The following is a 227,539-nucleotide window of genomic DNA, read 5'->3' on the forward strand; positions in this document are numbered from 1 at the left end:
CCCCCAGGTCTGGCTCGACGCCCCAGGCGCACCCGTCGCAAAACTCGAAAACGAAAAACCACAAGGCGAAACAATCAGCTACGACGAACTCATCAAATCGTGGAACTGAAATAAAACCAAAGGGGGCAGGGCCATTGCCTTGCCCCTTTCATCTGTTCTTAAATATCCCCGCCGGAGGCTCCTGCTGCCAATGTCGGATGCCTCCAGCGGGGATATTTAAGAACAGATGAATACCACACCGAAAGAGATGCCATGACCCATATCCTTGCCATTGATCAGGGCACCACCTCCAGCCGTGCGATCCTGTTTGACGCGGGGCTGCGAGTCGTGGCCTCGGCGCAGGAAGAGTTTGCGCAGCACTATCCCCGCCCCGGCTGGGTGGAGCATGACCCGTCCGACCTGTGGTCCACCGTTGCCGCCACCGCGCGGGCGGTGATGGAAAAGGCCGGGATCAGGGCTGACAGCATCGCCGCGATCGGCATCACCAACCAGCGCGAGACCACGCTGATCTGGGACCGCGCCACCGGGCAGCCGATCCACAGGGCCATCGTCTGGCAGGACCGCCGCACGGCGGGCATCTGTGACGCGCTGAAGGACGCGGGGCACGAGCCGATGATTACCGCCCGCACCGGATTGCTGCTGGACCCGTATTTCTCGGCGACCAAGGTGAAATGGCTGCTTGACCATGTCGAGGGCGCCCGCGCGCGGGCTGAAGCGGGCGAGCTGGCCTTTGGCACGGTCGACAGTTGGCTGATCTGGAACCTGACCGGCGGGCGGGCACATGTGACCGATGCCACCAACGCTGCGCGCACCATGCTTTACAACATCGCCACCGGCGCATGGGATGCCGAGATCTGCGCGCTGATGGGGGTGCCGATGGCGCTCTTGCCCGAGGTCAAGGATTGCGCCGCCGATTTCGGCATGACCCGCGCCGATCTGTTCGGGCGTGAGATCCCCATTCTGGGCGTGGCGGGCGACCAGCAGGCCGCCACCGTGGGGCAGGCCTGTTTTGTCCCCGGCATGATGAAATCGACCTATGGCACCGGCTGCTTTGCGCTCTTGAACACCGGGGCCGACCGGGTGCCCTCCACCCACCGCCTGCTGACCACCATCGCCTATCAGTTGAACGACAAACCGACCTATGCGCTGGAAGGCTCGATCTTTATCGCGGGCGCGGTGGTGCAATGGCTGCGTGACGGGCTGAAGATCATCCGCCACGCCTCGGAAACCCAAGGCCTCGCCGAAGCTGCCGAGGAAGCGCAGGGTGTCATCCTCGTTCCCGCCTTCACCGGCCTTGGCGCGCCCTATTGGCGGCCCGACTGCCGCGGCGCGGTCTATGGCCTCACCCGCAACTCCGGCACGGCGGAACTGGCGAGAGCCGCTTTGGAATCCGTGGGTTACCAGACCCGCGATCTGCTTGATGCGATGCGTGCCGATTGGGGGGCCGCCGCCGATGGCGTGCTGCGTGTCGATGGCGGGATGACCGCCTCTGACTGGGCCATGCAATTTCTCTCCGACATTCTGGGCGCACCCGTTGACCGCCCCATGGTCACCGAGACCACTGCCCTAGGCGCCGCCTATCTTGCCGGGTTGCAGGCCGGCATCTGTGGCAGCCCCGAGGAATTTTCCAAAAGCTGGGCGCTCGACCGCCGCTTCCAGCCGCAGATGGACGCCGCCACCCGCGACGCCAAATACGCGCGCTGGGGCCGGGCCGTGCAGGCCACGATGTCGGTATGAGCTTCACCATCCTCCAGCCGCCGCGCATCCTGTTTGGCCGGGGTCAGGTGGCAAATGCCCCGAATCTGATCCGCTCCTTTGGCACGTGCGTCCTTATCGTACACGGCGGTTCGACACGTCACGTCCCAAAGCTGGTTGATGCGCTTGTGAAACTGGATGCAGAAATTCAGTGTTTTCCCTGTCCGGGTGAGCCAACGCTGTCCATGTTAGAGGATGCCCTCAACTGGACCAAAGGCTTTGCCCCGCAGGTCGTCGTCGCCATCGGCGGTGGTGCGACGCTTGACCTTGGCAAGGCCCTCGCCGCGCTGATCCCCGCCCCCGGCGGCCCGATGGATCATCTGGAAATCGTGGGCAAAGCCCTGCCGCTGCACGCCCCGCCGCTGCCCTTCATCGCCATCCCCACCACCGCAGGCACCGGGGCCGAGGTCACCAAGAACGCCGTCATCGGCCTGCCGGATCATGGCCGCAAGGTCAGCCTGCGCGACGACCGCATGATTGCCCGCGTCGCCCTCATCGACCCCGCCCTGACCGATGGCTGCCCGTGGCCCGTCACCCTCGCCTCCGGCCTCGATGCGGTGACACAGGGGATCGAGCCCTATGTCTCGGTCAAAGCCACGCCCTACACCGACGCCATCGCCCTGCCCGCCATCGCCCCCGCCCTGCGCGCGCTGATGGCCCTGAGCATGGGCGAAGACGCGGAGGCCCGCGACGCCCTGGCCTGGACCTCGCTCTGCGGCGGTCTGGCCCTGGCAAATGCTGGCCTTGGCGCGGTCCACGGCCTCGCCGGCGTGATTGGCGGCACCACCGGCGCGCCCCACGGCGCGATCTGCGGCGCCCTCCTTGGCCCGGTCCTGACCATGAACCGCGCCCGCAGCACCGGCGACGCCCGCACCCGGCTGGACCACGTCTGCGCGCTGCTCGCCGAGGTGTTGGACTGCACAGCCGAAACCGCCCCAGAAGCCCTCGCCACATGGGCGCATCAGGCAGGGCTGCCAAGACTGTCCGCGCTTGGCGTCAGGCCAGAAGACCACGCCGCCATTGCAGCGGCGGCGGAGGGTGCCTCATCGACGAAGGGCAACCCGGTGGTGCTGGGGCAGGGGGATTTGTGTAAGGTGTTGGTGGGGGCGGGGTGAGGTAAATGTGAAGCTATTGCAATGGGTTGCGGACAGTCAGGTGCGTTCGCACTGGGATTACATTAACCGATCAACCCGAGTCTGCTTAAACTAGACACCACATGTAATTAACAAGTAGGTGGAGGGTGTTCGCACTATCGAGCGTTTCAGTCATCGATAAGGCCACTAAGTGCGCCGCGCTTAAATGCATAGCTAGCTTCTGCAGCGGAAAACAAGTTTGAAACTAATGATATCTCAGGTGACGATGTAATTCTTTCATAACTCCCAGAAACTTTCTCAAATATACTTAAGTCAAAGCCACCTGACCAAATCCACTCTTCTTCATCAATAAAATACTTGGTTCTAGTTGCGGAGACAACATAAGTTTTATCTTGAAAGGTAGCTTGAAACGACCGATCAACCAGTGTCCAGGCGTCACCTTGGAAAATGGTAGAGGGCGACCAGTTTATTTCCTGTTTCGAGGTCAGTTTGAGTAGTTTGAATACTGCCGAGCGCCATTGATCAGAGGTGTAACTCATACTCTAGCATCCTCTTCTCTCCGATGGGTCTCAATTTCGTCAGCCAATTCGCTCAGGCTGTTTACCAATGCCCAAAAGTCAGGGTCATCGTTAACAGGAAGTTTGGCCGAGAATGGAGAGCTCATGCCATCCAATTTGCGCTTCAGTGTCTCGTAGTTTTTAGCCACTGATTTAGATATAAGGTTAAGGCTTTCAACTTTTACTCGTTCAAGTGAACGTAGAGCAACGCCCACTTGTGGTACGATTTGGCTTGACCTTAGACTTCCCATGTTGCTGCTGGAGGCTTGATTGGTCAGATTTTGGTTTATTGCAACAATCTTTTTCTGCAGATCCGGCAGCCTGCTCTTGGCGAAGTATCTGTCAGAGAGTTTCGAAACGCCCAAGGCTGCGCTAAGTGAGAAAACAACGCCAACATAACCGGCTATTCCGCCAAATACTGACCATCCCATCGAGGCATTGAATGGTGCAGACCCAAATATGATGATTGGCTTCACGAGTAGAATAAGCAAAAAAAACACCAAGGGAAACACGATGAGCGTAGTGACTAAACTTCTCAACACAATCTCCATATTCAAAGAAGTAATAATTAGCACTTCGTCAACTGCCTTGGGTGCAAGTAAACGTTCTAGTTGTCGTCAGATTTTAGAAATTTATATCTTTCTCCTGGAGCGCCGTCAACTGTGCAACCACATACGTTCGTCGCAAATAGCAACCGGAGACTCCCGCTGCTTGCTACAAGTCGTTTAGAATTTTCATGTCCGCGCAACGATAATATAGGCTCGCTTCGGCGGAAACTGAACCCTCTACTACTTGGCTCTTTCAAGCAGCGACAACTTTGTCGCTTATCCCAGCAAACCTTAACAACACCTTAATTCCACACCCCTAACCCCTTGATTCCAAACACCCCGCCCCCTTGTAACACAGTGGGAACCCACCCCCACCATTCCCAACCCCGTTGACACTGCGCGCCCCATGCCCCACCCAAAGCGGGGCACAAGGCGGGGGCTTTCATGGGCACGTGGGAATTCTGGATCGACCGGGGTGGCACCTTTACCGACGTGGTGGCCCGCCGCCCGGATGGCGGGCTGGAGACCCGCAAGCTTCTGTCCGAGAACCCCGAGCACTATCCCGATGCCGCCGTGCAGGGCATCCGCGACTGTCTGGGACTGACGGCGGCAGAACCGATCCCCGAGGGCCTGATCGGGGCGGTCAAGATGGGCACCACCGTCGCCACCAACGCGCTTCTGGAGCGCAAGGGCGAGCGGGTGCTGCTGTTGATCACCCAAGGTTTTGCCGACCTGTTGCGCATCGGCACGCAAGCCCGCCCCGATCTGTTCGCCCTGCATATCCAGCGCCCTGACCTGCTGCATGAGGCGGTGGCCGAAGTGCCGGGGCGACTGGATGCTGACGGACTGGAGCTCACTCCACTGGACGAGGTCGCCACCCGTGCCGCTTTGAAGGCAGCACGCAAGCAAGGCATCCGCGCGGTCGCGGTGGCCCTGATGCACGGCTACCTCAACCCCGCGCATGAGGCGCGGGTGGGCGAGATTGCCGCCGAGGAGGGCTTTGCCCAGATCAGCCTGTCGCATCAGGTCAGCCGTCTGGCCAAGCTGGTGTCGCGCGGCGATACCACGGTGGTGGATGCCTACCTGTCGCCCATCCTGCGCCGATATGTGGCGCAGGTCGAGGGGGCGCTGGATATGGGCCGCGCGACGGGGCGGCTGCTGTTCATGCAATCCTCGGGCGGGCTGACCGAGGCACACAGGTTCATGGGCAAGGATGCGATCCTGTCGGGTCCGGCGGGGGGCATCGTCGGCATGGTTCAAACCGCACAGGCGGCGGGGTTTGACCGGCTGATCGGCTTTGACATGGGCGGCACCTCGACCGATGTCAGCCATTATGCCGGGACTTATGAGCGTAGTTTTGAGACCGAGGTGGCGGGCGTGCGGATGCGGGCGCCGATGATGGATATTCATACGGTGGCGGCGGGCGGCGGGTCAGTCTGCAGCTTCCGCGATGGCCGGTTGCAGGTCGGGCCGGACAGCGCGGGGGCCAACCCCGGCCCCGCTGCTTACGGTCGCGGCGGGCCCCTGACCATCACCGATTGCAACGTCGTGCTGGGCCGGCTGTCGCCCGCGCATTTCCCGGCGGTGTTCGGCCCAGACGGCACCGCCCCGCTGGATGCCGAGGCGGCGCAGGCGCGGTGTGCCGGGATCAGCGCCGAGATCGCCGCCGCCACCGGCCAGCCGCCGATGACGCCGCAAGAGCTGGCCACCGGGTTCCTGCGCATCGCCATCGACAACATGGCCAATGCGATCAAGAAAATCTCGGTCCAGCGCGGGCATGATGTGACCGGCTATACCCTGCAATGCTTTGGCGGGGCGGGGGGGCAGCATGCCTGTGGCGTGGCCGATGCGCTGGGGATGACGCGCATCTTTATCCATCCCTTTGCCGGGGTGCTGTCGGCCTTTGGAATGGGGCTGGCCGAGATCCGCGCGCTGCAGGAGGTGCAGTTTGATGCGCCCTTGTCGGCGATGGAGGAGGCGCGGGACAAGCTGGCCGGGATCACCGGACTGGTGCGGGCCGAGGTGGCGGCGCAGGGCGCAACCGCGCCGCGCATCCTGGCCCGCGCGCATCTGCGCTATGACGGCTCGCATCAGCCGCTGGAGGTGGCGTTTGACGACGCGCCTGCGATGCAAGCGGCGTTCGAGGCGGCGCATCAGGCGCGCTTTGGCTTTGCCTCGCCCGAGCGGGCAGTCTTGTTCGAGATGCTGGCGGTGGAGGCGATTGGTGACGGCGCGGCCTTGCCGGAGGCCAAAGCCCCAGAGGGGCAGGCGAGCCCGCTGGCCCTGCAGCGGGTGTGGCTGGAGGACTGGGCCGAGGTGCCCCTGTATGACCGGGCGCAATTGCCCGAAGGCACCGCAATCGCCGGTCCCGCGATCTTGCGCGAAGCGACGGGGACGGTGGTGGTGGAGCCGGGCTGGCAGGCGCGGGTGGATGCGCAGGCCAACCTGATTCTGGAGCGCGTCACCGCCTTGGCCAGGGAGCATGCGGTCGGCACCCATGCCGACCCGGTGTTGCTGGAGGTGTTCAACAACCTGTTCATGTCGGTGGCTGATCAGATGGGGGCGACGCTTGCCAATACGGCGTGGTCGGTCAACATCAAGGAGCGGCTGGACTTTTCCTGTGCAATCTTTGACGCACAGGGCGATCTGGTGGCCAATGCACCGCATGTTCCGGTGCATCTGGGCAGCATGTCGCATGCGGTGAAGGTGGTCATTGCTGCCACCAAAGGCACCGCGCGGGAGGGCGATGCCTGGATGCTGAACAGCCCCTATAACGGCGGCACCCATCTGCCGGATGTGACCGTGATCACGCCGGTCTTTGTGGGTGGCGCGCCTGCGTTCTGGCTGGGGTCGCGGGGGCACCATGCCGATATCGGCGGGCGCACGCCGGGGTCTTCGCCGCCCGACAGCCGTCATATTGATGAAGAGGGCGTGCTGATCGACCTGTTCGCACTGGTCGAACAGGGGCGGCTGCGCGAGGCGGAAACCCGCAGTTTGCTGGCCTCGGCCCGCTATCCGGCGCGGTCGGTGGATCAGAACATGGCCGATCTGAAAGCCCAGATCGCCGCCAATGAAACCGGACGGCGCGAGCTGCTCCGCGTGGTGGCGGCCTACGGGGCCGGGGTGGTGGCCGCCTATATGGGCCATGTGCAGAACAACGCCGAGGAATGCGTCCGCGGGGTGATCGACCGGCTGGAGGACGGGGCGTTTGCCTATCCGATGGACATCGGCACCACGATCCAGGTCGCGGTGCGGGTGGACCGTGCCGCGCGCTCTGCCGTGGTGGATTTCACCGGCACCTCTGCGCAGCACATGGGCAATTACAACGCCCCTGCGGCGGTGGCGCGGGCGGTGGTCCTGTATGTGTTCCGCACGCTGGTCGGCAAGGCGATCCCGCTGAACGAGGGCTGCCTGCGCCCGCTGGAGATCATCCTGCCCGAAGGCTCGATGCTGAATCCGGCATCGCCTGCGGCGGTGATCGCGGGCAATACCGAAGTGTCGCAAGCCGCGTGCAACGCGCTGTATGGCGCGCTGGGGGTGATGGCCTGTTCGCAGGGCACGATGAACAACTTTGTCTGGGGCAATGCGCAGTTTCAGAATTATGAAACCATTGCGGGCGGCACCGGGGCCGGACCGGGGTTCGCGGGCTGTGACGCGGTGCAAAGCCATATGACCAACACCCGGATGACCGACCCGGAAATTCTGGAAAAGCGGTTTCCGGTGCGGCTGGAGGCGTTTGGCATCCGCAAGGACTCGGGCGGAGCGGGGGAATGGGCCGGGGGCAATGGGGCGGTACGGCGGCTGCGGTTTCTGGAGCCGGTGACGGTGACGACGCTCTGCGGCAGCCGTGAGGTGGCCCCGTTTGGCATGGCGGGCGGTTCGCCGGGTGCGGTCGGGGAAAACCGGGTGATCTGGCCGGATGGACGGGTCGAGCGGCTGCGCGGCAATGACGAACGCGACCTGCCGCCCGGTGCTGCGTTCGAGATGCTGACACCGGGCGGCGGCGGTTGGGGGCAGGCGTAATCGCCGCGTGCAGGCGTTGCGGAATGCGCCTGCACCCCCCATCTGATCGGAAACCCGTTTCCATCAGGAGTGTCGATATGTTCAACGCGAAATCTTTGCTCGATTCCGTGATCGGTCAGGTCAGTCAGGCGACCGGCGGCAAGATCGGGGCTCAGGGGGCCGATGGTCTTGGCCAGAAGGCCAAGGAGCTGTGGGGCGGGCAATCGGCTTTGGGCAAGGGCGCGATTGCGGGCGGGCTGATGGGCATTCTGATGACCAAAGGCGGGCGCAAGATGCTGGGCACCGGGGCAAAGGTCGGCGGCGCGGCGCTGATCGGCGGGCTGGCCTACAAGGCCTATCAGGATTGGCAAGACGGCAAGGCGGTGACGGCAGAGCCGGGGCCGATGGCGTTGCCGCAACCGGAGGGCACGGTGTTCTTGCCGTCCGATGCGGCGCAGGCCAATGACCTGTCGGCGCGGCTGTTGCAGGCGATGGTGGCGGCGGCAAAGGCCGATGGCCATGTGACCGCCGACGAGCGCGCGCGGATCGACGGGCAGTTGGCGGCATTGGGGCTGGAGCAGGAAGCGTCGGCGATGATCGCCGCCGAGCTGGATGCCCCGCTTGACCCCGGCCGGATCGCGGCTTTGGCGCGGAGCGAGGAAGAGGCGGCGGAGATCTACGCGGCATCCCTGTTGGCGGTGGACAGCGACGGCGCGGCGGAAAAGGGCTACCTTGCCATGCTGGCCGCGCGATTGAAGCTGGATCCGGGGCTGGTCGCGCATCTGCACGCAAAGGCCGAGGCGTTGGCCTAATACCCACCGTCCGGGGGCGCTGCCCCCGGACCCCCGGAGTATTTGCAAAGCAGCAATGCGGGGTCAGGCGGGCGTGACGTTTAGCCAGACCCCGCCTTCCGGGCGCAGGGTCAGGATCATGACCGGCTTTGGCGCCTTGCCCGGAACCAGATCAAAGCGGAAGCGGGCCAGCAGGGTGGCGAGGATGATCACCGCCTCTTGCAGCGCGAAATTTGCGCCGATGCAGACGCGCGGGCCATCGCCGAACGGCAGATAGGCGTAGCGCTCAACGGGTTTGGTCGCAGTGAAACGGTCGGGGTCAAAGCTGTCGGGGCGGTCCCACAGCGCGTGGTGGCGGTGCAGCGCGTAGATCGGCAAAATGATGGTATCGCCCGGCAAGACCTCGCGGCCGCAGAGGGTGTCGGCGGCCTGTGCGGTGCGCGACAGGAAGGCGGCGGGCGGATAGAGCCGCAGGGTTTCATCCACGATGCGGCGGATCAAGGGCAGGGCGGCGATGTCGGCGGCAGTCGCGGCACGGGTGCCAAGGGCGGCTTGCGCCTCGGCGCGCGCCGCGGCCTGAACGGCGGGATCAAAGGCGCAGAGATACAGCGCCCAGGACAGGGTGAGGGCCGTTGTCTCATGCCCGGCGACGATGAAGGTCAGCAGATTGTCACGCAGCTCCGGCGTGGTCATCTTGCGGCCCGACTTCGGATCTTCGCCCGCCATCAGCAGATCGAGCAGATCCGGCACACCCGGATTGCCCTCTGCCCGGCGGCGCTGGATCGAGCCGTCGGCGACGCGCTTCATCTGCCGCATGGCTGCGCCAGACATCAGCCGCCCCGGTCGGGGCACCCAGGCCGGGGCGCCGATGATGTCGAGCAGCGACACGCGGGCGGTCTGGGCCATGTAATCTTCGATGGCACGGTGTACCGAGGCGCGGTCAAAGCCCTCGCCGTCAGAGAAGGTCACATCCGAGATCACTTCGAAGGTCGCGGTCACCATTTCGTCATAACAATTGACCGCCCGGCCCGCGCCGGCAGCGATGCGGGCGCAGGCGCGGTCTGCGGCGGCGCTCATCACCGGGGCGAGTGCGGCGACGTTGCGATGCGAAAACACCGGGGCGGCGGTGCGCCGCTGCCAGAGCCATTCCTGACCCTCGGCCACAAACAGGCTGTCGCCGATGGCGGGTTCCAGGATCAGTTTCGTTACCACCGACTTGGGATAATTTGTCACGTTTTCCCGCAGGATATGGCGCAAAGCGTCCGGGTCCATCACCATATGCCAACGCTTTCCGGTGCGGCCGGACAGGATCGGGGCATGGGTGGCGATCTCGGGGATCAGCTCCAGAATGTTACGCCGCCCGGCCGCCAGCGACCCGAACACGCCCAAGGGACGCTTGCCGAGCGGCACTTTGACCGGCTCTGATCTGGCTGGGATGGGGCGGTGATCTGTCATGCTGTCTCCAAGGTTATGACAGATATAGGCGGATTTGCGCCTCTGTCACCGGCACACCCCGGCTTGCGCGGCTTTGCGCCACGGGCTATCCCGGCCAGACCCTTTGCGAGGAAGCTGCCCATGACCCCCGCCCGCCTGTCTGGACTCGGTCTTTGCCTGACCCTTTTGCTTGGCTGTGCCAGGAATGATCTGGCCGACCCGCCCGTGCCGCTGGGGGATTTCGCCCTGGGCCTGAACATTGTGGTCACTGACAAGACCCAGAAGGTGCCGATTTCGCGCGATGCCTCTGGCGAAGAGTGGGAAGCGGCGATGAAAAAGGCGGTTGATGACCGCTTTGGCCGGTATCAGGGGGCAAAGCTGTATAATATCGGGATATCGGTGGACGGTTATGCCTTGGCTCCTCCGGGGATTCCGGTTGTGGCGGCACCAAAGTCGATTCTTGTGATTACGGCCAATGTCTGGGATGACGCGGCGCGGACCAAGCTGAACGCCGAGGGCAAGCAGATCACTGTGTTTGAAAGCCTGTCGGGAGAAACCGTGATCGGCACCGGGATCACCCGGACCAAGCAGCAGCAGATGGATGCGCTGTCCTATAATGCGGTCAAGCGGGTCGAAGACTGGTTCCTGCAGAACCCGGAATGGTTCGGCCTGCCGATGGTCGTACCGGCGAAGGTAATCGATGTGGATGCAGATACCGGACGCTGACCCGCGGGAACTGCCAACAGAGGCTTGATTTCCCCTCGTTTACGGCTTACTTCGCCGCCCGTGTAGCATGGGGCCGGCGCTGCATTTGCGTGGGCCCCCCAAATCCAAGGGCGCTGGCGAATGGCAAAGGCAAAGTTTGAACGGAACAAACCGCACGTCAACATTGGCACGATTGGCCACGTTGACCACGGCAAGACGACGCTGACGGCAGCGATCACCAAGTATTTTGGTGACTTCCGCGCCTATGACCAGATTGACGGCGCGCCGGAAGAGCGGGCGCGTGGGATCACGATCTCGACCGCGCATGTGGAATACGAGACCGAAGCGCGCCACTATGCGCACGTCGACTGCCCCGGCCACGCCGACTATGTGAAGAACATGATCACCGGTGCGGCGCAGATGGACGGCGCCATTCTGGTGTGTGCCGCGTCCGACGGCCCGATGCCGCAGACCCGCGAGCACATCCTGCTCGGCCGTCAGGTCGGCATTCCGTACATGGTGTGCTACATGAACAAGGTTGACCTTGTTGATGACGAAGAGCTGATCGAACTGGTCGAGATGGAAATCCGCGAGCTGTTCTCGTCCTACGACTACCCGGGCGACGACATTCCGATCATCAAGGGCTCGGCCCACCAGGCGATGATCGGTGAGCGCAAGGACATCGGCGAAGATTCGGTGCGTGCGCTGATGAAGGCCGTTGACGACTACATCCCGACCCCGGCCCGTGCCGTGGACCAGCCGTTCCTGATGCCGATCGAAGACGTGTTCTCGATCTCGGGTCGTGGTACGGTTGTGACCGGCCGTGTGGAGCGTGGCGTGATCAACGTCGGCGACGAAGTCGAAATCGTCGGCATCCGTGACACCAAGAAGTCGGTCTGCACCGGCGTCGAGATGTTCCGCAAGCTGCTGGACCGCGGTGAGGCTGGCGACAACGTCGGCGTGCTGCTGCGCGGCATCGACCGTGAAGGCGTGGAACGTGGCCAGGTGCTGTGCAAGCCGAAGTCGGTGAACCCGCACACCAAGTTCGAAGCCGAAGCCTATATCCTGACCAAGGAAGAAGGCGGCCGTCACACGCCGTTCTTTGCGAACTACCGTCCGCAATTCTACTTCCGCACGACCGACGTGACCGGCATGGTCCAGCTGCCCGAAGGCACCGAGATGGTGATGCCGGGCGACAACCTGAAGTTCAACGTCGAACTGATCGCCCCGATCGCGATGGAAGAAAAACTGCGCTTCGCCATCCGCGAAGGCGGCCGCACCGTCGGCGCAGGCGTGGTCTCGAAAATCCTCGCCTGATCTGCGATGCAGGCGTAAGAGCCAAAGGGCGCGTGGGGTTCCGCGCGCCCTTTTTCATTGCCCTGAAAGGCCATGCCTATGACGACCTGTGTTCTTTGTGCTGCCCCCGACGCCAGCCCGGTACAACTTTCCCCCGGCGACGATGTGGCCGTGCTGTGCGCGACCTGCGCAGTGGCACTGACTGGCGACATCACTCCCGGCCCGCGCTGGCGCTGTCTGGGCGATGCGGTCTGGGCGCCGGAACCGGCAACCCAGATTGCGGCCTTCAGGCTGCTGAAGGCACTGCCGGGCGAGACATGGGCGGTGGATCTGCTGGAAACCGTGTATCTGGACCCGGAGGTGCAGGCACGGGCTGACGCGGGGCAGGGCGAGGCGCTGGCCGAGGTGACGCACCGCGACAGCAATGGCGCGCTGCTGGCGGCGGGCGATACGGTGGTGCTGATCAAGGATCTGCCGGTCAAGGGCTCGTCGATGGTGGCCAAGCGCGGGACGGCGGTGCGGGGCATCCGGCTGGTGCATGACAATGCGGATCAGATCGAGGGCAAGGTGAACGGTCAGACCATCGTGATCCTGTGCCAGTTCGTGAAGAAATCGGCCTGACCGGCCCGCCGGATGCGGGTTATTCCAGACATCCCCTACGGTCCGCTGCCGCATCAGGCGCTGGACCTTGCCTTGCCCGATCTTCCCCGTGCGGTTGTGGTCTATGCGCACGGCGGAGGGTTTGCCAAAGGCAGCCGCAAGGAAGAGACTTTTGCAGACCTGGTGGCGCGGCTTTGCCCCTTGGGGATTGCCGTTGCCTCGGTGAGTTACCGGCTGGGGGGCGGGCTGGTGGATATGGAGCCATCTGACCGCCCAGCCATGCGCCGCATGGTGGCGGCGAGTGCGGCGGCGGGATTGCGGCTGAACGCCCGGCTATATGGGCCCGCCTTTGCCATGGCGCTGTTTGACCTTGGCCGGGCGGTGTCGGCGCTGAAAAGCGGTGCGCTGGTGTCCGCCCTCACCGGCTTGCCGGTAACCCTGCTGGGGATGAGCGCGGGCGGCATTGCTGCGCTGTCGCTGGCGCATCCGCCAAAGGTCTGGGCGGGGCGGCTGACGCGGCCTGATGCGGTGCTGGCGGTGTCGGCGGCGATGGTGCAGCCGTGGCGCCTGCGCCCCGGCGGGCCGCCCTGTGTGATGCTGCACGGAGGGATTGACCGGATCATCCCGCCAGATGATGCGCGGCTGGCCGCGCGTGTGGCGCAGGAGATGGGTGCTGATCTGCGGGTCATGTTTACCGAGACCTCCGGCCATGTGCCGCAACTGACACGGCTGTTGCACGGGACAGCGCCGGATGGTCGCCCGGCGCTGAGTCTGCTGACCGATCTGGTCGCGCGGACGCTGCTGTGATACAAAGCACCAAAGCTGATGGAGGATGACATGGACCTGACTGCCTGACCCGTTGTTCAAAACGTATCAGTCTGAAAGGGGCACTCCATGCCGTTCCTGAACCCGCACGCCACGCATCCGCTGGTGTTTCCCGATGGCCGCATCCATTCTGATATGGTGCATCTGAACCGGGTGATTGATCACCCGAACATCAGTATCGGCGACCATAGTTATGCCAATGACTTTGCCCCGCCGCAGGATTGGGCGGCGCATCTGGCCCCATATCTCTACCCCGGCGCGCCAGAGCGTCTGACGATCGGGCGGTTCTGCCAGATTGCGCATGGCGCGCGCTTTATCACCGCTTCGGCCAATCACGCGATGGACGGGTTTACCACCTATCCGTTTGGCGTCTTTGACCGCGAGACGCTGGCCGCCTACCGCGACAGCTTTGTGGGCCTGCCGGATACCACCATCGGCCATGATGTCTGGATCGGGCATGGCGCGCTGATTCTGCCGGGGGTCACCTTGGGCCATGGTGTGATCGTCGGGGCGGGGGCTGTGGTGGCGCGCGATGTGCCCGATTATGCCATCGTGGCCGGTAACCCGGCCCGCGTGCTGCGCCTGCGCTTTGCGCCCAAGGTGATTGCGCGGCTGACTGCTCTGGCGTGGTGGGATCAACCGCTGGATCGCATCCGGGCCGCGGTGCCAGCCCTGATCGGGGCCGATATCGACGCAGTGGAAGGCGCGTTTGCCCCTTGACGGGCGCACAGTCCTGCCGTAACCCACCGCGCAGGATAGGGGTATAGCTCAGTTGGTAGAGCGACGGTCTCCAAAACCGTAGGTCGCGGGTTCAAGCCCTGCTGCCCCTGCCATTTCCCAGACGCATGACACGCCTTTGCCGCTTCGGCTGGTGAGGGGTGATGCGGTTCCGGCTTGAATTCGCCGGGCCGAGCGCGTATCTGGGCCAGGAAATCAGGATGACCGGACAGCACATGGCAAAGACCAACCCCCTTCAGTTTGTTCAGCAGGTGCGCGGCGAAGTGGCCAAGGTGGTCTGGCCCACCCGGCGCGAGGTGGTGCTGACCACGATCATGGTGTTCATCATGGCCGCCCTGACCGCCACGTTCTTCAGCCTTGTCGACCTGGGCATCCGCACGGGTCTGGCGGCGGTTCTTACCGCATTCTGATCGCTGCAAGTGGCTTAGCCCTTGAATTCCAAGGCCGGGGGCGGTATTCGGCCCCCTGTTCAAGGGCAGTCCGGCGCGCAATGATTCGTGTTGCGCGCTGTTTTTTGTTCCTTCGAGGCGGCGAGCGTTTCGCGTAAGTCGTTGGAAATACATGAATTTCGGGCGTTGCGGCGTCTGGGCAGACAAGGTGAAACGGGCATGGCCAAGCGGTGGTATTCGGTAAGCGTTCTCTCGAATTTCGAGAAGAAAGTTGCCGAACAGATCAAGACGGCCGTGGCTGAGGCGGGTCTGGGCGAGGAAATCGACGAAGTCATGGTCCCCACCGAAGAGGTGATCGAGGTTCGTCGTGGCAAGAAGGTGACGTCCGAGCGGCGCTTCATGCCCGGCTATGTGCTGGTGCGGATGGAGATGACCAACAAGGGCTATCATCTGATCTCGTCGATCAACCGGGTCACCGGCTTCCTGGGTCCGCAGGGCAAGCCGATGCCGATGCGGGATTCGGAAGTGAACCAGATCCTGAACCGTGTCGAAGAGGGAGAGGCTGCGCCGCGCAACCTGATCCGCTTTGACGTGGGCGAAAAGGTCAAGGTGACCGATGGCCCGTTCGAGGGCTTTGACGGGATGGTCGAGGACGTGGATGAAGAGCACAGCCGCCTGAAGGTGTCTGTGTCGATCTTTGGCCGCGCGACCCCGGTCGAACTGGAATTCACTCAGGTCACCAAAGGACTCTGAGTGTAGCGCGTGGGAGGCGAGCGCCTTTGTCAGTTTCTGACGGGGTGACGGACCGAACCACTAAACCGCGCCACTTGTCCAATCGGGGGCAGGCGCAGTGATAAAGGAGAGGCCAGATGGCCAAGAAGATTATCGGCAGCCTGAAGCTGCAAGTCAAAGCGGGCCAAGCGAACCCATCCCCGCCGGTCGGTCCGGCGCTGGGTCAGCGCGGCCTGAACATCATGGCGTTTGTCAAAGAGTTCAACGCCAAGACCGCTGAAATCACCCCCGGCACCCCGACGCCCGTGATCATCACCTATTACCAGGACAAGTCGTTCAGCCTGGAATTCAAGACGGCTCCGGCCTCGTTCCTGCTGAAGCAGGCTGCTGGCCTGCCGCCGGTTGGCAAGCGTAACCGCGCCAAGGGTTCGGTCAAGCCGGGCCATATGGTGGCTGGCAAGGTGAGCGTGGCACAGATCCGCCAGATCGCCGAAACCAAGATGAAAGACCTGAACGCCAATTCGATCGAAGCGGCGATGCAGATCATCCTGGGCTCCGCCCGCTCCTGCGGCATCGAAGTGAAGGGCTGATCATCATGGCAAAAGTTGCAAAACGTACCGCCGCCGCCCGCGCTCTGTTTGACGGCAAGAACATGGTGTCCGTTGAGGACGCTGTGGCGCTGATCAAGAAAGCCGCCTCGGCCAAGTTTGATGAGACCATCGAAATCGCGATGAACCTTGGCGTTGACCCGCGCCACGCTGACCAGATGGTCCGCGGTGTGGTCCAGCTGCCGAACGGCACCGGCAAGACCGTGCGCGTCGCCGTGTTCGCCCGTGGCGCCAAGGCTGACGAAGCCAAAGCCGCCGGTGCAGACATCGTCGGCGCCGAAGACCTGATGGAAACCATCCAGTCCGGCAAGATCGAGTTCGACCGTTGCATCGCAACGCCGGACATGATGCCGATCGTTGGCCGTCTGGGCAAGATCCTGGGCCCGCGCAACCTGATGCCGAACCCAAAGGTCGGCACGGTGACGATGGACGTGAAAACCGCTGTCGAAGCTGCCAAAGGCGGCGAAGTGCAGTTCAAGGTCGAAAAAGCCGGCGTGATCCACGCGGGTATCGGCAAAGTGTCGTTCGATGAGGCCAAGCTGGCCGAAAACGTCCGCGCTTTCGTTGATGCCGTGGCCAAGGCCCGCCCGACCGGTGCAAAAGGCGCTTACCTGAAAAAGGTGTCGCTGTCTTCGACCATGGGCCCCGGCGTTGCCGTGGACCTGACCTCGGCTTCGGCCTGAGGGATCTGAATTCCCGACCCTTCGGGGAAGGGATGACCGGGCGGCAACGCCCGGTCCTGTCCGAGACGGTGGGTGGCCATCAGGCCTTAATTTTCCTGCCTGAGATGGGGAACGAGACGAAAATCGCCCTCGGGTGATCTTGGCCTACGGAACCCTTCGCGGACCCGAATGCCCCAGACCATCGGGGCCAACTTGAGCCGGGGGGAGACCCCCATACTTGGAGTGAAACTGTGGATAGAGCCCAGAAAGAGAAAGTGGTCGAGGAACTCGGCCAGATCTTCGAAAGCTCTGGCGTTGTGGTGATTGCTCACTACGCGGGAATGACGGTTAAACAGATGCAGGACCTGCGCGCAAAAATGCGCGAAGTAGGTGGGTCCGTTCGCGTTGCCAAGAACAAGCTCGCCAAGATCGCCCTTGAAGGCAAACCCGGTTCTAAAATGGGTGACCTTCTGACGGGTATGACCGTACTTGCCTACTCGGAAGATCCTGTCGCTGCGGCGAAGGTGACCGAAGCTTATGCCAAGGCGAACGACAAGTTCGTGATCCTCGGCGGCGCTATGGGCAATGACGTTCTGGACCAGGCTGGTGTCAAAGCCGTGGCTTCCATGCCGTCGCGCGAAGAGCTTATCGCTCAGATCGTGTCGTGCATCGGTGCTCCTGCTGCGAACATCGCTGGTGCGATTGGCGCGCCTGCTTCGAACATCGCAAGCATCCTGTCGACCATCGAAGAAAAGGCTGCGGCCTGATCTTCGCGTCTCGCGTGGGTTGATCTCACGTCGTTGGAACCCCATCTTTATTAACGGAATGAAAAAATGGCTGATCTGAACAAACTCGCCGAAGAAATCGTTGGCCTGACCCTGCTGCAGGCTCAGGAACTGAAAACCATCCTGAAAGACACCTATGGCATCGAGCCAGCTGCTGGTGGCGCTGTCATGATGGCTGCTGGTCCGGCTGCTGCTGCAGCTCCGGTTGAAGAGCAGACCGAATTCGACGTCGTCCTGACCGACGCTGGCCCGAACAAGATCAACGTGATCAAAGAAGTTCGCACCATCACCGGCCTGGGCCTCAAAGAAGCCAAGGATCTGGTCGAAGCCGGCGGCAAAGTGAAAGAAGCTGTGACCAAAGCTGACGCAGAAGGCTTCAAAAAGAAGCTGGAAGAAGCTGGCGCCAAGGTCGAGCTGAAGTAATCGCGCTTGCGGGTCACACCGCAACGATGATTTCCGACTGGGGATGGAGCAATCCGTCCCCAGTCAAACGCGTCTTGAAAGGTGTTTTTTTGAAAACCCCTTTCCAGGTGCGGCGCGGCTCGGGAGCGGTCCTACGGGACGGATCGCATGAATAGAGCCAACCCTCCTTCGCCAGCGGCGAGTGCCCGTGGCCCGACGGCCATTCGCCAGCGACACGAGAAAAAAAGGTGACGACAAGCATGGCGCAAGCTTATGTAGGCCAGAAACGCATCCGCCGCTATTATGGCAAGATCCGTGAAGTTCTGGAGATGCCGAACCTGATCGAGGTTCAGAAATCCTCATACGATCTATTCCTGAACTCGGGCGAGGGCCCGAAACCTTCGGATGGCGAAGGTATTCAGGGCACGTTCCAGTCGGTGTTCCCGATCAAGGACTTCAATGAAACGGCCGTTCTGGAATTCGTGAAATACGAGCTGGAAAAGCCGAAGTATGACGTTGACGAATGCCAGCAGCGTGACATGACCTATGCGGCACCGCTGAAGGTGACGCTGCGTCTGATCGTGTTTGATGTGGATGAGACCACCGGGGCACGGTCGGTCAAGGACATCAAGGAACAAGACGTCTACATGGGCGACATGCCCCTGATGACCAGCAACGGCACGTTCATCGTGAACGGCACCGAGCGCGTGATCGTGTCCCAGATGCACCGTTCGCCGGGCGTGTTCTTTGACCACGACAAGGGAAAAACCCATTCGTCGGGCAAATTGCTGTTTGCCTGCCGCATCATCCCGTATCGCGGCTCGTGGCTGGATTTTGAGTTCGACGCCAAAGATATCGTGTTCTCGCGCATTGACCGCCGCCGGAAGCTGCCGGTGACCACCCTGCTCTACGCCCTTGGGCTGGATCAGGAAGCGATCATGGATGCTTACTACAACACCGTGAATTACAAATACCTCAAGAACAAAGGTTGGGTCACCAAGTTCTTCCCTGAACGTGTGCGCGGCACCCGTCCGACGTTTGACCTGGTCGATGCCGCCACGGGCGAAGTCATCCTGAAGGCAGGTGAAAAAGCCACGCCGCGGATGGTGAAAAAGTGGGTGGATGACGGTGAGATCACCGAACTTCTGGTGCCGTTTGACCATATCCTTGGCCGCTATATCGCCAAAGACACGATCAACGAAGAAACCGGCGAGATCTGGGCCGAGGCCGGCGACGAACTGACCTGGGAACTGGACCGCGACGGCGAAGTCAAAGGCGGCAGCGTCAAGGTGCTGCTGGATCAGGGCATCACCGAGATTCCGGTGCTCGACATCGACAACGTCAACGTCGGCCCCTACATCCGCAACACCATGGCTGCCGACAAGAACATGGGCCGCGACACCGCGCTCATGGATATCTACCGCGTGATGCGTCCGGGCGAGCCGCCAACCGTTGAAGCGGCAAGCCAGCTGTTCGATACGCTGTTCTTTGACAAGGACCGTTATGACCTGTCCGCGGTTGGCCGGGTCAAGATGAACATGCGTCTGGATCTGGGCAAGCCCGATACCCAGCGCACGCTGGACCGCGACGACATCATTGCCTGCATCAAGGCGCTGACCGAACTGCGTGATGGCAAGGGCGAGATCGACGACATCGACCACCTCGGCAACCGCCGGGTGCGCTCGGTCGGCGAGCTGATGGAAAACCAGTACCGCGTCGGGCTGCTCCGCATGGAGCGCGCGATCAAGGAACGTATGTCGTCGGTGGAAATCGACACGATCATGCCGCAAGACCTGATCAACGCCAAACCGGCTGCGGCTGCGGTGCGCGAATTCTTCGGCTCGTCGCAGCTGTCGCAGTTCATGGACCAAACCAACCCGCTGTCGGAAGTCACCCACAAACGTCGTCTTTCGGCGCTTGGGCCTGGCGGTTTGACCCGTGAGCGTGCTGGCTTTGAAGTGCGCGACGTTCACCCGACCCACTATGGCCGGATGTGCCCGATTGAAACGCCCGAAGGTCAGAACATCGGTCTGATCAACTCGCTGGCCACCTTTGCCCGCGTGAACAAGTACGGCTTCATCGAGACACCCTATCGCAAGGTGATCGACAACAAGGTGACCGATGAGGTGATCTATATGTCGGCGACCGAAGAAATGCGCCACACGGTTGCTCAGGCAAACGCGGCACAGGACTCCGAAGGTCGCTTCACCGATGACCTGATCTCCAGCCGGAAGGCCGGGGAATTCATGCTGAACCCGCCGGATGCGATCGACCTGATCGACGTGTCGCCGAAACAGCTGGTCTCGGTTGCGGCATCCTTGATCCCGTTCCTTGAAAACGACGACGCCAACCGCGCCCTGATGGGTTCGAACATGCAACGTCAGGCGGTTCCGCTGCTGCAGGCCGATGCTCCGTTTGTGGGCACCGGGATTGAAGCGGTTGTGGCGCGTGACTCTGGTGCGGCCATCATGGCCCGTCGCTCGGGCATCATCGACCAGGTTGACGCAACCCGTATCGTTGTGCGTGCAACCGAAATGCTGGAACCGGGTGAGCCGGGTGTGGACATCTACCGTCTGCGCAAGTTCAAACGGTCGAACCAGTCGTCCTGCATCAACCAGCGTCCGCTGGTGAAGGTGGGCGATACGGTGGAACGCGCTCAGGTCATCGCAGATGGCCCCTGCACCGACTTTGGCGAACTGGCCCTTGGCCGGAACGTGATCGTCGCGTTCATGCCGTGGAACGGCTACAACTACGAAGACTCGATCCTGATTTCGGAGCGCATCCTGCGTGACGACGTGTTCACCTCGATCCACATCGAGGAATACGAAGTCGCAGCCCGCGATACGAAACTGGGGCCAGAGGAAATCACCCGCGACATTCCGAACGTCGGTGAAGAAGCGCTGCGCAACCTCGACGAGGCTGGCATCGTCTACATCGGTGCCGAAGTGCAGCCGGGCGACATTCTGGTCGGCAAGATCACCCCCAAGGGTGAATCGCCGATGACGCCGGAAGAAAAGCTGCTGCGCGCCATCTTTGGTGAAAAAGCGTCTGACGTGCGCGATACCTCGCTGCGTCTGCCGCCGGGGGCTTATGGAACCATCGTCGAAGTGCGGGTGTTCAACCGTCACGGCGTCGACAAGGACGAACGCGCGCTGCAGATCGAGCGTGAAGAAGTCGAACGTCTGGCCCGTGACCGCGACGACGAGCTGACCATTCTGGAGCGCAACATCTATTCGCGCCTCAAGACCCTGATCACCGGCAAGACGGCTGTCAAAGGCCCGAAAGGCATCAAATCGGGCTCGACCATCGACGACGAACTGCTGGGCACGCTGTCGCGCGGCCAGTGGTGGCAGCTTGCCCTGAGCGAAGAAGCCGAGGCCAAGGATGTCGAAGCCTTGCACGACCAGTACGAAGCCCAGAAGCGCGCTCTTGAGCACCGCTTTGAGGACAAGGTCGAAAAGGTCCGTCGCGGCGACGATCTGCCTCCGGGCGTGATGAAGATGGTCAAAGTGTTCGTCGCGGTGAAGCGCAAGCTGCAACCGGGCGACAAGATGGCCGGTCGTCACGGCAACAAAGGGGTTATCTCCAAGGTTGTTCCGATCGAAGACATGCCGTTCCTGGCCGATGGCACCGCCGTTGACCTCGTGCTGAACCCGCTTGGGGTTCCGTCGCGGATGAACGTCGGGCAGATCCTTGAAACCCACATGGGCTGGGCCGCGCGCGGTCTGGGTCAGCAGATCGACGAGGCTCTGAAAGAGTATCGCCGCAATGGTGACATGACCCCGGTGAAGGAAGCCATGCGCATCGCTTATGGCGACGAGACCTATGCCGAAGCCTTTGAGGACCGCAACGACGATGATCTGCTGGAGCTGGCAGGCAACGTGACCAAAGGCGTGCCGATTGCCACGCCGGTGTTCGACGGGGCCAAGGAATTGGACGTGAACGACGCGCTGATCCGCGCCGGGTTCGATACGTCCGGCCAGTCCGTGGTGTTCGATGGCCGCTCGGGTGAGCAGTTCCAGCGCAAGGTGACAGTGGGCGTGAAATACATGCTCAAGCTGCACCACCTTGTCGATGACAAGCTGCACGCCCGTTCGACCGGACCGTACTCGCTCGTCACGCAGCAGCCGCTGGGTGGTAAGGCGCAGTTCGGTGGTCAGCGTCTTGGGGAGATGGAGGTCTGGGCTCTGGAAGCTTACGGCGCCGCCTATACCCTGCAAGAGATGCTGACGGTCAAGTCGGATGACGTGGCCGGCCGGACCAAGGTCTATGAAAGCATCGTCAAAGGCGAGGACAATTTCGAAGCTGGCGTGCCAGAATCGTTCAACGTTCTCGTCAAAGAGGTCCGCGGTTTGGGCCTCAACATGGAACTCCTGGATGCGGAGGAAGAGTGAGCGAGGGTTGGGGCATTCCCCAGCAATCACTCGGTAGGGCGGGGTTCACCCCGCCCTGCACCTTCCCCCGCCGCCCTTATTCTCAGGAATTGAAATGAACCAGGAACTCAGCACCAACCCGTTCAACCCGGTTGCGCCCGTCAAGACCTTTGACGAGATCAAGATCTCTCTGGCCTCGCCAGAGCGGATTCTGTCGTGGTCGTTCGGTGAGATCAAAAAGCCCGAAACCATCAACTACCGCACGTTCAAGCCTGAACGCGACGGTCTGTTCTGCGCGCGTATCTTTGGCCCGATCAAGGATTACGAATGCCTGTGCGGCAAATACAAGCGCATGAAATATCGCGGCGTTGTCTGCGAAAAATGCGGTGTGGAAGTCACGCTGCAAAAGGTCCGCCGCGAGCGGATGGGCCATATCGAACTGGCGGCACCCGTCGCGCACATCTGGTTCCTGAAATCGCTGCCAAGCCGCATCGGCCTGATGCTGGACATGACGCTGCGCGATCTGGAACGCATTCTGTACTTTGAAAACTACGTGGTGATCGAGCCGGGTCTGACTGACCTGACCTATGGTCAGCTGATGACCGAGGAAGATTTCCTCGACGCGCAGGACCAGTACGGCGCTGACGCGTTCACCGCCAATATCGGTGCCGAAGCGATCCGCGAAATGCTGGCCGCGATTGATCTGGAACAGACCGCTGACACGCTTCGTGAAGAGCTGAAAGAGGCGACCGGCGAGCTGAAGCCGAAAAAGATCATCAAGCGTCTGAAGATCGTCGAGAGCTTCCTCGAATCCGGCAACCGCCCGGAGTGGATGGTGCTGACCGTTCTGCCAGTGATCCCGCCGGAACTGCGCCCGCTGGTGCCGCTGGATGGCGGCCGCTTTGCGACGTCCGACCTTAACGACCTGTATCGCCGCGTCATCAACCGCAACAACCGTCTGAAACGGCTGATCGAGTTGCGTGCGCCCGATATCATCGTGCGCAACGAAAAGCGGATGCTGCAGGAAGCTGTGGATGCGCTTTTCGACAACGGCCGTCGTGGCCGTGTCATCACCGGCACCAACAAGCGCCCGCTGAAATCGCTGTCCGACATGCTCAAGGGCAAGCAGGGCCGGTTCCGTCAGAACTTGCTCGGCAAGCGCGTCGACTTCTCGGGCCGTTCGGTCATCGTGACCGGGCCGGAACTGAAACTGCACCAGTGCGGTCTGCCGAAAAAGATGGCGCTCGAACTGTTCAAGCCGTTCATCTATTCGCGGCTGGAGGCCAAGGGTCTTTCCAGCACCGTGAAGCAGGCGAAAAAGCTGGTCGAGAAAGAGCGTCCCGAGGTCTGGGATATTCTGGATGAGGTGATCCGCGAACACCCGGTTCTGCTGAACCGGGCGCCGACGCTGCACCGTCTGGGCATTCAGGCGTTTGAACCGATCCTGATCGAAGGCAAGGCTATTCAGCTGCACCCGCTGGTCTGCTCGGCCTTTAACGCCGACTTCGACGGTGACCAGATGGCCGTTCACGTGCCGCTCTCGCTGGAAGCCCAGCTGGAAGCGCGCGTTCTGATGATGTCGACCAACAACGTGCTGTCGCCCGCCAACGGCGCGCCAATCATCGTGCCGTCGCAGGATATGGTCCTTGGTCTGTACTACACGACCATGGAACGCAAAGGCATGGTTGGCGAAGGCATGATGTTCACCAACGTGGATGAGGTCGAACACGCCCTCGCCGCCGGTGCCGTCCACCTGCACGCCAAGATTCAGGCGCGCATCAAGCAGATTGACGAGCATGGCAACGAAGTGTGGAAGCGCTTTGAAACCACACCCGGCCGTCTGCGTCTGGGCAACTTGCTGCCCCTGAACGCCAAGGCTCCGTTCGATCTGGTCAACCGCCTGCTGCGGAAAAAAGACGTGCAGAACGTTATCGACACCGTCTACCGCTATTGCGGTCAGAAAGAGTCGGTCATCTTCTGTGACCAGATCATGACCATGGGCTTCCGCGAGGCGTTCAAGGCCGGGATCTCGTTCGGCAAGGACGACATGCTGATCCCCGAAAACAAGTGGGATATCGTCGGCGAAGTTCGCGATCAGGTGAAGGAATTCGAACAACAGTACATGGACGGCCTGATCACTCAGGGCGAAAAGTACAACAAGGTTGTCGATGCCTGGTCGAAGTGTAACGACAAGCTGACCGAAGCCATGATGTCCACGATCTCGGCCCCCCGGTACGACGCTGATGGCGCCGAACAGGAACCGAACTCGGTCTACATGATGGCCCACTCCGGTGCGCGTGGTTCGGTCAGCCAGATGAAACAGCTGGGCGGGATGCGCGGTCTGATGTCGAAGCCAAACGGCGCGATCATCGAAACGCCGATCATCTCGAACTTCAAGGAAGGTCTGACCGTTCTTGAATACTTCAACTCGACCCACGGCGCCCGCAAGGGTCTGTCGGACACCGCGTTGAAAACGGCAAACTCCGGTTACCTCACCCGCCGTCTGGTGGATGTGGCCCAAGATTGCATCGTGCGGGCCCATGATTGTGGCACCGACCGGGCGATCACGGCACAAGCCGCCGTCAACGATGGTGAAGTGATCCAGACCCTTGCAGACCGCGTTCTTGGCCGCGTTTCGGCCGATGACGTGCTGGTTCCCGGCACCGATGAGGTGCTGGTGGCTGCTGGTGAGCTGATCGACGAGCGCCGCGCCGACCTGATTGATCAGGCCGGGGTTGCGGTCATGCGCATCCGTTCGCCGCTGACCTGTGAAGCGGAAGAGGGCGTCTGCGCCATGTGTTATGGGCGTGACCTTGCCCGTGGTACTCTGGTGAACCAGGGTGAGGCTGTCGGCATCATCGCCGCGCAGTCTATCGGCGAACCGGGCACACAGCTGACGATGCGGACCTTCCACATCGGCGGCATTGCGCAGGGTGGCCAGCAGTCGTTCCTGGAAGCCAGCCAGGAGGGCAAGATCGAGTTCCGCAACGCCAACCTGCTGGAAAACGCGAATGGTGAGCTGATCGTGATGGGCCGGAACATGTCGATTGCGATCATCGACGAGGCCGGTCAGGAACGTGCGGTTCACAAGATCACTTACGGCTCCAAAATCCACGTCAAGGACGGGGCCGAGGTCAAGCGTGGCGCCAAGCTGTTTGAATGGGACCCCTATACCCTGCCGATCATCGCCGAAAAGGGCGGTGTGGCGAAGTTTGTCGATCTGGTCTCGGGGATCTCGGTCCGCGAAGACACCGATGATGCGACCGGCATGACCCAGAAGATCGTGTCCGACTGGCGCTCTGCGCCCAAGGGCAATGATCTGAAGCCGGAAGTCATCATCATGGACCCGGCAACCGGCGAGCCGGTGCGTGGCGAGAATGGCAATCCGATCAGCTATCCGATGTCGGTGGATGCGATCCTGTCGGTCGAAGACCAGCAGGATATCAAACCCGGTGACGTGGTGGCGCGGATCCCGCGCGAAGGTGCCAAGACCAAGGACATCACCGGGGGTCTTCCCCGCGTGGCCGAATTGTTCGAAGCCCGTCGTCCGAAGGATCACGCGATCATCGCCGAAATGGATGGCTACGTCCGCTTTGGCAAAGACTACAAGAACAAGCGCCGCATCACGGTTGAACCCGTCGATGAGACGATGACAGCGGTTGAATACATGATCCCCAAGGGCAAGCACATTCCTGTTCAGGAAGGTGACTTTGTCCAGAAGGGCGACTACATCATGGACGGCAACCCCGCTCCGCACGACATCCTGCGCATCATGGGTGTCGAGGCGCTGGCGAACTACATGATCGACGAAGTGCAGGATGTTTACCGTCTGCAGGGCGTGAAGATCAACGACAAGCACATCGAGGTGATCGTTCGCCAGATGCTGCAAAAGCTGGAGATCCTGGAAAGCGGCGACACCACGCTGCTGAAAGGGGAGCAGGTCGAAAAGATCGAGCTGGACGAAGAGAACCTGAAGGCCCGCAACCGTGGCATGCGCGAGGCGAAAGCCGAACCTGTGCTGTTGGGGATCACCAAGGCGTCGCTTCAGACCCGGTCGTTCATCTCGGCCGCGTCGTTCCAGGAAACCACGCGGGTGCTGACCGAGGCTTCGGTTCAGGGCAAGCGCGACAAACTGGTCGGTCTGAAAGAGAACGTCATCGTCGGCCGGTTGATCCCGGCGGGCACCGGCGGGGCCACCAGCAAGGTCAAGAAGATCGCGGCCGATCGGGATACCGATGTGATCGAGGCGCGTCGGGGGGAGGCTGAACAGGCCGCTGCTCTGGCCGCTCCGATGGAGGACGTGATGGAAAAGGCGCCTGGTCTGGTTGACCCGTTCGAGAGCCGCGACTAAGCCCCGGTTTCTTTGAAACTCAAGCCCCCGCCCGCAGTGATGCTGGCGGGGGTTTTTCGTTCTTCCCCCTGTGTTACAAGATGCGAAATCAAGCAAAAACAATGTGTTGACTCTGCGGGATTAACGCATTGTTTACACTCTCACACCTGCACTGTGGGCGTTGAGGTGTCTGTTTCCGGGCCGTCGCCTTTGGGCGGGTGGGATGCGGATGGCCACTCATGGGGAAATCGCCTCTGGCGAAGCGCAATGTTATACTATAACTAAACCGGGTAATGACAAAACCGGAGGTGGGTATGACCTGCATATCATCTGTAACGACACGACTCTGGGCCTCTGCCGCCGTGACTGTTCTGGCGACGGGCGGGGCCATGGCGCATGACGACGCGGAAAGCCATTACCGGCTGTTCGTTGGCGATCATGCCGAAGGGATCGTCCGCGCGATTGATGCCGAGAGCGGCGAGGCTCTGGCAGCGTTCGAGATCGACATGACCCCGGCGCTGACCCCGAGCGCCAGTGGTCGCACTCTGTTTGCGGTGCAGGGCGACGTGGGCAAGGTGGCGGTGATCGACACCGGCATCGCGCTGGAAGATCACGGTGATCATGCGGACATCATGGTGACCGACCCGGCGCTGCTGGATCTGGTGCTGACTGGCACCAAGCCTGCACATGTGGTCGAAGGCTCCGGCCAGATTGCGCTGTTTGACGACGGCACCGGCGATGTGACGCTGTTTGCGGAAAGCACGCTGCTGGACGGCAGCTTTGCGCCGGTGATGCTGTCGCCGGGGGCGGCGCATCACGGGTTGGCGGCCCCGATGGGCGACTATCTGGTGGTGTCGGTGCCGCATGAAGACCCCGAACAGCCGCGTGTCGGGCTGAAGGTGATCGACAAGGCCGGTGCGCAGGTCGGAGAGGTGGTGAACTGCCCCGCTGTCCATGGGCAGGCGCAATCGGCGCGGGTCTTTGCCTTTGGCTGCAAGGATGGCGTGGTGATCGCGACTCCGGGTCAGGGCGGCGCAGCGCCGGTGCTGGAGCATGTGCCGACGGCAGAGCTGGGCGAGGGCAATGTCTCGACGCTCAAAGGCGGCACGGCGCTGCAGTTCTTTCTGGGCAATTACGGCAGCGATGCCGTGGTGCTGATCGAGCCGGGCAGCGCGGCTCCGTTCCGCAAGATTGATCTGCCGACCCGCCGGGTGGATTTCGCGCTTGATCCGGCGATTGCCCGCAACGCCTATATCCTGACCGAAGACGGCCAGCTGCACCTGCTGGATGTCCTGTCCGGCAAGATCACCCAGAGCGTGAGGGTGACCGAACCCTATTCGATGGATGGCCATTGGCGCGACCCGCGCCCGCGTCTGGCGGTGGCGGGGGATCATATTGCCATCACTGATCCGTTGCAGGGACTGGTGCGGCTGATCTCGACCGAGACACTGACCGAAGTGCGCACTATCCCGGTTGAAGGTGTGCCTTATACCATCACCGCCGTCGGCGGTTCCGGCGCTACACACTAAGCGCACGGCTGGCAGACTGAGGGGGCGGGACCGGAGTCCCGCCCCCTTTTGCATGCCGCCTTTGCGCGCCGCACAGGCGTGTCATTGTCGGCGGGATGACTGCCACAAGGTTTCATCTTGGCCCGACGACATGATTCTGACGCTGGGTTGGCTGCCACCAGAACTTGCCCTGACCCGTGATGCAGATTGTATCCATCACATCTCTGCCCCTTTCCGCCGGATGCGCTGCGGCCTAAGCATCTGGCAGGGCAGGAGACCGGGATGCAGCTTTCCGACAACGCGCGTGGCGCGGTCTATATGATGGTGGCGATGGCGGCGTTTACGCTGAACGACACCGCGATGAAAACGCTGACACAGGATGTGCCGCTGTTTCAGACGATTGCGATGCGGGGCGGGCTGACGCTGCTGGGGCTGATCGGGCTGGCGATTGCACTGGGTCAGTGGAAGCCGCGACTGCCCCGGCGTGACGGGGTAATGATCGGCATCCGCTGTGCGGCCGAAGTGGCGTCGACGGTGCTGTTTCTGGCGGCGCTGGTGCATATGCCGCTGGCCAACCTGTCGGCGATCATGCAGGCGCTGCCGCTTGCGGTGACGCTGGCGGCGGCGCTGATCTTCAAGGAAACGATTGGCTGGCGGCGGATGACGGCGATTCTGATCGGCTTTGCCGGAGTGCTGATCATCATCCGCCCCGGACCGCAGGGATTTGACGTCTGGTCGCTGATGGGGCTTGCGTCGGTCGCCTTTGTGCTGGTGCGCGACCTTGCCGCACGCTCGGTCAGCCGGGCGGTGCCCTCGGTGATGGTGGCGGTCTGGGCCTCGGCGGCGGTGACGGGCGTGGCGGCGCTGGCCAGTCTGGGGACCGGCTGGGTGCCGTTGGACAAGGGGCAGGGGGTGCTGGTGGTGGCGGCGGCGGTGGCGCTGGTGATCGGCTATCTGTTCTCGGTCATGGTGATGCGGGTCGGCGATATCAGCTTTGTCGCCCCGTTCCGCTATACGGCGCTGATCTGGGCGATCTTTCTGGGCTGGCTGGCCTTTGGCACCCTACCGGACCCGCTGACCCTGTTCGGGGCGGGGCTGGTGGTGGCGACGGGCATCTTTACCCTGTGGCGCGAGCGCAAGGTCAGGGCCCGTCTGACCTGACCCGGCCCTGTGCAGCAAGGGTGCTGCTGTTGACATCCCATGCGACTCCCCCTATACGCCCGCTAATCTGACATGCGGAGAGATCGGCATTTCGGAGCCAGAATGCTTGATGTGGTCAAGATCCGGGTCAAAAACCCCGATCCTCTGAAAGTCCACCGCGTCATCCCTGCGCTGGGGATGATTGCGGTTTTGTGCTTTGCGATTCGCGCATGGCACACGTCGAGAAGCAGTGCCCCGAGGTTCGGGGCGAGTATTGACAGCAACACGAGGAACGTGAATGCCGACTATTCAGCAGCTCATCCGCAAACCGCGGGAGCCTAACGTGCGCAAGTCCAAGTCGCAGCACTTGGAAGGTTGCCCCCAGAAGCGCGGTGTTTGTACCCGCGTTTACACCACCACCCCGAAGAAGCCGAACTCGGCTATGCGGAAAGTCGCCAAGGTGCGTCTGACCAACAGCTTTGAGGTCATCTGCTACATCCCCGGCGAAAAGCACAACCTTCAGGAACACTCTGTGGTTCTGATCCGTGGCGGCCGTATCAAAGACCTTCCGGGTGTGCGTTACCACATCCTGCGCGGTGTTCTGGATACCCAGGGCGTTAAAGATCGTCGTCAGCGTCGTTCGAAATACGGCGCGAAGCGTCCGAAGTGAGGGTTTGAAACATGTCTCGTCGTCACGCCGCTGAAAAACGCGAAATCCTCCCCGATGCCAAGTATGGTGACCGGGTTCTGACCAAGTTCATGAACAACCTGATGCTGGACGGAAAGAAATCCGTTGCAGAATCGATCGTTTATGGCGCGCTTTCCCGTGTGGAAACCCGTCTGAAGCGCGAACCGATCCAGGCTTTCCATGAAGCGCTGGAAAACGTGAAACCTTCCGTCGAAGTGCGTTCGCGCCGCGTCGGTGGTGCCACGTATCAGGTTCCGGTCGAAGTGCGCATCGAGCGCCGCGAAGCTCTGGCCATCCGCTGGCTGATCATCGCTGCCCGCAAGCGCAACGAAAACACCATGGAAGAACGTCTGGCTGCTGAACTGTCGGACGCGGTGAACAACCGCGGCACCGCCGTCAAAAAGCGCGAAGACACCCACAAGATGGCCGACGCAAACAAAGCGTTCAGCCACTACCGCTGGTAAGGGGTCCACATGGCACGCGACTATCCGCTTGAGCGCTATCGTAACTTCGGCATCATTGCTCACATTGATGCCGGCAAGACCACCACGTCCGAGCGCATCCTGTACTACACAGGCAAATCCCACAAAATCGGTGAGGTGCATGATGGCGCCGCAACGATGGACTGGATGGAGCAAGAGCAAGAGCGCGGGATCACGATCACCTCGGCTGCGACCACCACGTTCTGGGAACGCACCATTGATCCGGGTCTGGCGCATGCTGCGAAAGACAAATACCGCTTCAACATCATCGACACCCCCGGACACGTTGACTTCACCATCGAAGTCGAGCGTTCGCTGGCCGTTCTTGATGGCGCTGTCGTTCTGTTGGACGGTAACGCAGGGGTTGAGCCGCAGACCGAAACCGTGTGGCGTCAGGCTGACCGCTACAAGGTTCCTCGGATCGTGTTCGTCAACAAGATGGACAAGACCGGCGCTGACTTCATGAAATGCGTGCGCATGATCAAGGACCGGACCGGGGCAAATGCTGTTCCGATCGTTCTGCCGATTGGCGCCGAAGACAAGCTCGAAGGCATCATCGACCTCGTGACCATGGAAGAGTGGACCTACGAGGGCGAAGATCTGGGCGCGTCCTGGACCCGCCAGCCGATCCGTGCCGAGTTGAAAGACGAAGCCGACGAATGGCGCATGAACCTGCTGGAAACAGCAGTGGGCCAGGATGACGAAGCGATGGAAGCCTATCTGGAAGGCGTTGAGCCTACCCCGGAAAAGCTGCGCGAGCTGATCCGCAAGGGCACGCTGGCCATCGAGTTCATTCCGGTGATGGCGGGTTCGTCGTTCAAGAACAAAGGCGTGCAGCCGCTGCTGAACGCTGTGATCGACTATCTGCCCTCGCCCCTCGACGTGCCGCCCTACATGGGCTTTGCGCCGGGTGACGAGACGGAAACCCGTAACATCGCCCGTTCGGCCGATGACGACCAGCCGTTCTCGGCGCTGGCCTTCAAGATCATGAACGACCCCTTCGTTGGCTCGCTGACCTTTACCCGGATCTATTCGGGCAAGCTGGCCAAGGGCGACGGCATGCTGAACGCGACCAAGCAGCGCAAAGAGCGCGTTGGCCGCATGATGATGATGCATGCCATCGAACGTGAAGAAATCGCCGAAGCTTTTGCCGGTGATATCATTGCGCTTGGCGGTCTGAAAGAAACCACCACGGGTGATACGCTGTGTGATCCGGCAAAGCCTGTCGTTCTTGAGACCATGACCTTCCCGGTCCCGGTGATCGAGATCGCGGTCGAACCGAAGACCAAGGCCGACCAGGAAAAGATGGGCATCGCACTTGCCCGTCTGGCTGCCGAAGACCCGTCCTTCCGGGTGGAAACCGATCTTGAATCGGGCCAGACTATCATGAAGGGCATGGGCGAACTTCACCTCGACATCCTCGTCGACCGTATGCGTCGCGAGTTCAAGGTCGAGGCGAACATCGGCGCGCCGCAGGTGGCGTATCGCGAAACGATCTCGCGCGAGCATGAAATCGACTACACGCACAAGAAACAGACCGGTGGTACGGGTCAGTTTGCGCGCGTGAAGCTGATCATCTCGCCGACGGAACCGGGCGAAGGCTATTCGTTCGAGGCCAAGGTTGTTGGTGGTTCGGTGCCGAAGGAATACATTCCTGGCGTTGAAAAGGGCATCAAGTCGGTGATGGACTCCGGTCCGCTGGCGGGCTTCCCGGTGATCGACTTCAAGGTGGCGCTGATTGACGGCGCGTACCACGATGTTGACTCCAGCGTTCTGGCCTTTGAGATCGCGGCCCGTGCCGCGATGCGCGAAGGTCTGAAGAAAGCCGGTGCGAAACTGCTTGAACCGATCATGAAAGTCGAAGTCGTCACCCCGGAAGAATACACCGGCGGCGTCATCGGCGACCTGACCTCGCGTCGGGGCATGGTGACCGGGCAGGACAGCCGCGGCAACGCCAACGTGATCTCTTCGATGGTCCCGCTGGCGAACATGTTCGGCTACATCAACACGCTGCGCTCGATGACCTCGGGCCGTGCCGTGTTCTCGATGGAGTTCGACCATTACGACGCGGTTCCGCAGAACATCTCGGACGAGATTCAGAAGAAATACGCTTAACGGTGTGGCGGGGGTCTCCCCGCCCTACCAGTCCCGTAGGGCGGGGTTGACCCCGCCGCATCCGACCCATGAATGAGGAGTTGCCCAGATGGCAAAGGCAAAGTTTGAACGGAACAAACCGCACGTCAACATTGGCACGATTGGCCACGTTGACCACGGCAAGACGACGCTGACGGCAGCGATCACCAAGTATTTTGGTGACTTCCGCGCCTATGACCAGATCGACGGCGCGCCGGAAGAGCGGGCGCGTGGGATCACGATCTCGACCGCGCACGTGGAATACGAGACCGAAGCGCGCCACTATGCGCACGTCGACTGCCCCGGCCACGCCGACTATGTGAAGAACATGATCACCGGTGCTGCACAGATGGATGGCGCCATTCTGGTGTGTGCCGCGTCCGACGGCCCGATGCCGCAAACCCGCGAGCACATCCTGCTCGGCCGTCAGGTCGGCATTCCGTACATGGTGTGCTACATGAACAAGGTTGACCTTGTTGATGACGAAGAGCTGATCGAACTGGTCGAGATGGAAATCCGCGAGCTGTTCTCGTCCTACGACTACCCGGGCGACGACATTCCGATCATCAAGGGCTCGGCCCACCAGGCGATGATCGGTGAGCGCAAGGACATCGGCGAAGATTCGGTGCGTGCGCTGATGAAGGCCGTTGACGACTACATCCCGACCCCGGCCCGTGCCGTGGACCAGCCGTTCCTGATGCCGATCGAAGACGTGTTCTCGATCTCGGGTCGTGGTACGGTTGTGACCGGTCGTGTCGAACGTGGCGTGATCAACGTCGGCGACGAAGTCGAAATCGTCGGCATCCGTGACACCAAGAAGTCGGTCTGCACCGGCGTCGAGATGTTCCGCAAGCTGCTGGACCGCGGTGAGGCTGGCGACAACGTCGGCGTGCTGCTGCGCGGCATCGACCGTGAAGGCGTGGAACGTGGCCAGGTGCTGTGCAAGCCGAAGTCGGTGAACCCGCACACCAAGTTCGAAGCCGAAGCCTATATCCTGACCAAGGAAGAAGGCGGCCGTCACACGCCGTTCTTTGCGAACTACCGTCCGCAATTCTACTTCCGCACGACCGACGTGACCGGCATGGTCCAGCTGCCCGAAGGCACCGAGATGGTGATGCCGGGTGACAACCTGAAGTTCAACGTCGAACTGATCGCCCCGATCGCGATGGAAGAAAAACTGCGCTTCGCCATCCGTGAAGGCGGCCGCACCGTCGGCGCAGGCGTGGTCTCGAAAATCCTCGCCTGAGGCTGACGAATCGCCTTTCCAAAGGCGGTATGACAGTATAACGACACGCGGCGCGCCCATACCCTGGGCGCGCCGCAGACCATCCACAAATGTGAACCTATGGGCCGGGCATGTTGCCCCGTCTACGTTCCGAAGGAACAAGAAATGCAAGGTCAGACCATTCGCATTCGCCTGAAGGCCTTCGATTACCGCGTGCTGGACGCCAGCACCCAGGAAATCGTCAACACGGCCAAACGCACAGGCGCACAGGTTCGCGGGCCGATCCCGCTGCCGAACAAGATTGAGAAATTCACGGTTCTCCGTGGTCCGCACATCGACAAAAAGTCGCGTGACCAGTGGGAAATCCGCACGCACAAGCGTCTTCTTGATATCGTCGATCCGACCCCGCAGACCGTGGACGCGCTGATGAAGCTCGACCTGGCTGCCGGCGTTGACGTCGAAATCAAAGTATAAGGGGGCACAAACAGATGCGCTCTGGTATTATTGCGAAGAAACTGGGCATGACCCGGTTGTTCCTGGAAGATGGCAAGCAGGTTCCGGTCACGGTTCTGCATATGGACAATCTGCAGGTTGTGGCCCAGCGGACCGCTGACAAGGACGGCTATACGGCTGTTCAGCTCGGCGCCGGTTCGGCCAAGGCCAAGCGGACCTCGGCTGCGATGCGCGGCCACTTTGCCAAAGCCTCGGTCGAGCCGAAGCGTAAAGTGGCAGAGTTCCGGGTCACGGATGACTGCATGATCGACGTGGGTGAAGAAATCACCGCTGACCACTACTTCCCCGGTCAGTTCGTTGACATCGCCGGCACCTCGATCGGTAAAGGTTTTGCCGGTGCGATGAAGCGGCACAACTTTGGCGGTCTGCGGGCGTCGCACGGTGTGTCGGTGTCGCACCGGTCGCACGGGTCGACCGGCCAGTGCCAGGACCCCGGCAAGGTGTTCAAAGGCAAGAAAATGGCGGGCCATCTGGGTGCCGTGCGCGTGACCACGCAGAACCTGCAGGTCATCCGTACCGATGCTGACCGTGGTCTGATCATGGTCAAAGGCGCTGTCCCCGGATCGAAAGGTGGTTGGGTTACGGTCAAGGACGCGGTGAAGAAGCCGGTTCCGGACACTGTGATCATCCCGGCCGCGCTGCGTTCCGCTGCAAAGGCCGCTGCTGCTGCTGCTGAAGCCGCCGCAGCTGCTGCTGCCGCAGAAGCTGCAGCCGCTGAAGAAGCACGTCTGGCCGCACAAGCCGCCGAACAGGCAGCTCTGGAAGCCAAGGCAGCCGAAGACGCACTGAACGCAGGCAGCGAGCCGGCTGAAGGCGCTGACGAGGCCACCACCAAGTCTGAAGGCGGTGAAGCATGAAACTTGATGTTCTGAAACTCGACGGCGGCAAAGCCGGTTCGGTTGATCTGAACGACGACCTGTTCGGTCTGGACCCGCGTGCAGACATTCTGCACCGCGTGGTGCGCTGGCAGCGGGCGAAGGCCCAGGCTGGCACGCACTCGACGCTGACCCGCGCCGAAGTGTCCTATTCGACCAAAAAGATCTATCGCCAAAAAGGCACCGGTGGCGCACGCCACGGGTCGCGCAAGGCGCCGATCTTCCGCAAGGGTGGTGTCGTCAAGGGCCCGACCCCGCGCAGCCACGCGCATGACCTGCCGAAAAAGGTCCGTGCTCTGGGTCTGCGTCACGCGCTGTCGGCCAAGGCCAAAGCGGGTGAGCTGATCATCCTGGACACGCTGACCATGGCAGAAGCCAAGACCGCGATCCTGGCGAAACAGGCGAAGGAACTCGGCTGGAAGCGCGTGTTGATCATCGACGGTGTGGCTGTGGATCAGGGCTTTGCTCTGGCTGCACGCAACATCGAAGGGATCGACGTGCTGCCGACGATGGGTGCCAACGTCTATGACATCCTGAAGCGGGATCAGCTTGTGATCACCAAGGCAGGACTCGAAGCATTGGAGGCTCGTCTGAAATGAGCGCGAAACCCCAGCACTACGACCTGATCAAAAAGCCGATCATCACCGAAAAAGCCACCATGGCTTCGGAGCATGGCGCGGTTGTGTTTCAGGTTGATATGGACGCAACCAAGCCGATGATCAAAGAAGCCATTGAGGCTGTCTTTGGCGTCAAGGTGAAGGCGGTCAACACCACCATCACCAAGGGCAAGACCAAGCGTTTCAAAGGTCGTCCCGGCGTGCGGTCCGACAAGAAAAAGGCCTATGTTACGCTCGAAGAGGGTAACACTATCGACGTCTCGACCGGCCTCTGATAGAAGGCGCCGAATCTCGCGGCCCCGGAATTTCCGGGGCCGTGGATTTTTTGCAGAATCAGTCTGCTTTGTGAGGTTTCACAGACAGATTATACCACCGGGGACCTTCGGGGCCCTATAAACCGGGGACCTTCGGGGCCCTATAATTCGGGTTTGTAACAACAGACCCTCTAGCTGACGGAAGACAGAAAGCATGGCACTTAAGTCGTACAAACCGACGACGCCTGGCCAACGCGGGTTGGTTCTGATCGACCGTTCGGAGCTGTGGAAAGGACGCCCGGTCAAGGGCCTTGTAGAAGGCTTGACCAAGACGGGTGGACGGAACAACACCGGACGTATCACGATGTGGCACAAGGGCGGCGGCGCAAAGCGTCTGTACCGCATTGTGGATTTCAAACGTCGTAAATTCGACATTGCAGCGGTCGTCGAGCGGATTGAATACGATCCGAACCGCACCGCATTCATCGCCCTCGTGAAATACGCGGACGGCGAACTTTCCTACATCCTTGCTCCGCAGCGTCTGGCTGTCGGCGATTCTGTGATCGCAGGCGCAAAGACCGACGTGAAGCCGGGCAACGCCATGCCGTTCTCGGGCATGCCGATCGGTACCATCGTCCACAACGTCGAGATGAAGCCCGGCAAGGGTGGTCAGATCGCACGTGCGGCTGGCACCTATGCCCAGTTCGTCGGTCGTGACGGTGGCTATGCCCAGATCCGCCTGTCGTCGGGCGAACTGCGTCTGGTGCGTCAGGAATGCATGGCCACCATCGGTGCCGTGTCAAACGCTGACCACTCGAACCAGAACCTCGGCAAAGCCGGTCGTAAGCGCCACATGGGCGTGCGTCCGACCGTTCGCGGTGTTGCCATGAACCCGATCGACCACCCGCACGGTGGTGGTGAAGGCCGGACCTCTGGTGGTCGTCACCCGGTTACGCCGTGGGGCAAGGGCACCAAGGGCAACCGCACCCGGTCGAACAAAGAGACGGACAAGTACATCCTCCGCTCGCGTCACGCCAAGAAAAAGGGCCGCTAATCCATGTCACGTTCCATTTGGAAAGGCCCGTTCGTCGATGGCTATGTCCTGAAAAAGGCAGAAAAGTCGCGCGAGTCGGGCAAAAGCGAAGTGATCAAGATCTGGTCGCGTCGTTCCACCATCCTGCCGCAGTTTGTCGGTCTGACTTTTGGCGTCTACAATGGCCACAAGCACATTCCGGTGGCGATCACCGAAGAAATGATCGGCCAGAAGTTCGGTGAATATTCGCCGACGCGGACCTATTACGGTCACGCCGCCGATAAAAAAGCCAAGAGGAAGTAAGTCATGAGCAAGGAAAAGAATCCGCGCCGCGTGGCGGACAACGAAGCGATGGCGATCAGCCGGATGCTGCGGACCTCGCCGCAAAAGCTCAACCTGGTTGCCGGCCTGATCCGTGGCAAAAAGGTTGAAAAGGCGCTTGCCGACCTGACCTTCTCGAAGCGCCGCATCGCGGCTGACGTCAAGAAGTGCCTGCAGTCTGCGATTGCAAACGCCGAAAACAACCATGGCCTGGACGTCGACAGCCTGATCGTTGCCGAAGCCTGGTGTGGCAAGAACCTTGTGATGAAGCGTGGCCGTCCGCGGGCACGGGGCCGTTTCGGCAAGATCATGAAGCCGTTCTCTGAAATCACCATCAAGGTTCGTCAGTCCGGGGAGTCGGCATAATGGGACAGAAGGTTAACCCGATCGGGATGCGCCTCCAGGTCAACCGCACCTGGGACAGCCGCTGGTTTGCCGAGTCGAAAGACTACGGCAACCTGCTGCTCGAAGATCTGCGGATGCGTGAATTCATTCACGAAGAAGCCAAGCAAGCCGGCATCAGCAAGGTGATCATCGAGCGTCCGCACAAGAAGTGCCGCGTCACGATTCACGCGGCACGCCCGGGTGTGATCATCGGCAAAAAAGGCGCCGACATCGAAACGCTGCGCAAGAAACTGACAGCGTTCACGAAGTCGGAACTGCACCTGAACATCGTCGAAGTCCGCAAACCGGAACTCGACGCTCAGCTGGTGGCCGAGTCGATCGCTCAGCAAATGGAACGCCGGGTGTCCTTCCGTCGCGCCATGAAGCGCGGCGTGCAGAACGCCATGCGGATCGGAGCACTGGGGATTCGTGTGAACGTCGCCGGCCGTCTGGGTGGTGCCGAGATCGCACGGACCGAATGGTATCGTGAAGGCCGCGTGCCGTTGCACACGCTGCGCGCCGATATTGACTATGCCCTGTCCGAAGCAACGACCCCTTACGGGATCATCGGTGTGAAGGTCTGGATCTTCAAAGGCGAAATCCTTGAGCATGATCCGCAAGCGCATGACCGCCGTCACGCAGAAGCACAGGAAGGCGCGGCACCGCGTCAACCTCGTCGCGACCGCGAACGCGCGTAAGGGAGTATTGAAAGATGCTGCAACCGAAACGGACTAAGTTCCGCAAACAGCACAAGGGCCGTATTCACGGCGAAGCCAAGGGCGGCTTCCTGCTGAACTTTGGCTCCTTTGCGCTGAAGGCCACGGAACCAGAGCGTGTGACGGCACGTCAGATCGAAGCGGCCCGCCGCGCGATCACCCGCCACATGAAGCGTCAGGGTCGTGTCTGGATCCGTATTTTCCCCGATGTCCCGGTGTCGTCGAAGCCGACCGAAGTGCGGATGGGTAAAGGTAAGGGTTCGGTCGATTACTGGGCAGCCAAGGTGAAACCTGGCCGCATCATGTTCGAGATCGACGGTGTATCGGAAGTGATCGCACGTGAGGCCCTGCGCCTTGGTGCGATGAAGCTGCCGGTCCTGACCCGCGTGGTCGCCCGCGAAGACTGGTAAGAATGTTGCGTGTGTAAGCACGCGTCATCGAAGTTGGCCCCTGCCGGAAACGGCGGGGGCCTTTTTGTTTTTGGGGTGGAGGGTGACGGACTTCATCGTAGGTTTGCGATGGAACGGGGTCGTCACAAACCCCCTCACCGCAACAGTCAAGTCGCGCTCGCACTAATGCCGGAATCGAGTTGCGACATTTTGTGCTGAGTGTTTGCCAAATGCGCGGTCACTGACCCGCAGCGTCCTGGCACAGAAGCCTGATGCTTCAGATTTTTCGAGACCTTGTGAGATTGCGCGGCGTCTCCACGGGTAGGCAGTGTGTCGCTGGTCTGGCCGCGGGCACGCCGTGGTGGTCGTTATTTTCAGATTTATCTTCCAATGACATACTGCTACGTTTGCCGCACACTTTTACCCTAATGAATTGGTATTCTGAATGCACGATATCACTTCCGCAGCCCCGAAACTGCTCGACTGTACCTTGCGCGATGGTGGCTACTACAACGACTGGGATTTTTCGCTTCGGGAAGCACAGGATTACATCGACAATCTGGTGCGCGGCGGCGTCGATATTATTGAAATCGGCTTTCGGTTTACGCCAAAATCCAAATTTCTGGGCCCCTTTGCCTATACCCGTGAAGACGTCCTGCAGCAGCTCGAACTGCCTGAAGGGGTTCAGTACGGCGTGATGATCAACGCCTCTGACTACCTGTCTGACCGTTGGTTGCAGGATATGGAGGCGGCCTTTGTGCCCGCCGCAGAAAGCCGCGTCGGTCTGGTGCGGATCGCGGCGCATATCGGGCAAATTCCTGCCTGTGACAAGCTGGTGGCCTGGCTCAAGGCGGCTGGCTATGATGTCGGTCTGAACGTCATGCAGATTTCGCAGGCCGACGACGCCCAGATCACCGCGCTGATCGAAGATGTCGAGGCGCGCTTTGTGCCGTTTGAGGCGCTGTATTTTGCTGACAGCCTTGGCAACCTCAAGGTTGACGATGTGACCCGCATCGTGACGCTGTTCCGCGCGTCATCGCCAAAGCCGATCGGCTTTCATGGTCACGACAACATCGGGCTTGGCGTCGCGAACTCGATGGCGGCACTGCGCGCCGGGGCGACATGGGTTGATGCCACGGTCACCGGGATGGGGCGTGGGGCGGGCAATACGCAGACTGAATATCTTTCGGTTGAAATGGCCCAGATGGGTCTGAAGTCCTTTAACCTGCTGGATATTCAGCGCGCTGCAACCGGCTGGCTGGCCAAGCTGAAAGAGCGGTGCCGGTGGGGCACCAACATCTTTTACTACGAAGCAGGTCTGCGCTCGCTGCACCCGAGTTATGTGCAGCAGATGCTTGCCTCTAACCGCTACGAGCCGGTTGATATTCTGGTGATGATCGCCGCGTTGAGCGGGGGCGAGGCGCCCACCTCTTACAGCGCGGCGAATGTTGATCGTGCTTTGGCTGCGATGATGAACGCCCCCGAAGGGCGCGACTCGGTCGAAGGGCTTTGGTCGGGGCGGTCAGTCATGATCGTGGCGGGCGGGCCGCAGGCTGTGCGGCACTGGAATGCTGTAATGGCCTTGGCGCGCAAGCGAAATGCGTTCGTTCTGGCGGTCAACCATCTGGAAGACCATGATCCGGCCAGTTTTGACGGAGTGGTCTGCATTCACCCCGCCCGCATGATGGCGCTGATTGGTGACAAGTCGTGGAACGCCCTGCCATTGTATTCGACGCTTGGAATGCTGCCTGACAGTCTGGACTCGAAGATGCAGGGCCGATCAGCGGTCACCGATTATGGTGTCTGTGTGCAGGCGGATGCAGCGTTTTCAGCGCGCCCCAAAGGTTGCACCATCCCGGCCCCGGAGGCGCTGGCCTATGCCTGGGCCCTGGCCGAAGCGGCGGGCGCCTCTGAACTGCTTCTGGCCGGGTTTGACGGTTACAATGGCATGTCCGAGAGCTATCGCAAGACGAATGCCTTGATCGCATCGCTCAAAAGTCAGAGCTCGCTGCCGGTGAGCTCTGTCACCGCGACTCATTACACGCTTGCCCATACCCCTCTCTACTCCGAGTGAATCATGACTGATTATGCAGTGGTTATTCCGGCACGTCTGGGCTCAACCCGGCTGGCACAAAAGCCCCTTATGGATATCGCGGGCAAGCCCATGGTGATCCACACCTGGGAACGCGGTGTCGAAGCCGCGCCTGCGGAGCATGTTTATGTCGCGACCGACAGCGAAGAGATCATGGAGGTCTGCGCAAAATACGGGGCGCAGGCAGTCATGACCTCACCCGATTGCCTGACAGGCACGGACCGCGTTGCCGAGTTCGCCAATACGGTGGTCAGGGATGTGTACATCAACCTGCAGGGGGACGAACCGATGATGCCGGCACAGAGCATCAAAGCCGTTATCGACCTGAGCTGCGCCCGGCCTGATCAGATCATCAACGGCTGGGCCCCGATCACCGAGGAAAGTGAATTCCGGTCCCGGACGATCCCCAAGGTGGTTCTGCGCGAGGATGGCCAGCTGATGTATATGAGCCGTGCCCCCATTCCCGGGACGAAATCTGACACTTTTGTCTTTTCCCGCAAACAGATCTGCGTCTACGGGTTCCCACGCAATGCCCTTGCGGCTTTTGCCGCGCGGGGTGCAAAGGCGGCGCATGAGAACGCCGAAGACATCGAGATTCTTCGGTTTCTGGAAATGGGTTGGACGGTTCAGATGATCGAACTTTCCGGTGCGTCAATCGCCGTTGACACGCTGGAAGATCTGGGTCGGGTGCGCGAAGCGATGGTGATTGCCGGGGCGAAATAACGGTCCGTGAGCGGGACGGGGTTGCAGCGGAATCTTTCACGATGGATGGCACAGTTTGTTTATCGGGAGATTTCGCAGAAGCAGACCAAGAGGCGCAATGAGGTGCCATGCTGATCAGATTTCTGGTGCAGCAGGACTCCAGCGCAATGTGCCTGATTTTTGGTCAATCGAGCCGATTGCAATCCACGTTTGCTACACAAAAGGCATGATCATACTGGCCATCACGCCCCGAAGACGCTATCAAACGCCACATCGGCCCCAGAATGGGCGTCTTCTGGCTTTGACCTTGCATTGCTTGCGTCTCAGGCCCGACCTGAATGCATGTACGGGACGGGCAGATCAAGGGGCGCGCAGGCATGTCAGATGAATGCAGTGTATATTTTTACGTGAACGCAGTGCTTTGGTAAAAGGGCTGCATTCTTTGAAGCGCATACGAAAGGTTTCTGGCCTTGGATATCAGTCACTACCAGACCCTGATTTTTGATTGCGACGGGGTCATTCTGGACTCAAACCGGATCAAATCAGAGGCATTCCGGACTGCAGCCCTTCCGTATGGCGATGCGGCGGCCAATGCACTGGTTTCCTGGCATGTGGCCAATGGCGGCATTTCGCGCTATCAGAAATTCGCTCATTTCCTGTCTGAAATCGTTCCGGCGGGACTGCCCGGCCCCGATCTGGAGACTTTGCTGGCGCGCTATGCCGAAGCTGTGCGCGACGGTCTGGCCCGCTGTGCCGTTGCTCCCGGTCTTGCAGCCCTGCGAGCGCGCACCCAAGCGGCGCGCTGGTTGATCGTGTCGGGGGGCGATCAGGCCGAGCTGCGCGATGTCTTTGCCGCACGCGGTCTGGCCGACCTGTTCGACGGCGGAATTTTCGGCAGTCCGGACAATAAGGATCAGATCCTGTCACGGGAACTGACATCCGGCAATATCACCGGACCTGCGTTGTTTCTGGGCGACAGCACTTACGATCATCGCGCTGCCCATGCCGCGGGGCTGGATTTCGTGTTTGTGTTTGGATGGAGTGAGGTTAGAACATGGCCGGAATACGTAAGGAGCAACGGCTTGGCTGCGATCGAGTCCCTAAACGCGCTCATAACGCCAGCAGTTCAGCTGGGCAAGGTTGATCAGGTCAGCGAAAAACGTCCCAAGGTGAGCATTATTACCGTAGTGTATAATGATCCAAACGGGTTGGAAAAGACAATGGCGAGCGTGGCCTCGCAGGTATATAAGAATTATGAGTTTATAGTTGTGGATGGGGCGTCTGGTTCTAAAACGCAAGATGTAATTGGAAAATATCGAAGCATGATCGATATATTGATTTCTGAACCGGATGCGGGTATTTACGATGCTATGAATAAGGGTATTGCGGTCGCGCGTGGTCAGTACAGTATATTTATGAACTCTGATGATACATTTGCGAGCTCAGGGACATTGTCTGATATTTGTGCCCATCTAGACGGATTGACTGCCGTTATATATGGTCACCGGAATTATGTGACAAAGGGGCGAAAGCGTTTGCAAGAGGCGCATTCTATAGATTATGTCACCCGTCGCATGCCGTATTGTCATCAGGCGGCATTTTACCGGACGGAGATACTGCGAAAATTTCCTTTCAACACTACCTATAAGTATGCAGGTGATTATAATCAGGTTGTAGAGCTCTATGTTTCTGGTGCCACCTTCAGGTCAATAGACTGCGTAGTTTGCGATTATGCTGCAGGGGGGAAATCAGAATCTGGTTTGCGTCCGTACCTTGAGGTATTGAAAATTCAGTTTGATAATTTTGGAGACAAGGACATGTCTAAAAGTGTTTATATGCAGGGGTTTTTAGATAATTTCCCGAAGCTTGTCGAGCCTTATGTGAATTCGGGCGGTAAAGAAATCTGATGGTGGTCGGCCAAATCTCTAAAATGTTGCGGTGTAGTAGATTTCTCTCTCTAGGGTGTGTAGATTTAAGAGCCTAGTGTTTAAATGATTGTGGTGAGTGTGAAGGTTGGTTTGTTCATTTATTTTTTTTTACTTTTACCCGTGCCATTGAGGCAGTGTGATTGTGCAGCTTTGGTGAATGTGGTAAACTCGATAATTGCTAAGGTTAAGTGTGGACTTCAATCGAAAGGAAGAGACTATGAACGTCGAAAAGGGAAGCGAATTTGTTCGGGCTCTCGCGTATCAGCTTTGGCTTGCGAGTTGGAATGATCGCAATCCAGAGGCAACCCCAGAAGCTCGAAGTGATGCGTGGGAGGCAGATAAGGTCGATTTTAACCGAAATGTCTATCGCGCATGTCGGGCTTTAGAGCGCAAGGGTGTGGTCACTCCGGTTTAAATTACGCTTCGCCCCTCCCTGTTCATAGCTTCAGCTCAGGGTGGGGCGACTTTTTAGATTTATGGACGGGGAAATGCCTGCAATACCCTACAGCTCGATTCATTACGCTGACAAGCTTTTCATTGATGGACTTTCGAGGTCTGAGAAGCGCAAAAGACTAAGGGTGTGGTATCGCGATTTTGTTGAGTGCGATTTCCGTTTAGCAGAAGTTCATGATGGAGATGTGGTGTTTTTCCGCTCTCTGGTACGCGATGATTATCAAGAGAGCTTTCATGCTGTTGTTCTTGCCTCTGGCATAGCTAATCCAGTGGTGATTGAAAATTACAAAATTCGCTTAAATCCACCTAAAATAAATACTGCTGCCAGCCGGTTCATGATAAAAAATCATTCACTTTGGGATCGTATCGACGAAAGTGATCAGCTGACACGAACAATCCTGTTTATCCGGGCTTGTATGTATGCATTCATCCGTGATCACTTCGGTGATGTTCGGCCGCAAGCAGTCATTTTTCACGCGGATATGCAGCCCACAGAGCATTTACTTGCGTTACATTTCCGGCAGATGGGCGTTCCCACGGTGACTTTGCAGCATGGTCTGTATGTGGATTATGGCGACTATGATACGGTCAACAAAATCAATTACATGCATCAACCTTCTGAGTACTTTTTGTCCTGGGGGCCTGAGACTTCAGAACTGATTGGCCGGTACCATCCCGAAACACGGATCGTTGAATGTGGTAAGCCTCTGATTTTTAATGCCTCGCCGCCCGCTGGCACGGCGGCGTCGGCACCATATGTGTCGTTGTTTCTGGATCAAAAGCCTTTTCAGGCTCAGAATATCGAGATGATTGAAATTGTGCTTGCTTATGCCCAGCTCAAGGGGATGGAAGTCAAAGTTCGCTTTCATCCATCACTGCCCAAGGCTGAAATCCTGAAGCGCTATCCTGGAATGACCGAGCAACTGCATTTCACAGATGCAGCGTTGATTGTTGGCCATACGTCGTCACTGCTTTATGAAGCGCTGGCGCTTGGGTGCAGGGTCATGCGCTTTGCAACAGATATACCCGCGATTCCTTTGCCAGATAACAGTCAGTTCAGCACGTTGCATGAGCTTGAGCAAAAACTGACCCTGGCTCAGGACAAGGACTTGTGGCGGCGCTACTTTACAGCTCTGGGTGAAGATGCGCTGCAAAACTATCGAACATTTTTTGACGGATTGTTGAACAGCCGAAAGGTCATGACAGCATGAGTGTCCACCAGCGCCTTGCGGAGAATGTGATGCCCCAATCTCCACCCCTAGACGAAAGCCAGTCCAAGGCTTATCTGGCCGATCTCTGGCTCATGCACTGCCAGACCCTGCAAGCCGAAGTTGAGCGTCAGCAGGATGAAATTGCCGATCTGAAGCGCCAACTGAAGGGGTCCCTGCCGCAGAGGGCGGTCGAGACCGCTCATACGCTTGATGCCTGGAAGGTGATTATTGCCAGACCGGAGCCGATGGACCCGTTTGTGCAGCGTTCCTTTTTGTCCATCTGCGCTGCGATGCTCACCACCCAGCCGGAGCTTACGTTGCAACACCTGAAGGGCGATCGAGGTCTGTCGCAGGCGCTCGACTCCGTTTTGGCGGCTTGCGAAGATGCTGCGGTCGTTCAGTTGTTCAGCCGCACATTGGAGTGGGCAAAGGTCAGGGTTGCGCAGTCCGCGTGAGACAGGGCAGCCATGTGTCAAGCGCGGAGAAACGCGGCCGCACTTGACCGGGACGGCGTCACTGTGATCTTGATGAAGCCACGGGCGAGGTCATGGCGGGGCAGGGTGGCGTTCTGTCTGCCAGACGCGATGCCAGCAACTTTAAACCGGCCGCTGCACGCAACCCGGATGCGTGTGCGCTACAGATCCTGATCAACTGAGGAAAGCATGATCCTTTACGGCACCAACCCGATTGCCTGGGCCAATGATGACGATCAGACGATTGGCGCCCATATCCCGACCGAACAGATCCTGACAGAAGCGGGCCGTATCATAGGTTTTGATGGTATCGAGAATGGCCATCGCTGGCCCGAAAATCCGCAGGCTTTGAAAGCGCTGCTGGCGGAATACGGGCTGCGCTTTATTTCCGGCTGGTATTCTACCGAACTGCTGGTGCGCTCGGTCGAGGCAGAGATTGCCGCAGTGCAGCCGCATCTGGCGAAGCTCAAGGCGAATGATTGCAAGGTCTGCATTGTCTGCGAAACCTCAAACGCCGTTCATGGCAGCAACGTGCCGGTCAATGACCGCGCCCGGTTGACGGTCACAGAGATGACCGCCTTTGGTGCAAAGATCGAGGCTTTTGCGGCCTACCTGGCGGGGGAAGGTATCACGTTGGCCTACCACCACCATATGGGCACCGTGGTTGAGACAGCGGAAGAGATTGATGCCTTTATGGCCGCCACTGGCCCCGCCACGCACCTGTTGTTTGATGCGGGCCACTGCACCTTTGGCGGCGGCGATCCTGTGGCTGTGCTGGCGCGGCATGTGGGCCGTGTTGCGCATTTTCACGCCAAGAACATCCGCCGTGATATCTGTGACCGTGTGCGCAGTGAGGGCTTGTCGTTTATTCAGGGTGTCCTTGCCGGGGCGTTTACAGTGCCGGGCGACCCGGAAGGGGCGGTTGATTTCGTGCCGTTGTTGCGGCTGCTGGCCGGTGCGGAGTATGATGGATGGCTGGTAATCGAGGCTGAACAGGATCCGGTCCTGCGCAACCCGTTGAAATATCAGTCCATGGGATTGCACGCCTTGAAAGCCGCCGCGCGCGAGGCTGGGCTGGACCGTTCCGCCACTGCCTGACCAAAGACGAAAGGACATCCGATGCCATCCCTTCTGCGCAGATCCTTTGGCACCCATGGTGAAACTCACCGGATCACGCCCGGCGATGCGGGGTGGCGCTATGTCGGTTTTGCGCTGCATCGTCTCCGGCCGGGTGAGCAGATCGCAGAGGCCACCGGCGACCGCGAGGTAATTCTGGTCATGGTCGAGGGCAAGGCTGCTTTTACCGGCGCAGGGCAAGATTGGGGTGTGCTGGGGGAGCGGATGGATGTGTTCGAGAAAACACCGCCGCATTGTCTCTATATTCCGAACGGTCAGGGCTGGGCGGCCGAGGCGGTGACCGACTGCACGATCGCCGTCTGTTCCGCGCCGGGCCGCGGTGGCCATTCTGCGCGGCGGATCGGGCCGGAGGGCATCTCGCTGACCCCACGCGGCAAAGGCACCAACACCCGCCACATCAACAATATCGCGATGGAGGCCGAGGATTATTGCGACAGCCTGTTGGTGACCGAAGTGTTTACTCCTCCGGGGCACTGGTCTTCCTTTCCCAGCCATCGCCATGACGAAGACGATTTCCCCCGCATCACCTATCTGGAGGAAACCTATTACCATCGCTTGAATCCCGCCGACGGCTGGGCCGTGCAGCGGGTCTATACCGATGATGGCAGTCTGGATGAAGTGATGGCGATACGCGATCATGATGTGGTGCTGGTGCCGCGGGGCCATCACCCCTGCGGCGCGCCCTATGGATTCGAGCTGTATTATCTTAACGTTATGGCCGGCCCCCGGCGCAACTGGCGTTTTGTTCCTGCGCCCGAGGTCGAGGCGATCATTGCGCGTGATGCCTGAAGGCCCGCCACATCAGCGGCCTGCCATAGTGTCTTTTCTGACTTATGACGCGTTGATCCGATGGAGTTCTGCTGCCATCGCGGCGACGACCATCGCATGATCTTCGGCCTGCGGCAGGCCGGACACCGTAACTGCAGCCACCACACGACCGCCCTGCAACCGCACCGGCACACTGCCGCCATGGGTTGCGAAATCGGCGATTGGCAGCCCCTCATCGGCGCCCGGTGTGGCGATGCCCCGTGCCTTGAACGCGAGCCCGACCGCGTAGGATGACCGATGGCGGCGCAGCGTCGTGTTGGACTTGCGCCGGGCCCATTCGTCATTGTCAGGAGCTGATCCGGGCAAAGCCGCGTGAAACAAGGTTGCGTCCGGAGTGCGGATGTTGATGACAATCGGCAATCCGTTGGCGCGGCCCTGTTCGACGAGAGCCTGTCCGATGGACCAGGCAATATTCTCGTCAAAACGGGGAAAGATCAGCCTTGCCTCATTGGCGGTGATTTCGGCCAGAAGCTCATGTTCGGTCATCTTGGCCTCAGCTGTTAGGGTATGAAAAACACTATCAGGATGGGTGGCATCTGCAAGGCTGCGGTCCGGGCGCATTCTTGCCCATGGCAGACGGCTTCGAACCGGCTGGCGGCAGCGTGTTCAGAAAAACTCAATCTCATCGGCTGCGGGTTCGGGTTCGGTGAGGGCAATCCCGGTCAGGGCGGCATGAACCTCGCGCTCCCTTGCCATGGTGTAAATCGCTATGAACTGCTCAAGCGGTTGCGGATCTGACGGTTCAACCGGGCGTGGGGCGGCGTTTTTTCGCAACGTGCGCAGCCTGCGTAGCACGTCACCCATCGCCGTGCGACTGTCACGGGCGGCCCGGTCGAGCTCTGTCAGAGCAAGGCCGATTTCCGAGAGCAAAGAGCCGATCTTGCGCTGACTTTCATCGGCCGCCCCGATCCGGACAGAGGATAATTGGACCGAAGCATCAAACCCGGCAAGCCCCTCCTCAAGGGCGATGATGACAGCGGCATCAAAGCTGTCTGACAGCCCGCCGATGGACAGGCTGGCCGCTGCTGTCTTGTCGCGGAAGGCGGCAGAACTTTCCTGTACCGCCTTTGCCAGCACACTCAGCGGCATGCGCGCTTCCCCGGTTCGGCCCGGTAACAAAAGCGCATTGGTCGCCGCGATGCTGACGCTGGCGGCGCTGGCACGAAGCGCATCAAACTGCCGCTGTGCCCCGGCAATCGCCTCAGAGATCTGCCGCGCCGCTGCCGCCGCCGTAGAGAGCGAGGCCGCCGTCGCGTGGTTGCACCGCTGAACACATTCCAGCGCTTCACGGCGGGCCTGCAGCAGGCGGCCAAGGGGGCTTGTGGCAAGCGCGTCCCCTTCCACAAGGGCGGAACGCCGGGCAAGGTTGCCAAGCCTGTTCAGCGCCCCCACCGCCGCAGAACAGATCGCCTCGGCATCCGCGACCAGCGCTGATTCCAACGCCCCCGCAAGCGGCGCTGTGGCGTTGCGATCCACATCGGATCCGAGGATTGTCTCGATATGTTCCAGCCGCTGAGCAAACTGATCTGCAAATTGCACCATAGAGATCAATGCAGAAATCTCGGTGCGCCCGCCGCGGGCCAGCCGGTCTACCCGACGCCCGAGATCGGTGCGGAACGCCCGGTCCTCAGCCGCTAGATCCGCGCTTGCCGCCCGCGCGGGGCCAAGGTCTTCCAGCATATCATGCAATCCGGTCTGGGCTGCCCGTTGTGACTCCATCGCGGGCGCGCGTTCTTTGTTGATCACCTCCACGCACTCGTTCAGCGACTGGGCATTTGCGTGCACGGTCTCGGCAATCTGTTGTACCTCGGCGACATAGGCCTCCAGCACATCGACACGCAGCGAAGCCGCCGTCAGTCGCGTCAGAGATGCATAGGCCTTGAGCGAGCGGGCTTCCTGCGCAATTTCCTGCAGTGCCGCGCGGGTTGCAGAAAGGGCGCGGCCATACGCCTCGCCCGAGGTTGCCGGCAATGCAGTGAGCAAAGTCCGCGCCGCGCGATCAGCCTCATCCACCGGGTCTGACCCTTCACCTTGTGCAGCAATATGTTCTGCCAGAGCAGAAAACAGGTCGAGAAGTGCCAGAACCGCGTTCTGGACATCGGCGAGTTGCACGGCAAGCTCCGCGAAAGAATCGCGACAGGCAATGCCAGCCTCTGAAAGGGAGTTGCCGGATGTTTCCGGCATGGTTGCCGCAAGAGAACCCATGCTGTCTGATCGCACTCCTCAACGTTTGGTCTGCTCAGAATAGCCGGATGTCCTTTCGCGGGAATGAACGGATGAAAATTGAGCACGAAGCTTTTTCTTAAGTTTTGCACCGCATGGTTCCGGTGGGACAACAACGGAACGAGTCGCAGAAATGCTCAGTCAAGTCGGGTCAGGAAACGGCACGGTTCACCTTATCGACCAGTCGCTTGCGGTTGCGGACAGCAAGGCTGCACTGGCGGTCCTTGTGGCCGCGGTTGAGGCCGCGACACCCGATGCTCCGCTCGGGCTTGAGCTGACCGGCGATACGCCGACGGCTCCAGCGCTGCAGCATCTGATTGCCGCAGCGCTCGGACTTGCTGGCGCGGGGGCCTTTTCGGGTTTCGAAGCATGCGCGTCCCGGGCGCTGGGTGCGCTCTCTATTGATATTCCAATACGGGGATAAGGTCCGCTATGGCGCATACAATTCTTGCAGTCGACGACAGCAAGTCGATCCGCGACATGATCAAACTTACACTCGCGCCGCTCGGCTACAGGGTCATTGAGGGCGATAATGGTCAGAGCGGGCTGGACAAGTTCATGACCGAACCCGTTTCTTTGGTCATCACCGATCTGAACATGCCGGTGATGAACGGATTTGAATTCATCCGTGCCCTGCGCCGCATGCCAAAGGGCGCTGGGGTGCCGATCATCATGTTGACCACAGAATCGAAACCCGAAGCCAAGGCGGAGGGCAAGGCGGCAGGTGCGACGGGCTGGATCACCAAACCTTTCACGCCCGAAAATCTCATCAGCGTTGCAAAAAGACTGGCGGGTTAAATGACTGATCTCAGCGCTGCCGTCGACGCATTTGTTCTGGAAGCCCGCGAACAGCTCGAAGGGCTGGAAGAAATGCTTCTGGACCTCGAAACCGGCACTGATCGTGAGCGTGTCGATGCCATTTTCCGCGTTCTTCATACGGTCAAAGGATCCGGCTCGATGTTCGGATTTGGAGTCCTGGCGCGGTTTACCCACCATTTTGAAGATGCCTTTGACGGTGTCCGTGAAGGACGGCTGGAGATAGACGCGCGGCTGATTGACGTATCGTTGCGTGCCCGCGATCATATGACTGCGCTGCTGGATTGCGGCGGCGACAGTCCGGAGGCTGCCCGGCTTGAAGCTTCGGAGGAAGCCGCGCACCTTCTGGCGACACTGGCCTCCATCGTGGGCGGCCACGCACAGTCCCCGACGTTGGGCAACGCTCCGGTTGTGATGCAACTGTCGGCGCGCGAACAGATGATGCGGCGCTGGTCGATCCGCTTTCACCCCGATGCCACAGCGCTGCGCAATGGTATGCGTCCGGATCTGCTGATGGCCGAAATCGCAGCTCTGGGCCAGGCTGAATTCCGGCTCGATGCGTCAGATCTGCCGCCTTTGACCGAGTTGGATCCGGAACGATCCTATCTGGCCTGGGAAATCACGCTTACCACCTCCCAGACCCGCGACGCGATCGAGGCGATTTTCCTGTTTGCCGATGATGCCGCACTGGACATTACAGAGCTGGTGTCTCCGAACGGGCCAACCATCGGGCCGGTAGCAGCTGCAGGGCCGCCGGGGAATGTCTCGCAACTGCCGCAGCCGCGCGCCCCGCAGACGGCTCCGACCGGGAGCAGTGAAAGCGTCCGTGTGCCGGCCGGCAAGCTGGACGATATCATGGATCAGCTGGGCGAACTCGTCATCGCTCAGGCGCGGTTGTATCAGATTGCTGCAGCAAGCCAGAATCCCGATCTTGAGGCCGTTGTCGAAGAGGTGGAACGTCTGGTGACGGGCCTGCGTGATGCAACTCTTTCGGTCCGGATGTTGCCGATTGAATCTGTTTTCGGCAAGTTCCGACGGGTGGTCCGCGATCTGTCGCAGGAGCTCGGCAAGGAGGTCATGCTAGCCGTCGAAGGCGGCGAGACAGAACTCGACAAGAACGTGATCGACCGACTGTCCGAACCGTTGGTCCACATGATCCGCAACAGTATGGATCATGGCCTCGAGGATGCTGCCAGCCGCCTGGCGGCCGGAAAACCTGCCCGAGGCAAAGTCACGCTCTCTGCCCGGCAAGAGGGTGGCGAAGTGCTGATCGCGATCGAGGATGATGGCGCCGGCCTGAACACAGAGGCGATCAGAGCCAGAGCCGTCGAACGTGGCCTGTTGCCAGCCGACGCCCCGCAAAGCGCCAGCGAAATCCATCAGCTGATCTTTGCGCCAGGGTTCTCGACGGCCTCTGCCTTGTCAAGCGTGTCAGGTCGCGGTGTGGGTATGGACGCGGTGCGAAGTGCGGTGGAGGGGCTTCGGGGCCAGACCGAAATCGCGACGTTGCCCGGTCGCGGTACACGTGTCACCCTGCGGCTGCCAGTGACGCTTGCGATCATCGACGGCTTTCTCGTTCGGCTTGGTACATCGGCTTTTGTGATCCCGCTGGCAGCGGTTGAAGAATGTGTTGAGTTTGAAGAGGCTGAAAGGCACCGGGAAAGTGGCCGCTCAATGCTCCAGATCCGTGAGCATCTGGTGCCCTTTCTTGACCTTGATGACGTGTTCGGGCGCCCTGCCAGTACCGAAGCCCGCCGCCGCGTTGTGATCGTCAAGGCAGACGGTCAGCGTCTCGGGCTGGTGGTTGATGATATCCTGGGTCAGAACCAGACTGTCATCAAAACACTGAGCATCTATCACCGCAATATCGCGGGTCTCGCAGGAGCAACCATTCTGGGCGATGGCGCGGTGGCCCTGATCATTGATGTCGTCACCCTGGCCCGCCGTGCGCGCATTGCGCACCGGCAAAGTGCTTGAGGAGTTCCGTCTATGCAGATTGTAAACCAGATCACGCAGAAGCCTGGCACTGCCGAGCCCGAGATGATGCTCATCTTCCGATTGTCGGGAAATGTATTTGCTTTGCCCGTCGGGGAGGTTCACGAAATTCTTGACCCTATGCCAACGACGTCAGTCCCCAACGCGCCTGCTTTTGCTCCAGCCCTGATCAATGTCCGCGGCGCAATCGCTCCGTTGATCGATATCCGGCAGCGGTTACGCATGCCAACTGTGCCTGCAGATGACCATGCGCGGATCATTGTCCTGGAGCTTCCCGTCAACGGCGTTGCAACCCGCCTCGCCATCCTCGCAGACGCGGTGGAGGAGGTCATTGAAACCGACCGTGCCGCGCTTAAGCCCGTGCCAGAACTCGGTGCCCGCTGGCCTGAACAATATGTCATCGGCGTGGCCCGTTACGGCGATACACTTGTCATCCTTCTTGATACCGACACCCTCTTCCGCCCGGACGCCGGGCCATCCATTCAAGCATGAGCAAGGACCAGATATGCGCGTGACCATAAAAACCAAACTGATCGCGGTATTTGCCGTACTGATCACTCTGCTTGGAGCTTCCAGCTTCACGGCCTTGAAAAAAACATCCGATATGAAAGGCGAGATTGACACGATTGTTGATACCTTTGCGCGCCAGCTAGAAGTGGCTCTGACGATGCAGGGCACTGCCACACGATCCATGAATTTGATTCAGGACTATCTGGCGGCGGAAACGGTCGCAGAGGCCGCGGAAGAGGCTCGTCTGACCGACCAGTATCTGACAGAAACTGACGTGCTGACTGAAACCCTGGGCAGCATAGTATATTCGGACGAGGCCAAAGCCCTACAAGCTGCCTTCAGCGCTGATTGGGCTGACTTCCGCAGGGTGGAGGCAGAGTTGCGTGTGATGGGTGTTGTAAAAAGCGGCGAAAGGGCGATCCTGCTGTATGCCGAAGAAAGCACCCCTTCATATGAAACCCTTTACAATGCTTCGGAGACGTTGATCGCCAGCGTCCGGGATCGCATAGCCGTCGCAGAGGTGCGCGATCCGCGAATGGTATCGCTTGAGGCCTCGATTGATGGCGCGATCGATACAATGCGTGCCTTGCGGGAAATTGAACGCGACATGCTCATGGCTTGGGTCGATTCAGAGCTGGCAGATCTGGCGGGGCGTCTTGAACCCCTACAGATTTCGCTCACCCAAGATCTGGTCCAGGCCCGTAGCTTTGCCGGCGCCACTGACAGCCGTGCCGTCGAAACGATCATCGCAGGGTGGGACGTCTGGCGAGATGCGCTTATGCGCGGCACAGCCCTATCGCTTGAAAACAGCAATGTACACGCCACTGAAATGCTGCGCGAGCGGCTTATCCCCACTTTCGAAAAAGTGATCGGGTCCGCATATGCGATGGCGAATTTCAGCAAACAGCGGGTCGCAGATGGCAAACAGACTGCATTGGAGGTTTACGAGACATCGCGCGCCGTGCTGATCACACTGGGGTTGGTGGCCGCCGGTATCGGCATCGCTGCTGCGTTCTGGTTGTCGATCACGATCTCGCGTGGGCTGAGCCGCGCCGTCACGGTTGCACGGGCTGTTGAGCAAGGTGATCTGACTGTAGACGCTACGTCAACCAGTCGCGATGAAATTGGTGACCTTCTGTCTGCGATGAACAGGATGTCGGGGTCGCTCCGCGAGATAACCACTGTCGCTGAAAAGATCAGTCAGGGCGATCTGGGCGTGACGACAAAGCGCCGCTCGGATGTGGATGGACTGGGTATTGCCTTGGAAAGCATGCTTGAAAAACTGCGCGATGTGATTTCCAATGCGAACCATAGTGCCGCAGGTGTGGCCGAGGGCGCACAAGCAATGTCGGCAACGGCAGAGCAACTGAGCCAAGGTGCGACTGAGCAGGCGGCGGCCGCAGAACAGGCCTCGTCCTCTATGGAACAGATGTCGGCCAATATCCGTCAGTCGGCGGATAACGCGGCCCAGACTGAAAAGATCGCGACAAAATCTGCTCAGGAGGCGGAGGACAGCGGCAAGGCTGTGGACGAAGCTGTGCGCGCCATGAAAACCATTGCCGAAAAGATCAACATCATCCAGGAAATTGCCCGACAAACTGATCTCCTGGCACTGAATGCTGCGGTTGAGGCGGCCCGTGCCGGTCAGCATGGCAAGGGTTTTGCGGTCGTCGCCTCCGAGGTTCGCAAGCTCGCCGAGCGCAGCCAGCAAGCGGCGGGCGAGATCAGTCAGTTGTCTGGCAAAACCGTCGAAGTCAGCCAGCGCGCGGGGGAGATGCTTCAGTCACTTGTTCCTTCGATCAAGCGTACTGCCGATCTGGTGCAGGAAATCAGCGCTGCGACGCGGGAACAAAATGTTGGTGCCGAACAGATCAATGAGGCGATCCGTCAGCTCGACTCTGTGATCCAGCAGAATGCTTCAGCCTCAACCGAGGCGGCGAGCGTCTCTGAGAAGCTCGCGACACAGTCCGAGCAATTGCGCGGTGTCATCGGGTTCTTCCGGCTTGGTGAAGAGCGCGTGCAGCGTTCGTCGCCGACTGAGGAACATTCCCGGCTCATGCCACACGCCCAACGCCCGACCTTTACAACGCAGCGTCCACGCACCAGTGGTCAGCTTATCGTAAAGCCAAAGTCTAATGGTGCAACCCAGGCGTTTCAGAACGGCGTCTTGCTAGATCTGGGGAGCGATGCTGCGAGCGGCAGCGATGAAGACTTCCAGCGCTATTGATTGAACCTCCGGTGTAGCACCCGCTGCTCTGGCCCTCACATGCAGGTGACATGATATGACGGCAACCGCCTTGGCTGAAGAGGCATGGACAGACGATGACCTGCTGATCGTCGATGATCCCCGCACGTATGTAACTTTTGTACTGGCAGAACAGACTCTTGCTGTGGATGTATCTATGGTCCGCGAAATTCTTGATATGCAGACCATCACACGTTTGCCGAATGCTCCTGGCGATCTGCTCGGAATGATTGATATCCGCGGTGAAAATGTCGCGCTTGTTGATCTGCCTGGGCGGCTCTGCCTGCATGGGAGCAATCCCGAGGGCAATGGTCGGATCATTGTTCTGGAGTTCGGCACCAATCCTAGAACCCCGATCGGAGTCATCGCCGATCGTGTGCTTGGTGTGGTCGAGATCCCGGAGGGCGAAATCGGGTCCGCACCAAGCGCCATGACAAGTTGGGATGCCTCCGTTCTGCGGGGGGTCACGCGCATTAACGGGCGGCTCGTGCAGATTCTCGCGCTTGACACCGTCTTCCGGGCCAACGTTCCTGGCGCGTTTGATTTCGGATGAATGGCTCACTCCCGCAACGTGGGCGGATTGGTGCGGAGCAATCTCAGATTCTCGTTGATGCCGTGCACCGTCTTAGTGGAATCTCGATTGCCCCGACAAAAACCAGCTTTCTCGAACATCGTATCAATCGCCTCCTGCAGACGTCCGGCGTTGCCAACGTCGAGGAATATGTGAAACATCTGCGTGTCAACCCGACCGGCCTTGCCGCTTTGCGCCTGGTTGAAGCGTTGACAACGCATACGACGTCATTTTTCCGCGAGCGTGCCCATTATGACTGGATGATGGCCGTGGGCCTTCCGGCGGTGGTTGCTGAAGGCGCAGGGCTGGACAGGCCGCTTGTGATCTGGAGCGCGGCCTGTTCGACTGGCGCGGAACTCTGGTCCGCCGGTATGGTTGTCGATGGATATGGCCGCAACCGAAATCTGCGCTGGGATCTTGTCGGAACAGATGTGTCGCAGAAAATCCTGGTCAAGGCGGCGCAGGCGATCTTTGAAGAGGACGATATCCTGCCGATTCCGGAAGAGATGCGGAAACGCTATCTGCTGCGGTCACGCGGTGCGCCAGATGCTAAGTCGCGATACAGGATCGCGCCGGAATTGCGAAGCCGGGCCCGGCTTGGCTGGGTGAACCTTCTTGATCTGCCTTCGGGCATGGCACTTACGGCTGACATCGCCTTTCTGCGCAATGTGCTCATTTACTTTGATGCAGAAGATCAGCTTCGCGCTGCCGCAAATGTTGCGCGGCGAATTCAGCCAGGCGGTTATCTCCTGACCGGACATTCCGAGGGGCTTGCCAGCCCGCCACCCGGCATGACGCTGGTGGCACCATCAATCTATCGAAAGGAGTGAGACCGTTGTGACTCAATTGCCTGGCGGCCGGAAGTACCGGGTTCTTGTGGTCGATGACAGCGCCGTTGTGCGCCAGGTCATGGCCGACCTTCTTTCATCAGACCCCGAACTGGAGGTGATGGGGACGGCGGGTGATCCCTTCGCCGCCGCGCAACTGATCCGCCAGCAGCGGCCTGATGTCATTACCCTTGATGTCGAGATGCCTCGCATGGATGGGATAACTTTTCTGCGCAAGATTATGTCGCAGCATCCCATTCCGGTGGTCATGTGTTCTTCGCTAGTCGGCGCGAATACTGAAACCCTGACGCGCGTGCTGGATGCCGGCGCAGTGGACATCATTTGCAAACCGCAGGTCGGCATCCGGGACTTTCTGGAGGAGAGCCGGATCCGGATTTGTGATGTGGTCAAGGCTGCGGCGCAGGCCCGTCTGGGTCGTCTTCGGGAAACGGCGCCGACTGCCAAGCTGACAGCAGATGCGATGCTGCCCGCCCCATCGAATCGGGCGATGGCAAAGACCACCGAGCGGGTGATCGCGGTGGGCGCGTCGACCGGGGGCACCGAAGCGGTGCGGATCTTTCTGGAAGCGATGCCGGTTGATTGTCCTCCGATCATTATCGTTCAGCATATGCCAGAAGGCTTTACCGCCGCTTTTGCGCGCAGGCTCGACAGCATCTGTGCGGTCTCGGTAAAGGAGGCGGCACAGGGCGACCGGCTCTTGCGCGGTCACGCGTTGATTGCGCCGGGGAACCGGCACAGCCTGCTTAACCGCAGTGGTGCCACCTATACGGTCGATGTGCGCGACGGGCCGCTTGTGCTGCGCCATCGCCCTTCGGTTGATGTCCTGTTCCGCTCGGTCGCGCGCTATGCGGGGCCGAACGCGATTGGTGTGATCATGACCGGCATGGGCGACGATGGTGCCCGCGGTCTGAAGGAAATGCGAGATGCCGGGGCACGGACCATCGGGCAGGACGAGGCAAGTTCCGTGGTCTATGGCATGCCAAAGGAGGCGATGCGCCATGGCGGGGTCGAAGAAGAGATGCCGCTAGGGCGGATGGCAGCCGCAGCGCTGAGGCTGGGCCGGATATGAGTGCGCGAACGACCTGTTTTGCCCGGCGAGTGGCACCGGGGGTGAAGCCTCGGATTTCAGGGCGCTGCCACAGGTTTGCGCAGCAGGTAAATGTCCATGATCCAGCCATGTCTTTCCCGCGCCCTGGCCCGTTCAGTCACGATTTGCGCCGACACCCCGGTCAGTGGGCCAGAGATCAGCATCTGTTCCGGCAGGCCAAGATAGGCGCCCCACCAGATCGACACATCCGCAGCCCCCAGCGTGCAAAAGGCACCGCCGCTGTCGAGCATCACAACCACGGTTTGCGCCCCCGGTGGCCAGCCGTCGCGCCGCAGATTGCGCCCGGTGGTGATGACAACCGCGGATGCAAGGTCGTTCAGAGGAATCGCATGGGCGGCGCAGAGCGCCTGTATCGCGGTGATACCGGGGATCACCCGAAGTCGCAGGGGCAGGGCGTGCGACACCCGTTCGGCGATGCGCAAGGTACTGTCATAAAGAGACGGGTCACCCCAGACCAGAAGCGCAATACGTGTGCCGCCGCCGGCGTCCAGATGGGCCCGAATGCGGTCCTGCCAGATCTGCGCGATGCTGTCATGCCAGTCGCTCACCCGTGTCAGGTAATCCGGCGTTGCGGGGTCCCGCACCGGAAGGGCAAAGGTCTCGATCCGGGCCTCTGGTCGTGTGACCCAGCGTTTGCAGATGTCCAGCCGTAGCCCGGCCAGATCTGCCTTGTCTTCGCCTTTCAGCGGAATGAGGATCAGATCAGCCTCGCCGATCGCCTTTGCCGCCTCGGCGGTCAGATGGTCCGGGTTGCCAGTGCCGATGCCGATCAGGAACAGGGTGATCATTGCCGCCTCATGAACAGGAAAAGGCGCGGCTCTGATGAACCGCGCCCTGGTGTTGCGCCGTTCCGCTTATGCCGAAGCGTAGAGACGCGGCTCGACCAAAGTCGGCGGAGTCTTGCCGCGTAGGGCTTTGGCACCGGCCAGCACGGCCAGATCGGCCAGCGGCTCCAGCACGATCACCGCCAGATATGCCACGGCAAAGGTGCCGATCGGGGCAAACGCCTCGGTTCCCATGCCGTAGATCGCCCAGAATGCCACCCATGCCACGACGCCACCCTGATAGCAGGCCGACAGGGCCAGCACCTGGGCATACTTCAGATCAATATAGGCCGTGCCCGGTGCGATCAGACGGCGCGCCAGCGCCGTCAGGGCAAAGAGCGGCACCAGAAGCGTGGTCACGTTCATCCCGAATTGCGGCAGATCGGCGGGGGCAAAGAACAGGCCTTGCACCAGCAGCCCAAGCGCCAGACCAATCGCCGATGGCCCCGCGCCAAGGATCAGGAACAAGGTGGACCCCAGAATGAAGTGCACCTCGGACACGCCGACGGGAAAGGTCGGCAGAATTTCAAAGAACACAAATGTCAGCACGGCGGCAATCACGCTCCGTACCGCCAGCGACATCAGCCCGCGTTCTTTGACCGTTTCGCGGGCAAACCAAAGGCCGGTGGCCCCGGCGGCCGCTGCGGTGGCATAGCTCAGGGTAATTTTGGCCCCATCGACGAGGCCGGGTTCGATATGCATGTCAGTCTCCTTGCCGTCACACCCGACGGTTGAACAGGTTGCGGTTGCAAGGCCGGTCTCCTGGCTTGCGGGTCGCAACGGTCATCCGCCTTCCCAGCCTTTGAAAAGGCCAGTGGCATTTCGGATGACCGCTCACCGCTGACAGTCGCGGGGGCGGCTGGGGTGGGGGCGCCGCGATTTGGTCCGCCCTTCCCCATTCCCGTTTGAGCCCTCTGCTTGTTGTCGCTTCGGGCACCTTGAGGCTACTTTCTTGCGCCCTAGCCGGTGACAGGTCAAGCTGGCAAGCGACCGCATTGAGGGCGCTTGCGTCGTTTGCGTCACCCGCCTGCCAGGGGGCCGTACAAAATCAGTGCCGGCTGATCCCCGCTGCCCTGTGCCAGTTGTGCCGCCAGAGCTGCCAGAGTGGAGCGGGTCAACACCTGCTGCGGATGCCCGACGGCTTCGGCCAGCAGGGTAGGGGTCTCTGGCGGCAGTCCGTGCGTGATCAGTGCCTGCGCCAGTGCGGGAAAGGTGCGCTTGCCCATAAAAACCACCGTGGTCGCCAAAGGATCGGCCAATGCCGCCCAATTCAGCCCTTGTGGCAGATCGCCGGTCACATCGGCCCCGGTGATGAACTGCACCCGCCGCGCGGTCAGTCGCCGCGTCAGCGGTATGCCCGCCGCCGCCGCTGCCGCACAGGCCGAGGGCACACCGGGGATGATTTCAAAGCGGATACCGGCCTCGGTCAGGGCAAGGATCTCTTCCTCCAGCCGCCCGAAAATGCCGCTGTCCCCCGATTTCAGCCGCACCACCCGCGCCCCCGTCCGGGCATGATCGACCAGCAAACGGCTGACGTGATCCTGCTTGGGGGAGGCCCGGCCTGCGCGTTTTCCCACCGCCACCAGCTCCGCCTGCGGCCCGGCATGGGACAGCACCGGGCCAGAGGCCAGATCGTCAAACAGCACCACATCGGCCTCGGCCAGACGGCGCGCGGCCTTGAGCGTCAGCAATTCCGGGTCGCCGGGACCGGAGGAGACGAAAGAGACAATGCCGGTCATGACAGATCCCCGATGCTGGCCGGCCCGATCAGATGGAAAAAGCTGCCGCTTACCATCCCCCCGCCAACAAAATGCCGGACTGATCCGGACTCTTCCACCGCTTGGCCATTGGCATCCACCACTGTTGCCAGAGGATCATCCGGCTGCGACAGGATGGTCGCATAGTGAAACTCATGGCCGCGCAGCAGAGTGCCGGTGCCAAACCCGGCACAGGGCTGCGCCAGCCGCGCCAGCCGGTAGCCCAGATGCATCCGGCGTTTGGCAAAGCTGGTTTCCAGCCCCAGCAGCCCTGCCATCCGGTGCCGCGTTCCATCCGCCGCGATCAGGCCCTGACCCAAGGCCATGTAGCCGCCGCATTCGCCATGCACCGGCCGGGTGCGGGAAAATTCGGCAAGACTGCTCCGAAAACCGTCACAGGCGGCAAGGCGCGGGGCATGCAACTCGGGGTAGCCACCCGGCAGCCAGCAGGCGGTTGCGGACGGGTCCGGCCCCTCATCCGCCAAAGGTGAGAACGGCAGAATTGTTGCACCCTGTTCCCGCCAGCTGGTCAGAAGATGTGGATAGACAAAGGAAAACGCCGCATCGCGTGCCAGTGCCACCCGCTCCCCCGGTGCCGGAACCGTGGTGCCAGCCGCCTCATCATTCCGCTCTGTGCCGCACCGTGCCGCCGCGCGGATCGCGGGCAGGTCGCAGTTATCGGTCACAAAGCTCGCTGCATCCGACAGGATCTGCATCAGCCGGGGCAATTCCTCGGCCTGCACCAGACCAAGATGCCGCTCTGGCAGCGCCACATGCGCGCTGCGCGGCAAGGCCCCGAGCACGGTCAGGCCCGCAGCTTCCATCCCCGCGCGCACCAGCGCCTCGTGGCGGGGCGAGGCCACCTTGTTCAGGATCACGCCTGCGACCTGCACATCGGGTCTGAACCGGGCAAGGCCCATGGCGACCGCCGCCGCCGTTTGTGCCTGCCCCGACACATCCAGCACCAGAATAACCGGCCAGCCCATCAGCGCCGCCAGATCCGCACTGGCCCCGGCCCCGCTTTCTCCCGGCCGGGCCACGCCGTCAAACAGCCCCATCGAGCCTTCGGCCAGAACCAGATCGGCTCCTTCGGCGGCCCGCGCCAAAGCCGCGATCCGGGCAGGGGGCATCGCCCAGGTGTCAAGGTTGACTGAAACCCGGCCCGCCGCCGCGGTGTGAAAAGTGGGGTCGATGTAATCCGGCCCGCTCTTGAACGGCTGCACCTGCAGCCCCTGCGCCCGGAACGCGGCCAGCAACCCAAGCGTCACCGTGGTTTTGCCCGTGCCCGAGGCGGGAGCCGAGATCAGCAGACCGGGTGGCATCGGGCGTGTCATTCGTGGCCTTCGGGGAAACGTGGTGCGGTGCCGACCGGGCGATAGCGCCGGTCATAATCCCCGGCATAGAGCCGGCTTTCGTCAAAATCGCTGGCCGCAAGCGCCCGACCCACGAGGATCAGCGCCGTGCGTTCGCCGTCGCCGATGCTGGCATCCAGCGTCGCCAACGTGGCGCGCACCACCCGTTGATCGGGCCAGGACGCGCGGAACACCACGGCCACGGGGCAATCGGCCCCGTAATGCGGGATCAGCCGTGCCTGCACATCGCCCAGCACATGCACCGACAGGTGAATCGCCAGCGTCGCCCCGGTGCGCGCGAAATTCTCAAGGCTTTCGCCTTCGGGCATGGCTGACGCGCGGCCTGAAGTGCGGGTCAGCACCAGCGATTGCGCGACGCCCGGCAGGGTCAGTTCAGCCCCCAGCACCGCCGCGGCGGCGGCAAAGGCGGGCACGCCGGGGGTTATGTCATAGGGAATGTCCAGTGCGCGCAGGCGGCGCAACTGCTCCCCCATCGCCGACCAGACCGACAGATCGCCGGAATGCAGCCGCGCCACGTCATGACCTGCGGCATGGGCCGCGACAATCTCGGCAATGATGTCATCAAGGCTGAGCGAGGCCGTGTTCACAACCCTCGCCCCCGGCGGGCAATGCGCCAGCAGCGCCTCGGGCACCAGACTGCCCGCATAGAGACAAACCGGACAAGCGGCGATCAGGTCACGCCCGCGCAGGGTGATCAGATCGGCGGCCCCCGGCCCCGCACCGATGAAATGCACGGTCATTCGATGGCTCCTTTGCCAAGCGCCATGGCGCAGGTTACCGTTCCGTCCGGCGCATCCATCCGCCCGACGATGAGGGTGGAATTTGCGCCCGCCGCCGCCAGAGCTGCGGCTTCGGCCACCGATCCGGTGCCGTACAGCGCTTGTACCCGCGCCGAGCGGGTGGGCGTGTCGATGCCTGCCACCGCGACGCCCAGCACAATCATCCCGCGTTCTGTCGCCAGCCGCTGCAAGGCGGGTGCCATGGCCTTTGCCGCGACCGTTGCAAGCAGCGTGACCGGGCCACCGACCCCCTCGACCTGTTGCAGGGCGGCGCGGAACGACTCATAGGGCGCATCCTTGCGGAACCCGAACCCGGCGACCTTCATCTTGTCACGCTCCATTGCACGACTGGGCGGCTGGCCTGCCAGCCACGAAAGCCGCCTAGCGGGGCCGCTTCGGCCAGATCAATCCGCAGCAGCGTGCCGCCATACCGGGCATGGCGGGCAGCAAGCACGCCCTCCCCCTCCAGCGTTACCGCGTTGGCCACCAGACGGGTGCCCTCGGGCAGTCGCGACCAGACCGCATCATGCAGGGTCGCATCACCGCCGCCACCAATGAACACCGCATCGGGCAGGGGCAGATCCTGCAAAGCCGCCGGGGCCTTGCCCTCCACCACCCGCAGCCGGTGCGTCAGGCCAAAGGCGTCGGCGTTCAGACGAATATTCACGGCGCGATCCGCCCGCGCCTCGATGGCCACAGCGTGCCCACCAGCCAGACACCACTCGACCGAGATCGAGCCTGACCCTGCGCCGATATCCCAAAGCAACTCGCCCGGCCTTGGTGCAAGAGCCGAAAGCGTCAGCGCCCGCACCGGGCGTTTGGTGATCTGGCCGTCATGGGCAAAGCTGTCATCCGGCAGGCCAGAGGCGCGCGACAGACCCGCCTGGCGCGGCAGGTCCGCCCCCTCCAGCGCTACGGCCACCGGCGCGGCGATGTCGGGCCAGCCCGCCCCTTGGCGCAGCCGCTCCCGCGTGCCACCCATGGCCTCACACACTGTCAGGCGCACAGCGCCAAAGCCGTTTGCGGCCAGCCAGTCCGCCAGCTCGGCCACCGCTGCGGCATCGCGCAGCGTGCAGATCACGCGTACGCCGCGCGCCAGAACCGGGCGCAGCCGGGCAAAGGGCGCGGCATGCAGGCCGATGCAGGCAACCTGTTCCAGCCGCCAGCCAAGACGCGCCGCGACCAGCGAGAACGTGCCCGCCACCGGAAAAGCCTGCCATTCATGCAGCGTCAATTGCGCCGCCAAAGAACCGCCCGCGCCAAACCAGAACGGATCGCCCGACACCAGCATCGCCACCTTGCGCCCGCGCAACGCCAGCAGCGGGGCCAGATCAAACGGCACCGGCCATTCCCGCCCACGCGCGCCGACAGCCGCCAGAGCCAGATGGCGCGGCGCGCCGAACACGATTTCCGCGCCGTCAAGTGCGGCACGGCTTGCCTCTGACAGGCCGGACAGGCCATCTTCGCCCAGACCGATGACCGACACCCAGGGTTCAGACATTATGCGCGTCCTTTTGCTCGGCGGCACGACCGAAGCCAGCTTGCTGGCCCGCGCCCTTGCCGAGGCGGGGATCGACGCAGTGTTTTCCTATGCCGGGCGCACGGCGGCCCCGGTGGCCCAGCCGGTGCCAGTGCGCTGCGGCGGCTTTGGCGGGGCGGAGGGGCTGGCGGATTACCTTGTCGCCGAAGGCATCACCCATGTCGTCGACGCCACCCACCCCTTTGCCGCGCAGATCAGCCGCAATGCCATTGCTGCCTGTGCGGCAGGCGTTGTGCCGCTGGCGGTGCTGGAACGCCCGCAATGGCAGGCCGGTCCCGGTGACGACTGGCGCCATGTGCCCGATGTACAGGCCGCAGTTCAGGCCCTGCCAGATGCGCCCGCAAGGGTGTTTCTGGCGATCGGCAAGCAAACCCTGTCGCCCTTTGCCGCCAGACCGCAGCATCATTACCTGCTGCGGCTGGTCGACGCGCCCGATGCGCCGTTGCCGTTGCCGGATGCCGCTGCGGTCATCGCGCGGGGGCCTTTTGCGGTGGAGGGCGATCTTGCCCTCCTGCGGGACAATCGCATCACCCATATCGTCGCCAAGAACGCGGGCGGCAGCGGGGCGGGGGCCAAGCTGGTCGCCGCGCGCCGGTTGGGTCTGCCGGTGATCCTGATCGACCGGCCAGCCCTGCCGCCGCGTCTGGTGCTGGGGTCGGTGCCCGAGGTGATGCGCTGGCTGCATCATAGCGACACCGAACGCGGGGTATAAAGCCAGCGCCCGACGCGCCGGGTGGCCGGGTTTCCGACAATGACCACGGTGCGCATATCGGCCATTTCGGGCAAAGCCTCGGCCAGCGTCACGGTGGTCAGCGCCTCATCCACTGTCGAGACCGCGCGGGCGAACAGGATCAGGCGGCCCGGCTCACATTCCTCGCGCAGGATCTCCAGCACGCGGGCAAACTGATGCGGGCGGGCTTTTGAGCGCGGGTTATAGAACGCCATCGCAAAGCCGCCACGCGCGGCATGGCGCAGGCGGCGTTCGACCACGGCGGCGGGTTTCAGATTGTCGCTCAGGTTGATGGCGCAGAAATCATGGCCCAAAGGCGCACCCGCCCGGGCGGCAGCGGCCAGCATGGCGGTGATTCCGGGCAGAATGCGGATATCGGCGCTATGATCCTGCGGTCGCGTCTCCAGCACCTCGAAAAGGGCCGAGGCCATGGCGAACACGCCCGGATCACCCGACGACACGATCACGACCCGCCGACCCGCTCCCGCAAGCTCCAGCGCCAGCGTCGCCCGGTCCAGCTCCACCCGGTTGTCGGACGGGTGCAGCACCAGTCCGGGGCGGGGGGCCACGCGGGCGACATAGGGAATATAGCCGATCACGTCGGTCGCATCGGCCAGTGCCTGCGTCACCTCGGGGGTTACCAGAGTGTCAGCGCCGGGGCCAAGCCCGGCAACCGCGATCCAGCCGGTCATTCATCGCCCCCAGCGGTTGGCCGGCGGCCCTGACCATGCACCAGCACGATGGCGAAATAGGGGCAATCCGCCGCCTCTACCTCTGCCAGCCGCGCGATGCGCTGACCCGGCATCGTGCCGCGCTCGATCAGCCAGGCCTCCTCCAGCCGCCCCGCCACCGCCAGCGCGCGCCGTACCCGTGGCAGGTTGCGCCCGGTTTTCATGATCGCCAGCGCATCGGCCCCCTGCATGTGACGGATCAGCTCTGCCTCGGGCAGGGTGCCCATGAGCACGGTCAGCACGTCATCGCCCCAGGTCATCGGCACACCGCTGGCATGCCAGCAGCCCACCATGCCGGGAATGCCGGGAATGACCTCGACCGGCACGTGATCCTTCAGCCGCACATACAGATGCATGAACGACCCATAGAGAAAGGGGTCGCCCTCACACAGCACCACCACATCAACACCTGTCGCAACCAGCGCCTTCAGCTGCGCGGCCCAGTCGTCATAGAAACCGGACAGCAGGCGAATGTAGTCCGGGCTGTCGAAGGGCAGTTCGGTGGTCACCGGATATTCCATCGCATGTTCGCGCACATCCGGTGTCAGCATCCCCTCGACAATGCGCCGGGCCTGACCTTGCCGCCCGGCCTTGCGGAAATAGGCGATATGCGCGGCCCCCCGGATCACCCTGTCGGACCGGACCGAGATCAGATCGGGATCGCCGGGGCCGAGCCCTGCGCAGATGATGCGTCCTGTGATCATGCCTTGGGTCATGTCCTGTGTCATTCCTTGCGACAGGCCAGCGCGTTGACCGCCGCAACGGTGATGGCCGATCCGCCCAACCGCCCTTCGACAATCATCGCGGGCACCGGGGGCGCGGCAATCAGCGCCGCTTTCGACTCTGCCGCGCCGACAAAGCCGACCGGGCAACCGATGATGGCGGCGGGGCGGGGGCAATCGGGGTCTTCGAGCATGTTCAGCAGATGAAACAGCGCCGTCGGCGCATTGCCGATGGCCACCACCGCGCCCGCCAGATGCGGCCGCCACAGCTCCACCGCCGCCGCAGACCGCGTGTTGCCAATCTTTGCGGCAAGGGCGGGCACCGACGGGTCTTTCAAAGTGCAGATCACCGCATTTGCGGCAGGCAACCGGGTGCGGGTGATGCCTTCGCTGACCATGCGCACATCGCACAGGATCGGCGCACCTGCCTCCAGTGCCGTACGCGCAGCCACAGCCATTCCGGGGGTAAAGCGCACCGACTGTTCCAGCCCGACCATGCCCGCCGCGTGGATCATCCGCACCACTACGACCTCTTCCTCAGGGGTAAAGCGCGCAAGCTCTGCCTCTGCCCGGATGGTGGCAAAGGAGTGCAGATAGATCGCGGCCCCGTCGGTTTCATAGACATGCGGCATCAGAACAATCCTTTCAGATCAATGTCAGGCGCGGACAGGCCCTGTGCGTCGGGCGTGTCCTGTGCGGTGCCGTGCCGGATGCGGTCAAAGCCCTGCGGCGTGGCCACCAGTGTCACATCGGCCACCGCAGGATGGGCGCAGCCTTTGGCGCAGCCCGAGACGTGCAGCGTTTTGCCCTCGGGTACAAAGGCGGCAAGGCGGCGGGCCAGCGGGCGCACCGGCTCATGCGCCTGCAGACAGCCGGGCGTGCCGGTGCAGGCCGACACGCGGCGCAGCGGGTCATCCGCGCACAGGATCAGCCCCGGCAGATCGGGAAGCCGGGTCAGGCCCCGGATCAGCAGCATCCGCCACGGCGTCACCCGCAGGTCGCCCCGCTGCGCCAAAGCGGCCAGCGTTCCGGCCTGCATCTGCCCGAATGCGAAACCGACCATAGCGCCCTGCGGATATAACCCCGGCGCAGGTGCCACAGCGGCAGGGGCAGGGGCCACGCTGCCCGCCAGCGGACCCTTGGGCTGCACCCCGCGCGCGATCAGACCGGCCATACGGCCCCGGCCACCGGTCACGCCGCCAGAGGCCACAAACCACTGTGCAAGGGCGACCGCTTGCTGGCCGACGTCCGCAGGTTCAACCGGCGCGCCCAAAGGCAGACCGTCACAGCGCAGGATCAACCCGCCCGCGCTGTTACGCTCCAGCCGGATATCGGCGGGGACGGAGTGCAGAACCGGCGCAGGGCCGGTGTCGATGGCAAAGCCGAACTTGCCCGGCAGAACCGGCATATCCGCAAGAGCCGCCGCAAGGGTCTGCGCCAGTGCCTCTGTCACAGCATCGGCAAAGGGTGTGACCAGCAGGTTGCGCTGCGCCTCTTGTGCGGCGTCGGTGTCGATCAGGCCAAGGGCGCGCAGATCGGCGATCAGGGCAGGGTGGCTGGCCTCTGTCACGCCGCGCACCTGCACATTGCCCCGGCCTGACAGATCAATCACGCCGTTGCCATGCGCCTGCGCTGCCGCTGCGATACCCGCCGCCTGTGTCTGGCTCAGCCGTCCGGCATCGGGGCGCACCCGCACCACCAGCCCGTCGCCCGACATCATCGGGCGCAGCGCACCGGGGCACCAGCCTTGCACCACGAATCCCGCGCCGGTCATCACAGAGCCCCCATGGCAGCGGCGATGGAGTTGCGCCGCGTGACCCAGAGCCCGGCGTCGTTCAACCGTCGGAACAGATCCTGCAGCGCGGCCAGCGCGCCCGGATTTTCCTGCGCCATGAAGGCCACCACATCGTCGCGGCCCAGCGTGGCCTCGTGGTACAGGTCGAACAGATGCGGCGGCACCACCCCGGCCAGATGGGCAAAGGCGGCCATATGGTCCAGCGTCGCGGTAATCTCCGCCGCGCCGCGAAAGCCATGCGCCATCATCCCGTCCGCCCAGGCAGGGTTGGCGGCGCGGGCGCGCACCACGCGGGCAATTTCTTCGGTCAGGCTGCGGGCGCGCGGGCGGTCGGGCTGGGTTGCATCCAGATGATACAGGGCCGGGCGTTCCGCCCCCAGCCGCGCCATTGCGGCGGCAAACCCCGCCTCGTGTGCGGCATAATCGGCGGCCAGCAGCAGGTCACTTTCCGGCAAGTCCTGCGCATGAACAAAGGCATCTGCCGCGCGCAGCCGCGCCTCCAGCCCGGCGCGGTCATCGCGGCTGATGCCATCCGCGCCAATCGCCCAGGACGAGGAGGCCAGCCACGCCTCGCCCGCCGCCGCGCGGGCCTGATCGGTGAAATCACCCATCGCCACGCCCATCCCCAGGCCATACTGCCCCGGACGCGGCCCGAACACCCGCGCCGACGGGTCGCGGTAGGGATTGTCCTCTGCCGCCTCGTCACGCGCGGCCAAAGCTGCGGCCCCGGTTTCAAACAGCGCCGCCAGCCCCGGAAACACGTCGCGGAACAGGCCTGAGACGCGCAGCGTCACGCTGATGCGCGGGCGGCCCAGCAGGGCCAGTGGCACCACTTCGACCCCCGACACCCGGCCAGAGCCCGCATCCCAGACCGGGGCCAGCCCGGCCAGATGCAGCGCCATGGCAAATTCCTCGCCCGCCGTGCGCATGGTGGCGCTGCCCCACAGATCGACCACCAGACCACGCGGCCAGTCGCCGTGATCCTGCAAATGCTTGCGCAACAGCTCTTCGGCCAGCTTCACCCCCTGCGCATGGGCAGACCGGGTGGGTACGGCGCGGGGATCGACGGAAAACAGGTTGCGCCCGGTCGGCAACACATCGCTGCGCCCCCGCGCGGGCGAGCCGGAGGGGCCGGGCGCGACCCTGCGCCCCGCAAGTGCGGTCATCAGCCCGGCCCGCTCGGCATCGCCACATGCGCCCCGGCCAAAGGTGTGCAGCCCCTGACCGTACTGGCTTTCCTTGATGTCGCAGACAAAACGGTCGATCCGTGTGATCGCCTCGGCCATGCCTGCGTTGGCGGGCAGGCCAAGGTCATCCTCGACCCCGGTGGCACGGGCTTCGGTGCGGATGTCGGTGATCAGCCGGTCACGGCGGCCGGGGTCAAGCCCATCGGCGGTGGAATATTCGTCCAGCAGCCGTTCCAGCCGCTGCATCGCCTGTGGCACGGCAGATTGTGCCAGCGGCGGCGGCAGATGCCCGATCGTGACAGCGCCGATCCGGCGTTTGGCCTGCGCCGCCTCACCCGGATCGTTGACGATGAACGGGTAGATCACCGGCAGATCCCCGGTCAGCGCCTCGGGCCAGCACGCGCCGGACAGGGCGACGGATTTGCCGGGCAGCCATTCCAGCGTGCCATGTGCGCCCATATGCACCATCGCATGCAGCCCCAGTGACCGAAGCCAGAGGTAGAATGCGACATAGCCATGACGCGGAATGCGCGCCAGATCGTGATAGTGCGCGTCGCGGGCATCGACCTCACCCCGTTCCGGCTGCAAAGCGATCAGGATCTTGCCCCGGCGCAGGGCGGCGAACTGAAAGGTTGCGTCGGCAAAGGCCGGGTCATCCTCGGGCTGGCCCCAAGCCGCATAAAGCGCCGCGCGCAGGTCAGGTGACAGCGTGTCGAGCGCCGCGAGATAGTCCGCGAGAGGCCAGTGCAGACGGGTCTGCATCAGGGCGTCGCTCAGCGCGTCATCCTTCGGGGCGTGATACCCTGCATCGCTAAGGTCCGTCAAAAGCGCCTCGGTCGAGGCGAGGGCATCCAGACCGACCGCATGCGCCATCTGATGCGGGCGGCCGGGATAGGTGGACAAGACCACTGCCAGAGCCCGGTCCGCCGTTGCACTGGCGGACAGCCGGTGCCACGCCTGCACCCGCGCCACCACCCGCGCGACCTGCTCCGGGTCGGCGCGGTGGGCAAAGCGGGAAAACTGCAGATCGGGGTCACGTTGCCCCGGCGATTTGAACGAGACCACGCCGGCAAACAGCCGGCCATCGACCTCGGGAAGCACCACATGCATCGCCAGATCGGCAGGCGACAAGCCGCGGTCTGACTCGCGCCAGTCCCGCTTGCGGGCCGTGGACAGGGCCACCTGAAACACCGGGCAGTCCATGCCGTCAAACGGCGTGGAGCCGTCATCCGCCCGCGCCGAAAACGCGGTGGCATTCACGATGGCAACCGGCGGCGCGGCGCTGAGCCGGGGCCGCAGCCAATCGGCAAAGCCGGGGGCCTTGAGCGAGGGCGCAAACACCCCGCAAGCCGCAAACCCGGCCTGACGCAACGCATGGATCAGCGCATCAACCGGGGCGGTATCGGCGGCGGTCACATAGCTGCGATACAGGCTGACCAGCACCAGTGGCCCCCCTGGCGGGGCAGTGATCACGCCGCGCTCGGGGTCATAGAACCCGAAATCCGGCACCCGCTTGTCGCCCGGCACGGGGCCGGCATACAGCCCGGCCGCAAGGCAAAGCTGCGCCAGAGCCGCCTGCGCCGCCACAGCACCCCCGGCGTCACACAGCTCCTGCAACCGCCGTAGGGTCGAGACGGGCAAGGTTGACGCCGCATCCAGCGCCTGATCGGGCCGCCCGTCGGCGGGCAGGATCGCCAGCGCAATTCCGCGCCGTCGGGCCAGATCCTGCACCGACGCAATGCCATAGGGCCAATACGCCTCGCCGCCGATCAGGCGGATCAGAATGGCCTTGGCCCCGGTCAGGGTCTGCTCGACATAGGTATCGACCGAGACCGGATGTTTCAGCGCAACAATGTTCTGCAACCGCAGCGCGGGCAACGCCCCCGCCGCGCGGTGCCAGCCCGCCGCAAAGGCCCCAAGGTCGCTGTCGGAAAATGACAGCACCACCAGCTCTGCCGGGTCTTGACCCGGATCAAACGGAGCTTCGGTCTGATCCAGACCATGGGTCTCGCGGAAGACGACATGCATGATGCGGTTTCAGCCCCTCAATACGCTGAGGAGTGCAGTTTCGTCGATGTCATGGTGTTCGGCAATGACCACCAGCCGCGACCGGCGCGGGTCGGTGCCCCAGGGACGGTCGAACTGCTGGCGCACCCGTTCGCCCACGGCCTGCACAAGCAGGCGCATCGGCTTGCCCTGAACCGCGACATGGCCCTTGATCCGCAGGATATGCTGCTCGCGCGCAAGGCGCTGGATGCGGGCGACCAGATCATCCGGGTCGGTGATCTCGGGCAGATCAATCACCACCGAGGCAAAATCATCATGCTCGTGATCGTCATGGCCATCGTGATGGCTGGGACGCGCGGCAAGATCATCTTCGGCGGCGGCGTTCAGCCCCAGGATCACACGCGGGTCAATGATACCATCGGTCATCGCCAGAATCGGCAGGCGGCGCGGGGCCTCTGCCTCGATCATCGCGCGGGCCTTGGCGAGCCCGGCTTCGCCCGCCAGATCGGCCTTTGACAGCAACACGACATCGGCACAGGCGATCTGATCTTCAAACACCTCTGACAGCGGGGTTTCATGGTCAATCGCCTCATCGGCCAGACGCTGGGCATCTACCGCTGCCACATCGGGCGCAAACCGGCCTGCCGCGACGGCATCGGCATCGGCCAGCGCGATGACGCCATCGACCGTGATCCGTGACCGGATCGCCGGCCAGTCAAAGGCTTTCAGCAATGGCTTGGGCAATGCCAGACCAGAGGTTTCGATCAGGATATGATCGGGCGGTTGTGGCAGGGCCATCAGCGCCTCGATCGTCGGGATGAAATCATCGGCCACGGTGCAGCAGATGCAGCCATTCGCCAGCTCGACGATGTTTTCGACCGGGCAGCTTTCGTCGGCACAGGATTTCAGGATGTCGCCATCGACGCCGACCGTTCCGAATTCGTTGACCAGAATGGCCAGCCGTTTGCCCTGCGGGTTCTGCATCAGATGCCGGATCAGCGTGGTCTTGCCCGCGCCCAGAAAGCCGGTGATGACGGTGACGGGGATTTTGGTCAGGTTGGTCATTTCAGCTCTCCAATGGGGGAAGTCGGGCAAGGCTCTGCTTGCGAAAGATCACGGGCCGGTCACGCCAGGGCACCAGACCATCAGGTGTGGCGGCATACAGTGCGGCACCGCGCAGGATCTCCGGCGCGTCGGCCTCTGTCATGCGGCCATAGACATAGGACCAGCTGCCGGGCTTGCTCAGCGCGATGCTGCACCCGTGATCACAGGCAGACAGGCACTCGACCGGGCGCAGGGTCAGCCCTTCGGGCATCCCGTCGGCGGCCAGAGCCTCATACAGCCGGGCACCGGGGCAGGTCGTGCCCTCGGGCACCGGCTGTCCGGCGCGGCAGGTCATGCAGATGTGTAAGACGGCGGCCATGCAAACCCCTTGAGCAGACAAACGGGGAATGGCCGACGGCAAGGGCAGAAAGCCCCGTTCCGAAGGTCACGGCACACCCCGTCCGTGTTTCAGTTCAGGCGCTGGCAGGTCTCCCGGCTTGTGGATATCGGACCCTTGCCGGATGGCTCGGGGTCCGGCGCTCTGTTCCCCTTCCCAGCCTTGCGGCCAGTGGCATGAACAGACCTTTCCGGTCACGGTCGCGGGGGCGGCTGCACTTTGGCCTTGGGGCCCTGTGGGCCGCAAAACCTGTCGCATTCCCTTTTGGCCTGCCGTAGGACAGGCACCAGCGCTTAGTCTTCCGACTCCTTTGCCACAGCGGGGGGCGGTGTCAAGGAAAAGGACCGGCACGATGACGGATGTAAACGACACGGATGCAGCAAACACAGACGCAGAGCTTGCCCGCCATGCGGCCAAGATGGCCAAGAAAAAGGCCGCCCGCGATCGCATGATGAGCGGGAAAGAAGGCGAAAAGGGTCTGATCATCGTGCATACCGGGGCGGGCAAGGGCAAATCTTCCTCTGGTTTCGGGATGATCCTGCGCTGCATCGCGCATGAAATGCCCTGCGCCGTGGTCCAGTTCATCAAGGGCGCCTGGGATACCGGTGAGCGCCGCATGATCGAGGGGCATTTCCCGCATTTGTGCCAGTTTCATGCGATGGGCGAAGGCTTTACCTGGGAAACCCAGGACAAGGCCCGCGATATCGCAGCGGCGCGCAAGGGTTGGGAAAAGGCGAAAGATCTGATCCGCAACCCTGACATCCGCTTTGTGCTGCTGGACGAAATCAACATCGCCCTGCGCTACGACTATCTGGACATCGACGAGGTGCTTGCCTTTCTGCGCGACGAAAAGCCACCGCTGACCCATGTGTGCCTGACCGGGCGCAATGCCAAGGATGCGCTGATCGAAGCGGCGGATCTCGTGACGGAAATGACCCTGATCAAGCACCCGTTCCGCTCTGGCATCAAGGGGCAGCCCGGGGTCGAATTCTGATGCGCAGAGTGCGGGCAACGCCAGCCAGAGGCTCCCGCAGGCAGCGTGGCGCGGGGGGCGAAAGCTGAGATGACAGCGCTGATGATACAGGGCTGCGGATCGAACGTCGGCAAGTCGATGCTGGTGGCGGGGGTGTGCCGGGCGGCGCGGTGCAGGGGGCTTTCGGTGGCTCCCTTCAAGCCACAGAACATGTCCAACAACGCGGCGGTCACGGTGGATGGCGGCGAGATCGGCCGGGCACAGGCTCTGCAGGCGATGGCCTGCGGGCTGGAGCCGGTGACGGACATGAACCCGGTTCTGCTCAAGCCCGAAACCGATGTCGGCGCGCAGGTTATCGTTCAGGGGCGGCGGGTGGCAACCGTGCGGGCGCGCGACTATGCCAGCCTGAAGCCCAAGTTGATGGTGTCGGTGCTGGAGAGCTTTCACCGGCTGCGTGCAGCATATGATCTGGTGATCGTTGAGGGGGCGGGCAGCCCGGCAGAGGTCAACCTGCGGGCGGGTGACATTGCCAACATGGGCTTTGCCCGTGCCGCAGATGTGCCGGTGGTGCTGACCGGCGACATTGACCGGGGTGGCGTCATTGCCCAGATCATCGGAACGCAGGTGGTGATGGACCCCGCCGACAGCGCGATGGTCGCGGGATTTCTGATCAACAAGTTCCGCGGTGACCCCCGCCTGTTTGATGATGGCTATGCCCTGATCGAGGCCCGTACCGGCTGGCCCGGCTTTGGCGTGCTGCCGTGGTTCGACAAGGCGCATCTGCTGCCCGCCGAGGATGCGCTGGACATCCGGTCAGAACCTTCGGGCACTGGCGTGACCATTGCCTGTCTGACCCTGTCGCGCATCGCGAATTTTGACGATCTGGACCCGCTGAAATCTGAACCCGGTGTGCGGCTGGTCATGGTCCGGCCCGGTCAACCGATCCCGGCAGAGGCCCGGCTGGTGATTATCCCCGGTTCAAAATCGACACGCGGCGATCTGGCGTTTCTGCGGGCGCAGGGCTGGGACATTGACCTGAAAGCGCATGTGCGCCGGGGCGGGCATGTGCTGGGGATCTGTGGCGGCTATCAGATGCTGGGCCGTGAGATTGCCGACCCGCAGGGCATCGAGGGGCCAGCAGGCAGCACCGAAGGGTTGGGCCTGCTGGATGTCGCCACCGTCATGACCGCCGACAAACGGCTGGCACGGGTGCAGGCGGTGCATGCGGCGACCGCCTTGACGGTTGATGGGTATGAGATTCACATCGGCCGGACCATTGGCCCCGATTGCGCCCGGCCCTTTGCCCAGGTCGAGGGACGGGCAGAGGGCGCGGTCAGCCTCGGCGGGCGCGTGGCGGGAAGCTATCTGCACGGGCTGTTCAGCTCTGACAGGTTCCGCGCGGCCTATCTGGCGGGTCTTGGCATTGCCGCGCCGCTGCGGTCTCATGCCGGGGTGGTGGAGGACACGCTCGATGCGCTGGCCGATCATGTCGAGGCGCATCTGGACGTGACGGGGTTGCTGGCTCTGGCGCGGTAGCGTCAGGGGCACAAGGCGGCGGCCAGCCTGTCCCATTCGGCCTCTGGTCCCGGCAGGCCAAGCCGCAGCCAGTGGCGGGAGTAGGGGAAGATCCGGCTCCAGATCCGGTGGCGGGCCAGATCGCCCTGCGCGGCGGCAGCATCCGGCGTGTGATAGGTGCGGAACAGAGGGGTGCCGCCGGTCAGCGGCCAGCCAGCGGCAGTGGCGAGCGCATCGGCACGCGCAGCATCGGTGACAAGTTGGTGGCGCATTTCGTCGGCCCATGCGGTATCGGCCAAGGCCAGTGCGCCGATGTGCAGGGCCGGGCCGGGCACCGGCCACGGCCCCGCCATCGCCTCCAGCCGGTCAATGACCGTTGCGGCCCCAAAGGCAAAGCCAAGCCGCACCCCGGCCAGCCCGTAGAATTTGCCAAAGGACCGCAGCACCAGCACATTCTCGGGCAGCTCCCGGGACAGCAGGGACAGCTCTGGCGTGGCATCGGCAAAGCTCTCGTCGACCACCAGAAAGCCGACGGTTCCGGCCAGTGCCAGCAGGTGTTCCGGCAGCCATCTGCGCCCGTCCGGGTTGTTGGGGTTGACCACGACCGCCAGATCGGCCCCGTGAAGCGCATCCAGACTTGCTGCTTCGGTCAGGTGCCAACCGTGGGCGGACAGGCAGGCGGCGTGTTCGTTATAGGTGGGCGACAGAACCATGGCCCGCTCGGTCGGGCGCAGCAGCGGCACCAGTTGGATCGCGGCTTGCGCCCCAGCCAGCGACAGGGCTTTGGTCGGCGCGGCAACCTGCCATGCTGCGCGTGCCACCTCGACCAGCCGGGCTTTGGCGGTCTGCGTCGGCAGCGCTGTCCACGCGGTTGCGGGAATGGTGGGCAGAGGATAGGGGCGGCGGTTGATCCCGGTCGACAGATCAATCCAGCCCTGCCCGCCATACCGCGTCATCGCCGCGTCAAGGTTTCCGCCGTGATCACGCATGCTTGCCCACCCCTTGCTGCCCATCCCCGGTAAACAGCGGCCGCACGTTGCGCAATCCCGCCTCGCGCATCCGGGCGGCGGCATGGCGGGGCACCTCACCCGGCGCAAAGATCAGCGCGCGGGCGGCCCCGGAATGCGACGCGGACCAGCCCAAAGCACCGAGGTCTCTGGCAAGTTGTGCGGTCGGGTCATCGGGAGGCCCGCGACGGGACAGGCAACGGGTGGCGCTGTCACGGGCAATGGCCGCGCAATCTGCAAGGTTGCGCGCGCGCTGCCATGCCGCCGCCAGATCGCTGATATCGTCATAGGCGCTGTCGGTCGCGCGGGTCTGCAGCGGCGGGCCAAAGAAGCCGCCCAGCAGATGCGCGCGCGGCAGGGCTGGCCCCTGCGTCAGCACTTTGCCCTCGCGCGAGGACCAGATCAACCGGTCGGGGTGGTTGAACATCAGGGGGTCGCTGGCCCCTTCGGCGGCAACACAGGCCCGTGCGAGCAGGGCAGGCGGCCCGCAATACCCGGCCAGCCGGGCGATGGCGACCAGCGCCGCCGTGCTGGCCCCGGTGCCAAGCCCCGGCGGAAAGGCCGGATGCAGGTGATAGGCGCCGGTCAAAGGCAGGTTCAGGTCTGACAGGAACCGGCGCAGCACCTGCAAAGGCACGGGAAATCCTGCAGGCATATGAGGTGTCTTGACGGACAGGCGCGAACTGGCCCGGCGTCGTGCCCGCAGGAACACGCCGTCAGGCCGCAAGGTGACCAGAACAACCGGCCCGTCAGCGCCCATCCGGCCTTGCAGCCATTCGCCAAAGTGGCAGGCTTGTCGCAGGATGCCCCCAAAGCGGTGGTCTGCAAAAGCAGAGGTCATGGCCGGTCATCATCCTGTGTCAAATCCTGTGCCAAGGCGTCCGGCCAGCGGTCCTGAAACACCAGATCGCCAAGATCCAGCCGGTCCTGCCAGCCTTTGACCTGCAGTTCGGGTTCGGAATACAGCGCATCGACATGACCGAGGCACAGATAGGCCACCGGCACGACCGGATCGGGCAGGTTCAGAATCCGGCGCAGGTCGCTGTCGTGAAAGATGCTGACCCAGCCCACGCCAATCCCCTCGGCGCGGGCCGCAAGCCACAGGTTCTGCGCGGCACAGACGGTCGAGTACAGATCCATATCGCGGTTATGTGTCCTGCCCAGCACGACCTGCCCGCCGCGTGTGCGGTCACAGGTGATACAAATGTTCACCGGGGCCTCACGGATGCCCTGCAATTTCAACGCGGAATACAGTGGTTGACGGTCGGCGCTGAACATCGCTGCCGCTTCGGCATTCGCGCGCTCAAACGCGTCGTGGATCTCGGCTTTCACGTCATCGCTGCGGATCACGATGAAATTCCACGGCTGCATGAACCCGACCGAAGGTGCGTGATGCGCGGCGGTTAGCAGGCGGAGCAAGACATCCTCATCAACGGGGCGCGGGGTAAACTGGCTGCGGACATCGCGGCGGGTAAAGATGGCGTGGTATACGGCATTACGTTCGGCAGGTGAAAACGCCTGAACGGGCTGTGGCTGCATCTGGTCTTTCGTCACGACAAAACCCCTGTCATCAGAAACAAGGCCCCCGCTGACCATCGGGCGCCCCGGTTTCGTCTGGCCGGTCTTCTGACTTGGTTTCACCCGGTGCCGCGCCTTCCCGGTCTGTCAGACCAGTGGCTGTTGCGGCCCCGTCCACCTTACAGCGTTGGGCACGTCGCGGAGTCGCACCGCGTTCCCGATTATCCCGACTGCAAGCGCAGAGGGGCACCAGACACCTGATGCCTAGCGGCTCAGCCGGTGGTTCACAATGGGGTTGGCTGCGGGGGTGACCGGCATAGGCTTGCCTGACCCATCGCGCCGTCTGGTGACTCTGCGCGCTGGTGCGATGGGTGGCCCCGGAGCAAACCGGGGTGACAGAGTGACCCGTTGCTTTGCCGCGCGATTTGCGGCATCCCGCGTTTATGGTCCTGTCCCTGATCATATGGCTGCGTGGCGTGGCTTTGGTTGCGCTTCTGGCGATTGCGCTTGGCGTCGCTGGCTTTGGCCATCGTGCGCCGATGCAGCAGGATGCGACGATTGAGGCGTTCTTGCTGTCCGGCTTTGCCATGGCCGATCTGTGCGGATCATCAGGGTCCGGTGATACGGCGTCGCCGTTGCCCTGTCTGGCCTGCACAGCCACGGGGCCAGCGCTGATCCCGTCCAGCCCTTGCGTGGTCCGCGATGCGGATATGCAGATTATTGCCGCCGTTTTTGCCCCGCGTGCGCGCCAGACCGTGCCTGCTGTGCACGACCCTGCCCGCGCGCCGCGTGCGCCGCCTCTGGCCTGATCCTGTCTGTCTGAACCCTATCCAGTCCTGACAGCCGGCAACGCGCCGTGCTTAAGCCAAAAGGCAAACATCATGTATATCCACTCGTCTCTGAACTGCGTCAAAGCTCCGCTGCTGGCCCTCTGTGCCGCCCTAGCGCTGGCAACCAGCGTGCAGGCCCATGGCGTGACCGCCGGTGATCTGGAGATCATTCACCCCAATATCCTTGCACCTGTGGCTTCGGCGAAATCGGCGGCGGGCTATATGGGCATCGCCAATGAGGGCACAACCGCTGACCGGCTGATCGGCATCGAGGTGCCTTCGGTCAAACATTCCGAACTGCACACTACCGAGCACAGTGCCGATGGCGTTGCGCGCATGATGCACGTCGATGCCATCGAAATCCCTGCCGGTGAAACGGTGCTGTTGGAACGCGGCGGCATGCACATCATGTTCATGGGTCTGACCGAGCCGATGGTTGAGGGGCAGATGGTGCCTGCCACGCTGATCTTTGAACAGGCTGGCCGGGTCGAGGTGGAGTTCAGTGTCGATCCGTCGGATGGCGTTGACCATTCCGCCATGGGACACTGAGGCCCGCAGCAATGGCCCGTGGCGGTTCCACGCCACGGGTTTTCTACCGATAACGCCGGAAAAACCGCGAGCGGTCATACAGCGTTTCCAGCCGCTTCATCCGGCCTTCGGTCTGACCCCATGTGCGGCTTTGGACGCTGGCCAGCAGCGTTTCGACCAGCACCAGAATCGACACCGTCGAATCCCAGGCCGAAGGCGCTTCGATATGGCAGGTCAGGGTGTGGCGGGCATGGGCGGCGGCGGGGCTGACCCAGCGGTCGGTGATCACCACAACCTCGGCCCCTTGTTCCACGGCCAGTTCCACCAGCTGCAGCACCGAGTTTTCATAGCGCCGGATGTCGAATGCCACCAGCACATCGCCCGCCTTCATATCCAGCAGGGCCGGGGGCCATGTATTCGACATGTCTGAAAGCAGCGTCACTTCGGGCCGGACCACTTTCATCAGTGAGACCAGATAATCGGCATGGGCGTGGGTGATACGCCCGCCCATGGCAAAGATCCGCCGCGACGGGTCGGCCAGCAGCGCCACCACCTCATCAAACACCGCGTGGTCGATCTGGCTGAGTGTGGCTTGCAGATTGGCGACCACCGCATCGGCAAAGCGGTTCAGAATGTGGGTATCCGGCACGCCACCGGCCCAGCGGTCATGCTTGACCAGTGGTGATTCCAGCATCGCCCCCACCTCGCCGCGCAGGGCGGATTGGTAATCGGGGTAGCCGCGATAGCCCAGTTTCTGGCACAGGCGCACAACCGTCGGGGTAGACACCTCTGCAGCCCGCGCCAAAGCGGTGATCGAGCCAAGTGCTGCGACCGGATAATGCCGCAGGATATGGGTTGCCACCTGCCGCTCGGCCCGTGTCAGGTCGGGCAGCGCCGCACGCATTCGGTCTTCAACGCCGGGGGGAAGGTCGATGTTCATGCCATTCCTGCCAGTTCTGCCCCCGATTTGCACGGGGAACGGTGAGTGTTGCAACCACTCTGCGAGATTTTAGAAATGATTGTAACAGAAATTGTGCAGAAGAAAAATTCTTGACAGAACCGTGTCACATCAGGAACCCTAGGGCCAGCGACAGGGGGCCGAGTCACTGATGAGCCTGCATTCCACCCAGACAGATTTTGCGGCAACCGTCGAAAACCGCGACGCCGCGGGGGCCATTCTGCTGGTCTGCGAACATGCAAGCAATGCTTTTCCCGAGCCCTGGGGCAGTCTGGGGCTGACAGAGGCGCAGCAGCGCGCCCATGTCGCGTGGGACCCGGGCGCGCTTGACTTGTCGCGTGCGCTGGCACAGCGGCTGGACGCCGCCCTGGTCCACGCCCGCGTCAGCCGGTTGATCTATGATCTGAACCGTGGCCCCGACCGCCCCGACGCAATGGCGGCGCGGTCCGAGGTGCATGACATTCCCGGCAATCTGGGCCTGACCCCGCAGGACCGTCTGCACCGGGCCGAGGCGCTGTATCTGCCGTTTCACACCGCGCTTCATGCCGAGATTGTCCGTCGCCTGGCCTTGGGGCGGGCCACGGTGGTGATCACGCTCCATTCCTTTACGCCGGTCTATCATGGCCAGCCGCGCGCGGTGGAGTTTGGCGTGATCCACGATGCCGATGACCGTCTGGCAAAGGCGATTGTGGCGGCGGCACAGTCTCTGACCGATCTCGCCTGTGCGCTGAACGAACCCTATTCCGCCGCCGATGGCGTCACCCATACCTTGCGCTTGCAGGCCACGCCCTATGGGCTGGCCAATGCGATGCTGGAAATCCGCAATGACCTGATCGCCACGCCCGAACAGGCTGAGGCGATGGCCGACCGTCTGGCCCCGGTGCTGCAACAGGCGCTTGCCGCAGTGGCGGAGGGTTAGGCGATGCCGCGCGTTGCCAAAGGTTTTGTGCGTCTGGTCGACCGGCTGAACTACGGCGTGGGCCGGATGGCGATGTATCTGCTGTTCGTGCTGATGGGCATTCTGATGTGGTCCACGATCAGCAAGGCGTCCGGTGCGCCGTCACTTTGGACGCTGGAAATGGCGCAGTTTGTGATGGTGGCCTATTTCGTGCTGGGCGGACCCTATGCCATGCAGATGGGCAGCCATGTGCGGATGGATCTGTTCTATGCCCAGCAAAGCCCGGTGCGGCAGGCGTGGTGGGATGCCATCACGGTGTTGGCGCTGATCTTCTATCTTGGCGTCATGCTGTGGGGCGCGGTCGATTCCACGCTGTATTCGCTACAATACAACGAACGCAGCCCGACCGCCTGGCGGCCCTATCTGTGGCCGATCAAGATGATCCTGTGCACCGGGTTTTTCCTGATGCTGCTGCAGGCGCTTGCCGCATTGATCCGTGACGTGGCCACCATCCGTGGGGAAACCATCTGATGCCCTATGAGATGATCGCAGCCCTGATGTTTTCGACCATGCTGTTGATGATGATGACCGGGCAGCGGGTGTTCGGCATCATCGGCTTTGTTGCCGTGGTGTCGGCGATGGCGCTGTGGGGCCAAGGCGGCGAGCAGATGGGCTTTTCCGCCACCATGAAGCTGATGAAATGGTATCCGCTGCTGTCGCTGCCGATGTTCGTGTTCATGGGCTATGTGATGTCGGAATCGCGGCTGGCCGATGATCTGTACCGCATGTTCCATTTGTGGTTTGGCCGGGTACGGGGCGGGCTGGCGGTGGGGACGATCCTGCTGATGGTGCTGATATCCGCGATGAACGGGTTGAGCGTCGCCGGTATGGCGATCGGATCGACCATCGCTTTGCCGGAACTGCTCAAGCGCGGCTATGACAAGCGCATGGTCACGGGGGTCATTCAGGCCGGGTCGAGCCTTGGTATCCTGATCCCGCCCTCGGTCGTGCTGGTGCTGTATGCCATGATCGCCCGCGCGCCGGTGTCAGAGCTGTGGCTGGCCGGGTTGATGCCGGGGCTGCTGATGGCGTCGATGTTCATCCTGTACATCACCCTGCGCTGCCGGTTTCAGCCGCATCTTGGCCCGGAGCTGAGTGTCGAAGAGCGGGCGCAGATCACAACGGCGGAAAAGCTGCGCAGTCTGCGGGCCGGGCTTTTGCCGTTCATCATCTTTGGCGCGATGATGCTGCCGTTCATTTATGGCTGGACCTCTCTGGTCGAAAGCAGCGTGATCGGGGTTGCGGCCACCGTTATCGGCGCGGTGATCAAGGGCACCTTTACCCGCAAGGTGTTCGAGGTGGCGACCCGCAGCACGCTTGCCATCACCTGCATGTTCATGTGGGTGATCCTTGCCGCCCTGTCCTTTGGCGCGGTGTTTGACGGTTTGGGCGCGGTCAAGGCGGTCGAGGCACTGTTTGTCGACCGGCTGCATATGGGGCCGTGGACCATCCTGATCCTGATGCAGCTGTCGTTCCTGTTGATGGGGATGTTTCTGGACGATACCGCGATGCTGGTCATTGTCGCCCCGCTCTATGTGCCGCTGGTGGCCACGCTGGACCTTGGCCTGCCGCGTCAGGATGTGCTGATCTGGTATGGCGTGCTCTATACCATCACCTGCCAGATTGCCTATCTGACGCCGCCTTTCGGCTATAACCTGTTCCTGATGCGGGCCTTTGCGCCAAAGGAAATCACCATGGGCGACATCTATCGCTCGGTGACGCCTTTTGTCGGCGTGATGATCGTGACGCTTGGCCTGATCATGGCGTTTCCGCAGATCGCGCTCTGGCTGCCGCACCTGATCTATCGAAACTGAGAGTCAAATTGAGGCACGGTCACACCGCGCCCGCCCATCCACCAACAAGAGGTATCCCTGATGACAACATCCAGACGTTCCTTTCTGACCAAAACTGCCACCCTCGCCGTGGGCGCAGGCGCGGCCACGCTTGCCACACCTGCCGTCACCCGCGCGCAGGACGTGATCAAATGGCGCATGCAGACTTATGCCGGGGCCGCGCTGGGCGAAGAGGTGGTGAAACCTGCCATTGACGCCTTTAACCGGATGGCGGCGGGCCAGATGGAGATCGAGCTTTTCTATGCCGATCAGCTGGTCCCGACGGGTGAGCTGTTTCAGGCCATGCAGCGCGGCACCATCGATTGTGTGCAATCCGATGACGACTCGATGGCCTCGCCCACCGAAGTCACCGTGTTCGGCGGCTATTTCCCGATGGCGCTGCGCTATAGCCTCGACGTGCCCGCGCTGTTCAACAAATACGGGCTGAAAGCGATCTGGGAAGAGGAATACGCCAAGGTCGGGGTCAAGCATATCTCGGCAGGGGCCTGGGATCCGTGCCACTTTGCCACCAAAGACCCGATCAATTCTTTGGCGGATCTGAAAGGCAAGCGCATCTTTACCTTCCCGACCGCAGGCCGCTTTCTGACCCAGTTTGGCGTGGTTCCGGTCACGCTGCCATGGGAAGACATCGAAGTCGCGGTGCAGACCGGCGAGCTGGATGGCATCGCATGGTCGGGCATCACCGAGGTCTATACCGTGGGCTGGTCGAACGTGACCAACTATTTCCTGACCAACAACATCTCGGGCGCGTGGATCGGCCACTTCTTTGCCAATATGGACAAGTGGAATGCCCTGCCACCGCACCTGCAGGAAATGCTGGCCACCTGTTTCGAACAGTCGCACTACTACCGCCAGCACTGGTACTGGGCCGGCGAAGCCGACCTGCGCCTGAACGGGGGCAAGCTGCAGCTGACCACGATCCCCGATGAGGAATGGGCCACTCTCGAAGATGCGGCCGTGACGTTCTGGGATGAAATCGCGGCAGAATCCGAGGTGAAAGCCAAGGTTGTGGCGATCTTCAAGGAATACAACGAAGTGCAGAAAAAAGCCGGGCGTCCGTATCGCTACGGCTGATCCTTTCCTGTGCGATACCGGGGGCGCATTCCTTGCGCCCCTTTCCTGACAAGAATATGATCAAATCATGCTGACCGACGGGGATAGAAAATGCCGGGAAATCTGACGCTGAACGCGTTGCGCGAACTGGTGGACGCGGGCACTGTTGACACGGTTCTGGTGGCCGCCGTTGACATGCAGGGGCGCCTGATGGGCAAACGCTTTCACGCGGCGTTCTTCCTGAACGGCGGGTACAAGGAAACCCATTGCTGCAACTACCTGCTGGCGGTCGACATGGAGATGACCACCGTGCCCGGCTACAAATCCGCCGGGTGGGAGCAGGGCTACGGCGACTACATGATGAAGCCCGACCTCGACACCATGCGTCTGCTGCCGTGGCTGCCCGGTACCGCGCTGGTGCTGGCCGATCTGATGGATCACTCCGGCGCCGAGGATATTGCCGTCAGTCCGCGCGCCATTCTGAAACGTCAGGTCGCCCGCGCCCGCGAGATGGGCTTTGAGCCGATGATGGCGACGGAGCTGGAATTTTATATCTTCGAGAATGCCTATGACGACCTGCGCGATGGCGGCTTGTCGCGGCTGAAACCGATCTCGGGCTACAATGAGGATTACCACATCTTCCAGACCACCAAGGAAGAGTCGGTGATGCGCGATGTGCGCAATGGTCTGTATGCCGCCGGTATCCCGGTCGAGAACACCAAGGGCGAGGCCGATGCCGGCCAGCACGAGGTGAACTACCGCTACTCCGACGCGCTGGATACGGCGGATAACCACATCATCGTCAAACAGGCGGTCAAGGACATTGCCCATGCCAAGGGCAAGTCGGTGACCTTCATGGCCAAGTATGACCACCGCAAGGCCGGGTCGTCCAGCCACGTGCACCAAAGCCTGTGGACCAAGGACGGCAAGCCGGTGTTCTATGATCACGACGACACGCATGGCATGTCGGAAACGATGAAGCATTTCCTTGCCGGTCAATTGGCTCATGCGCAGGAAATCACGGCATTCCTCGCGCCTTACGTCAACAGCTACAAACGCTTCACCATCGGCATGTTCGCCCCGACCAAAGCGGTGTGGAGTGCTGACAATCGCACCGCAGGCTTCCGCGTCTGCGGCGGGCACACAAAGGCGGTGCGGGTCGAATGCCGCATCCCCGGCAGCGACGTAAACCCCTATCTCGCCTGTGCGGCCCTGCTGGCGGCGGGACTGGCCGGAATCGAGGGTAAGCTGGAGCTGGAGGCGGAGATGAAAGGCGACATGTACTCGGCCAAAGGCATCCGCGAGATCCCGCACAACCTGCGCGAGGCGGCGGATTTGCTGAACGGCTCTGACATGCTGCGCGCGGCTTTTGGCGATGATGTGGTGGACCATTATACCCACGCCGCCCGGTGGGAGATCGCCGAGACCGACCGGGTGGTGACTGATTTTGAATTGCAGCGCCTGCTGGAGCGGGCCTGATCAGACCAAAGGTAGGGCGGGGTTCACCCCGCCTCTGATGCAACGGATTGGCGGGGTAAACCCCGCCCTACGGAGATGACATGAAGCCCATTCAATTGATTTCCCCGGTCGATGGCCGGGTATACGCCGAACGCACACCGCTGACACCGGCTGCCGCACAAGCGGTCGTCGCCCGCGCCCGTGCTGCGCAAAAACCTTGGGCAGCCCGGCCGCTGGAGGAGCGTATCGCGCTGGTCAAGGCGGGTGTCGCGCGTCTGAACGAGATGAAGGATGTGATCGTCGAGGAACTGGCGTGGCAAATGGGCCGCCCCACCCGCTTTGGCGGTGAGTTCGGCGGGGTGAACGCCCGCACCGATTACATGTCCGACATCGCGGCGGAAACGCTTGCGCCGAAGGTGGTCGAAGACAGCGACAGCTTCCGCCGCTATCTCGCCCGTGAGGCGCTGGGCGTGGTGTTCATCATCGCGCCGTGGAACTATCCCTACCTCACCACGATCAACACGCTGGTTCCCGCCCTGATCGCCGGCAATACCGTGGTGCTGAAACACGCCAGCCAGACCCTGCTGGTCGGCGAGCGGCTGGCCGAGGCGTTCCATGCGGCGGGCATTCCTGAGGATGTATTCCAGAACATCGTGCTCGACCACGCCACAACCGAAAGCCTGATCAAGGCCAAATCGGTTGACTTCATCAACTTCACCGGCTCGGTTGCGGGCGGGCAGGCGATGGAACGTGCGGCTGCGGGCACCTTTACGCCGCTGGGGCTGGAACTGGGCGGCAAGGATCCGGGATATGTCCGCGCCGATGCCAATCTGGATGCGGCGGTGGATACGCTGATGGATGGCGCGCTGTTCAACGCGGGCCAGTGCTGCTGTGGGATCGAGCGGATTTATGTGCATGAACAGCTGTACGATGCCTTTGTCGAAAAGGCAGTCGCCTGGACAAACACCCTGAAACTGGGCAACCCGTTTGACGCCGACAGCACCATGGGGCCAATGGCCCATGCCCGCTTTGCACGCGTCGTACGCGACCAGATCGCCGAGGCGATTGCCGCCGGGGCGAAGCCACTGATCGACCCTGCCCACTTCCCGGCCGATGATGGCGGTGCCTATCTTGCGCCGCAGGTGCTGGTGAATGTGGACCATTCGATGCGGGTGATGACCGAGGAATCCTTTGGCCCCGTGGTCGGCATCATGAAGGTCAAGGACGACGCCGAAGCCATCGCGCTGATGAACGACAGCCAGTATGGCCTGACCGCCAGCATCTGGACCGAGGATTATGACACCGCCGCCGCCATCGGCGCGCAGATCGAGACCGGCACCGTGTTCATGAACCGCGCCGACTACCTTGACCCGGCGCTGTGCTGGACCGGGTGCAAGAACACCGGGCGCGGCAACTCACTGTCTTATCTGGGTTTCCATTCGGTCACCCGCCCGAAATCCTATCACCTCAAGAAAGCTTGACCCCATGTCGCACGGCGTGCCCTCCCGCAACTGGTCGTACCCGACCGCCATCAAATTCGGCGTTGGCCGGATTTCCGAACTGGCCGATCATGCCAAGAGCATCGGCCTGACCAATCCGCTCTTGGTGACCGACAAGGCCCTCGCCAGCCTGCCGATCACGGCGGAAGCCTTGTCGGTGCTGGATGCCGCAGGCCTTGGCCGCGCGGTATTTTCCGAAGTGGACCCTAACCCGAATGAGAAGAACATGGCTGACGGCATCGCCGTCTATCTGGCAGGGGGCCATGACGGGGTGATCTGCTTTGGTGGCGGCTCCGCGCTGGATCTGGGCAAGATGATCGCGCTGATGGCGCATCAACGCAAAGATCTGAGCGTGTGGGATCTGGAGGATATCGACGACTGGTACACCCGCGCCGACGGCGACAAGATCGCGCCAATCCTTGCGGTCCCGACCACCGCTGGGACGGGTTCGGAAGTGGGCCGCGCCGGCGTCCTGACCAATTCGGAGACGCATAAGAAAAAGATCATCTTCCACCCCAAACTGATGCCTGCCGTCACGCTGTGTGATCCGGCGCTGACGGTAGGGATGCCGAAATTCATCACCGCAGGCACCGGGATGGATGCGCTGGCCCATTGTCTGGAGGCCTATTGCAGCCCGTTCTACCATCCGATGTCGCAAGGCATCGCGCTGGAAGGCATGCGGCTGGTGTTCGAAAATCTGCCGGTGGTCTATGCCGACCCGACCAACCTGATGGCACGCGGCCATATGATGAGCGCGGCGGCCATGGGAGCGGTGGCGTTCCAGAAGGGGCTGGGGGCGATCCACTCGCTCAGCCACCCGGTGGGCGCGGTTTACGGCACCCATCACGGCACCACCAATGCCGTCGTGATGCCGATGGTGCTGGATTACAACCGTTCGGCAATAGAAGACCGGATCAACGCCGCCGCCGCCTATCTGGGCATTGCGGGCGGGTTTGACGGCTTCCGCGCCAAGGTTATGGAGTTGCGCGAGACGCTTGCAATCCCGGCCAACCTGACCGCCATGGGCGTGAAGCCCGAGAATCTGGACATGCTGACCGATATGGCGCTGGAAGATCCGTCTTGCGGCGGCAACCCGATTGAGATGACGCGCGAGAACACCCGCGCGCTGTTTGACGCCTGTATGTGAACCGGGTCGGGGCGGCACAGCCGCCCCAGCTCAGGCCTGCAACAGAATGAAATCGCGGCCGGACAGGCTGACCTCCACCTCGCTTCCCACCACGGGCGGCGGGGTATCGGGGCGGTTGAACGTGTCCAGCGACACGGCGGCCCCGGCCAGATCGGCCTTGAGCCGGATCACCGACCCCATGAAATGCACATCGGTCACCTTTGCAGTCAGAAGCGCCTCGGCATCGGGCAGGCGGCCCAGACGCAAGGCCTCGGGGCGCAGCGCCACCGACAGCGTTTCCCCCGCCCGCGCTGCCAACGGCGCGTCAGGCAGAGTCAGGCCCTGACCGGCCAGCATGACGCGGCCTGATGCCGGATCGGCCACCTCAACCTCAAACGTGTTCAGCGTGCCGACGAAGTTTGCGACAAACCTGGTGCGGGGGCGGTTGTAGATTTCAAACGGCGCGCCGACCTGATCGGCCACACCGCCATTCATCACGACGATCCGGTCGGAAATGCTCATCGCTTCTTCCTGATCATGGGTCACGAAAATCGTAGTGATCCCCAGCTCTTGCTGGATCTGCCGGATCTGGTTGCGCAAAGACACCCGCACCTTGGCATCGAGCGCCGACAACGGCTCGTCCAGCAGCAGCACCGAAGGGCGCGGCGCCAGTGCCCGCGCCAGCGCCACCCGTTGCTGCTGCCCGCCCGACAGCTGGAATGGGAAGCGCCCACCCAGATCGGCAAGCCCGATCAGCGCCAGCATTTCAGCCACCCGCGCGTCGCGTTCGGCCTTTGGCGCACCTTTGACCTTCAGGCCAAAGGCCACGTTGTCGGCCACGGTCATGTTGGGAAACAGCGCATAGGCCTGAAACATCATGCCGATGTTGCGCGAATTGGCCTTCAGCCCGGTCACATCCTTGCCGTCGATCGTGATCCCGCCCGCCGAGGGGGATTCAAACCCCGCCACCATCCGCAGCACCGTGGTCTTGCCACAGCCCGATGGCCCGAGCAGCGAAATGAACTCGCCCTTTTCAACCGACAGGCTGAAATCCTTGACCACACGGTTCTGGCCAAAGATCTTTTCAAGATGGGTCATGGTGAGGAAGGACATCAGGCTTTCGCCCTTTCGTGTTTTGAGAACCGGGTGACAAGCTGCATCAACCCCATGCAGCCCCAGGTGATGGCAAAGGCGATGACCGCCAGCGCAGGCGGCTCGTAGGCGCGGTTCGCGCCGAGCAACTGCATGAACGGGCCAAAGGCCGGGCGGTTCAACAGCGCCGCCATGGTGAATTCGCCCAGAACGATGGCCAGCGTCAGGAACGCGCCTGACAGCACGGCGACCATCACATTGGGCAGGATGATCCGCGCCAGAATGGTGATCCACCCGGCGCCAAGGCTTTGTGCGGCCTCGGTCAGGGTGGTCACATCAATGGTGCGCAGCCCGGTATCGACAGAGCGGTACATGTAGGGCAGGGCCAGCGTGGTATAGCCCATGGTCAGCAGGATATCGGTGCCAAGGGCAGAGCCGGTCAGCGGCAGAAAGCTGGAGGTGTTGTAGAGCCGGATATAGCCGAACACGATCACGATGGCCGGAATGACCAGCGGCAGCAGGGTGATGAACTCGATCACCGGGCGGGCCTGCGGCAGTTTCAGCCGCACCCAATAGGCGGTGGGCACCACCAAGAGCACGCCGACCACGATGGTCGCCGCCGACAGGATCAGCGAATAGCTGAATGTATCCCAGAACCGCTGATCCTCAAACACGCGGCGGTAGGCGTCAAATGAATACTCCCCCCGCCGCATCTTGAGGCTGAATTCGGTCATCCCGACCAGCGGCAGCAGGAAATACAGGCACCCGAACAAGAACGCGCCCCAGGCGAAAAAACGGGTCATTTCAGCCACCTTTCAGACCGGACGCGCAGCCAGATATACAGGAAATTGGCCAGCGCGGTGATGACGATCATCCCGAAGGCCAGCGCATAGCCCAGGTTCGGATTGCCCAGCACATCGCCCCGGATCTGCGCAAACAGCTTGATCGGCACGATGTTCAGTTGCGGCCCGGTCAGGGCAAAGGCGGTGGCGACCGCGCCAAAGGCATTGGCAAACAGCAGCGCAAATGTGCCCAGCAGTGACGGAAACAGAATGGGCAGAGCCACCATGCGCCAGTATTGCGCTCCCGTCGCCCCCAGCACCGCCGCCGCCTCGCGCCATTCGCGTTTCAACCCGTCCAGCGCCGGGATGATGATCAGGATCATCAGCGGGATCTGAAAGAACAGATAGGTGATCACCAGCCCCCAGAACGATAGCAGGTTAAATCCCATCGCGCGCAGGTTGATGCCGAATTCGGTGCGCAGCCAGACCGTCACCAGACCCACCGGGCCAAGCGTGGCGATGAAGGCAAAGGCCAACGGCACCCCGGCAAAGTTCGACGCGACGCCGGAAAACGTCACCAGCGGGTTGCGCACACCCTTTGGCAGCCCGCCAAACACGACCGCCGCCGCCATGGCAAAGCCGATGGCACAGCCCAGCAATGCGGTCACAAACGACAGCTTGAGTGAAGTCCAATAGGCGCTGCGGATCGAATCCGTGTTCAGGTCGATCAGGTTTTGCAGGGTAAAGCTGCCATCAGCGGTCTGAAACGCGCCGATCACGATCTTCATCGTGGGCAGGATCAGAAACAGCACGGCGAAAATCATGAACGGCAGAATGCCCAGCCACTCAAGCGGCAGGCGAAGGCGCTGGCCCCCCGGTTGCTTTGGCATCACGGTCCCCTGTGGCACGGAGCACTTTGCGGCCCCTTTTCTGAAGTGTGACGCCTGCCCGGCAAAATGCAAGCCGGGCAGGCGTCTGTCAGGTGTTACTGAACGTTGGCTCCGACAACGGCATCCCAGCCGCCAACCACAGCGGCCTTGTTCGCGTCAACCTCTTCCAGCGTCGGGAAGTAGGCGGCTTCATAGGATTCGGCCGGCGGCAGAGCTTCCATCAGATCGGCTGGCAGCTTACCGGCAGCCGCCATCGCGTTGAAACGTGCAGGGTGGCAGTAGCCTTTCAGCCAGCCCAGCTGCCCTTCGTCCGAATACAGGTATTCCATCCACAGCTTGGCTGCATTGGGCTGCGGTGCATAGGCGCTGATTGCCTGCACATAGACCCCGGCCAGAACACCGGATTTCGGCACGACCACTTCGACCGGCGGGTTGCCGGCCAGCGTGTCACGGGCGGCCAGAGCATTGTAATCCCACATGATGACGATTGGCGTGGTGCCTTGTGCCAGCGTGCCGGTCTTGCCGATGACGGGTACAAAGTTGCCCGCCTCGTTCAGCGCCTTGAAGAACTCCAGACCAGCCTTGCCAGCCTCTTCGCCGGCAGCAGCGCCCGTGGACAGGCCAGCGGCCAGCACACCCAGGATCGCCTGGTTCGACGCGCGCGGATCACCTGCCAGCGAGACCTGACCTGCGTATTCCGGTTTGAGCAGATCAGCCCAGTCCTGCGGCACGTTTTCAACGATGTCGGTGTTCACCAGGAATGACATCACACCATAATAGTCGGCGTACCAATGACCCTCGGCATCCTTGATCGCATCCGGGATTTCGTCCCATGTGGCGACCTTGTAGGCTTGGGTCAGACCTTCGGACTTGGCTTGCGGGCCAAAGGCCAGACCGACGTCCAGCACGTCAGGTGCTTGCGGGCCCTTGTTGTCCTTGTTGGCCTTCACGGCCTCCAACTCGTCCGCCGAACCGGCATCTGGGTTTAGCTCGTTGACGGTGATTTCGGGATACTTGGCTTTGAAGCCTGCGATCACGTCGCCATAGCCGCACCAGTCGTGCGGCAGCGCGATGGTTGACAGCATGCCCTCGGCCTTGGCGGCAGCTTCCAGCTCGGCCATCGACTGTGCCGATGCCAGCGGAGCGGTCATCATCATGGCGAGGCTGGTCGTCAGTCCCAGCATCTTCTTTGTCATCATTGGAGTCTCTCCCGGTTGATCATTTCACTCCCGCTTGCCATCCCGTTCCCTCTGCTCGACCAACCGGAACGGATTCGCGGTTTATCGGTAAAGGTTAAAGGCGCAGCAGCGAGTCAGACAAGCCGTCTATCGTGGTCTTGTGACAATTTTTTCACAGGATCACCGCCTGAAACAATTATACCGACTTTTCAGCAGCTTTGTTGCCGCCTCTCGTGCATGGCAGCTCTTTGACCGCCGTTCCTTGTGCGGACGGATCAGACGGGGCTGGCACGGCTGGTGGGCGGACATGCCGCTACAATCGTCGCTGCCTTTGGCCAAAACACCTGCGTATCCGGTGATGCGAGGCCAATCTCTGCCTTGACACCGATATTGAGCGGTCCATACAAACGCCCATCCAGGTTCCGGCATAAAAACCGGATGAAAAGGGAACACGGAAGGGGGCCCACCCCCCAGGCCGTGGCTGCCCCCGCAACTGTGAGCGGTGAGCGACGTCGCATATACCACTGGGGCAACCTGGGAAGGTCGACCGAGCCAAGACCCGTGAGCCAGGAGACCTGCTTGGATGTTCACCCTTTCCGGGCGCGGGGCGTGCCACGGGAGCGGTTTTTCCGCAGCGGTGACGATCACGCATCGTCTGTGGAAAGTGCTCTGCTTTCCCGGATCACATCATATCGCGGATCATCTGATCTGCACGGGACAAGGACAACAAGATGCATGGCATCTCTCGATTGGCACTCCTCTCTGCGCTGACGACCACCGCGTTCGCAGCGCCCACGCTGGCGCAGAACAGCGCCGATATCGCGCTGGATACCATCACCGTCATCGCCTCAACCGAGCCGGTGCCGCTGGGCCGCACTGGCGCCACCGTCAATGTGGTGACGTCAGACGATCTGCAGCAAGCCGGCAACCAGTCGGCGGCGGCATTGCTGTCGCGCCTGCCGGGGGTGAGCATGTCGCGCAACGGCGGCCTTGGCACCTCGACCGCGCTGCGGATCCGTGGCCTGTCCGGGCCCTATATCGGTGTGCGCATCGACGGGATCGACGTGGCCGATCCATCTGGCACGCAATGCGCTTATGACTTTGGCTCCACCACCTCGGGCGGGTTGTCGCGGATCGAGGTGCTGCGCGGATCGCAATCCGCGCTGTTCGGTTCCGAAGCGATCGGCGGTGTTGTCGACATCACCACCTTCCGCGCCACCGAAGAGGGCACCGAGGCAAAGGTCACGCTGGAGGCCGGGTCAAACGCCACCTACAGCGGCAGCGCCTCTGTCGGGGTGAAAACCGAGCGTGCCGAGCTGGCCTTTACGCTGGCGCGTACCGTGACTGATGGCATTTCCGCCTATGCCAAGGGCAGCGAGGATGATGCCTTTCGCGCCACCACCCTGTCTTTCTACGGCTCTTATGCCGTCACCGATGCGCTGACGCTCGGGCTGAATGGCTTTGGCCGTGACAGCTTTTCAGAGTTCGACAGCCAGTATGCCGACAGCGACGAAACCGAGCGTGGCAAGCTGCGCGGGATGCGCGCCTTTGCGATGCTGGATGCCGGTGCCACCCAGCACGAGCTTTCCTTTGCCCGGACAACCACCGAGCGGGATTATCCGCTGGGGTGGGTGCAGCTGTATACCGGCGAACGCGATCAGCTTGCGTACAAGGGGCGGTGGCAGGCAAATGATCAGATCTCGCTGAACTGGGGCCTGGACCGCACGGACGAGACCTTTGGCGCTGGCTTTGACCGGGGCACCTCGCACACCACATCGGCGCTGACCGAACTCCTTTATGCGCCAAACGATACGCTGGATCTGTCTCTGGCCCTGCGCCACGACAAGCACAGCGAATTCGGGGGGCAGATGTCTGGCCGTGCCGCGCTGGCATGGCGGCCCTCGGGTGATTGGGTGATCCGCGCGGTTGCCGGAACCGGCTTCCGTGCCCCGTCGCTCTATGAGCTTTACGGGCCGTATGGCAGCCGCAGTCTGCAGCCCGAGGAAAGCCGCAGTCTGGAACTGGGGGCCGAGTATCTGTTGCCGAATGGCGGCGCGCTGCAGGCGACGCTGTTCGACACAAGGATCGAGGACAAGATCGACTTTGTCAGCAGCAACTACCGCCAGACCTCGGGCACGACCCGGACGCGCGGGATCGAGATGATCGGGCGGACCACGATTGCCGACGGGTGGGAGCTGTTCGGCAACTACACCTATACCGATGCGTCGCTGCTGTCGCGTACCGGGGTCACAAGCGAGGCGATCCGGGTGCCGCAGCATGATCTGGTGCTTGGGGTCGAGGGGCGTCTGGCCGACAAATGGTCCGGTCAAGTCACCGTGCAGCATGTGGCGGGAATCAAGGATGATTATTTCGACATGAGCTCCTTTGCCACCCGTCGCGTTGCGCTGGAGGACTACACCATCGCCAATGTCAGTGTGAACTACGAGATCAACGACAAGACTTCTGCATATCTGCGCGTCGAGAACCTGTTCAACAGGGAGTATCAGACCGTCAAGGATTACGGCCAGCCAGGCCGCGCGGTGTTTGTCGGACTGTCGGCGAAGTTCTGATGCGCTTTGGCCGGGCTGCAGGTGCTGCCCGGCTGTTTCAGGAAAGGCGATATATGCCCGCGCGGCTCTTGCATCTGGCACGCAGACGGATCTGCACCGCATTTTGTGCGGTATTGATCAGTGCGCCAGCATTTGCGGATGCGCCCCGGCGCGTCGTGTCGATCAATCTGTGCACTGACCAGCTCGCCATGCTGCTGGCAGCGCCCGGCCAGCTGATCTCGGTTTCGCACCTTGCGCAGGATCCGCGCTCTTCGGTGATGGTCGATGCGGCGCGGGCCTATCCCGCCAACCGTGCGCTAGCGGAAGAGGTGTATCTGATGAACCCCGATCTGGTGCTGGCGGGCAGCTTTACCGCCCGTGCCACCGTGTCGATGCTGCAAAGGTTGGGGATACCCGTTGCCACCTTCCCGCCCGCCGCGTCGCTGGCAGATGTGCGGCAGGGGATGCAGGAGATGGGTGCGGTGCTGGGTCGTGACAGGGCAGCTGCTGCGATGCTCGCCCGCTTTGATGCCGGTCTGGCGCAGATGGGCGATGCCGACCCGGATCATGGCCCGACCGCCGCCACCTATGCCGCCAATGGCTATACGCCCGGCGCAAACAGCCTGTCGGGTGACATCATCCGCGCTGCCGGGTTCCGCCATCTGGCGACCGAACTGGGCCTGACCCATGGCGGCTTTCTGCCGCTGGAGGCGCTTATTCTGGCCGCGCCAGATCTGGTGGTGGTGGGCGAGACCTATCCCGGCAATTCGCGCGCCGAAGAAATCCTGTCGCACCCGGCTCTGACTCAGTTGCGCGGCGGGCGCGAAACGCTGGAAGACCGCGACTGGGTCTGCGGCCTGCCCGGCGTGGTTGACGCCGTCACCCGGATGCGGGCGGCGCGTGATGCCATCGGATCTGCGCCATGAAGTTCCGCACCCTGATTGCTTGCCTGACGGCCCTTGTGGCGGGGCTGTTTGCGCTGTCGCTGGTGACGGGCGTGGCCCCGGTCGGACCGGGCGAAAGCTATGCCGCGCTGCTGCGCGATGACGGCGGGCCGCTGACCATGGTGATGCGCGAAATCCGCCTGCCGCGCGCCATTCTGGCGGTGATGATCGGCGTCAGCCTTGGCCTGTCGGGCGCGGCGATGCAGGGCTTTTTGCGCAATCCGCTGGCCGAACCGGGGCTGATCGGGGTGTCGTCATCGGCGGCGCTGGGCGCGGTGCTGGCGCTGCAGACCGGCTTTGCCGCTGCCTTTGCGCTTGCCTTGCCGGTTGCGGCGCTGGTTGGGGCCGGGATTGGCGTGGCGCTGATCCTGTTTCTGGCCGGGCCGGGCGGCGGGGCCTTTACCCTGATCCTCGCCGGGATCGCGCTGTCGGCGCTGACCGGCGCGCTGACCTCGCTGGTCTTGAACCTGTCGCCCAACCCTTTTGCCGCCAATGAGATTGTGTTCTGGATGATGGGCTCGCTGGCGGACCGCTCTTTTGATCATGTCTGGATGGCGCTGCCGGTCATGGCTGTGGGCTGGCTGGCGTTGGCGCGCACCGGGCGGGGGCTGGAGGCGCTGACGCTGGGCGAGGATGCGGCGGCCTCGATGGGGTTTGATCTGTCGCGGCTCCGGCTGATCCTGCTGGGCGGGGTCGCGGCCTCGGTCGGGGCGGCGACGGCGGTGGCGGGGGCCATCGGCTTTGTCGGGCTGGTGGTGCCGCACCTGCTGCGCCCTCTGGTCGGCGGTCGCCCGTCGCGCCTGCTGCTGGCCTCGGCGCTGGGCGGTGCGGCGCTGGTGCTGGCGGCGGATGTTGCGGTGCGCATGGTGCTGCCGGGGCGTGATCTGAAGCTGGGGGTGCTGATGGCGCTGGTCGGCGCGCCGGTGTTCCTGCACCTGATCTGGCGCAGACGGGGACAGTCATGACCCTACTGCGGCTGGACCATCTGACCGTCCGTCGCGGCCCCTGTGCTGTGCTGTCGGGCATATCTCTGAGCATCGGTGCCGGTGAATGCGTCGGGCTGATCGGGCCGAATGGGGCGGGCAAGACCACGCTGATGCGTGCCGCGCTTGGCCTGATGCCGATGGAGGGTGCGTCGTCGCTGGCAGCTCTTTCCGCCACCGCCCGCGCCGCGCAAGCGGCCTGGCTGCCACAATCGCCCGAGATTGCCTGGCCGGTAACGGTGCGCCATCTGGTCAGTCTGGGGGCGATGGCGCGGGGGCGTCCGGCGGATCACCCGTCAGTGCAGCGCGCAACAGACCGGATGGATCTGGCAGCGTTCTGCGACCGGGCTGCCAACGGGCTGTCAGGCGGCGAACAGGCGCGCGTGCTGATCGCGCGCGCGATGGCACAGGACACGCCGCTGTTGCTGGCCGATGAGCCGATTGCCGGGCTGGACCCGGCGCAACAGATCCGCACCATGCGGGCGTTCCGCGATCTGGCCGCCGAGGGGCGCTCGGTCCTGGTGTCGCTGCACGATTTGGGCCTTGCCGCGCGGCATTGCACCCGGATCATCGTGCTGCACGCGGGCGGTCTGGCGGCAGACGGCTCCCCGGCAGAGGTGCTGACCGATGAGCTGATCGCGGGCGTCTTTGGGGTAACCTCATATCGGGCAGAAACCGCAATGGGCGCGGTGTTTCAGCCGATGGATACGGTCGCGCCATGATCGCAGTAACCCTCGACCGGCCCTGGCTGCTGGCCGACCTGGGGGCGCCGCGCCGGGTCTTGTCGTTTGCGCCGCACCGTCCCGGCTTTGTCACCGCGCGTCATGTCGTGTGGCGTGAGGTGCGCAATGCCGATCTGACCCCCGATCTGGATGCCGCCGACTGGTTCGCCCGCACCCTTGCGCAGCGCGGCCATGCCGAGGCCGTCGGCCTGCTTACCTCGCGCGATATCCGCCAGCATGTGCTTGCCGCCGCCAAGGCAGACGGAGAGCGGGCCACTTGCCTTGCCACCGTGGGCTTGGGCAATGCGGAAACGGTCGGATCGCGCCGTGCGGTCAATGGCATTGGCTGGTCCACCAGCTATGGCACCATCAACCTGCTGGTGCTCATCGACGCCGGCCTGACCGAAGCCGCGCAGATCGAGGCCATGACCATCGCCGCGCAAGCCCGCACCGCCGCCGTGATGGACTGCGGCCTGCACCTGCCGGATGGCCGGCGTGCCACCGGCACCGGCACCGATTGCATTGCCATCGCCGCTGATCCCGGCCCCATCGCTTTTGCCGGGTTGCACACCGCTTTGGGAGAGGCGATTGGCCGGGCGGTCTATTCCGCAGTGGCCAAAGGAGCGGCAGCGTGGGTGCAAGAGAACGGTGGCACCGCGCAGGGCTATCCCTGAGGTTCAGGCCAGATGATGCCCGCGCATCGACGACAGCAGCGTTTCTTTTGACGTTGCCAGATGCGCACGCAACCGCGCTTTGGCCGCACTTGCATCGCGGACCTGCAAGGCGGCGATGATGGTCAGATGCTCGCGGATCGCAGCCTCGTTGCGATAACGCTCCATGGTCTTGTCCCACTGATAATGATAATGGAAAATCAATGAGATAACCTTCTGGAATTCGGCAACAAAACGGTTGCTGACCACCGAATTGATCAGCGCATGAAACCGCCCGTCCAGCCGGGAAAAATCGTGGAAATCGTGATCGATCCGGTCCAGCAGGTCCAGATGCTCGTCGCGGATCACGGTCAGCGCTGCCCAAGCCGGGTGATCTTCGGGTAGCGCGGTAAACACCCGCACTGCGTTCAGCTCCAGCACCTGCCGGAATTCTGACAACTCCACCGCGTAATCGGCGGTAAAGCCGAGTAGCCGCCAGCCGCCACGCGGGCGTCGCTCGATCAGCCCCGATTGCCCGAGGCTGGCCAGAAATTCCTGCAACGCATGGGGAGGCACCATGAATTGCCGGGCCAGCTGGGTGATGTTCAGGGCTGTTCCGGCGGGCACGTCAAAGCGCAACACCCAGTCCAGAAACCGCGCCTCCAGCTCGTCGCGCCGGATATATTCCTCGCGCAGCGGCAGCCGGTCCCTGACCTTTGGCACCCGCACCAGCTGCTTGTCGCGCCCGGTTCCCTGCAAGATGCCATCCGCGCCCAGCTTTTGCACCACGGCGCGGATCACTGTCCGCGACACCCCCAGCTTTGCGGCCAGCTGCACCTCGGATGGCAATCCCGCCCCGACAGGAATGCCGGACAGAATATCCAGCAGCGCATTATGCGACTGGCGAAAGCGGGTGTCGGTGCGTGCCATTGGCTCATTCTCCCTCGGCCCCTGTTTCTATGCATTAAAAAATTAAAAACAGTTGGCAAGCCGGAATCGTCACGTCATGGTGTCTTTTATGATAAAAATCACCGGTTGAGTCGGTGGCCTTGGGAGGGGTTCTTGATCATGGATGGTCCGGTCGCTCTGACCAGGTTTTGCGCTGCTTGTGCCGCCCCTTGCCGCACGGTTAGCGGATGTGTCAGGCGGACAGGTTTGAGCGGCCTTGGCACCGTAGGGCTGGCATGACCCAACTTGTGCGCATGACCGGTATCGACAAGCATTTTCCCGGTGTCCACGCTTTGCGTTCGGCGCAGTTTGACCTGATGCCGGGCGAAGTGCATGCGCTGATGGGCGAGAATGGAGCGGGAAAATCCACGCTGATGAAGGTGCTGTCGGGCATTTATCAGCCCGATGGTGGCACGGTCGAAGTCTCGGGGCAGGCTGTCAGCATCCATGGCCCGCGCGCGGCGCAGGCACTGGGGATCGGCATCATCCATCAGGAACTGGCCCTGATGAACGACCTGAGCGTGGCGCAGAACATCTTTATCGGCCGCGAACCGCGCCGCAGTTTTGGCCGTCTGGATGAGGCGCAACTGAACGCCGATGCGCAGGCGATCTTTGCCCAGATGAAGGTGCACATCGACCCGCGCGCCGAGGTGCGCAGCCTGTCGGTCGCGCGGCAGCAGATGGTGGAAATCGCCAAGGCGCTGTCGTTCCGCTCGCGCATCCTGATCATGGACGAACCCACCGCCGCGCTGAACGAGGCCGAGACCAACGAGCTGTTCGCCATCATCCGGGGGTTGCGGGCCGAAGGCGTGGGCGTGGTCTATATCAGCCACAAGATGGATGAGATCCGCCGCATTTCCGACCGCGTGACCATCATGCGCGACGGGGCCTATGTCGGCACCGTCAACGCCGCCGACACGCCGATTGAAACCATCATCAGCATGATGGTTGGGCGTGCGCTGGAAAACGTGCATGTCGATATTCCCGACCTGTCGTCAGCGCCGGTGGCGCTGGAAGTGCGCGGTCTGAACCGGGGGCGGGTCATCCGCGATGTGGGCTTCAGCGTGCGGCAGGGCGAAATCCTTGGCTTTGCCGGGCTGATGGGGGCAGGGCGCACCGAAGTTGCGCGGGCGATTTTTGGTGCCGATCCGCGCGACAGCGGTGAGATCATCGTGCATGGCAAGACCGAGACGATCCGCAGCCCGAAAGACGCCGTTGACGCAGGCATCGGCTATCTGTCCGAGGACCGCAAACACTTTGGCCTCGCCCTTGGTCTGGATGTGCGCGCCAATGTCGGCATGACCAGCCTCGCCCGGTTTTCCAACGCCATAGGCGTGCTGAACGAGGCGGCGCTGGAAAAGACCGCGCGTGACTACATCGCGCAACTGGCGATCCGCACCCCGTCAGACCGGCAAGAGGTGCGCTTGCTGTCGGGCGGCAACCAGCAAAAGATCGTCATCGCCAAATGGCTGTTGCGCAACTGCGACATCCTGATCTTTGATGAGCCGACGCGCGGCATCGACGTGGGCGCCAAGGCGGAAATCTATCGCTTGATGCAGGCGCTGGCTGCGGATGGCAAAGCCATCATCGTCATCAGTTCCGAACTGCCCGAGGTGCTGCGCCTGTCACACCGCATTGCCGTGATGTGCGAAGGCCGGTTGACCGGCATCCTGCCCGGTGGTCCGGGCACCAGTCAGGAAGAAATCATGCGCCTTGCCACCCTGAAGCACAGATCACCCGAGGAGGCTCTTGCATGACGACCCTGCCCGCCGCCACTCCGGCCCGCAAACCCGCCTCTGGCGCGCAGCAAAAGCTGCTGGCCTTTGCCAGCCTGATCGCGCTTCTGGTGTTCTTTTCGGTGGCCTCACCAAATTTTCTGCAAACCTCTAATATCCTTGCCATCCTGCAGGCCACGTCGGTCAATGGCGTTCTGGCCATCGCGGCCACGCTGGTCATCATCACTGGCGGCATTGATCTGTCGGTTGGCACGCTGATGACATTCTGCGCCGTCATGGCAGGGGTGATCCTGACCAATGCCGGTATGCCGCTGCCCCTTGGCATCGTCGGGGCCATCGCGGTAGGCGCCATCTGCGGCACCATTTCCGGCACACTGGTCGCCAAGATGAAGATCCCGCCGTTCATCGCCACGCTGGGCATGATGCTGATCCTCAAGGGGCTGTCGCTGGTCATTTCCGGCACCAAGCCGATTTATTTCAACGACACCCCCGGATTTTCCCAGATATCGACCGGCTCGCTGATCGGAAAAATCGTCCCTACGGTGCCGGTGCCCAATGGCGTGCTGATCCTGTTCGTGCTGGCGCTGGTGATCGGCTATGTGCTGAACCGCACCGTGCTCGGGCGCTATTGCTTTGCCCTTGGCTCGAACGAAGAGGCGGTGCGTCTGTCGGGCGTCAACACAGATGCGTGGAAAATCGCGATCTATGCTCTGGCTGGCAGCATTTGTGGCATTGCGGGCCTGATCATCGCCTCGCGCCTCAATTCCGCCCAGCCCGCACTTGGCCTTGGGTATGAGCTGGACGCCATCGCCGCTGTCGTGATCGGCGGCACCTCGCTGGCGGGCGGGCGCGGCTCGATCCTTGGCACCATGATCGGCGCGCTGATCATGGCGGTCCTGCTGAACGGGCTGCGCGTCATGTCGGTGGCACAGGAATGGCAGACCGTCGTGACCGGCGGCATCATCATCGCCGCCGTCTATGCCGACATGCTGCGCCGCCGTCGCGCGGCCAGCTGACACATACCAGAGGGCGACGAACGCCCCGCAGTCATCAACATCGACACCATGGGAGGATACCCGATGTTCACCAGACGCACCCTGCTTGCCTGCGCATCTGCCACCGCGCTGATGCTGTCTGCCAGCCTCGCCTCGGCGCAGGACAAGATCTACATTCCGCTGATTTCCAAAGGCTTTCAGCATCAGTTCTGGCAAGCCGTGAAGGCAGGCGCCGACAAGGCCGCCGCAGAATTCGGTGTCGAAGTCACCTTCGAGGGGCCCGATACCGAGGCTCAGGTCGACAAGCAGATGGATATGCTCTCTGCCGCTCTGGCCAAAAAGCCTGCGGCTCTTGGTTTTGCCGCCCTCGACAGTCAGGCCGCCACCCCACTGCTGCGTCAGGCCCAAGAGGCAGGCATCCCGGTCATCGCCTTTGACTCCGGCGTCGACAGCGACATTCCGGCAACCACCGTCACCACCAACAACCTTGCCGCCGCCGCAATGGCCGCCGACAAGATGGCGGAACTGATCGGCGGTGCGGGCAAGGTGGCGCTGGTGGTCCACGACCAGACCTCGCGCACCGGGATCGACCGCCGCGATGGTTTTGTGAACCGTGTGGCCGAGGCCTATCCGGATATCGAAATCGTCGATATCCAGTATGGTGCTGGCGATCAGCTGATGTCGACCGAGATCACCAAGGCGATGCTGACCGCGCATCCCGATATGAAGGGCATCTTTGGCGCAAACGAAGGCTCGGCTCTGGGCGTGATCAACGCTGTGCGTGAAACCAATACCCAAGGGCTGATCGTGATCGGCTACGACTCGGGCGCGGCACAGAAGGCCGCCGTGCGCGATGGTCTGATGGCCGGGGCCATCACCCAAAGCCCGGTCGGTATGGGCTATGAAACGGTCAAGGCCGCGATTGCCGCGACCAAGGGCGAAACCTTGCCAAAGACCATCGACTCGGGCTTTGCATGGTATGACGCGAGCAATATGGACGCGCCGGAAATCGCCGCCGTCCTGTACGACTGATCCCTGACCACAGGGAAAGACCGGGTGGCTCCGCCGTGCGCGGGGCCACCCAATTCTGTAAGGAAGAGAATATGGATCTGGGGCTGAAAGACAAAATCGTGGTCGTGACCGGGGGCGGCTCTGGCATTGGGGCCGCGATCAGCATGACGCTGGCCGAAGAGGGCGCGATCCCGGTGATCTATGCCCGCCGCGCGCCGGATGATGGCTTTCTGGCCGCCCTTGTGGCGAAATCGCCCCGTGCAGGCTGGATCAAGGCCGATCTGTCGCTGGATGAGGACTGTCGCCGCGCGGTGGCAGAAACTCATGAGCGCTGGGGTCAGGTTTACGGTCTGGTCAACAATGCCGGGGCCAATGATGGCGTGGGCCTGGATGCCGGGCCAGAGGCGTTTCGCGCGTCGCTGAACCAGAACCTGATCCACTATTATACGCTTGTACATCTGCTGATGGCGGACCTGAAAGCCTGCAAAGGCGCAATTGTAAACATCAGCTCCAAAACTGCTGTCACCGGGCAGGGCGGCACCTCTGCCTATGTCGCGGCCAAGGCGGCACAACTGGGGCTGACCCGCGAATGGGCCGCCGCCCTTGCCGGTGATGGCGTGCGCGTCAACGCCGTGATCCCGGCCGAAGTGATGACCCCGCTCTATCGCCGCTGGCTCGACACGATGGACGACCCCGATGCGCAGCTGGCCGAAATCACCGCCCGCATTCCGCTGGGCCAACGCATGACGTTGGATACAGAAATGGCCGCAACCACCGTTTTCGCCTTGTCTGAAAGGGCAGGTCATACAACCGGACAGTGGCTGTTTGTCGATGGGGGCTATACCCACCTTGACCGCGCGCTCTCTACCCTTGCTCCAACGACCTGAGGTCCCATGCCGATCAGCATCCGTCTGAACTCCGATGACAATGTCGATATTGCCCTGACCGATCTGGCTCCGGGGGCCGAGGCGCTTGGGGTGATGATCACCACCCCGGTTGCGCGCGGTCATAAGCTGGCGAACCGGGCGATTGCCATTGGCGAAAATATCCGCCGCTATGGCCAGATCATCGGGGCCGCCACGCAGGATATTCCCGCAGGCGCGCATGTGCATGTCCACAACATCGCCATGTCCGACCACGCGCAGGATTACGCCTTTGCCGCCGAGGCAAAGCCGCTGCCCCCGGCCAACGAAAACCGCACCTTCATGGGCTTCCGCCGCCCTGATGGCAAAGCGGGCACCCGCAACTACCTTGGCGTGCTGACCTCGGTGAACTGCTCGGGCTCGGTCGCCCGCTTCATCGCCGAAGAGGCCGAGAAATCCGACTGGTTCAAGGCGCTGCACAATGTCGATGGCATCGTGCCGATTGCCCATGCCTCCGGCTGTGGCATGTCCGGGTCGGACGAGGGCTACGCCACCCTGATGCGCACGCTGCAGGGCTATGCGCAGAACCCGAACTTTGGCGGCATCCTGCTGGTCGGTCTGGGCTGTGAAGTTCTCCAGATCCCGGATCTGGTGGGCCGGGGCCGCATGCGGGCCGACAACAACTTTCGCCACATGACCATTCAACAAATGGGCGGCACCCGCAAAACCGTTGAGCGCGGGGTCGAGGCTTTGCGTGAGATGGCGGATATTGCGAACGCCTATACCCGCGAGCCGATCCCGGTCTCCGAATTGGTGATCGGCATGCAATGCGGTGGCTCGGATGGCTATTCCGGCATCACCGCCAACCCGGCTTTGGGTGTGGCATCGGACCTGCTGGTGCAGCATGGCGGCACCACGGTTCTGTCGGAAACCTCGGAAATCTACGGGGCCGAACACCTGCTGACCCGCCGCGCCGTCAGTGTCGAGGTCGGCGAGAAACTGATCGACCGCATCCGCTGGTGGGAAGATTACACCGCCCGCAACAAGGGCGAGATGAACAACAACCCCAGCCCCGGCAATAAACGCGGCGGGCTGACCACCATTCTGGAAAAATCCCTCGGCGCTGTTGCCAAGGGTGGAACCGCCCCGATGGAAGATGTGTATCTGTTCGCCGAACCGATCACCAAAAAGGGCTTCGTCTTCATGGACAGCCCCGGCTACGACCCCTGTTCCGTCACCGGCCAGATCGCATCCGGGGCCAACCTGATCGTGTTCACCACCGGGCGCGGCTCTGTTTCGGGCTACAAGCCGGTGCCCTGCATCAAGGTCGCGACCAACTCCGAGATGTTCCGGCACATGGAAGAAGACATGGACCTGAACACCGGCGACATCATCGACGGCGGGGTGTCCCTGACCGACAAGGGACGCGAGATGTTCGAGCTGTTCATCAAGGTCGCCAGCGGCGAGGTCACAAAATCCGAAGCCCTGGGCTTTGGCGGCGCGGAATTCGTGCCTTGGCAGATCGGCGCAGTGATGTAACACCGTTGCCGACAGACAGCGCAACGCAAAGACATGACCGGTAGAAGACAGGAAGTTTCATGGGACGGCTGAACGGAAAAACCGCACTGGTCACGGCAGCGGGGCAGGGCATTGGCCGCGCCTCGGCGCTTGCCATGGCGCGCGAAGGCGCCAAGGTCATCGCGACCGATATCAACGCGGCGGCTTTGGCGGATCTTGCCGCGCCGGGCGTGGAAACCCGCCTGCTCGACGTGCGTGATCCCGCCGCCATCACCGCGATGGCCGCTGACATTGGCCGGGTCGATGTGCTGTTCAACTGCGCCGGCTTTGTCGCCAACGGCACCATTCTGGAGTGCGACGACGATCAATGGGCGTTTTCCTTTGATCTGAACGTGACCGCCGCCTACCGCATGTGCCGGGCCTTTCTGCCCGCGATGATCGAGGGCGGCGGCGGGTCGATCATCAACATGGCCTCGGTCGCGTCATCCATCATCGCGGTGCCCAACCGCTTTGTCTATTCCAGCACAAAGGCCGCCGTGATCGGCATGACCAAAAGCATCGCCGCTGATTTCATCACCAAGGGCATCCGCTGCAATGCGGTCTGCCCGGGCACGGTCGATACCCCATCGCTGCAAGAGCGCATGGCTGCGACCGGCGACTATGAGACCGGGCGCAAAGCCTTTCTGGCCCGTCAACCTACGGGCAAGCTCGCGCAGGCCGAAGATATCGCCGCCCTTGTTCTCTTCCTCGCCTCCGACGAATCCGCTTTCGTCACCGGCACGGCCAATGTCATCGACGGCGGCTGGTCGAATACCTGAAAGGATCTGATATGAAACTTCTCCGTCATGGCGCACCCGGCGCTGAACGTCCCGGTCTGCTGCATTCGGATGGCACCATCCGCGACCTGACCGGCATCGTGCCCGATATTGCGGGCGCCGTGCTGTCTGATGCCGGCCTGTCCGCCCTGCGCGGCATCGACGTGGGCAGCTTGCCGGTCGTCTCTGCCGATACCCGCCTTGGCCCCTGCGTTGCAGGCACTGGCAAGTTCATCTGCATCGGTCTGAATTACGCCGACCACGCCGCCGAATCCGGCATGCCGGTCCCGCCAGAGCCGGTGATCTTCATGAAGGCCACCAGCGCCATCGTCGGCCCGCATGATCCGATCATCATCCCCCGCACCTCCGAGAAAACCGACTGGGAGGTGGAACTGGCCGTCATCATCGGCACCAAGGCCAAACACGTCTCCGAAGCCGATGCGCTGAACCACGTTGCGGGCTATGCCGTGACCAATGATGTCAGCGAACGCGCGTTTCAGACCGAACGTGCGGGCCAATGGACCAAGGGCAAAAGCTGCGACAACTTTGGCCAGCTTGGCCCCTGGCTGGTGACGCGCGACGAGGTGGCCGATCCGCAGAACCTGTCAATGTGGCTCACCGTCAATGGCCAGACCGTGCAGGATGGCTCGACGAAAACCATGGTTTACGGCGTCGCTCATGTGGTCAGCTACCTGTCGCAGTTCATGACCCTGCATCCCGGCGACGTGATTTCGACCGGCACCCCGCCCGGCGTCGGTATGGGCCAGAAACCGCCGCGCTATCTCAAAGCGGGTGATGTGGTCGAACTGGGGATCGAAGGTCTGGGCCAGCAGCGCCAGGATGTCATCGCCGACGCCTGAACCGGGAGATCTTGGATGGACCTGATCGACACCCACCAGCACCTGATCCTGCGGGATCAGCTGGGCTATGGCTGGACACATGCCCTTCCCGCGCTGGCCAATCGCGATTTCAGCCCGGCCGATTATGCCGCGCTGACGGCTGGCAAGGGGGTCATCGGCAGTCTGTTCATGGAAACCGGCGTCGATGACGCGGATTACAAGACCGAGGCCCGCATCATTGCGGGCCTTGTCGGTCCTGCTCCGGCGGGTGCGGGCGGGGTGCTGGGGCAGATCGCCTCGTGCCGCCCCGAAGACGATGCCGGCTTTGATGCCTGGCTCGACGAATGCGAAACGCTCCATGTCAAAGGCTTTCGCCGCATCCTGCATGTGGTGGAGGATGGGCTGTCACAATCCACGATCTTCCGCGCCAACCTGCGCAAAATCGGGCAGCGGGGTCTGACGTTTGATCTGTGTGTTCTCGCGCGCCAGCATGATCTGGCCGAAGACCTTATCAAAACTCATGACGACCAGATCTTTGTCCTCGACCATTGCGGCAATCCCGACATTGCCGCCGGGGCGTTTGCCCCATGGGCCGCGAGCCTGCGCCGTCTGGCGGATTTCCCCAATCTCTACGCCAAACTGTCCGGCATCACCGCCAATTGCGCGCCCGGCACGGTCAGCGCAGCGCTGTTGCGCCCCTATGTGGCACATATGATTGACTGCTTCGGGCCAGACCGCATTCTCTGGGGGGGCGACTGGCCGGTGGTGAATATCCACAGCACGCTGCCCGATTGGATCGACCTTACCCGCGATTTGCTCGGCGACCTGTCGCCGGATGAACAGCACGCCATCGGTATGGAAACCGCGCGACAGGTCTACCGGCTGTAGGCCCCCCGCGCCTCAGCCCTGCGCGCTGCGCAGATGCCCGGCAATCGCCGCGATGATCGCCTCCAGCGGTTGATCAATCTGCACCGCAAAGGCTTCGTCCGGTCCCGGCACCTCCAGCGCGGCAAACTGGCTGTCCAGCAGCGACAGTGGCATGTAATGCCCGCTGCGTTGCGCCATCCGCCCGGCAATCAGATCGCGTGATCCGTCAAGGTAGACAAAGCGGACCTCGCCGCCTGCGCCTGCCCGGATACGGTCGCGATACACCCGTTTCAGCGCCGAACACCCGATCAGAACCGGCGCCTGATCCGCCAACGCCCGCGCCACAAGGTCCAGCCACGGCCAGCGGTCGGCATCGGTCAGGGGCGTGCCAGCCCGCATTTTCTCGACATTCGTCGCCGGGTGCAGATCGTCACCGTCGAGATAGGGAATGCCCAAGCCCGCCGACACTCCTTCGCCGACCGAGGATTTGCCGCAGCCCGCGACGCCCATGATGATGACACGCAGGCTCATAGCGATGCCGTGATCCCGCCATCGACATAGAGGATATGCCCGTTGACGAAACTGGCGGCATCCGACGCCAGAAAGATGCATGCCCCCTGCAATTCTTCGACCCGGCCCCAGCGCCCGGCCGGGGTGCGCTTTTCCAGCCAGTCGGTAAAGGCAGGATCGGCCATCAGCGCGGCATTGAGCGGCGTTTCGAAATAGCCCGGTGCAATGGCATTGCAGTTCAGCCCGTGGCGCGCCCAATCCGTCGCCATGCCCTTGGTCAGATTGCCGACCGCACCTTTGGTTGCGGTATAGGGCGCGATGGAGGGACGGGCGAGGGCAGTCTGAACGCTGGCGATGTTGATGATCCGACCCCGCCCGCGCGCGATCATGTGGCGCGCAACAGCCTGTCCGACATGAAACACCGACGCGATATTGGTCTGCAACAGCCGCTCGAACGCCTCGGCGGGGAACTCTTCCAGCGGGGCGCGGTGCTGCATCCCGGCATTGTTCACCAGAATGTCGATGGCGCCGTGGCTGGCTTCGAACCCATCCACCGCCGCGCGCACCCCGTCATGATCGGTCGCATCAAACGCCAGCATCTGCGCGCCCGGTATCTGCGCCGCAGCCGCAGCCAGCCGGTCCGCATCCCGCCCGTTCAGCACCACCCGCGCCCCAGCGGCAGCAAGCCCCTGTGCCAGAGCAAAGCCAATGCCCTGCGATGATCCGGTAATCAACGCGCGCCGACCACTCAGGTCAAAAAGCTGCAATCCCATGTCCGCCCCCCTGCAAGGCTCTGTTCAAAGACCCTCGACCATCGCTTTGTGTTTCGTTTATGTTAACGCTAACGCGCCCGTGTCAAGGACCGGAACCGCCCTGGCCGGCACTTCAGCCCGGCGCAATTGCGGTTGATATTTCCCGGTGGAAGATCAACCGGCCCTTTAATTCCACGCGTTGCGTGGACTATACCCCTGTTACCGAACTGCAAAGGACTCCCCTCATCATGACCGCAACTCATACCGGCCTGATCGGCCTTGGCACGATGGGTGCCGCGCTGGCACTGAACATCGCAGAAAAGGGTTTCCCGATTGCGGTATGGAACCGGACAGCCTCGGTCACGCAGCAGTTTCAGGCCGATGCGGGCGATCTTGCCGCGCGCATCACGCCGACCGACACTCTGGCCGGTCTGGTGCAGGCCATTACCCCGCCGCGTGCCATCATCCTGATGGTGCCCGCAGGGCAGGCGGTGGATGACCAACTGGCCGCGCTTGCGCCGCTGCTGGGGCCGGAGGATCTGGTGATCGACGCCGGAAACGCCAACTTTCGTGACACCAACCGCCGCGATACGGCGGGCCTGACGTTCCGCTTCATGGGCATCGGCGTGTCGGGCGGCGAAGAGGGCGCGCGCCATGGCCCCGCCATCATGGCCGGTGGCCCGGATGCGGCCTGGGCGCAGATGAAACCGCTGCTGCAAGCCATCGCCGCGCGGGCCGAAGACGACACACCCTGCGCCGACCATATGGGGCCATCGGGGGCGGGGCATTTCGTCAAGGCGGTGCACAATGGCATCGAATATGCCGATATGCAGATGATTTCCGAAGTTTACGGTGTGATGCGCGATGGCATGGGCCTGTCCGCCGCCGAGATTGCTCCGGTATTCGACCGCTGGAACAAGGGGCCGCTGCAATCTTACCTGATCGAGATTTCGGCTCAGGTCGCCGCCGCGACAGACCCGATTGCTGGCGGCCCGATGCTGGACATGATCGTTGATGCCGCAGGCCAAAAAGGCACCGGGCGCTGGACAGCGGTAGAGGCGCAGCATCTGGCGGCCCCGGTCCCGGTGATCGAGGCTGCGGTGATGGCGCGCAACGTTTCGGCTCGCCGCGCCGAGCGCGCCGCAGGTCAGGCCCGGTTTGGCGGGACAGAGGCAAAGATCACGCTGCCGCTTGAGGATCTTGAACAGGCGATGATCGCGGGCAAGATCCTGTGCTATGCGCAGGGCTTTGCGATGATGACCGCCGCCGCGCGTGATTTTGACTGGGCGCTCGACATGCCCGCGATTGCGCGGGTCTGGCGCGCGGGCTGCATCATCCGCTCGTCGATGCTGAATGACATGGCGCAGGCTCTGGCCGAAGACCCCGCGCGCAACCTGATCCTTGCGCCGTTCTTTGCCGACCGGCTGGATGCGGGTCTGCCCGCCCTGCGCCGGGTGGTGGCCGAAGGCGCGTTGCAAGGTCTGCCGCTTCCGGCGTTGTCGGCGGGTCTGGCGTGGTTTGATCTGATGCGCCAGGCGCGCGGCACGGCCAACATGATTCAGGGCCAGCGCGACTTCTTTGGCGCGCATGGCTTTGACCGGCTGGATGGCACACAGGCGCCTCACGGACCCTGGGGCAATCCGGCCTGAAAGGATCGGATATTGATCCGCACAGCACTGGCCAAAGCCCGCTCTGGCCGGTCGCCCTGACTTGACCAAAAGGATTTGTCTCATGAAACCCGACCTTCTGGTGATGGCCCCGCCGCTTCCTGCTTTCCTGGATGATCTGGCCAGCCGCTACACCTTGCACCGCCATGACCTCGCCGATATTGCTGCACAGGCGGCGCTGCTGGCCGATCTTGGGCCGCGCATTCAGGCGGTGATCACCAATGGCCATACGCCGCTAACGGCGCAGATGATCGCGCAGATGCCTGCGTTGCAGATCGTCTCCTGTGGATCGGCGGGCTATGACACCCTTGACGTCGCCGCGCTGACCGCGCGTGGCATTCCCCTGACCAACACATCGGACGCGCTGTCCGATGATGTGGCCGACACCGCGATGATGCTGACACTGGCCGCGCAACGCGGGCTGGTGGCGGCGCATGCGCATGTCACCTCGGGCGACTGGGGCCGCGACGGACCGTTTCCGCTGCAATCCTCGCTGCGCGGCAAACGGCTGGGTATCGTCGGCATGGGCAAGATCGGTCAGGCCATCCTGCCAAGGGCCGAGGCGTCGGGGCTGCAAGTCGCCTATTTCAGCCGCACCGAAAAGCCAGAGGTGGACTGCCCGTTTCAGCCCGACCTGACCGCGCTGGCGACATGGGCCGATATCCTCATCGTCATTGTGGCGGGGGGCACGGGCACGATGAACCTGATCGACGCCGCCGTTCTGCGCGCGCTTGGCCCGCAGGGCACGCTGGTCAATGTCAGCCGGGGTTCGGTGGTGGACGAACCCGCGCTGATCGCCGCGCTGCGCGCGGGCGATCTGGGTCATGCCGCGCTGGATGTGTTCTGGAACGAACCCAACCCCGACCCCGCATTGACCGCGCTGCCCAATGTCACGCTCTACCCGCACCACGCCAGCGGCACGCGGGAAACACGCGCGGCGATGTCCCAGCTGGCCGTCGCCAATCTGGACGCGCATTTCAACGGTCAGCCGCTGTTGTCGCGGGTGAACTGAGCCGCGCTACAGCGGCACTTGACCCACGATCTGGTCAATCAGCCGGTTCAGGGCAGGCGTCCGCGCCTGCCCCTGCCGGGTCATCAGCCCATAAGACCCGACGTCGATCTGCAGCGGCGAGTCCAGCGTGGCATACCCGCCTTCTGGCCCGGCAAAAATATCGGTCACCGCGCGGGCCAGCGGGGCGATGGCATTGGTCTGCCGCACCATGGTCAGCGTCAGCAAAAACGACGCCGTGGTCAGGCTTTGCCGGGGCGGGGGCATCCCGTGATCGCGGAACGCTCGCGCCATTGCCATGCCAAGCGGTGAGGTATCGGCGGGCATCACCCAGTCAAACCGCATCAGCTCTGGCAGCACCAGATCGCGCTTGCCCGCCAGCGGATGATTCTGCCGCACCAGCAGCGCCACCGGCTCGGTATCCAGCGGCAGGGTCACAAACTCCTCATGGTCGCGCGGCTCGGATGGCCGCCCCAGCACCAGATCCAGCCGCCCCGCCCGCAACTCCTGACACAGCAGCGCCGAGGGGGCGACGGTCACATCGGCGGTGATATTCGGGTGGGTCAGGCGCAGCGTGCGCAACGCGGGCAACATCAACCCCAGCGCGGGCGCGGTCACCGACCCCAGCCGCAGATGGCCCGAGTCGCCCGAGACGAGGCCCGAAACCTCCACCGTCGCCTCTTGCAGTTCGGTCAGAATGCGCCGCGCCCGTCTGGCCAAGGCGTCGCCAACCACGGTCAGGGCGATTCCCCGCCCGCTGCGTTCGTGAATAGGCTGGCCCAGAATATCCTCGATCTCGACAATCAGCCGCGAGGCTGTGGGTTGCGACACCCCGATCAGATCCGCCGCCGCCGTGATCCGCCGCGTCTCGGCCAGATGCGCCAGCAGCCGCAGATGGGTCATTTTCAGGTGGTGCAGGGGCAGCGCCATGGCGATCCATTCATATCAATGATGCAGTATATTCTTCATACAATCTCATTTGACGATGATGTATCGCGGCGTCAATGTCCCGCCTGATCGCGGTCCGGTGCGCAAACTGCACCGGAACGGACAAACCGCCGCGACAGTGCCGTGTTTCATGGCAAATGGGAGGAGAAAGACATGCAATTCACAAAACGCGCTGTGCTCAAGCTGGCGGTCGCCGCCACGCTTCTGGGCAGCCCCGTCTTTGCCCAGGACAAGGGCACCGTCGGCATTTCGATGCCAACCAAATCTTCGGCCCGCTGGATCTCGGATGGCGAGTCGATGGTGAAACAGTTCACCGAAGCCGGCTACGGCACCGATCTGCAATATGCCGAAGATGACATTCCGAACCAGCTGAACCAGATCGAGAACATGATCACCAAAGGGGTCAAGGTTCTGGTGATCGCCGCCATCGACGGCACCACCCTGTCGAACGCGCTGGAAAACGCCGCGGCGTCGGGCATCAAGGTCATCGCTTATGACCGTCTGATCCGCGAAAGCGGCGATGTCAGCTATTACGCCACTTTCGACAACTTCAAGGTCGGCGTGCAGCAGGCCACCAGCCTTGTTGCCGGCCTGAACGAACGCTTCCCCGATGTGAAACCGCATAACGTCGAGCTGTTCGGCGGCTCGCCCGACGACAACAACGCATTCTTCTTCTACAACGGTGCGATGTCGGTCCTGCAACCGCTGATCGATTCCGGCGATATCGCTGTGCCATCGGGTCAGATGGGCATGGATGTGGTCGGCACCCTGCGTTGGGATGGCGCTGTGGCGCAGTCGCGCATGGATAACCTGCTGTCCGCCAACTACGGCGACAAGGTTCTGCACGGCGCGCTGTCGCCCTATGACGGGCTGTCGATCGGCATTCTGTCGTCGCTCAAGGGCGTGGGCTATGGCTCGGGTGATCTGGCGATGCCGATTGTGACCGGCCAGGATGCCGAAGTGCCGTCGGTCAAGTCGATGATCGCAGGCGAGCAGTATTCCACCGTGTTCAAGGACACCCGTGAACTGGCCCGCGTGACCGTGGGCATGGTCGAGGCGCTGCTGACCGGATCAGAGCCGGAAATCAACGACACCGAAACCTATGACAACGGTGTCAAAGTCGTGCCGTCCTATCTGCTGGAGCCGGTTTCGGTCGATGCGTCGAACTACGAAGAGATCCTCGTGGGTTCGGGCTATTACACCGCTGACCAGCTGAAGTAATCGGCAAAGACCTCCGGGCCTGTCTGCCACCGGCGGGCAGGCCCGGTTCCTCGGGGAGGGGATGATGACAACGCTTCTGGAAATGCGCGGGATCAGCAAGCTGTTCCCCGGTGTGCGCGCGCTTGATCAGGTGAACCTGTCGGTAGAGGCGGGCGAGATCCACGCGATCTGCGGCGAAAACGGTGCCGGAAAATCCACACTGATGAAGGTGCTGTCGGGTGTCTACCCGCATGGCAGCTATGAGGGCGACATCGTTTATGACGGCGAGACGCTGGCGCTGAAATCCATCGCCGACTCTGAATCGCGTGGCATCATCATCATCCATCAGGAACTGGCACTGGTGCCGCTGCTGTCGATTGCCGAAAACCTGTTTCTGGGCAATGAGGTGGCAAAGGCGGGCGTGATCAACTGGCCGCTGGCGTTTCAGAAAACCGCCGGGCTGTTGCAAAAGGTCGGCTTGAACGAGGCCCCCAGCACCATCGTCGGCAAGCTGGGTGTCGGCAAACAACAGCTGATCGAGATTGCCAAGGCCCTGGCCAAGGATGTGCGGCTGCTGATCCTCGACGAACCCACCGCCGCCTTGCAGGAAAACGACAGCCAGAAACTGCTCGACCTGATGCTGGAGCTGAAGGCGCAGGGCGTGACGCAGATCATCATCAGCCACAAGCTGAACGAAATCGGCCGTGTCGCCGACCGCACCACCATCATCCGCGACGGCACCACGGTGTCGACACTGAACCGCAAAGAGATCACCGAAGACCGCATCATCCGCGACATGGTGGGCCGCGACATGGCGCACCGCTACCCCGACCGCACCCCGAACCCGGGCGAGATGCTGCTGGAGGTCAAGGACTGGAACGTCTTTCACCCCGACCAGAAAGACCGCCAGATGATCCGCAACGCGGCCTTTTCCGTACGCAAGGGCGAGATTGTCGGCATCGCGGGGCTTATGGGGGCCGGGCGCACCGAACTGGCGATGAGCCTGTTTGGCCGCAGCTACGGCCGCAACATCACCGGCAGCGTCACCATGGGCGGCAAGCCGGTGGATACCTCGACCGTGACCAAAGCCGTCGACGCGGGGCTGGCTTACGTGACAGAAGACCGCAAGGCGCTTGGCCTGATCCTCGAAGAGCCGATCCTGCGCAACATCAGCCTTGCCAACCTTGCCGGCATCGCCCTGCGCGGCGTGCTGAACCCACGGCGTGAGGCGCAGGTGGCCGAAGACTACCGCCGCGCCATGAACATCCGCACCCCGAACGTGCAGCAAAAGGTGATGAACCTGTCGGGCGGCAACCAGCAAAAGGTGGTGCTGTCGAAATGGCTGTTCACCGATCCGCAGGTGCTGATCCTCGATGAACCCACACGCGGCATCGACGTCGGCGCGAAATTTGAAATTTACAACATCATGAACCAGCTGGCCGCCGATGGCCGGGGGATCGTGATGATCAGCTCGGAAATGCCCGAGCTGCTGGGCATGTGCGACCGCATCTATGTGATGAACGAGGGCCGGATTGTGGGGGAACTCTCCCGTGCCGAGGCCAGCCAGGAACGCATCATGGCCATGATCCTGAATTCTGTTGGGAAGGCGGCTTAAATGTCGGAAAAATCTTATCTGGGCAGTCACCTGCGCGAGTACGGCATGATCATGGCGCTGGTCGCCATCGTGTTTTTCTTTACCGTGATCGTGCGCGCCTCTATCGACGTCGACTTTCTGTCGGCGCAGAACATCACCAACCTGTTCCTGCAGAACTCTTACGTCATCATCATGGCGCTGGGGATGCTGCTGGTCATCGTGGCCGGGCATATCGATCTGTCTGTCGGCTCGGTGGTCGGCTTTACCGGCGCTGTGGCGGCTGTGTTGACGGTCAATCAGGGCTGGCCGGTCTGGGCGGTGATCCCGGCCTGTCTGGTGGTCGGCGGGCTGATAGGCGCGGCGCAGGGCTATTGGGTTGCCTATTGGAAAATCCCGTCGTTCATCGTCACACTGGCGGGGATGCTGGTGTTTCGCGGCTCGACGCTCTGGCTGCTCAACGGCCAGAACATCGGCCCGTTCCCCCGCTCGTTCCAGTCGCTTTCCACCGGCTTTATTCCCGACATCTTTGGTGATGCCGATCAGGCGCTGTTCGGAATGGAGCGGCTGAACGGCACCGCGCTTTTGATCGTGGTTGTGGCGGCCTGCATCGTGGTCTTCCTTGGTCTGCGCAAACGGGCGCAGGATGCCAGCTTTGGCCTGACGCCCGAACCGGCCCCGGTGTTCTGGATCCGCAACGCCATTGTCTGTGGCGCGCTGATCTTTGTCGGCTACAAGCTGGCGATCTTTCGCGGCCTGCCCAATGTGGTGATGGTGCTGGCGGTTCTGACGGTGATCTACGCCTTCTTTACCGAACAGACCACCAGTGGCCGCCGCATCTACGCACTTGGCGGCAACGAGAAAGCGGCCAAACTGTCGGGGATCAAGACCGAACGGCTGGTGTTCTTCTGCTTTGTGAACATGGGGGTGCTGGCGGCACTGGCCGGCATGATCGTCGCTGCCCGGCTCAACTCTTCGACCCCAAAGGCCGGGGGCGGGTTCGAGCTTGACGTGATCGCCGCCGTCTTTATCGGCGGGGCCTCGATGACCGGCGGCTCGGGCAAGATCATCGGCGTAGTGGTCGGCGCGCTGATCATGGGGGTGATGAACAACGGCATGTCGATCCTGGGCATCGGCATCGACTATCAGCAGGTGATCAAGGGCCTTGTGCTTCTGGCCGCTGTCATCTTCGACGTTTACAACAAAAACAAATGAGGTCGCCCATGCTGCTGTCACAGATCAAGACTGACTCCGGCATCGCTGTGGTCGCCCGCGAAGGGTCCGAGGCCGCCATCGTTCAGGGTGCCGTCAGCACCTATGCCCTGGCGACCGAGGCGGCGAATTCCGGCCGCTCGCTGGCGCAGGTGATTGCCGCCCATGGTCTTGGCGCTGCAGTCGACCTGCTGCGCGCCGCGGCCGAAGGGCGGCTGATCGCGCCGATCACCCACCCCGACCCGGCGCATCTGCATCTGACCGGCACCGGCCTGACCCATCTGGGCAGTGCCGCAACCCGTGACGCGATGCACACAAAGGCGAATGCCGAGGATGCGACCGACAGCATGAAGATGTTCCGCATGGGGCTGGAGGGCGGCAAGCCCGCCACCGGCGCAGGTGTGCAGCCCGAATGGTTCTACAAGGGCAACGGTGTGCATCTGGTCGCCCCCGGCGCGCCACTCACCTCGCCCGGTTTCGCGCTGGATGGCGGCGAAGAGCCGGAGCTGGCGGGCATCTATGTCATCGCGGCCAATGGCACCCCCTGCCGCGTCGGCTGGGCTTTGGCAAACGAGTTTTCCGACCATGTGACCGAGCGCATCAACTACCTGTATCTCGCACATTCCAAGCTGCGTCAGGCGTCGATTGGGCCGGAAATCCTGGTCGGCGATCTGCCTGCCGATGTGCGCGGCACTAGCCGTATCCGCCGCGCTGGTTCTGTGATCTGGGAAAAGCCGTTCCTGTCGGGTGAGGCGAACATGTCGCACAGCTTTGCCAATCTGGAACACCACCACTTCAAATACGATCTGTTCCGTCAGCCCGGCGATCTGCATGTGCATATGTTCGGCACCGCCACGCTGTCTTTTGCCGATGGCATCCGGGCGGAACCCGGCGATGTCTTCGAGATCGAGGTCGCCGATTTCGGCCTGCCGCTGACCAACCCGCTCGCCCTTGCGCCCGATACCGGGATGCAAGGCGTTCACGCCCTGTGAGGATGACATGACTTTCAAACCCGCCAAATGGCCCCGTCACCTCCGCTCGCAGGAATGGTTCGGCGGCACCGGCCGCGACCAGATCTATCACCGTGGCTGGATGAAAAATCAGGGCTTTCCGCATGACCTGTTCGATGGCCGCCCGGTCATCGGCATTCTGAACACCTGGTCCGAACTGACCCCGTGCAACGCCCACCTCAATGACCTTGCGCAACGCGTCAAGAACGGCATCTACGAGGCCGGTGGCTTCCCGGTCGAAGTGCCGGTGTTCTCGGCCTCTGAATCCGCCTTCCGCCCCACGGCGATGATGTTCCGCAACCTCGCTGCCATGGCGGTGGAAGAGGCGATGCGCGGCCAGCCGATGGATGGCTGCGTGCTGATGGTCGGCTGCGACAAGACCACGCCGTCGCTGTTGATGGCTGCCGCCTCCACCGACCTGCCGTCGATTGTCGTCACCGGCGGGCCGATGCTGAATGGCTATTACCGCAACGAACGTGTCGGCTCCGGCACCCACCTGTGGAAATTCTCCGAAGCGGTCAAAGCGGGCGAGATGACGCCCGAGGAATTTGCCGAAGCCGAATCCAGCATGTCCCGCTCCCCCGGGTCGTGCAACACCATGGGCACCGCCAGCACAATGGCCTCCATGGCCGAGGCGCTTGGCATGGCCCTGTCCGGCAATGCCGCGATCCCGGCTGTGGACTCCCGCCGCCGCGTCATGGCGCAGATGACCGGGCGGCGCATCGTGCAGATGGTCAAGGATGATCTGAAACCGTCTGATATCCTGAAAAAAGAGGCGTTCGAGAACGCCATTCGTACCAATGCCGCCATCGGTGGGTCCACCAACGCCGTGATCCACCTGCTGGCCATCGCAGGGCGCGTCGGCATTGATCTCACGCTCGACGACTGGGACCGTTGCGGCCGCGATGTGCCCACCATCGTCAACCTGATGCCATCGGGCAAATACCTGATGGAGGAATTCTTCTACGCAGGCGGCCTGCCGGTGGTGATCAAGCGGCTGGGCGAGGCGGGGCTGCTGCACAAGGATGCGCTGACCGTGTCGGGGTCTTCGATGTGGGATCAGGTCAAGGATGTGCGCAACCACAACGAAGACGTGATCCTGCCTGCGGAAAAGGCGCTGACCCAGTCGGGCGGCGTGGTGGTGGTCAAGGGCAACCTCGCGCCCAAGGGGGCGGTGCTCAAACCCTCTGCCGCCAGCCCGCACCTGATGGTGCACCGGGGCCGCGCCGTGGTGTTCAACGACATCGACGACTACAAGGCCAAGATCAACGATCCCGAACTCGACATTGACGAAACCTGCGTCATGGTCCTGAAAAACTGCGGTCCAAAGGGCTATCCCGGCATGGCCGAGGTTGGCAATATGGGTCTGCCGCCAAAGGTGCTGAAAAAGGGCATCACCGATATGGTGCGTATCTCTGATGCGCGCATGTCAGGCACCGCCTATGGCACCGTCGTCCTGCACACCTCACCCGAGGCTGCAGCGGGTGGGCCGCTCGCGGTGGTGCAGAATGGCGATTTCATCGAACTTGATGTGCCAAACCGCCGCCTGCACCTCGACATTCCCGATGACGAACTGGCGGCCCGTCTGGCGGCGTGGCAGCCGACGCATGACCTTTACCCGTCGGGATACGGCTGGCTGCACCAGCGCCATGTCGAAGGCGCCGATACCGGGGCCGATCTTGATTTCCTCAAAGGTGCGCGCGGCGCGCCGGTGGGCCGGGATTCGCACTGATGCCTCAACCGATGAAAATCGCCCTCGTTGGCATCGGTAAAATCGCGGTGGACCAGCACGTGCCGGCCATCGCAAACAGCCCCGATTGGGAGCTTGCCGCCACCGTCTCGCGTGCGGGCACGGTCGATGGCATCGAGGCTTTCACCGACATTGCCACCATGCTGGAGGCGAGGCCCGACATCACCACCGTCTCGCTGGCGATCCCCCCGGTGCCGCGCTTTGCCTATGCGCAGGCCGCGATCCGCGCCGGTCGGCATGTGATGCTGGAAAAGCCCCCCGGTGCTACACTGGCCGAAATCCATGCGCTGCAAGCCCTTGCGCAAGCGCAGGGCGTCACGCTTTACACCACCTGGCACAGCCGCATGGCCCACGCCGTCGCCCCGGCAAAGGCGTGGCTGGCCGGGAAAACCATCACCCGCGCCCATATCATCTGGCGCGAGGATGTGCGCAAATGGCATCCCGGTCAGGATTGGGTGTTCGAACCGGGCGGCATGGGCGTGTTCGACCCCGGCATCAACGCCCTGTCGATCCTGACCGAGATCCTGCCCGCACCGGTGCATCTGCAAGCGGCAGAGCTGGAATTTCCTGCCAACCGCCAGACCCCGATTGCCGCCCGGCTGCAATTTACCGGCAACATCACCGCCGATTTCGACTGGCGGCAGACCGGCCCGCAGACCTGGGACATCGAGATCGACACTCCCGATGGCAAGGTGGCCCTGCGCATGGGTGGCAATCTGCTGGAAATCGACGGCCAGCCCGCTCAGGGCGAAAACACCATCATGGATGAGTACCCCGCCCTTTACGCCCGCATGGCCGATCTGATATGCCAGTCCCGGTCCGAGGTTGACCTTGCGCCGATGGTGCATGTCGCTGACGCCATGACTCTGGGTCGCCGGACTGAAACCGAAGCTTTCGATTTCTGACCCACTCATCTGTTCTTAAATATCCCACGGGTGCGACTTTGATTTCGCCATTGGTTCAAGAAAACAAAGTCGCGCCGGGGGTGTGAAACCCCCCGGTCCTGCCCTCAAAAACCGGAGACTGACATGCTGACAGGCAAGCACCTTATCGCGGGCGACTGGGTGGCGGGGGCTGCGACGTTCGCCTCCACCCCGGCCCATGGCCCGGTCCATGAGTTCAGCGTCGGCACCCCCGCATTGGTGGCGCAGGCTGTTGAGGCCGCCGAGGCGGCGTTTCCGTCCTTTGCCTCCACCTCACGCGAAGACCGCGCGCGGTTTCTGGACGCCATCGCCGATGAGATCGACGCCCGTGGCGATGCCATAACCGAGATCGGCACGCAGGAAACCGGCCTGCCCGCCGCGCGCCTGCAGGGCGAGCGGGGCCGCACCACCGGCCAATTGCGCCTGTTTGCATCGCATATCCGCGCCGGAGACTACCTCGACCGCCGCCATGATGCGGCGCTGCCCGACCGTCAGCCGCTGCCGCGGCCTGACCTGCGGATGATGCAGCGCCCGATTGGTCCGGTCGCGGTGTTCGGTGCCTCGAACTTCCCGCTCGCCTTTTCGGTCGCTGGTGGTGACACCGCCTCTGCGCTCGCGGCTGGTTGCCCGGTGGTGGTCAAGGGCCATTCGGCCCATCCTGGCACGGGTGAGATTGTGGCGCAGGCCATTGATGCAGCGCGGAAATCCTGCAACCTGCATCCCGGCGTGTTTTCTCTGGTGCAGGGCGGCAAGCGCGATGTGGGCGAAGCACTGGTGCAGCATCCACTGATCCGTGCTGTCGGCTTCACCGGCTCGCTTGGCGGGGGCCGCGCGCTGTATGATCTGTGCGCCGCCCGTCCGGACCCGATCCCGTTCTTTGGCGAGTTGGGCAGCGTCAACCCGATGTTCCTGCTGCCTGCCGCCCTGTCGGCGCGCGGCGAGGCTCTGGCCAAAGGCTGGGCTGGCAGCCTGACCATGGGTGCGGGCCAGTTCTGCACCAACCCCGGCATTGCCGTGGTGATCGACGGGCCGGAGGCGGATGCCTTTGCCGCCGCCGCCAAAGCCGCCCTCGAACCCGTTGCCGCACAGACCATGCTGACCGATGGCATGGCCGAAGCGTACCGGCAGGGCCGCGACCGGGTGGCCGCCGGCACCGGCGTCCGCAGCCTGCTGACCACGATGTGCGACCAGCGCCAAGCCACGCCGAACCTGTTCGAGGTCTCGGGCACCGACTGGCTGGCCGATCACATGCTGGCCGAAGAGGTGTTCGGCCCGCTTGGCCTTATCATCCGGGTGAAGGATGCGGCAGAGATGGAGGCGATTGCCAGCAGCCTGCAAGGCCAGCTGACCTGTACCCTGCATCTGGATGACGCAGACACCGCCCTTGGTCAGACCTTGCTGCCGATTCTGGAGCGCAAGGCCGGACGTATCCTTGCCAACGGTTTCCCCACCGGGGTCGAGGTGGCCGATGCGATGGTTCACGGCGGCCCGTACCCGGCCAGCACCAACTTTGGCGCAACCTCGGTCGGCACGTTGTCGATCCGCCGCTGGCTGCGTCCGGTCTGCTACCAGAACCTGCCTGACGCGCTGCTGCCCGCAGATTTCCGCTGAAGACTGTCGCGGTTGACGGGAGTCAAACGCGACAGGCCTCAGGCCGTGATCTCTTCAATATCAACGCTGTGGCTGCCGGATTGACGTCCGTCCAGCCGCAGCCGTCCCGTAACCGGGGCCACATCGTCGTAATCGCGGCCGAAGCCAACGTCGATGTGGTCATTCCGGGCGAAACAGGCGTTGGTCGGGTCGTAATCGACCCAGCCCATTTCTTCGCCCGCCCAGGCCCGCACCCAGGCATGCATTGCATCCGCGCCCACCAGCCGGGCTTTGCCCGGCGGGGGCAGGGTGCGCAGATAGCCGCCGACATAGGCCCCCGGCACGCCCAGGGTGCGCAAGGCCCCGACCATGATCTGTGCAAAATCCTGACAGACCCCGCGCGCCTGCGCAAAAGCCTCCTCGGGCGCTGTGTCGACCCGGGTGGCCTTTGAGTCAAAGGTCATGTGATCATGCAGCGCCCGGCCCAACGCTTCCACCAGCACCTGCACGGTCATGCCCTTTTGCACCTGCGCCCGCGCAAAATCGGCGATCAGGGCCGAGTGCGGGATACGCCGAGACGGATCGGTGAAATGATGCGGCGCGCGTGGCCCGACGGTGCGATGCGCCGCCAGTTCCGCCGCCAGCCCATACAACGGCGGTGACAGATCCAGCAAGGCATCCTCTGCCGTGCGCTCCACCACCGAATGCATGGTCAGGTCCAGACTGACCAGTCCGGGCGGCATCGCCGCCTCAATCACACGGGTGCCAAAGAAATCGTTGAACTCGCCCCGCTCGCCCACATCGGGCTGAAACGCATAGCCCGCCTCGCGCACGCTTTGCACGCCCGGAATGTCGGCAGGCAGAATGCGGAACAGCTGCCGTCCCGCCCCGGTCGGGCGGTCGAAGTCATAGCGGATCGACTGGCGCACCGCATACAGGGTCACCGCAAGTAGGCCTCGGTCAGCAGATCCGAAATCCCGGCAAGCCTTTCGCGCAGTTCTTCCAGCCCTCCTGTTGTCAGCGAGTCTGGTGTCGCCGTCGCAATCTCGACCTGACAGCGCAGCATCGCCCGGCCCAGCTCAGACAGTTGCCCATGCGTCGCCGTGCCCGGCAGCGCCTGCACCTGCTCGCTTAACCCATCAATCAGGTGCCGCACCGAACGCGGGTTCATCGGGTCCAGCGCCAGAAGTTCGATCACCGTCTCGCGGGTGGACCCCACGCTGAACCGGCGCCGATGGGTCAGCACAGAGTCGCCCAGTTCGATACACAGATCCAGCGCGCCGGCCGGGGCCTTGGCATCGGCAAAGGCCACCAAAAGCCCGGTCATGGCCGAAGCCCGCTCCAGCTGCCGGCCGATCGACAGAAAGCGCCAGCCGAAAAAGCGGTACATATTTTCATGCACCAGACCGGAAAACCCGGTCAGCTTGCGCAGCAGCGCCGACAGCGCGCGCGCGGCATCATCGCCGGGGGCAACCTTGCCCGCCATCCGGCGCGCGCTCTTGTCCAGATCGTTCAGCGCCGACCAGCCATCGGGCGAGAACCGGTCACGCACCTGACCCGCCGTCGCCACCGCAGCCCCCAGCGTATCCAGCAGACCCGGCGACAGCCCGACCGCGCCATCGACATCATAGGTTTTCAGCACCGCATCCATCTGCTTTTGCAGCGGTAGTGCCGCCCGCCCGCCTTCGGCCAGCCTGATGTGTCGCGCCCTGAGCAGCCGGATGATGCCTTCGGTCCGCTCCACATACCGGCCAAGCCAGTACAGGTTATCCGCCGCCCGCGCAGGCAGCGCGCCGGGGGTAGAGCGGCGATATTGCGCATCAGTGGCCGCAACCATGCTGACGGCTGGCACTTCGTCCTTGCTGACGATCCACACATCCGCCGCGCTGCCGCCGCGCTGCATCGCCAGCGCCGTCGGATCTGCCGAGGCGCCGATCCGGGCAAAGCCGCCCTGCAATACCTGCCAGCCAGAGGGGGTGCGCGCCAGAAACACCCGCAGGCTCATCGGGCGCGGCACGATCTTGCCGTTGATCAGGGCGGGCGTGGTTGACAGCGTCACCGCCTCCTGGGCCACCAGATCAGGACCATCCGCCGCCAGCCGCTCTGCCAACGCCTCCGGCGTCAGCGATGCCGCCACCGTGCTTTCGCCTTGCCGGTCAAACGGCAGGCCGGTGCCAAGCGCCGCCGACAGCACCAGCCGTCTGCGGGCCACCATCACCTGCGCCCGTTCGGGCAGGCCGCCACACCACCAGGTCGCGATATTCGGCATCGCCAGCGGGGCGCCGGTCAGATGCCGCGACAGTTTTGGCAGAAACGCCATCAGCGCCCGCGTCTCCAGCACCCCCGACCCCAGCGAGTTCACCATGGTCAGCCCGCCCTGACGCAACACCGCCACCATGCCCGGTGTGCCGATGCGCGACGCGGGGTCCAGCTCCAGCGGGTCGGCGTAGCTGCCATCCAGCCGCCGCCACAGCACATCCAGCGGGCGCAGGCCCGACACCGTGCGCACCATCAGCCGGCCATCCGATACCGTCAGATCCTCGCCCTGCACCAGACTGACGCCCATATAGCGCGCAATCCAGGCTTGCTCGAAATAGGTCTCGTTCAGCGGGCCGGGCGTCATGATCGCCACCCGGCCATCCCGCGCACCGCGCAGCCCCAGCAGCGCGTCGCGGAAATCGCGGAAAAAGCTCGCCAGACGATGCACATTCAGCCCGGCAAACACTTCGGAATAGGCTCGCGCCGTCGCCACCCGGTTTTCCAGCGCATAGCCCGCGCCCGACGGCGCTTGCGTGCGGTCGGCCAGTACCCACCAGCGCCCGTCCGGGCCGCGCCCGATTTCAAAGGCCAGAAAATGCAGGAAATGCCCCGATGCCGGGCGCACGCCGACCAAGGGCCGCAGCCACTCCGGGTTGCCCGCCACCAGCGCGGCAGGCAGATGCCCGTCCGCCACCAGCCGGTTCTCGCCATAAAGATCCGCCATCACCGCTTCCAGCAGATCAGCGCGCTGGATCAGGGCAGGGGTCAGCTCGGCCCAGTCGGCCTCGTCGATCAGCACCGGAATATGGCTCAGCGGCCACGGTCGTTCAATCGACTGGCCCGAGCCGTATTGCCGGTAAAACACCCCGGAATCGCGCAGATACTGGTCTGCACGGCCTGTCGCCCGTGTCAGGTCTTCGTCTGACAGCGATTGCAGATGCGCCACCAGCGGCTGCCACAGCGGGCGTATCGAGCCATCTGCCGACGCCAGCTCATCCGTCACCCCCGGCAACGGACGATAGGCCGACAGGCCGCGATCCCGCGTCTTGCCGGTGCCGGTTCGTATCCCTTTGGGCGTCACCACATTTTCCATCGCCGGACTAGAGCCCGATGGGCCGTCTCAGGTCAAGCGTCAGCGGAAATTCGCGGTGCGGGCGCTCTGCCATCGGGCGGGCGTGATGACCGGGCCGGTGGCCCATCGGCTCAAACCGCGCCAGTCTGCGCGCCTCGGCTTCGTTGCCATTGACCGGAAAGGTGTCGTAATTCCGCCCGCCCGGATGGGCGACGTGATAGACGCAGCCGCCCAGGGGGCGTCCTGACCATGTGTCAAAAATGTCAAAGGTCAGTGGCGCATCAACCGGCAGCACCGGATGAATCGCCGAAGATGGCTGCCACGCCTTGTAGCGCAGCCCCGCCACCGCCTCACCCGCGCCAACCCCGGTCAGCGGCATCACCCGCCCGTTGCACAGCACCTGATAGCGCGACGGATCGGCGGCGGTCAGCTTGACCTGCAGCCGCTCGGTCGAGCTGTCGGTATAGCGCACCGTGCCGCCGATGGCACCTGTCTCGCCCAGCACATGCCACGGCTCCAACGCTTGCCGCAGCTCCAGATGCACCCCCTCATACGCCACCTCGCCGCAGAACGGGAACCGGAACTCGGCCTGCGCCTTGAACCAGTCTTCGCTCAGCGCGAAGCCGTGCTGCGCCAGATCGGCCAGCACATCGCGGAAATCCTGCCAGACATGATGCGGCAGCATGAAGCGGTCGTGCAGGGTGGTGCCCCAGCGCGTCATCTCTCCTTTCGCCGGGTTGGCCCAGAACCGCGCGATCAGCGCCCGGATCAGCAATTGCTGCGACAGGCTCATCCGCGCATCCGGCGGCATCTCGAAGCCGCGGAACTCTACCAGACCCAGACGCCCGGTGGGGCCATCGGGCGAATACAGCTTGTCGATGCAGATTTCGGCCCGGTGGGTATTGCCGGTCACATCGGTCAGCATGTTGCGCAGCAGCCGGTCCACCAGCCAGGGCATCGGGGCCGCGCCTTCCCCGGGGGCGGGGATCTGCGCCAGCGCGATTTCCATTTCATAGAGCGCATCATGCCGCGCCTCATCCATGCGCGGAGCCTGCGACGTTGGCCCGATGAACAGGCCCGAGAACAGGTAAGACAGCGACGGATGCCGGTTCCAGTGCAGGATCAGACTGCGCAGAAGGTCAGGGCGGCGCAGGAACGGGCTATCATTCGGGGTGGCCCCGCCGACGACCACATGATTACCGCCGCCGGTGCCGGCGTGTTTGCCGTCAATCATGAACTTGTCAGCGCCAAGGCGACACTGCCGCGCCTCCTCATAGACCGCCGAGGTGATGTCCACACATTCCTGCCAGCTGTGGGCCGGATGCACGTTCACCTCAATCACCCCCGGATCGGGGGCGACGCGGATCACGTTCAGCCTTGGGTCATGCGGCGGTGCGTAGCCTTCGATATGAACCTGCAATCCCAGCTTTTTCGCCGCTTCTTCCGCCGCGCGCACCAGATCGAGGTAATCCTCGACCGACACCACCGGCGGCATGAACACGCAGAGCCGCCCGTCGCGCGGTTCCACCGACAGGGCGGTGCGGATATGGCCGTCGACCTCGAACGAAGGCGAACCCTGCTCCACCTGCGCACCCTGTGCGCCGCTGGCCGTGAAACTGGCCGAGGATTGCGGGCGCGACTCCGTCACCTCCGGGCTGTTCGGGGTTGGAACCGGCAGCGGCGCACGCTCCACCGTGGGATCGGTCGGGTTGATATAGGGGTATTGCGACGGCGGCAGCCATGGCAGGCTTTCCAGCGGCAAACGGTAGCCCACCGGGCTGTCACCGGGCACCAGAAACATATGGCCGCGCCGCAGTTTCCACTTCTCCGTGCGCCAGCGCCGGCCCGAAGCCTGCGATTGCCAGCTCTGCACCGGCAGCACAAAGCCTGAAGGGTTGGTCAGCCCCCGGTTGAACACGGTCGCCAGACGGTGGCGCTCTTCCGGGTCTTTCAGTTTTGAATTCGCGGGCGTCACGTTGTCGGGCAGGTTGGCCTCTTTGACCAGCCATTGCGCCGGGTCTTCATAGGCCGGCACGATGCAATCCGCCTCAAGCGCCAGATCTTCGGCAATCTGCGCCAGCAGGCGCTGCGCATCATCCGTCGTCACCCCGGTCTGCGCGCCCTCTTCGGCGATCAGCGCCGGATCGGACCAGATCGGGTGGCCATCGGTGCGCCAGTACAGCGAAAACGTCCAGCGTGGCAGCGTTTCCCCCGGATACCATTTGCCCTGCCCGTAATGCAGAAAGCCCCCCGGCGCAAAACGGTCGCGCAAGCGGCGGATCAGCTGATCCGCCAGCACCCGTTTGGTCGGCCCCACAGCGGCGGTGTTCCACTCCTCCGCCTCGAAATCGTCAATCGACACAAAGGTTGGCTCACCGCCCATGGTCAGCCGCACATCGCCCTCGACCAGCGCTGCATCCACCTTTTGCCCCAGCGCGTTCAACTCGTCCCAAGCATCATCGCTGAACGGCTTGGTGATGCGTGGATGCTCCGCCACGCGGGCCACGGTCATGTCAAAGGCGAAATCGACCTCGGCAAAGCTGGCCATGCCCGAAATCGGCGCGGCATTGCGGTAATGCGGGGTGGCGGCCAGCGGAATATGACTCTCCCCCGCCAACAGCCCGCTGGTCGGGTCCAACCCGACCCAGCCTGCACCCGGCAGATAGACCTCACACCAGGCATGCAGATCGGTAAAATCCACTTCCGTGCCCGAAGGGCCGTCCAGCGCCTTCAGGTCCGGTTTCAGCTGGATCAGATAGCCCGACACAAAGCGCGCCGCAAAGCCGAAGTGTCGCAGCGCCTGCACCAGAAGCCAGCTCGAATCCCGGCACGACCCGCTTTGCACGCCCAAGGTTTCCTCGGGCGTCTGCACGCCCGGCTCCATGCGGATGGTATAGCGCAGGATGTTTGCCACCATCGCGTTCAGGTTCACCACGAAATCAACGCTGCGGACCCGGTCCTTGGGCACCGTATCCAGAAACTGCTGCAACAGCGGCCCCGCCGCTTCCTTGCGGCGGTAGATCTCCAGATCCTCGGTCAGATCAACCGGATAGTCGAAAGGCCAGTTCTCCGCCGCTTCCTCAACGAAGAAATCGAACGGGTTATAGATCGCCATATCGGCCACCAGATCGACCTCGATCTTGAACTCGCGCACTGGCTCGGGGAACACGAACCGGGCCATCCAGTTGCCGAACGGGTCTTGCTGATGGTTCACAAAATGCCCGCCCGGACTGACTTTCAGCGAATGCGAGATCACCCGGGTCCGGCTGTGTGGGGCAGGGCGCAGGCGAATGACCTGAGGCCCCAGCGTGACCGGACGGTCATACTTGTAATGCGTCAGATGGTGAATCGCGGCCTTGATCGACATTCGGTTACTTCTCGTAAGGTCTTGCCCTGAATAGCAGCAGGCGCGGTATGCGTATGGATATAGGTCTTTATGACACGTCTGCCGCTCCGGTGTCGCACAAAACCCGCCCATTCCGCGAAAGTCTGCGCAAGTTCTGGGCAAAACGGGAACGATTCCGCAGTCTGTTCTGTTTCCCCGCCATCAACGATCCTCTGAAATTCCCCGGATAGAACGCATCATCGCCGCGATCCTGCCCGAATTCGCGGTCAATACCGGGTGAGAAACCCATATAGCTGCCAGCTGGGGAACAAAATGGACCGACTTACTGAGATGGAAGCCTTTGCCATGGTCGTGGACCAGGGCGGCTTTACCGATGCGGCAAAAAAGATGGGGATATCGAAATCCGCCGTCTCAAAGCACGTCTCGGCACTGGAGGCGCGTCTGGGCGCGCGCCTGTTGAACCGCACCACCCGCCGCGTCTCGCCGACCGAGATCGGACTGGCCTATTACGACCGCGCCCGCCGCGTGCTGAACGACGCCGGCGAGGCCGACGCGCTGGTCACATCCATGCAGTCGGCACCGTCCGGCCTGTTGCGCATCAGCGTTGCCACCGATTTCGGTGTGAACCTGCTGTCGCCCATTCTGGGCGATTTCCTGCTCGAATACCCTGACATCACCGTCAACATGGTGCTGAACAACCGCTACGTCGAACTGATCAGCGAAGGGTTCGATATGGCCGTCCGCGTGGGCGAGCTGGAAGACAGCAGCTTGCGCGCCCGCAAACTGACCGACACCACCAAACGCATGATCGCCTCACCCAGCTATTTCCAGCGCTATGGCCGCCCGATGAAGATCGACGATCTGAACGAGCACAAGCTGCTGCACTATTCCAATCAGGCCAATGGCAACGTGTGGAAAATCACCGCGCCGTCGGGTGAAAAGCGGCAGGTGCGCACCGCGGGCTGGCTGACGGTCAATGACGGTCAATCGCTGCTCAATGCTGCGATTTCCGGCCTTGGCATCGCCTACCTGCCCAGCTTTCTGTATGCTGAAGCGATGAAAGATGGTCTGGTCGAAGAGGCGCTACCGGGACTGCCGACCGAGGTTCTGGGCATCTACGCCGTCTATCCGCCGGGCCGCTTTACCCAGCCCAAGGTGCGCGCCTTTATCGACTTTCTGGCCCGCCGCTATTCAGACAAAGGCCCTGATAAGTGGTAACCATCTGATATACAGCACGATTTTACCAGCGCTTCCTCAAGGCGTAAACTGGGTCGAGGTCACCATGACCTCGACCCTTCTGTTTCTCTCGCGCCCCGCGTCATTCAGATTGCTGGCGCGCGGCGACAGATAGCCCACGCCCTGCGCCTCCATCTGCGCCGCCGGAATATCTTCTGTTCGGATCAGATACTGCCGCACCGCATCGGCCCGCTTGCGCGACAGCGCAATATTGCCCTCCAGCCCGCCCGAGGCATCGGTATGACCAACCAATGCCACGCTCAGCGCCGGGTTCTGCCGCATCCAGTCCGCCAGTGCGGTCAATGACTCATACCTCCCCTCGGCCAGAGCCGATGAGCCCGAGGCAAAGACCAGATCCTCCAGCGCCACCGCCCCGCCTGTCAGCAATCGCGCGCCCAGATCCGCGGTCGGAACTGTGGCTCCATCGTCTGGCAGCAGCGGCACGGGCAGGCTGCCCGACGGGTTGGCTGGGGCGGTCATCGTCGACCCGCTCAGCAATGGTGGTGCACTCACCTCACCGCCAATGTGGATCATCTGCACAAACCCCGCCGCCGCTGTTCGGCTGACAATCAGGCTCACCACCTCTGCGCCGCGTTCGGCGGCATAATACCGGAAATCGCCCAGATCGACATGCATCTCGGGCTCGGGCAGGATCACTGTGCCATAGCGGAAATCAAACCCGCCACAGGCGACCGCCTCGCATTCAAACACGGTCTCAAAACCATCCTTCTGCAGCTGCGCACGCAGCGGCATCAACAGCTCCAGCGTCGTGGCACCGGGGGCGTCGATCCGCCATGCGGTCTGCTGCAGCGTCCCCTCCACCATGCGGGTGGGAAGGAGGCCGCCGACAAAACCACCAATGGGCAAGGCATAAGAGGTCAGCGTTTCCGTCTTGCCTTCGCTCGGCACAGCGGCAAATGGCATGTCCAGCGTCAGGGCCTGCGCGAGCCCTGCGGTTGCGACCAGCCACAGCGCAAGCGCTGCAATAAGGGGTGTTCCGCTCCGTTTCACCTGCCGTGTGCCTCTTCGGGCTTATCGCTGCCGATAATGATACTGTCCCACAACCCCCATCCCAAGGGAAGCATAGAGGTTGCGCGCCGCCGTATTTGCCACCGTTACAACCAAAGACAGCGTGCTGGCCCCGTTCTCTTGCGCCCAGGCCCCTGCCGCGCGCAAAATATTGTGCGCGGAACCCTGCCGACGTGCCATGGGCCGCACCTCCAGCGCGTGCAGCATCGCCACACCCTGATGGATCGCCACAAATGCCACCCCGGTCGGCTGGTCCTTTGTCCGCCCCAGAATGGCGCATTTCGGCCCGGCTGCCCGCTGCATCACCGCCAGCCGCGCCGCGCCGATCCCGCCGTCTGCCCAGATTTCAGTGCAGATCGCAAGCGGTGGCCAATGCGCGAATGCTGCCATCGGAGGGGCAGGCGGATCGGCCAACGCTGGACAGGGCGCAGCATAGGCCACCACAGGATCAACCACGCGGTAGCCGCGCGATTGCAGCGCTTGATCCAGCAGATCGTCCCTCTGCCGGATCAGAAACAGCGGCTTCAGGCCCAGACCCTCCATCGCCGCCTCGGCCTCGGGGATCGCCTCATCCCGCCATTCCGGCCCGGCGGTCGCGGCGCTGACCCGCTTGCCGCCGCCTTGTCCGTCGCGGATACACCATGGCCCGACCACAAAAGCCCGCGCCGGGGGCCAGGTCCGTTCCATCACTTCGGCCAACAGCTCCGGCGTCATCCGAACAGCGCCGCCAGCCTGGTCATCGCCCGGCCGATCTGCCCGGCATCCGTGCCCCGGATCACCAGATTGGTGCCATGCGCGCCGTTTGTGATAAACGGATAAGACCCCATGCTCAGATCGGGAAACTCTGCCGCCAGCGCGCCGAACGGCCCCGCCACTTCGCCCTCGCCGCGGTTGACCCGCAGCGATTGACTCAGCAACGGCTCGCCGCCGGTCAGGGATGGCAGCACACTCGCCACCATCGCCTGAAAGATATTGGGCACCCCCGCCATCACATGCACATTGACAAGGCTGAACCCCGGCGCGGTGCTCACCGGATTGTCGATCAGCACCGCGCCGTCGGGGATCCGCGCCATTCGTTTGCGGGCATCGTTGAACTCCAGCCCCGAACGGTCGTAATGCGCCGCAAGCAGTGCCATCGCATCGGCCCGGTGCGTGATCTCCACCTCAAAAGCCGCTGCAATCGCATCCGCGGTGATGTCATCATGCGTCGGCCCGATGCCGCCGCTGGTGAACACATGATCATACTGCGCCCGCAGCGCATTGACCGCCGCGATGATCGCCGCAGGCTCATCGGCGACGACCCGCACTTCCGTCAACCGGATTCCATGCCGGGTCAGCTCGCCCGCCAGATAATACATGTTCGAATCGCGCGTCCGTCCCGACAGGATTTCATCGCCGATCACCAGCATCGCTGCAGTTGGATTTGCCATCGCCGCTTTCCTTTTGTTAACCCTGACCGGGTATAGACCGCGCCTGCACGGTTTCAATCCATGGTCTGCGGGCTTGTGCCCCTCTGGTCAAGCCGTGCCGATTTGCCTATTCAGGCAAAAGACAAAGGATATCGGACATGAACGACACGCGCGGGCGCATCACAAAAGACGGAATCCGGATTTATGAACCGGCTGATTTTGCCGGCATGCGCGAAGCCGGGCGGGTCGCGGCCGAGATTCTGGACGCGGTGGCAGCTTTGGTGCGGCCGGGGGCAACTACGGCCCAGATCGACGATTTCATCCGCGAAGACATCGAACGGCGCGGCGTCACCTCGGCCACCATCGGCTACAAAGGGTATCAGCACGCGTCCTGCATCTCGGTCAATCATGTGGTCTGCCACGGCATTCCGGGGGCCAAAGTGTTGGCTGATGGCGATATCCTCAACATCGATGTGACGGTGATTGTTGATGGTTGGTTTGGCGATACCAGCCGGATGTATGTGGCTGGAAACCTGCCACGCAAGGCAGAGCGTCTGATTGACGTGACCCACGAAGGGCTGATGCGCGGCATCGCGGCCGTGATGCCGGGCAACACCTTTGGCGACATCGGTCATGCGATACAGTCTTATGTTGAGGCGAACCGCATGTCGGTGGTGCGCGATTTCTGCGGTCATGGTCTGGGCCGCGTCTTTCACGCGCCGCCCAATGTTCTGCACTACGGCCGCCCCGGCGCCGGCGCGGTGCTGGAAGAGGGGATGTTTTTTACCATCGAGCCGATGGTCAATCTGGGCCGCCCCGAAACCAAGGTTCTTGCCGATGACTGGACAGCGGTGACCCGCGACAAATCCCTCTCGGCGCAGTTCGAGCATTCGGTCGGTGTTACCGAAACCGGCTGCGAGATTTTCACCCTTTCTCCCGCAGGCCGTTTTCACCCGACCTGGGGCTGATGGTACCTGCCCGGCGTCTTTCCGCCGGGACTTCCCCTGCAGTCGTGCGGCTTCTGGTCCAGACTGCTGCATCCACTTGCCAAGGAGTAGATGTGCCAGTTGGATGAGCAGGCTACGCACCTCCGACAGGACCTGCAGGGCGGAACTTCCGCGCATCGACACCTCTAGTTCACCACGAAATCGGCATGCAAGGCGCCTGCCGCCTTTATACTTTTCAGAATGTCGATCATGTCATGCGGAGCCACACCCAGCGCATTCAGTCCCGCCACCAACTCTGACAGCGAGGTGCCGCCCGAGACTTCGGCAAGTCCGGTGCCGGGGTCGCGGTTGATATTGGCATTGGTGCGCGGCACCACAATGGTTTCACCTTCGGCAAAGGGGTTGGGCTGCACCACCATCGGGGTTTCCTCGATCCGCAGGGTCAGATTGCCCTGCGCCACTGCAACCCGGCTGATCCGCACATCCTGACCGATGACGATGGTGCCAGAGCGTTGGTCGACCACCACCCGCGCACGGGTTTCCGGTGCGATGGTCAGGTTCTCGATCCGCCCGATCACATGCGCAGGCGAGCGCATGCCAGCCGCGTCGATATCCAGCTCCACCGTGCCGGAATCCAGCATCATCGCGATCCGCTTGCCGAATTCCCGGTTCAGAACCGTCTCGATCCGTGAAGCGGTGGTGAAATCCGGACTGCGCAGCGCCAGCCGCACCGCGTGGAGCGTGGTGAAATCAAAATCAATCTCACGCTCCACCCGCGCGCCGGACGGAATTACCCCCGCCGTGGGAACACCCTGTACCACCCGCGCGGCCTGACCTTCGGCGACAATGCCCCCGGCAATGATAGTGCCCTGCGCCACAGCATAGATCTGACCATCGGCGCCGTTGAGCGGGGTCATCACCAAAGTCCCCCCCAGCAGGCTTTTTGAATCGCCGATTGCCGAGACCGTCACATCAATCCGCCCGCCCGCACGGGCAAAGGGCGGCAGGCTGGCCGTCACAAAGACCGCCGCCACATTCTTGGGGCGATAGGCCTCACCAGCCACATTCACCCCCAGCCGTTCCAGAAGGTTCGACATGATTTCTTCGGTAAAGGGCGCGTTGCGGATGCCGTCGCCGGTGCCATTCAACCCGACCACAAGGCCATATCCCACCAGATCATTGCCGCGCACGCCGTCAAACTCGACCAGATCCTTCAGCCGTACCGCATCGGCCAGGGCCGGACCACAGCACAGAACGAACAGCAGTACCAGCAAGCGGCGGATCATCGCAGGAAATCCGTCAGTGACAGGCGCGACAGCCGTGCCGTGATGGCAAGCACTGTTTCCAGATTGGTCTGCACCGCCTCCATTTCCATCGCCAGCCGTTCCGGGTCGCTGCGGATCAGATCGGCCTGTGCCATCTCATGTGCCAGCAGATCCGTTGCGTTGCGGCTTTGCGCCGCCTCGATCCGGCCCTCGCTGATCCCCAGGCGCGCCGAAAGATTGGTGAGCGCGTCCTGCCCGGCCATCAGCGCCTCGGCCGACAGGCGGGCCAGGGCCTTGCCCTCGCTGATCGGCAAGGGCGAGGCGCTGTCGCTGATCAGGGCGGCGGCGGTCAGGCCTTTCAACGTGGCGCGCAAGGCCGGATCTTCGGCGGTCACGCCAAGCCAGACCCGGTCGGTCACTGAGACAGCCACATCCTCCAGCGGCACCCCGCCCTGATAGGCAATGGCCCGGTAGCCGGCGGGGTCGTCAAACCAGGCTGAAATGCGTGTCATTGCTTCCTGCGCCGTGGTTGCGCCGACGAGTTCCGTGCGCAGGGCGGTCAACAACGGCTCCGCCTCGATCACGGCCGGGCTATGGACCGCCTGACCGGAAAACAGCGACCGGCCCCCGACCGAAGTGTTCAATGTGGCCAGCACCGAATCCAGCCGGCTGCGCGCATCCACCCCGGTCAGCGCGATCTGGTCTGCCAGATCCAGCTGCGAGGCGGCAAGCAGCGGGGTGACCAGTGATTGTGTCGCGCCAGCGATCGCGGCAAGTGCCGATTGCGTGGCGGTCGCCTGGGTCGCCGCCTCCCGTGCACCGGATTGAAAGCCGGTGGTGACAGCGCGGGCGCGCGACACCGATGTCAGCTGCGCCAGATCGCCCGACAGGGCGGCCCCGATATCTGCCACCCGACCCGAGCTCAGCTCCTGGGTGATCCTGCCCACCTCGCCCTTCAGACGGGAGGTCTGCGATTTCAGCAGAAAGGATTGGGCCAGATCGCCCAGGGAAACCAATGTCATGTTACATTCCCAGCAGAATTTGGATCATGTCATCCGCGGTCTGAAAGACCTTGGCGTTTGCGGCATAAGCCTGTTCAATCAGCAGCAGGTTCTGCATTTCCTCATCGGTATCGACGCCTGCGCGCAGCAATTCCGCCCTCAGGGCATCGCTGCGCGCCGCCGCAAAGGCCGTACCGGCCTCGGCTCCCAGCCGCCGTACCGATTGTGCCGAGGCGATTTCCGATGCAAAGCCGGACAGGCTGCGGGCACCCGGCGACAACCCGCCGGAGGCTTGCAGGCGCACCGCGCTCAGCGATCCCGCAAGGGCTGTCAGCCGTTCGGAGAAACCGCCGGGCCCGGCCACGGCCGCGCCCAACCCTTCGCGCAATCGCCACAATGCGCCCCCGGACTCGGGGACCACCAGAGAATTCAGCTGAATGCGCCCCGCCAGTCCCGCCTCGTCCAGCGGATCAAAGGCCATGCCCTGATCGGTAAACAGACCGGGTGCGCCGGGTGCGCGGGTCGGGTCGACGGCAGTGTCGGTGACCCGCTCGATCAGGTCACGTGCCAGTGCATCCAGATTGGCCTGCGCCTCGGGCACCAGCGCATCGCGCAGCTCAAACAGGGCCGACAACCTTCCCTCGCCCAGACGCCCTCCGGCAGGGGCGGTGCTGAGCGGCTGGCCGTTGACCGTGAGACCAGACAGGCTGCCCGCTGCCAGTGACATATCGGGCGTGATGAGCCCGGTCGGGGTAAAACCGAACTGAACCGGCCGCCCCTCCAGCAGGCTGGTGCCGCCGGCGGTGTAGAGCGCGATCTGGTCATGTTCGCGCGCGATCTCGCGCACTGGGAGGATCGCCGCAATCGAGTCGACCATCTGCTGACGCTGATCCATCAGTGCTGTCGCATCACGCCCCGTCGAGGCAAAGGCCCGGATGCGGGTGTTCAGTTCTGCCACCCCCGTCAGGGCATCGTTGAGCAGCTTTACGTCACCCGCAATTTTCGTATCCGCAGCCTGTCGCTCCGTCTGGATCAGGGTCGAGATTTCGCCCAGACCCTGGGTCAGACTGCGCGCGGCATCGACCACGGTGGCAAGACGGGCATCCGCCTCGGGCCGGGCGGCCGCTTCGATCACCGTCCGTTCGAATGTGGCGATCCGTGCCGACAGGGAGCCGGCCTGATCTGCGGTGCCCAGTGCCGTTTCCATCCTGACCAGAAAGTCAGATGTTGTGGCGCGGCCGCCCTGACTGGCCGAAGCCAGGCGCAGATCCTGCAGCAGCAGGCTGTCGATCTGGCGGGTGACGCCGGTGACGGCGACACCCACACCGGTCTTGCCCAGACTGCGGGAAGACAGCTGCAGCTCGCGCCGCGCATAGCCTTCGGTCAGGGCGTTCGACACGTTGGAGGCCGTAACCTCGGCCATCCGTGATGCGGCGCTGAGACCGGAGAAGGCCGAAGACAGCGCGGAGGAGATGCTCATGACTCAGACCTCAGCGTTTGATATTTGTGGTTTCCTGCAACATCTCGTCGACCGTCTGGATCACCTTGGCGTTTGACGAATAGGCGCGCTGCGTGGTGATCAGTGCGGTCAGTTCCGCTGCGACATCGGTGGCTGACACCTCACGGGAAAAGCCAGCCACGCTGCCGGTCGGCCCGTCGCCTGCGTTCCACAAAAAGAACGCACCCGACTGCGGCGAGACCTGAAAGGTCTGATTGTTCATCGGCGTCAAGCCGTTGAGATTGGGCACATCAACCAGCGGGATCTGAAAGATCCTGCGGACGAAACCGGTGTCATAGGTGGCCAGAATGTAGCCGTTTTCATCAACCTCCACCCCGGTCAGACTGCCGACCGGCGATCCGTCCTTGGTGATGCCGGTCGGGACAAAGGTATCGGCCAACTGGGTCAGCCCGCCCGGCTCGCCGGGACTGCCGATGGTCAGGGTCATCGGGCCGCCGGCAACGGTCAGTGCCACGGTGCCGTTGGCTGCGTCATAGGCCCCGCCCGTTACGGTTGTGACGGTGGCCAATGTTCCGCCCGCGCCCCGCGTATCGTCGAATGCCAGGGTGTATTGCCCCACTATCGCCCCAGCGGAGGCACTGTCGCGGATCACCATGGTCCAGGTGTTGGACGCCGCCGTGGCCGGAGCCACGGGCACGGTTGGAGTAAAGGTGATGTCAAGCTTTTCAGCAGTGCCGAGGTTGCTGTAATATTCAACAGGCAGCGGAATGGGAGCACCGGCCGCGCCGACATTGGTGTCGGTCGCAGGCAGATTGACGCCCAGATTGACCATTGTGGTCGGATCCGCTGCGGTCTGGTTGGCATTGATAATGACGGGTTGCAGTCCGGCCATCGAATCGCGCGGGAACGTCGGGATTTCGCCGCGGATGTTCGCAGGCCAACCCAGCAGCACCAGCCCGGATTCAGTGCGCACGACCCCCGATTCATCCATGCGGAACGATCCGGTTGTGGTCATGATCATCGGCTGCGTGCCCATCGCACCTTCGCCCATGCGGACCGAAGGAATGACCGGCAGCATGCCGCGGCCCGAAACTGCCATGTCCAGCGCATTCGAAGTGCCGACAATGCCACCACGTTCATCAATCAGCCGATGGCTCGCAGCACGAACGCCGCCAGCCGAGTATTTTCCCGCACCACGGGCGTTGCTTATCACCATGCTTTCGAAATCGGCTGCGGCCCGTTTGTAGCCGTAGGTCGAAGAGTTTGCGATGTTGTCGGAGATGGTCGAAAGCTTGGTCGCATTCGCGTTCAAGCCCGCCACACCCGCATTCAACGAGGAAGAAATGGTCATCAATGCCGCCTTTCTACAGTCGATGCCTCTATGTGCCCCGACCCTGCAGCATTGCGATTAACAGCCCGCTAACACCGACAATTTGACGAATCCGGCTAGCGGTCGCGGCGCAGCAACGTCACCTCCAGCCGGTTGTTGCGGATCACCGAAGGGTCTGGCGTCAGCGGCTTGCGGTCGGCAAAGCCGGTCACGCGGGCAAAGCGGCTGTCCTGCACCCCATGGCTGCGCAACAGTTTGCGCCCCGCCTGCGCGCGGTCCGCCGACAGGGGCCAGACCGGATTTTCCTGCATCATCATGGGGTAGCTGCGCACATAGCCGCCGATCGCCAGGTCATTGCGCGTGACCAGCAGCACATCGGCCAGCACCTCTGACAGCTCGCGCAGGGTCTTGGTCGGGATGGCTGTTTCGGCCTCAAACAGCGCCGCCTGCTCCAGATCGAACAGCTCGATCACCAGCCCCTCGTCGGACACGCGGGTCACGACATGGCGCAGCAGGCGTTCCATCGTCATGCTTTCCCCACTGCGCGCCAGCAGCGATTTCTGCACCTCGGCCAGCCGTTCCTCTTCGGCCTGCCGGGCAGCGGTTTCGGAGTCAGAATCACCCCGCGCCTGCCGGTCGGCGGTGGGCTTTACAGCCGAGGCGCCGGTTCCGTTCTGGGCCAGAGTGTTTTCTGCCATCACCGAGTTGCCGCCAAAGGCACCGTCGCCCCCGCCGGAAACCCGGTTGATCGGAATCGTCGGATTGAAATAATCCGAAATCCCCTTGCGTTGTTTTTCCGTCGTCGCGTTCAGCAGCCACATCAGCATGAAGAAGGCCATCATGGCCGTCACAAAATCCGCATAGGCAACCTTCCACGCCCCACCGTGGTGACCGCCGCCCTGGATTATCTTCTTCCGCTTGATGATGACTGGCGCGGCATTTGCTTGCCCTGCCATCACACACCCATGTTTCACACCCGTCTCCCGGTTTACACGTGCGCGGTAAACCGGGGCTTAAAGACTGGTGTTTTAGGGATTTCCCCGGTCGGGGTGGCGAAACACCCCGGCCGATGTGCCCCACAGGCCCTACTCGGCCGAAGACTGGGCCCACAGGTTGATGTCTTCTTCTGCCGCCACCCGGTCGATTTCGGCCAGCTCTGCGGCTGTAAACTCCAGATTGCCGATGGCTCCGGCGCAATCCACCACCTGTTCCGGCTTTGACGCGCCGATCAGCGCCGTCGTGATCTTGCCCTCCCGCAGCACCCAGGCAATCGCCATCTGTGCCAAGGTCTGGCCCCGTGCCTGCGCAATGGCATCCAGCGCCTGCACGCTTTCGATGGCGCGCGGCGTGATCATGCCGGGGCGCAGGCTCTTGCCTTGCGAGGCGCGGCTGCCTTCGGGGATGCCGCGCAGGTATTTTTTCGTCAAAATCCCTTGCGCCAAGGGGGTAAAGGCAATGGATCCGATGCCCAGTTCGCCCAGCGTTTCCCGCAACCCATCCGTTTCTACCCAGCGGTTCAGCAGGTTATAGCTTGGCTGGTGGATCACACAGGGTGTCCCCAGCGCTTTCAGGATCTCAGCAGCCTCGCGGGTTTTCGCGCTGGAATAGCTGGAGATACCGACATACAGCGCCCGGCCAGAGCGCACGATATGGTCCAGCGCGCCCATGGTTTCCTCCAGCGGCGTGTCGGGGTCAAAGCGGTGGGAATAAAAGATATCCACGTACTCCAGCCCCATCCGCTTCAGGCTCTGGTCACACGAGGCGATCAGGCTCTTCCGGCTACCCCATTCGCCATAAGGCCCCTGCCACATCAGGTAGCCCGCCTTGGAGCTGATGATCAGCTCGTCGCGGTGCCCGGCAAAATCGGTGCGCAAAATCTCGCCAAAGGCTTCTTCAGCGCTGCCGGGGGGCGGGCCGTAATTGTTGGCCAGATCAAAATGGGTGATGCCATGGTCAAACGCGGTGCGGCAGATGTCGCGCTTGGTCTGATGCGGCGTATCGTGGCCAAAGTTGTGCCAAAGCCCCAGGCTGATCGCGGGCAGTTTCAGCCCGGATGCGCCGCAGCGGCGATAGGTCATGCGGGAATAGCGGTCGGGGTGGGGGGTGTAAGTCATGGAAAATCCTCCTGTTGGCGCTATCTTTTCACCGGGAAACGGGTTGTGCAAGGTGAACCCAAACCGGCACACGCACGTTGCACAGGGGCAGACAACGGGCATAGATGGGCGCATGAAGCAGCGGTTACTGAAAACATACGATTTCGTTTCGGCCGTCTGGGGCCGGATAAATGACGGGCATTTCGGTCTGATCGCGGCTGGCGTCGCGTTTTACGCCATGTTTGCGGTGTTTCCCGGCCTTGCCGCTAGTGTTGCGATCTGGGGCCTGATGGCTGACCCCAAGGTGATCGAGGAATACCTTGACGTGGGCGAACAGTTCCTGCCCACCGATGCCGCACTCCTGATCCATGATCAGGTGATGGGCCTTCTGGCCACGCCGCGCGCCACGCTGGGGTGGGCCACCTTTGTCTCGCTGATGATCGCGCTTTATTCAGCCCGCGCCGGGGTTTCGGCGTTGATCACCGGGCTCGATGTGGTCAACCGCACCAAGCCCCGCGGCTGGATCTGGGGCTGGGTGGTGGATATCGCGCTGACGCTGGCGCTGATTCTGGCAATTATCGTCGGTCTGGCCACCATCGTTGTAGTGCCGCTTGTGCTGAAATTCATTGACTTTGGCCCGGCAGAGGAGTGGTTTCTGAGTGTTCTGCCATGGGTTGCGATGTTTGTGCTGGTGCTCAGCTGTCTGTCGATCCTGTATCACTTTGGCCCGAACCTGCCCTCCGGCAACGGGCGGCCATGGGTGTCTGTCGGGGTGCTGGTGGCGGCGGTCACATGGTCGGCGGTCAGCTTTGCCTTTTCCGCCTATCTGGCGAATTTCGACAGTTACAACAGGATTTACGGCTCTATCGGTGCGGTGGTGGCGCTGCTGATGTGGCTTTATCTGGGGGTGCTGGCGGTGCTGTTGGGGGGTGCTGTGAATGCCGAGCTGACCGCGCCGCGCAACCGGCAGGCTAACCCTCTGGCGTGAGGGTTGCGACCGCGTTGGCCTGAACTGCGCGCCAATCGCTCACCCGCCCGTCGGGCCAGATCACCCGCACCTCGGCCTGTTCCGCATCGCCAAGGCCGAAATGCTGCGGCCCCCAGATGCCGCTGACATGGCCGCCACCCACGATCACTTCATGCCGTTGCAGATGCTCCCCGGTCCGCACCTCGACCCAAGATCCGATCCCGGTCGGGTTCGGCCCCGGCTGCTCAAGTGCGACGGCCAGCCAGTTGCCCACCGCACCCGCATTGCGCCAGACCTGCACCGGGCCGTTGCGGTTGACCACCACCAGATCCAGCGCGCCATCGCCGTTCAGATCCACCACCGCGCCGCCGCGCGCCGCATGGGTCGAGGCGACACCGGCCTTGTCCGCCATTTCCACAAACACCCCATCCGCGCCCTGCACCAGCAGGTTGTTGGGGTCGGCCATCGCGAAATCCGGCATTTCCCAGACATTGCCCTTGGCCACAAACAGATCGGCCCGCCCGTCATTGTTCACATCGGCAAACAGCGCATGCCACCCGGTTGACGGGCGCAGATCCTCGCCCATGAACGGGCGATGCGCGGTCACGCCCTTGGCCCATGCAATATCGGTGTAATCGGGCAAGGCATCCGGGGCAGGGGTCACCAGCCGTTGCAGCTTGTTATCCGCCATGCTGGTCAGGTAAAACTCCGGGTAGCCATCGGCATCCAGATCGGTGCTGGCAATCCCCATCCCCCAGATCCGCAGCCGCTTCCAGCCCTCGGCTTCGGTATACAGGCGCGGGGCCGCGTCCGGCTCCAGATGCCACATCTGCTCCTGCCCGCCCTCGTAATACTCTCGGTCATTCGACACCCGCAGCGATTTCTTCCCCGAGCCGTTCCAGTCTGTGAAAAGCATCGACAGCGCGCAAAAGCTGGGTGTCAGGGGCAGGGGGGGCGCGTAAGCCGCCCCTGCAGGCCGGTGCAGCCAGTTGTCGGTGCAAGACCCCCAGGGGTAGGCCTCTTCGCGCTGGTTGATGTAATTGCCGATCGCCAGCGTCGGCAGGCTCTCCCCCGCCTCCCACATCGCGGCAAAGGCGGTGGACCACGCATCGCCGCCGTCAAATCCCCAGTCTTCATTCGCGCGCTCGAACCGGCAATCGCCAAGCCCGCGCATCACCACATTCTCTCCCACCCGCAACAGCACCAGATCGGTGATCCCGTCACTGTCTATGTCGATGGGATAGGTGCCCGTCACCGCCTCCATCTCAATCCCGCTCTCCACCGGGGCAAAGGCCAGTGCCCCGCTCGCCCCGCTTTGGTTCACAAACAAGGCGGCAGGTGCGGTGCCACCGGACAGCGCCAGATCGGGCAAGGCGTCGCCGTTGCAGTCGAATGCCGCCACTCCGCCGCCGACCATGTATTCCCATTCGCCGGTAAACTGGTGACTCAGGCCCGAGGGCGTGGTTTCCTCGACAAACTGCGGCACGGTCTGCGCCGCAACTGGTGCTGCACACAGCACAAGGCCCAGAACACAGCCCTTCATGCCAGTGTCCTCAACGCGACTGTATAGGCCCCGATGCAGCGGCCCTGCGTCAGCCCCTGCTCGATGGCCGCGCGGAAGTGTATCCCGCCATAGAGCCGCGAAATCCCGGCCTCATCGGCGGCATCCCAGAAGCTGGCATAGGGCCGCCCGTCCAGCCCTTCCCGTTCATGCGTGAAATCCTCATAGGCGTAACCCTCGCCCAATGCCGCCGTCAGCACCGTCGCCGCAGCTCCCGACACCGTGGAATGACCCGAGGGGTATTCCGGAAACGGCGGCGTGTTCAGCAACGGTTTCCAGCCCTTGTCGATCACACGGTTGATATAGGTCACCGGCCGCAACAGGTTGTAGGTGGTCTTGGCCTGCCAGCAGCCGATGAACGCATCCGCCATCGCGATGCCCAGCCGCGCCATCACATCCACGCTGACCGCCAGCGGCAGCTGCCGCCGCGCAATCAGGTCATTGGCGACAAAAATCCAGTGCCCCGGCGGGGTCGACGACAGCATCGGGTCGTCAGACCAGAACCGCGCGATCAGCGCCTGTTCTTCTGTCAGCGCCTTGGTGGCCGAATAAACCTCCATCGCTTCGGCATAAAACGCCGAGGTGGGGTCTTCGCTATACGCGGGCGGCGGTGGCAAGCTGCAGGTATCACCCGCAGGCATCGCAAAGGGCCGCACAGTGCCCCAGTCGGGCAACAACGGGGCCTGCTGCTGGCGCACCAAACTGGTCGGCACCCAGGCCGCAGGATCATCCGGCGCGGTATAGCTTTCGGGAAAGCCCATGTTTGCGACCACCGCGCCGCCGTCGCCGTCCGCCCAGCCGCAGATATGCGCGGCAATCGCCAGCCCCAGCGCCCGGCTGCGCGCCGCCACATCTTCGGGCAACCCCGCAGTCACCTGTTCATCCAGCTTGCGCGTCATCGTGGCCAACGCCCGCTGACCTGACGGCCCGGTGTTGGCAAAGAAATGCGCGGTCCCCGCCGACAGCGCCGCCTGCAACACCGCTGCCATATCATGCGCGCCCTCGCCGGGCCGGGGCAGGGGCGTCAGCCCGTTCAGCTGCCCCGCCAGAGAGGTCAGCGCCCCATCACAGGCCGCCACTGCCTCATACCCCGTGACCCCCAGATAGCCAAAGGCGCGCGCCGCCACGGGGGGCGAATAGGTCGCCGTGTGGCGGACCAGTTGCAGGGTCAGCTTGGTCCAGTTGGTCAGAACCGGCACCGGGTCGGAGGCTGCCATTACCCGTGAGGGCAACAGCGCGGCGATCCCTGCCGCCGCCCCAAGCCCCAAAACCCTGCGCCGGTCCATCACAGCCTCCTCAGATGTACTTGTTCCACAAGTTCTCCAGCCGCTCCTGCCGACCCGAGACCGGCTCCGGCTCCAGCCCCTCGGCCTCGACCCGCGCCGCTGCCGCTTCCAGCCCGCCTGTCAGCATCGCCTGCGCGGCAGGGGTCTCCCACCGGGCGTAACGGTCGCGGCGATGCGCTTCCATCTCATCCGACTCCAGCATCGCGGCGGCGCATTTCAGCGCCCGCGCACAGGTGTCCATCCCGCCGACATGGGCAAGGATGAGATCCTCGGCATCCAGCGACTGGCGCCGGATCTTGGCGTCAAAGTTGGTGCCGCCGGTGGTATAGCCGCCCGCGCGCAGTATCTCGTAGAACGCCACCGCCTTTTCGGCGTGGTTGTTGGGGAACTGGTCGGTATCCCAGCCCGACTGGTAATCATTGCGGTTCATGTCGATCGACCCGAAAATCCCCAGCGCCGCCGCCATGCCGATCTCATGCTCGAACGAATGCCCGGCAAGGATCGCGTGGCCCTGCTCGATATTGGTCTGGACCTCTTTCTCCAGCCCGAATTCCTTCAGGAAGCCGTACACCGTCGCCACATCGTAATCATACTGATGCTTGCTCGGCTCCTGCGGCTTTGGCTCGATCAGGATCGCGCCCTTGAAGCCGATCTTGTGCTTGTACTCCACCACCTGCTGCAGGAACCGGCCCGCATGATCGCGCTCGGCCTTCAGATCGGTGTTCAGCAGCGTCTCATAGCCCTCACGCCCACCCCAGAGCACATAGTTCTGGCCGCCGAGCTTCATCGTGGCGTCCATGTTCGCCTTCACCGTCGCGGCGGCATAGGCGTAAACGTCCGGGTCCGGGTTGGTGGCCGCCCCGCTCATCCAGCGCCGGTTGGAAAACATGTTCGCCGTGCCCCACAAGAGCTGCGTCTTGTGATCCGCCTGCTTCTGGCCAAGGTAATCAACCATCTCGTCCAGATTGCGTTTGCTCTCGGCAAACGTCGCGCCTTCGGGCCGGATATCGGCGTCGTGGAAGCAATAGAACGGCGCGCCCAGAATATCGAACATCTCGAACGCCACATCGGCCTTCAGCCGGGCCAGATCCATGCTGTCACCAAACCACGGCCGCTGCAGTGTCTGGCCGCCAAACGGGTCGCCGCCCGGCCAGGCAAAGCTGTGCCAATAGGCCACGGCAAAGCGCAGATGATCCTCCATCCGCTTGCCCAGAACCACCTCATCCGGGTTGTAATGGCGGAAAGCGAATTCGCTGGTGGCGCTTGGGCCCTGATAGGTGATCGCAGGGATGTTCTTGAAAAACTCGGTCATGTCAGGCCCTTGATGGCAGATTGTGCATTAAGATGGCGGGCATGGCCCGCGTCGAAGGCGTCTTTGAGCGCGGCGTCGGGCTCGATGACGCGGGCAATGGCGGGCAGGGTGGCCACTTCGGCCCCCGCGCCGGTTGCCGCCATCAGCGCCAGACGGGCGGCGCCAAAGGCTCCGCCAAAATCACCGGCCACCGGCACCTGCACCGGGCAGTTCAGCGCGGTGGCAATGGCGCGTAGCCAGTAGTCAGACTTTGACCCGCCACCGACCGCCAGCAGGCTCTCCAGCCGTGTGCCAGTCGCGGCCAAGGCATCTCGGCAATCGCGGAACGCGAATGTCACGCCCTCCAGAATGGCGCGCGTCGCGGCCGCGCGGTCGGTCGCATGTTCCAGCCCGATGAACGCCCCCCGCACCGAAGCGCTGTTCAGCGGCGTCCGCTCGCCGCCCAGATAGGGCAGGAACAGCGTCTTGCCGGGGGCCTGCAACGCCCCCAGATCGCCGGTCAGGCTGGCGGCATCGCTGCCGGTCAGCTGCGCAAACCAGTTCAGCGCATCGGTACAGGCCAGAATCACGCCCATCTGGTGCCATGTGCCCGGCAGCGCGTGGCAGAACGTGTGCACCGCCGTCGCCGGGTCTGGCTGATAGCCGTCATTGGCCGCAAACAGCACGCCGCTCGTACCCAGCGAGACAAACGCCTCCCCCGCGCGCACCACGCCGACCCCGACGCCCGACGCGGCATTGTCGCCACCGCCGCCCGCAATGACCACACCTGCAGGCAGGCCCCAGCGCGCAGCCAGACCGGCGCGCAGGGTGCCCGACACCTCGGACCCCTCCACCAGCCTTGGCATATGGTCGCGCGTCAGCCCGGTCGCGGTCAGCAGATCATCCGACCAGTCGCGCGCCCCGGTATCCAGCCAGGCCGTGCCTGCCGCATCCGACATCTCGCCCACATGGTCACCAGTCAGCCACAGCCGCAGGTAATCCTTTGGCAGCAGCACCTTTGCCACCTTGTCCCACAGCGCCCGCTCGTGCTTTTGCACCCACATCAGCTTTGGCGCGGTAAAGCCGGGGAAGACGATATTGCCGGTCAGCCGCCGGAACATCGGGTCGTCATCCAGCTCTGCTGCCTCAGCATGGCTGCGGCTGTCGTTCCACAGGATGCAAGGCCGCAGCACCTGATCCGACGCATCCAGCAGCGTGGCCCCGTGCATATGGCCTGACAGGCCAATGCCCTTGACCGCGCCCAGACCATGCGCCGACAACGCATCCAGCACCGTTTCCGCCGCTGCAATCCAGGCATTCGGCGATTGCTCACTCCACCCCTCATGCGGGCGCTGTACGGTCAGGGGGGCAGTGGCCTCGGCCACCACCTCCTGCGTGTCAGACATCAGAATGCCTTTCAGCCCCGATGTGCCCAGATCCAGCCCGATATACATCAATAGGCCTTTGCCGGTTTCTTGCCCATGATGATCATGCCCAGAATGTCGTCATCGGTGACATCCCCGACATTCACGGTGCCAACCCGCTGGCCGTTCTTCATCACCACGGCCCGGTCGCAAAGATCCATCACCGCATGAATGTCATGCTCAATCAGGAAAATCCCCAGCCCCTGCCGCTTCAGCTCCTGAATAAGCTCGGCGACCATCTGGGTTTCCTGTGGCCCCAGCGCTGCCGTCGGCTCGTCCATGATCAGGATCTTGGCGTTGAAATACACCGCCCGCGCAATCGCCACCGATTGCCGCTGCCCGCCCGACAGGGCCGACACCGGCACGTTGAACTTGCGGAAGTTCGGGTTCAGCCGCGCCATGATCTTGCGCGTCTCGGCCTCCATCTGGGCGTCATCGACAAAGCCCGCCGCCGTCACCAGCTCGCGCCCCAGAAACAGGTTCGACGCCGCATCCAGATTGTCGGCCAGCGCCAGCGTCTGATAGATCGTCTCGATATTGTAATGCCGGGCGTCGCGCGGATTGCTGATCTCGGCCTTTTCGCCGTTGATATAGATCTCGCCCGCATCCTTCTGATAGGCGCCCGACAGGCACTTGATCAGCGTGGATTTGCCCGCGCCGTTGTGGCCCAACAGGCCCACAACCTCGCCCGGATGCAGGTCGATGCTGACGTGATCGACAGCCTTGATCCCGCCAAAGGAAATCGAGATGTCGCGCATCTCGACCAGCGGTGTTCCTGTGTTCGTGGTCATGTCTGCCTCCTCACTTCGTGCGGGCGCGGTAAAGGTTGTCAAGATAGACGGCGAGCACCAGCACCATGCCCACCACGATCCGCTGGATCGCGGCATCAAAGCCGATCAGCACCATCCCCGATTGCAGCGACTGCATCACCAGCGCGCCCAGAATGGCCCCGTAAATCGTGCCCACGCCCCCGGCCAGCGAGGTGCCGCCGATCACCGCAGCCGCGATCACATAGAGCTCATCCAAAGTTCCCAGCGCGTTGGTGGCGCTATTCAGACGGGCCGAAGCGATCACCGCCGCGATCCCGGTCAGCGCGCCCATCAGCGCAAAGATCTTCAGCGTCATCCAGCGAGTGTTGATCCCCGCCAGCGCCGCCGCCTCGGGGTTGCCACCGATGGCAAAGACATAGCGGCCAAAGCGGGTGCGGGTCATCAGAATGGTCATCGCAATGCCAACCGCCATCATGATCAGCACCGGAATGGCAAACCCGTGTGAGACAAAGGCATCTTCCGGCAAATCCAGACGGCGCAGAATACCAACCGGCAGCGGATAGGCGTTCATCAACAGAACCGCCCCGACAATCGCACCACAACCGATGGCACCCAACGTCACCTCAGCCCACATCGGACGCTTGGGGAATTCGTGCTTCACCCGTTGCTTGCGCCCCTGCACCAGCAACCAGACCACGCCCGCACACCCCAGCGCGCCGACAATCCAGCTGCCGGTCGCGCCCACATTGCCGCCCGGACCGCCGCCCAGCAGCGCGAATGTGCTGTCGACCGGCGAAATCGTCTTGCCGCCATTGGCGATGAACGCCATCCCGCGCCAGACCATCAACCCGCCCAGCGTCACGATGAACGACGGAATGCCGCGATAGGCGATCAGCCAGCCATGAAACGCGCCGATCAGCGCGCCCAGGGCAATGCCCACCGCGCAGGTGATGATCCAGATCGACCAATGGCCCAGCCCCAGGATCTGCGGCAGCACATCGACCTGCAAAATCCCCATCGTCATGCCCGTCACCCCGATCAGCGAGCCGACCGACAGGTCAATGTTGCGCGTTATGATGACCAGCACCATTCCCGTCGCCATGATCCCGATACTCGATGTCTGCACCGACAGGTTCCACAGGTTGCGCGGGGTCAGAAACGCGCCATTGCCGTTCACAATGGCGCCGTACATGTGAAACCCGCCCCAGATCAGCAACAGGGCGGCCAGCATGCCCAAAAGCCGGGTGTCAATCTCGGTCGCGGCCAGAAAGCGCTTTACCGGATTGCCGCCGACAGCCGTATGGCCTGGCGTCACGGGCGGGGCAGAAAGGGGTGTCTTGGTCATGGCATCGTCCAACGCTTGGGGGACAGGGGCATCTTGCATACGCGGCATCGAATGGTGCGCTACAGGTCAGCTATCGGGCCCGACAGGCCCGCAAGATACCGGAAAATGTAAAAACGCGGCGCGGCAGCCGATCAGCCGCCGCGCCGCATCAGGCCTTATTCGCAGCCAACCACACCAGCGGCAGCGCCCTCACAGGCGGCTTCCTTGGTGATGTGCCCTGCGTCAATCGCGACGTTCAGGTTTTCCTTGGTCAGCGGAGTCGGTGCCAGCAGGATGGCATTCATCTCGATGCCTTTTTCGCCGCCCGAGAACTTGGTCGCACCGGCGATCGAGTCCAAAGCACCGCCGTCTGCCAGAGCCGAGGCGATTTCGCCCGCAGCCTTGCCCAGCTGACGCGCATCTTTCCACACCGAAACGGTCTGGGTGCCACGCGCCACGCGGTTGATCGCGGCATGGTCGCCATCCTGGCCACCGACCGGAATGGTCAGGCCCTGTGCGCCCAGTGCGGCCACAACACCACCGGCCATGCCGTCGTTCTGGCTCAGAACCGCGTCAACGTCGTTGTTGTTGGCGGTCAGGATCTGCTCCATGTTCTTTTGGGCATTTTCCGGCTTCCAGCCATCCGAGAACGCTTCGCCGACAATCTTGACGTCGCCCGAGTCAACAGCGGCCTGAATCACCGACATCATGCCTTGCAGCAGGAACCCGGCATTCGGATCACCCGGATCGCCCTTGATGATGGCATAATTGCCGGTCGGGGCAGCAGCGAACACGTTTTCCGCGATGATCCGGCCCACGCCCACGTTGTCAAACGTCAGATAGAACGTGCGGTCATCTTCGATCAGACGGTCATAGCCGACCACCGGAATGCCCTCATTGGCAGCGGCTTCAATCGCCGGCCCGATGGCATCCTTGTCCCAGGCGTTGATGATCAGCGCGTCAACGCCCTGAGCGATCAATGCCTCCACATCGGTCAGCTGCTTGGCCGAAGACGATTCCGCATCGGCAGAAACATATTCATTGCCAGCGGCTTCCAGTGCAGCTTTGACGGCCGCTTCGTCGATCTTCCAGCGCTCTTCCTGAAAGCTGCCCCAGGAAACGCCGATCTTCTTCCCCTCTGCCAGCGCGGCAGAAGAAAACCCTGTCGCCGCGATCACGGCGAGCACGATTGCATTACGCATGTGTATCCTCCCTATGGATGCAGCCAGCGTATGGCTGGTTCGGCAGATTCGCCGAGACTGGCAAAAATTGCCTCGATTAAATTCAGTTGTCAAAATAAAAATTGTGATGAAATCTAAGGGAGAGTAAGAAATGGTCTGTTATATGCTGCTTCGCAGCAATTTTCGGGCGGTTCGTGCAGCGAGTGGTCGATAATTCGTTAGGAAGCCAAAGAAATGCTGACACATTATTCAGCGGGGGACACAGGCACGGGACGCAAGGGCGTGGGTCCGCTGATCCCGCCGTTGTCCGATACGCTGCGCCCGTTGCGGCAGCAGGTGTTTGAATGCGTCCGCGCCGCCGGTCTGATTCCGCGCGTGCAGGTCGCCAAGGATCTGGGCGTCAGCCCGGCCTCTGTCACCACCATCACCTCGGAACTGATCGATTCGGGCCTGATAGAAGAGGTGGCCGCCCCGCCGCGTGATGGCGAAACCGTGCGTGGCCGCCCTGCCGTGGCGCTTGGGGTGCGCGCCTCTGCCCATCGCGTCGTCGGCATGAAAATCTCTGACCGCGAACAAACCGCCGTGATCGTCGATTTTGCCGGCAAGCTCATCGCCGAAGAATCCATCCCCCGCCGCCCCGGTCCGATGACGGTGGCCGAGCTGATGACGGTGATCGAAACCCTGCTCGACCGGGTCTGCGAAAAGGCGTCGATCCGTCACGCCGATCTGTCTGGCATCGGCATGGGCCTGCCCGGCTTCATCGACAATGCCGAAGGTATGGTGCTCTGGACCCCGTTGCTTGACACCCGCAACGTGGCGTTGGCTGCCCTGACCAGCCAGCGGGTTGGTCTTCCGGTCTGGGTCGACAATGAAACCAATCTCGTCGCCATGGCCGAACTGTGGTTCGGCGCGGGGCGGGGATTGTCCGACTTTGCTGTGGTCACCATCGAACATGGGGTCGGCATGGGCTTTGTGATGAACCACCGCATCTATCGCGGCACACAGCGGGTCGGGCTGGAACTGGGGCATATCAAGGTGCAGCTTGACGGCGCGCTGTGCCGCTGTGGCCAGCGCGGTTGTCTGGAGGCCTATGTCGCCGACTATGCCCTTGCGCGCGAGGCGACGACGGCGCTGAACTGGGGCCACAAGGAAGGCCAGAGCATCACGGTCCTGCTCGAAAGCCTTTATGACCACGCCAAGGCCGGCAATGCCACTGCGCGCAGCATCTTTCGCAGGGCAGGGCGCTATCTGGCGGTGGGACTGTCCAATGTTGTCAACCTGTTCGACCCCGCGCTCATCATCCTGTCGGGTGAGAGGATGCGCTACGACTACCTCTACGCCGCCGAGACTTTGGCCGAGATGGACAATCTGATGATCAACACCGGCCGCCCGCGCACCCCGATTGAAATTCATGCCTGGGGCGTGCGGCTCTGGGCGCATGGCGCGGCGGCTCTGGCGCTGTCAGCGGTCAGCGAAACCCTCCTTTCGGCCAACCGCGACATCGCCGCGCAATAGGTTTTCCGGCGGCGCATGTCGCAGGACAATCCGCTTTGCGTCATTTGTGCCATAGTGGCGGAAAGACGCAAAATGTGAGGGCCAAAACCATGCCGGAGTCCAGCAGTTGATTGCACATCGCCCCGGCTGTTGCGATACTCGCACCAATCGCCAGTGAGGTTCCTGTGACACAGCGCAGACACGCCCTGTCCCGCCTGCCCTTCGTGCTCTGCCTCGCGGGCGCGCTGACCCTCGGGCAGACCGGCCACGCCCTTGACCGCGTGCAGTTTGTCATCACCGGGGCCGATACAGATCTTGGCGGCGCTTTGCGCAACGCCTCGGCCCTGCTGGCGCTGTCGAACGAAGAGGATCAGCCTGATCAGGTGCTTGCCGCCGCCCGCGCCGAATATGGCCGCCTCGTCGGCGCGCTTTATGCGCAGGGCCATTACTCGCCCGTGGTCTCCGTCCTGCTGGACGGGCGCGAAGCCTCGGCCATCGCGCCCTTGGATGCCCCGCAGCGCGTCGCCCGTATCGAGGTGCGGGTCGATCCCGGCCCGCAGTTCCGCTTTGGCCAGACCGCGATCACGCCACTCGCCCCGGAAACCGAACTGCCCGATGGCTTCGCCCCCGGCGAACCCGCCCAAAGCGGCCTTGTCCGTCAGGCCGTCACCGCTGGCGTCGACGGCTGGCGCGCGCAGGGCAATGCCAAGGCCCGCGTTACCGGTCAGGATGTCGTGGCCGACCATCCCGACCGCACCCTGTCCGCCCGTGTCACACTCGACCCCGGCCCGCGCCTGCGCTTTGGTCCGGTCGATGTCACCGGCCACCAGCGCACCCGCGAAAACCGCGTGCGCAAGATCGCGGGTCTCCCGCAGGGCGAAACCTTTGACCCCGCCGAAATTGACCGCGCCGAAAACCGCCTGCGCCGCACCGGCACCTTTTCCTCGGTCACCATCACCGAGGATGAGGGCATCACCCGCCCCGACCTTCTGGGCACCACCATCACCGTAGTCGAGGAAAAGCCCCGCCGCCTCAGCTTCGGTGCGGAAATCTCCAGCCTCGAAGGGCTGGACCTGTCCGCCGCATGGATGCACCGCAACCTGCTGGGCGGCGCCGAACGCCTGCGGATCGAGGCAGAGGTCGCCAATATCGGCGCCAAAGACAATGGCATGGACTACAGCCTCGAACTTACCATCGACCGCCCCGCTACGCTGACGCCCGACACCACGGCGCGCTTTTCCACGGAAATCGGCCATCTGGATGAACCAGACTTCCGTGCCAACCTGTTTGGCATCGGCATCGGCTTTACCCATGTGTTTTCCGACAGCCTGACCGGCCGGGTCGATCTGGCCTACAGCATCATCGACGGCACCGAGTTCTCGACCAACCGGACCTTTGGTCGCGATTTCCAGTTCCGCAGCCTCGCCCTTCCCGTCGCCCTCACATGGGACCGGCGCGACAACAAGGCCGATGCCAAGCGCGGTTATTTCATCGAGGCCGAGGTGAAACCCTTCCTCGGGTTCGGCACCACCGGTTCGGGCCTGCGCGCCACCGCCGATCTGCGCGGCTATCGCGGCTTCGGGGCCGATGACCGGTTCGTTGTTGCCGCCCGTGCGCAAGCGGGCATCATCACCGGGGCTGACCTTTTGGAAACCCCGCGCGATGACCTGTTCTATTCGGGCGGCGGCGGCACTGTGCGCGGCCAGCCGTTCCAGTCGCTGGGCGTCAACCTGCTGCGTGGCCCGGTCGACTACAAGATCGGCGGCAACCACTTCCTTGCCGCGTCGCTTGAGCTGCGCGCCAAGGTCAGTCGCAACATCGGCGTTGTCGGCTTTGTCGATGCCGGGCGCGTTGATGTCGGCAGCTTCTTTGATGCCGCAGGCGACTGGCATGCCGGGGCAGGGCTGGGCCTGCGCTATGATACCGGCTTTGGCCCGATCCGCGTCGATCTCGCCGCTCCGGTTGGCGGTAATACGGGCAAGGGCGTGCAGCTTTACGTCGGTCTGGGGCAGTCGTTCTGATGCGCTGGCTCCTTCCCCTTGCCCTGATCGCTGCGCCTTGCGTCACCTTTGCGCAGGACGCTGAACCCGAAACCGAAGCCGAACGCACAGATCGCGGCACCATCGTCGCCTTTCTGGAGGATAACCTGTCGGGTGCAGGCCGACAGGTCACCCTGCGCGGCTTTCAGGGCGCGTTGTCGTCACGCGCCACCGCCACACAGCTGACCATCGCCGATGACGATGGCATCTGGCTGACGCTCAACGACATTGTGCTCGACTGGTCGCGCTCGTCGCTGCTGGCAGGGCAGGTTTCGGTCAACGAACTGACCGCAGCCGAAATCATTGTCGCCCGCGCGCCGCTCTCCGAACAGGGCACGCCCGCGCCCGAGGCATCGGGCTTTGCCCTGCCCGAATTGCCGGTCTCCATCGAAATCTCCAAGATCTCCGCCGCCCGCGTGGTGCTGGGCGAGTCTCTGCTTGGCCAAGCGGTCGAGGGCAGTATCGAGGCATCTGTCTCGCTCTCCGGCGGCAACGGGTCGGCAGATCTGACCATCAACCGCACCGATAGTGGCCCGGATGGCCGCATCGACCTCGCGGCCTCTTATGCCAATGACACCACCCAGCTGTCGCTGTCGCTCAACGCGGTCGAAGACGCGGGCGGCATTGCCGCCACCCTGCTGGACCTGCCCGGCGCGCCCTCTGTCGCGCTGCAGATCAATGGCGAGGGGCCGCTTGATAATTTTGCCTCCACCATCGCGCTGACCAGCGACGGCGCTGAACGTCTGGCCGGAACCGTCACTCTGACGGGCACCGATACCGGCGGTACGATGTTCAATGCCGATCTGAGCGGCGATCTGGCCCCGCTGTTCATCCCGCAATATGCTGATTTTCTGGGCGATAGTGTCAGCCTGAACGTCACCGGTCAGCGCGACGCCGGGGGGCGGCTTGACCTGTCCGCGCTCGATCTGCGCGCCCGTTCGGTCGAATTGCGCGGCCAGACCACCATCGCCGCCGATGGCCTGCCCGAGGTCATCGCGCTCAGCGGCTTTCTGCGCGACCCTGACAACAACCCGGTGCTGATCCCCGGCTTTGATGCGGGCGTCTCGGTCCGCACTGCCCGGCTGGATATCGGCTACAACGCGGTCACTGACGAATCATGGCGCGCCGTGATCGAGGCCGAAGATGTGATCACGCCCGAGGCCAGCCTTGCCCGCATGGATCTGCGCGGCTCTGGCCGGATCTCGCGCACCGCCGTTGGCCGGGTGATCGGCGGCAGCTTTACGATGACCGGATCGGGCATCGCGCTGCAAGATCCCAACCTGTCAATGGCGCTTGGCGAGACCGTCACCGCCTCCACCCGGCTGTTCTGGCAAGAGGGCACCGGCGTCACCCGCATCGGCGCGCTTGACCTGACCGCTGGCCCCGTCACCCTGTCCGCAGGCGGCGAAATCGCGGGTCTGACGGAAGGCTTCCGCACCCGTGGCCGCCTGAGCGTTGAGGCGACTGACCTCTCCCCGCTGTCCGGTCTCGCCGGTCGTCCGCTGTCGGGGCGTGGCACCATCACCGCAAGCGGGCAAGGCAGCCCGCTGGCCGGTGATTTCGACGTGCAGGCCCGGATTGACGGCCAGAATCTGACCGTTGACATCCCCGAGGCAGACAACCTGCTGCGCGGCCCCGCCAGCATCGCCCTCGACATCCGCCGCGACACCACCGGCACCGTCCTGCGCAGCTTTGCCGTCCGCGCGCCGTCGCTTGCCGCCGATGGTGCGGGCACCCTCACCTCTGACCTCGCCGACGTGAACCTGACCCTGCGGATGGATGACCTTTCCCGCCTTGGTCCCGATTACGGCGGCAGCATCAACGGCACCCTGCAGCTGTCCGGCCCGCTGACCAGCGGTCAGGCCCGGATCGAAACCGACCTCACCGCCACCGCCCTGCGCACCGGCATCCCCGAGGCGGACCGGATGCTCAACGGCACCTCGCAGGTCGCCCTCATCGCCAACCTGATCGACAGCACCCTGATCGTCGAGCAGCTGAACGTCACCACCCCCGGCGCCACCGCGTCCGCCACCGGCCTGCTGGCCACCAGCGGCAGCGACATCACCGCACAGCTCAGCCTGCAAGACCTCTCGCGCCTGCGCCCCGAATTCGGCGGCCGGATCAGCGCCAACGCGACGTTCAAGGGCACCCCCGACACCGCCGCATTGACCCTTACCGCCGAGACCGGGGATCTGCGCTTTGGCGTCACCAACACCAACCGCCTGCTGTCGGGCACCTCGCAGCTCACCGCCGCCCTGCGGCTGGAAGACGGGGTTCTCCGCGTCGACGATCTGTCGCTCCGCAACCCGCAGCTCACCGCCCAAGCCACCGGCCGCCTCACCGACACAAGGCGCGAGATTGACCTGACCGCCCGGCTCGTCAACCTTGGCCTGCTGCTTCCCGAATTCCCCGGCCCGGTCACCCTGTCCGGCACCGCCGTCGAGTCCGGTAACGCCTATACCCTGTCGCTCACCGGCACGGGCCCCGGCAGCATCGACGCCCGTGTTGCGGGCCAGATCGCCAGCGACTTCCGCACCGCCAACCTGACCGTGCAGGGCAGCGCACAGGCCGGGCTCGCCAACCCCTTCCTTGGCAACCGCGTCGTCTCCGGCCCGCTCAGCATCGACCTCCGCCTCAACGGCCCGCTGGCGCTGTCCTCGCTCTCGGGCCGCGTTGCCCTCTCCGGCGGCACCCTTGCCGACCCCGCGCTCCCCTTTGCGCTGCAAGCGATTGACGCCAGCGCCACCCTCGCCGCAGGCTCGGCGCAGATAACCACCACCGCCAATGTCTCCAGTGGCGGCCGCGTCTCGCTCTCTGGCCCGATCAGCCTCACCGCGCCCTATCGCGCCGACCTTGGCCTGACCCTGTCCGGTGTCATCCTGCGCGACCCGCAGCTTTACGAGACCCTCGCCAACGGCCAGCTGCGCATCACCGGCCCGCTCACCGGCGGCGCGCTGATTGCCGGGCGCATCGCCCTGCCGCAGACCGAAATCCGCATCGCCGCCACCGGCTTCAGCGGGCAGGAACTGCTCGACGGGCTCCAGCATATCGGTGAACCCGCCGCCGTGCGCGAAACCCGCCGCCGCGCCGGTCTGATCGCAGACCCCAGCGCCAACGGCCAGACCACCCCCGCCCGCCCGTTCGAGCTCGACGTCGAAATCTCGGCCCCGAACCAGCTCTTTATCCGGGGCAGGGGGCTTGATGCCGAACTCGGCGGCACGTTACGTATCACCGGCACCACCGACAACATCATCCCCTCGGGCGCGTTCAACCTGATCCGGGGCCGTCTCGACATCCTCGGGCGTCGCCTGACCCTGACCGAAGCCTCTCTGCAACTCGAAGGCGATTTCGACGCCAATCTGCGCATCGTCGCCAGCAGCGAGAATGACAGCATCACCAGCTCGGTTGTGATCGAAGGCTCGGCCAATGATCCGCAGGTCAGCTTCACCTCCAACCCGCAGCTCCCGCAAGAAGAGGTGCTGTCGCAACTCCTGTTCGGCAGACGGCTGGACTCGCTCTCGGCGCTGCAGGCGCTGCAACTGGCCAATGCCGTTGCCACCCTCGCCGGGCGCGGCGGTGAGGGCCTCGTCAGCCGACTGCGGCAGGGCTTTGGCCTGGATGACCTTGACGTGCAGACCTCTGCCGATGGCACCACCCAGCTGACAGCTGGCAAATACCTGACCGAGAATGTCTATTCCGAAATCGTGGTTGATCAGAACGGCAAAAGCCAGATCAACCTGAACCTCGACATCAGCGACAATGTCACGCTCAAGGGCCGGGTCGGGGCCGATGGCAACACCGGCATCGGCGTGTTTTACGAACGCGACTATTGACGGCGGGGCCTAAACCCAGCCGTCAATCGCTGCCACGGCTTCCTCTGCCGTCTCGACATACTGAAACAGCTCCAGATCCTCGGGGCTGATGGTGCCCGCTTCGGCCAGCGCCTGCCAGTTGATGATCTTGTCCCAGAACGCCCGGCCAAACAGCAGGAACGGAATCGGCTTCATCCGCTTGGTCTGGATCAGCGTCAGCGTCTCGAACATCTCGTCCAGCGTGCCAAAGCCACCCGGAAACACGCAGATCGCCTTGGCCCGCATCAGGAAATGCATCTTGCGGATGGCAAAGTAGTGAAAGTTGAAACACAGATCCGGCGTGACATAGGCATTCGGGGCCTGCTCATGCGGCAGCACGATGTTCAGCCCGATTGACTGGCCCCCGGCCTCATGCGCGCCCAGATTGCCTGCCTCCATCACCCCCGGACCGCCACCGGTGATGATTACATTCTCGCGGCCATAGCTTTCCATGCTGCGCTCGGTCATCAGCTTGGCAAATTTGCGCGCCTCGTCATAATACTCTGACAGCGCCGCCAGTGCGGGCGTGCGCCCACCCTCCGCCGTTGCAGGAATCCGCGCGCCGCCAAACAGCACGATGGTCGATTCAATCCCGCGCTCATCCATCACCATCTGCGGTTTCAGCAGTTCCAGCTGCAGCCGCACCGGGCGCAATTCCTCGCGCGTCATGAAGTCCGGGTCGGCAAAGGCCAGCCGGTAGGCAGGCGCGCGGGTCTGGATGGTATCGGGAATCCGGTCGGCCGCCTGCACGTCCTCCACCGAGTCGCGGAACGGGTGGGCGCGGGGTTCGTCTTTCATGTCCTGCCTTTGCATTGCGTGAACTCTCCCCAAGCTCTATAGGCAGGGCGCAACAGGACCAACCGAAAAAGGGTGACAGCATGTCAAACGCCGCCTTGGAAACCGCCGTTGAGGCCGCATGGGAAGACCGCGACGGCATCACCACCGCCACCAAAGGCGAGGTGCGCGACGCGATCGAGGCCACGCTGGCCGCGCTCGACGCAGGCACATTGCGGGTCGCCGAAAAGCGCGGCAATGGTGACTGGCATGTGAACCAATGGGCGAAAAAGGCGGTGCTTTTGTCGTTCCGCCTGACGGATATGCATGAGATTTCGGGCAGCAACGGCGGGTCCAACTGGTGGGACAAGGTGCCGTCAAAATGGCAAGGCTGGACAGAGACTGACTGGCGCGCCGCCGGTTTCCGCGCCGTGCCCGGTGCCATCGTCCGCCGCTCGGCCTATATCGCGAAAAACGTGGTGCTGATGCCGTCCTTTGTGAACATCGGTGCCTTTGTTGACGAGGGCACCATGGTCGATGGCTGGGCCACTGTCGGGTCGTGCGCGCAGATCGGCAAGAATGTGCATCTGTCCGGCGGTGTCGGCATCGGCGGCGTGTTGGAGCCGATGCAGGCCGGCCCGACCATCATCGAAGACAACTGCTTCATCGGCGCCCGCTCCGAAGTGGTCGAAGGCTGCATCATCCGCGAAGGCTCGGTCCTCGGCATGGGCGTGTTCATCGGCAAATCGACCAAGATCGTCGACCGCGAATCCGGTGAGGTGATGTATGGCGAAGTCCCCGCCGGATCGGTCGTCGTGGCAGGCTCGATGCCGTCAAAAAACGGCATCAACCTCTACTGCGCCGTGATCGTGAAAAAGGTCGATGCCCAGACCCGCAGCAAGACCAGCATCAACGAGCTTCTGCGCGACTGATCAAACCCGCCGCAGCCTGTGGTGCAGGCTGAGGAAGTGTTAAAGATTGCTTAATTTCACAGTGTCAACATATTGATATTGTGAGATAATTGAAAATTCCCCCTGTGTTACACACGCCCGTAACACGGGGGGCAGCGCCGCGAAAGGCCGCCCCATGAGCGATGAAAAGCCCGTCAAAGCCAGCCGCCAGCAGGTCTACACCCTGCTGGTCCAGGTCGGCCGCAAACCCGGCGACGACCTGCCCGCCAAAGCCACCGGCGGCGCCCTGATGTGCTATGCCAGCGGTGTGGACGAGGCCGAAGCGGTCCGCGAAACCGTGGCCATCCTCAAGCAGGCCGATCTGGCCGTGCTGGAGGTCGAAGGCCACGGTTCGCTGGACGAGCAAAAAGAGGCCGGCGTCGAAATCGACCCCGAAGAAGAGGCACTGATGCTGCGCGCGCTGGACGAAAACTCCGTGATCGTCGCGCAGATGACGGCCCTTTACGACTAGGCGGCCCCGAACAGGCTGCGCCGCGCCATCAGACTGACCAGCTGCTGCGCCTCAAAGGCCAGCAGCACCGGGCGCGGCGGCTCTGCCCGGACCCCGTGGCTCAGCAGCTTCAGCCCGTCGACCAGCAGCAGCTCCGGCAAGCCCAGATCCACCGCCACACAATCAATCGCCGCCTGCCGCCCGTCGCTGCGCCCGATGGTGCCGTTCGCCAGCGCATCGGCGCGGGCCAGTACCTCCTCGACCCCGAACATATACTCCACCTCGGCCCCGCTCAGCACCACCAGCTGATCGGCTGACAGCAGCACATCGCTGCCCTGACCCAGATAGGGCGCGCGCAGGATGACCGGGGCAAAGCTGCCCCGGCTGGGCAACCGCAGCCGGTTGATCCGCAGCACCGGCTGCAAGCCGTTGTCAGCGGTGTGAACCAGATCGCCGGGCCGCAGACAGCCTGCCGCCACCGGCCCGCGCGCAGTCTCGACCGGGGTGCGCAGCCCCAGCCACGGCGCCCGCTCCGGCGGGCGCTCGCCTTGCGTCACGCCGAACCACAACAGCGACCCATGCCGCAGCGCTGCCCCATCGCGACGGCACAGCCCTGCCAGCTCATGCGGCGACAGCGCAATCGGCCCCGTCCCGGCGCAGATACACTCCTCACCCATCCCGATGCGCCCGAAACTAAGCCGCCAGCCGCCCGTGCGCCGGTTCCAGCCATAGCTGATCCGCGCCGTGCCAAGGCCAAACGGCAGTGGCCCCGGCAACACATGCCGCCGCATCATCTGCCCATTGCGGTGCAGGATGACAATCCCGGCCTGCGGATCGGCAAACACGGAAAAGGTCCGCATCGTGCCGTCATCCTGATGCCATTCAAGCAAGACCGTACCCGTACCAAGCGGCAAGGCAGCCTCACACACGAACAGCCCCTGCTCCAGCACGGAATGATCGCCCTCGGGCAGCGTCAGGTCTGACAGGGCCAGCCAGTCACCCATGGCTCATGCCGCCTTTTCCGCAGCCGCAAACAGCAGCTGCGCCTCAAACGGTCGCAGGGTCCGGCGCACCGCCGGGCTGTAACCATCGCCGGTCTGCGGGTCCAGTTCGGGGAACAGTGTGCAGATCTCGTCGATGATCCCGGCCTCGAACATCCGCGTGGATTGCGGGCCGGGCAGAAAGCTTTCCGTGGCCAGTCCCTCGGACGAGACGATCTGATGCCGGTCAAACAGCAGGTGCACATATTCCACCTCGCCGCCCTCCATCACCCGCACCGAGCGCCCGTTGACCAGATCCTTGGCCGAAACCAGCACTTCGGTGTCGCCAAACAGCAGCTCTGCCAGAGAATCGTGCACCAGAACCCGGTGCTGGGGCGACACAAGCAGCCGCCGGTGATCGCCAAAGGTGCCCGCCCGGATCTCGATCGGGGCCAGTGCCCCGGTTGCAGGCACCTGTCGCCGCCCGATCCAGCGCAACGGCTGCGGCCCGTCATCCTTTGTGATCACCAGATCGCCGGGTTGCAGGGATTCGACCGGGCATTCGCCCTTGTCGGTCAGGATCATGGTTCCGGCGACAAAACAGGGGATCGTGTTGATCTTGACGAGCCCGGTGTCGATATGCCCGCCAATGGTCGAGGCGACGGTGTAGGTGAAGTTCACCTGCTCGATATCGCCATTGCCGATCACCGTGATGGTGCCATCGGCATTCAGCCGTACCTGTTGACCAGAGGGCAGGGTGATGACCTGACCCGCCACAACATTGATCCCGTTGATCTGGGTAATCTGCAGCGTACCCGCGCCGCTATAGATGTCATTGCCCAGAATATCGAATGTTTTCTGACCCGTGGCCGCCATGGTGTCAACGTCATCGCGGGCGACCAGCGTGGTTTGAATGCTGTCCCCGACAATGATCAGGTTCGAGTCGTATTGCGAATCGGCCGTGTCCGCGATGCCGATGCGGATCGAGTTCACCACCCCTGGCTGCACCGGAATCGTCAGCGTCAGCGTGACGGTGAAACCGTCCATCTCGGTATTGTAGTCATCATTCAGATTGCTGGTGAACAGGTTCGGTTGCGTCAGCGGGTTGATGTTGTTGATCGACGAGGTACCGTTGCCGATCGAGACCGGCACATAGACCCCGTTGACCCAGACCCCCATCACATCGTTGAAGGCCGAGTTCACATATTCCGGATATTCCTCGGAACTGAACACAAAGCGCATCGTCATCACATCGCCGGTCGGGATGAAATCGACGTCGATCCAGACCGCATCAAAGGTCTGTGCTCCGGCGATAGCGTTGAACTGGCTGTTGTTGTCGACCCCGTTCGTATCGGTGGAGGTGTTGGTTGCCCGGTTCGGATCGCCACTGGATTGGGTGAAATCCCGCACATTGCCGGTGGACAGGATCACACCGGACGAGGAGGGAAGCACGCCGGGCGCAAGATTGCCGTTGGTAAACGTGGCCGAGCTGTCGCGTGGCCCGGTATAGCTTGCGCCCACCACGGTCACCCCACTGCCGAACATCGCATTGGCCATTGTCATGGCGTTTGCGTTGACGTTGTAGTTCAGTTCTGCGCCTGTCGCCAAGACTGCCTCCCCCGCTGGAAGACAGAGCATAAAAAGCGGTCAGGCGGGTGCCTGCCGGAGCGTTTTGTCGGAATGGGTGCGTTGACCCTGCTCTGCCCTGCCTCTGGGACGTGTTGTTTAATGAATGGTTACCAGAGTTTCGCCGCAAGTCATCCCTCTTTTGGCCACAATGCTGCAGGGGCCGCACTTCCCATCAGCAGAGCGTGTCGCGGCGGCAACAATATGAGGTTTCGTCAGGCAGTTGCAGGGCACGGGAAGGGCCGGTATGCCTGTGGCAATCCCATTACGGAGTGCTGCAATGTCAGAACCTGTCGATCCTGTCGCCCTCACCGCCGCTCTGGTGCGCTGCCCTTCGGTGACCCCGGAGGAAGGTGGCGCGCTGGTGCTGCTGGAGCGGCTTCTGTCTGATGCGGGGTTTGAGTGCGCGCGGGTTGACCGGGGCGGCGTGTCAAACCTGTTTGCCCGCTGGGGCCTGCGCGGCGCCAACCGCAGCTTTGGCTTCAACGGTCATACTGACGTGGTGCCGGTGGGCGATGCCGCCGCCTGGACGCATGACCCGTTCGGCGCTGTGGTGGTCGATGGCTGGATGTATGGCCGGGGCACGACCGACATGAAATCGGGCGTCGCCGCCTTTGCCGCCGCTGCGGTGGATTTCGTGCGCGAGACGCCGCCCGATGGCGCGGTGATCCTGACCATCACCGGCGATGAGGAAGGGGCTTCGGTCGATGGCACCGTGGCGCTGCTCGACTGGATGGCCCAGCATGGCGAGCGCATGACGCATTGTCTGGTCGGCGAGCCGACCTGCCCGAATGAGATGGGCGAGATGATGAAGATCGGCCGTCGCGGCAGCATGACCGCCCATATCTCCGCGACCGGGGTGCAGGGGCATTCCGCCTATCCGCACCGGGCAAAGAACCCGATGACGGCCTTGGTCAGCCTGCTGGCCCGGCTGGAGGACAAGCCGCTGGATGCGGGCAGCGACCATTTTGACGCCTCAACGCTGGCGATCACCACCATTGATTGCGGTAACCCCGCCACCAATGTCATTCCGGCGCGCGGCACGGCCACGGTGAACATCCGCTTCAACGACCTGCATTCCGGTGCAAGCCTCAGCCGCTGGCTGCAGGATCACGCACAGGCGGTGGCCGGGGAAACCGGGGTGCGGCTTGACCTGAAACTCCAGATATCGGGTGAAAGCTTTCTGACGCCGCCCGGTGAATTCTCGGCCTTGGTGGCCAAGGCTGTCGCAACGGAAACCGGGCGCGTGCCGGTCGCCTCGACCTCGGGCGGCACCTCGGATGCGCGTTTTGTCAAGGATCACTGCCCGGTGGTGGAGTTCGGTCTGGTCGGCCGGACCATGCATCAGGTTGACGAGCGGGTCGAGGTGGCGCAGATCCACCAGTTGAAGACCATCTACACCCGCATCCTGCGCGATTACTTCGCATGATCCATATCGCGCCCACCCGCGACATCGCCGCCTGCCTGCGCCTGCGTCGCGCCGTGTTCATCGAAGAACAAGGCGTGTCCGAGGCCGAGGAACTCGACAACAAGGATGAGGGTGCGATCCACATGCTCGCCACCCTTGACGGAGTGCCGATGGGCTCGGCCCGTCTGCTGCTGTCGGGGGACACCGGCAAGATCGGCCGGGTCTGCGTGCTGCCCGCCGCGCGGGGCACTGGCCTTGGGGCCGCCCTGATGCGGGCAGCGCTTGACGAATTGCGCCGCCAGCCGGGCATCACCCGCGCCAAGCTGGGGTCGCAGACCCATGCCTTGGGGTTTTACGAACGGCTGGGCTTTGTCGCCGAAGGGCCGGTCTATGACGATGCCGGCATCCCGCACCGCGACATGGTGATGACCCTGTAGCCGACCCACCCTGTCGCCACTGCACGACCCCCGGCTTTGCTGCTTTGCAAATACTCCCGCCGGAGGCCCTTACCCGAACTGCCGTCAGGCAGCAGGGCGGTTGCTGGCCAGAATGTCGCGCACCATCGGGATCACGGTTTCGCCATAGAGCCGGATACACTCCATCAGCTCGCCATGCGGCTGCGGCCCGGTGGCGTATTTCAGATCAAAGCGATCAATTTTCAGCGTCCGGACGGTTTTGGCGATCTTTTTCGCCACCGTCTCGGCGCTGCCGACATAGAGCGAGCCATGCTCGACCTCGGCCAGATATTTCTCTTTGGTCACCGGCGGCCAGCCGCGTTCGCGACCGATCCGGCCGAACATCTCGCGGTAATGCGGCCACAGACCCTCACGCGCGGCCTCATCGGTGGCGGCGACAAAGCCGGGGGAATGCACGCCGATCGGGCGCACCTTTGCATCCATCGACGCGACGGCGCGGTGATAGAGGTCGATATAGGGCACAAACCGGGCCGGGTCGCCGCCGATGATCGCCAGCATCAATTGCAGATCCTGCCGCACGACCCGCACCACCGACTCGGGGCTGCCGCCGACGCCGACCCAGGTGGTCAGGCCCTTTGGCCCCAGCGGCGGATAGACCACCTGATTTTTCAGGGCCGACCGGGTCTCGCCCTTCCAGCTGACCTTTTTCTCGCGCACCAGACGCGCGAACAGATCGAGCTTTTCCTCGAACAGCTGGTCATAATTGGCCATGTCATAGCCGAACAGCGCATAGCTTTCGGAAAACGAGCCACGGCCCAGAATAGCCTCGGCCCGGCCATTGGACACCGCGTTCAGCGTAGAAAAGCGCTGGAACGCCCGCACCGGATCATCCGAGGACAGAACAGTTACGGCAGTGCCCAGATGAATGCGCGAAGTGCGGCCCGCGATGGTCGCCAGCACAATCTCGGGCGCGGAGATGGCAAAATCGTCGCGGTGGTGTTCGCCCAACCCGATAAAGTCGATGCCAACCTGATCGGCCAGCACTGCCTGTTCTACCACGTCACGCAATACCTGATCCATCGGCAGCATCTGCCCGTTCGCGCCGCGATTCACATCGCCGAACGTATCCAAACCCAAGGAAATCTCGCCCATACCGGCCTCCTGTTCTTTGGGTCAACATAGGCGATGCCACCGCCCGCGCAAAGGCGCAGCCTTGCACGGCAGCTGTGCGCGGTCAGGAGATGTCGCGCAGTTCCAGCTGGCCGCCGGGGCCTTGCCGTACCTCGAACCGGGGCAGACGGCGGACCAGATCCGACAGTTTCGCCGCGCCATAGGTGCGGGTGTCGAAATCGGGGTTGGCTTGCGTGATGAACTGACCCAGCGGGCCAAGCGTGTACCATTCGCCATCCGGATCAATCGCCCGCATCGCGGCGACGATCAGCGGAATGGCCTTGGACGGCGCTTCTTTGGTGCCGGGTTTCGCCGCCACCACGCCTTCGGTCACGTCGCTACGGATCGTGCTGCGCGGCAATTCTTCGGCGGGGGCGTTCAGGTTTTCAACGTAGATGAATCGCTTGCAGGCCATGCGAAAGGCCTCGGGCGTTTTCTTTTCGCCGATGCCATAGACATCCAGCCCCTGCTCGCGAATGCGTGCGGCCAGACGGGTGAAGTCGCTGTCCGAAGACACCAGCACAAAACCGTCAAACAGGCCGGAATGCAGGAAATCCATCGCCGCAATCACCAGCCCGATGTCAGAGGCGTTCTTGCCCTTGGTATTGGAAAACTGCTGATCGGCGACCAAACCAAGCGCTGCCACCTTTTTCGCCCAGCCCGCCAGTCGCTGCGCCGACCAGTCGCCATAGATCCGGCGGACCGAAGCCTCGCCCAGTGCCGCGATCTCTTCAAAGATCGCTTCGGCGTAGCTGGCGGGCACATTGTCGGCGTCGATCAGGACGCAAAGGCGGGGGGTGCGGGGTTCGGGCATCGGTTTCTCCATCCCGATGCTTGTCGCATCTCGGCGCGGTCAAGGAAAGCCTCAAGCTGTCGGGTCAAGGAAGAAGCGGTCATGGGTCAGCCAATAGGCCAGCAGATCGCCCGCCGTTTCGTGTGGCAGCGCCAGATACTCCATCATGCACAGATCGACACCCACCAGACCTGCCATGCGCCAGGCATCCTGCGCCGCCAGCTTTGCCGCCGGAGCGGCCAGCATATGCTCGACCGTTCCGGCAGTCATGGCGAGGACATGGATGATCTGCAGCGCCGGGGCGTCAGGCCAGCGGGTGGCAAGCTGCCCGACAAGGCTTCGCACATCCTGCTCTTCCGAGAGCAAGGCCCGCACGGCCATCTCGATCAGATCCTCGTCGCTTATACCCACGGACATGCTCTTTTCTGACAAAGTGCCAGTTCGCACCGTCAGCAAAGCACAAGACTATGGGCCGGATCAGATCAATTTCACCTTGGTTCCGACTTTTGCCAAAGCATACAACTCTGCGATGTGTTCATTGTAGAGTCCGATGCAACCGTCGGAGGAACGGCGCCCGATTTTGCGGGTGTCATGCGTTCCGTGCACACGGTAATACTGCCAGGAAAGGTACAGGGCATGGGTGCCGAGCGGGTTTTCGGGCCCGGCGGGAATCATCGCCGGCAGCGAGGGGTCGCGCTCGCGCATCGAGGGTGTTGGCGTCCAGGTGGGGCCGTCAACCTTTTTGATCACCTCGGTCATGCCGCGCCGGGTCAGCTCTTCTGAAATCGGCACCGAGGAAGGCCACATGCGATAGTCGGCACCGTCTGCCGACCAGAAATGCACCGCGCGTGACACGGTGTCGGCCAGAATGACCCCATGGCCCAAGGCGTCAAAATGGTCGCGCCAATCCTGCATCTGAAAGCTGGAGACATTGTTGCGCACCGAGCCGGTTACGGTTTGCGCGCTCAGGATCGCCGGTGCGCAAAGCGTGATGCCAAGTGCCCCGGCCCCCGTCAGAAGATGCCGCCGAGAAAGGGGGGGAAGATCTGTCATGGTCCTGCCTTGTTTTATTACTGCCGGTTCAGGTATGGCCAAACTGCAAGACATTCACAAATCACGATATCTGACCCGCGCTCACGAAAAGATCAGGTCACGCCATCAGATCGGCAGGCCGCGCTGTCAGAGCCAGCAAAGCCTGCTGTGGGACGATCCCTAGCAACAGGCCCCGCGCGCCTGCGTTGATCCAGACCTTTTCCGCTGTGCAGGATGTGGCCTCAATAGCGGTGGGAACAGGGCGCTTTTGCCCAAACGGGCTGATACCACCGACCCGGTAGCCGGTCAGTCGCTCGGCTTTTGCAGGCAGCATCATCGCGGCGGATTTGCCACCAAACGCCGCCGCCACCCGTTTCATCGAAAGCAGCTGGTCAGAGGGGATGACGCAGCAGGCGGGCTTGCCGTCAACCTCGACCATCAGCGTTTTCAGGGTCAGCGCCGGATCAAGCCCCAGGGCCCGTGCAGCCGCCAGCCCAACGGCATCAGCACCGGGGTCATAGTCATAGGGATGCAGACTCACTTCAATGCCTTGCTGCGCCAGAGCCCGCAAACCGGGTGTCGATGTCATGTGCCGGACTCTCTCCAGGTCTTCATGTGGCAACAAACCGGCCGGGGGGCCGTCCGCCCCCCGGCACCATCAGCCTCAGAACACCACGACGGACCGGATGGATTTGCCCTCGTGCATCAGATCGAACCCCTTGTTGATGTCTTCCAGCGGCAGGATATGCGTGATCATCGAGTCAATCTCGATCTTGCCGTCCATGTACCAGTCGACAATTTTGGGCACATCCGTCCGCCCGCGCGCGCCGCCAAAGGCGGTGCCTTTCCAGACACGGCCCGTCACCAGCTGGAAGGGCCGGGTCTGGATCTCGGCCCCGGCCGGGGCCACGCCGATCACCACCGAAACGCCCCAGCCGCGATGGGTGCATTCCAGCGCGTCGCGCATCACCTTGACGTTGCCGGTGCAGTCAAAGCTGTAATCCGCGCCACCGATCTGGTCGAACGGGGTCTTGGTCAGATCGACGATATGCTGCACGACCGACCCCTCGATCTCTTTGGGGTTGACGAAATGGGTCATGCCGAACTTTTCGCCCCATTCCTTTTTGTCGTTGTTCAGATCGACGCCGATGATCATGTCGGCCCCGGCCATGCGCAGGCCCTGAATCACGTTCAGCCCGATCCCGCCCAGACCAAAGACCACGGCCTTGGCCCCGATTTCCACCTTGGCGGTGTTCAGCACTGCGCCGATGCCGGTGGTGACGCCGCAGCCGATGTAGCAGATCTTGTCGAACGGCGCGTCATCGCGCACCTTTGCCAGCGCGATTTCCGGCACCACGGTGTGGTTGGCGAACGTCGAGCAGCCCATGTAGTGATGGATCGGCGTGCCATCCAGCATCGAAAACCGCGTCGTGCCGTCTGGTAGCAGGCCCTGACCCTGGGTCGAGCGGATTGCGGTGCAAAGGTTGGTCTTCTGGCTCAGACAGCTCGGGCATTCGCGGCATTCTGGCGTGTAGAGGGGAATGACGTGATCGCCGGGTTTCAGGCTTTTGACCCCCGGCCCGCAGGCGATGACCACGCCCGCGCCCTCATGCCCCAGAATGGCTGGGAACAGCCCTTCGGGGTCGGCGCCCGACAGGGTGAATTCATCGGTGTGGCAGATGCCGGTGGCCTTGATTTCGACCAGAACCTCGCCCTCTTTCGGGTCGGCCAGATTGACCTCCATCACGGTCAGCGGTTTGCCGGGGGCAAGGGCTACGGCGGCACGGGTGCGCATTGGCTTCTCCTAAATCATTTGCGCTCAGGCTGGGGGAAACTGCTGGCCAAGGCAAGACCCCGGAGGGGGAATTTCAACGCCCATGCTTGCATGCAACCTGTCGCCGGGGTTAGGTATGGCTATTCCTCTGAAGCGGTTTACGAGTGGTCAGGTTTTTGTCAGACATCGGCTTTCCTTCGGGTCTTCGGTTTGCGCATGCGCTGATCCTTTGCAGCGCCCTTTCGGGGTGCTTTGTGCCGCCGATGTCGCGTGTCGGGCCTGCGATCGTGCCACCGATGATGCTGGCCAGCGGTCAGGTGCGGGGCTGCGGGCAGGATCAACTGACGCATCTGGCGGGCAAACCCTTTACCGAACTGGCGAATTACCGCCTGCCTGGCCATCTGCGGGTGTTGCGCCCCGGTCAGGGGGTGACGCGGGACTTGATGCCGGACCGGTTGAATGCCCAAGTAGATGGCTCGGGTGTGATCCTGCACCTGTTTTGCGGCTGAAGAACGGAGACTATTATGAAACAGACAGTCCTTGCCGGAAGTTTGATTGCCGTGCTGGCGGCCTGTCAGCCCGTTGTGCCGGATGCGCCTGATGGCCCGGATCTGGCGAGTTGTGGGGCCGATGCGTTGCGGGGCTGGTGGGACAGCCGGCCTCGGTGTTGCAGACGATGAAATTCGCTGCCGAGACGCGCATCATCCGGCCTGATATGGCGGTAACGATGGATTACCGGGCCGACCGGCTGAACATCGAGATTGACCGGGCCGAGCGGATTTCGCGGGTCCATTGCAGCTGAAATGACAAAGGCCCCCGGCTGGCGGGGGCCTTTGCTTGCTGCGGTCAGGCTGGCTTACATGCGATAGGAGGTGTGGCAATCGCGGCAAGCGCCGCCGACAGCCCCCATCCCGGCCTTTACCCCGTCGAGCGAGGCAGGGTCGAGTGCGGTCGCCGCTGCGTTCAGTGCGCCTGCTTTGGCAACGAAATCATCCCAGTTGGTCCAGATCTCCGGCTTGGCTTCGGCCACCGGATCGGTCGCTTGCGGCTCGAACTTGGCCGGGATGTCGGCGGATGCCGCAACCAGCGCCTCTTGCGCGGCCAGAGCGGCGGCGGCGTCAAACGCCACCTTGTCGGTCGCCATGTCGCCCAGAACCTTGACGTTCATGCCAATGGTGCCCATCAGGTCCATCCGGGCCTTGACGGTGGGGTCTTGCACCCCCTCTTTCGCGACGGCAACACCGGCCACAAGCACAAGTCCGGCAATAAGGCTCTTGGTAATCAACTTCATGTTTTCTGGCTCCCAGCTGGAAATTATGTCGCAGTATAAGCGCGGCCTTGAGTCGCGGAAGTGACGTTGTTGCGGAACCGACACCGATCACGCGAACGTCATCACCTGTTCCGGCGTCATTCCAATGCCCGCGCCTCGCCCAACAGCATCACCGGAATGCCGTTGCGGATCGGAAACGCCAGATGCGCAGCTTTGGAAATCAGTTCCTGCGCCGCGGCGTCATAGGTCAGAATGGCGTTGCTGACCGGGCAGACCAGACTTTCCAGCATGCGCGGGTCAAACGCCTGCATTGAGCCAGACGGGGTATCACGTGGCGGTGTTTCCGCCGGATCGGGTTCGGGGGCCACGCGTTCCGTCATTGCATCACCTCATCATTGGCCCCGCCCCGCAGGGCAAATTCGATCAGAGTCACCAGCGTTTCGCGCCGGGTCGACAGCGAGGGCGCTTCCAGCAGGGCCTGTTTGTCTTCGGGGGTAAAGGGGCAGAGCATTGACAGCGAGTTGATCAGCAACTCGGTATCGGCCTCTTTCAGGCTGTCCCAGTCGGTCGCGAGGTTCAGCGTCGTCAGATACCGCCCCAGCACCGCCAGAAAGGCGGGGCGGTCAAAGCCGGGGTCGGTCTCATCCTCGCGGCTGAGGTCGCGGCCAAAGGGTGACCATTCGACCAGACAGCGGCGATAGGGGGTAAAGCCCTGCACCTCTTCGCGGACGCGGAACCGAGACATGCCCGACAGGGTGATCATGTAGCGCCCGTCCTCGGTCTCGGAAAATCCGGTCAGACGGCCTGCGCAGCCGATGGCCTGCAGCCGTTTTTCGCCGCCCGGAGTTTCGCGCGGCTGGATCATGCCGATCAGCCGCGTCTTGGTTTTCATGCAATCCTCGATCATCGCCAGATAGCGCGGCTCGAAGATATGCAGCGGCAGACGCGCGCGCGGCAGCATCAATGCGCCGGGCAGCGGAAAAACCGGGATCGTGTCTGGCAAGTCTGATGCTGTGATCATGTCCGGTTACCTAGGCCGCAAATGGCGTCAGGCAAATATCATCGACGACAGCTTGCGCCGGCCTTTCATGACGATGGGGTCTTTGGCCGCCAGCGCATCGAAAATGGTGAAAAGCTGGGTGCGTGCGGCCCCCTCATTCCATTCGCGATCCCGCCGGAACAGCTCTAGCAGCTGGTCTACCGCCTCTTCGGTCTTGCCCGCCGCCAACAGGGCGGCGGCATAGTCGAAGCGGGCCTGATGATCCGTCGGGTCCGCCTCGACGGCGTTGCGCAGATCCTGTTCCGGGCCGGCATTCGCGGCCTGTTTGGCCAACTCGATCTGGGCACGCGCCGCCTCGACCTCTTTGGCTGTGGCGATGGCTTTGGGGGCATTGGCCGCGAGGGTTTCGGCCTGTTCCAGATTGCCAAGCGCCAGATGGGTACGGATCAGCCCGCCATAGGCGGCGGCGTTTTCCGGCTCTTCCTCCAGAATGGCGGCAAAGGTCTCTGCCGCATCCGCAGCAGCGCCTTCGGTCAGCATCTGCTCGGCTGCCTCGATGGCCTCGGCCAGACCGCCATCGCCGCCAAGTGCCTTGATCCGGTCGACGAATTTCTTGATCTCCGACCCCGGCACCGCGCCCTGAAACCCGTCCACCGGCTGGCCCTGCCAAAAGGCAAACACCGTGGGGATCGACTGCACCCGCAGCTGACCCGCGATCATCTGGTTTTCGTCCACGTTGACCTTGACCATGCGGACCTTGCCGCCCACGGCCAATACCGCCGCCTCCAGCGCGGGGCCAAGCGTCTTGCACGGGCCGCACCATGGCGCCCAGAAATCCACGATGACCGGCACTTCGCGGCTGGCCTCGATCACGTCGGCCATGAACGTGGCCTCGGTGGTATCCTTGATCAGGTCGTTTTTCGGTGCGGTTGCAGGCTTTTCACCAAGGCTGAACATCGATCCCTCATCCGGCTGAAACTTTGCCCCTTATATGCGCACAAGGGGCGCAAAGGCCAAGGGGGAAGGGGCATTTACGCCGCCAGTTTCTCGCCGTAGCCTGCGCGCAGCAGGGCAGGGAGGATATGATGCCGTTTCTGATGACCTTTGGTGACAGCAACACGCATGGCACCCCGCCGATTGTCACGCGGGGCGAATATCACCGGTTTGCGCCGGGGGTGCGGTGGCCGCACGTCTGCTGGCGGGCGCTGGGGGTCGGCTGGGAGTTGGCCGAAGAGGGGCTGCCGGGACGCACAGCGCAGTTTCCTGACCCGGTGATGGGGGCGCATATGAACGGGCAGGACGGGCTGAAGATCGCGCTGCAAAGCCATGGTCCGGTCGATGTGCTGACGCTGATGCTGGGCACCAATGACGTCAAGGCGCGGTTCTCGGCCACGCCCCAAGCGGTGACGGCAGGCGTGGCCGGGCTGGTCGACATTGCCCTCAGCCTGGAGATGCAGGCGCGGCACGGCGGCTTTCAGGTGCTGCTGATCTGCCCGCCGCCGGTGGCAGAGGTCGGGCCGATTGCGGGCGAGTTTCTGGGGGCAACCGCGCGCAGCCGGGGCCTTGCCGAGCGCTACCGGGATCTGGCCGCAGCACGCGGCATCGGGTTTCTGGATGCGGGCGAGATCATCGAGGTCAGCCCGCAGGATGGCATCCATTTCGAGCCAGAGGCGCATACCACCCTTGGCCTTGCCGTGGCCGAGGCGATCGGGCGGCTTTAGCCCGCCGCCGGGGTCAGGTCAGCCCATCCGCAACGCGCCGCAAGCTCTGCCGCAGGCGCGCCGGTATCCACCGCATCGCCTGCGCGCAAGGCCAGTGATTTGCGCATGTTCCAGCGTTCCCGCATCAGGTGCAGACCCGAACGGCTGATCTTTGTCACCGGGGTCTGGATCGGCAGGAACTGCGGCCAGTTTGCCTGCATCCAGCGATAGCTTTCGGTAAAATCCGGTCCCAGAGCGCCATGAAAGCGGTCGTTGTGAATGCAGGGCAGGCCGATGGCATAAGCGCCCTTTCCGGCGGCGCGGGCACGGCAGACGATATCGGTGCCATACATGTGCCAGCCGGGCTGGTTGTCATCGAACCGCAGGCCGGACGCCCGTCGCAGCACGATCAGCATTTCGTCAAAGCTGATCACCGGCTCCGGCTGCAAGGGCACCCGCCCGATGATCTGGCCCAGGGATGAGGTCCAGACCGGGCCGAACTGCCGGTGATCGGCGGCCACACCAAACGCCCCTGCCACACCCCAATCCGGGTGGCGGCGGGTCAGATCGGCAAGACGGTCGGCCAGCAGCGCCTCCCAGCCGCGGGGCAGATACACGTCGTGATGGGCAAAGACGATCACATCGCTGTCGGTGGCCGCTATCGCCCGGTTGTAGGCGGTGGCGGCAGAGGGGGCATCGCGTTCGACATGCAGCAGCGCGCCACCCGACAGGCACGGAGAGGCGGCGAGGTTTGCCGACAGGATCGCATCGGAATTGCTGGCGCAGGCAATGATGAACGGCATTGGCATCACGGGTTGCCCTTGCTGGCAAAAAGGACAGTTAGTTTCTCGGCTTCGCGATTGATGTCATGGCGGTCAAGCACCCGCTGTCGCGCGGCATGGCCCATCTGCGCCAGCCGGTCAACTGGCGTTACGGCAATGTCTCCAATCGCCTGCGCCAAGGCGCTTGCGTCGCCCGCCGGAACCAGCCAGCCGGTTTCTGGCGTGACCAGTTCGGGCACGCCGGCAATTGCAGTGGCGATCACCGGGCGACCGGCGGCCATGGCTTCCATGATCACCACCGGCAGACCTTCGGCAAAGGAGGGCACGATCAGCGCCTGCGCGGCAGACAGCGCCTCGCGCACCCGTGCCTCATCCAGCCAGCCGGTCAGCGTGACATGGCGCGACAGGTCATGCCGGGCAATCGCCGCCTCGATCTGCGGGCGCAATTCCCCATCCCCCACCAGCGTCAGGTGCAGACCGGGCAAGGACGGTGCAGCGCGGGCCATCGCCTCGATCAGCAGGGCAAAGCCCTTTTGTTCTGACAGCCGCCCGATTGCCACCAGATGCGGCCCGCCTTGTGGCATCGGGGTGGGGTCTGGAAAGCGCCATGGCTCGATCCCGCAATGCACCACATGCAGGCGCGGCCATGTCGCGGGCGCGGCCCAACGATAGAGCTGGCTGCGGCCAAAGCTGGAAATCGCGACGGCAAAAACCGCCTGATCGCACTTTGCGCCGAGAGAAAGCGCGCGCGGGGCGTCAAACTCTTCGGGGCCGTGCACGGTGAACGAATACCCCGGTCCACCCATCATCGAAGAAAGCATCGCAACGATTGCCGAATTGGTCCCGAAATGCGCATGCAGATGCGGCAGGCGCAGATCATGGCAGCGACGGGCCAGATGGGCCGCCTCGGCCAGATAGATCAGATGCCGCAGCCAGCCGCCGGTGCCCGGCGTCTTTCCCGCGCCTGCAGTGCCGCAGCGCAGCGCCATGACAAACGCATGGGCCGCCCCCTTTGGGTGCCTGACCATCCAATCCAGCGCCGACAGCGCCAGCTTGGCCGCCCCGAGTTCCAGAATATGCTCGGTGCGGGCGTCTTCGGCCATATCTGCCGGGTCCACCAGCGCGGCACGATCCGACCGCAGGGCAAAGCGATGAATGTCCCACCCCAGCCGTTCAAGCGCCAGAATCTCGCGCCGGATAAAGGTCTGCGACCCGCGTGGATAGGTGTTGACCAGATAGGCGATCTTCAACAGAGGCTCCGCTCCACACAGCGCCTCTTCGGGCACCACGGGCACAGGATCGTCAATGCTCTCCGGGGATGCAAGGTGTTTGACTGGTCACACATCTGCCTTGGCGGCCCCAGGCGGCAGAGCGGATGCATCATGGCTCACGGGCCGATGCGCGGCAGAATTGCACCACACCGCCGATTGCTCTTATGCCCAAGGCTGTCAAAACCGCAGGTTTCGCATAATCTCAGCGTGCGGGGCAGACCCGTGAGCGGCAGCGGGGGGCCGGATGTCAGTGGTGTATCTGATGGCGGGTATTCTTGGCGGTGTCATTGCTGCCATTTCTTCCTCTGCCATGGGGCGGACAGCGATGGATGCCTTGCTGATGTACTCTGCGTCGGGTGTGATCTGTACGATTGTGCTGGCAATGGCCGTGCCAAAACAACGCAACGATCACCGTCAGGATTGATCTGTATTGTTTCTGGATTTTCGCCAATCATCAGGTGTTCTCTAACCTTTGCGCTTTGAATTTGGCTGGCAGGGTTTTGCACCGGTCGCTCCCATCTGGATGAAGGCCCCGAATCTCTGGATGAAGGCCCCGAATCATCCAACGATCTGATTTTAAACCAATGCGATAGTATTCCAATTTTTACACCCTCATAGGGAGAGTGAGGCGGTACGTTGTCGGGGATGCGGCGAAATCAACGCTGGAATATGGTCTAAAACAGACCACCCCTGTCGAATGACAGTCGTCAATCATCCTCAACAACGCGTAAAATACAAAGTGGGGGCGCTTGATCCGAGTGCTGAAGATGTTGTTTTTTATGCTGCCAATCCAGGCGTGCGGGTCAAATGGCCCCAGCCTTGGGCAGGGATGTGACAGAGTTCAATTGTTGCGGTCTGAGCTACGGGCAACCGGGGAGGCTTTTTGATGTCTATTACCTTTCCCGAGTTTCAGGCCCGTTCTTCAGAGCCTGTCAAATCTCCGCCGGATTTCACCGGCCTGCCTTTGCTGCCCCCGGCACGCCCGTTCGGGCTGTACCGGAACCTTTTCAAACGGGTGCTGGACGTTTCGGCCATCCTTGTGGCCGCGCCAGTTGTGCTGCCGGTGGTGGCGGGGCTGGCGATCGGGGTGGCGCTGGATGGCGGCAGCCCGTTCTACAGTCAGCTGCGGCTGGGCAAGGGCGGCAAGACCTTTCGCATGTGGAAGTTGCGTTCGATGGTGCGCGACGCCGATGCCCAGATGGCAGATCTGCTGAAGCGCGATCCGGCGGCGCGGGCGGAATGGAATGCGACACAAAAGCTGCGCAACGACCCGCGGATCACGGGGTTTGGCCAGTTTCTGCGCCGGTCCTCGCTGGATGAGCTGCCGCAGCTGTGGAACGTGCTGACCGGCGACATGAGTCTGGTTGGTCCGCGCCCGATGATGGTCGATCAAAAAGCGCTGTATCCCGGCACCGCTTATTATGCGCTGCGTCCCGGCATCACCGGATACTGGCAGACCGCTGGTCGCAACCGCACCACGTTCCGGGCACGCGCCGAGTATGACACCGTTTATGAGGAAGGTCTTGCTTTGACCACCGATCTTCGGATCCTGTGGCGCACGGTCAGCGTGGTGATGAACGGCACCGGCTGCTGATCAGCCGCCATGGTGCTTGATCGCAAAAGGCCCGCCCTGATCCGGGCGGGCCTTTGCTTTGCCAGACAATATCTTACAGCATCGAGGCGAGCGCCATCGCCACCACAACGACCGCGCCGCCAAGGATGATCCTGCCGCGAAGCCCGACCATATCAGGCAGGTGACCCGCCTCATTCCCGATCAGCGAGCTGATCAGCTTGCGGCCCAGCGGTTTGCGGCTGCGGCGTTGCACTTCCGGGATCGAGACGACCGGGCGCAGGTTCAACTCGCGTTCCATCTGGGCGGCGGTGCGGATCACGGGGTTCATAACATCCAGCAGAAACGCAATCACCAGCCCCAAAGCCGCGCTGCCGAACAACCCGGCAATGGCAATCTTTCTGGCCCCTGAACCCAGCGGATAATCGGGCGTGATTGCCCGTTCCAGCATCGAGAACCGTTCGGTCTGCTGACGCGAGGCCAGGCTTTGCGCGGTTTCCGCCTCGGCCATCCGTTGCGAGACCACGGTGTATTGATCCTGCAGCTGCCGCATCTGCCGGTCATAGGCAGACAACACCCGTTCCACCTCGGCCGTGTTGCCCAGCGTTGCCTCCAGCGTCGCCTTGCGTTCAGCCAAAGGCCCGCTCTGTGCGGTCAGAACCGAGAGCCGTTGGCTGATGTCTTCCAGCCGTCGCCGGTCAGTTGCCCGCAGGGTCGGCAAGGCATTGATCTGCGCCTCTTCACTGCGCAGGCCGGTGATCTCCTGTTCCAGCGCCCGCAGCGAGGTTTCCAGCTCTGCAATCTCATCCTGCCGCGCCTCACGCACACCCGGCAAGGTGTTGCGGTTCGTGTCGCGATAGTCGGCGATTTCGGCCTCTAATGCGTTGATCTGCGCCCAGAGCCGGTTTTCCTGCTCTTTGAAAAAGCCGAAACTTGCCTCGGCGGTCGCCCGCTTGCCCTCGGCCCCCATGTCCAGCACGCTTTGTGCCAGATCATTGGCGATGCGTGCCGCATTGTCTGCCTGCCCGGCCCGTGCCGTGATGATCATGGCCGACAGCGCACCAGATGGCCCGGTCACACTCTGAAAGCCGACAGAGCGACGCATTGCGACGATCCGGTCTTCGACCGAAAGGGCAGGGGCGTCGGCAAACAGATTGTGCCGTTCGATCAGAGCAATAATGTTGTCACGGGCGGTCAGGCGCTGCTCGATGCTGGTCATCAGCTGCAGAACATTAACCGGCAAGGCCGGGGCCTGCCCGCCATCGGTCACCATTGGCAGTTCCACCTGCAACACCGCTGTCGCCTCGAACACATCGGGGCGGGTCTTGGCGTACCAGATGGCAAACACCGTGCCGATCAGGCTGATGGCGACGATCAGCCAGAAGCGACGGCGGATCAGACCCAGCAGATCTTCGACAGTCAGGATCGGTCCCATATCCTAGCCCCGCCCATAGCGCAGGCGGCCAAGGCCACGGTCTTGCGCCCGGTTCAGTACAACGCCCATCACCGGAATACGGTTCTCGAACAGAGCTTCGCAGGCGCGGATGTCTTTGGCGGTGGTCTGCGTGCCATCCACCACGATTAGCACGGCATCCACCTTGTCTTTCATCGCCAGCACATCGTCGCTGACCAACGCCGGAGGCAGGTCCATCACCGTGATCTCAGGATCAAGCTGCAATTCCATCGCCTCCAGTGCCTGCGCTGTATCGGCACTGTGCAGGATGTCGCCGGCATCGGGCACCGCTTCGCCGTTGAACCCGATCGCGAGGGTTCGGCCGACCCGCAGAAACAGCGACTCCATCGGCTGACTGCCATCCAGAAAATCACGCAGCGCCCCGGTTGGCGTGGCCCCGAACAAGGTGTGCAGGTTCGGGCGGCGCAGATCCAGGTCAATCAGCACTGTGTGGCTGCCGGGGCGGCGGGCCAGTGCCATCGCAAGATTGGCGGCGGTAAACGACTTTCCACAGCCATGGGTGGGTGAGGTGATGCCGATCCGTCGCCAGCCATGCTCTGCCATCGCCTGCGAGACACGGGTTCGCAGAATGTCAAAGGCGGGACCGGCAACGCTTTGGTCCGGGTTGGTAAACAAACCGTTTCCAGCCAGATGATCGCCGTTCAGGGAGATCGCATTCAGCGATTCCCAGACCCGTGCCGGGTTCAGCAGAGCCAGCGGATAGCTGTCGGTAAAGATGTCCCGGCCCAGATCAATATCCAACGGATCAGGATCCCGCCCGGTCGACCGGCCAGGACGGAACACCGAAACAGTCAGGGCACGGTCACGCCGTGATGCGGCATCGCCCTCCTCGGCCATCGGCAAAATTCCCATATCCAGTGCGGTTTCTGATGGTAACGCCAAATTATTGTGTCGGGCCATCACCTGGCACGCTCCTGAAAAGCGCAGCGCGGGGGCTGCTTGCCGAAAACAGACCTGCGCGTCAGCAGGCCACGACTTAAGGCTCGTCTGCCGCAATACACATGCCCTTTGGGTGCATTGTGATTGTGCCAGACTCGCCGGACCCCCGTCCAGTTCCGATCATGATTAGCAGATTACCTTCCGAAATGAAAGGCTTTGCCCCTCTGCGCCGTCCTGCGGGGCATGGCCATTGTCGCCCTGCGGTTCTAGGGTTGATGGCGGATAAACAGGGGCAGCATAGATGACCGTGATCGTGGATGCGGTGGTGATCGGCCGGAATGAAGGCGCGCGGCTGGTGGCTTGTCTGGCCGCCTTGCATGGGCAGGTGCGGCGCGTTGTCTATGTCGACAGCGGGTCCACCGATGGTTCGGGCGCGGCGGCAAGGTCGGCGGGCGCAGAGGTGGTGGCGCTTGACATGAGCCTGCCCTTTACCGCCGCGCGGGCCCGTAATGCCGGGCTGCTGGCGCTGGCCGAGGCGCCGCCCGATTTCGTCCAACTGGTTGATGGCGATTGCGTGTTGGACTCCGGCTGGATTCCGGCGGCGCTGCGGACCTTCGACGGCAAGCCGAGTGCCGTCGTGGTCTGCGGGCGGCGGCGGGAGCGGTTTCCCGATGCGTCAGCCTTTAACCGGATGGCAGACCGGGAGTGGGATACACCGGTGGGCCCGGCAATGGCCTGCGGTGGCGACGCACTGATGCGCTTTGCGGCGGTGATGGCGGTGGGCGGCTACCGAGACGATCTGATCGCCGGAGAAGAGCCGGAGCTGTGTCTGCGCCTGCGCCGCGCCGGGGGAACGATCTGGCGGATCGACGCCGAGATGACCCTGCATGACGCCAATCTGCTGCGCTTTGGCCAATGGTGGACCCGGATGGTGCGGTCAGGCCACGCCTTTGCCGAAGGGGCTGACCTGCATGGCGCGGGGCCCGAGCGGCATTGGATGGTTGAAACCCGCCGGGCGCTGCTCTGGGGTGTCGCGGGGCCGGTGATGGTGCTCGCGGCGGGGCTGATCCATCCGCTGGGCCTGTTGTTGGCGCTGGTCTATCCGGCGCAGGTGGCGCGGCTGGCGCGGCGCGAGGGGTGGCGCTGGGGGCTGCTCACCGTGATCGGGCGCTTTGCCGAGGCGCGGGGCGTGCTGGGTTATCACTTCAACCGGGTGCTGGGGCGGCGGCGGGGGCTGATCGAGTATAAATAGCCTCAGGCCCGGCGCTGACGCAGGGCTGCGGCGATCTGGCCGGGCAGGATGGCAATGCAGGCGGTGTAGCGGGGGATCATGCGGCGCGGGGCCGAGAGGGCGCGCCATACCCATTCCAGCGCCAGCTTGCGGACCCATGCCGGCGCGCGGACCTGTTGGCCGGCGATGAAGTCGAGGCCCGCGCCAAAGCCGCAAAAGCCGATCTGTGGCGCGCGGCGGCGGCCATAGGCGGCGAACGCCTCTTGTCGGGGGGCGGAGAGCGAGACGATGCAGAGCCGCGCCCCTGCGGCCTGCATGGCGTGCAGGGCCGCGTCAGCCTCAAGGCCGGTCGGGTCAAAGCCCATGGCGGGCGCGCCAGTCCAGACCAGCTGCAGCGCGGGGAGTTCGGCGGCCAGCCGGGCGGCCGCCTGTGCCAGCACCTCGGGCGTGGAGCCATAGAAGGCGACGGGCATCCCCTCATCCGCCGCCAGCTGCAACAGGGGGCGCAGCAGGTCGGAGCCGGGGACAAGGGCGACGGGGCGGCGGGCGAGGCGGGACAGCCAGACGATGGGGTTGCCATCGGCCACGATCAGATCCTGCGCGGCATAGGTCGCGCGGTAGCTGGCCGAGGCGCGGAGCTTTACCAGATGATCGAGGTTCAGGGTGGCCAGGGAAAAGCCCCGCCCGCCCCGGAACCGGGACCGGATCTCGGCCAGCAGGCTGGGCTGGTCGGGCATGTTCACGGTGATGGTCTGGTCAGGGAAGCGGAACTGCAAGGGCGGGCCTTTGGCTTGGGGGTGTAACACAGGGGGAAGTTTTTAAAATGATTTAATATCAATGGCTTGATGCTGTGGGATTAACTATTTTTTAACACTCCCACCAGCGGGGACACCCGATCTTACCCCGGCAGGGTCACGATGATCGCGCCGCGTTCGGTCGCGACGACGGTATGTTCATACTGCACCACCCATGCGGGCGGCTGGCTGTAGAGGGTCCAGTCATCATCGCCGTCGGTTTCGGCAAAGTGGCCGCCGGTGGACAGGAACGGCTCTACCGTCAGCACCAGCCCCTTGTGCATCCGCCGCCGGTCGCCGCGGCTGGGCCATGTCGGCACCTCGCCCGGCTCTTCATGCAGGGCGCGGCCGACGCCATGGCTCGCCAGATTGCGGATCAGCGTATAGCCGCGTGCCGAGGCAAAGCGGCCGATGGCATTGCCGATCCCGGCGATGGGTTTGTCATGGCCGACCTGCGCGATCCCGATCTGCATCGCGCGTTTGCCATCGCGGCACAGCCGGTCCAGCGCGGGCGGTACACTGCCAAGGCGAAAGCTGGCCCCGGTATCGGCGAAATACCCCGCCTTGGAGGCGGAGACGTCGATATTGACCAGATCACCGGCGCGCAGAAGGCGGTCGCCGGGGATGCCGTGGGCGATTTCCTCATTCACGCTGATGCAGGTCGCGCCGGGAAAATCATAGGTGGATTCGGGGGCCGAAACCGCGCCCTCACGCTCCAGATGCACGCGCCCGATCTGATCCAGCTCGCGCGTGGTCATGCCCGGCTCCATCGCTTGCGCCATGGCCTGTATCGTATTGGCGACGATGCGGCCAATCACGTGCAGCCCGTCAAGATCGTCCTGTTGAGTGATGGTCATGGCACTGGTCCGGGAAAAGGGGGCGTGGGGTATGTCAGGGCTGTTTAGCACAGGTGCGGGGTATTGTCCCATAGGGCGGATTTGACAGAGCGGTGGCTGGACGATGGTGCAGGGCGGCGCAATAAAGCGGTGCCATCCGGCCCAGTGGGGCACATGGTCTGAGCGGATACGGAAGGAGTCGATGCGGTGGTTCCCACATCAAAAGCCGAATTGCTGGCGGCGATCGAGCTGTCGTTTGACCGGCTGATGGCCGATCTGGCGCGGGTGCCGGAGGCACAGGCGCGGGCGGTGGTGCTGGAGGGGCATGCGGCAGGCACGATGATGAGCCCCGCCGATCTGGTGGCCTATCTGATCGGCTGGAACGAGCTGGTGCTGAAATGGCTTGACCGGGATGATCGCGGCGCGGTGGTGGATTTTCCTGAAACCGGGTTTCAGTGGAATGAGCTGGGGTTGCTGGCGCAGAAGTTTTACGCCGACTATCGGGAGATGGACTGGGCGGCGCTGCTGGCCCGGCTGACGGCGGCCAAGGCGCGGCTGGTGGACACGATCACGGCGCGGTCGGATGCAGAGCTGTATGGCGGACCGTGGTACGGCAAATGGAGCAAGGGCCGGATGATCCAGTTCAACACGTCCTCGCCCTATGCGAATGCACGGGGGCGGGTCCGCAAGGGCCTGCGCGCCCTGGAATGAGATGACATGCGGGATGACATGAAAAAGCCCCGCCGAGGCGGGGCTTTTTCATGTCAGAGCGACCAGATCAGGCCAGAGCGGATTTCGCCTGAGCCGCGATGGCGTTGAACGCCTCGGGCTCATGCACGGCCAGATCGGCGAGAACCTTGCGGTCGACTTCGATGCCGGCTTTGGTCAGGCCGTTGATCAGGCGCGAATAGGTCATTTCCATATCGAACAGACGCACGGCAGCGTTGATCCGCTGGATCCACAGGGCGCGGAACTGGCGCTTGCGGACCTTGCGGTCGCGGGTCGCATACTGCTGGGCCTTGTCGACGGCCTGCGTGGCGGTGCGGAAGTTGGTCGAGCGGGCGGCGTAGTAACCGGCGGCTTTCTTGATGACCTTGCGGTGACGTGCGTGGGTGACAACACCAGATTTAACGCGGGACATGGGTGTCTCTCCTCAGCGGTCGTAGGGCATGTACTTCTTGACGATCTTGGTGTCCGAAGCGGACAGCAACATCGTGCCAGAAGCATCGCGAATGAACTTGGTCGTACGCTTGATCATGCCGTGACGCTTGCCGGCGACGCCAGCTTTTGCACGACCGGACGCGGTGAAGCTGAAGCGCTTCTTCGCAGCGGATTTGGTCTTCATCTTGGGCATTTCGATCTCCAATCGTCATATGCGCGACTCGGCATGCCTAAGTTGGCCGGCCCCGCAGGCTTTCCAGAACGGCTCCTATAGGGGGGAGGCGGTTTGGGCGCAAGGCAAAAGAGTCGGCGGGCTTGCGAGTCGGGCAAAAGCGTCAGTTCACAAAGCGGCCGATGACGCGGAAAAAGATGTCGGGGATTTCGGCAAGGGCGATGCCGCCGGGTTTGTGGCTAAGGGCGATGACGACAAGGGTGCCGCCGATCAGCAGAATGATGGCAGCCGCCCGGGGTGGGCGGCTGTCGGAAATGGCGGAAAAGATCGCCGGGATGGAAAGGGCCAGAAGCGCGGCCCCCGTGACGAACATCAGATCAGAGTCCATCGCCACCCCATACGCTGCCTTGGGTGATTTACTCAGGATCAGCTTTGTAAATCAACCGCTCATCACACGGCGCGACGCGCAGGATGTTGGTGGTGCCCTGCACGTTGAACGGAACGCCAGCGGTCAGCACGATCTGGTCGGTTTCCGCAGCAAAGCCGTGCTGGCGCGCAGCGCGGACGGCAGAGATGACAGCGCCTTTGAAACGGTCCTGCTCTTCGGTGATCACGCAATGGGTGCCCCATGTCAGGCAAAGCCTGCGGGCGGTGTCCATCAGCGGGGTCAGTGCGATGATCGGAACGCGGGGGCGTTCGCGGGCCACAAGGCTGACCGTGGTGCCCGATTGCGAGAACACGGCGATGGCCTTGATATCGGTCGATTCCGCGATTTCACGGGCGGCGGCGACGATGCCATCGGCGACCGTGGAGCGGACAACTGTGCGGCTGGCCTCGATCACCTGACGATAGGTCGGGTCGCTTTCGACCGAGATCGCCACGTTGTTCATGGTGGCGACGGCTTCGATCGGGAATTTCCCGGCGGCGGATTCGGCCGACAGCATGACGGCGTCAGCACCCTCATAGATGGCGGTGGCAACGTCAGAGACTTCGGCGCGGGTTGGCATCGGTGATTCGATCATCGATTCCAGCATCTGGGTGGCGACGATCACCGGCTTGGCGGCGGCACGGGCCATGCGGACCAGACGTTTCTGGATCGGCGGCACCGAATAGACCGGCAGCTCAACCCCAAGATCGCCACGGGCGACCATGATGCCATCGGAGACGGCGAGGATCGATTCGTAAGCTTTGACCGCTGCGGGCTTTTCGATTTTCGACAGCACGGCAGCGCGGCCGCGTGCCAGCGCTTTTGCCTCGATCACGTCTTCGGCGCGCTGGACAAAGGACAGGGCCAGCCAGTCAACGCCGAGGTCGCAGGCGAATTCCAGATCCTTGAGATCCTTTTGCGACAGAGCGGCCAGTGGCAGCACCACGTCGGGTACGTTCACGCCCTTGCGGTTGGAAATCGCGCCGCCGACGGTGACGGTGCAATTGGCAAAGTCCTTGCCGCAATCATCGACGATCAGGCGGATTTTGCCGTCATTGACCAGAAGCGACGAGCCGGGTTCCAGCGCCGCGAAAATCTCGGGGTGCGGCAGCTGCACGCGGCTGGCGTCGCCCGGTGTCGGGTCCAGATCGAGGCGGAACTTGTCGCCGTCTGCCAGATCATAGGAGTCGGCGTCAAAGGTGCCGACGCGCAATTTTGGCCCCTGAAGGTCAGCCAGAATGGCGATCGGCCGTCCGGTGTCGGATTCGACCTGCCGGATGATGGTGTGGCGCGCGCGGATGTCGTCATGCGTGCCATGGCTCATGTTCAGGCGGAACACATCGGCCCCTGCCTCAAACAAAGCGCGGATCATTTCATAGTCGTTGGATGCGGGCCCCAGAGTGGCCACGATCTTAACATTCCGAAGGCGTCTCATGCCTTGTTCCTTCTTCAGTTATCACTTCGTGGTGGGCCACGGGTGGGAATAGAGCAATCGGATGCCCGGAGCAACTGGCGCGTTAGCGCTAAATGGCCTAATGGCTTAAAAGCACGTTGGGGTAAAGAAAACATGACGGACATGCGCCCGGAAATCAGGCATGAGGCGTTTGAAGTGCTGGGCACCGACCGGCCCGGCCCGTGGCTGGTGACCTGTGATCACGCCACAAACCGGGTGCCGGACTGGCTGGGCGGCACGCTGGGGATCGCGCCAGAGGATATGGCGCGGCACATTGCCTATGACGTGGGCGCGCGCGGTCTGGCGATTGCCTTGGGTGCGGCGCTGGACAGCCCGGTGCTGTGTTCCGATTTCAGCCGGTTGGTGATCGACCCGAACCGGGGCGAGGATGACCCGACGCTGGTGATGAAGCTGTATGACGGCACCATCATTCCCGCCAACCGCCATGTCGGCCCGGACGAGGTGGAAGAGCGGTTGCAGCGGCTGTACCGGCCCTATCACGCGGCCTATGCCTCGCTGGCGGGAGAGCGGGCGATTCTGGCGATTCATTCCTTTACGCCCTGTCTGAAGGGCCGCGCGCCCCGGCCCTGGCATATCGGGGTGCTGCACAGTCATGAGGATGAGCGGTTGTCGCGTGCGGTGATCGCCGGTTTGCAGGCGGTGCCGGACTGGTGCGTGGGCGACAATGAGCCATACTCCGGCCATCTGCCGGGCGATGCGATTGACCGGCATGCCTTGCAAAAGGGGCGGCACAATACGCTGATCGAGTTGCGCAATGATCTGATTGCCACCGAGGCGGAGCAAGTGGACTGGGCTGCACGTCTGGCCCCGGTTCTGTCAGCGGCGCTGAGGGCGGTTGCGGGCTGACCACCAGCCCGGCCCGGCGCAGACCGTCGACAATCCGGGGGCCGTCACACCTATTGGTATGACTTTTTCATCAATGTTTCAAATCACTTGACCCGCCTGCCTGCGGGCATGCAGATGCCGGTACATTTTTCTTAAAACACCCCTTAGTTGCGGAGCTGCCTGTGGAACTTTTGCTTTTTCTTCCCCTTTTGCTGGTGGGTGGTCTGGCTTTTGGTGGGGGCAGCGACCACGATGATGCCAGCGATTCCGATGACGCAACGGCAGAGGAGACCGGAGAAAGCCAGACCGGAACCACCGGCGCAGATATTCTGCTGGGTGGGGGCGGGGCTGATCTGATCGACGGGCTGGAGGGCGATGACATCATTTCCGGCGAGGCCGGGCCTGACACTCTGATCGGTGGTGCGGGCAATGATATTCTTCTGGGCGGTGCGGGCGATGATGTGCTGTCGGGCGGTACGGGCCGCGATATTCTGATCGGCGGGGCCGGGAATGACCTGCTGAACGGCGGCTTTGGTGCCGATCTGCTGATCGGGTCCAGCGGGTCTGACACGCTGATGGGCGGTCAAGGCAATGATACCCTGATCGGGGTGGAATATGACCTGATCGCGGAAGAGCTTGCAGGCGTGGCGGATGAGATCACGGAAGCGGTCGCCGGCACCAGCGATAGCCCGGCTGCGGGTCAGCTTGCGGCACGGATTGCCGGAGCGGCGCAATCGGGCGATGTGGCAGAGCGCGGCCCTGATCTGCTGGAAGGCGGCGGCGGGGATGATCTGCTGATTGGCGATGACGGCGATACGATGACCGGCGGCGCGGGCACGGATATGTTCGGCGTGGTCTATAAATCCGGTGATGATGCCAGCCTTATCACCGATTTTGATTATCATACGGAAACGCTGACGCTGGTGCTGGATAACCCGGATGCTGCCACCATCGTGATCCGGGCGGATGGCCCCGAGAACAGTGTGGTGCTTGTCGACGGTGAGGTGGTGGTCCGGCTGACCGGCCAGTCTGCGGCAGATCTGTCGGCGGACCCGTCGTCCTGGCTGTTCCTGGAGCCGCTGTGACGCTGGCTTGATGCCCCGGCCCGGATCGGACATGCTGTCCGGGCAGGAGGATACCATGACACAGGACGACCAGACCCGCACCGAACTTGAGGCCGCCGCGTTTCGCGCGTTGATGCAGCATCTGATTGAGAAGCGGCCCGATGTGCAGAACATCGACCTGATGAACATGGCGGGGTTTTGCCGCAATTGCCTGAGCCGCTGGTATCAGGCGGCGGCAAATGCGCGGGGCATCGAGATGGACAAGGCGCAGGCGCGCGAGATTGTCTATGGCATGCCTTATGAGCAGTGGGTGGCGCTGAATCAGACGCCTGCGGATGACGGCAAGCAGGCGGCGTTTGCCGAGGCTTTTGCCAAGAACGTCGGCAAGGTGGAGTGAAAGCTGGCCCTTTTGGGGCCAGCTGCTGGCCCTTTTGGGGCCAGCCTTTGGGTCAGATCGCGGCTTTGCGCATTTCGTCCAGATACAGCTCGCGCAGGCGCTGGGCGACGGGGCCGGGTTTGCCGGTGCCCACAGGTTTGCCGTCGATTTCCACCACTGGCATGACGAAGATGCTGGCAGCGGTGGAGAAGGCTTCATCCGCGCCTTGGGCCTCTTCGATGGTGAAAGGGCGTTCCTCGACCTCGAACTGCGCTTCGGCGGCGAAGCGCAGGACGGCGACACGGGTGATGCCGTGCAGGATATCGGTGGACAGGGCCCGCGTGATGATGCGGTTGCCCTTGACGATATAGGCGTTGTTCGAGGTGCCTTCGGTCACGGCGCCATCCTCGACAAACCAGCTGTCATCGACGCCGGCCTTTTTGGCGGCCATCTTGCCCATCGACGGGTAGAGCAGTTGCACGGTCTTGATGTCGCGCCGGTCCCAGCGCAGATCGGGGATCGAGATCACGCGAAAGCCGGTCTTGGCGGCGGGGGCGTCGGCGAGGTTTGGGATATCCTGCGTGAACGCCACGATGGTCGGCGGCAGGTCGGCGGACGGGAACACAAAGCTGCGGTCGCCGGGGTTGCCGCGCGTGACCTGCAGATAGATCATGCCCTGATCAATGTTGTTCAGCCTGACCAGTTCGCGGTGCATGGCGATCAGCTCGTCATCTGAACAGGGGGCGGCCATGTCGAGCTCGGACAGGCTGCGGTGCAGGCGTTTGATGTGACCGTCAAAGTCGATCAGCTTGCCATCGAGGACCGACGTGACCTCATACACGCCATCGGCCATCAGAAAGCCCCGGTCAAAGATCGAGACGGTGGCTTCGTGCTCGGGCAGGTAGGTGCCGTTGACATAGACGGTGCGGGTCATGGTGCTATCCCCATAGGGCCGGATGCGGCGGGTGGATGCCGTGCTCGTTGAACAACAGCGGGTTGTCGCGGGTTTGGGCCAGCAGGAGCGGTCCGTCAAGGTCTGTGAAGGCAGCACTTTGCGCAAGGATCGTGGCAGGGGTCATGCCAAGGCGGTGGCCATGATCCTTCAGAACAGCGGGAAAGTTGGAATCAGCCCATAATCTTTGATCATTTCCGATGCTTCGGCGAGCGGAATCAGCGCCAGAAACACCAAGGCATCCTGCAGGTTCACCCGGAGTGTGCGGACGTTGAACGTCACTTCCCCCTCGGTGCGGAACAGGGACGGGCGCGGGATGATCCGGGGCACACGGGCGGCATAGGCGTCATAGGTCGGGCCAAACTCGGCGCGCAGGAACGCTTCTTCCTTGGAAGCGGTGATGGAGAGGATCGTGAAGAAAAGGGCCGTCATCACCAGTGTCAAAACGATTGACCCAAGCATCATGCCAAATCCTGCCACGCCAATGGTGGAGAACAGGTAAAGCGGGTGGCGCATCATCGAATAGGGGCCATCCTGCATCACCACCGCATTCTTGCGCGCGCCGATATAAAGCACCGCCCAGAACCGGCCCAGCACGGCAAGGATGATCAGGGCGATGCCCGTCACTTCCATCACCTCGAACACCCAGTGCTGATCCATCCAGACGGATTTTGAGAACAGGATCAGGGGAAGGGCCACCACAAAAGCGATTCGCAGGGCTGCGATGCGCCGCTGCTGGTTGACGGGCGTATGGGGGACAGTGGCGGTGGACATGGCTGCATTCCTGTTGCTTGGCTGGGCGCGACATGGCTCCCGCAAGGGCGCTCCTGTCAAGGGAGGCGCGTTGGCATGGGACAAACTGCGCCAGTTGCTGCATCTGCAAACTTGGGATTGCAGGTCGGCACGCAATAATCTATCGCTGCAGCGCAGATTCGTGAAATTAACTTGCCGAGGCCCCTGATGAGCTTTCGTATCCAACCCACCCCGCCCGCCCGTCCGAACCGGTGCCAGTTGTTCGGCCCCGGATCGCGCCCGGCCCTGTTTGAAAAGATGGCGGCGAGTGCGGCGGATGTGATCAATCTGGATCTGGAAGATTCGGTGGCGCCCGCTGACAAGGATCAGGCGCGGGCCAATATCATCGCCGCGATCAACACGGTGGATTGGGGCACGAAAACCCTGTCGGTACGGATCAACGGGCTGGATACGCCATTCTGGTATCGCGATGTGGTGGACCTGCTGGAGCAGGCGGGCGACCGGCTGGACCAGATCATGATCCCCAAGGTGGGCTGTGCGGCCGATGTCTATGCGGTGGATGCGTTGGTGACGGCGGTGGAGCGCGCCAAGGGGCGCAAAAAGCCGATCAGCTTTGAGGTGATCATCGAAAGTGCGGCGGGGATTGCGCATGTGGAGGAGATCGCGGCCTCTTCCCCACGTTTGCAGGCCATGAGTCTTGGGGCGGCGGATTTTGCCGCCAGCATGGGGATGCAGACCACCGGGATCGGTGGCACGCAGGAGAATTATTACATGCTGCGCGAAGGGGTCAGGCATTGGTCCGACCCCTGGCACTGGGCGCAGGCGGCGATTGTAGCGGCGTGCCGGACGCATGGGATCTTGCCGGTGGACGGGCCGTTTGGCGACTTTTCCGACGATGAGGGGTTCCGCGCGCAGGCCTGGCGCTCGGCCACGCTGGGGATGGTTGGCAAATGGGCGATCCACCCCAAGCAGGTGGCGCTGGCCAATGAGGTGTTTACCCCGTCCGAGGCGGCAGTGACCGAAGCGCGCGAAATACTGGCCGCGATGGAAGCGGCAAAGGCGCGCGGCGAGGGCGCGACCGTGTACAAGGGCCGTCTGGTGGACATTGCCAGCATCAAGCAGGCCGAGGTGGTGGTGCGTCAGGCAGAAATGATTGCCGGGTGACGCAGCGTTACATCGGAATCGTTGACAAGATGCCACAGTGTGGTCAATGGTTCGTAACCAACGCCTGAAATACTGGCGTTTTGGAAAGAATACCCGCGCTGCGCACCAGGGGAGAGGAGGCCCCCGCGCAGCATCAAGGGGAGGATGCACGCCCCGAACCAGCGGTTCGGGGCGCTGCTGTTTTCAGGCCACGACAGGTTGCCGCAGAATGGTTTTCAGCTTGTCCTGCGGCACTTTGCGCGGGTCATTCAAGTAAATCTCGTGATGCTTTCCTGTCGGGCGCAGTCCGCTTGTGGCGATCTGCTGATGCAGCCCGGCGATGACAGGCGCTTCATCGGCGTAGCTGCCAATATGCAGGATCTGCAGGCAGTCCCCTTCGGCAAAGGTCTCAAGCCTGACCGCCCGCACCATGTCGGGCGTTGTTGCGGCCTGGGGGTCTTTGTCCGTTTTGGCCAGCATCCTGAGCCTTGCAGCGTCCAGCATGGCATCTGTTATCCCATCGGGCTGGCGGATCATCATCGTCCAGCGCCAGCGGTCGCGTCGGCCGTCAACAAAATCGCGCCTGTCGTCGGCCCACCACAGACCTTCCAACGGGGCGACGGTGTGATCATTCCCAAGCGCCTTTGCGGCGAATTTCAGCGCGTAGCTGAGGCCGTAAAGCGCGGCAACCGCTTGGCCATAGCTTGGCGCCAGGTTCGGGTCGCCGCTTCCGTCGACCATCAGAAAGAGCATGGGCGGAAGCATCAGCCGGTCAATCCGGCCCACCTTGCCGCTGTAAAACGCCTTGTCGGCCATCTTGAAATCAAGTTTTTCCATCTTGACACACTTTCGAACAGCTTGGTTCAGGGACAGGCAAGCTCTGGTCGAGAAATCTTGCTTGGTTGCATTTATAGGCTCGTGACGGCATATACCACGTTGCAGTTGCAGGGGTGCCCGATGAACTATCTGGAATTCGAAAAGCCACTCGCCGAGATCGAAGGCAAAGCCGAAGAGTTGCGGGCGATGGGGCGTGGCAATCCGGGGATGGATATTGCCAAGGAAGCCGAGGCGCTTGACAAAAAAGCCGAGGTGATGCTGCGCGATCTGTACAAGGATCTGACGCCATGGCGCAAATGTCTGGTCGCCCGCCACCCGGAGCGGCCGCATTGCAAGGATTACATTGACGCGCTGTTCACCGAGTACACGCCGCTGGCGGGGGACCGGAATTTTGCCGATGACCATGCGGTGATGGGCGGGCTGGCGCGGTTCAACGATTCTCCGGTGATGGTGATCGGCCATGAGAAGGGCAATGACACCAAAAGCCGGATCGAGCGGAATTTCGGCATGGCGCGGCCCGAGGGCTATCGCAAGGCGATCCGGCTGATGGATATGGCGGACCGCTTCCGCCTGCCGGTGATCACGCTGGTGGACACCCCCGGTGCCTATCCCGGCAAGGGCGCGGAAGAGCGTGGGCAGGCCGAGGCGATTGCCCGCAGCACCCAGAAATGTCTGGAAATCGGCGTGCCGCTGGTTTCCGTGGTGATCGGCGAAGGCGGGTCGGGCGGGGCAGTGGCCTTTGCCACCGCGAACCGGGTGGCGATGCTGGAGCATTCGGTCTATTCGGTGATCTCGCCCGAGGGCTGTGCCAGCATCCTGTGGAAGGATGCCGAAAAGATGCGCGAAGCCGCCGAGGCGTTGCGACTGACGGCGCAGGATCTGCAAAAGCTGGGCGTGATCGACCGGATCATCAAGGAACCGGTGGGCGGCGCGCAGCGCGGTCGGCGTGAGACGATCGAGGCGGTGGGCAAGGGTATCGAGGCGATGTTGAAAGAGCTGTCGGGCAAGAAGCCCGAGGCGCTGATCAAGGACCGCCGCTCGAAGTTCATCGACATGGGGTCGAAAGGGCTTGCAGCTTGAGCCCGTGGATTCTGGTGCTGCTGGCGGGGTTTCTGGAAACCGGCTGGGCGATCGGGCTGAAATATTCCAATGGTTTCACGCGTCCGATTCCGACGGGTCTGACCATCATCGGGGCGCTGGCCAGTTTCTGGCTGCTGTCACTGGCGATGAAGGAGCTGCCGGTCGGCACGGCCTATGCGGTCTGGGTGGGCATCGGCACCTTGGGCACGGCGATACTGGCGGTGATGCTGTTTGGTGAGCCGGTCAATCTGGTCAGGGTGCTGGGCATCCTGCTGATTCTGGGCGGGATCATCGCGCTGAAACTGGCCTGAGCCTGGTTGTGCGAGACTGTGGCGGCGCGCCTGTGCCGCTACCACATGGTCTTGGCGGCGCGGTCGGGCCATGCGGCGTCATAGGCGGCGCCGTCAATGTCGCCGCTGGTGATTTCGCGCATCATGTCGCCCACGGTCGGCAGGCCCGCTGACTGGTCGCCCGCTGACCACAGGCCCGAGCGGATCAGGGCGCGGGCGCATTGCGAATAGACCTCGGCTATGGAGATGACGATCACGCTGCGGGGCTGTTTGTCATCGCGCCGGAAGCGGGCGCAGAGTGTGGGGTCTGCGGTGACAATGGCCGTGCCGTTGACCCGCATGGCATTGTTGCTGCCGGCCACCAGAAACATCAGACTGACCCGACCATCGCGGACGATGTTGCGCAGGCTGTCGATCCGCTCGTTGCCGCGCCAGTCGGGCAGGGCGAGGGTGCGGTCGTCGAGGACCGTCACCACCGGGCCGTCATCGCCGCGCGGGCTGCCATCGGTGCCCTCTGGCCCGACGGTGGTGAGCACGCAGAACCGCGAGCGCCAGATCCATGCGCGGTAGGCGGCTGTCAGGTGAGGGGTGACTTTGCGCGACGCCGCTTCGCCCGCTGTGCCGTAAAGGGCGTGGAGGCTGTCGAGATCGGTGATCGGGGTCATCGGTTTCCTCTGCGGGTCTTTTGGCTGGGCAGTGAATGCGGAGGTCAATCCTCAGGGTCAAGTGACACTTTTTTCACAAGCGGGTTTTCCTGCAATTCTGCACACAGGGCATCTAGATCAAGGCCGCGCTTGGGCTGGGTGACGGTTGTGGTCAGGGTGACAGACCGGGTACTTTGGGTCATGGCGATGCTGCCCGGCCGCAGCTTTCGGGCCGAGAGCTGCGCTGCCAGATCTGCACAGCGATAGCCGGACTGTGCCACCACACTGATGCGCAGGCTGCTATGGGCCGGCAGCACGTATTGCATCACGCGCAGCGCCACAAGCACCGCAAGCACGATCAGCGTGCTGATGGTGGCCAGCTCCAGCATGCCCGCGCCATAGACGATGCCCAGCGATGCCGTGACCCAAAGCGAGGCGGCTGTGGTCAGGCCCTGCACCGACAGGCCTTCGCGAAAGATCACGCCTGCGCAGAGAAAGCCGATGCCGGTCAGGATGGCATGCGGCATCCGCGACATATCGCTGACAATCTGGGTGCCCGGAATCATCGACGTGTCCCAGGAGATCTGGCGCGCGGCGATCAGCATCATCAGGGCAGAGCCAAAGCACACCAGTGTGTGCGTGCGCAGCCCTGCCGGTTTGCCCTGCGCCTCGCGCTCGGCCCCGATCAGGACACCCGTCAGCAGGCTGCCCAGCAAGGGCAGCATCAAGGGGGCGGTGAAAAGGGTGGCGTACAGGCTGTCAAACGTCATGTTGCAGCAACCCGCCAGGGGTACACAGGGTTCCCCGTGCCGGTGATCTGCTTGGCGGAGGGGGGAACATCTGACATTTGGTTATGATCTGTGAAACCCCGCCTCGATCAGCAAGGCGTCGGAGGTGGATTCGATATCCTGTTCCAGTTGCTTCATGAATTGCCCGACCGGCAGGCCGGGTTCGATGCGGGGCAGGAAATGCACGACACAGGTGCCGGGCTTGCGCAGGATGCCGCGCTTTGGCCAGAACACGCCGATGTTGGTGGCGACCGGCACGCAGGGCTGGCCGAGCTGTTCGTAAAGCAGGCCCGAGCCGACCTTGTAGGGTTTCACCACGCCGGGGGCGACGCGGGTGCCTTGCGGATAGATCACCAACTGGCCGGGATCGGCGGCAGAGCGGGCGACATCGGCCTTCATCTTGGCAATCGCAGCCCCCCGTTTGCCGCGATCGACAAAGACACAGCCGATGCGCTGGGCGTATTGACCGAGAAAGGGGGTATAGATCAGTTCGTGCTTCATGATGAACTTGCCGCGCGGGATCGCGTTGAAGATCACCAGAATGTCGAAAAAGCTCTGGTGTTTGGCGGCAACCACCACCTCATCGGTCGGCGGCGTGCCGCGCACCTCGACCTTTAGCCCCAACATGATGCGGGCGGTAAAGATCACCCAACGGCAATAGCTGTGGCAGGCGGCAAAGGCACCATTGCGCGAGAACAGCGCCCAGGGGGCAAAGACTACAGCGATGACCGCCATGGCCAGATACATCTGGATGTTGAACAGCAGCGACAGGGTCCAGCGGACGGCAAGCATCAGGTCAGCCCTTTCAGGGTGCGGAAGGCGGCGGTGCGGGTGGCGGCAAAGGCGACAATGGCGGTGAGCGGGGGCAGGAGCAGCGGCAAAAGCCAGCCGAAGCCCTGAAACCCGAGGCCGGTGAGAAAGGCCCCGGCCTCATCAGCCTGCGGCAACAGGGCGATGCCGATCATGGCGATCACGGTGCCGATGGCGGCCCCGGTCAGCGCGCGCAGGGTGAAGCGGCGGACAAAGGCGCGCACGATATAGGCATCCTTGGCCCCCACCAGCCGCAACACGCGGATGACCGGCAGGTTGGCCGACAGGGCGGCATTGGCGGCCAGCGTGATCATCGCGGCGGTGGACCCGGCAATCAGGATCAGTGACAGCGCGCCCAGCAGGCGCAGACGCTCGGCCGCTTGTGCCATCGGCCGGCGCCAGCGGGTGTGATCGTCGAGCACGGCGCCGGGGGCCTCGGCCGACAGGCGCAGGCGCAGGCCTTGGCTGTCATATCCCGGCGCGGCTTCGGTCAGCTCGATCAGGCGCGGCAGCGGCAGGGCATCAACCGGCAGGTCGGGGCCGAACCACGGCTCCAGCAGGGCGCGCTGTTCCTCGGTATCCAGCGCGCGGGCCGAGGCGATGCCGGGCGTGGTGGACAACAGCGCAAGGACGGCGGCGACCTGGGTATCCAGCTGCTCCGGCGGGGCCGAGATGCGGATGGTGGCGGTGCCGGCAAGGGCCGAAGCCCAGCGGTCGGCCAGCCGCCCGGAGGCAAGCGACAGGGCAAGGGCAAAGACCGCCAGAAAGGCCATTGCGCCCGCCGTGAACAGCGTCAGCTGCGCGGTGAAACCCGAGGGCGGCACCACGCGGTCAGCCTGCCTGTCGGGGGCCAGAAGGGCGGGGAGGGTGAATTTCACAGATCGGCCCCCGCAAGCTGCACCCGGCGGTTCTGGATGCGCAGCACCCGCGCCGCCAGTTGCGATTTCGCCTGCCGGATCAGGTTCATGTCATGGGTGGCGACCAGAATGGTCTTGCCCATCCGGCTGAGCTCGACCAGCAGGGTCAGCAGGCGCAGAGACATTTCCCAGTCGAGGTTGCCGGTGGGTTCATCGGCGAGGATGACATCGGGCGACATGATGATGGCGCGGGCAAGGGCGGCGCGCTGACGCTCGCCCCCGGACAGCTGTGGCGGCAGGGCATCGGCCAGTTTGCCCAGCCCGACCCAATCGAGCAGCGCGGTCAGATCCTGCGCATCGCCTTTGCGGCTGGCCACGGTGAGCGGCAGGGTGACATTGGTGGCAAGCGGCAGATGGTCAAGGAACTGGCAATCCTGATGCACCACGCCGATGCGACGGCGGCTCAGCGCGACATCATCGCGCGACATCATGCGCGCATCACGGTCAAAGATCGTGACCCGGCCCGCTGTGGGGCGCAATTCGGCATAGGCGAGCTTGAGAAACGTCGATTTGCCCGCCCCCGATGGCCCGGTCAGGAAATGGAACGACCCCGGTGCAAGGCGCAGGGTGACATCCGAGAGCAATTCACCCCCGCCGTAGTTGAAACCCACATTCTCGAACGCGATCACTCATTCGTCCCCTTTGGCCGTGCCGCTGGCACTGTACTGGCGCTGTGGCAGAATTGCGCAAAGTGTCGGCGGATACAATGACAGCCAGAGCACCAGTGTTGCGAAAACAGCCACAAACTCTTGGCCTTGGGCGGGTTCGTTGCTAGTGTCCGGTGAAAATCCGGGAGAACCGGGAAAGGGTATGCGCTATGCGCCTGATCTGTCCGAATTGTGACGCCCAGTATGAAGTCGATGACGGTGCCATTCCCGACGCCGGGCGCGACGTGCAATGTTCCAACTGTGGCCACGCGTGGTTTCAGATGCGCGACCCTGTGGCTGACGATCTGAGCGACGATCTGTACCGCGAGCCGGAGCCGGTGGCCGAGGTGCCCGCCGCGGTCGCGCAGTCCGATGCGGAGGACGAGGAAGACGAGACGCCCATGGCGGCACCGCCCGCCAAGGCGCTGCCGGTGCAGCGGGCGCTGGATGACAGCGTGCTCGCGATCCTGCGCGAAGAGGCCGGGCGCGAGATGGCGGCCCGCAAGGCCGAAGCCACCGGGATCGAGATGCAGGGCGACCTTGGCCTGCCGCCGCCCCTGTCGCCGGTGGTGGGGTCAGCGGCGGCGGCGGCTGCCGCGTCGGCTGCGGCACGAACCGAAACCGACAAGCGCATCGCGACGATGAAGGGGGAGCCGGGTGTGCCGCCGCGCGCTGCGGCGCGGCGGGATCTGTTGCCCGATATCGAGGAAATCAACTCCAGCCTGCGGCCCAATGATATGGCCGCCAGTCTGGTGGAAGCGGCAGTGCCCAGACCGGCTTCGTCGGGGTCGGGGTTCCGCTCGGGCTTTGCGCTGGTGCTGATTTTGGCTGCGGTGGCGGTGCTGATCTATGTGATGGCGCCGCAGATCTCGTCTCAGATTCCGGGGACGGCGGATGCGATGGCGTCTTATGTCGCAATGGTCGATTCCCTGCGGCTGTCGGTGGATGCGCTGATGCAGCGCGCAACCGGTGCAGTAAACGGTCTGACCGGCGGCTGACTCAGGGTATGGGCGAGAGCGTTGTGACGCGGCGTAGCGGGTGACAAGCGCGCGGGCGGCGACCATTCTGCCGCCAGGTTGCCGGAGGACATCATGACCACCTATCCCCATCTGCTTGCCCCGCTGGATCTTGGCCATATCCGTCTGCGCAACCGCGTCCTGATGGGGTCGATGCACACCGGATTGGAAGAGCTTGGCGACTGGGGCCGGGTGGCGGCGTTTTATGCGGCGCGCGCGGCGGGCGGGGTCGGGCTGATCGTGACCGGCGGCATGGCCCCGAACCGTGCAGGCGGGGTGTATCCGGGCGCGTCGGGGCTGTTTTCAGAAACGGATATCGCCAATCATCGCCGCGTGACCGATGCCGTGCATGACGCGGGCGGGTTGATTGCGATGCAGATCCTGCATGCCGGGCGCTATGCCTATGGCAAGGGCTGCGTGGCGCCAAGTGCGATAAAATCGCCGATTTCTCCGTTCGTGCCACTTGAACTGGACGCTGCGGGGATCGAGACGCAGATTTCCGACATCGTGACCGCTGCCATGCGCGCGCGGGAGGCGGGCTATGACGGTGTGGAGGTGATGGGGTCGGAGGGCTATTTCCTGAACCAGTTTCTGGTGCGCCACACCAATCGGCGCGAAGATGACTGGGGCGGGGCTTATGAAAACCGCATGCGGCTGCCGGTCGAAGTGGTGCGCCGGGTGCGCGAAGCGGTCGGCCCCGATTTCATTCTGATCTACCGGATCAGCCTGATTGATCTGATCCCCGATGGCTCGACCTGGGATGAGGTTGTCATGCTGGCGAAACGGATCGAGGCGGCTGGGGCCACGATGCTGAACACCGGCATCGGCTGGCACGAGGCGCGGGTGCCGACGATTGCGACCTCGGTGCCCCGCGCGGCGTTTACGTGGCTGACCGCGCGTTTGCGGCCAGAGGTGGGGATTCCGGTGATCACCTCGAACCGGATCAACACGCCCGAGGTGGGCGAGGCGGTTCTGGCGGCGGGTCACGCCGATATGGTGTCGATGGCGCGGCCGTTTCTGGCGGATGCGAATTTCGTCGCCAAGGCGGCGGCGGGGCGGGCGGCAGAGATTGCGCCCTGCATCGCCTGCAATCAGGCCTGTCTGGACCATACTTTCAGCGGCAAGCTGACCACCTGTCTGGTCAACCCGCGCGCCTGTCATGAAACCGAACTGGTCTATGCGCCCGCCGCTGTGCCCAAGCGGGTGGCGGTGGTCGGCGCGGGCCCGGCGGGGATGATGGCCGCGCTGGTGGCGGCAGAGCGCGGGCATGAGGTGGTACTGTTTGACCGGGCGGATCGCGTCGGCGGGCAGCTGCATCTGGCGGCCTCGGTCCCCGGCAAGGAGGAATTTCGCGGGCTGATCACGTGGTTTGACACCATGCTGGAGCGGTCTGCGGTTGTGCTGCGGCTGGGCGAAGAAGCGGTGCCGGAGGCTTTGACGGGGTTTGATGAGGTGGTGATGGCCACCGGCGTGGCCCCCCGTGATCCGGGCATTCCGGGGCAGGAGCGGGCGCTGGGCTATCTGGACACCCTGCGCGGGGCCAAGGTCGGCCGCCGTGTCGCGGTGATCGGGGCGGGGGGCATCGGCTTTGATGTCGCCGAGTATCTGGTGCATTCCGGGGAAAGCCCGACCGAGGATTTCGCGCTCTGGCGGCGCGAATGGGGCGTTGGCGACCCGGCAGAGGTGGCCGGGGGGCTGGCCGTTGCCACGCCGGAGCCACCCGCGCGGGAGGTCTGGCTGTTGCAGCGCAAGGCGGAAAAACCGGGGCGGGGCCTGGGCAAGACCACGGGCTGGATTCACCGCGCGGCATTGGCGGCCAAAGGCGTGAAGATGCTGGGCGGGGTGAGCTACAAGGCGATCACCGGCGAGGGCCTTGTCATCGAGCGCGACGGGGTAGAGCAGCTGCTGGCGGTGGATGATGTGATTCTGTGCGCCGGTCAGGTGCCCGAACGCGGGCTGGCCGAGGCGCTGGTGGCGGCGGGGATCACCCCGCATGTGATCGGGGGCGCCGATGTGGCGGCGGAACTGGACGCCAAGCGCGCGATTGATCAGGGGGCGCGGCTGGCGGCGCGGCTGTAAGCGTTAGTAACCGTTGGGGTTTCCGGGCAGGATGGTGCCCGTGCCCTCATCCCCGGCAGAGCCGACCCAGACGATGCTTTGCCCGTTCAGACGCACGGCCCAGCAGCTTGCCGGGTTGCCGTCATAGCCAAAGCACATGCGGTTGCCGTCAATCGACCACTCGCCCGCGTAATCGGGGCCCCGGATCGCGCCGTCAGGGGCGTAATATTCAGTAAAGCCGCCCGAGGCGACCATCGCGCCTTGCACGGTATTTCCGACAATCGCGGTGCGGATCGCGTCTGCCGAGGCGAGATCCTGTGCCACGGCGGGCAGGGGCAGCAGGGCGGCAACGCACAGCAGGATGCGGGACAGTTTCATCGACACCCTCCTTGGGTTGCGCAAAGGTTAACGCATACCGGGCCGGTTTCAAAGGCCCGGCAAGGTCAGGTTTTCGGCACTGTGACATCCAGTTGCCGCGCCAGATCGGACAGCGTTTTGCGGTTGTCTGCAGTCCAGTCGGCGCGATGCGACAGGAACAACACCGCCTGACTGGAATGGATCAGCGCGTCGGACAGGATTTTCAGGTGGTTGGCGCGCAGGGTCTCGCCCGAGGAGGTGATATCGGCAATCGCCTCGGCGGTCAGGTTCTTGACCGTGCCTTCGGTGGCCCCCTGCGAATCGACCAACTGGTAATCGGCCACGCCATGGGTGGTCAGGTAATCGCGCACCAAGCGGTGATATTTGGTGGCGATGCGCAGGCGGAAGCCGTGGGTGCGGCGGAAAGCGGCGGCGGCTGCGTCCAGATCATCGAGCGTGTCAACGTCGATCCACGCGACCGGCACCGCGATGATCAGATCGGCATGGCCAAAGCCAAGCGGCGCGAGTTCGGCCACCTGCGTGGGCCAGTCGGCCAGCTTTTCACGCACAAGGTCGGACCCGGTGACGCCAAGGTGGATGCGCCCGGCAGCCAGTTCGCGCGGAATTTCCCCTGCCGACAGCAGCACCAACTCGACGCCCTCGATGCCATCGACGCGGCCGGCATACTCGCGCTCGGCCCCTGACAGGCGCAGGGTGACGCCGCGCGCGCCGAACCAGTCAAAGGTTTTCTCCATCAGCCGCCCTTTGGACGGCACGCCGATCTTGATCATGGCTTTTCCCCCATCAACCGGGTCATCAGCCCGGCGCGGATCACGCCGCCAACGGCGGGGATGGATTTGCCCTGTCCGAGCACGGCGGTCAGCGCGTCATAGCGCCCGCCGCTGGCGACCGGGGGCAGGGCGGGGTCGTCGGCGTGGAAGCTGAAGACGAAACCGTCATAATATTCCAGACTGGTGCGGCCGTGGCTGGCCTCGAACGGCAGGGTTTCGGTGTCGATGCCCTGCGCCGCCAGCGCGTCGAGCCGGGCGGCGAACCGGTCCACCGCCGGGGTGATCGCGGGCAGCATGGGCGCGATGCCGCGCAGATGCTGCAGCGCCGCACGCGACGGGGCCTGCAGCGACAAGAGGTCATAAAGCAGCGCGGCTTCGGGCGCGGCCAGCGCCGGGGTCTGGGCGTCTTCGGTCAGCGCCTGCACGCGGGCAGCAATCTCGGCCTCGCTGCGCAGGCCGGTAAAGGTGCCTGCCTGCGCGATCAGATCGGCGGGGGAGCCTTTGGCCAGACGGTCGAGCAGGTGCTTGCGGGCCTGCGGCACAGGTGCGCGGCCCGAGAACCGGTCGAGCAGGGCGCGGAAGCGTTGCGGCCGCCAGATGTGACGCAACAGCGCCTGTTTGCGGCGCTCAGAGGTGGCAAGGCCGCGCACGGCAGCCATCAGGATGCCGATGTCGCCGGTCACCGGGCGCAGGGTCAGACCGTTTTCGCGCAGCACCTGATTGATCAGGGCGAACACGCGGGCGTCGGACTCCTCTCGCTGGTCGCGGCGGAACACCTCGATCCCGGCCTGATGGAATTCCGACGGGCGGTCGCCGGCACGGGTCTGTTTGCGGAACACCGGGCCGGAATAGGCATATGTGGCGGGGTCTGCGCCGCCCGCCATGTGCTGCTGGACCACCGGCACGGTAAAATCTGGCCGCAACATCATTTCGCCTTGCACCGGATCGACCGTCATATAGGCGCGGGCGCGGATGTCTTCGCCGTAAAGGTCCAGCAGGGTTTCGGCGGGCAAAAGGATATCCGCCTCGACCAGCGTGGCGCCCTGATCGGCGAACCACGCGGCGAGGCGGTCAGAGGTTGCGCGTTCGACCCCGCTGCGCATCAGCCTTGATCCAGCATCCGGCGCACGGCGGCGACGAGGTCGCCGCGTAGCACTGTGTCTTGTGCGGGGCGGTCTTTCCATTCCTCCAGCGTGGCGTTCTGCGCGATTTTCGCGCCGAGGATCAGGTCTTTGAGGATGACAGTGCCGGATTCGGCCTCGTTCCCGCCCTGAATGACCGCAATGGGGGAATTGCGTTTGTCGGCGTATTTCAACTGGTTGCCGAAGTTTTTCGGATTGCCGAGGTAGGTTTCGGCGCGGATGCCCGCGCTGCGCAGCTCGCCCACCATGGCCATGTAATCAGCCATCCGGTCGCGGTCCATCACGGTGACGACGACGGGGCCGGTGTTGTCGGCGCTGATGCGGCCCTTGGCGTGCAGGGCGGCCAGCAGACGGTCAACGCCGATGGACACGCCGGTGGCGGGGACTGCTTGGCCGGTGAAGCGCTTCACGAGGTCATCATAGCGCCCGCCGCCCGCGACGGAGCCGAAGTTGCGCGGGCGGCCCTTTTCGTCGGTGATCTGGAAGGTCAGTTCCGCCTCGTAGACCGGGCCGGTGTAGTAGCCGAGGCCACGGACGACGGAGGGGTCGATGCGGATACGGTCGGGGCCGTAGCCTTGGGCGGCGAGGAGGGCAGCGATCTGTTCGAGTTCGTCTACGCCTTCGGCACCGACTTTGCTGTTGCCCACAGCCAAACGTAGGTTCGCGATTGTTTGAGTATTGGTTTCTGATTTTGCGAGAAGGAACTTAACCAGACCCTCAACAGCAATAGGAGGTACGTTAAGTCCAGGAATAAATGCACCCGAAGCATCACGACGGCCGTCTGTAAGTAACTCAACGACACCGTGAATGCCTACTTTGTCGAACTTGTCGAGGGTTCTCAATATATCGTCTGCAATCGAGTGCAACGCACGCTTTCCGACATCAATCGCTCGTTTGATAACGTCGGAATTGCCCTGTATTGGGTCCTCATTCATGACTCTATCAGTTGCGTTGTCGAGTATGCCGTTCAGCACCTTGCGGTTGTTCACCTTGACCACATAGTCGCCGCGCTCGATCCCGGCGGCTTCCAGTGCGTCGGCCAGCATGGCGCAGATTTCGGCGTCGGCGGCGACCGAACCCGACCCGACCGTATCGGCATCGCATTGATAGAACTGGCGGAATCGACCCGGCCCGGGCTTTTCGTTGCGCCAGACCGGCCCCATCGCATAGCGGCGATACGGCGAGGGCAGGTCGTTGCGGTACTGCGCGGCCACGCGCGCCAAGGGCGCGGTCAGGTCGTAGCGCAGGGCCAGCCAGTCGGTATCCTCATCCTGCCAGGCAAACACACCCTCATTCGGGCGATCCACGTCGGGCAGGAATTTGCCAAGCGATTCAACGGTTTCAACCGCGCTGGTTTCCAGCGGATCAAAGCCGTAGCGGTGGTACACCTCGGCGATCTTGTCCAGCATGGCTTTGCGCGTGGTCACTTCGGTTCCGAAGTAATCGCGGAAGCCTTTGGGGGTTTCGGCCCTTGGGCGGCGGATTTTCGCGTCGGACATGGCGGTTTGGCCCTTCGATCTTTGCCGGGCATCCTGTAACGGATGGGGGGGATGGCGGCAAGCGGCACGCGGGCAATCATGGGGGTGCGGATGATGGATCGGTTTGACGGGATCGAGGAGCGGGTGGCGCACCTGCAACGGGCGGTCGATGATCTGTCGGACGTGGTGACGGCGCAGCGGCGCGAGGTGGACCGGCTGACCCGACTGGTCGGCCTGCTGGTCGAACGCGAGGCCGAGCGTGAGGCGGGGATGGGCGAGGCGCCCGCCGCCGATGTGAGGCCGCCGCATTGGTAGGGCTGACCGTGGATTATCCGGCGCTGGCGGTGACGCTGGGGATCGGTGCGCTGGGCGGAGTTCTGGCGGCGGCGCTGGGCGTGCCGCTGGGCTATCTGCTGGGGTCGCTGCTGGCGGTCGCCATAACGGCAGCGGCAGGCTGGCGGCCGCTGGGGCGCGCGGTGACGATGCCGATGCGGCTGCGGATGTCCTTTGTGCCGGTGATCGGGGTGGCGATCGGCGGGGCGTTCACGCCAGAAGTCGCGCAGGAGGCGTTGGGCTGGGGCCGCAGCCTGCTGGCGCTGGTGCTGTTTGTGCCGCTGGCGCATGCGCTGGGCTATATGATCTTTCGCCGGGGCGGGCTGCCCCGGGTGGATGCCTATTTCAGCGCGCTGCCGGGCGGGCTGATTGAAAGCGTGCAACTGGGCGAAGAGGCCGGTGCCGATGTGCGGCTGCTGACAGTGCTGCAGTTTCTGCGGCTGATCCTGACCATCATCGCGGTGCCCCTGATCTTTGCCGGGGTGACCGGCCATGCGGTCGGCTCGGCCGCCGGGGTGCAGATGCACGGCGCGGATGTGGCGCTGACCTTTCGCGATGTGCTGGTGCTACTGGCCTGTGGCGGATTCGGCGTGTGGCTGGCGCGGCTGTGCCGGATTCCGGCCTGGATCATCACCGGGCCGCTGATCCTGTCGGCACTGGCGCATGCGCTGGGCTGGGTCGAGGGCGTGCCGCCGGGCTGGCTGATCTCGTTGACCCAGGTGGTGTTGGGCACCGGCCTTGGGGCGCGTTTTGCCGGGGTGAGCGGGGCGATGCTGCGGCGGGCGGGGGGCCTTGCGGTGCTGAACGGGGCCGGGGTGATGGCGCTGGCCTTTGGCTTTGCGATGGCGCTGCATGCGCTGGTGGGGGAGCCGGTGGCGGCGGTGTTTCTGGCCTTTGCCCCCGGCGGTTTGGCCGAGATGAGCCTGATCGCCCTGAGCCTGAACATCAGTGCGATTTACGTCACCACGCATCACGTGCTGCGGATCGGGATGGCGGTGGTGGCGGCGCAGATCGGCGCGCGGTGGTTTGCCAAGGGCTAGGCGCGGTTCTGGACAGGGGGGGCCGTGCGTGGCACTAGAGGTGCGACCCAAGGAAAGCCCGCGCGCAGGGCAGAGATGAGATCGACCGTGTTGACCCCCGACGCCCTGACGCCAAGCTCCCTGACACCGGAAGCGCATCGCCGTGCCGCCGAGCGTGTGTTGCGCATCGAGGGCGAGGCGCTGTTGACGCTGGCGGGCGCGCTGCCCGACGATTTTGCCGGGGCGGTCGCTGCGCTGCTGGAGGTGCGGGGCCGGGCGGTGCTGTCGGGGATCGGCAAATCGGGCCATGTGGCGCGCAAGATCGCGGCGACACTGGCCTCGACCGGTACGCCGTCGCTGTTCGTGCATCCGGCCGAGGCCAGCCATGGCGATCTGGGCATGGTGACGCCGGATGATATCTGCATTTTGCTGTCAAACAGCGGTGAGACCATGGAATTGCGCGATCTGATCGCGCATTGCGCGCGGTTTGACATTCCGCTGATCGGGATGTCGCGCGATGCGGGCAGCACCCTGATGCGGGCGGCGGATTACCGGCTGACCATTCCAGACCTGCCCGAGGCCTGTGCCATCGGCATGGCCCCCACCACCTCGACCACGCTGATGATGGGCTTGGGCGATGCTCTGGCTGTGGCGCTGATGGAGGCGCGGCGGTTTGAGGCGGATCAGTTCCGCACCTATCATCCCGGCGGCAAGCTGGGCGCGCAACTGACGCTGGTGCGGCAGGTGATGCACCCGCAGGTGCCGCTGGTGCCGCTGGACGCGCCAATGCAGGAGGTGGTGCGGGCGATGACGGCGGGCGGTCTGGGGGTCACAGGCGTAGTCGATGCGCAGGGGCTGCTGGCGGGGGTGGTGACCGATGGCGATCTGCGGCGCAACATCGTCGGGCTGCTGGACCGGGTGGCGGGCGACATTGCCACGCGCAGCCCGAAAACGGTGGCCCCGCAGACACTGGCTGCCGAGGCCTTGGCCATTGTGAACAAGTCGAAAATTTCTGCGCTGTTTGTCTGTGAGGACGGGCGGCCTGTGGGGATCGTGCATCTGCACGACCTTTTGCGCATTGGCGTGATGTGAGGGAATGATGGATCAGCAAACCGTAACCGTGGGCGATATTGCGATCGGGGGGGCTGCGCCGATTGCGTTGATCTCTGGCCCGTGCCAGCTGGAAAGCTCGGCCCATGCAAGGATGATCTGTGAAGGGCTGCTGGAGGCCTGCGCGCCCACGGGCACCAAGTTCATTTTCAAGGCCAGCTATGACAAGGCCAACCGTTCCTCGCTGAGCACCAACCGGGGCCTGGGGATGGAGATGGGGTTGCGCATCCTGTCCGACATCCGCGCTGAATATGGCGTGCCGGTGCTGACTGACGTGCACGAACCGGGGCATTGCGCCATTGCCGCAGAAGCGGTGGACGTTCTGCAGATCCCGGCGTTTTTGTGCCGTCAGACCGACCTGTTGCTGGCCGCGGGCGAGACGGGGTTGGCGATCAACATCAAGAAGGGGCAGTTTCTGGCGCCCTGGGATATGAAAAACGTGGCGGCCAAGGTCGAAAGCACCGGCAACCGGCGGATCATGCTGTGCGAGCGCGGCACGTCCTTTGGCTACAACACTTTGGTGACCGATTTCCGGGGCCTGCCGACCATGGCCGAGACCGGCTGGCCGGTTGTGTTTGATGCCACCCATTCGGTGCAGCAGCCCGGAGGGCTGGGCGGCAGCTCGGGCGGGCAGCGGCAGTTTGCGCCGGTGCTGGCACGGGCGGCCTGCGCGGTGGGGGTGTCGGCGCTGTTCATCGAGACCCATGAAGACCCCGACACCGCACCGAGTGACGGGCCGAACATGATCCATCTGCATGATATGAAGGCGCTGATCGGCACGCTCTGCGCCTTTGACCGTCTGGCAAAGGGGCTGTGACCATGGACGCCTGCATCATCATTCCCGCCCGCTATGCCAGCACGCGCTATCCCGGCAAGCCGCTGGTGGCGCTGACCGGGGCCAAAGGCGTGGCGCGCAGCCTGATCGAACGCTCGGTGATGGCGGGGCGCGCGGCGTCTTGCGGGCAGATCCCGATCTATGTCGCCACCGACGACGACCGGATTGCCGATGAGGCGCGGCGGATCGGGGCCGATGTGATCATGACCTCGGACACCTGCCGCAACGGCACCGAACGGGTGGCCGAAGCGGTGGCGGTTGCGGGCATCACGGCGGATATCGTGGTGAACCTGCAAGGCGATGCACCGCTGACGCCGGCCCATTTCGTGACCGCGCTGATTGACGCAATGCGCGCCGACCCCGACTGCAGCATGGCGACGCCGTTCCTGCGCTGCGACCCCGAAACGGTGGAAAACCTGCTGATGGACCGCCGCGCCGGGCGGGTTGGCGCGACCACGGTGGTTGCAGACCGCGCCGGGCGGGCGCTCTATTTCTCCAAAGAGGTGATCCCCTTCACCAACGGGCGCGGCATCGTGAACGGCAAGGTGCCGGTGTTTCACCATGTCGGCGTCTACGCCTATCGCCCCGCCGCTCTGGCCGCCTATCAGGCCTGGGAGCCGGGGCCGCTGGAGGCGCTGGAAGGGCTGGAGCAGTTGCGGTTTCTGGAAAACGGCCATCCGATCCGCATGGTCGAGGTCTCGGCCCCCGGCGCGGTGTTCTGGGAGTTGAACAACCCCAGTGACGTGTCGCTGATCGAGGGCTATCTGGCGCGGATGGGTTGGGATTGACCGCTTGGGACGTCGAGATTGATGCCGCAGGGCTGTTGTGTCCGCTGCCGGTGCTGAGGGCGCGCAAACGGCTGCTGGCAATGCAGCCGGGGCAGGTGCTGCGGGTGGTCGCGACCGACCCGGCCTCGGTCATCGACATGCCGCATTTCTGCAGCCAGTCGGGTGACACGCTGCTGTCGAGTGATCAGGACGGTGCGGCATGGTTGTTTTTGATCCGCAAGGGCTCAGCATAGCGCGGCCTGCAACAGGGCCGCGTGACCTGCGCCCAAAATCCAACCCTCCTCCGGCATCCAGCCCTCGTCCGGTGTCGGGTGGGGCAGGGTGAACAGGCGGCTCATGTCAGCGGGGCCAAGGCGGTGCAGCGCAGTCGCCAGCACCCGGACCTGCGCCTCATCGGTGACCATTCCGGTGGTTGAGGTGTGGCGACGGACCGCATTGGCCAGCAAAGACGGATAAACCTCGGCCAGCACAACCGGGGTGGTGGGCGGCTCGAACGGCCAGACCGAAAGCTGCCCGGCAAAGCGCTGCTGCATCCGGTGCAGCACCGGCAGCCCGGTCAGCACCTGCGCGCCGACTGCGCCTGCGCCCGCCAATTGCCAGACCGGTTTGGGCGACGACCCCGGCCCACGTGCCGCCAGATCGGTGGCACGGTGCGGCGTCAGACCCGGCGGCAATGCCGGTTTCAGCCGAGGCAGGCCGGGGGTCGGCATCCGTTCATTATTGCCCCAGAACGGGCCGTCGCCGGGAAAAACGCTGTTCATCTGCGCTGCGATCTGCCGGTAATTGCTGAGGTTTTCGGCCGTATCGGTGATGTGCTGGGCCAGCCAGTGCCACCACGACAGCGCCGCTGCCTGCCCGGTCAGCCGCGCGACAAACCCGGCGGGCGCGCCAAAGGCAAAGTCGGCCCCGAGCAGCAGGCGGTGGTTTTGGGCAAGGCTGTCGGTGATCAGGGTCACAAGGGCGGCTTCGGCAGTTGCCCGTGTCGGAAGATTTTGGGCAATGCAGCCTATGGGCGTGGCAGTCGCGACCCAGATCGAATCCTTGCCACGCTTTGGTCCTTTGGCGGCAGACCAGTCGAGGATGGCGACGCGGTCAAAGATCATCGCGCAGCCGGGCGGCGACCAGATCTTCGGGCGTGTTGATGTTGAAAAACGGGTCATCTTGCGCGCCAAACAGCGCGGGTCTGGCCCCGTTTTGCAGCGCCCAGCCAATCACCTTGCGCTGCCCGGCCAGCAGATCGCGGCGCAGCGTGTCGCGCAAGGCCGTGGGCCAGAGGCCAAAGGTCGGGTGCCAGTCGGGCGCGGTCGCAGCGCCGGTCGCGGCAAGACTGAACCCGGCGGACCCGCCCGCCGCCTGCAGGCGGGCGACCAGATCGTCGGGAAAAAACGGCGTGTCGGCGGCCACGGTGACAACCGCGTCTGCGCCAAGGCCCGCCGCCCAGTCCATCGCGGACAGCACCCCCGCCAGCGGGCCGGGAAACCCCGGCACCAGATCGGGCAGCACCGGCAGCGTGAATGCGGCAAAGCGCGCGGGGTCGCCATTGGCATTGATGGCCATGTGCTGAACTTGCGGTGACAGGCGGGTGATAACTTGCTGTATCAGGCTTTGACCATGGAGCAGCATCAGGCCTTTGTCGCCGCCGCCCATCCGCCGGGCCAGCCCACCGGCAAGAATGACGCCTGGATATCCGGCAATCTGCATGATCTGTCCCGTCCGAAGGTGGCGCTTTCGCGGTCAGGTGGCATCATGTAAGCAGGGCTGGCGGGATACAAGCCGCGTGATCTGCGGAGGGGAGGCAGAAAGGTGCTGGGTTTTGTCTCTGCCCCGGAGCGGGGAGACGGTGACCGGCTGCTGGCCCGCGTGGCGCAGCGGTTGACAACGGCGGGGACGGTTCTGGGCGGCGTGGTCCAGATCAACACCGAAACCGACCCCGTCCGCCCCTGCCTGATGGACCTGCGGGTGTTGAGCGATGGCAGTATTTTTCGCATCAGTCAAAGCCTTGGCCGCCATTCCTCGGGCTGCAGGCTGGATGCCGCTGGTCTGGAAGAGGCGGTCGGGCGTGTGGCGTCTGCGCTGCAGGCCGCGCCGCCGCACCTGCTGATCCTGAACAAATTTGGCAAACAAGAGGCCGAAGGCCGCGGCTTTCGCCCGGTGATCGCACAGGCCCTGAGTCTGGGCGTGCCGGTGCTGATCAGCGTATCGGCAAAAAACCGTACAGGGTTTGACCTGTTTGCCGCAGAGATCGCCATCGCGCTGCAGAGTGATGAAGAGGCTGTGCTGGCATGGTGCCTGTCCCAGATCGGGGTTGACGCCAAGGGGTAACAGACGCGTCACCATGGGTTTTGCGGCTGCTGTTTCCGGTGGCCCCTCATTCTGTGGCCGGTTAACGGAACGGACCCCGCTGCGAAGAGAATTATTCTTCCGGAGGGGTGTGGTCCACCGAACGACGTGTCGGGATAAATTCTCGACTGCAGGTATCGCAGCCCCATTATGGCATTGAATAGTAAGAATTTTGCGACGGGCCGATGTGGCTGGCGGACTTTTGACGGATAAGTCTCCCTTCGTTTGCGGACTGTCGCTGTCTGGGTCAAGGTTGGTCGACCATGGGTGCCGTTGCCAACAGTGCGGCAATCGCCTCCCGGGTGGCGACACTTTGTGTCAGGCGCGCCTGACTGGCCGCCAGTGGCGGAGTGACGCTCTGGTCGACCGCAGGGGCAAGCAGATCTGCCACCGTGTCCCACGGTTCATTTTCCGTGTCATTCGGCGCGACAGCAGGGCCCCCGCTTGTCGCACTGACCAAAGTCTCTGAGGAAGCACCGGCAGAGTTTCCGGCGGTAGCGTCCGGCGGGATGTCCGACACGCTCTCCTCCGGGGACCAAGTGCCTGCCCAGCGCTGCAGCTGCGTCGCCGCGTCGGTATTGCCGGAGGTCTGATAGGTTGCGGCAGCCGTATCGAAATCCCCCAAGGCCACATAAGAGGCTGCCAGCAGATCAGGATCGGCATCCGGCAACCGGGCAGAGAGCAACCGCAAAGCCATGCGCGGATCGCCATTGGCCAGTGCGACACGCGCGGCGAGATCGGTATCGAGATCACCAGATTGCGACCAGTCTGCGGCGGCATTGGGCAGGCCAGCCGTCATCAGCCGCCCTGCAATCATGCTGCGGGTCGCCAGCGGCAGCGCTGTACGGCGATCGGGGTCCAGCCCGATGGCAAATTCCAGAAGCTGCGACTCAGGGCCTGTTTCTCCCAGAACCATCCAGAGATCCTGATCCAGCGCGGCATCCTCGCCGGCAATGGCAAAGGCGGCTGCGAAGTCGCCGCTCAAGGCCTTGGCGTGGGCCAGCGCGCGATCGAGCCGGGAGCGCAGCGGGCCGTTGCCATGTTCGAAGGCAAAAGCCTCCAGCGCCAGAATGTCTTTTCCTTCAACCGCCTCACGCCGCTGAAACCGTGACTCCACCAGGGTGAACAGCGCCCCCATGGCTGTCTCTCCCGTTGCTGCCGTGGGCAATGCCGCCTCGGCTCCGGCGAGGTCGCCGGTCTGCAGCGCCTGATCCGCCGCGAGCAGTTTGACCGTCGGGTCATCGGGCGCGACCGCGCGCTCAAACGACTGTCGGACCACCTCGGCATTGGCGCCGTCGCCCGAGGCGAGCAGTCGTTTGGCTGTTTCCGGTCCCAGCACAGCGCGCATGGTTGCGGGAAGCGACAGGAAGGTCCGGCTGACGGCGGCTCCGTTGACAAAAGACTGCGCCTCGCCCCCAGGGGCGGCGAGCAGCGCCCAGAGTGCGGCAGCGGAGTCGCAACTTTGCATGTTATGAAAGGGGTTGTCTGGCGGGCTGTCGCCATCAATCAGATAGGACAGAGAGACACGCAACGGATCAGCCTGACCCGCAGGAAGAAAACTGACCATCAGGAGACGCGCCTCGGCTCCGAAGCCAAAGTGCATATGGGTGTTGGCGGCCTGAGTGACACGCTGGGGATCGGGTACGTCAAATTCCGTCAGCACGGCAGCCCGGGCCAGGGCCAGTTCGCTTGCGGCATCGCTGGATCCGGCCCAACTGCCCAGGTCGAGGTCGGCAGCTTTCGGGCAGGAGTCCCCCTTGACCATCAGATCGGGAGGGTTCGCATCAGAGTTGATCCCGATGCCCGGCAATGCGTTGATCGCGGCGCGGGCATTTTCGGGCAGGGTCGGCTCAGGGGGTTCCGGGTGCGGATCGGTCGCCCGGTCGGGAGGGGGCAGGCGCTGTTCCATCTCGACCACACCCTCAGTCGCACCGCGACCAACCTCGTCAATCAGCATGGAGCGGAAATCTTCCAGCCTCAGGTCAGAGTCCAGCTCAATCGCGGCCATTTCGGGGGGCGTTTCGCGCCCGGTTGATGCGCCGCCCGGATTCAGCCAGTCATAGCCACCCTCACGGCGGGTATTCTGACGTGGCCGCGGAACCGGGGCCGGCTGAAACGGTGCTGCGGTTGTACCGTCGCCAAGGCTGAGTTCAAAGCTGGAGCCCTGCGGCGGCGCGCCATCCTTGATGTCGATAACCAAGGTTCTGGGCCCAAGTTCATACGGAATGGCGTGGCACGGACAGTCCACCCCCAGCAGTAAATCACCGCTGGCAGGATCGACCCAGATCGAGCGCAGCCGCTCTTTGGTGATCACGCGGTAAACCGAGGCCAGATCATAGCGCAATCCAGGCTCCGCGATCCGCAGGCCATACCCGCCGCCGGTCCGGCCCAGAGCCCAGTCGACCGGATCAGGGAAGGTCAGCACCAACCGGGTAAAACCCCTGTGGTCGCCGGATTTCACGGATACGGCGCGATTCTGCGCCTGCACGGGCGCGGCCATGAACAGCAGCAGAATTAGAATGTACTTCATGCCGCATCCTGCTTGAGACCGCGCAACGCCTCTTCAAGATCGCCAAAGCTGGGGCGGACAGCATGTGGGGTGTTCTGACGCCCGACCTCAATGCAGATGTTGGCCGGATGATTGTGCAGATTGGCGATCAACACCTCCCGGATCAGTTGGTAGAAATGGGCATCTTCGTCGACCACAGCTTTGACGCGGCTCGCAAAGGGACCGACGATGCCATAGGCCAAAAACACGCCCAGAAAGGTGCCGACAAGCGCCCCGCCGATCATTTTTCCCAGAATTTCAGGAGGTTGATCGATAGACCCCATCGTCTTGATCACCCCCAGAACCGCCGCCACAATCCCCAGCGCCGGCAGTGCATCGGCCATGGACTGCAGCGCATGGCTGGAATGGAGGGCGTGATGCTGTGTCGCCTCCATCCGTTTGTCGAGGACCTCTTCGACCTGATGCGGATCATCGTAGTTCATCGAGGCGGCGCGGAAGGTGTCGCAGATCAGGTCGACTGCTTCGTGATCTTTCTGAATCTTGGGATAGCGGCCAAAGATAGTGGATGCGCCAGGGCTTTCGACATGCTCTTCCAACCCGACAGGATTAGACCGGGCAAGGCGGATCAGTTCAAACAGCAGACACAACAGATCACGGTAATCGCCCGGTTTCCAATGGGCACCCTTGAACACCTTGCCCACGTCTTTTGCCGTGTGCTTGACCACCGAAATGTCATTCGAGATCAGAAACGCGCCAATGGCCGCCCCGCCGATCATCATCATTTCAAAGGGCAGTGCTTTCAGGATGATGCCCAGCTTTCCGCCAGCCAGCATGTAGCCGCCGAACACCATCACGAAGATCACGCCAATGCCTATGAACCCAAACATCCGGTTCCCATCCTGTTCCTGCTTTGCCTGACCATGGCACCCAAGCGTAAAGAAAGGCTGACTTTACTCCGTTGGGGCCAGTGCGTTGCGCCCGGCGATCAACACGCTGACCGAGTAGGCTGATTCGGGTTTCATACCTGCGAGGATGGCGGCGGCGGCATCGGGGCGCATCCGGCCGAGGAAACCGGCGGCAAATTCCTGTGCCATGGTTTCAAAGATCGCAGCGGCCTCGGCGGGTTTCATCGCCTCGTACACGGCGGTCAGGCGCTGCAGATCCTTTTCGGCAGCCCCATCGGCGATGGCGAGCGTTTCGCGCAGCCGCGTTTCGGCGTCTTCCAGTTCGGCAAGGCGCGCAGTCAGGGCTGTATCGGCAAGGGTCAGCGCGGCCAGCCTGTCCTGCAAGGCGATCTCGCGCGCGGTCACGGCGGCATCGCGTTCGCGCAGGGCCAGGGCAAGAGCCGCCGGAGGTTCGGGGCATTGTAGCGGCACCTGCCCTTGCGGGCGGTCTTCTGATGCCTCCAGTGCCATTGCGCCGCCTATGCCATGCCCCAGACGCAGGGCGCCGCCTGCGGCCAGTACAAGTGCCAGCAACGTAAGGGTTCCGCCCCCGCTCAGAATGCGGCGGATCTTCATTCTGCCAGCCTCAGTCCGGCGCGGTCGGGTCTGCGGCGGACGAACCTGGGCCGTCGTTCATCCTCTGGATCATCCTGTGCAGGGGGGGCTTGCGGAAGATCGTGCAGCGAGGCCAGAATCAGATCAAGCCGGGCCGCCGCTGCTTCCGCCCGCGACACCTGTTCGTCCAGCGCGGCAGAAGAGGTCTGGGCCGAACTGCGGGCGCGTTCGAGCGCTTTTGTCATGTCATCGACCTGCGCCGACAGCACCGCAATCGCCCCGCCCATGCCGGTTTCCAGCGTCGTGAACCGCTTGAGCCGCCGGGACAGGACCAGACAATAGACTGCGGTAGAAAACGCCCCGGCAGCCAGTAGAAAATCGGCAATCAGGTTCATGACCCGCTCCCTTCAGTTCAAAACAAATTCAGAGATCAGCAGGTCGCGCACCCGGTCTTGCCCGGTGACAATCTGCACCCGGCGCAGCATCTGCGCCTTGAGTCGCATCAGTGCGGCGGGATCTTCGAGCTGCACAAGCTCCACCGCGCGCAGGTAACTGTTCAGCACATCCGAGATGCGGGGCAGCAAAAGCTGCACCTCGGCAGCATGGGCTTTGCCCACCTCCAGCTGAGAGGCGAATCGCAGGTGCCGTGCGCGGGATTGCGGGCCAAGGCTGATCGTGATCGGCTCCACCGGGATAAAGGTGATGTCGGGTAAGGCACCGGCGTGGGCATCAGAAGGGGTGTGTGCCGCATCTGCCCCCAGGATCATCCCTGAATAGGTTGCATAAAACCCGCCACCACCCAGCAGCAGGGCCCCCGCCAACCCGATCAGGAGCGGCAGCTTGCTTTTCTTTTTCGACGGGGCGTCCGGGGTGGGATCAGGTTGGGTCATCGCGAGCTCGCATTTCTTCGGCACGGATCAAAATAGATCAAAGGTCACTAACCGATTGTTAAGACGCCTCCTTCATTGATCAGCTCAAGGCAGGCAGATGTCTGCAAGACGGAGGCATGGTGTGAACAATCTCGTTTCCTTGTGGCTGGGCCTGACGCTGGCAAAGCGGATGGTGCTGGTGGCTGCCACTGTCGGGATGTTTCTGGCAGTGCTGGCTTTGGCGCGGATGGCCCCCACGGGAGGGCAAAGCCTTTTGTACGCGGGGCTGGACGGCCGGACGGCGGGGGATGTGATCACGGCCCTGGATCAGGCGGGGGTCACCTATGATGTGCGCGGCGATTCGATCTATGTGCCCACAGCGGCGCGCGACGGGCTGCGGATGCAGCTTGCCGGTCAGGGTCTGCCCGCCTCTGGCGGTGCCGGATACGAATTGCTGGACGGTTTGTCCGGCTTTGGCACCACGTCGCAGATGTTCGACGCGGCCTATTGGCGCGCGAAAGAGGGGGAGCTTGCCCGCACCATTCTGGCGATGCCGCAGATCCGGGCCGCCCGTGTGCATATCTCGCAGGGCAACAAAAGCGGGTTTCTGCGCGATCAGAGCCTGACGGCCAGCGTTACGGTGACGACTTCGTCAGGATCGCTTTCGGCGGAGCAGGCCAATGCCCTGCGTCATCTGGTGGCCAGTGCGACCGGCAATCTGAAGCCCGATGATGTGTCGGTGATCGATTCGGTCGCGGGTCTGATCGGCGGGCAGACCGACTCTGCCGCTCTGGCCTCGGGCGATGCGCGTGCGCTGGAGATCAAGCGCAATGTGGAGCGGTTGCTGGCTGCACGGGTGGGGCCGGGGCGGGCTATTGTTGAGGTGTCGGTTGATATCCTGCGCGAGCGCGAGGCGATTTCGGAGCGGACATTTGATCCGCAGGCGCGGGTGGCGATCTCGTCCGACAGTGAGCAGACCAGCGAATCGTCAAAGGACGGGCAAGCCGATGTGACTGTGGCGTCAAACCTGCCCGATGGCGACGGGGCAGCCGGAGCCTCGGGCGAAAGCCAAAGCACGACCAGCCGAGAGCGTCTGAATTTTGAGGTGTCGCAGACCCAACGTGACGTGCTGCGCGAACCCGGCGCCATCCGCCGGCTGACGGTCGCGGTTCTGGTCGATGGCGTGCCGGGTACGGCGGCAGACGGCACCCGGACCTGGCAGCCAAGGGCAGAGGCCGAATTGGCCGACCTGCGCGAGCTGGTCAGTTCCGCCGCCGGTCTGGACGAGGCGCGCGGTGATGTTCTGACGTTGAAATCACTCGAATTTCAGACCGTGCCGACCGAAGGCGTTCTGGCGGAGGCGGGCTTTCTGTCTCAACTGGGGCCGGTGGACGTGATGTCGGTCATCCAGATTCTGGTGCTGAGTCTGGTCAGTCTGGTGTTGGGTCTGTTTGTGCTGCGCCCCCTGCTGACCCAGCGCGGGGGGGCGATGGCAGCGCCGGCAATGGCAGGAGGTGCGTTGGCGCTGCCCGGCCCGGCGGAGAGCGGTATGCAATCGGTGCTGACTGGGGAAATCTCTGACGGTTTTGATCTTCCCGCGATGCCGATGGTGAATTTTGACGCCAGTGGCATGTACAGCGAGCCGTCGAATGACCCAATGGCGCGGCTGCGCCGCCTGATCGACGAACGCCAGAGCGAATCGGTTGAGATCCTGCGCAACTGGATGGAAAAAGAAGAGGAACGGGGCTGATGCCGCCGCTGAAGCTTGAGGTGTTTGAGGCGCCGTCGCAGCGCGGCAAGGGCCAGACTATCGTGATGGACAGCGCCGCGATCGAGGAGACCCGCCTGCAGGCCTACGAATCCGGGTATGCGGCCGGATGGGAGGATGCGACGGCGGCAACGCGGGATGATCAGGCCCGGATCGGGTCAGAACTCGCCAATAATCTGCAGCAAATGGCGTTTACCTTTCAGGAAGCCAGGTCGCATATCCTCAAGTCCGTGCAGCCGGTGCTGACACAGCTTTGTACCCAACTGCTGCCTCCGCTCGCGCGGGAAGTGCTGTCGCCTGTGGTGCTGGATACGATCATGCCGCTGATCGACGATCTGGCAGATACGCCGGTGCATGTGGTGCTGAACCCCGCCGCCCGCCCGGCGGTGGAGCGGTTTTTGTCACAGGCGGCGGGTCTGCCGCTGGTGATTGTCGAAGAGCCGACGCTGGGGGAAGGGCAGGTCTATCTACGTCTGGGCGAGGTGGAGCATCGTGTCGATCTGGATCTCGCGGTCGCCGAGCTCACAAGAGCGGTGCATGATTTCTTTGAATACTCCGAAAAGGATGGCGGCAATGGATAACCCGACCGATGCGAACCCTTTTGCTCAGGTGCCGATCGAGATCATGATCTCGGTCGGCAAGGCAAGGCCGCTGGTGCGCGACCTGCTGAAGCTGGGACAGGATGCGGTGTTGCCGCTGGACCGACGGGTCGAAGATCCGGTGGAATTGTATATCGGTGACCGTCTGATCGCGCGCGGTGAATTGCAGGAGCTTGAGGGCGAGCAGGCCGGGCAACTGGCGGTGCGGCTGATCGAAGTCGCCAATCTGCGTGGCGGATTGTAGCGCGCGATGATGGTCTGGCGGCTTGTTCTGATTTTTCTGATGCTGGGGGCTACAGGCCCGGCTCTGGCGCAGGAGGTCACGCTGAACCTTGGTGATGGCAGCTCGCTTTCGGCGCGCTCGGTGCAGCTGATCCTGCTGCTGAGCGTGCTTAGTCTCGCCCCCGGTCTGGCGGTGATGGTGACCTGTTTTCCGTTTGTGGTCACGGTGCTGTCAATTCTGCGTCAAGCCATCGGGTTGCAACAGGCGCCGCCCAACATGCTGATCGTCAGTCTGGCGTTGTTTCTGACCTGGTATGTGATGGACCCGGTGTTCACCGAGGCCTGGGTCAACGGGCTTGGTCCGCTCAGCCGCGAGGAGCTGGAGCTGGCTCCGGCAATCACGCGCACGCTGGCCCCGTTCCGTGAATTCATGGCGGCGCGGCTGGACCCGGCGACCTTTGCCCATCTGGCAGAGCTGCGGCCAGATCCGATGCCCCCCGCCTTGCCTGATGCGCCACTGTCGGTGCTGGTGCCCGCCTTTATGCTGAGTGAGATCAAGCTGGCATTTCAGATCGGGTTTCTGGTGTTTCTGCCGTTCCTGATCATTGATCTGGTGGTGGCGGCGGTGCTGATGTCGATGGGCATGATGATGGTGCCGCCCGCCGTTGTATCGCTGCCGTTCAAGCTGGCGTTTTTCGTGGTGGCCGATGGCTGGAGCCTGATCGCGCAGGCTCTGGTACGGTCCTACTTATCATAAAAAAAGGGGTGTCACTGTGCCGCGAGCGCCGACAGAACCGCCTTGGCGCTGTCGCTGTCCCAGTCTGCGTCACCGATCAGCCGGGCGACTTCCTGCCCCTCGGGGTTCAGGATCAGCGTCACTGGCAGGGCCATTACACTGGCAGAGCGGGAGAGTTCCGATTTCGGATCGCGCACCACCGGCAGATTTGTGATGCCGGCCTCGGCGTAGAATTTCTGAATGCCCGGCACCGCATTGCGCCCGGTGGCGACCGGCACCACGGCGATGTCGGGCAGCGCGGCCTGCAGCCGGTCGAGCGAGGGCATTTCGTGGCGGCAGGGGGCGCACCAGGTGGCCCAGAAATTCAGCACGACCCATTTGCCATGGTAATCGGTCATCGAGGCCGGGTTGTCGTCAGCATCCAGAAGGGCGATCTCTGCCAGGTTGACCGGGGCTGAGTGCAGGGCGAGCTTTTTCATGTCGCCAATACGCAGCGCGGCGACATCGGCCGCCGCCGGATTTGCACCAAGCGCCAAGGCCGTATAAAGGACAGCCAGAGATTTCCGCAGCATAACCCCTCCGAAAGACGCATCCATGACCGCACCCTCAGATCCCAAAACCGCCAACCAGATGTGGGGCGGGCGTTTCGCCGAAGGGCCGGACGCGATCATGATGGCGATCAACGCCTCGATCGGGTTCGACCAGCGGCTTTACGCGCAGGATATCGCCGGGTCGCGCGCCCATGCGGCGATGCTGGCCGCGACGGGTATCCTGACACCTAGCGATGCGGAAGCGATCGGGGAAGGCCTGCTCACCGTGTTGTCAGAGATTGAAACGGGCGGGTTCCCGTTCCGCACCGATCTGGAAGACATTCACATGAATGTGGAAAACCGGCTGAAAGAGATTATCGGTGCGCCAGCGGGGCGGTTGCACACGGCGCGGAGCCGTAATGATCAGGTGGCGGTGGATTTCCGGCTTTGGGTGCGCGATCAATGTGATGCGGCTATTGAGGGGCTGACGGCGCTGATGCGCGCCTTTGTCGCACAGGCCGAGGCCGGAGCCGATTGGGTGATGCCGGGCTTCACCCATCTGCAGACCGCGCAACCTGTGACATGGGGGCATCACATGCTGGCCTATGTCGAGATGTTCGCCCGCGACCGCTCACGGTTCGAGGATGCGCGGCGTCGGATGAACGAATGCCCGTTGGGCGCGGCGGCGCTGGCGGGCACGGGGTTCCCGATTGACCGGCAGATGACCGCACGCGCGCTGGGGTTTGACCGGCCGACCGCCAACAGCCTCGATTCGGTCAGCGACCGCGATTTCGCGCTGGAGTTTCTGGCAGCCAGCAGCATTTGTGCGATGCACCTGAGCCGCTTTGCCGAAGAGCTGGTGATCTGGTCCTCGGCGCAGTTCCGTTTCGTGCGCCTGTCCGACAAATGGACGACGGGCAGCAGCATCATGCCGCAAAAGAAAAACCCTGACGCGGCAGAGCTGCTTCGCGCCAAGATCGGGCGGATTCTGGGCGCGACGGTGGCGTTGTTCACGGTGATGAAGGGCCTGCCCTTGACCTATTCCAAGGACATGCAGGAAGACAAGGAACAGGTGTTTGACGCCGCTGATACGCTGATGCTGGGTCTGGCGGCGATGACCGGAATGGTGGGCGACATGACCGCCAACCGCCCCATGCTGGCGCAGGCGGCGGCAAGCGGGTTCTCCACCGCGACCGATCTGGCGGACTGGCTGGTGCGCGCGCTCAACCTGCCGTTCCGTGACGCGCATCATGTGACCGGCACGCTGGTGGCGCTGGCGGAAAGCACAGGCTGCGATCTGCCGGATCTGTCGCTGGCGCAGATGCAGGGCGTGCATGCGGGCATCCGTGCCGATGTGTTCGATGTGCTGGGGGTGGAAAACTCGGTCCGCTCGCGGCAGTCTTATGGCGGCACCGCGCCGGATCAGGTGCGCGCGCAGGTGGCGCGCTGGAAGGAGATTTTGGCATGACCCGTCTGGTTTTTGCAGTTGTGGCACTGGGCGCTCTTGCGGCCTGCGGGGCGGATGGTGCGCCGGAACGCCCCACTCCGGGCGTTCCGGTGACGGGGGATGCGCGGGTCGGGGTTGTGCTGCGCTGAACGGCTCTGGCCTAGGCGCGATGGCGCGCTAGGTTGCGGCTGATACCAAGGGAGCAGGCATGACACCGCTGCGCATGATCTATCTGGCACTGGCAATCTGGGGTGCGGTGCATCCGATGTATTGGTTTGTCAGCTACATGCGCGAGACCGGCACCGGGTTGTCGGGGCTGATTGATGCCTGGTATGTCAATGCCTCGACCACCGGGCTGACCTGGGATCTGACGATTGCGGCGATTGCGCTGACGGTCTGGGTGCTGGCCGAGACGGTGCAGCGCAAGGCCTGGGTCAACCTGATCGCCATTCCGGCCACCTTTTGCATCGGCGTCAGTTGTGGCTTGCCGCTGTATCTGTTCCTGCGGTCGCGCTGAGCCACGTTCCGTTTGAATTTGCGCGCGGCAACGGATAGATGCTGGCGCGAAGTTTAGCCGGGGTTGTGGGGCACATGGACCATTTTCTGTATCAAAACGGGCTGCTCCATGCCGAGGATGTCGCGATTGCCGATATTGCGGCCACGGTCGGCACACCGTTTTACTGCTATTCGGCGGCCACGCTGACCCGGCATTATCACCTGTTCACCGAAGCGCTGTCGCCGCTGCCGCATCTGGTGTGCTTTGCGATCAAGTCGCTGTCGAATGTCGCGGTGCTCAAGCTCTTGGGCGATCTGGGCGCGGGCATGGATGTGGTGTCGGGCGGCGAATACCGCCGCGCCCGTGCGGCGGGCGTGCCGGGAGAGCGGATCGTGTTTTCCGGTGTCGGCAAAACGCGCGAGGAAATGCGGCTGGCGCTGACCGGGGGCATCCGGCAGTTCAACGTGGAATCGGAACCCGAAATGCGGGCGCTGTCCGAAGTGGCGATGTCTTTGGGCGTGGTGGCCCCGATCACCATCCGGGTGAACCCCGATGTGGATGCCAAGACCCATGAGAAGATCGCTACCGGCAAGAGCGAGAACAAATTCGGCATCCCGATTGCCCGCGCGTCAGAGGTCTATGCCGAGGCGGCGGCGCTGCCCGGTCTGCGGGTCATTGGCATCGACGTGCATATCGGCAGCCAGCTGACTGAGCTGGAGCCGTTTGAGCAGGCGTATCTCAAGGTTGCCGACCTGACCCGCCGTCTGCGCAGTGAGGGGCATAGCATTGAGCGGCTGGATCTGGGCGGCGGTCTGGGCATTCCCTATGCCCGTTCGAACGAGGCGCCGCCGTTGCCGACCGATTACGGCGCGCTGATCAAGCGCACGGTGGGCGATCTGGGCTGCGAGATCGAGATTGAACCGGGGCGGCTGATTTCGGGCAATGCGGGTATTCTGGTGTCGTCGGTGATATACGTAAAGAACGGCGAGGGCCGGGATTTTCTGATTCTGGATGCGGCGATGAACGATCTGGTGCGCCCGTCGATGTATGGCGCACATCATGACATCGTGCCGGTCATCGAGCCAGCGCCGGGCCACGAGCCGCGGCCCTATGACGTGGTCGGCCCGGTGTGCGAGACGGGGGATACCTTTGCCAAGCAGCGCGCATTGGCCACGCTGGCCGAGGGCGATCTGGTGGCGTTTCGCAGCGCGGGGGCTTACGGCGCGGTGATGGCGTCGGAATACAACACACGACCGCTGATCCCCGAGGTTCTGGTCAAGGGGGATCACTTCGCTGTCATAAGGGCGCGTCCGACCTTTGACGAAATCCTTTCGCGCGATACCATCCCCACATGGCTGTGACACCCCGTTCAGCCCGTGGAAAGGCTGGCATGGCGGTTTCCGACCCTGATGACATTCTGAACCGCATCGCTTTGCCGCTGCGTCTGACCCATATGGGCCTTTGGGCCGAGCGGCTGACGCGGGCGTTCTGGCCGCTGTGGACATTGGTGCTGGCGGTGCTGGCGGCCTTGGCCTTTGGGGTGCAGGACCATGTTTCCATTGAATATGTCTGGGGGGCTGCGGCGCTGGTCGCGGTCGGGGGGCTGGTTGCCCTCGGCCTTGGCCTGCGCGCGTTTCACGTTCCGGGGCGGGCCGAGGCGCTGGTGCGGCTTGATTCGCGGCTGCCTGGCAATCCGATTGCCGCGCTGACCGATGTGCAGGCCATTGGTGTGGGTGATCCAGCCTCTCTGGCGGTCTGGCGCGCGCATCAGGCGCGGATGGCGGCACGTGCGGCGCAGGCGCGGGCGGTGGAACCCGATCTGCGGCTGTCGTCGCGCGACCCGTTTGCGCTGCGCTATGTGGCGCTGACCGCCTTTGTCATGGCGCTGATGTTCGGCTCTTTGTGGCGGGTGACCTCGGTGGCGGCGCTTGCGCCGGGGGCCGCAGGCTCGCTGGCGGCGGGGCCAACGTGGGAGGGTTGGGCGCAGCCGCCGGTCTATACCGGCAAGCCGACGCTCTATCTGAATGATGTCACCGCCGAGACGCTGGAGGTGCCGGTGGGTACCAGGCTGCAGTTCCGCCTGTATGGCGAGGTGGGCGCGCTGTCCCTGACCGAGACCGTGTCGGGCGCGGCCGAAGCGCCGGCGGATGGCGTGCAGAGTGTCGCGCGCGATTTTGTGCTGAACAGCTCGGGCACCGTGACCATTGACGGGCCGGGCGGTCGCGCCTGGGCGTTTACCGCCACGCCGGACCGGGCGCCGACCATTACGGCGGAGGGCGAGATCGGGCGTGAGGCGGACGGCCGCTTCAAGCAGGGCTTTGCCACCAGCGACGATTATGGCGTGGTGCAGGGGCAGGTCAGCATCGCGCTGGATCTGCCCGGCATTGACCGCCGCTTCGGTCTGGAGGCAGAGCCAGAGGCGCGCGATCCGGTGGTGCTGGATCTGCCGATGCCGGTGACGGGGGATCGGGCTGCGTTTTCGGAAACCCTGATCGACGATCTGTCGCAGCACCCCTTTGCCAATCTGCCGGTGGTCATGACCTTTTCGGCCACCGATGCCGCTGGCCAGTCGGGCGAGGCTGCTCCGCTGAACGTGACCCTGCCCGGCAAGCGGTTCTTTGACCCGCTGGCGGCGGCGCTGATCGAAATGCGCCGCGATCTGTTGTGGACACGCGACAATGCGGCGCGGTCGGCACAGGTGCTCAAGGCGGTGACGTACCAGCCCGAGGAATTCATCCGCAACCAGCGCGCCTATCTGCGGCTGCGGGTGGTGATGCGGCAGCTGGATGCGGAAAAGACGGCGCTGACGCCGGAGATCCGCGACGAGATCGCCGAAGAGCTGTGGCAGATCGCGCTTTTGGTCGAAGAGGGCGACTTGGCGAGCGCGATGGAACGCCTGCGCCGCGCGCAGGACCGTCTGGACGAGGCGATCCGCAACGGGGCCAGCCCGGAAGAGATTGACCAGCTGATGCAGGAAATGCGTCAAGCGCTTGCCGATTACATGCAGCAACTGGCCGAAGAGTCGCAGCGCAACCCCGACAGCCAGCTTTCGCAGAACATGGAAGGCATGGAAATGTCGGGTGACCAGCTGCAGGAAATGCTGGATGAGCTGCAAAAGCTGATGGAAGAGGGCCGGATGGCCGAGGCGCAGGAACTGATGGAGATGCTGCGCCAGCTGATGGAAAACATGCAGGTCACCCAAGGCGAGGGCCAAGGGCAGGGCCAGGGTCAGGGCAATCAGGCGATGCGCGATCTGGGCGAGACGTTGCGCGATCAGCAGGGGCTGTCGGATGACGCTTTCCGCGACTTGCAGGATGGCCAGCCGGGCGGCCAGCAGCCGGGGCAAGAGGGCGAAGGCGAAGGGCAGGGCGGCGAGGGTCTGGCCCAGCGTCAGCAGGAATTGCGCGACCGGCTGGGCCAGCTTGGCCGGGGCCAGCTGCCCGGTGAGGGCAGCGAGCGCGGCGAAGCGGGACGCCAGCAGATGGACCGCGCCGGTCGCGCCATGCGTGAGGCCGAAGAGGCGCTGCGCGGCGGCGATCTGCCCGGCGCACTGGACCGGCAGGCCGAAGCGATGGAAGCGCTGCGCGAAGGCATGCGCAACTTTGGCGAGGCCTTGGCCGAAGAACAGCGCGAGCAGCAGAATGGTGCCGATCAGGGTGAAGCCTTTGGCCGCGCCGACCCCAACAGCCAGCGTGACCCATTGGGGCGTGAACCGGGCGATTCCGCCCGTATCGGATCGGACCGCAACATGCTGCAGGGCGAGGATGTGTATCGCCGCGCGCAAGACCTGCTGGACGAAATCCGCCGCCGCACCGGCGATCAGCAGCGGCCAGAGGCGGAGCGCGATTATCTGCGCCGCCTGCTGGATATGTTCTAGTCAGCCCTGCTCGGGGAAACGCCAGTTTTCCGCCTCGGCGGCGATCCGGGCGGCGCAGGCCATGACCTGCCCTGCCTCTGCCTCAAGTGCTTCGAGCGAGGTGCGCGCGGTGGTCGATGTCACCGACAGCGCGCCCAGTACCCGCCCAGTGCGGGTCAGGATCGGCGCGGCGCAGCAGATGATCCCCGGCTCATGCTCTTCGCGGTCAAAGCCGTAGCCACGGGCGCGGATCGCGACCAGCTCGGCGCGCAGCCGGTCCGGGGTGTCGAGCGTCTGTTCGGTGAAACGGTGGAAGGACTGGCGGGCAAAGGCGGCCTCCATCGCGCTGTCGGACATGAAGGCCAGCATCGCCTTGCCCACCCCGGTGCAATAGGCGGGGCCGACCTTGCCGGCCTGTGAAAACATCTCGACCGGCTTGGCCGCGTTGCATTTGTCCACATAAAGCACCTGCCCCTGATCCATCTGCGCCAGATGCACGGTCTCGCCGGTCTGGCGGGCAAGATCGGTGATGTAAGGGCGGGCTATCGGGGCAAGGGAGCTTTGCGCCCAGGCCGCATGCGCCAGCCGCACCAGCCGCATGCCCATGGTGTAGGTGCCGCGATCACTGTCATACGCCAACATCCCCTGATTGGTCAGCGTTTGCAGAAAGCGGTAGAGCGTCGCCTTGGGGTAGGGGGCGGTGTCCAGCAGGTCGGAAAAGCGCACGGGTTGGCCATGGCTTGCCACCATATCCAGCACATCCAGCGCTTTGCCAACGGTTCCGTCCGCGTGTCCCCCGTCCGCCTGTTTGTCACCTGCCATCCGCTTCTCCTGAACCTGCCGCCGTTGACACTGCGCAGGATAGCAGCCATAATTCTCATTATTCAAGACTTAGTTTCAAATGCTGGAACTAAACAAAGGGGGAAGCAATGGCCGGTCGAGCAGAGCGCAGCGTGACGGGGTGGAGCGTCGGGCCATGACCGACGGCTTGCGTGCCCGTGTGGCGGCCATTGCCTCTGCCCTGCCGGGGGCGGCAGTCGATGACCCTTGGGGTGGCGGCCGTGAGGCGTGGAAGGTGGGCGGCAAGATGTTTGCCTGCATCGGGGCCGCGTTGCCCGGCGTTGCGGTGAAATGCCCCGACACCGAAACCGCCACCATGCTGATCGAGGCCGGGGTGGCTGAGCGGGCGCCCTATTTCCACAAAAGCTGGGTCAAGCTACCGGAAAGCGCCGATGACGCCGAACTGCGGCATCGTCTGCTGACATCGTATCGCCTTGTGCGCGCCGGGCTTCCGACCCGGCTGCGCAAGGACTTGCCCGAACCGCCGGAGGCCTGAGATGGGGTTCGGCACACTCCTCCGCCGCCCGGCCTGCGCCGGGCGGCCGGGCAACAGCGCCTTTCCGGCGGCGCTTGTGCAGCGTTTTCCACCGCGGCAGCGGGTCTTTGCCGGGCTGATTTTGGAGGCAGTGACGTGATGCAGTGGCGGATGGATGCGGGGGTGCAGACCCTTGCGCTGACCTCGGATGGCGGCGTGCCGTTGGTGATCTACTGGGGCGCGCGGTTGCCCGAGGCCGAAGATCTGGCGCAACTCGCCGCCTCGACCCGGCACGACCTGACCGGCGGCATGTTGGATCAGTTGTCCGCTCTGACCCTGACGCCGGAGTCGGGGCGGGCCTTTGCCGGTCAGCCGGGGCTGATCTGCGCCGAAGCGGATGGCACGCCGCTGCATCCGCTGTTCATCTTTGACCGGGCGGAGCGCCATGCGGACCGCCTCACCTTGATCAGCCAGGCCCCCGGCCTGACCCTGTCGCACCGGATCACTGCGCAGCCGACCGGGATGTTCACCCTGCAGACGGTGCTGGAGGCCGCGCGCGACATTCGCGTGCTCTGGCTCGCCGCGCCGGTGCTGCCTGCGCCGCAGGCGGCGGATCACATGATCGATGTGCATGGCCGCTGGGTGCGGGAGTTTCATCTGAACCACGTGGCCTGGACCACTGGCATCCGCGCGCGCGAGGCGCGCACCGGGCGGTCAGGGCATGAACACCCGCCCTATCTGATCCTGCCGGAAACCGGCTGCACCAACACCCAAGGCGGTGCTTTTGCGCTGCATTATGCGTGGTCGGGCGGGCACCGGATGCTGGCCGAGGAATTGCCCGATGGCCGCCGTCAGGTGCAGTTCGGCGCGCCCTTAGGGGCGGAAACGGTGGCGGCACAGCGGTTTGAGACGGCGGAGCTGGTGGCGGTTTACTCTGATACCGGGCTGAACGGCATCGCGGCTGCATTTCAGCGCGACATCCGCGACAGGGTGATAACGTGGCCCAACCCCGCCCGCCCGCGCCCGGTGCATTACAACTGTTGGGAGGCGATCTATTTTGACCACAGCCTCGCCGATCTGACGCAGATCGCCGACCGCGCCGCCGCCTTGGGGGCCGAGCGCTTTGTGCTGGATGACGGCTGGTTTGGGCGGCGCGATGACGACACCCGGTCTTTGGGCGACTGGACCATCGACCGCAGCAAATGGCCCGACGGGTTGCAGCCGCTGATTGCGCATGTGCAGTCCTTGGGCATGACCTTTGGTCTGTGGTTCGAGCCGGAAATGGTCAACCCCGACTCTGACCTCTGCCGCGCGCATCCCGATTGGGTGCTGGGGCCGCTGGATCAGGTGACCGGGCGCAATCAGCTGGTGCTGGATCTGGCGCGGGCCGAGGTGCGCGATTATCTGTTCGACGCGGTGTCGGCGGTCCTGTCCGATCATGCCATCGACTATGTCAAATGGGATCACAACCGCCTGTTGCCGGTGGTCGACTCGGCCCAGACCTATGGCGCTTATGACCTGTTCGACCGGCTGCGCACCGCGCATCCGGGGGTGGAGATCGAAAGCTGTGCATCGGGTGGCGGGCGGATTGATGCGGGGATCCTGGCGCGTACCCACCGGGTCTGGCTGTCGGATTGCATCGATGCAGAAGAGCGGTTGCGGATGCAGCATGATGCCGCGCTGTTCCTGCCGTCCTGTGTGACCGGCAGCCATGTCGGTGCAGAACACAGCCACACCACGGGCCGCGCCTTGCCGATGGCGTTCCGGGCATGGGTGGCGGCGCAGCGGCATTTCGGGTTCGAGATGGACCCGCGCCGGATTTCTGACGGCGATGCTGCGGTGCTGACCGAGGTGGCAGCGTGGTACAAGGCCAACCGCGACTGGATGATGGCGGGCACCATCCTGCGGCTGGACAGCGCCGACCCGAGCGTCACGGCCGAGATGCAGTTGGCGGAGGGTGGCGGGCGCTTTGTGGTCTTTGCCGGGCAGAATGCGCAAAGCGTGCACAGCCTGCCGCGCCCGTTGCGGCTGACCGGGCTCGACCCGGCGGCGCGCTACCGGATCACCTTGCGCAACGCGGCCGATGCGCCGCCGCAGTCGCGCGGGCCGAATGCGCTGAAAGTCGCGCCGCTGACGCTGACCGGGCAGGTGCTGATGGGGCAGGGAATTTTGCTGCCTGTGGCATGGCCCGCGACGATGTGGGTGATAGAAGGAGAGCGGCTATGAGGCCGGACCAAACTGCCGTGAACTGGATCGCCGTCGATTGGGGCACGTCTAATCTGAGGGTCTGGGCAATGGGGGCCGAGGGCATCATCGGTACGGCCTCGTCTGATGATGGTATGGGGCAACTCTCACCGGATCAGTTTGAACCGGCGCTGCTGGCGCTGATCGCGCCGTGGCTGGGCAAAGGCGTGACGCCTGTGATCGCCTGCGGCATGGTTGGCAGCCGTCAAGGCTGGCATGAGGCACCGTATCGCGCCGTTCCCTGCCCGCCGCTGGAC

At 63.3% G+C, this 227,539-nt stretch carries 220 protein-coding genes, 1 tRNA gene, 1 pseudogene and 4 riboswitches (1 of these 226 cut by a window edge); of the genes and pseudogenes, 127 read left to right on the forward strand and 95 right to left on the reverse strand.

Going from position 1 to position 227,539, the window contains the following annotated elements:
* Positions 1-252 precede the first annotated feature (252 nt).
* Both glpK and D1012_RS00010 read left to right on the forward strand, forming a co-directional pair.
* Positions 253-1,737 (forward strand): glycerol kinase GlpK, encoded by a 1,485-nt coding sequence (gene glpK / locus D1012_RS00005; protein ID WP_118149316.1) that lies wholly within the window; start codon positions 253-255, stop codon positions 1,735-1,737.
* Entirely contained in the window at positions 1,734-2,870 is a 1,137-nt protein-coding gene (locus D1012_RS00010; protein ID WP_118149317.1) for an iron-containing alcohol dehydrogenase, read from the forward strand. Before glpK ends, D1012_RS00010 begins: the two co-directional genes overlap by 4 nt.
* A 146-nt stretch (positions 2,871-3,016) precedes the next feature.
* Here the strand turns inward: D1012_RS00010 and D1012_RS22285 are convergent, their stop codons facing one another.
* Positions 3,017-3,388 (reverse strand): hypothetical protein, encoded by a 372-nt coding sequence (locus D1012_RS22285; protein WP_147335594.1) that lies wholly within the window; start codon positions 3,386-3,388, stop codon positions 3,017-3,019.
* Entirely contained in the window at positions 3,385-3,945 is a 561-nt protein-coding gene (locus D1012_RS22290; RefSeq protein ID WP_158569128.1) for a hypothetical protein, read from the reverse strand. The genes D1012_RS22285 and D1012_RS22290 overlap by 4 nt, the downstream gene beginning before the upstream one ends.
* Before the next feature lie 453 nt (positions 3,946-4,398).
* Between D1012_RS22290 and D1012_RS00015 the strand changes: the two genes are divergently transcribed.
* Together D1012_RS00015 and D1012_RS00020 are read left to right on the forward strand one after the other, a co-directional pair.
* Positions 4,399-7,977 carry a hydantoinase B/oxoprolinase family protein gene (locus D1012_RS00015; RefSeq protein ID WP_118149318.1) on the forward strand — a complete coding sequence of 1,193 codons (3,579 nt, stop codon included), beginning with the start codon at positions 4,399-4,401 and terminating at the stop codon, positions 7,975-7,977.
* Between the two features lie 77 nt (positions 7,978-8,054).
* Complete coding sequence (locus D1012_RS00020) at positions 8,055-8,768, forward strand: tellurite resistance TerB family protein (RefSeq protein WP_118149319.1); 714 nt, start codon at positions 8,055-8,057, stop codon at positions 8,766-8,768.
* A 63-nt stretch (positions 8,769-8,831) separates the two neighbouring features.
* Here D1012_RS00020 and D1012_RS00025 read toward each other — a convergent pair whose 3' ends face one another.
* On the reverse strand, positions 8,832-10,202 hold the full coding sequence (locus D1012_RS00025; protein WP_118149320.1) for a cytochrome P450: 1,371 nt from the start codon (positions 10,200-10,202) through the stop codon (positions 8,832-8,834).
* Between the two features lie 120 nt (positions 10,203-10,322).
* Between D1012_RS00025 and D1012_RS00030 the strand changes: the two genes are divergently transcribed.
* The 37 genes from D1012_RS00030 to iolB all read left to right on the forward strand — a co-directional run bounded on the left by D1012_RS00030 (position 10,323) and on the right by iolB (position 47,689).
* Positions 10,323-10,907 carry a hypothetical protein gene (locus D1012_RS00030; RefSeq protein WP_118149321.1) on the forward strand — a complete coding sequence of 195 codons (585 nt, stop codon included), beginning with the start codon at positions 10,323-10,325 and terminating at the stop codon, positions 10,905-10,907.
* A 120-nt stretch (positions 10,908-11,027) separates the two neighbouring features.
* Entirely contained in the window at positions 11,028-12,203 is a 1,176-nt protein-coding gene (tuf, locus tag D1012_RS00035) for an elongation factor Tu (RefSeq protein WP_118149322.1), read from the forward strand.
* Positions 12,204-12,281: 78 nt separating this feature from the next.
* A complete protein-coding gene (locus D1012_RS00040; protein ID WP_118149323.1) occupies positions 12,282-12,803 on the forward strand; it encodes an alkylphosphonate utilization protein in 522 nt (173 codons plus the stop codon).
* 12 nt (positions 12,804-12,815) lie between these two features.
* Positions 12,816-13,589 carry an alpha/beta hydrolase gene (locus D1012_RS00045; protein WP_118149324.1) on the forward strand — a complete coding sequence of 258 codons (774 nt, stop codon included), beginning with the start codon at positions 12,816-12,818 and terminating at the stop codon, positions 13,587-13,589.
* Positions 13,590-13,676: 87 nt separating this feature from the next.
* Entirely contained in the window at positions 13,677-14,327 is a 651-nt protein-coding gene (locus tag D1012_RS00050) for a CatB-related O-acetyltransferase (protein WP_118149325.1), read from the forward strand.
* A gap of 37 nt (positions 14,328-14,364) precedes the next feature.
* Positions 14,365-14,440 (forward strand) — tRNA-Trp (locus D1012_RS00055).
* 120 nt (positions 14,441-14,560) lie between these two features.
* Positions 14,561-14,755: a preprotein translocase subunit SecE gene (gene secE, locus D1012_RS00060; RefSeq protein WP_118149981.1), complete on the forward strand. Its 195-nt coding sequence runs from the start codon at positions 14,561-14,563 to the stop codon at positions 14,753-14,755.
* A gap of 198 nt (positions 14,756-14,953) precedes the next feature.
* Entirely contained in the window at positions 14,954-15,487 is a 534-nt protein-coding gene (nusG, locus tag D1012_RS00065) for a transcription termination/antitermination protein NusG (RefSeq protein WP_118149326.1), read from the forward strand.
* A gap of 116 nt (positions 15,488-15,603) precedes the next feature.
* Positions 15,604-16,056, forward strand: coding sequence for a 50S ribosomal protein L11 (rplK, locus tag D1012_RS00070; RefSeq protein WP_118149327.1), 453 nt, complete (start codon positions 15,604-15,606; stop codon positions 16,054-16,056).
* Between the two features lie 5 nt (positions 16,057-16,061).
* Positions 16,062-16,757: a 50S ribosomal protein L1 gene (rplA, locus tag D1012_RS00075; RefSeq protein ID WP_118149328.1), complete on the forward strand. Its 696-nt coding sequence runs from the start codon at positions 16,062-16,064 to the stop codon at positions 16,755-16,757.
* A 230-nt stretch (positions 16,758-16,987) separates the two neighbouring features.
* A complete protein-coding gene (gene rplJ, locus D1012_RS00080; RefSeq protein ID WP_118149329.1) occupies positions 16,988-17,503 on the forward strand; it encodes a 50S ribosomal protein L10 in 516 nt (171 codons plus the stop codon).
* 66 nt (positions 17,504-17,569) lie between these two features.
* The gene (gene rplL, locus D1012_RS00085) at positions 17,570-17,944 is read left to right on the forward strand and encodes a 50S ribosomal protein L7/L12 (RefSeq protein ID WP_118149330.1); all 375 of its coding nucleotides are present in this window, start codon (positions 17,570-17,572) and stop codon (positions 17,942-17,944) included.
* Between the two features lie 239 nt (positions 17,945-18,183).
* Positions 18,184-22,317: a DNA-directed RNA polymerase subunit beta gene (rpoB, locus tag D1012_RS00090; protein WP_118149331.1), complete on the forward strand. Its 4,134-nt coding sequence runs from the start codon at positions 18,184-18,186 to the stop codon at positions 22,315-22,317.
* A 94-nt stretch (positions 22,318-22,411) separates the two neighbouring features.
* Positions 22,412-26,647 carry a DNA-directed RNA polymerase subunit beta' gene (gene rpoC, locus D1012_RS00095; protein ID WP_118149332.1) on the forward strand — a complete coding sequence of 1,412 codons (4,236 nt, stop codon included), beginning with the start codon at positions 22,412-22,414 and terminating at the stop codon, positions 26,645-26,647.
* 293 nt (positions 26,648-26,940) lie between these two features.
* Complete coding sequence (locus tag D1012_RS00100; protein ID WP_118149982.1) at positions 26,941-28,155, forward strand: metallochaperone AztD; 1,215 nt, start codon at positions 26,941-26,943, stop codon at positions 28,153-28,155.
* Positions 28,156-28,416: 261 nt separating this feature from the next.
* On the forward strand, positions 28,417-29,295 hold the full coding sequence (locus D1012_RS00105) for a DMT family transporter (RefSeq protein WP_233516969.1): 879 nt from the start codon (positions 28,417-28,419) through the stop codon (positions 29,293-29,295).
* 277 nt (positions 29,296-29,572) lie between these two features.
* Complete coding sequence (gene rpsL / locus D1012_RS00110) at positions 29,573-29,944, forward strand: 30S ribosomal protein S12 (RefSeq protein ID WP_103334339.1); 372 nt, start codon at positions 29,573-29,575, stop codon at positions 29,942-29,944.
* Between the two features lie 11 nt (positions 29,945-29,955).
* Positions 29,956-30,426, forward strand: coding sequence for a 30S ribosomal protein S7 (rpsG, locus tag D1012_RS00115; protein WP_118149333.1), 471 nt, complete (start codon positions 29,956-29,958; stop codon positions 30,424-30,426).
* Positions 30,427-30,435: 9 nt separating this feature from the next.
* The gene (gene fusA, locus D1012_RS00120; protein ID WP_118149334.1) at positions 30,436-32,559 is read left to right on the forward strand and encodes an elongation factor G; all 2,124 of its coding nucleotides are present in this window, start codon (positions 30,436-30,438) and stop codon (positions 32,557-32,559) included.
* Positions 32,560-32,647: 88 nt separating this feature from the next.
* Entirely contained in the window at positions 32,648-33,823 is a 1,176-nt protein-coding gene (tuf, locus tag D1012_RS00125) for an elongation factor Tu (RefSeq protein ID WP_118149322.1), read from the forward strand.
* A 144-nt stretch (positions 33,824-33,967) separates the two neighbouring features.
* Positions 33,968-34,276 carry a 30S ribosomal protein S10 gene (gene rpsJ / locus D1012_RS00130; RefSeq protein WP_023666234.1) on the forward strand — a complete coding sequence of 103 codons (309 nt, stop codon included), beginning with the start codon at positions 33,968-33,970 and terminating at the stop codon, positions 34,274-34,276.
* Between the two features lie 14 nt (positions 34,277-34,290).
* Complete coding sequence (gene rplC, locus D1012_RS00135) at positions 34,291-35,172, forward strand: 50S ribosomal protein L3 (protein ID WP_118149335.1); 882 nt, start codon at positions 34,291-34,293, stop codon at positions 35,170-35,172.
* A complete protein-coding gene (rplD, locus tag D1012_RS00140; protein ID WP_118149336.1) occupies positions 35,169-35,789 on the forward strand; it encodes a 50S ribosomal protein L4 in 621 nt (206 codons plus the stop codon). Before rplC ends, rplD begins: the two co-directional genes overlap by 4 nt.
* Positions 35,786-36,082, forward strand: coding sequence for a 50S ribosomal protein L23 (locus D1012_RS00145; RefSeq protein WP_103334344.1), 297 nt, complete (start codon positions 35,786-35,788; stop codon positions 36,080-36,082). The genes rplD and D1012_RS00145 overlap by 4 nt, the downstream gene beginning before the upstream one ends.
* A 193-nt stretch (positions 36,083-36,275) precedes the next feature.
* Entirely contained in the window at positions 36,276-37,115 is an 840-nt protein-coding gene (gene rplB / locus D1012_RS00150; protein WP_100195929.1) for a 50S ribosomal protein L2, read from the forward strand.
* Positions 37,116-37,118: 3 nt separating this feature from the next.
* Positions 37,119-37,397 (forward strand): 30S ribosomal protein S19, encoded by a 279-nt coding sequence (gene rpsS / locus D1012_RS00155; RefSeq protein ID WP_103334345.1) that lies wholly within the window; start codon positions 37,119-37,121, stop codon positions 37,395-37,397.
* A gap of 3 nt (positions 37,398-37,400) precedes the next feature.
* Positions 37,401-37,781 carry a 50S ribosomal protein L22 gene (gene rplV, locus D1012_RS00160; protein ID WP_103334346.1) on the forward strand — a complete coding sequence of 127 codons (381 nt, stop codon included), beginning with the start codon at positions 37,401-37,403 and terminating at the stop codon, positions 37,779-37,781.
* The gene (gene rpsC, locus D1012_RS00165) at positions 37,781-38,497 is read left to right on the forward strand and encodes a 30S ribosomal protein S3 (protein ID WP_118149337.1); all 717 of its coding nucleotides are present in this window, start codon (positions 37,781-37,783) and stop codon (positions 38,495-38,497) included. The genes rplV and rpsC overlap by 1 nt, the downstream gene beginning before the upstream one ends.
* A 14-nt stretch (positions 38,498-38,511) precedes the next feature.
* Positions 38,512-38,925 (forward strand): 50S ribosomal protein L16, encoded by a 414-nt coding sequence (gene rplP, locus D1012_RS00170; protein ID WP_100195933.1) that lies wholly within the window; start codon positions 38,512-38,514, stop codon positions 38,923-38,925.
* A 424-nt stretch (positions 38,926-39,349) separates the two neighbouring features.
* Positions 39,350-40,978 carry an aldolase catalytic domain-containing protein gene (locus D1012_RS00175; protein ID WP_118149338.1) on the forward strand — a complete coding sequence of 543 codons (1,629 nt, stop codon included), beginning with the start codon at positions 39,350-39,352 and terminating at the stop codon, positions 40,976-40,978.
* A gap of 3 nt (positions 40,979-40,981) precedes the next feature.
* The gene (locus D1012_RS00180) at positions 40,982-41,719 is read left to right on the forward strand and encodes a 3-deoxy-manno-octulosonate cytidylyltransferase (protein WP_118149339.1); all 738 of its coding nucleotides are present in this window, start codon (positions 40,982-40,984) and stop codon (positions 41,717-41,719) included.
* Between the two features lie 449 nt (positions 41,720-42,168).
* Positions 42,169-43,605 carry a glycosyltransferase gene (locus D1012_RS22765; RefSeq protein ID WP_199489417.1) on the forward strand — a complete coding sequence of 479 codons (1,437 nt, stop codon included), beginning with the start codon at positions 42,169-42,171 and terminating at the stop codon, positions 43,603-43,605.
* 238 nt (positions 43,606-43,843) lie between these two features.
* A complete protein-coding gene (locus D1012_RS22295; RefSeq protein ID WP_147335597.1) occupies positions 43,844-44,041 on the forward strand; it encodes a hypothetical protein in 198 nt (65 codons plus the stop codon).
* A gap of 73 nt (positions 44,042-44,114) precedes the next feature.
* Positions 44,115-45,290 carry a hypothetical protein gene (locus D1012_RS22300; protein ID WP_158569129.1) on the forward strand — a complete coding sequence of 392 codons (1,176 nt, stop codon included), beginning with the start codon at positions 44,115-44,117 and terminating at the stop codon, positions 45,288-45,290.
* Positions 45,287-45,745, forward strand: coding sequence for a hypothetical protein (locus D1012_RS00195; RefSeq protein WP_118149341.1), 459 nt, complete (start codon positions 45,287-45,289; stop codon positions 45,743-45,745). The genes D1012_RS22300 and D1012_RS00195 overlap by 4 nt, the downstream gene beginning before the upstream one ends.
* A gap of 207 nt (positions 45,746-45,952) precedes the next feature.
* Positions 45,953-46,861: a myo-inosose-2 dehydratase gene (gene iolE, locus D1012_RS00200; RefSeq protein WP_118149342.1), complete on the forward strand. Its 909-nt coding sequence runs from the start codon at positions 45,953-45,955 to the stop codon at positions 46,859-46,861.
* 21 nt (positions 46,862-46,882) lie between these two features.
* The gene (iolB, locus tag D1012_RS00205) at positions 46,883-47,689 is read left to right on the forward strand and encodes a 5-deoxy-glucuronate isomerase (RefSeq protein WP_118149343.1); all 807 of its coding nucleotides are present in this window, start codon (positions 46,883-46,885) and stop codon (positions 47,687-47,689) included.
* Positions 47,690-47,731: 42 nt separating this feature from the next.
* Here iolB and D1012_RS00210 read toward each other — a convergent pair whose 3' ends face one another.
* Positions 47,732-48,214 (reverse strand): heme-degrading domain-containing protein, encoded by a 483-nt coding sequence (locus D1012_RS00210; protein ID WP_118149344.1) that lies wholly within the window; start codon positions 48,212-48,214, stop codon positions 47,732-47,734.
* A gap of 120 nt (positions 48,215-48,334) precedes the next feature.
* Positions 48,335-49,840 carry a hypothetical protein gene (locus D1012_RS00215; protein ID WP_158569130.1) on the reverse strand — a complete coding sequence of 502 codons (1,506 nt, stop codon included), beginning with the start codon at positions 49,838-49,840 and terminating at the stop codon, positions 48,335-48,337.
* A 244-nt stretch (positions 49,841-50,084) separates the two neighbouring features.
* On the opposite strand from D1012_RS00215, the gene D1012_RS00220 reads away from it, so the two are divergent.
* Genes D1012_RS00220 through D1012_RS00255 form a run of 8 tightly spaced genes read left to right on the forward strand, consistent with a single transcriptional unit; the run spans position 50,085 to position 58,005 of the window.
* Positions 50,085-50,375: a hypothetical protein gene (locus D1012_RS00220; RefSeq protein WP_118149346.1), complete on the forward strand. Its 291-nt coding sequence runs from the start codon at positions 50,085-50,087 to the stop codon at positions 50,373-50,375.
* Positions 50,376-50,383: 8 nt separating this feature from the next.
* On the forward strand, positions 50,384-50,749 hold the full coding sequence (locus tag D1012_RS00225; RefSeq protein WP_118149347.1) for a response regulator: 366 nt from the start codon (positions 50,384-50,386) through the stop codon (positions 50,747-50,749).
* A complete protein-coding gene (locus D1012_RS00230) occupies positions 50,750-52,744 on the forward strand; it encodes a chemotaxis protein CheA (RefSeq protein WP_118149348.1) in 1,995 nt (664 codons plus the stop codon). It begins immediately after the preceding gene.
* A 12-nt stretch (positions 52,745-52,756) separates the two neighbouring features.
* The gene (locus D1012_RS00235) at positions 52,757-53,254 is read left to right on the forward strand and encodes a chemotaxis protein CheW (RefSeq protein ID WP_118149349.1); all 498 of its coding nucleotides are present in this window, start codon (positions 52,757-52,759) and stop codon (positions 53,252-53,254) included.
* A gap of 13 nt (positions 53,255-53,267) precedes the next feature.
* Complete coding sequence (locus tag D1012_RS00240) at positions 53,268-55,499, forward strand: HAMP domain-containing methyl-accepting chemotaxis protein (RefSeq protein WP_199489418.1); 2,232 nt, start codon at positions 53,268-53,270, stop codon at positions 55,497-55,499.
* 55 nt (positions 55,500-55,554) lie between these two features.
* Positions 55,555-56,070, forward strand: coding sequence for a chemotaxis protein CheW (locus D1012_RS00245; protein WP_118149351.1), 516 nt, complete (start codon positions 55,555-55,557; stop codon positions 56,068-56,070).
* Entirely contained in the window at positions 56,067-56,918 is an 852-nt protein-coding gene (locus D1012_RS00250; RefSeq protein ID WP_118149352.1) for a CheR family methyltransferase, read from the forward strand. Before D1012_RS00245 ends, D1012_RS00250 begins: the two co-directional genes overlap by 4 nt.
* A 7-nt stretch (positions 56,919-56,925) precedes the next feature.
* The gene (locus D1012_RS00255; RefSeq protein ID WP_290427072.1) at positions 56,926-58,005 is read left to right on the forward strand and encodes a protein-glutamate methylesterase/protein-glutamine glutaminase; all 1,080 of its coding nucleotides are present in this window, start codon (positions 56,926-56,928) and stop codon (positions 58,003-58,005) included.
* Between the two features lie 56 nt (positions 58,006-58,061).
* On the opposite strand, the gene cobF is transcribed toward D1012_RS00255, so the two are convergent.
* The 7 genes from cobF to cbiE form a co-directional block, all read right to left on the reverse strand.
* Positions 58,062-58,832, reverse strand: a complete 771-nt coding sequence (gene cobF / locus D1012_RS00260; RefSeq protein WP_118149354.1) for a precorrin-6A synthase (deacetylating) — start codon at positions 58,830-58,832, stop codon at positions 58,062-58,064.
* A gap of 66 nt (positions 58,833-58,898) precedes the next feature.
* On the reverse strand, positions 58,899-59,570 hold the full coding sequence (locus tag D1012_RS00265) for an energy-coupling factor ABC transporter permease (RefSeq protein ID WP_118149355.1): 672 nt from the start codon (positions 59,568-59,570) through the stop codon (positions 58,899-58,901).
* Positions 59,571-59,603: 33 nt separating this feature from the next.
* Positions 59,604-59,824, reverse strand: a riboswitch (cobalamin riboswitch).
* Between the two features lie 63 nt (positions 59,825-59,887).
* Positions 59,888-60,607 (reverse strand): uroporphyrinogen-III C-methyltransferase, encoded by a 720-nt coding sequence (cobA, locus tag D1012_RS00270; RefSeq protein ID WP_118149356.1) that lies wholly within the window; start codon positions 60,605-60,607, stop codon positions 59,888-59,890.
* On the reverse strand, positions 60,604-61,959 hold the full coding sequence (locus tag D1012_RS00275) for a cobyrinic acid a,c-diamide synthase CobB (protein WP_199489419.1): 1,356 nt from the start codon (positions 61,957-61,959) through the stop codon (positions 60,604-60,606). The genes cobA and D1012_RS00275 overlap by 4 nt, the downstream gene beginning before the upstream one ends.
* Complete coding sequence (gene cobM / locus D1012_RS00280) at positions 61,956-62,738, reverse strand: precorrin-4 C(11)-methyltransferase (protein ID WP_118149357.1); 783 nt, start codon at positions 62,736-62,738, stop codon at positions 61,956-61,958. The genes D1012_RS00275 and cobM overlap by 4 nt, the downstream gene beginning before the upstream one ends.
* Positions 62,735-63,103: a cobalamin biosynthesis protein gene (locus tag D1012_RS00285; protein ID WP_118149985.1), complete on the reverse strand. Its 369-nt coding sequence runs from the start codon at positions 63,101-63,103 to the stop codon at positions 62,735-62,737. Before D1012_RS00285 ends, cobM begins: the two co-directional genes overlap by 4 nt.
* Positions 63,100-64,278, reverse strand: a complete 1,179-nt coding sequence (cbiE, locus tag D1012_RS00290; RefSeq protein WP_118149358.1) for a precorrin-6y C5,15-methyltransferase (decarboxylating) subunit CbiE — start codon at positions 64,276-64,278, stop codon at positions 63,100-63,102. The genes D1012_RS00285 and cbiE overlap by 4 nt, the downstream gene beginning before the upstream one ends.
* Position 64,279: 1 nt before the next feature.
* Here cbiE and D1012_RS00295 point away from each other — a divergent pair, with 1 nt between their 5' ends.
* Positions 64,280-65,029 carry a cobalt-precorrin-6A reductase gene (locus D1012_RS00295; protein ID WP_199489420.1) on the forward strand — a complete coding sequence of 250 codons (750 nt, stop codon included), beginning with the start codon at positions 64,280-64,282 and terminating at the stop codon, positions 65,027-65,029.
* Here D1012_RS00295 and cobJ read toward each other — a convergent pair.
* The 7 genes from cobJ to D1012_RS00330 are packed head-to-tail and all read right to left on the reverse strand — an operon-like array spanning position 65,002 to position 72,912.
* Complete coding sequence (cobJ, locus tag D1012_RS00300; protein ID WP_118149359.1) at positions 65,002-65,739, reverse strand: precorrin-3B C(17)-methyltransferase; 738 nt, start codon at positions 65,737-65,739, stop codon at positions 65,002-65,004. The two genes, D1012_RS00295 and cobJ, sit on opposite strands and share 28 nt — an antisense overlap.
* Positions 65,736-66,494, reverse strand: a complete 759-nt coding sequence (locus tag D1012_RS00305) for a precorrin-2 C(20)-methyltransferase (protein ID WP_233516970.1) — start codon at positions 66,492-66,494, stop codon at positions 65,736-65,738. Before D1012_RS00305 ends, cobJ begins: the two co-directional genes overlap by 4 nt.
* A gap of 8 nt (positions 66,495-66,502) precedes the next feature.
* Positions 66,503-67,132: a precorrin-8X methylmutase gene (locus D1012_RS00310; RefSeq protein ID WP_118149360.1), complete on the reverse strand. Its 630-nt coding sequence runs from the start codon at positions 67,130-67,132 to the stop codon at positions 66,503-66,505.
* A complete protein-coding gene (gene cobG, locus D1012_RS00315) occupies positions 67,132-68,274 on the reverse strand; it encodes a precorrin-3B synthase (RefSeq protein WP_118149361.1) in 1,143 nt (380 codons plus the stop codon). Before cobG ends, D1012_RS00310 begins: the two co-directional genes overlap by 1 nt.
* Positions 68,274-71,510 (reverse strand): cobaltochelatase subunit CobN, encoded by a 3,237-nt coding sequence (cobN, locus tag D1012_RS00320; protein ID WP_118149362.1) that lies wholly within the window; start codon positions 71,508-71,510, stop codon positions 68,274-68,276. Before cobN ends, cobG begins: the two co-directional genes overlap by 1 nt.
* A 9-nt stretch (positions 71,511-71,519) precedes the next feature.
* A complete protein-coding gene (gene cobW, locus D1012_RS00325) occupies positions 71,520-72,554 on the reverse strand; it encodes a cobalamin biosynthesis protein CobW (protein ID WP_118149363.1) in 1,035 nt (344 codons plus the stop codon).
* 1 nt (position 72,555) lies between these two features.
* On the reverse strand, positions 72,556-72,912 hold the full coding sequence (locus tag D1012_RS00330) for a DUF1636 family protein (RefSeq protein WP_118149364.1): 357 nt from the start codon (positions 72,910-72,912) through the stop codon (positions 72,556-72,558).
* A gap of 86 nt (positions 72,913-72,998) precedes the next feature.
* Positions 72,999-73,236: riboswitch (cobalamin riboswitch) on the reverse strand.
* A 46-nt stretch (positions 73,237-73,282) separates the two neighbouring features.
* Between D1012_RS00330 and cobO the strand changes: the two genes are divergently transcribed.
* Positions 73,283-73,924 carry a cob(I)yrinic acid a,c-diamide adenosyltransferase gene (cobO, locus tag D1012_RS00335; RefSeq protein ID WP_118149365.1) on the forward strand — a complete coding sequence of 214 codons (642 nt, stop codon included), beginning with the start codon at positions 73,283-73,285 and terminating at the stop codon, positions 73,922-73,924.
* Between the two features lie 69 nt (positions 73,925-73,993).
* Positions 73,994-75,439, forward strand: a complete 1,446-nt coding sequence (locus D1012_RS00340) for a cobyric acid synthase (protein ID WP_118149366.1) — start codon at positions 73,994-73,996, stop codon at positions 75,437-75,439.
* A 2-nt stretch (positions 75,440-75,441) separates the two neighbouring features.
* On the opposite strand, the gene cobD is transcribed toward D1012_RS00340, so the two are convergent.
* From cobD to bluB, 3 genes are read right to left on the reverse strand one after another with little or no spacing between them, the layout of a single operon-like run.
* Positions 75,442-76,407 (reverse strand): threonine-phosphate decarboxylase CobD, encoded by a 966-nt coding sequence (gene cobD, locus D1012_RS00345; protein WP_118149987.1) that lies wholly within the window; start codon positions 76,405-76,407, stop codon positions 75,442-75,444.
* Positions 76,400-77,266, reverse strand: coding sequence for a propanediol utilization protein (locus D1012_RS00350; RefSeq protein WP_233516971.1), 867 nt, complete (start codon positions 77,264-77,266; stop codon positions 76,400-76,402). Before D1012_RS00350 ends, cobD begins: the two co-directional genes overlap by 8 nt.
* On the reverse strand, positions 77,263-77,964 hold the full coding sequence (bluB, locus tag D1012_RS00355; RefSeq protein ID WP_118149988.1) for a 5,6-dimethylbenzimidazole synthase: 702 nt from the start codon (positions 77,962-77,964) through the stop codon (positions 77,263-77,265). The genes D1012_RS00350 and bluB overlap by 4 nt, the downstream gene beginning before the upstream one ends.
* A gap of 60 nt (positions 77,965-78,024) precedes the next feature.
* Positions 78,025-78,212, reverse strand: a riboswitch (cobalamin riboswitch).
* 174 nt (positions 78,213-78,386) lie between these two features.
* Here bluB and D1012_RS00360 point away from each other — a divergent pair.
* Together D1012_RS00360 and D1012_RS00365 are read left to right on the forward strand one after the other, a co-directional pair.
* The gene (locus D1012_RS00360) at positions 78,387-78,752 is read left to right on the forward strand and encodes a hypothetical protein (RefSeq protein WP_118149367.1); all 366 of its coding nucleotides are present in this window, start codon (positions 78,387-78,389) and stop codon (positions 78,750-78,752) included.
* Between the two features lie 72 nt (positions 78,753-78,824).
* Complete coding sequence (locus tag D1012_RS00365; protein ID WP_118149368.1) at positions 78,825-79,322, forward strand: copper chaperone PCu(A)C; 498 nt, start codon at positions 78,825-78,827, stop codon at positions 79,320-79,322.
* A 43-nt stretch (positions 79,323-79,365) separates the two neighbouring features.
* Here the strand turns inward: D1012_RS00365 and D1012_RS00370 are convergent, their stop codons facing one another.
* Positions 79,366-80,241: a MurR/RpiR family transcriptional regulator gene (locus D1012_RS00370; RefSeq protein WP_118149369.1), complete on the reverse strand. Its 876-nt coding sequence runs from the start codon at positions 80,239-80,241 to the stop codon at positions 79,366-79,368.
* A gap of 169 nt (positions 80,242-80,410) precedes the next feature.
* Here D1012_RS00370 and D1012_RS00375 point away from each other — a divergent pair, with 169 nt between their 5' ends.
* The 7 genes from D1012_RS00375 (at position 80,411) to D1012_RS00405 (ending at position 88,227) form a co-directional block, all read left to right on the forward strand.
* A complete protein-coding gene (locus D1012_RS00375; protein ID WP_118149370.1) occupies positions 80,411-81,178 on the forward strand; it encodes an N-formylglutamate amidohydrolase in 768 nt (255 codons plus the stop codon).
* A gap of 3 nt (positions 81,179-81,181) precedes the next feature.
* Positions 81,182-81,688: a TRAP transporter small permease subunit gene (locus D1012_RS00380; protein ID WP_118149371.1), complete on the forward strand. Its 507-nt coding sequence runs from the start codon at positions 81,182-81,184 to the stop codon at positions 81,686-81,688.
* Positions 81,688-83,031 (forward strand): TRAP transporter large permease, encoded by a 1,344-nt coding sequence (locus D1012_RS00385; RefSeq protein WP_118149372.1) that lies wholly within the window; start codon positions 81,688-81,690, stop codon positions 83,029-83,031. Before D1012_RS00380 ends, D1012_RS00385 begins: the two co-directional genes overlap by 1 nt.
* A gap of 60 nt (positions 83,032-83,091) precedes the next feature.
* On the forward strand, positions 83,092-84,144 hold the full coding sequence (locus tag D1012_RS00390) for a TRAP transporter substrate-binding protein (RefSeq protein ID WP_118149373.1): 1,053 nt from the start codon (positions 83,092-83,094) through the stop codon (positions 84,142-84,144).
* 90 nt (positions 84,145-84,234) lie between these two features.
* Positions 84,235-85,602 (forward strand): glutamine synthetase family protein, encoded by a 1,368-nt coding sequence (locus D1012_RS00395; RefSeq protein ID WP_118149374.1) that lies wholly within the window; start codon positions 84,235-84,237, stop codon positions 85,600-85,602.
* 80 nt (positions 85,603-85,682) lie between these two features.
* A complete protein-coding gene (locus D1012_RS00400) occupies positions 85,683-87,062 on the forward strand; it encodes an aldehyde dehydrogenase family protein (protein ID WP_118149375.1) in 1,380 nt (459 codons plus the stop codon).
* 4 nt (positions 87,063-87,066) lie between these two features.
* On the forward strand, positions 87,067-88,227 hold the full coding sequence (locus D1012_RS00405) for an iron-containing alcohol dehydrogenase (RefSeq protein ID WP_118149376.1): 1,161 nt from the start codon (positions 87,067-87,069) through the stop codon (positions 88,225-88,227).
* A gap of 30 nt (positions 88,228-88,257) precedes the next feature.
* Here the strand turns inward: D1012_RS00405 and D1012_RS00410 are convergent, their stop codons facing one another.
* From D1012_RS00410 to D1012_RS00425, 4 genes are all read right to left on the reverse strand, one after another.
* Positions 88,258-89,319 (reverse strand): ABC transporter ATP-binding protein, encoded by a 1,062-nt coding sequence (locus D1012_RS00410; RefSeq protein WP_118149377.1) that lies wholly within the window; start codon positions 89,317-89,319, stop codon positions 88,258-88,260.
* On the reverse strand, positions 89,319-90,101 hold the full coding sequence (locus D1012_RS00415) for an ABC transporter permease (RefSeq protein ID WP_118149378.1): 783 nt from the start codon (positions 90,099-90,101) through the stop codon (positions 89,319-89,321). The genes D1012_RS00410 and D1012_RS00415 overlap by 1 nt, the downstream gene beginning before the upstream one ends.
* Positions 90,098-90,970, reverse strand: a complete 873-nt coding sequence (locus D1012_RS00420) for an ABC transporter permease (protein ID WP_118149379.1) — start codon at positions 90,968-90,970, stop codon at positions 90,098-90,100. Before D1012_RS00420 ends, D1012_RS00415 begins: the two co-directional genes overlap by 4 nt.
* A gap of 95 nt (positions 90,971-91,065) precedes the next feature.
* The gene (locus D1012_RS00425) at positions 91,066-92,166 is read right to left on the reverse strand and encodes an ABC transporter substrate-binding protein (RefSeq protein ID WP_435530884.1); all 1,101 of its coding nucleotides are present in this window, start codon (positions 92,164-92,166) and stop codon (positions 91,066-91,068) included.
* A 382-nt stretch (positions 92,167-92,548) separates the two neighbouring features.
* Positions 92,549-92,745, forward strand: a riboswitch (cobalamin riboswitch).
* A 134-nt stretch (positions 92,746-92,879) separates the two neighbouring features.
* Between D1012_RS00425 and D1012_RS00430 the strand changes: the two genes are divergently transcribed.
* The 5 genes from D1012_RS00430 to D1012_RS00450 are packed head-to-tail and all read left to right on the forward strand — an operon-like array spanning position 92,880 to position 98,020.
* Positions 92,880-94,718 (forward strand): TonB-dependent receptor plug domain-containing protein, encoded by a 1,839-nt coding sequence (locus tag D1012_RS00430; protein WP_118149381.1) that lies wholly within the window; start codon positions 92,880-92,882, stop codon positions 94,716-94,718.
* Positions 94,719-94,771: 53 nt separating this feature from the next.
* Entirely contained in the window at positions 94,772-95,623 is an 852-nt protein-coding gene (locus tag D1012_RS00435) for an ABC transporter substrate-binding protein (protein ID WP_118149989.1), read from the forward strand.
* Positions 95,620-96,606, forward strand: a complete 987-nt coding sequence (locus tag D1012_RS00440) for a FecCD family ABC transporter permease (RefSeq protein ID WP_118149382.1) — start codon at positions 95,620-95,622, stop codon at positions 96,604-96,606. Before D1012_RS00435 ends, D1012_RS00440 begins: the two co-directional genes overlap by 4 nt.
* Positions 96,603-97,346 carry an ABC transporter ATP-binding protein gene (locus D1012_RS00445; protein WP_118149383.1) on the forward strand — a complete coding sequence of 248 codons (744 nt, stop codon included), beginning with the start codon at positions 96,603-96,605 and terminating at the stop codon, positions 97,344-97,346. Before D1012_RS00440 ends, D1012_RS00445 begins: the two co-directional genes overlap by 4 nt.
* On the forward strand, positions 97,343-98,020 hold the full coding sequence (locus D1012_RS00450) for an adenosylcobinamide amidohydrolase (protein WP_118149384.1): 678 nt from the start codon (positions 97,343-97,345) through the stop codon (positions 98,018-98,020). The genes D1012_RS00445 and D1012_RS00450 overlap by 4 nt, the downstream gene beginning before the upstream one ends.
* Before the next feature lie 3 nt (positions 98,021-98,023).
* Here the strand turns inward: D1012_RS00450 and D1012_RS00455 are convergent, their stop codons facing one another.
* Positions 98,024-98,926, reverse strand: coding sequence for a GntR family transcriptional regulator (locus tag D1012_RS00455; RefSeq protein WP_118149385.1), 903 nt, complete (start codon positions 98,924-98,926; stop codon positions 98,024-98,026).
* 254 nt (positions 98,927-99,180) lie between these two features.
* Between D1012_RS00455 and D1012_RS00460 the strand changes: the two genes are divergently transcribed.
* The 8 genes from D1012_RS00460 (at position 99,181) to D1012_RS00495 (ending at position 107,609) form a co-directional block, all read left to right on the forward strand.
* Positions 99,181-100,701, forward strand: coding sequence for a sugar ABC transporter ATP-binding protein (locus tag D1012_RS00460; RefSeq protein ID WP_118149386.1), 1,521 nt, complete (start codon positions 99,181-99,183; stop codon positions 100,699-100,701).
* A complete protein-coding gene (locus D1012_RS00465) occupies positions 100,698-101,696 on the forward strand; it encodes an ABC transporter permease (RefSeq protein ID WP_118149387.1) in 999 nt (332 codons plus the stop codon). Before D1012_RS00460 ends, D1012_RS00465 begins: the two co-directional genes overlap by 4 nt.
* A 63-nt stretch (positions 101,697-101,759) precedes the next feature.
* Complete coding sequence (locus D1012_RS00470; protein WP_118149388.1) at positions 101,760-102,707, forward strand: ABC transporter substrate-binding protein; 948 nt, start codon at positions 101,760-101,762, stop codon at positions 102,705-102,707.
* Positions 102,708-102,778: 71 nt separating this feature from the next.
* Positions 102,779-103,573, forward strand: a complete 795-nt coding sequence (locus D1012_RS00475) for an L-fucose dehydrogenase (protein WP_118149389.1) — start codon at positions 102,779-102,781, stop codon at positions 103,571-103,573.
* A gap of 6 nt (positions 103,574-103,579) precedes the next feature.
* Complete coding sequence (locus D1012_RS00480) at positions 103,580-105,088, forward strand: UxaA family hydrolase (protein WP_118149390.1); 1,509 nt, start codon at positions 103,580-103,582, stop codon at positions 105,086-105,088.
* Between the two features lie 59 nt (positions 105,089-105,147).
* Positions 105,148-105,885, forward strand: a complete 738-nt coding sequence (locus tag D1012_RS00485) for an SDR family oxidoreductase (RefSeq protein ID WP_118149391.1) — start codon at positions 105,148-105,150, stop codon at positions 105,883-105,885.
* An 11-nt stretch (positions 105,886-105,896) separates the two neighbouring features.
* Entirely contained in the window at positions 105,897-106,742 is an 846-nt protein-coding gene (locus D1012_RS00490) for a fumarylacetoacetate hydrolase family protein (protein WP_118149392.1), read from the forward strand.
* Between the two features lie 15 nt (positions 106,743-106,757).
* On the forward strand, positions 106,758-107,609 hold the full coding sequence (locus D1012_RS00495) for an amidohydrolase family protein (protein WP_118149393.1): 852 nt from the start codon (positions 106,758-106,760) through the stop codon (positions 107,607-107,609).
* 12 nt (positions 107,610-107,621) lie between these two features.
* Here the strand turns inward: D1012_RS00495 and D1012_RS00500 are convergent, their stop codons facing one another.
* Together D1012_RS00500 and D1012_RS00505 are read right to left on the reverse strand one after the other, a co-directional pair.
* On the reverse strand, positions 107,622-108,119 hold the full coding sequence (locus tag D1012_RS00500) for a gluconokinase (RefSeq protein ID WP_118149394.1): 498 nt from the start codon (positions 108,117-108,119) through the stop codon (positions 107,622-107,624).
* Entirely contained in the window at positions 108,116-108,871 is a 756-nt protein-coding gene (locus tag D1012_RS00505) for an SDR family oxidoreductase (protein ID WP_118149395.1), read from the reverse strand. Before D1012_RS00505 ends, D1012_RS00500 begins: the two co-directional genes overlap by 4 nt.
* 227 nt (positions 108,872-109,098) lie before the next feature.
* On the opposite strand from D1012_RS00505, the gene gnd reads away from it, so the two are divergent.
* Positions 109,099-110,499 carry an NADP-dependent phosphogluconate dehydrogenase gene (gene gnd, locus D1012_RS00510; RefSeq protein WP_118149396.1) on the forward strand — a complete coding sequence of 467 codons (1,401 nt, stop codon included), beginning with the start codon at positions 109,099-109,101 and terminating at the stop codon, positions 110,497-110,499.
* Between the two features lie 82 nt (positions 110,500-110,581).
* Complete coding sequence (locus tag D1012_RS00515) at positions 110,582-111,529, forward strand: 2-hydroxyacid dehydrogenase (protein ID WP_118149397.1); 948 nt, start codon at positions 110,582-110,584, stop codon at positions 111,527-111,529.
* A gap of 6 nt (positions 111,530-111,535) precedes the next feature.
* Here the strand turns inward: D1012_RS00515 and D1012_RS00520 are convergent, their stop codons facing one another.
* A complete protein-coding gene (locus tag D1012_RS00520; protein WP_118149398.1) occupies positions 111,536-112,456 on the reverse strand; it encodes a LysR family transcriptional regulator in 921 nt (306 codons plus the stop codon).
* Positions 112,457-112,627: 171 nt separating this feature from the next.
* Here D1012_RS00520 and chvE point away from each other — a divergent pair, with 171 nt between their 5' ends.
* The 7 genes from chvE (at position 112,628) to D1012_RS00555 (ending at position 121,771) form a co-directional block, all read left to right on the forward strand.
* The gene (chvE, locus tag D1012_RS00525) at positions 112,628-113,695 is read left to right on the forward strand and encodes a multiple monosaccharide ABC transporter substrate-binding protein (protein WP_118149399.1); all 1,068 of its coding nucleotides are present in this window, start codon (positions 112,628-112,630) and stop codon (positions 113,693-113,695) included.
* Between the two features lie 64 nt (positions 113,696-113,759).
* The gene (gene mmsA, locus D1012_RS00530; protein ID WP_118149990.1) at positions 113,760-115,289 is read left to right on the forward strand and encodes a multiple monosaccharide ABC transporter ATP-binding protein; all 1,530 of its coding nucleotides are present in this window, start codon (positions 113,760-113,762) and stop codon (positions 115,287-115,289) included.
* Positions 115,290-116,480, forward strand: coding sequence for a multiple monosaccharide ABC transporter permease (gene mmsB / locus D1012_RS00535; protein WP_118149400.1), 1,191 nt, complete (start codon positions 115,290-115,292; stop codon positions 116,478-116,480).
* Positions 116,481-116,488: 8 nt separating this feature from the next.
* Positions 116,489-117,469, forward strand: coding sequence for an AraD1 family protein (araD1, locus tag D1012_RS00540; RefSeq protein ID WP_118149401.1), 981 nt, complete (start codon positions 116,489-116,491; stop codon positions 117,467-117,469).
* 7 nt (positions 117,470-117,476) lie between these two features.
* Positions 117,477-119,219: an L-arabinonate dehydratase gene (gene araD / locus D1012_RS00545; RefSeq protein ID WP_118149402.1), complete on the forward strand. Its 1,743-nt coding sequence runs from the start codon at positions 117,477-117,479 to the stop codon at positions 119,217-119,219.
* Complete coding sequence (locus D1012_RS00550) at positions 119,219-120,142, forward strand: Gfo/Idh/MocA family protein (protein WP_233516972.1); 924 nt, start codon at positions 119,219-119,221, stop codon at positions 120,140-120,142. The genes araD and D1012_RS00550 overlap by 1 nt, the downstream gene beginning before the upstream one ends.
* Before the next feature lie 123 nt (positions 120,143-120,265).
* Positions 120,266-121,771 (forward strand): aldehyde dehydrogenase (NADP(+)), encoded by a 1,506-nt coding sequence (locus D1012_RS00555; protein WP_118149404.1) that lies wholly within the window; start codon positions 120,266-120,268, stop codon positions 121,769-121,771.
* A gap of 38 nt (positions 121,772-121,809) precedes the next feature.
* On the opposite strand, the gene D1012_RS00560 is transcribed toward D1012_RS00555, so the two are convergent.
* The 3 genes from D1012_RS00560 to D1012_RS00570 are packed head-to-tail and all read right to left on the reverse strand — an operon-like array spanning position 121,810 to position 128,448.
* Positions 121,810-122,694, reverse strand: coding sequence for a transglutaminase family protein (locus D1012_RS00560; protein ID WP_233516973.1), 885 nt, complete (start codon positions 122,692-122,694; stop codon positions 121,810-121,812).
* Entirely contained in the window at positions 122,691-125,090 is a 2,400-nt protein-coding gene (locus D1012_RS00565) for a circularly permuted type 2 ATP-grasp protein (protein ID WP_233516974.1), read from the reverse strand. The genes D1012_RS00560 and D1012_RS00565 overlap by 4 nt, the downstream gene beginning before the upstream one ends.
* A 19-nt stretch (positions 125,091-125,109) precedes the next feature.
* Positions 125,110-128,448, reverse strand: a complete 3,339-nt coding sequence (locus D1012_RS00570; RefSeq protein ID WP_118149406.1) for a transglutaminase family protein — start codon at positions 128,446-128,448, stop codon at positions 125,110-125,112.
* A gap of 291 nt (positions 128,449-128,739) precedes the next feature.
* Between D1012_RS00570 and D1012_RS00575 the strand changes: the two genes are divergently transcribed.
* Positions 128,740-129,645, forward strand: coding sequence for a LysR family transcriptional regulator (locus tag D1012_RS00575; protein ID WP_118149407.1), 906 nt, complete (start codon positions 128,740-128,742; stop codon positions 129,643-129,645).
* A gap of 36 nt (positions 129,646-129,681) precedes the next feature.
* Here D1012_RS00575 and D1012_RS00580 read toward each other — a convergent pair whose 3' ends face one another.
* The 3 genes from D1012_RS00580 to D1012_RS00590 are packed head-to-tail and all read right to left on the reverse strand — an operon-like array spanning position 129,682 to position 132,122.
* Positions 129,682-130,674: an OmpA family protein gene (locus D1012_RS00580; RefSeq protein WP_118149408.1), complete on the reverse strand. Its 993-nt coding sequence runs from the start codon at positions 130,672-130,674 to the stop codon at positions 129,682-129,684.
* Positions 130,675-130,695: 21 nt separating this feature from the next.
* Positions 130,696-131,406 (reverse strand): GNAT family N-acetyltransferase, encoded by a 711-nt coding sequence (locus tag D1012_RS00585; RefSeq protein ID WP_118149409.1) that lies wholly within the window; start codon positions 131,404-131,406, stop codon positions 130,696-130,698.
* The gene (locus tag D1012_RS00590; protein ID WP_118149410.1) at positions 131,403-132,122 is read right to left on the reverse strand and encodes a competence/damage-inducible protein A; all 720 of its coding nucleotides are present in this window, start codon (positions 132,120-132,122) and stop codon (positions 131,403-131,405) included. Before D1012_RS00590 ends, D1012_RS00585 begins: the two co-directional genes overlap by 4 nt.
* A gap of 137 nt (positions 132,123-132,259) precedes the next feature.
* Here D1012_RS00590 and map (D1012_RS00595) point away from each other — a divergent pair, with 137 nt between their 5' ends.
* Positions 132,260-133,069 (forward strand): type I methionyl aminopeptidase, encoded by an 810-nt coding sequence (map, locus tag D1012_RS00595; RefSeq protein WP_118149411.1) that lies wholly within the window; start codon positions 132,260-132,262, stop codon positions 133,067-133,069.
* A 164-nt stretch (positions 133,070-133,233) separates the two neighbouring features.
* On the opposite strand, the gene D1012_RS00600 is transcribed toward map (D1012_RS00595), so the two are convergent.
* From D1012_RS00600 to mgrA, 6 genes are all read right to left on the reverse strand, one after another.
* Entirely contained in the window at positions 133,234-134,334 is a 1,101-nt protein-coding gene (locus D1012_RS00600; RefSeq protein WP_118149412.1) for a flagellar basal body P-ring protein FlgI, read from the reverse strand.
* Positions 134,331-135,335, reverse strand: a complete 1,005-nt coding sequence (locus tag D1012_RS00605; RefSeq protein ID WP_118149413.1) for a flagellin family protein — start codon at positions 135,333-135,335, stop codon at positions 134,331-134,333. The genes D1012_RS00600 and D1012_RS00605 overlap by 4 nt, the downstream gene beginning before the upstream one ends.
* A gap of 1 nt (position 135,336) precedes the next feature.
* Positions 135,337-136,794 (reverse strand): flagellar hook-associated protein FlgK, encoded by a 1,458-nt coding sequence (gene flgK, locus D1012_RS00610; RefSeq protein WP_118149414.1) that lies wholly within the window; start codon positions 136,792-136,794, stop codon positions 135,337-135,339.
* Positions 136,795-136,804: 10 nt separating this feature from the next.
* Entirely contained in the window at positions 136,805-138,124 is a 1,320-nt protein-coding gene (locus D1012_RS00615; protein ID WP_118149415.1) for a flagellar hook protein FlgE, read from the reverse strand.
* A 95-nt stretch (positions 138,125-138,219) separates the two neighbouring features.
* Positions 138,220-139,059, reverse strand: a complete 840-nt coding sequence (locus D1012_RS00620; RefSeq protein WP_118149416.1) for a flagellar motor protein MotB — start codon at positions 139,057-139,059, stop codon at positions 138,220-138,222.
* A 129-nt stretch (positions 139,060-139,188) separates the two neighbouring features.
* Positions 139,189-140,217, reverse strand: a complete 1,029-nt coding sequence (mgrA, locus tag D1012_RS00625) for an L-glyceraldehyde 3-phosphate reductase (RefSeq protein WP_118149417.1) — start codon at positions 140,215-140,217, stop codon at positions 139,189-139,191.
* A gap of 112 nt (positions 140,218-140,329) precedes the next feature.
* On the opposite strand from mgrA, the gene D1012_RS00630 reads away from it, so the two are divergent.
* Complete coding sequence (locus D1012_RS00630; RefSeq protein WP_158569131.1) at positions 140,330-141,184, forward strand: YihY/virulence factor BrkB family protein; 855 nt, start codon at positions 140,330-140,332, stop codon at positions 141,182-141,184.
* Here D1012_RS00630 and D1012_RS00635 read toward each other — a convergent pair.
* The 7 genes from D1012_RS00635 to D1012_RS00665 form a co-directional block, all read right to left on the reverse strand.
* Positions 141,168-142,706, reverse strand: coding sequence for a CRTAC1 family protein (locus D1012_RS00635; protein ID WP_118149419.1), 1,539 nt, complete (start codon positions 142,704-142,706; stop codon positions 141,168-141,170). The two genes, D1012_RS00630 and D1012_RS00635, sit on opposite strands and share 17 nt — an antisense overlap.
* Positions 142,703-144,010, reverse strand: a complete 1,308-nt coding sequence (locus D1012_RS00640; protein ID WP_199489422.1) for a vanadium-dependent haloperoxidase — start codon at positions 144,008-144,010, stop codon at positions 142,703-142,705. The genes D1012_RS00635 and D1012_RS00640 overlap by 4 nt, the downstream gene beginning before the upstream one ends.
* Before the next feature lie 10 nt (positions 144,011-144,020).
* Positions 144,021-145,322 (reverse strand): xylose isomerase, encoded by a 1,302-nt coding sequence (gene xylA, locus D1012_RS00645; protein WP_118149420.1) that lies wholly within the window; start codon positions 145,320-145,322, stop codon positions 144,021-144,023.
* Positions 145,319-146,755 (reverse strand): xylulokinase, encoded by a 1,437-nt coding sequence (gene xylB, locus D1012_RS00650; protein ID WP_118149421.1) that lies wholly within the window; start codon positions 146,753-146,755, stop codon positions 145,319-145,321. The genes xylA and xylB overlap by 4 nt, the downstream gene beginning before the upstream one ends.
* Positions 146,755-147,516, reverse strand: a complete 762-nt coding sequence (locus tag D1012_RS00655; RefSeq protein WP_103334254.1) for an ATP-binding cassette domain-containing protein — start codon at positions 147,514-147,516, stop codon at positions 146,755-146,757. Before D1012_RS00655 ends, xylB begins: the two co-directional genes overlap by 1 nt.
* A gap of 10 nt (positions 147,517-147,526) precedes the next feature.
* Positions 147,527-148,840 carry a sugar ABC transporter permease gene (locus D1012_RS00660; RefSeq protein WP_118149993.1) on the reverse strand — a complete coding sequence of 438 codons (1,314 nt, stop codon included), beginning with the start codon at positions 148,838-148,840 and terminating at the stop codon, positions 147,527-147,529.
* A 155-nt stretch (positions 148,841-148,995) separates the two neighbouring features.
* Positions 148,996-150,021 carry a substrate-binding domain-containing protein gene (locus tag D1012_RS00665; protein WP_118149422.1) on the reverse strand — a complete coding sequence of 342 codons (1,026 nt, stop codon included), beginning with the start codon at positions 150,019-150,021 and terminating at the stop codon, positions 148,996-148,998.
* A gap of 213 nt (positions 150,022-150,234) precedes the next feature.
* Between D1012_RS00665 and D1012_RS00670 the strand changes: the two genes are divergently transcribed.
* The 3 genes from D1012_RS00670 (at position 150,235) to D1012_RS00680 (ending at position 157,366) form a co-directional block, all read left to right on the forward strand.
* Entirely contained in the window at positions 150,235-151,515 is a 1,281-nt protein-coding gene (locus D1012_RS00670) for an ROK family protein (RefSeq protein ID WP_118149423.1), read from the forward strand.
* Between the two features lie 164 nt (positions 151,516-151,679).
* Positions 151,680-153,515, forward strand: a complete 1,836-nt coding sequence (locus tag D1012_RS00675) for an autotransporter assembly complex protein TamA (RefSeq protein ID WP_118149424.1) — start codon at positions 151,680-151,682, stop codon at positions 153,513-153,515.
* A complete protein-coding gene (locus D1012_RS00680) occupies positions 153,515-157,366 on the forward strand; it encodes a translocation/assembly module TamB domain-containing protein (RefSeq protein ID WP_118149425.1) in 3,852 nt (1,283 codons plus the stop codon). The genes D1012_RS00675 and D1012_RS00680 overlap by 1 nt, the downstream gene beginning before the upstream one ends.
* 9 nt (positions 157,367-157,375) lie before the next feature.
* Here the strand turns inward: D1012_RS00680 and D1012_RS00685 are convergent, their stop codons facing one another.
* Positions 157,376-158,182 (reverse strand): LOG family protein, encoded by an 807-nt coding sequence (locus D1012_RS00685; RefSeq protein ID WP_118149426.1) that lies wholly within the window; start codon positions 158,180-158,182, stop codon positions 157,376-157,378.
* 80 nt (positions 158,183-158,262) lie between these two features.
* Between D1012_RS00685 and dapD the strand changes: the two genes are divergently transcribed.
* Together dapD and D1012_RS00695 are read left to right on the forward strand one after the other, a co-directional pair.
* Positions 158,263-159,090, forward strand: a complete 828-nt coding sequence (dapD, locus tag D1012_RS00690; RefSeq protein WP_118149427.1) for a 2,3,4,5-tetrahydropyridine-2,6-dicarboxylate N-succinyltransferase — start codon at positions 158,263-158,265, stop codon at positions 159,088-159,090.
* A 154-nt stretch (positions 159,091-159,244) separates the two neighbouring features.
* Positions 159,245-159,580 (forward strand): DUF8846 family protein, encoded by a 336-nt coding sequence (locus D1012_RS00695; RefSeq protein ID WP_118149428.1) that lies wholly within the window; start codon positions 159,245-159,247, stop codon positions 159,578-159,580.
* Here the strand turns inward: D1012_RS00695 and D1012_RS00700 are convergent.
* Both D1012_RS00700 and D1012_RS00705 read right to left on the reverse strand, forming a co-directional pair.
* Entirely contained in the window at positions 159,577-160,563 is a 987-nt protein-coding gene (locus D1012_RS00700) for a Hint domain-containing protein (RefSeq protein ID WP_118149429.1), read from the reverse strand. The two genes, D1012_RS00695 and D1012_RS00700, sit on opposite strands and share 4 nt — an antisense overlap.
* 3 nt (positions 160,564-160,566) lie before the next feature.
* Positions 160,567-162,147, reverse strand: coding sequence for a Hint domain-containing protein (locus tag D1012_RS00705; protein ID WP_118149430.1), 1,581 nt, complete (start codon positions 162,145-162,147; stop codon positions 160,567-160,569).
* 298 nt (positions 162,148-162,445) lie between these two features.
* On the opposite strand from D1012_RS00705, the gene dapE reads away from it, so the two are divergent.
* Positions 162,446-163,594, forward strand: a complete 1,149-nt coding sequence (gene dapE, locus D1012_RS00710; RefSeq protein WP_118149431.1) for a succinyl-diaminopimelate desuccinylase — start codon at positions 162,446-162,448, stop codon at positions 163,592-163,594.
* Positions 163,591-164,010, forward strand: a complete 420-nt coding sequence (locus tag D1012_RS00715; RefSeq protein ID WP_118149432.1) for a GNAT family N-acetyltransferase — start codon at positions 163,591-163,593, stop codon at positions 164,008-164,010. The genes dapE and D1012_RS00715 overlap by 4 nt, the downstream gene beginning before the upstream one ends.
* Positions 164,011-164,094: 84 nt before the next feature.
* Here the strand turns inward: D1012_RS00715 and D1012_RS00720 are convergent, their stop codons facing one another.
* The 6 genes from D1012_RS00720 to D1012_RS00745 form a co-directional block, all read right to left on the reverse strand.
* On the reverse strand, positions 164,095-165,141 hold the full coding sequence (locus D1012_RS00720; RefSeq protein ID WP_118149433.1) for an LLM class flavin-dependent oxidoreductase: 1,047 nt from the start codon (positions 165,139-165,141) through the stop codon (positions 164,095-164,097).
* A gap of 82 nt (positions 165,142-165,223) precedes the next feature.
* Positions 165,224-165,973 (reverse strand): NYN domain-containing protein, encoded by a 750-nt coding sequence (locus D1012_RS00725; RefSeq protein WP_118149994.1) that lies wholly within the window; start codon positions 165,971-165,973, stop codon positions 165,224-165,226.
* A gap of 51 nt (positions 165,974-166,024) precedes the next feature.
* A complete protein-coding gene (locus D1012_RS00730) occupies positions 166,025-166,363 on the reverse strand; it encodes a hypothetical protein (RefSeq protein ID WP_158569146.1) in 339 nt (112 codons plus the stop codon).
* A 66-nt stretch (positions 166,364-166,429) separates the two neighbouring features.
* Positions 166,430-167,005: a L,D-transpeptidase gene (locus tag D1012_RS00735; protein WP_118149435.1), complete on the reverse strand. Its 576-nt coding sequence runs from the start codon at positions 167,003-167,005 to the stop codon at positions 166,430-166,432.
* Positions 167,006-167,102: 97 nt separating this feature from the next.
* Complete coding sequence (locus tag D1012_RS00740) at positions 167,103-167,573, reverse strand: aminoacyl-tRNA deacylase (protein WP_118149436.1); 471 nt, start codon at positions 167,571-167,573, stop codon at positions 167,103-167,105.
* 75 nt (positions 167,574-167,648) lie between these two features.
* On the reverse strand, positions 167,649-168,779 hold the full coding sequence (locus D1012_RS00745; protein WP_118149437.1) for an S-(hydroxymethyl)glutathione dehydrogenase/class III alcohol dehydrogenase: 1,131 nt from the start codon (positions 168,777-168,779) through the stop codon (positions 167,649-167,651).
* 143 nt (positions 168,780-168,922) lie between these two features.
* On the opposite strand from D1012_RS00745, the gene D1012_RS00750 reads away from it, so the two are divergent.
* A complete protein-coding gene (locus D1012_RS00750) occupies positions 168,923-169,267 on the forward strand; it encodes an I78 family peptidase inhibitor (protein ID WP_118149438.1) in 345 nt (114 codons plus the stop codon).
* A 137-nt stretch (positions 169,268-169,404) separates the two neighbouring features.
* Complete coding sequence (locus tag D1012_RS00755; RefSeq protein ID WP_118149439.1) at positions 169,405-169,560, forward strand: I78 family peptidase inhibitor; 156 nt, start codon at positions 169,405-169,407, stop codon at positions 169,558-169,560.
* Between the two features lie 54 nt (positions 169,561-169,614).
* On the opposite strand, the gene D1012_RS00760 is transcribed toward D1012_RS00755, so the two are convergent.
* The 4 genes from D1012_RS00760 to D1012_RS00775 form a co-directional block, all read right to left on the reverse strand.
* A complete protein-coding gene (locus D1012_RS00760; RefSeq protein ID WP_118149440.1) occupies positions 169,615-170,049 on the reverse strand; it encodes a c-type cytochrome in 435 nt (144 codons plus the stop codon).
* Between the two features lie 116 nt (positions 170,050-170,165).
* A complete protein-coding gene (locus tag D1012_RS00765; protein ID WP_118149995.1) occupies positions 170,166-170,339 on the reverse strand; it encodes a Trm112 family protein in 174 nt (57 codons plus the stop codon).
* Positions 170,340-170,404: 65 nt separating this feature from the next.
* Positions 170,405-171,049 carry an LON peptidase substrate-binding domain-containing protein gene (locus D1012_RS00770; protein WP_118149441.1) on the reverse strand — a complete coding sequence of 215 codons (645 nt, stop codon included), beginning with the start codon at positions 171,047-171,049 and terminating at the stop codon, positions 170,405-170,407.
* 27 nt (positions 171,050-171,076) lie between these two features.
* Entirely contained in the window at positions 171,077-171,985 is a 909-nt protein-coding gene (locus D1012_RS00775; protein ID WP_118149442.1) for a thioredoxin family protein, read from the reverse strand.
* A 128-nt stretch (positions 171,986-172,113) separates the two neighbouring features.
* On the opposite strand from D1012_RS00775, the gene D1012_RS00780 reads away from it, so the two are divergent.
* The gene (locus tag D1012_RS00780) at positions 172,114-172,749 is read left to right on the forward strand and encodes an SGNH/GDSL hydrolase family protein (RefSeq protein WP_118149996.1); all 636 of its coding nucleotides are present in this window, start codon (positions 172,114-172,116) and stop codon (positions 172,747-172,749) included.
* Here D1012_RS00780 and D1012_RS00785 read toward each other — a convergent pair.
* Both D1012_RS00785 and D1012_RS00790 read right to left on the reverse strand, forming a co-directional pair.
* The gene (locus D1012_RS00785) at positions 172,746-173,537 is read right to left on the reverse strand and encodes a glycosyltransferase family protein (protein ID WP_147335600.1); all 792 of its coding nucleotides are present in this window, start codon (positions 173,535-173,537) and stop codon (positions 172,746-172,748) included. The genes D1012_RS00780 and D1012_RS00785 overlap by 4 nt on opposite strands.
* Entirely contained in the window at positions 173,537-174,760 is a 1,224-nt protein-coding gene (locus D1012_RS00790; protein WP_118149997.1) for a glycosyltransferase family 4 protein, read from the reverse strand. Before D1012_RS00790 ends, D1012_RS00785 begins: the two co-directional genes overlap by 1 nt.
* Positions 174,761-175,025: 265 nt before the next feature.
* Here D1012_RS00790 and D1012_RS22305 point away from each other — a divergent pair, with 265 nt between their 5' ends.
* Both D1012_RS22305 and D1012_RS00795 read left to right on the forward strand, forming a co-directional pair.
* On the forward strand, positions 175,026-175,205 hold the full coding sequence (locus tag D1012_RS22305) for a hypothetical protein (RefSeq protein WP_147335601.1): 180 nt from the start codon (positions 175,026-175,028) through the stop codon (positions 175,203-175,205).
* Positions 175,206-175,667: 462 nt separating this feature from the next.
* Positions 175,668-176,375 (forward strand): sugar transferase, encoded by a 708-nt coding sequence (locus D1012_RS00795; RefSeq protein WP_118149444.1) that lies wholly within the window; start codon positions 175,668-175,670, stop codon positions 176,373-176,375.
* Between the two features lie 73 nt (positions 176,376-176,448).
* Here the strand turns inward: D1012_RS00795 and D1012_RS00800 are convergent, their stop codons facing one another.
* Together D1012_RS00800 and D1012_RS00805 are read right to left on the reverse strand one after the other, a co-directional pair.
* Complete coding sequence (locus tag D1012_RS00800; RefSeq protein WP_118149445.1) at positions 176,449-177,786, reverse strand: GumC family protein; 1,338 nt, start codon at positions 177,784-177,786, stop codon at positions 176,449-176,451.
* 3 nt (positions 177,787-177,789) lie between these two features.
* Positions 177,790-178,725: a CpsD/CapB family tyrosine-protein kinase gene (locus D1012_RS00805; RefSeq protein WP_118149446.1), complete on the reverse strand. Its 936-nt coding sequence runs from the start codon at positions 178,723-178,725 to the stop codon at positions 177,790-177,792.
* A 280-nt stretch (positions 178,726-179,005) separates the two neighbouring features.
* On the opposite strand from D1012_RS00805, the gene D1012_RS00810 reads away from it, so the two are divergent.
* Positions 179,006-179,956, forward strand: coding sequence for a glycosyltransferase family 2 protein (locus D1012_RS00810; protein ID WP_118149447.1), 951 nt, complete (start codon positions 179,006-179,008; stop codon positions 179,954-179,956).
* A gap of 2 nt (positions 179,957-179,958) precedes the next feature.
* Here the strand turns inward: D1012_RS00810 and D1012_RS00815 are convergent, their stop codons facing one another.
* Positions 179,959-180,711, reverse strand: a complete 753-nt coding sequence (locus D1012_RS00815) for a WecB/TagA/CpsF family glycosyltransferase (protein WP_233516975.1) — start codon at positions 180,709-180,711, stop codon at positions 179,959-179,961.
* A 122-nt stretch (positions 180,712-180,833) separates the two neighbouring features.
* Positions 180,834-181,586: a type I methionyl aminopeptidase gene (gene map / locus D1012_RS00820; RefSeq protein WP_118149448.1), complete on the reverse strand. Its 753-nt coding sequence runs from the start codon at positions 181,584-181,586 to the stop codon at positions 180,834-180,836.
* Between the two features lie 186 nt (positions 181,587-181,772).
* On the opposite strand from map (D1012_RS00820), the gene D1012_RS00825 reads away from it, so the two are divergent.
* A complete protein-coding gene (locus tag D1012_RS00825; RefSeq protein ID WP_118149449.1) occupies positions 181,773-182,276 on the forward strand; it encodes a ClbS/DfsB family four-helix bundle protein in 504 nt (167 codons plus the stop codon).
* Between the two features lie 67 nt (positions 182,277-182,343).
* Here the strand turns inward: D1012_RS00825 and rplT are convergent, their stop codons facing one another.
* The 4 genes from rplT to pyk form a co-directional block, all read right to left on the reverse strand.
* Entirely contained in the window at positions 182,344-182,706 is a 363-nt protein-coding gene (gene rplT, locus D1012_RS00830; protein ID WP_118149450.1) for a 50S ribosomal protein L20, read from the reverse strand.
* 12 nt (positions 182,707-182,718) lie between these two features.
* Positions 182,719-182,919 carry a 50S ribosomal protein L35 gene (rpmI, locus tag D1012_RS00835; protein ID WP_100196796.1) on the reverse strand — a complete coding sequence of 67 codons (201 nt, stop codon included), beginning with the start codon at positions 182,917-182,919 and terminating at the stop codon, positions 182,719-182,721.
* Positions 182,920-183,061: 142 nt separating this feature from the next.
* Complete coding sequence (locus tag D1012_RS00840; RefSeq protein WP_118149451.1) at positions 183,062-183,286, reverse strand: hypothetical protein; 225 nt, start codon at positions 183,284-183,286, stop codon at positions 183,062-183,064.
* 28 nt (positions 183,287-183,314) lie between these two features.
* On the reverse strand, positions 183,315-184,760 hold the full coding sequence (gene pyk / locus D1012_RS00845; RefSeq protein ID WP_118149452.1) for a pyruvate kinase: 1,446 nt from the start codon (positions 184,758-184,760) through the stop codon (positions 183,315-183,317).
* Between the two features lie 132 nt (positions 184,761-184,892).
* Here pyk and D1012_RS00850 point away from each other — a divergent pair, with 132 nt between their 5' ends.
* The 3 genes from D1012_RS00850 (at position 184,893) to D1012_RS00860 (ending at position 187,085) form a co-directional block, all read left to right on the forward strand.
* Positions 184,893-185,645 carry an N-formylglutamate amidohydrolase gene (locus tag D1012_RS00850; protein WP_233516976.1) on the forward strand — a complete coding sequence of 251 codons (753 nt, stop codon included), beginning with the start codon at positions 184,893-184,895 and terminating at the stop codon, positions 185,643-185,645.
* A 161-nt stretch (positions 185,646-185,806) separates the two neighbouring features.
* Positions 185,807-186,709 (forward strand): calcium-binding protein, encoded by a 903-nt coding sequence (locus D1012_RS00855; RefSeq protein WP_118149453.1) that lies wholly within the window; start codon positions 185,807-185,809, stop codon positions 186,707-186,709.
* A gap of 55 nt (positions 186,710-186,764) precedes the next feature.
* Positions 186,765-187,085, forward strand: coding sequence for a DUF1244 domain-containing protein (locus tag D1012_RS00860; protein ID WP_118150000.1), 321 nt, complete (start codon positions 186,765-186,767; stop codon positions 187,083-187,085).
* A gap of 52 nt (positions 187,086-187,137) precedes the next feature.
* On the opposite strand, the gene D1012_RS00865 is transcribed toward D1012_RS00860, so the two are convergent.
* The 3 genes and pseudogenes from D1012_RS00865 to D1012_RS00875 all read right to left on the reverse strand — a co-directional run bounded on the left by D1012_RS00865 (position 187,138) and on the right by D1012_RS00875 (position 188,790).
* Complete coding sequence (locus D1012_RS00865) at positions 187,138-187,998, reverse strand: D-amino-acid transaminase (protein WP_118149454.1); 861 nt, start codon at positions 187,996-187,998, stop codon at positions 187,138-187,140.
* Positions 187,999-188,002: 4 nt separating this feature from the next.
* Positions 188,003-188,158 (reverse strand): annotated as a pseudogene (locus D1012_RS22905) (dipeptide epimerase); the annotation flags it as partial.
* Positions 188,159-188,166: 8 nt separating this feature from the next.
* Positions 188,167-188,790 (reverse strand): methyltransferase family protein, encoded by a 624-nt coding sequence (locus D1012_RS00875; protein ID WP_118149455.1) that lies wholly within the window; start codon positions 188,788-188,790, stop codon positions 188,167-188,169.
* A gap of 186 nt (positions 188,791-188,976) precedes the next feature.
* Here D1012_RS00875 and D1012_RS00880 point away from each other — a divergent pair, with 186 nt between their 5' ends.
* On the forward strand, positions 188,977-189,933 hold the full coding sequence (locus tag D1012_RS00880; RefSeq protein WP_118149456.1) for an L-malyl-CoA/beta-methylmalyl-CoA lyase: 957 nt from the start codon (positions 188,977-188,979) through the stop codon (positions 189,931-189,933).
* A 183-nt stretch (positions 189,934-190,116) separates the two neighbouring features.
* Here D1012_RS00880 and D1012_RS00885 read toward each other — a convergent pair whose 3' ends face one another.
* Entirely contained in the window at positions 190,117-190,749 is a 633-nt protein-coding gene (locus tag D1012_RS00885; RefSeq protein ID WP_118149457.1) for a GyrI-like domain-containing protein, read from the reverse strand.
* 120 nt (positions 190,750-190,869) lie between these two features.
* On the opposite strand from D1012_RS00885, the gene D1012_RS00890 reads away from it, so the two are divergent.
* The gene (locus D1012_RS00890; RefSeq protein ID WP_118149458.1) at positions 190,870-191,829 is read left to right on the forward strand and encodes an acetyl-CoA carboxylase carboxyltransferase subunit alpha; all 960 of its coding nucleotides are present in this window, start codon (positions 190,870-190,872) and stop codon (positions 191,827-191,829) included.
* The gene (locus D1012_RS00895) at positions 191,826-192,140 is read left to right on the forward strand and encodes a DMT family transporter (RefSeq protein WP_118149459.1); all 315 of its coding nucleotides are present in this window, start codon (positions 191,826-191,828) and stop codon (positions 192,138-192,140) included. The genes D1012_RS00890 and D1012_RS00895 overlap by 4 nt, the downstream gene beginning before the upstream one ends.
* 38 nt (positions 192,141-192,178) lie before the next feature.
* Here the strand turns inward: D1012_RS00895 and D1012_RS00900 are convergent, their stop codons facing one another.
* The 5 genes from D1012_RS00900 to D1012_RS00920 form a co-directional block, all read right to left on the reverse strand.
* Entirely contained in the window at positions 192,179-192,784 is a 606-nt protein-coding gene (locus D1012_RS00900; protein WP_118149460.1) for a pyridoxamine 5'-phosphate oxidase family protein, read from the reverse strand.
* A 44-nt stretch (positions 192,785-192,828) separates the two neighbouring features.
* Complete coding sequence (locus D1012_RS00905; RefSeq protein WP_118149461.1) at positions 192,829-193,533, reverse strand: MgtC/SapB family protein; 705 nt, start codon at positions 193,531-193,533, stop codon at positions 192,829-192,831.
* 81 nt (positions 193,534-193,614) lie between these two features.
* Positions 193,615-194,343 (reverse strand): lysophospholipid acyltransferase family protein, encoded by a 729-nt coding sequence (locus tag D1012_RS00910; protein WP_435530885.1) that lies wholly within the window; start codon positions 194,341-194,343, stop codon positions 193,615-193,617.
* Positions 194,343-195,239 (reverse strand): cell division protein FtsX, encoded by an 897-nt coding sequence (locus D1012_RS00915; RefSeq protein WP_118149463.1) that lies wholly within the window; start codon positions 195,237-195,239, stop codon positions 194,343-194,345. The genes D1012_RS00910 and D1012_RS00915 overlap by 1 nt, the downstream gene beginning before the upstream one ends.
* Positions 195,236-195,907: a cell division ATP-binding protein FtsE gene (locus tag D1012_RS00920; RefSeq protein ID WP_118149464.1), complete on the reverse strand. Its 672-nt coding sequence runs from the start codon at positions 195,905-195,907 to the stop codon at positions 195,236-195,238. The genes D1012_RS00915 and D1012_RS00920 overlap by 4 nt, the downstream gene beginning before the upstream one ends.
* 188 nt (positions 195,908-196,095) lie before the next feature.
* On the opposite strand from D1012_RS00920, the gene D1012_RS00925 reads away from it, so the two are divergent.
* Positions 196,096-196,923, forward strand: a complete 828-nt coding sequence (locus D1012_RS00925; protein ID WP_118149465.1) for a zinc-ribbon domain-containing protein — start codon at positions 196,096-196,098, stop codon at positions 196,921-196,923.
* A gap of 93 nt (positions 196,924-197,016) precedes the next feature.
* Complete coding sequence (locus tag D1012_RS00930; protein WP_118149466.1) at positions 197,017-199,020, forward strand: FAD-dependent oxidoreductase; 2,004 nt, start codon at positions 197,017-197,019, stop codon at positions 199,018-199,020.
* Positions 199,021-199,023: 3 nt separating this feature from the next.
* Here the strand turns inward: D1012_RS00930 and D1012_RS00935 are convergent, their stop codons facing one another.
* From D1012_RS00935 to hisS, 4 genes are all read right to left on the reverse strand, one after another.
* The gene (locus tag D1012_RS00935) at positions 199,024-199,377 is read right to left on the reverse strand and encodes a hypothetical protein (protein WP_118149467.1); all 354 of its coding nucleotides are present in this window, start codon (positions 199,375-199,377) and stop codon (positions 199,024-199,026) included.
* Between the two features lie 65 nt (positions 199,378-199,442).
* A complete protein-coding gene (hisG, locus tag D1012_RS00940) occupies positions 199,443-200,147 on the reverse strand; it encodes an ATP phosphoribosyltransferase (protein ID WP_118149468.1) in 705 nt (234 codons plus the stop codon).
* The gene (locus D1012_RS00945) at positions 200,144-201,250 is read right to left on the reverse strand and encodes an ATP phosphoribosyltransferase regulatory subunit (protein WP_118149469.1); all 1,107 of its coding nucleotides are present in this window, start codon (positions 201,248-201,250) and stop codon (positions 200,144-200,146) included. The genes hisG and D1012_RS00945 overlap by 4 nt, the downstream gene beginning before the upstream one ends.
* Positions 201,250-202,788, reverse strand: a complete 1,539-nt coding sequence (hisS, locus tag D1012_RS00950; RefSeq protein ID WP_118149470.1) for a histidine--tRNA ligase — start codon at positions 202,786-202,788, stop codon at positions 201,250-201,252. The genes D1012_RS00945 and hisS overlap by 1 nt, the downstream gene beginning before the upstream one ends.
* Before the next feature lie 51 nt (positions 202,789-202,839).
* Between hisS and D1012_RS00955 the strand changes: the two genes are divergently transcribed.
* The 6 genes from D1012_RS00955 (at position 202,840) to D1012_RS00980 (ending at position 207,085) form a co-directional block, all read left to right on the forward strand.
* A complete protein-coding gene (locus D1012_RS00955; protein ID WP_233516977.1) occupies positions 202,840-203,082 on the forward strand; it encodes a SlyX family protein in 243 nt (80 codons plus the stop codon).
* Positions 203,076-204,140, forward strand: a complete 1,065-nt coding sequence (locus D1012_RS00960; RefSeq protein WP_118149471.1) for an AbrB family transcriptional regulator — start codon at positions 203,076-203,078, stop codon at positions 204,138-204,140. Before D1012_RS00955 ends, D1012_RS00960 begins: the two co-directional genes overlap by 7 nt.
* Before the next feature lie 75 nt (positions 204,141-204,215).
* Complete coding sequence (locus D1012_RS00965) at positions 204,216-205,211, forward strand: KpsF/GutQ family sugar-phosphate isomerase (RefSeq protein WP_118149472.1); 996 nt, start codon at positions 204,216-204,218, stop codon at positions 205,209-205,211.
* Positions 205,212-205,215: 4 nt separating this feature from the next.
* Positions 205,216-206,046 carry a 3-deoxy-8-phosphooctulonate synthase gene (gene kdsA / locus D1012_RS00970; RefSeq protein ID WP_118149473.1) on the forward strand — a complete coding sequence of 277 codons (831 nt, stop codon included), beginning with the start codon at positions 205,216-205,218 and terminating at the stop codon, positions 206,044-206,046.
* Between the two features lie 2 nt (positions 206,047-206,048).
* Positions 206,049-206,852, forward strand: coding sequence for a 3-deoxy-manno-octulosonate cytidylyltransferase (locus tag D1012_RS00975; RefSeq protein ID WP_118149474.1), 804 nt, complete (start codon positions 206,049-206,051; stop codon positions 206,850-206,852).
* Positions 206,849-207,085, forward strand: coding sequence for a sulfurtransferase TusA family protein (locus D1012_RS00980; protein ID WP_233516978.1), 237 nt, complete (start codon positions 206,849-206,851; stop codon positions 207,083-207,085). The genes D1012_RS00975 and D1012_RS00980 overlap by 4 nt, the downstream gene beginning before the upstream one ends.
* On the opposite strand, the gene D1012_RS00985 is transcribed toward D1012_RS00980, so the two are convergent.
* Complete coding sequence (locus tag D1012_RS00985) at positions 207,077-208,012, reverse strand: molybdopterin guanine dinucleotide synthesis (RefSeq protein ID WP_158569149.1); 936 nt, start codon at positions 208,010-208,012, stop codon at positions 207,077-207,079. The two genes, D1012_RS00980 and D1012_RS00985, sit on opposite strands and share 9 nt — an antisense overlap.
* Positions 207,945-208,553 carry a molybdenum cofactor guanylyltransferase MobA gene (gene mobA, locus D1012_RS00990; RefSeq protein WP_118149477.1) on the reverse strand — a complete coding sequence of 203 codons (609 nt, stop codon included), beginning with the start codon at positions 208,551-208,553 and terminating at the stop codon, positions 207,945-207,947. Before mobA ends, D1012_RS00985 begins: the two co-directional genes overlap by 68 nt.
* Positions 208,554-208,655: 102 nt before the next feature.
* Here mobA and D1012_RS00995 point away from each other — a divergent pair, with 102 nt between their 5' ends.
* A complete protein-coding gene (locus D1012_RS00995) occupies positions 208,656-209,174 on the forward strand; it encodes a DUF2478 domain-containing protein (RefSeq protein WP_118149478.1) in 519 nt (172 codons plus the stop codon).
* Positions 209,175-209,439: 265 nt separating this feature from the next.
* On the opposite strand, the gene D1012_RS01000 is transcribed toward D1012_RS00995, so the two are convergent.
* The 5 genes from D1012_RS01000 to D1012_RS01020 form a co-directional block, all read right to left on the reverse strand.
* Complete coding sequence (locus D1012_RS01000) at positions 209,440-211,722, reverse strand: hypothetical protein (RefSeq protein ID WP_118149479.1); 2,283 nt, start codon at positions 211,720-211,722, stop codon at positions 209,440-209,442.
* Positions 211,719-212,588, reverse strand: a complete 870-nt coding sequence (gene motA / locus D1012_RS01005; RefSeq protein ID WP_118149480.1) for a flagellar motor stator protein MotA — start codon at positions 212,586-212,588, stop codon at positions 211,719-211,721. The genes D1012_RS01000 and motA overlap by 4 nt, the downstream gene beginning before the upstream one ends.
* Before the next feature lie 63 nt (positions 212,589-212,651).
* The gene (locus D1012_RS01010) at positions 212,652-213,221 is read right to left on the reverse strand and encodes a MotE family protein (protein WP_118149481.1); all 570 of its coding nucleotides are present in this window, start codon (positions 213,219-213,221) and stop codon (positions 212,652-212,654) included.
* Entirely contained in the window at positions 213,218-213,595 is a 378-nt protein-coding gene (locus D1012_RS01015; protein ID WP_118149482.1) for a DUF6468 domain-containing protein, read from the reverse strand. Before D1012_RS01015 ends, D1012_RS01010 begins: the two co-directional genes overlap by 4 nt.
* A 12-nt stretch (positions 213,596-213,607) precedes the next feature.
* On the reverse strand, positions 213,608-214,090 hold the full coding sequence (locus D1012_RS01020) for a flagellar basal body-associated FliL family protein (protein ID WP_118149483.1): 483 nt from the start codon (positions 214,088-214,090) through the stop codon (positions 213,608-213,610).
* 97 nt (positions 214,091-214,187) lie between these two features.
* On the opposite strand from D1012_RS01020, the gene fliF reads away from it, so the two are divergent.
* Genes fliF through fliP form a run of 4 tightly spaced genes read left to right on the forward strand, consistent with a single transcriptional unit; the run spans position 214,188 to position 217,415 of the window.
* On the forward strand, positions 214,188-215,819 hold the full coding sequence (gene fliF / locus D1012_RS01025; protein ID WP_118149484.1) for a flagellar basal-body MS-ring/collar protein FliF: 1,632 nt from the start codon (positions 214,188-214,190) through the stop codon (positions 215,817-215,819).
* Positions 215,819-216,418: a FliH/SctL family protein gene (locus D1012_RS01030; protein ID WP_118149485.1), complete on the forward strand. Its 600-nt coding sequence runs from the start codon at positions 215,819-215,821 to the stop codon at positions 216,416-216,418. Before fliF ends, D1012_RS01030 begins: the two co-directional genes overlap by 1 nt.
* On the forward strand, positions 216,411-216,680 hold the full coding sequence (locus D1012_RS01035; RefSeq protein WP_118149486.1) for a FliM/FliN family flagellar motor switch protein: 270 nt from the start codon (positions 216,411-216,413) through the stop codon (positions 216,678-216,680). Before D1012_RS01030 ends, D1012_RS01035 begins: the two co-directional genes overlap by 8 nt.
* A 9-nt stretch (positions 216,681-216,689) precedes the next feature.
* Complete coding sequence (gene fliP / locus D1012_RS01040; protein WP_233516979.1) at positions 216,690-217,415, forward strand: flagellar type III secretion system pore protein FliP; 726 nt, start codon at positions 216,690-216,692, stop codon at positions 217,413-217,415.
* An 11-nt stretch (positions 217,416-217,426) separates the two neighbouring features.
* On the opposite strand, the gene D1012_RS01045 is transcribed toward fliP, so the two are convergent.
* The gene (locus D1012_RS01045) at positions 217,427-217,966 is read right to left on the reverse strand and encodes a TlpA family protein disulfide reductase (RefSeq protein WP_118149488.1); all 540 of its coding nucleotides are present in this window, start codon (positions 217,964-217,966) and stop codon (positions 217,427-217,429) included.
* 22 nt (positions 217,967-217,988) lie between these two features.
* Between D1012_RS01045 and argH the strand changes: the two genes are divergently transcribed.
* The 5 genes from argH (at position 217,989) to D1012_RS01070 (ending at position 223,744) form a co-directional block, all read left to right on the forward strand.
* The gene (gene argH, locus D1012_RS01050) at positions 217,989-219,392 is read left to right on the forward strand and encodes an argininosuccinate lyase (protein ID WP_118149489.1); all 1,404 of its coding nucleotides are present in this window, start codon (positions 217,989-217,991) and stop codon (positions 219,390-219,392) included.
* Positions 219,389-219,520: an argininosuccinate lyase gene (locus tag D1012_RS01055; protein ID WP_118149490.1), complete on the forward strand. Its 132-nt coding sequence runs from the start codon at positions 219,389-219,391 to the stop codon at positions 219,518-219,520. The genes argH and D1012_RS01055 overlap by 4 nt, the downstream gene beginning before the upstream one ends.
* 59 nt (positions 219,521-219,579) lie before the next feature.
* Positions 219,580-219,888 carry a DUF2834 domain-containing protein gene (locus tag D1012_RS01060; protein ID WP_118149491.1) on the forward strand — a complete coding sequence of 103 codons (309 nt, stop codon included), beginning with the start codon at positions 219,580-219,582 and terminating at the stop codon, positions 219,886-219,888.
* Between the two features lie 74 nt (positions 219,889-219,962).
* Positions 219,963-221,228: a diaminopimelate decarboxylase gene (gene lysA / locus D1012_RS01065; protein WP_118149492.1), complete on the forward strand. Its 1,266-nt coding sequence runs from the start codon at positions 219,963-219,965 to the stop codon at positions 221,226-221,228.
* On the forward strand, positions 221,219-223,744 hold the full coding sequence (locus D1012_RS01070; protein ID WP_435530886.1) for a TIGR02302 family protein: 2,526 nt from the start codon (positions 221,219-221,221) through the stop codon (positions 223,742-223,744). The genes lysA and D1012_RS01070 overlap by 10 nt, the downstream gene beginning before the upstream one ends.
* On the opposite strand, the gene D1012_RS01075 is transcribed toward D1012_RS01070, so the two are convergent.
* Positions 223,745-224,545, reverse strand: coding sequence for an IclR family transcriptional regulator (locus D1012_RS01075; protein WP_118150002.1), 801 nt, complete (start codon positions 224,543-224,545; stop codon positions 223,745-223,747).
* A 154-nt stretch (positions 224,546-224,699) separates the two neighbouring features.
* Between D1012_RS01075 and D1012_RS01080 the strand changes: the two genes are divergently transcribed.
* The 3 genes from D1012_RS01080 to D1012_RS01090 all read left to right on the forward strand — a co-directional run.
* Positions 224,700-225,059: an MmcQ/YjbR family DNA-binding protein gene (locus tag D1012_RS01080; RefSeq protein WP_118149494.1), complete on the forward strand. Its 360-nt coding sequence runs from the start codon at positions 224,700-224,702 to the stop codon at positions 225,057-225,059.
* Positions 225,060-225,197: 138 nt separating this feature from the next.
* A complete protein-coding gene (locus D1012_RS01085; protein WP_118149495.1) occupies positions 225,198-227,264 on the forward strand; it encodes an alpha-galactosidase in 2,067 nt (688 codons plus the stop codon).
* Positions 227,261-227,539 carry the beginning of a 2-dehydro-3-deoxygalactonokinase gene (locus D1012_RS01090; protein WP_118149496.1) on the forward strand. 636 nt of this gene lie beyond the right edge of the window, so only the first 279 of its 915 coding nucleotides appear in the window; its start codon is at positions 227,261-227,263; its stop codon lies off the right edge, out of view. The genes D1012_RS01085 and D1012_RS01090 overlap by 4 nt, the downstream gene beginning before the upstream one ends.

Origin of the sequence: Pseudotabrizicola alkalilacus, from assembly GCF_003443995.1 — a bacterium.
GTDB lineage: Bacteria > Pseudomonadota > Alphaproteobacteria > Rhodobacterales > Rhodobacteraceae > Pseudotabrizicola > Pseudotabrizicola alkalilacus.

Coding starts and splice junctions, on each gene's coding strand:
- D1012_RS00555 (WP_118149404.1), top strand. CDS start 120,266: ATGCTGACAGGCAAGCACCTTATCGCGGGCGACTGGGTGGCGGGGGCT.
- fliP (WP_233516979.1), top strand. CDS start 216,690: ATGGTCTGGCGGCTTGTTCTGATTTTTCTGATGCTGGGGGCTACAGGC.
- D1012_RS00405 (WP_118149376.1), top strand. CDS start 87,067: ATGTCGCACGGCGTGCCCTCCCGCAACTGGTCGTACCCGACCGCCATC.
- hisG (WP_118149468.1), bottom strand. CDS start 200,147: ATGATCAAGATCGGCGTGCCGTCCAAAGGGCGGCTGATGGAGAAAACC.
- argH (WP_118149489.1), top strand. CDS start 217,989: ATGACCGCACCCTCAGATCCCAAAACCGCCAACCAGATGTGGGGCGGG.
- D1012_RS00495 (WP_118149393.1), top strand. CDS start 106,758: ATGGACCTGATCGACACCCACCAGCACCTGATCCTGCGGGATCAGCTG.
- D1012_RS00770 (WP_118149441.1), bottom strand. CDS start 171,049: ATGATCACAGCATCAGACTTGCCAGACACGATCCCGGTTTTTCCGCTG.
- xylA (WP_118149420.1), bottom strand. CDS start 145,322: ATGACCGAGTTTTTCAAGAACATCCCTGCGATCACCTATCAGGGCCCA.
- map (WP_118149411.1), top strand. CDS start 132,260: ATGAACGACACGCGCGGGCGCATCACAAAAGACGGAATCCGGATTTAT.
- D1012_RS00470 (WP_118149388.1), top strand. CDS start 101,760: ATGTTCACCAGACGCACCCTGCTTGCCTGCGCATCTGCCACCGCGCTG.
- fusA (WP_118149334.1), top strand. CDS start 30,436: ATGGCACGCGACTATCCGCTTGAGCGCTATCGTAACTTCGGCATCATT.
- motA (WP_118149480.1), bottom strand. CDS start 212,588: ATGTTTGGGTTCATAGGCATTGGCGTGATCTTCGTGATGGTGTTCGGC.
- cobJ (WP_118149359.1), bottom strand. CDS start 65,739: ATGACCGGCTGGATCGCGGTTGCCGGGCTTGGCCCCGGCGCTGACACT.
- rpsL (WP_103334339.1), top strand. CDS start 29,573: ATGCCGACTATTCAGCAGCTCATCCGCAAACCGCGGGAGCCTAACGTG.
- D1012_RS00900 (WP_118149460.1), bottom strand. CDS start 192,784: ATGACCCCGATCACCGATCTCGACAGCCTCCACGCCCTTTACGGCACA.
- dapD (WP_118149427.1), top strand. CDS start 158,263: ATGTCAAACGCCGCCTTGGAAACCGCCGTTGAGGCCGCATGGGAAGAC.
- D1012_RS00475 (WP_118149389.1), top strand. CDS start 102,779: ATGGATCTGGGGCTGAAAGACAAAATCGTGGTCGTGACCGGGGGCGGC.
- D1012_RS00445 (WP_118149383.1), top strand. CDS start 96,603: ATGACCCTACTGCGGCTGGACCATCTGACCGTCCGTCGCGGCCCCTGT.
- map (WP_118149448.1), bottom strand. CDS start 181,586: ATGACCATCACTCAACAGGACGATCTTGACGGGCTGCACGTGATTGGC.
- D1012_RS00380 (WP_118149371.1), top strand. CDS start 81,182: ATGCCGCGCGTTGCCAAAGGTTTTGTGCGTCTGGTCGACCGGCTGAAC.
- D1012_RS00450 (WP_118149384.1), top strand. CDS start 97,343: ATGATCGCAGTAACCCTCGACCGGCCCTGGCTGCTGGCCGACCTGGGG.
- D1012_RS00505 (WP_118149395.1), bottom strand. CDS start 108,871: ATGGGATTGCAGCTTTTTGACCTGAGTGGTCGGCGCGCGTTGATTACC.
- dapE (WP_118149431.1), top strand. CDS start 162,446: ATGTCAGAACCTGTCGATCCTGTCGCCCTCACCGCCGCTCTGGTGCGC.
- D1012_RS00760 (WP_118149440.1), bottom strand. CDS start 170,049: ATGAAGTTGATTACCAAGAGCCTTATTGCCGGACTTGTGCTTGTGGCC.
- D1012_RS00295 (WP_199489420.1), top strand. CDS start 64,280: ATGCGCGTCCTTTTGCTCGGCGGCACGACCGAAGCCAGCTTGCTGGCC.
- iolB (WP_118149343.1), top strand. CDS start 46,883: ATGCCATCCCTTCTGCGCAGATCCTTTGGCACCCATGGTGAAACTCAC.
- glpK (WP_118149316.1), top strand. CDS start 253: ATGACCCATATCCTTGCCATTGATCAGGGCACCACCTCCAGCCGTGCG.
- D1012_RS00735 (WP_118149435.1), bottom strand. CDS start 167,005: ATGACAGATCTTCCCCCCCTTTCTCGGCGGCATCTTCTGACGGGGGCC.
- D1012_RS00865 (WP_118149454.1), bottom strand. CDS start 187,998: ATGACCCGCACCGTCTATGTCAACGGCACCTACCTGCCCGAGCACGAA.
- D1012_RS00220 (WP_118149346.1), top strand. CDS start 50,085: ATGCTCAGTCAAGTCGGGTCAGGAAACGGCACGGTTCACCTTATCGAC.
- D1012_RS00590 (WP_118149410.1), bottom strand. CDS start 132,122: ATGGCAAATCCAACTGCAGCGATGCTGGTGATCGGCGATGAAATCCTG.
- D1012_RS00585 (WP_118149409.1), bottom strand. CDS start 131,406: ATGACGCCGGAGCTGTTGGCCGAAGTGATGGAACGGACCTGGCCCCCG.
- D1012_RS00880 (WP_118149456.1), top strand. CDS start 188,977: ATGAGCTTTCGTATCCAACCCACCCCGCCCGCCCGTCCGAACCGGTGC.
- D1012_RS00745 (WP_118149437.1), bottom strand. CDS start 168,779: ATGCGCACCCGTGCCGCCGTAGCCCTTGCCCCCGGCAAACCGCTGACC.
- nusG (WP_118149326.1), top strand. CDS start 14,954: ATGGCCAAGCGGTGGTATTCGGTAAGCGTTCTCTCGAATTTCGAGAAG.
- cobA (WP_118149356.1), bottom strand. CDS start 60,607: ATGACCGGCATTGTCTCTTTCGTCTCCTCCGGTCCCGGCGACCCGGAA.
- D1012_RS00045 (WP_118149324.1), top strand. CDS start 12,816: ATGCGGGTTATTCCAGACATCCCCTACGGTCCGCTGCCGCATCAGGCG.
- D1012_RS00100 (WP_118149982.1), top strand. CDS start 26,941: ATGACCTGCATATCATCTGTAACGACACGACTCTGGGCCTCTGCCGCC.
- D1012_RS00785 (WP_147335600.1), bottom strand. CDS start 173,537: ATGCCAATGCCGTTCATCATTGCCTGCGCCAGCAATTCCGATGCGATC.
- cobO (WP_118149365.1), top strand. CDS start 73,283: ATGACGGATGTAAACGACACGGATGCAGCAAACACAGACGCAGAGCTT.
- hisS (WP_118149470.1), bottom strand. CDS start 202,788: ATGTCCGACGCGAAAATCCGCCGCCCAAGGGCCGAAACCCCCAAAGGC.
- D1012_RS00145 (WP_103334344.1), top strand. CDS start 35,786: ATGAGCGCGAAACCCCAGCACTACGACCTGATCAAAAAGCCGATCATC.
- D1012_RS00605 (WP_118149413.1), bottom strand. CDS start 135,335: ATGACATTGGTTTCCCTGGGCGATCTGGCCCAATCCTTTCTGCTGAAA.
- D1012_RS00890 (WP_118149458.1), top strand. CDS start 190,870: ATGAACTATCTGGAATTCGAAAAGCCACTCGCCGAGATCGAAGGCAAA.
- cobD (WP_118149987.1), bottom strand. CDS start 76,407: ATGCGTGATCACGGCGGAAACCTTGACGCGGCGATGACGCGGTATGGC.
- D1012_RS00655 (WP_103334254.1), bottom strand. CDS start 147,516: ATGACCACGAACACAGGAACACCGCTGGTCGAGATGCGCGACATCTCG.
- D1012_RS00905 (WP_118149461.1), bottom strand. CDS start 193,533: ATGACGTTTGACAGCCTGTACGCCACCCTTTTCACCGCCCCCTTGATG.
- D1012_RS00570 (WP_118149406.1), bottom strand. CDS start 128,448: ATGTCGATCAAGGCCGCGATTCACCATCTGACGCATTACAAGTATGAC.
- D1012_RS01060 (WP_118149491.1), top strand. CDS start 219,580: ATGACACCGCTGCGCATGATCTATCTGGCACTGGCAATCTGGGGTGCG.
- D1012_RS00885 (WP_118149457.1), bottom strand. CDS start 190,749: ATGGAAAAACTTGATTTCAAGATGGCCGACAAGGCGTTTTACAGCGGC.
- cobM (WP_118149357.1), bottom strand. CDS start 62,738: ATGACCGTGCATTTCATCGGTGCGGGGCCGGGGGCCGCCGATCTGATC.
- tuf (WP_118149322.1), top strand. CDS start 11,028: ATGGCAAAGGCAAAGTTTGAACGGAACAAACCGCACGTCAACATTGGC.
- D1012_RS00285 (WP_118149985.1), bottom strand. CDS start 63,103: ATGAAGGTCGCCGGGTTCGGGTTCCGCAAGGATGCGCCCTATGAGTCG.
- D1012_RS01035 (WP_118149486.1), top strand. CDS start 216,411: ATGGATAACCCGACCGATGCGAACCCTTTTGCTCAGGTGCCGATCGAG.
- D1012_RS00465 (WP_118149387.1), top strand. CDS start 100,698: ATGACGACCCTGCCCGCCGCCACTCCGGCCCGCAAACCCGCCTCTGGC.
- D1012_RS01015 (WP_118149482.1), bottom strand. CDS start 213,595: ATGAACCTGATTGCCGATTTTCTACTGGCTGCCGGGGCGTTTTCTACC.
- D1012_RS00780 (WP_118149996.1), top strand. CDS start 172,114: ATGCCGTTTCTGATGACCTTTGGTGACAGCAACACGCATGGCACCCCG.
- fliF (WP_118149484.1), top strand. CDS start 214,188: ATGTCTGCAAGACGGAGGCATGGTGTGAACAATCTCGTTTCCTTGTGG.
- D1012_RS00550 (WP_233516972.1), top strand. CDS start 119,219: ATGCCTCAACCGATGAAAATCGCCCTCGTTGGCATCGGTAAAATCGCG.
- rpsC (WP_118149337.1), top strand. CDS start 37,781: ATGGGACAGAAGGTTAACCCGATCGGGATGCGCCTCCAGGTCAACCGC.
- D1012_RS00410 (WP_118149377.1), bottom strand. CDS start 89,319: ATGTCCTTCCTCACCATGACCCATCTTGAAAAGATCTTTGGCCAGAAC.
- D1012_RS00050 (WP_118149325.1), top strand. CDS start 13,677: ATGCCGTTCCTGAACCCGCACGCCACGCATCCGCTGGTGTTTCCCGAT.
- D1012_RS00490 (WP_118149392.1), top strand. CDS start 105,897: ATGAAACTTCTCCGTCATGGCGCACCCGGCGCTGAACGTCCCGGTCTG.
- xylB (WP_118149421.1), bottom strand. CDS start 146,755: ATGTATATCGGGCTGGATCTGGGCACATCGGGGCTGAAAGGCATTCTG.
- D1012_RS00175 (WP_118149338.1), top strand. CDS start 39,350: ATGCACGATATCACTTCCGCAGCCCCGAAACTGCTCGACTGTACCTTG.
- cobN (WP_118149362.1), bottom strand. CDS start 71,510: ATGCATGTCGTCTTCCGCGAGACCCATGGTCTGGATCAGACCGAAGCT.
- D1012_RS00600 (WP_118149412.1), bottom strand. CDS start 134,334: ATGATCCGCCGCTTGCTGGTACTGCTGTTCGTTCTGTGCTGTGGTCCG.
- D1012_RS00425 (WP_435530884.1), bottom strand. CDS start 92,166: ATGACAAAGAAGATGCTGGGACTGACGACCAGCCTCGCCATGATGATG.
- D1012_RS00725 (WP_118149994.1), bottom strand. CDS start 165,973: ATGCCCGAACCCCGCACCCCCCGCCTTTGCGTCCTGATCGACGCCGAC.
- D1012_RS00485 (WP_118149391.1), top strand. CDS start 105,148: ATGGGACGGCTGAACGGAAAAACCGCACTGGTCACGGCAGCGGGGCAG.
- cobG (WP_118149361.1), bottom strand. CDS start 68,274: ATGACCGGCGCGGGATTCGTGGTGCAAGGCTGGTGCCCCGGTGCGCTG.
- D1012_RS00040 (WP_118149323.1), top strand. CDS start 12,282: ATGACGACCTGTGTTCTTTGTGCTGCCCCCGACGCCAGCCCGGTACAA.
- rplD (WP_118149336.1), top strand. CDS start 35,169: ATGAAACTTGATGTTCTGAAACTCGACGGCGGCAAAGCCGGTTCGGTT.
- D1012_RS00850 (WP_233516976.1), top strand. CDS start 184,893: ATGACGGACATGCGCCCGGAAATCAGGCATGAGGCGTTTGAAGTGCTG.
- rplL (WP_118149330.1), top strand. CDS start 17,570: ATGGCTGATCTGAACAAACTCGCCGAAGAAATCGTTGGCCTGACCCTG.
- D1012_RS00385 (WP_118149372.1), top strand. CDS start 81,688: ATGCCCTATGAGATGATCGCAGCCCTGATGTTTTCGACCATGCTGTTG.
- kdsA (WP_118149473.1), top strand. CDS start 205,216: ATGATGGATCAGCAAACCGTAACCGTGGGCGATATTGCGATCGGGGGG.
- D1012_RS01055 (WP_118149490.1), top strand. CDS start 219,389: ATGACCCGTCTGGTTTTTGCAGTTGTGGCACTGGGCGCTCTTGCGGCC.
- D1012_RS00695 (WP_118149428.1), top strand. CDS start 159,245: ATGAGCGATGAAAAGCCCGTCAAAGCCAGCCGCCAGCAGGTCTACACC.
- D1012_RS00620 (WP_118149416.1), bottom strand. CDS start 139,059: ATGGCAGGGCAAGCAAATGCCGCGCCAGTCATCATCAAGCGGAAGAAG.
- D1012_RS00015 (WP_118149318.1), top strand. CDS start 4,399: ATGGGCACGTGGGAATTCTGGATCGACCGGGGTGGCACCTTTACCGAC.
- D1012_RS01075 (WP_118150002.1), bottom strand. CDS start 224,545: ATGGCAGGTGACAAACAGGCGGACGGGGGACACGCGGACGGAACCGTT.
- D1012_RS22285 (WP_147335594.1), bottom strand. CDS start 3,388: ATGAGTTACACCTCTGATCAATGGCGCTCGGCAGTATTCAAACTACTC.
- D1012_RS00935 (WP_118149467.1), bottom strand. CDS start 199,377: ATGAAACTGTCCCGCATCCTGCTGTGCGTTGCCGCCCTGCTGCCCCTG.
- D1012_RS00010 (WP_118149317.1), top strand. CDS start 1,734: ATGAGCTTCACCATCCTCCAGCCGCCGCGCATCCTGTTTGGCCGGGGT.
- D1012_RS00810 (WP_118149447.1), top strand. CDS start 179,006: ATGACCGTGATCGTGGATGCGGTGGTGATCGGCCGGAATGAAGGCGCG.
- cobW (WP_118149363.1), bottom strand. CDS start 72,554: ATGACCAACCTGACCAAAATCCCCGTCACCGTCATCACCGGCTTTCTG.
- D1012_RS00430 (WP_118149381.1), top strand. CDS start 92,880: ATGCATGGCATCTCTCGATTGGCACTCCTCTCTGCGCTGACGACCACC.
- D1012_RS00800 (WP_118149445.1), bottom strand. CDS start 177,786: ATGGGACCGATCCTGACTGTCGAAGATCTGCTGGGTCTGATCCGCCGT.
- D1012_RS00225 (WP_118149347.1), top strand. CDS start 50,384: ATGGCGCATACAATTCTTGCAGTCGACGACAGCAAGTCGATCCGCGAC.
- araD (WP_118149402.1), top strand. CDS start 117,477: ATGACTTTCAAACCCGCCAAATGGCCCCGTCACCTCCGCTCGCAGGAA.
- D1012_RS00975 (WP_118149474.1), top strand. CDS start 206,049: ATGGACGCCTGCATCATCATTCCCGCCCGCTATGCCAGCACGCGCTAT.
- rplB (WP_100195929.1), top strand. CDS start 36,276: ATGGCACTTAAGTCGTACAAACCGACGACGCCTGGCCAACGCGGGTTG.
- D1012_RS00930 (WP_118149466.1), top strand. CDS start 197,017: ATGACCACCTATCCCCATCTGCTTGCCCCGCTGGATCTTGGCCATATC.
- D1012_RS00670 (WP_118149423.1), top strand. CDS start 150,235: ATGCTGACACATTATTCAGCGGGGGACACAGGCACGGGACGCAAGGGC.
- flgK (WP_118149414.1), bottom strand. CDS start 136,794: ATGAGCATCTCCTCCGCGCTGTCTTCGGCCTTCTCCGGTCTCAGCGCC.
- cobF (WP_118149354.1), bottom strand. CDS start 58,832: ATGATCACCCTGTTCCTGATCGGCATCGGCACTGGCAACCCGGACCAT.
- D1012_RS00680 (WP_118149425.1), top strand. CDS start 153,515: ATGCGCTGGCTCCTTCCCCTTGCCCTGATCGCTGCGCCTTGCGTCACC.
- D1012_RS00360 (WP_118149367.1), top strand. CDS start 78,387: ATGGTCCTGTCCCTGATCATATGGCTGCGTGGCGTGGCTTTGGTTGCG.
- D1012_RS00235 (WP_118149349.1), top strand. CDS start 52,757: ATGCAGATTGTAAACCAGATCACGCAGAAGCCTGGCACTGCCGAGCCC.
- D1012_RS00985 (WP_158569149.1), bottom strand. CDS start 208,012: ATGACCCGTTTTTCAACATCAACACGCCCGAAGATCTGGTCGCCGCCC.
- D1012_RS00500 (WP_118149394.1), bottom strand. CDS start 108,119: ATGAGCCTGCGTGTCATCATCATGGGCGTCGCGGGCTGCGGCAAATCC.
- rpsJ (WP_023666234.1), top strand. CDS start 33,968: ATGCAAGGTCAGACCATTCGCATTCGCCTGAAGGCCTTCGATTACCGC.
- rpsS (WP_103334345.1), top strand. CDS start 37,119: ATGTCACGTTCCATTTGGAAAGGCCCGTTCGTCGATGGCTATGTCCTG.
- D1012_RS00775 (WP_118149442.1), bottom strand. CDS start 171,985: ATGTTCAGCCTTGGTGAAAAGCCTGCAACCGCACCGAAAAACGACCTG.
- D1012_RS00630 (WP_158569131.1), top strand. CDS start 140,330: ATGAAGCAGCGGTTACTGAAAACATACGATTTCGTTTCGGCCGTCTGG.
- D1012_RS00415 (WP_118149378.1), bottom strand. CDS start 90,101: ATGACCCGTTTTTTCGCCTGGGGCGCGTTCTTGTTCGGGTGCCTGTAT.
- rpoB (WP_118149331.1), top strand. CDS start 18,184: ATGGCGCAAGCTTATGTAGGCCAGAAACGCATCCGCCGCTATTATGGC.
- pyk (WP_118149452.1), bottom strand. CDS start 184,760: ATGAGACGCCTTCGGAATGTTAAGATCGTGGCCACTCTGGGGCCCGCA.
- D1012_RS00250 (WP_118149352.1), top strand. CDS start 56,067: ATGAATGGCTCACTCCCGCAACGTGGGCGGATTGGTGCGGAGCAATCT.
- D1012_RS01045 (WP_118149488.1), bottom strand. CDS start 217,966: ATGCTGCGGAAATCTCTGGCTGTCCTTTATACGGCCTTGGCGCTTGGT.
- D1012_RS00330 (WP_118149364.1), bottom strand. CDS start 72,912: ATGGCCGCCGTCTTACACATCTGCATGACCTGCCGCGCCGGACAGCCG.
- D1012_RS00685 (WP_118149426.1), bottom strand. CDS start 158,182: ATGAAAGACGAACCCCGCGCCCACCCGTTCCGCGACTCGGTGGAGGAC.
- D1012_RS00965 (WP_118149472.1), top strand. CDS start 204,216: ATGAGATCGACCGTGTTGACCCCCGACGCCCTGACGCCAAGCTCCCTG.
- rplV (WP_103334346.1), top strand. CDS start 37,401: ATGAGCAAGGAAAAGAATCCGCGCCGCGTGGCGGACAACGAAGCGATG.
- D1012_RS00805 (WP_118149446.1), bottom strand. CDS start 178,725: ATGGCCCGACACAATAATTTGGCGTTACCATCAGAAACCGCACTGGAT.
- rplA (WP_118149328.1), top strand. CDS start 16,062: ATGGCAAAAGTTGCAAAACGTACCGCCGCCGCCCGCGCTCTGTTTGAC.
- iolE (WP_118149342.1), top strand. CDS start 45,953: ATGATCCTTTACGGCACCAACCCGATTGCCTGGGCCAATGATGACGAT.
- D1012_RS00860 (WP_118150000.1), top strand. CDS start 186,765: ATGACACAGGACGACCAGACCCGCACCGAACTTGAGGCCGCCGCGTTT.
- mgrA (WP_118149417.1), bottom strand. CDS start 140,217: ATGACTTACACCCCCCACCCCGACCGCTATTCCCGCATGACCTATCGC.
- D1012_RS00195 (WP_118149341.1), top strand. CDS start 45,287: ATGAGTGTCCACCAGCGCCTTGCGGAGAATGTGATGCCCCAATCTCCA.
- D1012_RS00340 (WP_118149366.1), top strand. CDS start 73,994: ATGACAGCGCTGATGATACAGGGCTGCGGATCGAACGTCGGCAAGTCG.
- D1012_RS00520 (WP_118149398.1), bottom strand. CDS start 112,456: ATGGCGCTGCCCCTGCACCACCTGAAAATGACCCATCTGCGGCTGCTG.
- D1012_RS00440 (WP_118149382.1), top strand. CDS start 95,620: ATGAAGTTCCGCACCCTGATTGCTTGCCTGACGGCCCTTGTGGCGGGG.
- D1012_RS00310 (WP_118149360.1), bottom strand. CDS start 67,132: ATGCCGCATGTCTATGAAACCGACGGGGCCGCGATCTATCTGCACTCC.
- mmsB (WP_118149400.1), top strand. CDS start 115,290: ATGTCGGAAAAATCTTATCTGGGCAGTCACCTGCGCGAGTACGGCATG.
- D1012_RS01000 (WP_118149479.1), bottom strand. CDS start 211,722: ATGAAGTACATTCTAATTCTGCTGCTGTTCATGGCCGCGCCCGTGCAG.
- gnd (WP_118149396.1), top strand. CDS start 109,099: ATGACCGCAACTCATACCGGCCTGATCGGCCTTGGCACGATGGGTGCC.
- D1012_RS00305 (WP_233516970.1), bottom strand. CDS start 66,494: ATGACCCAAGGCATGATCACAGGACGCATCATCTGCGCAGGGCTCGGC.
- D1012_RS00245 (WP_118149351.1), top strand. CDS start 55,555: ATGACGGCAACCGCCTTGGCTGAAGAGGCATGGACAGACGATGACCTG.
- rpmI (WP_100196796.1), bottom strand. CDS start 182,919: ATGCCCAAGATGAAGACCAAATCCGCTGCGAAGAAGCGCTTCAGCTTC.
- D1012_RS01070 (WP_435530886.1), top strand. CDS start 221,219: ATGGCTGTGACACCCCGTTCAGCCCGTGGAAAGGCTGGCATGGCGGTT.
- mobA (WP_118149477.1), bottom strand. CDS start 208,553: ATGCAGATTGCCGGATATCCAGGCGTCATTCTTGCCGGTGGGCTGGCC.
- D1012_RS00715 (WP_118149432.1), top strand. CDS start 163,591: ATGATCCATATCGCGCCCACCCGCGACATCGCCGCCTGCCTGCGCCTG.
- D1012_RS22295 (WP_147335597.1), top strand. CDS start 43,844: ATGAACGTCGAAAAGGGAAGCGAATTTGTTCGGGCTCTCGCGTATCAG.
- D1012_RS00480 (WP_118149390.1), top strand. CDS start 103,580: ATGCCGATCAGCATCCGTCTGAACTCCGATGACAATGTCGATATTGCC.
- D1012_RS00180 (WP_118149339.1), top strand. CDS start 40,982: ATGACTGATTATGCAGTGGTTATTCCGGCACGTCTGGGCTCAACCCGG.
- D1012_RS00420 (WP_118149379.1), bottom strand. CDS start 90,970: ATGCCAAAGCAACCGGGGGGCCAGCGCCTTCGCCTGCCGCTTGAGTGG.
- mmsA (WP_118149990.1), top strand. CDS start 113,760: ATGACAACGCTTCTGGAAATGCGCGGGATCAGCAAGCTGTTCCCCGGT.
- D1012_RS00720 (WP_118149433.1), bottom strand. CDS start 165,141: ATGGGCGAGATTTCCTTGGGTTTGGATACGTTCGGCGATGTGAATCGC.
- D1012_RS00370 (WP_118149369.1), bottom strand. CDS start 80,241: ATGAACATCGACCTTCCCCCCGGCGTTGAAGACCGAATGCGTGCGGCG.
- D1012_RS00210 (WP_118149344.1), bottom strand. CDS start 48,214: ATGACCGAACATGAGCTTCTGGCCGAAATCACCGCCAATGAGGCAAGG.
- D1012_RS22305 (WP_147335601.1), top strand. CDS start 175,026: ATGTCAGTGGTGTATCTGATGGCGGGTATTCTTGGCGGTGTCATTGCT.
- D1012_RS00955 (WP_233516977.1), top strand. CDS start 202,840: ATGGCGGCAAGCGGCACGCGGGCAATCATGGGGGTGCGGATGATGGAT.
- D1012_RS00350 (WP_233516971.1), bottom strand. CDS start 77,266: ATGACCTCTGCTTTTGCAGACCACCGCTTTGGGGGCATCCTGCGACAA.
- D1012_RS22300 (WP_158569129.1), top strand. CDS start 44,115: ATGCCTGCAATACCCTACAGCTCGATTCATTACGCTGACAAGCTTTTC.
- D1012_RS00635 (WP_118149419.1), bottom strand. CDS start 142,706: ATGAAGGGCTGTGTTCTGGGCCTTGTGCTGTGTGCAGCACCAGTTGCG.
- araD1 (WP_118149401.1), top strand. CDS start 116,489: ATGCTGCTGTCACAGATCAAGACTGACTCCGGCATCGCTGTGGTCGCC.
- D1012_RS00640 (WP_199489422.1), bottom strand. CDS start 144,010: ATGGACCGGCGCAGGGTTTTGGGGCTTGGGGCGGCGGCAGGGATCGCC.
- D1012_RS00840 (WP_118149451.1), bottom strand. CDS start 183,286: ATGGACTCTGATCTGATGTTCGTCACGGGGGCCGCGCTTCTGGCCCTT.
- D1012_RS00240 (WP_199489418.1), top strand. CDS start 53,268: ATGCGCGTGACCATAAAAACCAAACTGATCGCGGTATTTGCCGTACTG.
- D1012_RS00375 (WP_118149370.1), top strand. CDS start 80,411: ATGAGCCTGCATTCCACCCAGACAGATTTTGCGGCAACCGTCGAAAAC.
- rplK (WP_118149327.1), top strand. CDS start 15,604: ATGGCCAAGAAGATTATCGGCAGCCTGAAGCTGCAAGTCAAAGCGGGC.
- D1012_RS00455 (WP_118149385.1), bottom strand. CDS start 98,926: ATGGCACGCACCGACACCCGCTTTCGCCAGTCGCATAATGCGCTGCTG.
- D1012_RS00105 (WP_233516969.1), top strand. CDS start 28,417: ATGCAGCTTTCCGACAACGCGCGTGGCGCGGTCTATATGATGGTGGCG.
- D1012_RS00665 (WP_118149422.1), bottom strand. CDS start 150,021: ATGCGTAATGCAATCGTGCTCGCCGTGATCGCGGCGACAGGGTTTTCT.
- rplC (WP_118149335.1), top strand. CDS start 34,291: ATGCGCTCTGGTATTATTGCGAAGAAACTGGGCATGACCCGGTTGTTC.
- D1012_RS00925 (WP_118149465.1), top strand. CDS start 196,096: ATGCGCCTGATCTGTCCGAATTGTGACGCCCAGTATGAAGTCGATGAC.
- D1012_RS00875 (WP_118149455.1), bottom strand. CDS start 188,790: ATGTCCACCGCCACTGTCCCCCATACGCCCGTCAACCAGCAGCGGCGC.
- D1012_RS00515 (WP_118149397.1), top strand. CDS start 110,582: ATGAAACCCGACCTTCTGGTGATGGCCCCGCCGCTTCCTGCTTTCCTG.
- D1012_RS00700 (WP_118149429.1), bottom strand. CDS start 160,563: ATGGGTGACTGGCTGGCCCTGTCAGACCTGACGCTGCCCGAGGGCGAT.
- D1012_RS00265 (WP_118149355.1), bottom strand. CDS start 59,570: ATGCATATCGAACCCGGCCTCGTCGATGGGGCCAAAATTACCCTGAGC.
- D1012_RS01085 (WP_118149495.1), top strand. CDS start 225,198: ATGCAGTGGCGGATGGATGCGGGGGTGCAGACCCTTGCGCTGACCTCG.
- D1012_RS00945 (WP_118149469.1), bottom strand. CDS start 201,250: ATGCGCAGCGGGGTCGAACGCGCAACCTCTGACCGCCTCGCCGCGTGG.
- D1012_RS00575 (WP_118149407.1), top strand. CDS start 128,740: ATGGACCGACTTACTGAGATGGAAGCCTTTGCCATGGTCGTGGACCAG.
- rpsG (WP_118149333.1), top strand. CDS start 29,956: ATGTCTCGTCGTCACGCCGCTGAAAAACGCGAAATCCTCCCCGATGCC.
- rplT (WP_118149450.1), bottom strand. CDS start 182,706: ATGTCCCGCGTTAAATCTGGTGTTGTCACCCACGCACGTCACCGCAAG.
- D1012_RS01010 (WP_118149481.1), bottom strand. CDS start 213,221: ATGAAGATCCGCCGCATTCTGAGCGGGGGCGGAACCCTTACGTTGCTG.
- D1012_RS00275 (WP_199489419.1), bottom strand. CDS start 61,959: ATGACACGCCCGATGCCACCCGGTCTGCTGATCTCGGCTCCCGCCTCG.
- D1012_RS00030 (WP_118149321.1), top strand. CDS start 10,323: ATGACCCCCGCCCGCCTGTCTGGACTCGGTCTTTGCCTGACCCTTTTG.
- rplP (WP_100195933.1), top strand. CDS start 38,512: ATGCTGCAACCGAAACGGACTAAGTTCCGCAAACAGCACAAGGGCCGT.
- D1012_RS00365 (WP_118149368.1), top strand. CDS start 78,825: ATGTATATCCACTCGTCTCTGAACTGCGTCAAAGCTCCGCTGCTGGCC.
- D1012_RS01030 (WP_118149485.1), top strand. CDS start 215,819: ATGCCGCCGCTGAAGCTTGAGGTGTTTGAGGCGCCGTCGCAGCGCGGC.
- D1012_RS00910 (WP_435530885.1), bottom strand. CDS start 194,343: ATGCTTGCCGTCCGCTGGACCCTGTCGCTGCTGTTCAACATCCAGATG.
- D1012_RS00020 (WP_118149319.1), top strand. CDS start 8,055: ATGTTCAACGCGAAATCTTTGCTCGATTCCGTGATCGGTCAGGTCAGT.
- secE (WP_118149981.1), top strand. CDS start 14,561: ATGGCAAAGACCAACCCCCTTCAGTTTGTTCAGCAGGTGCGCGGCGAA.
- bluB (WP_118149988.1), bottom strand. CDS start 77,964: ATGCAGCCACAGCCCGTTCAGGCGTTTTCACCTGCCGAACGTAATGCC.
- D1012_RS01080 (WP_118149494.1), top strand. CDS start 224,700: ATGACCGACGGCTTGCGTGCCCGTGTGGCGGCCATTGCCTCTGCCCTG.
- D1012_RS00390 (WP_118149373.1), top strand. CDS start 83,092: ATGACAACATCCAGACGTTCCTTTCTGACCAAAACTGCCACCCTCGCC.
- cbiE (WP_118149358.1), bottom strand. CDS start 64,278: ATGTCTGAACCCTGGGTGTCGGTCATCGGTCTGGGCGAAGATGGCCTG.
- lysA (WP_118149492.1), top strand. CDS start 219,963: ATGGACCATTTTCTGTATCAAAACGGGCTGCTCCATGCCGAGGATGTC.
- D1012_RS00460 (WP_118149386.1), top strand. CDS start 99,181: ATGACCCAACTTGTGCGCATGACCGGTATCGACAAGCATTTTCCCGGT.
- D1012_RS00740 (WP_118149436.1), bottom strand. CDS start 167,573: ATGACATCGACACCCGGTTTGCGGGCTCTGGCGCAGCAAGGCATTGAA.
- D1012_RS00660 (WP_118149993.1), bottom strand. CDS start 148,840: ATGACCAAGACACCCCTTTCTGCCCCGCCCGTGACGCCAGGCCATACG.
- tuf (WP_118149322.1), top strand. CDS start 32,648: ATGGCAAAGGCAAAGTTTGAACGGAACAAACCGCACGTCAACATTGGC.
- D1012_RS01020 (WP_118149483.1), bottom strand. CDS start 214,090: ATGACCCAACCTGATCCCACCCCGGACGCCCCGTCGAAAAAGAAAAGC.
- chvE (WP_118149399.1), top strand. CDS start 112,628: ATGCAATTCACAAAACGCGCTGTGCTCAAGCTGGCGGTCGCCGCCACG.
- D1012_RS00400 (WP_118149375.1), top strand. CDS start 85,683: ATGAAGCCCATTCAATTGATTTCCCCGGTCGATGGCCGGGTATACGCC.
- D1012_RS00435 (WP_118149989.1), top strand. CDS start 94,772: ATGCCCGCGCGGCTCTTGCATCTGGCACGCAGACGGATCTGCACCGCA.
- D1012_RS00230 (WP_118149348.1), top strand. CDS start 50,750: ATGACTGATCTCAGCGCTGCCGTCGACGCATTTGTTCTGGAAGCCCGC.
- D1012_RS00795 (WP_118149444.1), top strand. CDS start 175,668: ATGTCTATTACCTTTCCCGAGTTTCAGGCCCGTTCTTCAGAGCCTGTC.
- D1012_RS00395 (WP_118149374.1), top strand. CDS start 84,235: ATGCCGGGAAATCTGACGCTGAACGCGTTGCGCGAACTGGTGGACGCG.
- D1012_RS00025 (WP_118149320.1), bottom strand. CDS start 10,202: ATGACAGATCACCGCCCCATCCCAGCCAGATCAGAGCCGGTCAAAGTG.
- D1012_RS00765 (WP_118149995.1), bottom strand. CDS start 170,339: ATGCAGGCGTTTGACCCGCGCATGCTGGAAAGTCTGGTCTGCCCGGTC.
- D1012_RS00615 (WP_118149415.1), bottom strand. CDS start 138,124: ATGACCATTTCTTCCTCGTTGAATGCGGGTGTGGCGGGCTTGAACGCG.
- rpoC (WP_118149332.1), top strand. CDS start 22,412: ATGAACCAGGAACTCAGCACCAACCCGTTCAACCCGGTTGCGCCCGTC.